This window comes from Campylobacter vulpis, assembly GCF_014217995.1.
Lineage (GTDB): Bacteria > Campylobacterota > Campylobacteria > Campylobacterales > Campylobacteraceae > Campylobacter_D > Campylobacter_D vulpis.
Genome location: NZ_CP041617.1, coordinates 978586 through 1209271, shown reverse-complemented (window position 1 = coordinate 1209271; position 230686 = coordinate 978586). Strand labels below are relative to the sequence as shown.

The window sequence follows — 230686 nt, the reverse complement described above, 5'->3', positions numbered from 1 at the left end:
TAGAAAGCAAAATAATTTCCCCCTCCATTTGGAGTTTTATGATAAGTCAAATTAATCAAGCTTAAAGTATTATAAAACGCTAGCAGCAAAGCCAGTCTTAAATTTTTCCTTTTTTTCCAAATTTGCTTATCCCTTGTTTTACTTGTGTGCTTAAAGATGAGTTTTCTAAGTAGGGCAAGCTCTGCTAATTGTAAAGGGCTAAAAAGCTTTAAAACGCTATTTACATCACTACCCTTAGCCAAAAGCTCATCTTTGGGTATCCATAGCACTTTTTCTTGTTTTTCTATACTTGCCATTTCTCCAAAATCCTCATTTATGGCGTTAGGATAGTATGAAGCGTCTTTTAAAAGCTTTTTAGCCTCTTTTTCATTTTTAGGGCGAAGTAGCTCAAATTCTTTTAAAATTTCCTCACTTAAATAAGATAAGTCGCTTAAACTAATCTTCGCACACAAGGCTTTTGTCATAAAGATAGAAAGAGGATTTAAATCCGTGTGAATTCCTTGCCTACCAGTCATCAAAGCTTCAATAGCACTTACTCCACTGCCTCCAAAAGGATCTAGCACTACATCACCTCTTGCTGTAAAATGATTAATATTATTTTTTACCACATCCCAGCTTTGCCTTGTGAAATATGCCACACAGCCAAAATACCGTGCCTTTGCTTGCTTTTGTGGAAAAGATACGGGGTCTGGTAGCTTTTTGCTCAAATACCACTCATCGTTTTGTTGGTTAATGATAAAGGTGGAGCTTAATGCCTTTAACTCCATGCTTAGATAGTATTTTAAAGTGTCAAAATGATAATCCTCATCAAAAAGAACTTCTAAATCACACTCCAAAATAGCCTTTTTATGTCCTACTTGGAAAAGCTTAAATTCCAAGCCATTACAAAGGGCGTAAAAAGGAGCGCGTAAGGCGTCATTGATAGCATAGTAAAAAACCTGTGCTTCGTTTTTGCTCCCTTTTTCTATGTTTTGATTAGGTGCTTTAGCGTCTAAAACGCAGTGCACCTCGCCGTTAAGATACAAAGTATAATCAGGCGTGATATAAGTTTTTGTTTTAGAATTTGAGCCTGTGATTGTGGGCTTTTGTAGAGTTTGACTTCTTAAAATTTCAAGTGTAGCGTTTTTATCCAGTCCTTTATCGATGAAGCCTAGTTTGTCTAAAAGGGGCTTAAGAAGCTCTTCACGCACAGAGTCTTCTTTAAAAGCACTTCTAAATTTCTCATCATTTTTCAGCTTTTCAAAAATTTCTTTCAAATCTTTCATTTTCTATCCTCGATAATTTCTACATCGATGATTTCTTCGCTATGCTTTTTTGGCTCTTTTTTATAAAAATTTGCTTGCACTTTCGCCTGAAAAACAAGCCCAAAAACAAGCACTAAAATTCCAAAAACAGAACTCAAAACGCCCGGGATTAAAAATAAAAATCCCGCTATCACAAAGGCAAATTGCTTTAAAGTGTCCTTAAAACCACCCATTTGAAAACTAAGCATATTTCTCCAAAAGAGTGCTAAAAGCACGACTCCAGCTATCATACTTAAAAGCATAAAAATCAAAAAATTTCCAAAACCAAAAGCGATGATAAAGACCGCACAAGCGATGAGTTCAACGACAAGAAAGGGCGCACCCAAAGAAAGCTTCATGATAACACCTCTTTAAGTGTATCTAAAGCCGTGTCCGCCTTAAGCTTCACCTTACTCAAATCCTTTCTTTTCACAAGCTCAAGCTCATTATTTTCTAAGCCTTTACCTATGATAAGAGCGTAAGAAAATCCCATTAATTCAAAATCATTCATTTTCACACCATATCTTTCATTTCTATCATCTAAAAGCACACTAATGCCAAGCTTTTTTAACTCTTCATATAAGCCTAAGCCTAAATTTAAGGCTTTTTCGTCCTTAATGTTTGAAAGAATAATGACAAGCTTAAAGGGACTTAAAGCCTCCTGCCAAATTATGCCCCTTTCATCAAAACTAGCCTCCACTGCCACAGCTACTAAGCGACTTACCCCCATACCATAACAGCCCATTACAAAAGGCTTTGCCTTGCCATTTTCATCAAGAAAAGTTGCCTGCATCGCGGCGGAGTATTTTGTGCCGAGTTTAAAAATGTGTCCTACTTCTATGCCCTTGCTTTTTACAAGTTTTTCGCCACATTTTATACAACAATCCCCCTCTTTAACTTCCACCAAATCCTTAAACCTTTCTTCATTTAAATTCACGACATCAATGCCTATAAAATGATAGTCTATCTCATTTGCTCCCATAATCATTTGCTTTTCATTTTTTAGCTCATTATCGATATAAAAATCCACATTTTTAAGCCCTATAAAGCCTATAAATCCGGGCGTTAAGCCCGCAGCTAGCAATTCCTCTTTTTCGGCGTCGATGAGTTCTAAAGCCTTGCAAGCATTTTGTGCCTTTGTTTCTTGCAGGTCATCACAGCCCCTTATAAAAAAGACGACAAGTTTCGCTCCGTCTTCATAAAAAGCCTTTTTCACCACAGCTTTAATAGTATAAAAGGCGTTGATTTTAAAAAATTCTGCCAAACTCTTAATGGTCTTAACATCTGGAGTGTGAAATTTACTTGCAAAATTTGCTTCAGGGCGTTCTTCATCGCAAGTTTTTTTCGCTCTTTTTGCTGCTTCTATATTTGCAGCGTAATTGCAATGAGAACAGAGCAAAATATCATCTTCGCCATTTTGTGCTAAAACCATAAATTCCTTACTTCCACTTCCCCCTATGGCTCCGCTATCAGCTTCAACAACTCTAAAGTCAAGTCCTAAGCGTGTTAAAACTTTGCAATAAGTTTCGTGCATATTTTCAAATTCACGCGTTAAGTCTTCTTCGTCTTTGTGAAAACTATACGCATCTTTCATTACAAATTCGCGACATCTCAAAAGTCCAAATCTAGGTCTAGCTTCATCACGAAATTTAAGCCCGATTTGATATAAATTAAGCGGAAGTTGCTTGTAGCTTGTGATTTTATTTTTAACAACATTAAGCATAGCTTCTTCGTGTGTAGGTCCTAAAACAAAGTCGTTTTCTTTTCTATCTTTAAAGCGTAAAAGTTCTTTTCCAAAGACATTATAACGCCCACTTTCTCGCCAAAGGTTAGCTGGCGTGCTAAAGCTAAGGCTCGTTTCTAAAGCTCCTGCCTTATCCATCTCTTCTTTGATAATGTTTTCTATTTTATCATAAACCATTTTACCAAGCGGTAAAAAATTATAAAGCCCACTGCCATTTTGCTCGATAAAACCTGCTCTTGTTAAAAAAATATGGCTAGGTAAAGTCGCATCTTTTGGGGCTTCTTTAAGGGTTGGGGCGTAAAATTTACTAAATTTCATTGTGTTCTCCTAGATTGAAAAGATAGCGTAAAGATTGAATGACTTCTTCGCTCTTTTTACCTTGCAAGTGCTTTAAATTAAGCGTTGGCTCGTGCAAAAAGGCTTTGAAAACTTGGTGGATTAATTTTCTTGCTTCCTCTTCGTTTGATTGTTTTAAATAGCCTTTTGAAAGAGCGATTTGAAGTTGTTGATTTGCACAAGCTTTAGCCTTTAATCTTAATGCTTTTATGGTAGGTGTTAGAGCTAAATCACTTAGAATTTTAAAAAATTCATGCGTCATCGTCCCTATAATGCTATAAGCTACACTAGCTTCACATTCTCTTAAGGCTAAGTTTTTCCGCACAACTTCTTCTAGGTCATCAACTGCAAAAACTTTGATTTTATCATTTTCGTTTAATTCAATATCCCTTGGCACGGCAATATCGAAAAAATAGCGTTTAAACTCCACATTTTTAAGCATATTATTTGTAATAAGAGCGTTTTTAGCATTAGTCGCCGAGAAAAAAAGTATGTAAGTGTTAAGATAATTTTCTAAATTTTCAAGGCTATCAAATTCGCAATTTAATTCTTCGCTTAATTTTTTAGCCTTGCTTAAATCGCGGTTTAAGATGATGATCTTTGCTCCTGCTTGTAAAAGGTGTTTGCAAGTTAGTTGTGCCATTTCCCCAGCACCGATGACAATGGCTTTTACTTGACTTAAATCAAGCAATTCTTTAGCCTTAGCTACGGCGACCGAGGCAACAGAAATGGGATTTTTAGAAATTTGAGTTTGATTTCTTACCTTAGCGGCACATTTAAAAGCGTGATGTAGGGCAAATTCTAAATGCTCTCCGCAAAAATTCAAATTTTTAGCAAAATGAAAGGCTTCTTTAATTTGTCCTGTAATTTGCGTTTCGCCTATGACAAGGCTATCAAGTGAGCTGACAACTGAAAAAAGATGATGAATTGCCCCGCTATCTTCAAAAAAGTCCGCCCTTTTTTCTAAATCATTTTTATCTACTTCGCAAAGTAAGGCAAGGCTTGTAATGATGTGTTTGCCTACTTCTTTTAAATCCTTCACAAAGGCTAGAATTTCAACGCGGTTGCAAGTGCTTATCACAAGGCTTTCCATAATATTTTCTTTAGAAAGAACAAGTTTTAAAAATTGCTCTTTTTTCTTTTCATCATTAAGTGAAAGTCTTTCCCTTAAGCTTAAGTCTGTGTTTTTGTGCGTAAAACTAATGCAAAAATAGTGCATTAAAAATCCCTATCTATCAAGGCTTTAATGATAGCTTCTAGCTTTTCATTTTTATCATTTTCAATGGCTTTAAGACTTAAATTTCCATATTCTTTAGCTTTTTTAATGCTTTGCTCTATGATATTTTTTTCTTTAAATTTTTGCTTTAGCCATAATCTTTCTTCCGTATTTAAATCTTTTTTAAATAAATTTTTTAGGATATCTTTGTCATTTTTGTGTAAATTTTCATATAAATCTATATAGGCTAAAGTTGTTTTACCCTCCTTAAAGTCGCTTAATGTGGGCTTTCCAAGTGTGGCTTCATCACTTGTAATGTCAAGGATATCATCAACGATTTGAAAGGCAAGTCCTAAATTTTTACCATACTTTGCAAAAGCTTCTTCATTAAGTCCTGCTAAAATCGCTCCGCACCTTGCACTTGCCTCAATCAAAACGGCGGTTTTGTGGTAAATCATCGTTAAATAAGCTTCTTTATTTGGATTAAATTCCTTACTTAAATTCACGTCCATAAGTTCGCCTATGGCAAGCTTGCAAACAGCGTTTGAAAGAATTTGGGCGATTTTTGGCTCTTGTTTAGAAAGCTCATAAAAGGCTTTAGAATACAAAATATCACCAAGCATTAGGGCATTTTTAGCACCAAATTCAGCATTGATAGACCTTGCCCCACGTCTTAATTCGCTCTCATCAATGATGTCATCGTGAAGAAGACTAGCAAGGTGGATAAGCTCTATAATCGCACACAAAACATAAGCTCCTTGACTTTCTCCTGCTATGCTTAAAAGGAGTTTGGAGCGAAGTTTCTTGCCTGTGTTTGTTTGAGAGAGCATTGTTAAAATGGGTTCGTAAGAAAGTTCTAAAAGATAGCTTTGTATGATTTTATCGATTTCTTGCACTTTAGTTCCTTGTTGGTGGCGTAGTTTGTGGTTGATTTAAATCAATCATCGGCACGATTTGATTATTTTGCGGTGGGTTTTTTAGGGACATTTTGCGTGGGTCTAAAAACTCAACCATAAGCCTAGAATCCTTATCTTCGATATAAATCGTAAAGGTGGCAATACCCTTTTTATAATCACTAAATTCTAAAATAAGTCTCGCTCTGTCAATGTGAGGATTACGATAATCAGGAATTAAAGTTTGCGAAGCCCAGTCTAAATTCCTGCGTAAAGAAAGCACAAATTGACGCGGAAATTTTCTAAATTTAGAATGCACAATGATATTGGTATTATCAAAAAGAGTCCAGTAAAAATCAAAATTTTGCACCCTGTCTTCATAGCCCAGTTCTTTAATTTGCACACTAGCTCTTTCATCTTTTTTAAGCTCAAATTTGTAAGTGTAATCAAACACAGGTGCCGAAGCAAAGGCACTTATCGTTAAAAAAACTAGCGTAAAAAAAACTTTCATTTAGCCCTCGTGTCCTAAAATTTTTGCTCCAAGTTCTATGTAAATATCATTTTGTCTTTGTGTGATAAATTCACCATTTTCCAAGATGAAATTTTTAAGGTCATTTTCATTTAAACCCTGTTTTTCTAAAAGCTCAACCATAGCAATGTATTCCGCAAAAAAGTTTTCAAAAGTTTTTTCTAAGGCGCCTAAATTTCCATTTTGGATAATTTCTAGGAATTTTTCTTTAGGGCTTTTATTTAGCATTGCATCAAGTAAATCCATTTTTTCCCCTTAATTTTAAATTTTTGATTATAGAATTTTAAGAGTTAAAAAGAGTTTAAGGTTATAAATAACTTGGTGCATCGTTTGAAAAGAGGATTAAATCTCCATTTTTAGTATGTTTAGCTAGGACTTTTACAAGCTCGGCTTTTTCTTTTAAAATGATTTTGTTGATTTTAAGCTCTTTTTCAAAAAGTGCGGCATTAATGTGGGCGGAGATGATGGCTAAATCAAAGCTTTCATTGATGATTTTGGCAAGTTTTATATTATCCTCCTTGCTCCCCTCGATAATGCCCGGAGTTACTAAAATTCTGCGTCCTTGATAGCTTTTTGCTAAAACATAACTCTCACTCATACCCTTAAAATTTCCATTAAAACCATCATCGATGATGAATTTTGGCTCTTTTGAGATGATTTGTAGGCGGTGCTCTACGGCTTTTAGATGAGAAATTTGCTTTTTAATTGTTTCAAGTTTTACGCCTAAAAAATTCGCACAGCACACACAAGCACATAAATTTTCTGCGTTAAATTCTCCCAAAATCTTACTTTGAAATTTTTTTTCTTTTTCGTTTAAACGCATTGAAAAGTTTAGTCCCTCAAGGCTTGAATGCGTTTGAAGAAGCAAAGAATCGTAAATTTGAATTTTTTCTTCATCGTTTTTTAGGGTGCTTGAGTGTAAAAAGGCTTGTTTGAGGCGTTTTGATTGTAGGGCTTCAAGTTTTGTTTCTCTTATGGTTTCTATGTTTTTAAAATATTCTAAATGTGCTCCGCCAATTTCCCCTACAATACAAATTTGAGGCTCTAAAAATAAGCTTAATTCTAAAATGTCTCCTTTAAGTCTAGCACCTGCTTCAGCAATGTAAATTTGAGTGTTTTCTTGTAGATTTTCATTAATATCTTTAACAATTCCCATTAGGGTATTCACACTTCTTGGACTTTTATGCGTGATAAAATCATCTTTTAAAAGCTCATAAAGAAAATTTTTAATGCTTGTTTTTCCAAAACTCGCGGTAATGAGTATGATGGTCAAATGATTATTTTTTAAGATTTTTTGTTTAGCTTTTTTGAGAAAATAACGCGCTTGTAAAAGGTCTAAAATTTTAAGAGAAAGTAAAGCACAAGGCAAACTTAAAAGATTAAAAAGAAAAGAAAAACGCAAAGAAAGTATAGAAAAAAGGACATTAAAGGCAAATACAAAACAAAAAAACCACTTCACTTTCGCGGTAAAAACGAGCTTTTTGTCAATGCCTTTATGCCAAAAATATAAAATGGGAGTGTGAATTAAGACAAAATATGCCAAAGAAAACCACGAAAAACCTAAAGATGTGATGAAAATAAGATAAGGTAAGCCTAAAAAATAAAGATGTAATAAGGGTTTATGATAGTGAAAAACAAGGCGTTTGAGCTTGTAAGAATACCACTGAAGAGCTAAAATGAGATAAAAAGCGACACAAAAATTAAATAAAAGAGTATTTAAAAAATAGATACTATGAAGCATTTTTAGCCTTTTTGATGGTATCAGCAATGAATTTGGCATTTTGCAAAAAGAAAAAATGATCCCCTCTTAAAGGATAAAATGCGTTTTTTTCTATCAAGGTGCTAATAAGCTCTCCGCTTTTAAGAGGTGTGGCTTTATCTTGCTCTCCCCAAAAAATAAGACTTTGATTTTTAAGGCTTTTAAAAATTTCACCAAAATCCTCATCAACGACTCTTTTAAAAGTTTCATACATTAAAGGGCTTAAATTTGCTCCGTCCTTACTTGCAAAAAAGCGGTAAAAAGAGCCAAAACCAAGTTTTTTAAGGAATTTAAAAAGAGTGATTTTGAAACGCACTTTGAAAGATTTTGATAAGATAATGCCAGCACTTGAAAGTAAAATTAAGAAAGCGTTTGGAGTTTTTCTAGCAAGAAGGGCGCAAATTTTCCCCCCAAAAGAATGCCCCATAAAATAGGCGATTTCCCAGCCTTTTATTTTTAAAAACTCCTCCAAAATCAAGCCATAATCCTCGCTGTGAAGCACTTCTTCCACGCTTGATTTACCAAAGCCGGGTAAATCCACATAAATTTGACAAAAGTCTTTTAAATGATGTGAAAAAGCACTCATCATAAGCTCTTTATTTGCTCCCCAGCCATGCAAGATGAGAATTTTTTCTTTTTTTTCAAGCCCTATGATTTCATAGCTAAGAGCATAATTTTTATTTTTATAACTCACCGTGCTTTGTGCCATTTTATGCCTTTTGATTTTTATAGATCTTTTCCAAAAGTTTGACCGCTTCTTCTAAACGCTCATATTCTTTAACACTTAACATCACGGCTTCAAATTTGTTATTTTTAAGAATGACAATTTTGCCAGAAGGATTTGTTTTTAGCCTTTCTAAAATGGGGCTAAAATTTCTAACCACTTCAGTCGCTGTGTAAATTTCATCTTGCTTACAAAGCATTATAATTTACCTTTTTGCCCATTGATACTATGCAAAAAACTATAATTTATCTTAATTTTAGTTTCGTTTTTTACACTATTTACAAGGTTTTTAAGTGTAGCATTGAAATCTTTAAAGAGATAATTTGCCAAAGAACCCGGATTTGGATTAATTTCATTTAAATACACTTCATCATCGATGATGAAAAAATCACACCGTATCAAAGCACCCTTAAAAAGAGGATTGTAAATTTTGCTAAAGGCTTTTTTTAATTTTTCTTTTAAATCTTCATTTAAATTTGCTTCGATAAGTTCGTTATGTCCACAAAAGCTAAGATATTTTTGCTCAAAGTCTAAAAATTCCTTTTTCTTAGGCTCTTCTATGATAGAAAAAATAAACTCATCTGCTATCATACAACCTGCTAAATTGTATTCTTTAATGTCTTTTTTAAATTCTTCTATAAGCAAAGTGTCATCAAATTCAAAGCCCACATCTTTGGCATAGTTAAATTCCTCTTCGTTTTTCGCCACGCTAATGCCTATACTACTTCCTAAACGCACAGGCTTTACAATGCAAGGAAAGCTTGGCTTAAAATTCGTTTCAAGCCCTTTTTTAAGCGTGAAGTAATCAAGAGTTTTCACACCCACACTTTTAGCGTAAAGTTTGGTGAGTTCCTTATTAAAAGACAGCACACTAGCCTCTAAACGCGGACCGATGAAGTTGATGTTAAAAAATTCAAACAAAGCAGCGATTTTGCCGTCTTCGCCGTCTCTTCCGTGGATAAGATTAATCACGCATTTAATGTCGAGCTTTTTTGCCCCCCAAAAACTTTCAAAATAAAAGCCTCCTTGCTTTAAAACAAGTTTTTTTTCTTTTTTGTAGGCTTTTGAGCTAAAGGTTTTAGCATTTAAATTTGAAGTCTTAATGAGATAAAATTCTCTTTCCTCATCACAAAAGATAAAAAAAGCCTCTTTATCAAGCACCTTTTTAAGCACCACAGCACTCACTATGCTAATCTCGTGCTCGTAAGAATTTCCCCCAAAAAGTATCGCTAAGTTCATCATCGTCCTTTTATGCAAGTTTTTTTAAAGCTTCTTTGATAAGCTCACTCGTGTCTTTAGCCTCACAAGTGGCTAAAACGCCTAAAATTTTATCCTGCTTAAAGCCAAGGGAAAGAAGGGCGGCTAAAGCTTGAGCTTTATCATCGCTGACATTATTAAACGCCGTTTTAGCGTCTGCAAGTTCGACAATAATGCGTTTAGCACTTTTTGCGCCTATTCCTGGAACTTTTTTAAAAACGCTTTCATCATTTAAACTTAAGGCTTTGTAAAAGGACTTGCTATCAAGGCTTGAGCATATTGCCATAGCCGTGGTTGCACCTATGCCATTAACTTTTAAAAGCATTTCGAAAATTTTTTGCTCATCTTTTTCTAAAAAGCCATAAAGTTTATGGGAGTCTTCTTTGATGATTTGTGTGATTAAAAGCTCGCATTTGGCGTGAAGTTCTAATTTTGCCGCACAAAAAAGCGAGATATAAATCCCATAGCTTACGCCATTTTGCGTTTTTAGCACGGCAAAAGTAGGTTCTTTTTTGGTAATTATTCCTTCGATGGCGACAACCATTGCGTATCCTTTTCATCATAATCGATTCTTTTTTCTAGCTCTATTAATTCTTGGTTATTTTGTATGATTTTTTTAAGTCCTATGTGCCTTGCAATTTCATTCACATTTGAGGCGAAAAAAAGCTCATTTTTAGGAGAGAGAAGAAAAAATCTCACCTCATTCATATCGCTCCATTTTCCACCCCTATTAATGAAAGTAGCCTTTAAAAGTGCGTCTTGAAGACTTAATAATTCTTCGTTTAAACTAGCCTTTTTTTCCAAAAGCTCTTTTTGGATTTTTGTAGATTTTTGCAATTCTTCGTTGAGTTTTGCATAATCTTGCAGCATTTTTGTGAATTTATTCGGGATTTTTTGCCCACCTTCTTTTAATTTTTGAATTTGTGCCTCTAGCGTATCTATGGCACCTTTTCCTGCCGATAAGCTTTGTTTTAAATTGTAAATTTTATTATGTAGAGCAAAAAGCTCATCGTCTATATTTTTAAATTCTTCATCGTAATTTTTATCCAAGGTTTTAACTTTGGCAAAAAATTTATTATTATCCCCCTCAAAACGCTCAATGGTAACATTTTCAAAAAAGGTGCAAGTATTATTTGTCGCAAGGGCTTCGATATAAATTTTATCTGCCTCGATAACTCCGCCTAAACTTTTTTTAACACGCACCTCCTTAGCTTTAATGCTTCCTCCCTCAAGCAAATCTACGCTGATATTCTCTCCACTTGCCACGCCTCTGTGTGTTTTGATGTAGCCATTTTGAGCATAAATATTTGCTTTGCTGTGCGTTGTGCCTTCTATCTTAAGTCTTGCGGCTTTAAGATGGGTGTTTCCCGCCACACTGCCGATGATGTTAAGCTCTTCGCACTCTATGCCCACACCAGAATTTACGGCATCTTGCATATCGGATGCAAAGTTGATGTTAATTTTGACATTTTTATCTAGGTTTGCATTGATATTACCAACGCTTTTAAAATCAACCGCTCCAAAATCAAGCTCATTTGCAATATCATAATTGTTAGCATTTTCTACAACAAAGCCTTTTTTAAGGGCAATATACTCGACTATATTTTCCTTTTCTTCGCTTTTAAAGGCATTTGAGCAAGAAAAATTAATTTTATTTTCTTTAGGCTCTAAAACTTCTAAATGATGTAAATTTAAGTCTTTACCTTCTGCACCGATTTTGGCTTTTATGTGCCTTAGCACAATTTCATTTTCATCAACGACGATGATATTAGCCCTTTGTTCGTCTAAGGTGTAATTTTTAGCCTTTTCTTTATAACATAAAATGAGTGCTTCATCTTGGCTTTTAGTCGGCTCTACGCCCTTTGCTATGGTAATGGAAACAATTTGTTTTATAGGCGAGGTTTTATGCTTGGCTAAAAGATTGAGTAAGTCTTTTTTAAAATTAAAAATGCGAATTCCTATGAGAAATTTGAGTTTTAACATCTTTTTATAGATATTTTGTAGAATTTTAATAGCGATTTTGTCTTCATAAGCTAGGGTTTTAAGGTCGATTTGAGCGATGATTTTGGTAAGATTTTTATTGGCGACTAATTTAATAGCATTTGCATAAATGTCATTTTCTACATTTTGATAAATTTCAATTTTATATTCTTGTTTGATTTGCAAATCTTTTTTTAAAAAAATTTGATCATCGTCAAATTTGACAAGATCTTTTTCGGCGATTTTTTCCCATTGTCCCTCTCCAAAGCGAAATTGAGTTGAAAAGGCTAAAAGTTTAAAATCAAGCTCTTGCACACTAAGACCCGTTCTTGAAGCAATGCTTAACATTTCTCTGTAAGGATTTTCTGTATAGGTAACGATATTTTCCAAATTCGCCAAAACAAACTCCTTAATTAAAAATGTAATTGTAACGCATAACTTTAAATCAAATTCTTATCTTTTAAAATATTATAAAGCCTTAGTGTGGAAATGAAAAAGGTTAAAATGGCAGGTCCTAAAATAATGCCCCAAAAACCAAAGCTTGAAATTCCAGCTATCATCGCAAGAAAGATGAGAAGTTCATTGATATTGGTCGGCGTTTTGACAAGTTTTTCATTAATCCACTTGATGATAAGTGGTTTAATGAGTGTGTCGGCGACAAAAGAAATCATCACAAAAGAATAAGCAAATATCACAATAGCACTGCTTAAATTCCCAGAAGCAAAGGTATAAAGACTTACAGGGACATAAACCAAAGCCCCGCCCACAGCAGGGATTAAAGAGCTAACTGCAAAAATCACACCCATTAAAAGTCCATCATAGCCGTAAATAAATGTTATGAGGCTAAAAAGTGCACCTTGAAAAATTGCCACGATAATCATTGAGTAAAGCACCACAGCCATAACATTACCCACTTCACCTAAAATTTCATCAAGCTCGGCTTTGTTGATGGGAACTATGGATTTTAAGTAGATGACAAGCTCTGTGCCATAAAGATTTGCAAAAAAATAAAACACGCAAATTAAAGCCATATCCATAAGGAATTTGGCTCCTGATTTTGTAAAGCTTGAAGCATAGCTAAGAGCTTGTTTGTAAAGCGAGTTTAGGTCTATCCCAGCGATAAATTCTTTAATTTTAGGCTCTAAAAACTCCAAAGAAGCAGGTAGAGAAAATTCATAATGCTTAATATAATCAAGCGTTTGAGTGATGAGATTAATGTCGAAATTTTTTAAAGCCTTTGCAAGTTCTATGCTTGTATAGATAAAGGGTGCGAAAAAAAGTAAAATCATAAAAGAGGTTGTAAGCGTGGAGGCTAAAAGCTTTTTTTGTTTCGTAAGGCTTAAGAATTTAGCGTGTAAATTTGAAGTCGCCACTGCCATTAAAGCAGCGATTGCTATCACAAGTAAAAAACTTTTAAAAAGATAAAGCAAAAGACCTAAAATAACTAAAATAAAACAAATTAAAAATATTTTCCCACTTTTCACAATCAATCCTCAAATAAAGTTTTTTCATAATTAAGCTTAAGCGTAGCATAGCTTTTTGTGCTAGCAATGCGACCTTTTGCAGTGCGTTCGATGTAGCCATTTGCGAGTAAATAAGGCTCAATCACATCTTCAACCGTATTTTCATCTTCACTTAAAGCCGCGGCTATACTTGCAAGTCCCATAGCCTTACCTTTAGCGGAGGTTAAAAGCTCTAAATATCTTAAATCCATATTATCAAAGCCCAGCTCATTAACTCCTAGAGAATTTAAAGCTTCATTGGCTCTTGTAAGGCTAATATTTTCTTCATCATTGACATCGGCAAAATCACGCACCCTCTTTAAAAGCCTTAGGGCAATTCTAGGAGTGGAGCGTGAACGCTTGGCGATTTCTAAAGCGGCTTTTTCCTCGCAGTTTTTATGAAGTTTAAGTGCGGCTTTTTGTAAGATGAGGGCAAGTTCTTCATTTTTGTAAAATTCAAGGCGAAATTGCATACCAAAGCGGTCTCTTAAAGGATTACTAAGCATTCCAGCCCTTGTAGTCGCACCGATGAGCGTGAATTTGGGGAGATCGATTTTAATCGTTTGAGCCGCAGGTCCGCTTCCTATGATAATATCCAGTCTAAAATCCTCCATAGCAGGGTAAAGCACCTCCTCAATGGCAGGGCTAAGACGGTGAATCTCATCGATAAAAAGCACATCGCCTTCGCTTAAATTTGTCAAAATGGCTGCTAAATCTCCGCTTTTTTCTATCATTGGAGCGGCTGTTGTTTTGATATTTGCTCCCATTTCTGCGGCGATGATATTTGCAAGAGTTGTTTTACCAAGTCCCGCTGGTCCGCTAAAAAGGATATGGTCTAGACACTCTTCGCGTTTTTTGGCTGCACTGATGAAAATATGAAGGTTTTTTTTAATGCTTTCTTGCCCTATGTAACCATCGAAATTTGAGGGTCTTAAGGAGTTTTCATAGGTTTCATCGGGGGAGAATTTTTCAATTTCTACTATCCTGTCCATAATCGCTTTCTTTGAAATGTGATAAAAATTGCGAATTCTAGCAAAAGGCTTTTTAAAAAAAGATGAAATGAGCTTAATTTGTTTAAAAGCTTGTTTTTGCTAAAGTATGGGCTTTAAATTTAAAGGGAAATGATGAATTTGGTGATCGTTGAAGATGATATTAATATGCGAAAATCTTTAGAAATCGCTCTGGGTGAATATGAGGAATTTAAAATCAAGTCTTATAAATCTGCCACAGAAGCCTTGAAAAAGCTTAGTGATGATACAGATTTGATTATCACGGATATTAATATGCCCGGACTTGATGGACTTGAATTTGTCAAGGCTTGTGAAAATAAGTATGATTTTATCATTATCACAGGTAATGCTACACTTAACCGTGCTATTGAGGCGGTGCGTTTAGGCGTTAAGGACTTTTTAACTAAGCCTTTTGATGTTAATACCCTAGTTCAGGCAATTAAAAGGGCAAAAATCATACGCGAAAAAACAAGTGATAAAAAAAGTGCCAAAAAAGATAATTTAATACAAAATGACTTTTTTGCAACTTCTGCAAAATTAGAAGCAACTTTAAAATTGAGCGAAAAGGCAGCAAAAACAGATGTTGCAGTGATGTTTTTTGGCGAAAGCGGAGTGGGAAAGGAGCTTTTTTCAAGACATATTCATAAAAATAGCAAAAGAGCCTTAAAACCTTTTGTAGCCATTAATATGGCTGCCATTCCTACCAATTTGATAGAAAGTGAGCTTTTTGGCTTTGAAAAGGGAGCTTTTACAGATGCAAATGCCACTAAAATAGGGCTTTTTGAAATGGCAAATGAGGGCACACTTTTCTTAGATGAAATCGGCGAAATGCCTTATGAAATTCAAGCTAAGCTTTTAAGAGCCTTGCAAGAAAAAGAAATCACGCGTCTTGGAAGCACAAAAGCCATTAAAATCGATGTAAGAATCATCAGTGCAACAAATGCAAATTTGGAGGAAAAGATTAAAAATGGAGACTTTAGAAGTGATCTTTATTACCGCTTAAATACCCTACCTATACAAATCCCCCCTTTAAGAGAGCGAAAAGAGGAGATTTTAAGCATAGCAAGTAAGGTTTTAATGGATACTTGTAAAGAATATGAGCTTGAGAATAAAACATTAAGCAAAGAAGCGCAAAATGCCTTGCTAGAGTATGAATTCCCAGGCAATATAAGAGAACTTATCTCCATAGTGCAAAGGGCTTGCATTTTAAGTGAGGGGGAGAAAATCACAAAAGAAGATTTATTTTTAGAAGCAAGAAGCACGAAAAAAGAGTTGAAAAATTTAGAAAAAGAGCTTTTAGAAGAGGGACTTAAAAATATGGACTATAATGTGGAGAAAACGGCGGAATTTTTGGGTATGGAACTTAAAATTTTAAAAGAAAAAATGAAAAAATATCACATAAAAGGATAAAGAAAATGAAAAAGCAAAAAATAGCCATAGTGGGTGCGACAGGAGCTGTGGGGGAGGAACTTTTAAATGTCTTAGATGAGCTTGATTTTCCTGTGGAGAGTATTTTGCCCTTAGCAAGTGCGAAGAGTGCGGGAAGCGAGGTGGAATTTGGGGGGAAATTTTATAAGGTTAAAGAGCTAACTGAAGAGGTTTTTAAGCAAAATCCTGTCGATATAGCTTTTTTTAGTGCGGGGGGAAGTATCTCGGCAAAATACGCTAAATTTGCTGTGGAGACTGGTGCTGTTGTGATTGATAATACAAGTCATTTTAGAATGAATCAAGATGTGCCTTTAGTCGTTCCTGAGTGTAATGCTGAGGATATAAAGCTTTGGAAGAAAACGGGAATCATTGCAAATCCAAATTGTTCAACCATACAAATGGTGCATATTTTAAAGCCTTTAGATGAGGTTTTTAATCTTAAGAGGGTTAATGTAGCGACCTATCAAGCGGCAAGTGGAGCGGGTAAAGAGGGTATGGCAGAGCTTGTGGAGGGACTTCAAAGCTTTTTTGCCTTTAAGCTTGATGAATTTAAGGCTAATACCTTTCCTTACACTTTAGCATTAAATTTAATCCCACAAATTGATGAATTTAGCGATAATGGTTACACAAAAGAGGAGCTTAAAATGGTTAATGAAACACAAAAAATCCTCCATAAGAACCTAGAAATCTCCGCTACTTGTGTGCGTGTGGGAGTGCTTAGAAGTCATAGTGAGGCTTTAAGTTTGCATTTTGAAAAAGAAGTTGATGTTAAAAAAGCAAGAGAAATTTTAAAAAATGCCCCAAGTGTCGTAGTTATCGATGATGTGGCTAATAAAAAATATCCTATGCCTCTTTTTGCTAGCGATACAAATGAAACTTATGTGGGTAGAATTCGCAAAGACATTAGCCGTGATAATGTTTTGCATTTGTGGTGCGTGGCAGACCAAATTCGCGTAGGAGCGGCGACAAATGCTGTAAGAATCGCACAAAAATGGCTTGAGTTAAGGGGAAAATGATGTTGGAGAAAATATTTGAGGGCTTATTGGTAAAAAGTCGCTTTGTTACGATTTTACCTGTTATTTTTGGGCTTGTGGGAGCTTTTGTTTTATTTTTTATCGCAAGTTATGATGTTGTAAAGGTGATTTTTTTCACTTATCAATATTTCTTTACTTCTGGTGTTGAGATTGATTTGCATGAAGATGTAGTGGGACTGATTATCGGGGCTGTGGATTTATATTTGATGGCTTTGGTTTTATTTATTTTTTCTTTTGGGGTATATGAGCTTTTTATCAGTGAGATAGAGGAATTTAAGCAAACTAAGCAAAGTAGAGTTTTGGAAGTGCATAGCTTAGACCAGCTTAAAGATAAGCTTGCAAAGGTGATTATTATGGTTTTGGTGGTGAATTTTTTTCAACGTGTTTTGCAAATGAAATTTACTACTCCTGTGGATATGGCTTATTTGGCTGGATCTATTTTGGCACTTTGTGTGGGGCTTTATTTTTTGCATAAGGGGGGACATTGAGTTTAACTTTTTTTGCTATAATCTTTCACTTTATGAAATTTTAAGGAGAAATGATGAGGAAATTTGCCCTTATTTGCGTGTTTTTAAGCTTAAATATTTTAGTTTCTAACGCAGCTCCTCTTGATGAAGTATTTAAAGATGTAGAAGTTTCAGGAACGGTGCGTTATAGGTATGAAAGCTCAAATACAAAGCTAAAGGATAGAAATTCAAAATCTAGCACCAAAACACGCACGGATATTACGATACAATAAGGTTTTTTATATGATAAGATTTGTATTTTTAGTTTCTATTTTTATCGTTGGTCTTTTTGGGATTAATTTAAAGTCTTTTTTTACTTATACTTTTGATTCGGGTAAAACTTATGATATGCAAAAAGCTAAAGATTTGTATTTTCAAAAAAAGTGTCAAACTTGTCACGGCGATACTGGTGAGAGAAAAATTTCAGGAAAGGCTTTAAAAGATATGAAGCCAGAGGATATTAAATCCTCTTTAATTAACTTTACCTTAGAGGGAGGAAATTCTGTTAATATGGCTGTGCATTCTAGAAATTTAAGCCACGCCGAAATTGATGAAATTATTGCTTATATCAAAGGTGAAGATTTTGCAATGGAGTTACAGGTAAAAGACTTGCTCGAGGAAGAGCCACCTCAAAAAACTAAGCACGGGATTTTTATTAAGTAAATTTATTTAAAGGAGAAAAGATGAAAAAATATATTGTAGCTTTAACAAGCTTAGCTCTTGCGAGTTCTTTGTATGCAAAAGATGTTAATGTTGGGGTTATTTTGCCCTTAACAGGCACGATTGCAGCTTATGGTCAAGATGTTTTTGCTGGAGTTAAATTGGCAAATAAATTAAATCCAACTCTTTCAAATGGTGATAAAGTTAATCTTATTGTGATTGACAATAAGGGCGATAAACTAGAAACTTCAAGTGGAGTTAATCGTCTCATTTCTCAAAATGGCGTTTTAGGGATTATAGGAGCAGCTGCAACGCCAAATACCATTCAAGCTATTTCCATAGCGGAAGATAAAAAAGTTCCACTTATAGCACCTGTAGCATCTGGAGATAGGCTTTTAGATAAGAAAAAATATGCTAGTAGGGTTTGCTTTAAAGATAGTTTTCAGGGTGATAAATTTGCTAATTATGTAGCGAAAGATTTAAAGCTTTCAAATGCTGTTCTTATCGTGGATCAAAGCAATGTTTATTCTTTAGGTCTTGCTAAGGCTTTTGAAGAAAGTTTTGTGGCAAACGGTGGTAAAGTGCTTAAAAAATTGATGATAAATTCAGGCGATAAAGATTTTAGAGCGGTTATTTCTCAATTTAAGGCTTTAAATGCGGATTTTGTTTATATGCCAATTTATCATCCAGAAGCTGCTCTTATTGCAAGACAAGCGAGGCAAATGGGTTTTGATAAGCTTTTGGCGGCGGGAGATGGGATAAATAATCAAACCTTCATCGAGCTTGGTGGCAATGCTGTGGAGGGCGTGATTTTTACAGATAGTTTTGATTCTGGTAATCCTAGCACAAAATTAGGCAAAGATTTCATTGCTAACTATGAAAAAACTAAAGGTGTAAAGGAGCTCCCAGCTTTTTCTGCTATGGGTGCGGACGCATATTATGTAATGCTTAATGCAATGAATGCTTGTATTGATAATCTAAATGCCGAATGTATTAATGAAAAAATTCATCAAACGACTAATTTTGAGGGTGTTGGAGGATTAATTAGTATAGATTCTAGTGGTAATGCTACGCGTTCTGTGGTAATTAAAGAAATTAAAAATCAAAAACAAGTTTATAAAACCATTATTAATCCATAAGGGCAAAGCGATGAGGAAAAGTTTAGTTTTAATTACTTGTTTGGTGGCTGCTTTAAGCGCTAAGGAAATTCGAGTAGGTGTTGTTTTGCCTTTAACGGGCGTAACGGCAGCTTATGGGCAAAGTGCTTTAGAGGGAATTAGATTAGCTAATTCTTTACAAGCAATTTTACAAAATGGCGATAAAGTCAATCTTGTTGTGGTTGATACTAAGGGCGATAAATTAGAATCTTCAAGTGCAGCCAATCGTCTTGTTTCGCAAGATAAAGTTTTTGGTTTAATAGGAGAAATGACAACGGCAAATACTTTGCAAGTGATGCGTGTAGCTGAGGATAATAAAATCCCCCTTATTGCTCCAGCAGCCACAGGAGATAGGCTTTTGGATAAAAAGGCTTATTCTTCTAGAGTGTGTTTTATGGATAGCTTTCAAGGTGCGTCCTTGGCAAAATATGCTTTTGAAAATTTAAATTATAAAAATGCTGTATTGGTTTTAGACCAAAGCACAGATTACTCTTTAGGTTTAGCGAGGGCTTTTGAAAAAGAATTTAATGCTAAGGGTGGTAAGGTTTTAAAAAGTTTGAGAATTAATTCGGGAGATAAGGATTTTAAAGCTATTATTGCACAAATAAAGGGCTTAAATCCCGATTTTATCTTTTTGCCACTTTATTATAGTGAAGCATCTTTATTTGTGCGTCAAGCAAGAAATGCTGGCTTATTAACGCCTATGGCTTCAGCTGATGGAGTAGCCGATCAAAGTTTTATAGAATTGGCAGGTAGTGCAAGCGAGGGTTATATCTTTACCGATAGTTTTGATTCTCATAATCCCTCAACAAAGCTTAGTAAGGACTTCATTGCCAATTATGAAAAGGCAAAAGGCACTAAAGAAGTGCCAAATTTTACAGCTATGGGTGCGGACGCTTATTTTGTAATGTTTAATGCTCTTAATGCTTGTGTGGATAATCTCACTCCAGTTTGTGTTAATGAAAAAATTCATCAAACGATTAATTTTGAAGGAGTTTCTGGGATAATTAGCATTGATAAAACGGGCAATGCTACGCGCTCAGTTGTGCTTAAAGAGATTAAAAATCAAAAACAAGTTTTTAAAGATATTATTAATCCTTAAGGGAAATTTGTAGATTATGGATTCGACTTTATTTTTACAGCAGCTTGTTAATGGCTTTAGCCTTGGCAGTATGTATGCACTTATTGCTGTGGGTTATACTATGGTTTATGGAGTTTTAAGACTGATTAATTTCGCCCACGGGGACATTATGATGGTAAGTGCGTATGCTGCACTTTTTTGCATTACTAGTCTTAATGTGCCTTTTTTAGGGGCACTTTCTTTAGCTATGATTTTTGCTATGGTTGTGGGGATAGCTACGGATAAGATAGCTTATAAGCCTTTACGAAAAGCCCCTAGAATTTCTTTGTTAATCACTGCGATTGGCATTAGTTTTTTCTTGCAAAATTTATTCAATATGCTTTTCACTTCCACTCCAAAGGCTTTTTTACCGCCAGCTTATTTTGAAGAGTTAATTAATGTGGGTGGGATAAGCGTTACCTTTGGTAGTTTGCTTGTGCCTTTAATTACTTTTATTATTGTTGTGATTGTGCTTTTGATTTTATATAAAAGCAAATATGGTATCGCAATTCGTGCTTTAGCCTTTGATGTGCAAACTGTGAATTTGATGGGAATTGATGCAAATCGTATTATTGCTATGGTTTTCGCGTTAGGTTCTGCTTTGGCAGCTGTGGGAGGAGTCTTTTGGGCAAGTATGTATTATTCTATTACCCCAACCATGGGAACACTCATAGGACTTAAAGCCTTTGCCGCTGCGGTTTTAGGAGGTATAGGTTCTGTGGTGGGAGCTGTGATAGGGGGATTAATTATAGGATTAACAGAAGTTATTGCCGTGGCGTTTTTTCCAGAACTTTCTGGTTTTAAAGATGCTTTTGCTTTTATATTTTTAGTTTTTATTTTATTATTTAAGCCTACTGGAATTTTAGGCATTAATTTTGAAAAAAGTAGGTTTTGATGATGAGTAGAGCAAAAATTTCACATTTGACATTTTTATTTTTAGCACTTGCTTTCATCTTTGTTTCGCCTAGAATTTTTAGTGATTATGGTATGAGCATAGTAAATCAAATTGCCATTTTTATAATCTTAGCTGTAAGCTATAATTTAATTAATGGTGTTACTGGGCAATTTTCCTTAGAGCCAAATGGCTTTGTGGCTGTGGGTGCTTATGTTGCGGCTTTAGTGCTTTTAAGCACGGAGGCAAAAGAGGAGCAGTTTTTTTATGATGGGATTAATCCTTTCATTTTAGCCTTACATTCTCCAAGTTTTATTGTAGCTTTGCTTGCGGCTGGTTTGTGTGCCTGTTTGCTTTCTTTTATTCTTTCTTTTGCGGTTTTTCGTGTAAGGGGAGATTATTTAGCGATTGTAACACTAGGATTTGGTATCATCATTAAACTTTTAGCTCTTAGTTTTCCTACTTTTACAAATGGCTCAAGAGGGATTAATGAAATTCCAGCTTATTCTAATATTTATTGGACAGGTGGCATAGCTATTATTGCTGTTATTTTAATTTTAAATATAGTCTATTCTAAATATGGACGCGCAATGAAAGCTATAAGAGATGATGAAGATGCAGCAAGTGCGATGGGGATTAATACCTTTTGGATTAAAACTCTTGCTTTTGGCACTTCAGCGTTTTTAGAGGGCGTTGGAGGAGGACTTTTAGCTTGTCTTTTAACGACGGTTTCGCCAGAGCAATTTGACTTTTTGCTAACCTTTCAACTTCTTATCATTATCGTTTTGGGAGGACTTGGTTCGACTACTGGAGCGATTTTAGGCTCTATTTTAGTCATAGGCGGAGCAGAATGGCTAAGATTTTTAGATGAATTTAAAATTCAAATGGAGTTTTTTGGAGCAGAAATTCAAACGGGGCATGGACTTAGAATGGTCGTTTTTTCTCTTATACTTATATTTGTTATGCTTTTTGCTAGAAGAGGCATTATGGGCGATAGAGAATTGTTAGATATTTTTAAAGCCTTCCAAAAGCGTTTTAAAGGGAGTGAAAAATGATTTTGGAGTTAAAGAAAATTTCTAAAAGTTTCGGTGGGGTTAAGGCGATTAATGAAACTTCTTTTGGTGTGAGTGAGGGTGAAATTTTTGCACTCATAGGTCCAAATGGTGCGGGTAAGACGACACTTTTTAATATTATTACGGGAAATTACAAACCAACAAGTGGAGAGGTTTTATTTAAGGGGCAAAGAATTGATACGCTTAAGCCTCATAAAATTGTGCATTGTGGTATAGCTAGAACCTTTCAAAACATTAGACTTTTTTCCAGTATGAATGTGCTTGAAAATGTCTTAATAGGATTTAATCATCAAATGAAATATAGTATTTTGGAGGCTTTTTTACATTTAGGGCGTTTTTCTAAGGTAGAGAGCGAATTTAAAGATAGAGCTTATGCGCTTTTAAAAGAGCTTGAACTTGAAGATGTGGCTTATCATAAGGCAACAAGTTTGAGTTATGGACAGCAAAGAAAGGTTGAAATCGCAAGGGCTATGGCGACAAATCCTAGTCTCCTCTTGCTTGATGAACCAGCTGCTGGAATGAATGGTGCAGAAAGTGGAGCTTTAGCGGAGCTTATTTTTAGATTGAGAAGAGATTATAAAATGGGCGTTTTATTGATAGAACACGATATGAAATTTGTCAATAAGCTTTGCGATAGAGTTTTGGTTTTAGATTATGGGCGAACGATTTTTGAGGGTAAATTAAGCGATGCAATTAATCATAAAGAGGTTATTGCGGCTTATTTGGGGGATTTTGATGCTGATTGTTAAAAATTTACATGTTTATTATGGTTTGATTGAGGCTTTAAAAGGAATTAGTTTTGAAGTGAAAACAGGGCAAATTGTCTCACTTATAGGTTCAAATGGAGCAGGTAAAACTTCAACTCTAAATGCCTTATTAAATTCTGTTAAAAGAACTGGAGAAATCAATTTTCTGGGTTATGAGACAAAAAGGCATTTGACACATACTTTGGTGCAAAAAGGTATAGCCTTGGTTCCTGAGGGGCGTAGGGTTTTTATCAATTTAACTGTTGAAGAAAATTTAAAAATAGGTGCTTATAATAATAGTGAAAATTATGAGCATTTAAGGGAACAAATGTATAAGCTCTTCCCGCGCCTCGTGAGTAAAAAACACACTTTGGCTGGGAATTTAAGCGGAGGTGAATCACAAATGTTAGCAATTTCAAGAGCTTTAATGAGTGAGCCTAAGCTTTTAATGCTTGATGAGCCATCTTTAGGGCTTGCACCTAAGATTGTAGGTGAGGTTTTTGACATTATTGTGCGTTTAAAAGAAGAGGGCATTACCATACTTTTGGTTGAACAAAATGCCTTTTCAGCTCTTAAAATAAGCGACTATGCCTATGTTTTAGAAAATGGACATATAGTGATGCAAGATGAGGCACAAAATTTGATTCATAATGATGAGATTAAAAAGAAATATTTGGGATTATAAATGAAAAATTTCTTAAAAAGTGTGGGAGATTTGCGAATTTCTATTGCTCTATTTTTGCTTTTCGCACTTTTTTGTGCTTTGGCAACCTTTATTGAAAGTGCTTATGGAACGCCTACCGCTTGGGCTATGATTTATGGCACAGCTTGGTTTGGTTATATTCAACTTTTACTTGGCATTAATTTACTTTGTGCGATGTTTGCTTATAAAATGTTTAGACTTAAAAAGCTACCATTAATGATTTTTCATTTTTCTTTTTTATTTATTCTTTTGGGTAGTGCGATGACGCGATATGGCGGCTTTGAAGGTATGCTTCATATAAGAGAAAAGGCTGAAAATTCCATTATGCAAAGTGCAAAAAGCACCATACGCTTTTCAGCGGTGGAAAATGGTGCGATTTATAGTAGCGTCAATACCGAACATATAGGCGTCTTACCTTTTGTCAATTCTTTTAATATGCAGCTTAATATGAGCGAAAAGGCAAATTTGATTTATAAGGACTTACTTTTAGACGCGAAGTATGTTTTTGAAGAAAATAATGCCTCTTCCCCTTTACTTGTCCTAATGCTTTCCTCGCAGGGTATGCAAGGGAGTGAAGTTGTCTTTAAAAAGGGAGAGATTAAGAATTTAAGCGGAGTTAATTTTGCTTTTTTAAATGATGCGGTTCAAGCCCCTTTTGTAAAAATTGACGAAAATTTACAACTTAGTTCTAGTGAAGATTTGAAATTTTTGAGTATGGGCGATGGCACAAGTGCAGTTTTAAAAGCAAAAGCTAAGGAGAGCGTGAAAGAAAGAAGACTTTATGAATTAAATGGTGTCAATTTTGTGGTTAAATTTGCTTCTTTAAGTGCAAAGGAAAGCATTCGTGGAGTTAATAGAGAGCAGGATTCTAGCTTTTTGGCGTGGTTTAAGAGTGCTTGGCTGGAAGTGGGACGCACTTTTTTAGTTTCTTCTTTTGGCGAGCCGCAAACTTGGAAGGCTTCTTGGCTTTTGGGTTTAAAAGATTTTGCGATGAGTAAGGATTATCAGGCACTTAAGCTGACAGGACGCAACGCCTTAAAGCTTGAGTTAAATTATAAGGGGCAAAATAAAGAAGTTGTAGTATTTGAGTATGATAATCCTCTATCTGTAGAACTTGCTGGGCGTAAATTTTTTATCTCTTGGACTTATAGCTATGAAGAGCTTCCCTTTACGCTTTACCTTAAAGACTTCGTAATGGATCGCTATCCAGGGTCAAATTCTCCAGCATCTTATGCAAGTGAAGTGATTGTAAAAGATAAGGATAAGGAATTTGATTATAGGATTTTTATGAATAATGTTTTAGATTATAGAGGTTATCGTTTTTATCAAAGCTCATATGATCAAGATGAGTTAGGCACTATACTTTCAGTCAATCAGGACCCTGGTAAAATTCCCACCTACATAGGTTATTTTTTGCTTTCTCTTGGTATGTTTTTAAATTTACTTAATCCCCATTCAAGATTTAGAACTTTAGCGAAGATGATTAATAAAGAAGCGATGAAAAATACCGCCACCTTTCTTTTTATCTTCTTTTTTTGCTTTGGAGCAAGTAAGGCTCTAGCACAAAATAATTTACCCATCATAGATAAAGAACATGCTAAAACGCTTAATTTTTTAGTGGTGCAGAAATTTGATGGGCGTATGAGTCCTTTTGATACCTTAGCAAAAGAGGTTTTGGAAAAAATTCGAAAAAGTGATACCTATCAAAATCAAGAAGCAAGTGCCATTATGCTTTCTATGATGATGAATCCTAATGAGTGGCAAAAAGAACCTTTTATCATCATGCCTAAAAATGAGACTGCAAGAGATGAAATTGCTAAAATTTTAGAAATAAAAAGTGCTAAATATATAGCCTATAAAGATTTTTTCACTAAAGACGGACTTTATAAACTCCAGCGTTATGTCGAAAATGCTAATCGCAAAAGTCCAAATGCTAGAGGGGTTTTTGATAAGGAAATCATCGCTTTAGATGAGAGAGCAAATATTGTTAATTATGTTTTTGGTGGAATTTTGTTTAAGATTATCCCTAAGCAAAATGACGAAAACAATCTTTGGCTCCCACCTTTTTCTGCCTTAAAAGACTTGCAAGGCAAAGAGCAAGAGGTTGTTTGGGCTTTGATTAAAAATTATTTTAGTTCTGTTGATGAAGCTTTGGTAAGTGGCGATTGGACAAAGGCAAATGGTGGCTTGAATTTGATTAAGCAGTATCAGCTTAAATTTGGCTCTAGTATTGTGCCAAGTGAAAGAAAAATTGCCACGGAAATTTTTATTAATGAGGTGCAAATTTTTGTCAAGCTTATCCCTGTGTATCTTTTAGCTGGCTTCTTACTTTTGCTTTTAGTTTTAGCTAAAATGATTAATTATAAGCTTAAAATTGGTTTTGTTTTTAAGCTTGTGTATTATTTAAATATTTTTGTTTTTATGATACATACGGCAGGACTTGGGATTAGAGCTTATTTAGCCGAGCGAGCTCCTTGGAGTAATGCTTATGAGAGTATGGTTTATATTGCTTGGGCTTTGGCACTTTCTGGCATATTTTTCTCAAAAAGAAGTCCCATTTCTCTTTCTTTGACATCTATTTTAGCGGGAATTGTATTGGCTGTGGCTCATTTAAATGAGATGAATCCTCAAATTACACCTTTAATGCCTGTTTTACACTCTTACTGGCTTAGTATCCATGTTTCTGTAATTACGGCAAGTTATGGTTTTTTTGGCTTGAGTGCTTTGCTTGGAATTTTTGCCTTAATTTTAATGTGCTTTCTTAAAAAAGACGGAAATTTACAAAGCAGACTCTTACGAAATATTACAGAAGCGACTAGAATTAATGAAATGGCGATGATTTTAGGACTTTGTTTGCTTACCGTGGGGAATTTTTTAGGTGCTATTTGGGCTAATGAAAGTTGGGGGAGATATTGGAGTTGGGACAGCAAAGAAACTTGGTCGCTCATAAGCATACTTGTTTATGCTACAATTTTACATCTTAGAATGATTCCCAAATATGCAAATCAATTTATTTTTGCACTTTGGAGTATGTTTGCTTATTGGGTGATTATTATGACCTATTTTGGAGTTAATTATTTCTTGGTCGGTATGCACTCTTACGCTGCTGGCGAAGCAACACAAATTCCAAATTATGTTTATTGGGGTTTTTGCTTAATGATTGTTTTGGGAATTTTGGCTTATAGAAAGCGAAAATTTGTCGGTAGGCTTTGATGTCCCATATTGCCCTTATTGTTCTTTGTGCGGCTGGAGTTTTACTTTTTATTTTCGCCTTGATGACTTTTTTGATACTTGGTGGCAAAGAAAAAACTCCCAAAAAGGCAGAAGAAGCAGTTGTTTCTAAGAAAAAATTTAGCACGGATTTGGAAAAAATGATTGCTAAGGCAGCGGATACAAGTTTAAATGATAGCGATTTAAAGGAACTTGCCACTCTTTTTATTGCCACACATAAATTAGGCTCTAAAACTTCTAAGGATTTAGATGAGGCGACTAAGAAAAAGCTTGAATTTGTTTCAAGTTTCGCTTCAAATGCGAGTGCAAGTGCCACAAATGTGAGTTTTTTGAATAGAGAATTAAAAAAACTTTCCAACTCCTATAAAAAGGAAATTGACGCTTATGAGCAAATGGGACTTGCTAAACGCAAAATTAAAGAGAGTTAAGCACTCTTTCTAACATTAAATTTGCCCCATTTTTTTGTGTAATACCTTGCAATTTTTGACTAAGATATTCTAAATTCATCGTGAAGATTGATTTTAAAAGGGCTTTTTCATTTTGACATTGCTCTTGGGTGAAAATTTGACATAAAGCTCTATCTTGTAAAAATTTAGCGTTAAAAAATTGATGATTTTTAGCGGCGTAAGGATAAGGTATGAAAATGGTAGGTAAAGTATTTGCACAAAGTTCAAATAAAGTGCTAGCTCCAGCCCTTGAAATGGCTAAATCCGCCTCCCTCATTTTTGAGGCTAAATCATTATGAAAGGCAAATAGATCCACATCTATATTAAGCTCTTTATAAGCTTTTTCACAAAGCTCATAATCTTCTTTCCCACACTGATGAATGATTTTGATATCCCTTTCTTTCAGTTTTGACGCTAATTGAAGGGCGAGTTGGTTGATAAATTTAGCACCTTGAGAGCCTCCTAAAAAAATAATTGTTTTTAATTCTTTTCTTTCTCTTGCAAGAGTGAAAAAATCTTCTCCCACAGGGTAGGGGATAATTTCTTTTTCAAAGGCACTAAAAAAGTTTTTAGAAAAGGGCTTAAGAAAGGAATTTAAAGCCCCACTTTTTGAATTCTGCTCGTGGATAAAAAGTGGAATTCTTGCAAAAATCGCTCCAAAAGAAGCAGGTGCAGCACTATATCCTCCTACGCTAATAACGGCTTTTACGCTATGTTCTTTAAAAATTTTTTGGCACTTAAAGGAAAGTTTTAAGATATGTTTTAGGGCTTTTAATTTTTTCAATTTGCTTTGATTGACAACTCCTGTGGAGCTTAGAAAATACTTAGCCTTAAAACGCTCTTCTTTTTCAAACCACGCCTTATCTTGTCCATTTTCACTTCCTATATAAATGCAGTCTAAATTTTTTTTTACCGCACTTTCAAGTAAGCATTTAACGATATTTAAATGCCCTCCCGTGCCTCCACCTGTTAAAACTATCATAATTTAACCTTTTTTGAAATCATTAAAACATAGCCAAGCCCTATACAAATCGCCCACATTGAACTTCCTCCATAACTTAAAAGTGGCACGGCGACACCTTTTAGTGGGGTAAGTGAGATGATACCAAAAGCATTCATAAAAAATGAAAAAAGTAAAAGTAAAGCTATGCCAGAGCAAAAGATAAAATGCTCTTTTTTATCACATCGTCCAGCGATTCTAAAAATTCTTAGTATCATCCAAAGATAAAGAAAACAAATAAAAGCTAATCCTAAAAGCCCTATTTCTTCCGTAATGCCTGAAAGAACGAAATCTGTATGCACTTCACTCAAAAAGCCCAGCTTAAAAATTCCAAGCCCCAAACCCTCTCCAAAAAAGCCTCCGTGTGCTATGGCATTAAGTGAGTGTGAAATTTGATAGGGTTCGCTATTTTCACTCACACGAATGGCTGAAGCAATCCACTCGGGAAGTAGGGGTAAAAAGGCATCTTGAATGTTTCCCCACCAATTTGCAATGCGTTGAATTCTTCTTTGATTGCTAAAGATAACAGCTATACCTATCATCATCACAATTAAAATTCCAAAAGCAAAAAGTCTCTTACTAGCCCCCGCAAAAAAGGCAAGAGCAAGGATAAGAAAAAAACTAATGACACTTTGCCCTAAGTCATTTTGCGTGATATAAATATAGCCTATAACTAGGGTTGCTACAATGCAATAAGGTAAAAGTATGAGAATTTCGTGCTTAATCGCCTTTTTTTCATCATTAATACGCCTTGTGTAAGACCAAGCTAAAAAATAAATTAAGCCGATTTTAAAAAACTCTACCGGAGAAATAGAAACAGGACCAAGTCTAATCCACCTTTTTGCACCCCCACTTTCAGTGGCTAAATTTGTTGGCAGAAAGGGCAAAATGATAATGGCAAAAAAGGAAAAGATAAGGATAGCGAGTATGATTTTATAGGAATTTGAATTATCGGGATTAAGTTTTGAGAGAAAAAACATTATTAAAATTCCACTAATGCCAAAAAAAAGTTGGCGGATAAAAAAATGAAATTCATGATAATCAAAATATAAAATGGTAAAAGTAGTTAAAGAATAGGAAAAAATGATACCTATGGTGATTAAAGCACAACTTAAATAAAATAATTTTTTGTCCGCGACCATTACTTCCCTTATAAAATAACAAATCGCCATTATAACACGAATTTTTAAACTTATTTTGCTAGAATTAATAAATTTATTTGAGGGGTTTTGATGATTAAGATAAGAAAAATTCTCATTGCAAATCGTGCAGAAATAGCGGTGCGTGTAATTCGTGCTTGTAGAGATTTATATATTAAAAGTGTGGCTGTTTTTACAGAGCCTGATAGAGAATGTTTGCATGTTAAAATTGCTGATGAGGCTTATAGAATAGGCACAGATGCGATACGGGGGTATTTAGATATTGCTAGGATTATTGAAATTGCTAAGGCTTGTGGAGCAGATGCGATCCACCCAGGCTATGGGTTTTTGAGCGAAAATTATGAATTTGCTAAGGCTTGCGAGGAGGCTAATATCATTTTCATAGGTCCAAAATCTGAAGTGATTTATAAAATGGGTAATAAAAATATTGCTAGAAATTTAATGATGAAAAATGGCATTCCTGTCGTGCCGGGGACAGAAAAATTAAATGATCTTTCTTTAGCCCAGCTTAAAGAACAAGCTGAGAGAATAGGCTACCCTGTGATTTTAAAGGCTTCAGGTGGAGGTGGCGGCAGAGGAATTCGTGTCGTGCATCAAGAAGAAGAACTTGAAAATGCTTTTGAATCTTGTAAAAGAGAGGCTTTGGCATATTTTAATAATGATGAAGTTTTTATGGAAAAATACATTGTCAATCCGCGTCATATCGAATTTCAAGTTTTGGGCGATAATTATGGCAACATTATCCACCTTTGTGAAAGAGATTGCTCAATCCAAAGGCGTCATCAAAAGGTCGTAGAGATAGCGCCTTGTCCGGGGATATCTGAAAATTTGCGTAAGACTATGGGGGTTACTGCTGTGGCTGCGGCTAAGGCTGTGGGTTATACCAATGCTGGAACGATTGAGTTTTTGCTAGATGATTATAATCAGTTCTATTTTATGGAGATGAATACGAGAATTCAGGTTGAACATCCTGTAACAGAAGAGGTTACGGGTGTGGATTTAATTGTGCGTCAAATTCGCATTGCTGATGGGGAAATTTTGGATTTAGAGCAAAGTGATATTAAACCAAGAGGTTTTGCCATAGAAGTGAGAATTACGGCTGAAAATGTATGGAAAAATTTTATTCCAAGTCCGGGTAAAATAGGCGAGTATTACCCAGCTTTAGGACCATCTGTGAGAGTGGATAGTCATATTTATAAGGATTATGTTGTGCCTCCTTTTTATGACTCTATGCTTGCAAAGCTTATTATTAAAGCGACGAGTTATGATTTAGCTGTTAATAAGCTTGAGCGTGCTTTGAAGGAATTTGTGATTGATGATATTAGAACGACTATACCTTTTTTAATCGCCATTACCAAAACGCGTGAATTTAGAAGAGGATATTTTGATACTTCTTTTATAGAAACACATTTAGATGAGCTTTTGGCAAATACTGAGGATAGACATCAAGATAATAAAGAAGAAGTCGTTGCAGCCATAGCGGCGACTTTGAAAAAGATTAGAGAAAGTAGGAAATGATGGATTTTTTAGAAAGCCTTAAGGATATTAAAAAACAAATGCAAGAGCAAAAAAGCGTGAAAAATAAAACGCAAAAAAGTGGAGCTAGCTTTAAAAATAACGAATTAGAAGGCGTAGCTAAAGAAAAAAATGAGGAGTTAAAAATTAAAAATGAAGAAGAGGAATTAAGAGCTATTTTTCTAAAGGAAGAAAAGCTTTGTAATGAATTTGATAAATGGTTTAAAAACGCAGATATTAAGAAAATTTAATGCGAGAAATCGGTTTTTGCACCTTAGAGGAAACCTGTCCTTATCTTAAAGATAGAAAAATAAGGACGGAGTATAAATTTATAGAACATTGTCCAAAATCCTTAAACGAAGAGCTTATTTATAGGGGGTGGCGGCGTTTTGGCTGTTATTTTTCTCGTCCTATTTGTGAGGGGTGTGAGGAGTGCTTGAGTATGAGAATTTTGGTGGATAGTTTTAAATTTAGTAAGAGTCAAAGAAGAGTAATCCGTAAAAATGAAAAGACTAAAATTATTTTAAAAGCTCCACAAATTAGCAATGAACACCTTTTTTTATATGATAAATACCACCGCTTTATGGAAAAAAAAAGAGCGTGGAAAAGATATGATTTAAATTTTCATAAATATTTTAATTTGTATGTTGATGGAGCTATGGACTTTGCTTATGAGCTTGATTTTTATATTGATGAAAAATTAGTTTGTGTGGATTTAATTGACATTTTTGATGGGGGAATTTCGAGCATTTATTGCTTTTATGACCCAGATTATAGGGATTTTTCTTTGGGAAAATTTTCTTTATTGAGCGAAATAAAACTTGCAAAAAAAAGAAATTTAAAATATATTTATTTAGGATATTTTGTAAAAAAGTGTCAATCTTTATCTTATAAAGCCGATTATACACCTAGAGAAATTTTAAGAGGCACGAGTATGCCTTGTGAAAAATTACCTTTATGGGAGTATGATGATGCAAGTTGTGCAAACTTTAGAGACGATTAATGTAAATACAGATGATATTTCCATTTTTTGTTATTTTAAAGATTTGATTACAAAAAATTTTACTAAAGTTATAGGAAGAAAGAATAAAATTTTTTCTTTTTTTGAGGAAAATGAAATTCCTCAAAGACGCTATTTTTTAAAGCTTCTTGATCAAAAATATCGCAAAAGTCATAATGAAAGCATAGATTTAAAAGATGCGCATTTTAAGACTTTTAAATTAAATTTTGAGCAAAATAATACTCTAAGACCTATGCTTTACATCAAAATAAGCTTTTGTGGAAAAAACATTTTAATGCAATTTAATTCTAATGAAAAACTTTTCATCGCCTATATGAAAAATTATTTTAAACAGCATTTTAAAGAATATGATGAAGCTTTACATATTGTAAATTTGCAGTATCAAGATGAAAGCACTTTGGAGCTTTTTGAGGCTTTTGCAGATGAGAGTGAGCATTTAAAATATTGTGTTGATTTCAATATTGATAAGGAAGAATATAAAAATTTTCGTCAAAATATTCACAAAGCTGAAAATATGAAGTGGAAATTTAACGCCTTAGCTAAACTTTTTAATAATTATTTTTCCATACTAGAATGCACCCCACAAAATGATTTAAGTGAAATTCGTCAAAAATATCTTGTGTTAGTTAAACTTTATCATCCAGATTTTCAACAAAATAAAAGTGCAATAGAAAGGGCATATTGTAGAGAGCAGTTTGAAAAAATTCAAATCGCTTATGATAATCTTAAGACTTTATATAAGAATAATACTTAATTAAAAAAGGAGGGATTGATGAATTAGCTCATCAATCCATTTGCCTACGGTACCAAGTGGGAGTTTCTAACTGATTCATTATTTCTTCATCATAACCGCCACTGACTTTTCTAAGGTTTAGGTAAGGATTTTTTTTAGGAGCGTTTTCATTGCGTGTTTTTTCATTTTCTTGCACTTTATCTTCAAAGCCTGTTGCGATAATAGTAACTTCCACTCTATCTTCCATACTATCATCAGTTGTCGTGCCAAAGATAATTTTAGCATTTTCATCAACAACTTCTTGTATGCTGTTTGCGGCAGATGAAATTTCAATTAAAGAGCAATTTGAGCTTGTTTTAAAGTGTAAAATTACACCTTTTGCACCCTTAATATCCATACCATCAAGCAGTGGAGATTCCATAGCATTAGTGAGAGCTTCTTCTATGGCGTTTTCACCACTTGCACTTCCTACACCCATTAACGCCAAGCCTCTGTGCCCCATAATTGTTCTTACATCGGCAAAATCCACATTAATATCGCCATTATCTAAAAGTATAGATGTCATACCCTTGACAGCACGTGCTAAAATATCATCAACAAGTTTAAAAGCGTCCTTAATGCCTGCTTTTTTATCGATAATACTAAGGAGTTTTTCATTTTGAATAACAAGAATAGAATCGCTTTCTTTTTTGAGTTCTAAAAGTCCTGCTTCGGCTAATTTTTTTCTTTGCTTACCCTCGAAAGTAAAAGGCATAGTTACAACAGAAACTGTTAAAGCACCTATCTCTTTAGCTGCCTGTGCGATGACTGGAGTTGCACCTGTACCCGTGCCTCCACCAAAGCCTGAAGCAATAAAAACGATATCGCTTTGACTTAAAGACGCTTTGACCTCTTCAAAGCTTTCTCTAGCACTTTCTGCACCCACTTCAGGGAGCATTCCAGCACCTAAACCCTTTGTTTTTTTCTCGCCTAGTTGAATTTTTGTTTTCGCTAAAGAATTAGAAATTGCTTGTGCGTCAGTGTTGGCTACGATAAGATCTAGATCGTTAAGTCCCATTTTGACCATATGATTAATCATATTACCACCACCACCACCGCAGCCTATTACCTTGATTTTTGCACCTTTATTGTGCTGTGCTTCTTCAACTGAGAATTCACTCATCATCCACTCCTACTTAGATTTTCAAAACCCTTTTTCATATCATAAAATGCAATTTTTACACTATTTACAAAATAAGGATTATACTCAATAAACTTTAAAAGCATTTTAACACATATTTGTTTTGCATTGTTAAACTGAAAGATAAAATGTCTTAAGTTTTATTAATTATCATTTTGCTTACCATAAATTTTAAGGGCTTTTTCATAATCTTCTTTTGTATCTATGCCTATACTTTGTGTTGAAATTTCGAGCATTTTGATTTTTTTACCATTTTCTAAAGCTCTTAGTTGTTCTAATTTTTCAGCCTTTTCAAGATTTGAGCTTTCAAATGTGCAAAATTCTCTTAAAGCTTTTACACTATAAGCGTAAATTCCCAAATGCCCCTTAAAATCCTCTTCATAACTTTCCCTCTCAAAAGGAATTTTTGCTCTTGAAAAATAAAGTGCAAAGCCAAATTTATCACATAAAACTTTCACTAAATTGGGGTCTTTTGCTTGCTCTTGGCTAATTTTCTTAAAACAGCTTGCCATAAATGCTTCTTTGTCTAAACAAGCCTCGCTAAATTCCTTAAAATATTTTAAATTTTCTATCTCAATGAAAGGCTCATCTGCTTGGACATTGATGATGATACTCTCATCTTTTAAGCATAAAATTTGACAAGCCTCGTTAATTCTATCTGTTCCGCTTTCGTGTTTTTGACTTGTTAAAACAACCTTAAAGCCGTGTTTTTTTGCGATTTCCCCCACCACTTCATCATCCACGGCAATACACACTTCATCGACCAAAGAAGCCCTTTTTGCCGTAGCGATAAACATAGGCACACCGCCTATATCACAAAGAATTTTTTCTTTAAAACGCGTTGATTTGAGTCTAGCTGGTATAATAATCATTGTTTTATCCACCTTAAAATTTCTTGTTCGATTTCTTGACTTTCTATGCCTTGCACTTTTTCTTCTTGCTGCCTAAAAAGTTCTAAAATTTCAGGCTTTATTCCTACTTTAAATTCTTTAGCGATGGTTTTCATATCTTTTTCTTCATCATTACATTCTTGCTGAAAGAGTGCTTTCATCATACTTGGGGTAAATTTAGTCCATTCAGCGGTAGAGCTTATAATTTGTGTTTTATTTTGGTCTAAAAGTTTGAAGCAAGTTGCCGTGTGAGGATCAATGAGAGTTTTTGAGTTTTTGATAAATTGCATACATTCTCCATCTGTGCAAAAATCCGCCTCAAAGTCTTCTTTTAAGCTTTCAAGTTCATTTTGATTTAATTTAAAATAATGTTGATTTTTAAGTAAGCTTATCAATTCTTTTGTTCTCTTATCTTTAAATTTGTCAAAGAGGAGGCGTTCTATGTTGGAAGAAATGAGTATATCCATAGCTGGAGAGGCTGTTTTTATGAGTTTTTTGCCTCTTAAATCATAAATGCCCTCATTAAAAAATTCACTCAAAATTTTATTTGCATTAGAAGCTATTTTGATTTTATCAATTTTTGCTCCCATTTTTTTAGCAAAATACGCTCCCAAAGCATTACCAAAATTCCCACTAGGCACGATGATGTCAAGTTCTTTATCAATTTGAACAGCGGCATAATAGTGGTAAATAATTTGAAATAAAATGCGTCCAAAATTGACAGAATTTGCCGCACAAAGCTGATAATCTTTTAAATTTGTTTTAAAATCTTGCTTTGCGAGGAGATTTTTAAGCGTTTTTTGTGCTTCGTCAAAATCACCATTGATGGCAAAAACTTTCAAATTTTTAGCCTTCATTGTTCTCATTTGCAAAGCTTGAACTAAGCTTGTCCCATCTTTTGGATATATACAAGCAACCTTAATGTTTGGGATATTTTCAAAGCTTTTTAAAGTCGCTGGACCTGTGTCGCCACTTGTTGCACACAAAATTAAAATTTTTTCATCTTTGCAAAATTTGCTAAGTAGCACTCCAAAAGGTTGTAAAGCCATATCTTTAAAAGCTCTTGTGGGTCCGTGGTAGAGTTCGTTGATATAGAGTTTTTCATTTATTTTTTGCAAAGTAATTGGGCAGCTTTTATCGTCAAATTTATCATAACTTTTTAAGGCTTTTTCAAAAATTTCTTCATAACCAAATTCAAAGCTTTTAATAAGCTCTAGTGCAAAATCTTTATAAGATAGCTTTTTATAAGCATAGCCATTAAATTTAGGCAGAAAAGCGGGAGTGTAAAGCCCCCCTTGTGGAGTGCTTGGGTGTATTAAAGCTTCTTTAAAATCTACACTAAAATTTGCATCTTGACTTTCAACCAATCGCATCAAAACTCCTCACATAAGCTTTCAATTGTTCTTTAAAATTTTCGCTTAATTCTACATTTAATTCTATAATTTCACACTTAAAGCCAAAATCTTTAATCTTAACATAGTCTTTAAAAGTCAGCATTAAAGTGTGGCAATGATGTTTTTTGAGTAAATTTTCAAGCTCTTCTTTTGTGAAATGATGATGGTCGCTGAAAAAATAGCAAGCTCTAGCCTTATCAAAATGCTCATTAAGTCTATACGGCTTAGCAATCGCTGTAACCAAAATGGCTTTAACATTTTCTTTTACAAAAGAATAGCGGTAAAATTCCTCTCCTTCCTTCGCTATAAAATTTGCCTTTTTTTTAAAATAAGGGGGCAGTCTATAAGCTCCACTTGGTAGAGTAAAATCAAAATAGGGCAGAGGCTTACCCTCGACTAAAATATCAAATTTTTTAATGTGAAATTTGGAAAAAGCATCATCAAGCAAAATGACTTTCGCACCAAGCCTTAAAGCTTTTTTTATGCCCTTAATCCTATCCTCGCTGACTATCACACCCTCTATGCTCTCACAAAAGGCATATTCCATAGCTTCATCGCCGCTTTGAGCGACTTCGCAAAGAATGTTGTTTTGATGTTTGACTAGGATTAAACCCTTGCTTTTTCTCTTATAACCTCTAAGCACGATGAAAACGCCCTCAAATTCTCTTGAAATAGCCTTACAAAGAGGAGTTTTTCCATTACCTCCAAAGCTTAAATTTCCCACGCTAATAATTGGTTTTTTAAAATCGACTTGAGAACGAAATTTGGTATTTAAAATCGCAATTAAAGCATAAAGAAAGCTTAGGGGTAAAAGTGCAAAAGCAAGGCATTTTTGAAAAAAGGAGGGGTTAAAAAAATAACGCTCAAGCCAACTCATAAAAACTCATCTAAGCATAAAATAGGAGGCATTTCTCTTTTAAAGGCATTTTGCTTAATGCGTTGTTGCAACATAGAAATTAGGCAAGGATTTAGTTTAGAAATTTGTAAGGTATCATTTTTTTCTAAGGCTCTTAGTCCTTCATCAATTAAAGCGTAAGAAAAGCCCAAATCCTCTTCGTCGCTTTGATTTTCCCATAAATCAGCCGAAGGGGCTTTTTGCAAAAAATTTGCGTCTAAATTTAGGTATTTTGCAAGGGTGTAGATTTCGCTTTTATAAAGCCCACCTATGGGATTAAAGGCACAAGCTAAATCCCCATAAATTGTGCTATATCCTAGCATCAATTCGCTCTTGTTTGAAGTGCCAACGACAAGATAATTTTTAAATGCAGAATAGTCATAAAGCAGACCCATTCTTATCCTTGCGGCGTAGTTTCCTGTGCGAATTTTATTTAACATTTCGCTCTCTTTTAGAAAAGCTTGTAAAATTGCTTCTATATTGATGATTTTGTATTTTAAATTTAAGCTTTCACAAAGCCTTAAAGAATCTTTTAAATTTGCTTTATTTGAATGTTTTGTTGGCATTAAAAGAGCGAAAACTTCATCTTTTAACGCTCTCTTACATAAGGTTGCTACCAAAGCAGAATCAATACCTCCACTAAGTCCTAAAATGACGCCTTTTGCTTTTGCTTTTGTGACTCTTTCTTGGATAAAAGACTGAATTTTAGTTAAAATTTTTTCGCAATCCATCTTAAATAAATAGAGAATTCACGCTTTCATTATGATAAACGCGGCGTATTACTTCTGCAAAAATGGGTGCTACGCTTAAGACTTTAATTTTTTCGTGTTCTTTTTTTAGCGGAATAGTATCTGTGATGACAAGCTCATCTAAGTCGCCTTTCGCAATTTTTTCATAAGCTTCACCACTTAAAACAGCGTGAGTGCAACAAGCCATAACCGAATTTGCTCCCTTTTCTTTTAAGGCTTTTGCAGCTTTGACTATGGTGCCAGCTGTATCAATAATATCATCAACTAAAACAACATCTTTGCCATTAACATCACCTATGATATTCATCACTTCGCTTTCATTGGCTCTTTCTCTTCTTTTATCTACGATGATGATGTCAAGCCCCAATTTTTTAGCCACACTTCTAGCTCTTGCTATGCCACCTATATCAGGGCTTCCCACTACGGCGTTTTTCAAATGCTTAGACTTAATGTAATCATTAAAAACTATACTCCCATAAAGATTATCTACTGGGATATTGAAAAAACCTTGAATTTGTCCAGCGTGCAAGTCGATAGTAGCAACCCTATCAATCCCAGCAGCTTCGATTAAATCCGCTACAAGTTTTGCACTTATAGGCACTCTAGGATTTGCCTTTCTATCTTGTCTTGCATAGCCAAAATAAGGGATAATCGCCGTAATAGAATTCGCACTTGAGCGACGCAGAGCATCTGTTAAGATAAGAAGTTCCATTAAATTATCATTTGCTGGAGCACAAGTGCTTTGTATGATGAAGACATCTTTTCCACGCACACTTTCATCGATTTGGACACTAATTTCTCCATCGCTAAAACGCTTAACTCCCGCATCACTTAAAGGTAGAGATAAATACTTAGAAATTTGTTTGGCAAATTCCAAATTTGCTGAACCTGAAAAAATTTTATAACCACGCATAATAAACCTTGTTTAAATATTTAAGGCTTAATTTTATTAAAATTTAGCTAAAAAGCCCATAAAAATTTAATGGGCGTAAGCAGTTTTTTTTGCATAATAACGCACAAGCATAGAGAGGGAAAAACAAATGACAAAATAAATTCCAGCCACAAACCCTATAATGGCTAAAATTTCCTCAAAACTTCTAAGATTGGCTAAAATGGTTTTAGATTTATAGGTAAGCTCTGCTATGCCAAGTCCTGCTAGATAAGCTGTATCTTTGATGGTTGTGATGATTTGAGAAAGCATTGAGGGGACGACACGTCTAAAGGCTTGAGGTAAAATGATGTAAAAAAGTGTAAAAAATTTACCAAATCCTTGAGAATACGCCGCCTCAAACTGCCCCTTTGGGATAGAATTTAAGCCTCCGCGTATAATCTCAGCCATAACCGAGCTAGTGTAGAGCGAAAAACCTATCGTCCCCCAAAAAGCTTGAGGAAACTGCCCAAAAAATACGGGCAAAACAAAACAAGCCGCCAACATCCAAAGCAGAAGAGGGGTATTTCTAAAAATGTCAATATAGACACTTGCCAAAAAACGACTTAGTTTATCGCCATAATTTTTTGTGATAGCTAAAAAAGTGCCAAAAAGTATAGAAATCACACAGGTTGCAAGAGCAATTTTGAGTGTAAGGGTTAAGCCCTGCATTAAAAAATTGATATTTTGAGCGTTAAAAACTTCGTTCATTTTTACCTCGCTAGATGAGCTTTTTTAAGTTTTTCTTCATAAAATTTTGCAAAATATGCCAAAGGATAACATACGATAAAATATAAAAATGCCGCAAAAATATACGCAGGTGCATAATTGCCATAATCAGCCGCATAGCTATCTGCTGTGCTCATAAGTTCTACACCTCCCACAATTAAAAGCACAGAAGTGTTTTTGATGAGATTTATCATTTGATTACTCATAGGAGGGAGAATAATTTTGATTGTTTGTGGCACGATGATATAACGCATTTGTTGCGTATAGGTAAAGCCTTGCGAAGCGGAGGCTTCAAATTGTCCTTTTGGAACAGCTAAAATTCCACTTCTTACAACTTCGCTTACATAAGCACCGTGATAAGCTCCTATGCCCAAAACACCTATGGTAAAAAGGTCTAAATTAATCCCTAAATGCGGCAAACCATAATATAAAAAGAAAATTTGTATGACTAAAGGAGTATTTTGAAAAATTTCTACATAAATTCGAGTGTAAGCCCTAAGCACGGCTATTTTGCTTGTTGCCATAACACCACCTATGGTGCCAAAAACAACTGCTATAAATAAAGCCAAAACACTCACTTGTAGCGTATAGATAAAACCATCTATAAAAGTTTGTGTTTGTTCTAGTGTGTCTAGGAATTTCCATAGGGCAAAAGGACTTATGCTTTCTTCATCATAAAGTCCAAGGGAGTTAAAAAACTCCCTTAGCCAAGCTACAAAGCCTACACTCTCACTCATTTTATAAGCCCCATTTTTTCGCTAATGCGTCAATGTCTGTTTTATTTTTACCTACAAAATTATTGATAAATGTGGCAAATTCTTTATCGTCTTTTTTGCTAACAATGCCATAATCTTGTGGATCAAAAGAATCCGGTAAAATTTCACTTTTTTCATCAACATAACCTAGCAAAATAGACTTATCCACAGAGAATACATCAACCCTTTTAGCATCAAGAGCTGCTTTTATGCTAGGATAATCTGGAAATTCGCTAAAGCTTACGCTTATTCCAGCTTTTTTTGCTGCTTCACCTATAACTTTTTTAGTTGTAGCAGCTTGTGCTACTCCTATTTTAGCACCTTTCATATCGGCTAGAGATTTATAACCTTTTTCTTTTAAGACTAGCAAACCGATAGCATCTTGGTAATAAGGCTCTGAGAAATTGTAAATTTTCTTTCTTTCAGGGGTAATGGTAAAGGTCGCAATTACCACATCTAAAGTGCCATTATCTAGTAAAGGTCCTCTTGTTTTAGCATTGACAGCGACAAGTTTAATTTTGTTTTCATCACCTAAAATTTCTTTAGCTAATTTTTTAGCAACATCGACTTCAAAGCCTTTAATTTCGCCTGTTTTTTGATCAAGCAAAGCATAATGTGGAACATCATTTTTAACGCCCACGACTAAAGTGCCTTTAGCCTTAATGTCTTCTAATTTTCCAGCATTTGCTGAAGTGAAAGCAAGAGCTGCTCCTAGGGCAAGGGTTGCCAACTTAAGTAAAGAATTTTTTAAAACCATTTTTTCTCCTTTCAAATTTGGTTTAATGCTGTAAAATTTTGCCTAAAAAGAGCTTGGCTCTTTCTGTTTTAGGATTTTTAAAAAATTCGGCAGGGATATTTTCCTCGACTATGGCACCATCTTCCATAAAGATAATGCGATCTGCTACTTCCCTCGCAAAACCCATTTCGTGAGTTACTACAACCATAGTTGTATTACTTTGATGAGAAATTTCTTTCATCACATCTAAAACTTCTTGTATAGTCTCAGGATCGAGTGCTGAAGTTGGCTCGTCAAATAAGATATAAGGCTTCTTCGTGCAAAGACTTCTTGCTATGGCAACTCTTTGTTGCTGTCCTCCAGAAAGCGTAGCGGGATAAACTTTAGCCTTATCGACAAGTCCTACAACTTTGAGATAATGATATGCCGTTTCTTCTGCTTCTTTTTTACTCTTTTTTTGCAATTTTATCGGTGCAAGGGTTAAATTTTCTAAAACGCTCATATGTGGATAAAGGTTAAAATGCTGAAAAACCATAGCACAATATTTTCTACAAATTTCAGTTTTATTTTTGTGCGTTAAAACAAGATTATTAACGATAACTTCGCCGGAACTTACTTCCTCAAGTCCATTCATACAGCGTATAGTGGTGCTTTTGCCACTCCCACTTGGTCCTATAATGACGAGTTTTTCACCTTCTTTTATGGTAAGGTTAATATCCTTTAAAACATGGTGCTTACCATAGTATTTATTAACATTTTTTAATTCAATCAAGTTTTTCCTTTTTGAAACATTAAGTTAAGAAATTCTAATATTTTTCTTTACAAAAAAAGCTGAAATTAGCAATTTGAAATTTTACAATGTAACTTTTTGAAACAAATTTAAAATTAAATTTTTTCATAATAAGTTCCTCTAGCGGAAAAGACTTTTTTGAAATAAACATTTTCTGGGATTAAATCTGCACTTCCCACATAAAGCCTACCTCCATCACTTAAAAGACTATAAAAGCGTTCTAAAAGCTTAAGCTTGGAGTCATAATCAAAATAAATAATCATATTTCTTGATATGATAATATCAAATTTTCCGAGTTGCATAAAAGCACTATCAAAAACATTGCAAAGAGTGAATTTGCAAGGACAAAGCTCATTTTTGTTAATGGTATAAATCCCATTGTCTTCTTTGAAAAATTTTCTTTTTTCGTGTTCGCTTAGATTTTGCAAGGTTCTGCCTTGATATTTTCCAAGCTTTGCTTTTTCTATTACTTTAGAATTAATATCCACACCCACGACATACATATCTTTAATGCAGTGTTGTGCTCCTAGCATCGCTATAGAATATACTTCCTCTCCACTACTGCAAGGCACACTTAAAACGCTTGTTCGTTTATCTAAACTTTTAATGTAAAAAGCGATATCCTTAAGTTGTGCTAATTCCCTATGAAAATATGTTTCTCCTATGGTTATAAAGTCTAAGGTTTCCTGCCTTAGAATTCTATTGACTTTAATTTTTGCTAAAAATTCAGCAAAATTTTTAATTTTCATAGTTTGAAGAAAGCTTGGAAGTTTTAACGATAGGGTTGTTTTTTTATCTTGTATATCCATACCGCTAAGTTCATTGATGATTTTGATAAATTCGTTAAGCTCTAGGTCGCTAAAGTGTATTTTTTCTTCTTTGTTTATTTGCATTAGTTTTCCTCTATGAAGCGAGTAATTTCGCTTTTGATTTCTTTTAAGCTCATCGGTCTTAGGTTAGGATTTAAATCCTTTGCTCTTTTTGGCATACCATAGACGACACTATCAGTCTCATTTTCGCATAGGCATTTCACTCCAGCCTTATAAAGCTCAAGTAGTCCTTTAGCGCCGTCATCGCCCATTCCAGTGAGGATAACGGCTAGAATTTTATTTGTTTTGGCTAGTTCCACAGCAGAATGAAAAAGCAAATCGACACTAGGTTTAAAACTACTTTGAACATCTTGCCATAAAGCCATCAAAGAGAGGTTTCCTGTGAGAATGGTGTTTTTCGCACAAATGTAAATTTTGTTAGCTAAAAGCTCTTTATCCTCAAGCAAACGCACTTCATTGACACTTTCCTCGTTAAATTTATTGACAAAAGAGGAGAGATAATTGCTACTCATATGCTGAGCAATGACAACGCAAGTGTTTTTAATATGTAGGTCTTTGAGTAAAAATTTCAGTTGATTTGGTCCCCCTGTGGAAGAGCCTATGAGAAGAAGTTTCATTGTTTTCCTTAAATTTTTTAAGGAGAGATTGTAACACAAAAAGTTTAAAATTGGGTAGAAAAGCCCTAATCATTTTAGGGCTTTAAGCTTACTCAACTTCAGCATCTATGACATCGTCATCTTTTTTCTTTTTATCGCCACTTTCATCTTTTTTATACATATTTTCGGCTAATTTGTGAGAAACTTCACTTAAAGTCTTCATCTTAGCTTCGATTTCCTCTTTGCTTGCGTTTTCATTTTTAAGTGTTTCGCGTAAGTCATCAAGGGCTTTTTGTATGTTAGCTTTATCATCTTCTGCGACTTTTTCGCCAAGTTCGCTTAAAGATTTTTCCACTTGATGGGCTAGAGAATCGGCTTGATTTCTCATTTCTACCGCTTCTTTACGCTTTTTATCTTCTTCTTTGTGAAGTTCGGCGTCTTTGACCATATTATTAATTTCTTCTTCACTTAAGCCACTTGAGCCAGTGATTTTAATCTCTTGTGCCTTGCCTGTGGCTTTATCTTTAGCTGAAACGGTTAAAATCCCATTAGCGTCAATATCGAAAGTAACTTCGATTTGTGGCATACCGCGTGGAGCTGGTGGGATTCCTTCTAAATTGAAATTTCCTAAGCTTTTATTATCGCGGCTAAATTCTCTCTCTCCTTGTAGGACATTGATAGTTACGGCGTTTTGATTATCCTCTGCTGTGGAGAAAACCTGTTCTTTTTTAGTTGGTATGGTTGTGCCTTTTTCTATGATTTTAGTCATCACACCACCAAGCGTTTCTATTCCTAAAGAAAGAGGTGTTACATCTAGTAACAATACATCTTTCACATCACCCTTAATAACCGCTCCTTGTATTGCTGCACCTATGGCTACAACTTCATCAGGATTGACTGATTTATTTAAATCTTTACCAAAAGCTTTTTTCACTTCTTCTTGCACCAAAGGCACACGCGTAGAGCCGCCGACCATAACGATTTCTTTAATTTCGTCTTTTTTAAGTCCCGCATCGCTAACGACTTCATTGATTTTAGTAATGGTTTCGCTTACAAGCTTCTCTATCATACTTTCAAATTTTGCTCTTGTGATTTTTTTCACCAAGTGCTTAGGACCTGAAGCATCTGCTGTGATGAAAGGAAGATTAATTTCTGTTTCATTAGCCGAGCTTAATTCTTTTTTAGCGTTTTCTGCGGCTTCTTTAAGGCGTTGTAAAGCCATTACATCGTTTTTTAAATCTATGCCATTTTCGCTTTTAAATTCCTCTGCCAAAAAGTCGATGAGTTTATTATCAAAGTCATCACCACCCAAAAAGGCATTACCTCCAGTGGCTAAAACTTCGACCACATTATCACCTGTTTCAAGCACGGTAACATCAAAGGTTCCCCCACCCAAATCATACACAACGATTTTTTCACTATCTTTTTTATCAAGCCCATATGCTAAAGCTGCAGAAGTAGGTTCATTAATAATTCTTAAAACATTAAGTCCTGCTATGGTTCCAGCCTCTTTTGTTGCCTTTCTTTGTGCGTCATTAAAATACGCAGGCACTGTAATAACAGCATCAACCACGCTTTCACCCAAAAAGGCTTCTGCATCTTCTTTAAGCTTCATTAAAACTTTAGCCGAAATTTCTTGTGGGGTGTAAATTTTACCCGCAATTTCAATCGCACACGCACCATTTCTTTCTGTGATGTGATAAGGCAGACGATTTTTAGCCTCTTTTGCAGCATCTTCATTAATCATCAAACCCATAATTCTTTTAATAGAATAAATGGTTTTTTCAGGATTAGTTACCGCTTGACGCTTGGCACTATCACCTACTAAAACTTCACCCTTATCTGTAAAAGCAACAACAGAAGGAGTGGTATTTTTGCCCTCTTTATTAGGGATAACCTTACTTTCTCCTCTCTCATACACAGCGACACAAGAATTTGTCGTTCCTAAATCTATACCTATAACTTTTGCCATTTTTTATCCTTTATTTAATTTATTTTGCAACACTAACTTTTGTAGGTCTAATTACTCTTTCGCCGAGTTTATAGCCCTTTTGAAGCACTTGCACCACAGCTCCGCTTTGATGCTCATCGCTTTGTAAATGAAACATAGCTTCGTGTAAATTTGGATCAAACTCACAAGCCGCCTCTATCTCCTTAACCCCGTGCTTTTCAAGCTTCTTTAAAAATAAATCTAAAGTATTTTGCACTCCTTCTTTGATTTTTAAACTCACTTCATCATTTGCTTCCACTTTAACTGCCGCTTCTAAGGCGTCTAAGACATCAAGCAAATCTTTGGCAAAGCCCTCATTTGCATAAGTCATAGCGTTTATTTTTTCTTTTTCAAGACGCTTTTTAATGTTTTCAAATTCGGCATTCGCTCTTAAATACTGATCTTTTAAAGCATTATATTCTGCTTCAAAATCTTTTTCTTCTGTTTCGTTTTCAAGCTGATTTTCTTCAACTTGTTCTTCTATTTTCTCTTCGTTTTGTTCGCTCACGCTACCTCCTTGATTTGTTTTAGGATTTTTTTATAATTTGTATAAACACTACCCGCAAATATGAGATTAACCTGCTTACCTAAAAAATCCGCATCGATTTTAAGCCCCATATAGCCCTCATTAAATAAGGGTTGAAATTGCAAATTCTCTTTAAAATACTTGTGAATTTCGCAGTCCAAAAGCTTAACAAATGCATCATTTTGATAGATTTGATAAGCTTTTTTTTCATTTGCCCTATAACAAGTTAAACTTTTTTTAAGAGTAGAAATTTTTTCTATTAACTCGTAAAAATGCACCTTTATAGCTATATTTTCTATATCAAAAATATTAAGCCCCACAAGACTTTTAAGAAATTTATAACTTTCGTTTTGATATTTTAAAGCCAACTCATTTGCCCCAAAATCTAAAATAATAAAGCGATTATTTAAACTCAAAATTTCTTTTAAAATTAACTCACGCCCCTCATAAGCAAGGCAATAAATTTCAAATTCCTCGCTTAAGGTGCGTAAAAAATCGACATTTTTTATTTGTAATTCTTCACGCATATTTAGTTCATTTTGCCAATAAGTCTGCATTGTCTTTACTGCAGGAATGCGACCACTACTAATATGAATTTGAGTAATTAAGCCCTCATCGCTTAGTCTTTTAAGATACACTCTTATTGTCGAAGCGGGAATGCAAAGATTTGAATTAAGTTCATTTGAGCCTATGGGTGTATTATCTAACAAATAGGCTTCAATGATAGACTCAAGTATCAATTCTCGCTTATCTCGACTTTTCATCACTCTACTTTCCTTAAAATTAGCACTCTCTTTTTTAATTGCTAGGATAATTATATAACATTTAGTGTTATTTTGTCAAGTATAGACTAAAAAAAATTATTTAATTTAATTTAGTCTATATAGCTAAAGTTTAGTTAGTTAATATATATAAAGTTTAAAAGCTATTTTAGAAATTTTAAAATTAAAAGGAGGTTTAAAGCAAGTCTTTGAAACTCTTAAAGCCACTCGAACTTTGGCATTTTTCATCAAGGATTTTTAAAAAATCTTTGCGACTGATATTTTTTGCCCCCATAAATTCTAAATGTTGATTATGCACTTGACAATCAATTAAGAAATCATAAGGCGCCAAAAGCTCACAAAGCTTTATTATAGCGATTTTAGAGGCGTTTTTTTTAAGGCTTACCATACTTTCTCCAAAAAACATTTTACCGATAATTAGCCCATAAATTCCGCCTACAAGCTCATTTTTCTCATAAAGTTCGAGGCTGTGTGCATAACCTTTTTTAAAAAGATTATGGTAAATTTCTATAAATTCTTCATCAATCCAACTTCTAATTCTTGCATTTTTGCAAAGTGTGATAAGGGCTAAAAAGTCAAAATCTAGTCTAATTTCATAAAGATTTAAGGATTTTCTCATATTTTTTTGAATATGAATTTGATGAGGTTCTAGCACGCATCTAGGATCAGGACACCACCAATTAACAGGCTTAGTTGTCCAGGGAAAAAGCCCCGCTGTATAAGCTTTTAGCACAAATTCCTCTTCAAGTTTAGGGCTTAAAAAAACAGGAGCATCTTTTGGGGCATTTAAAAGTTCGTTAAGCAAGAGTATCCTTTAAGAAAAGTCTATAGGGTCAATATCGGCACTTAGAGTAGGAAAATTAAGGGCGTATTCTTGGATTTTGATAAGATTTTTATGCGTATGACTTCTTAAAAGAATATAAAAACGAAATTTGAGATGAATCATTTCAACTCCACAAGCACCATAACCCACAAGCTCCACGCTTTTAAGCTCTTTAAATTTTAAAGCTAGATTTTCGCAAAGCTTTTTTGCCCTTGCTTGATTTTCATCTTCTATGATGAGTCTTAAAAGTCTTTTAAATGGAGGGTAAAGTCCTTTTCTAAAAATGAGTTCATCTTGCAAAAAGGTGTCATAATCGTTAATATATGTTTCAAAAAAAGCCTTATTTTTACTTTGGAGTAAAACCCTAGCTTCGCCCTTTCTACCAGCTCTACCAGCTACTTGCATCGCTAGAGCTAAACATTCTTCCCTCGCTCTAAAATTTGGACGCATTAAAAACTCATCTAAACCCATAATCACACTTAAATCCACGCTATGATAATCGTGTCCTTTGGCAAGCATAGAGGTGCCAACCAAAATGTCGATTTTGCAGTCGTTAAAGTCTTTTAAAATATTATTTAGCTTTTTAATGCTTGTGATTTCATCTCTATCAAATTTGGCTATTTTAGCTTCACTAAAGGTATTTTGTAAAAGCTCGCATAGCTCACTTGTTCCCATTTTTTGAGCCTCTAGCATAGTGCCATTGCAGCTTGGGCAAGAAGAGTGAATTGCTGCACTAAAATTACAATAATGGCATTTAAGCATTTTTTTCTTTTTATGCAAACTCATTGCTATGGAGCAAAAAGGACATTTTATGCTAGAGCCACAATCTTTACAAAGAATTTGCCTAAAATTCGCACGGTTGGGTAAAAAAATAATGGCTTGTTTTTGATTTTTTAAGCTTTTTTCAAGCTCATTTAAAAGCATAGGAGTAAGACTTAAATCGCTTTCATCGTATAAAAAATGCTTTTTGCTTTCAAAAAAAGTGCCCTTAAGCCTGAAATGCTTTTGTTTATAAAAGCTTGTAAGGCTTGGTGTGGCAGAGCCTAAGATGACTTTGATATTTAATTTTGCTCCTAAAAAAAGGGCTAAATCCTTAGCATTATAATAGGGTTTATTAGAAGCCTTGTAGGAATTATCGTGCTCTTCATCGACAATGATAAGTCCTAAATTTCTAAAGGGTAAAAAAAGAGCCGAGCGTGCTCCAGCGACTAAAAGGACTTTGCCTTCATTAAATTTTTCAAGATATTCTTTCTTTTTTTTCTTTGAAATTTTAGAATGCCACATACAAAATTCTTCTTCAAAATAAAGACTAAGTCTTTTTTGCATTTGCGGAGTGAGTGCAATTTCAGGCATTAAAAGTAGGACTTGTTGCCCTTTTTCTAAGTATTCTTTGATGAGAGTGATATAAATTTCAGTTTTGCCACTGCCTGTATCTGCGAAAAGAAGAGCGTTTTGCTCTTGTTTTAAAAAATTGAAAGCCTCTTTTTGTTTGGGACTCAAAGTGGGTGCATTTTGAGTTTTAAAAATTTCACATTTGTAAGGAGTGGAACTTTCAAAAAAAGAAAGGATAAAGCCTAGTTTCGTGGAGTAATAATAGCTTATAAACTCAGCTAAAATAAATTGCTCTTTGCTTAAACTAAGGGGCGTGATTTCTTTAATGTCTTTTGTGGTAAAGCTTGGTTTTTCGCATTGTTTTAGCACTATGGCTTTACAATTTTTACGCGTTTTTAAATCAACAATCACTTCACTTAAAGGAGAAATTTCACTTTCACTTTGAAAGATGAGATTATCTAAATATAAGCCTTTAATGGCTAATTTATAGTATTTCATAAAAGCTCTTTGCAGTTTTTAAGGCACTTTAAAAACCCATTTTCATAGTGAAATTCTACGCTTTTTTGAGGGTTTAAAAAAAAGCTATATTGATTGACTCCGTTTTTAATCCAACCCATTTTGCTAGAATAAATAGGAGTGCTTAAAAGGCTAAAGGAGCAGTTTTGGCAATAAAATAAGGCTTCATTTTCTTTTAAGATTACCGCTTTATCTAGTTCACTTATATAGCTTAAATTTTTTAAATCCGCTTCATTTCTCATCAAACTTAGGGCGGAATTTAGCATTTCGTAGTTCATTTTAAGTCTTAAAAGCTTGGCTTCTTCTTTATTTTGCTTAAGAAATGGCAAGGCTATGCCTGTCAAGATGGCTATGATAAGAATGACAAAAACAAGCTCAAGGAGACTAAAGGCTTTTTTGAGACTCATTGTTTGTGGAATTTGTGTTTATGTTTTCGTTCATTGTTTTGATGAGTTTTTGTAGCTTTTTTTGCAAGGTATAATTTTGATAGCTTTTTTTCACAAAGGCATCAACAAAGCTTTTAAGCTCCATTTTTTTTGTGCCATTTGAAAGTAGGGCAATGTCATCTTCTAAAAAATCTGCAAATTCATCACTGCATTTAATCACAAAATCCTTTGCGGAGATGTTGATGATGACTTGTTTAAGATTATTTGCCAAGAACAGCCTCTATTTTTTTGTAAATATCTTCGCTTTCTATATTGCGAGATTTAAGCTCTTCTTCTAAACGCAAAATTTGATTGCTTTTAGCCTCATTTTGTGCCTTGACACTGACAAGTTCATTTCTTAAATTTTCGTTGATTTCACAGACCTCGTTGTATTTTTCAATTAATTCATTAACTTTGTCTGTCATTGTATTAATAATTTTATCATCAAACATAATTTTGCCTTCTTATAAATTTTTTAAATGATTTTGCTATTTTAGCAAATTAAATTTAATGATTTATTTTTATTTTAGTTTTTTTTTCTACAATTTTGCTTTATTTTTAGGGTGTGAGATGTTTCAACTTCAAAGCGAATTTAAGCCAAGTTTTGACCAAGAAGAAGCTATTAAAGGTATAGTAAAAAGCATTAAAGCCGGACATAAGTATCAAACCTTACTGGGTGTTACGGGTAGTGGCAAGACCTTTACGATGGCAAATGTGATTAAAGAACTTGCTATGCCTACTTTAATTATGAGTCATAATAAAAGCCTTTGTGCCCAGCTTTATAGCGAATTTAAGGGCTTTTTTCCGCATAATCATATAGAATATTTTATCTCTTATTATGATTATTATCAGCCAGAAGCTTATATCCCACGCACCGATGTTTTTATAGAAAAAGATAGCTCTACAAATGAAGACTTAGAGCGTTTAAGACTAAGTGCCACCGCCTCACTTTTAAGCTATGAAGATGTGGTTTGTATCGCTTCTGTTTCGGCAAATTATGGCCTGGGAAATCCTAGCGAATATGAGGGTATGGTTTTAATTTTTGAAGAAAATATGCAAATTTCTCAAAAAGAACTGCTAAAAAAGCTTGTAGATATGGGCTATAAACGCAATGATAATTTTTTTGACCGCGCAGATTTTCGTGTCAATGGCGATTTGGTAGATATTTACCCCGCTTATTATGAAGATGAAGTGGTAAGACTTGAGTTTTTTGGTGATGATTTGGAGAGAATTTATCATTATAATATTTTAGAAAATAAAAAAACAAAGGATTTAAAACGCTTTATTTTATACCCTACAAGCCAGTTTAGTGTAGGGGAGACAAGGCTTAAGGAGGCGATAAAAGAGATAAAAGAAGAGCTAAATTCTCGCCTTGCCTATTTTGAAAGCGAAAACAAGCTTGTAGAGTATCAACGCCTTAAGCAAAGGGTAGAATTTGACCTTGAAATGTTGCAAAGCACGGGTATGTGTAAGGGTGTGGAAAATTATGCGAGGCATTTAACAGGACTTAAAGAGGGGCAAACGCCTTATACGCTTTTTGATTATTATGCGATTAAAAACCGCCCTTTTTTAGTCATCGTTGATGAAAGCCATGTATCCTTGCCCCAGTTTCGTGGAATGTTTGCTGGGGATAGAAGTAGAAAGCAAACTTTGGTTGATTATGGCTTTCGTTTGCCCTCTGCCCTTGATAATCGTCCCTTAATGTTTGATGAATTTATCCACAAAAATTGTCAATTTCTCTTCGTCTCTGCGACTCCAGCACCCTTAGAGTTTGAGCTAAGTGGAAAAAATATTTTTCATCAAATTATGCGTCCTACGGGTTTGCTTGACCCTATCATAGAACTAAAGGATAGTGCAAATCAGGTCGAAATTCTTTACGATGAGGCTAAAAAAGTCATAGCAAGAAATGAGCGAATTTTAGTTACCGTGCTAACTAAAAAATTGGCTGAAGAGCTAAGTAGATATTATTTAGAGCTTGGACTTAGGGTCAAATATATGCACTCAGACATTGATGCGATTGAGCGTAATGAGCTTATCCGTGGGCTTAGGAGCGGAGAATTTGATATGCTTATAGGCATTAATTTATTAAGAGAGGGACTTGATTTACCTGAAGTTTCACTCATAGCCATAATGGATGCGGATAAAGAGGGCTTTTTGCGTAGCACGACAAGCCTTATACAAACGATGGGAAGAGCCGCTAGAAATGTCAATGGTAAAGTTTTGCTTTTTTGTCAAAAAATCACAAAATCAATGCAAGAAGCCATAGATACAACCAATGAACGCCGCAAACTCCAACAAGCCTATAATAAAAAGCATAAAATCACCCCAACTTCAGTTAAAAGAAATTTAGAGCAAAGTCTTAAAAATGAGGATATGAGTGAAATTTACCGAAAAGGTGCGAAGCTAGAAAAAATGCCAGCAAGTGAGAGGGCAAAAATCGTAAAAGAACTGCGTAAAGAAATGCTTGAGGCGGCGAGGGAGCTTGAGTTTGAAAAGGCTGCCACTTTAAGAGATGAGATTAAAAAGCTTAGAGCTTTGTGATGAGACATAGACATTTTATAAGAGAAAATAATGCGAAAAATTTTACTTTAAATTCTTATTTTTAGTGCTATTTTTATCCTTATTTCTCATTTGATGCGTTTTTTAATGTGGCTTCATTTTATCCCGCAAAATGCTGATGCAACAAAACTTTTAAAAATGTATCTTTTTGGAAGTTATCACGATGTGCGTTTTTTAAGTGCGGCTTTTTTACCCTTACTTTTGTGCGGATTTTTGAGCTATTTTGCCCCATTATTAAAAATTAAGGGGGGGGGGGGTAAGATTTTACTCTCTTATCTCTGGGCTTTATATTAGCCTTGTTGCCATACTTTGCGTGGCTTTTTCTTTTATAAAGTATTACTATTATGAAATGTATAAAAGCAAGATTGATATGTTTATTTTTAATGTCCAAGATGAAGAATTTGGCACGATTTTTGAGATTATTTGGAGTAATTATCCTATTATTTTTGCTTTATTTGCGCTTGTTTTGGCGGTGGGCGTTTGTGTTTTAATTAATCATAAAATTTTTAAAGATGAGCTTAAAGCTTCTAAGGCTAAATGTTTTTATTGTGATTGGAATTTATGTTTTAGCATTAAGAGGACCTTATCATCAAATTTTGATGAATGAGCGAAATTATCGTTTTGCAAATCTCGAAATGATTAATGATATCGCACTTAATCCTATTATGGCTTTTTCTTGGGCAAGAAAAGCCTCAAAAGAGCTTCAAGAACTTCCTTATATTAGCGAGGAGGAGGGGCAAGTTTTACAAAAAGAACTTTTCTCTCTTTTTGCCACAACGCCTTATAATCCCCAAAATAAACCGCACATTTTTCTTAATCTTATGGAAAGTTTTGCGAATAATGCTTTAGAATTTCATAGCTTAGAGCTTAATCTTTTAGGAGAGCTTGAGAAGCATTTTAAGGAAGATTTTGTTTTTGAAAGATTTTTAAGCGCAGCAAATGGGACTGCACCTTCGCTTTTTTATCTCTATTTTAATAGTCCTATGATTTTAACAAAAAGTAAATATTTAAAAACAAATTTAACACAAAATCCAACTCAAATTTTTGCAAAATCAAAATATAAAAATTATCGATGTGCTTATTCTTCTTAAGGATTACTCAAAGGCTCAAAAAACAGCTTATGGAATTTTAGATGAGTATATGTATTATAAGGCTTATGAGCTTTTTAAAACAGCACAAAAACCCTTACTTATCATCGCCCTTAGCACGAGTAATCACCCTCCTTACCCTAAAGTTTATGAAAGCATTTCTAAGGCAAATTTAAGCGGAAAAATTAATGAAAAACTTCCTAAAAATACCTATGAAAATCTTAATAATTATGCTTACGCTAATAGTGAATTTGGCAAATTTGTAAGTAAAATAAAAGCAAGCGATTTAAAAGATAAAATCATCATCGCCGCTACTGGAGACCACAGAGTAAGAGATATGAAAATAGACCCGCTGCGTGAAAAAGCCTTTGCTTATAGTGTTCCATTTTATCTTTATGTGCCTCAAATTTATCAAAAAATCTTTATTATGATAAATACCGCCTTGCCTCTCACAAGGACATTTTTCCTACGCTTTATGAGTTAAGTTTAAGCGAGACGACTTATTATAGTTTAGGTGGTCGAAATTTATTAGTCGCTCCTAGCGATGAAAAACTTGAATTTGCTTTTAATGAAGTCGTTTGGGCGGATAATTTTGGCGTGTATCCTTTAGAAAATACTAAGGGTTATTTTTATGAAAATAATACCACCTTAAAAGATACAAATGAGGCTTTTGAGCTTGACGAATACCATAAAAATTTCCCAAAATCTTATCAAAAACTTATGTTTTATCAGCTTAATTTAAGATTAAAAGATATAAAAACGGGCAAAAATTTGCCTTAAAAATATCAATTTAAGTTTTTAGAGATTTTGTTAAATTTTCATTTTTTTATTCAAATTCGGTTTAAAATTGATTATAATAGCGTTGTTATTTTACTTTAAAGGAGATTAAGATGGAGTTTTTGACTTCTCTTAGTGAGAGCACTCAGTTTCTTATCCAAATCATCGTTGTATTGATTTGTCTATTTTACGGAGCAAAAAAAGGCGGTATCGCTCTTGGTTTGCTTGGTGGTATAGGCATTTTAATGTTAGTTTTTGCTTTTCACATAAAGCCGGGAAAACCTGCTATTGATGTGATGCTAACCATTTTAGCCGTTGTTGTGGCAAGTGCAACTTTGCAAGCTAGTGGTGGGCTTGATGTTATGCTTCAAATTGCCGAACGCATTTTAAGGCGTAATCCTAAATTTTTAACGATTTTAGCACCTTTTGTAACTTGCTTTTTAACGATACTTTGCGGAACAGGACATGTTGTTTATACCATAATGCCTATTATTTATGACATTGCTATTAAAAACGGCATACGCCCAGAACGCCCTATGGCAGCAGCTTCCATTTCCTCTCAAATGGGTATCATTGCTTCGCCTGTTTCTGTGGCTGTTGTGAGTTTAACCGCTTTACTCTTAAATGCGGATAATAAACTAGCTGGTTTTGATGGCTATATCAATCTTCTTCAAATCACTATCCCTAGCACCTTACTTGGGGTTTTATGTGTAGGAATTTTTTCTTGGTTTAGAGGTAAAGATTTGGATAAAGATGAGGAATTTCAAAACAAACTTAAGGACTCTGAATTTAAACAATATGTCTATGGAGATAGCAAAACCCTACTAGGCGTTAAGCTTGCTAAAAGTTCTTGGATAGCAATGTGGATTTTCTTAGGTGCTATCGCTTTAGTGGCACTGCTTGGCGTGTTTGATAATTTAAGACCAAATTGGGGTCAAGTGGTAAAAAATGGCGTTCCACAAACAGACGCTTTGGGTAATCCTAAGCTTGATACGCTTTCAATGGTTGCGGTTATCCAAATGTTTATGCTAATCGCCGGTTCTTTGATTATCATCTTTACCAAAACAGAGGCGAAGAAAATTGCGTCAAATGAAATTTTTAAATCAGGTATGATAGCACTTGTGGCGGTGTTTGGAATTTCTTGGATGGCGGATACGATGTTTGCGGTGCATACGCCGATGATGAAAGCTGCACTTGGTGATGTGGTAAAAGAGTATCCTTGGACTTATGCAATTATGCTTTTATTAATCTCCAAATTTGTTAATTCTCAAGCCGCTGCTATTGCTGCTTTTGTACCTTTAGCTTTAGGAATTGGCGTGGAGCCGGGTATTATCGTCGCTTTTGCTGCTGCTTGTTATGGTTATTATATTTTACCAACCTATCCAAGCGATTTAGCAACCATACAATTTGACCGCTCAGGAACAACTAAAATAGGTAAATTTGTTATCAATCATAGCTTTATTATACCTGGGCTTATTGGTGTTTCTAGCTCTTGTGTGTTTGGCTATCTTTTAGTTTTAGTCGCTGGCTATATTAATTAAGGAGTATGTATGCGAGAAAAGACGATTTTTGAGCTTATCGTTGAGGGTGCTGTGCCTTGCAATAAGGTCTTAGAAGATAATGATTTTCTCGCCTTTCACGATATTAACCCACGGGCACCTATCCATATTTTAGTAATCCCTAAAAAGCATTTTAGGGATTTTCAAGAATTTGAGCCTGAACTTATGGCTAAAATGACGCGTTTTATCCAAGAATTAGCCGTGCTTTTAGAACTAGATAAAAAGGGCTATCGTTTAGTGAGTAATTGTGGTAAGGGCAGTGGGCAAGAAGTTTTTCATTTACACTTCCATATTTTGGGTGGTTTTGAAAGTTTAAAGGATAAAACTCCTCCCAAAACACTTTTTTAAAGGCTTTTCGCCTTTAAAAAGTCTTCTAAATCTTGAATTTGCTTCTCAACACTTGAAGTGGAGCTTGAACCCTCGCTTTGTTTAGCGTTGAGTGAGTGTTTAAAGTCTAAAATTTGCATTGCTTCTTCATCAAAAATGCTATCAATTTGAGCCAAATTTGAAATTTCACTAAGATCAATGCCCTCATTTTCAGCATAAGCGACAACCTTACCCACAATAAAATGTGCCTCTCTAAATGGGATATTCTTTCTTCTTACTAAATAATCTGCCAAATCAGTTGCCAGCAAATGTCCATTTTTACAAGCTTTAAGCATATTTTCTTTTTTGACTTTAATTTCCTTAAGCATGGCATTTAGAATAATGAGCGAATTTTGAGCCGTTTTGACACTATCAAAAACACCCTCCTTATCCTCTTGCATATCTTTATTATAAGCTAGAGGTAAGGCTTTCATCGTGGTAAAAAGGGCGATTAAATTCCCATATACGCGTCCTGTTTTACCGCGTATGAGTTCGCAAACATCGGGATTTTTCTTTTGTGGCATAATGGAACTTCCCGTAGAAAAACTATCGCTAATAGCGATAAAGTCAAATTCTGTGCTTGAAAAAAGAATGAGTTCTTCGCAAAGTCTTGAAGTATGAGTAAAAATCACAGCGATATTATAAAGCAAATCTAGAGCAAAGTCTCTATCACTCACTCCGTCCATAGCATTTTGCATAGGATTTTTAAAGCCAAGCATTTTAGCACTTAAAGTTCTATTTGTAGGATAGCTAGTTCCCGCACAAGCACAACTTCCAAGCGGACATTCATCGGCTAATTCAAGGGCGTTTTCAAGCCTTAAAATATCTCTTTTAAACATAAAAGCATAGCTTAAAATCCAAAAGGAAAAGCTTATGGGCTGGGCGTGCTGAAGGTGCGTAAAAGAAGGCATAATGCTTTCTTTATGTTCTTTAGCGTGTGCGATGAGAGTTATGATGAGCTCTTTAAGTAAAAGCATAAGTTCCCCTGTTTTTTCTTTGACAAAGAGTTTAAAGTCTGTCGCAACCTGATCGTTTCTACTTCTTGCCGTGTGAAGCTTACCGCCTATTTCCTTGCCTATAATTTCGCTTAAGCGTTTTTCCACAGCCATATGAATATCTTCATCGTCAATGTTAAAAATAAAGCTTTCACTTTGAATTTCATTTTGAATTTGCTCTAAGCCTTTTAAAATTGCTTCAAGCTCATTTTGTTTTAAAATTCCACAATGCTCAAGCATAGTTGCGTGTGCCATAGAGCCTTTTATATCTTGCTTAAAAAGCTCTTTATCAACATTTAAACTCGCATTAAATTCTTTTAAAAGCGTATCGCTAGCAGTGCTAAAACGCCCTGACCACATTTGATTTTTCATTAAATTTTAGGTCCAAATTTGCTAAATTCAACGCCCTCTTTGACATCTTCGTAACGCTTGAAATTTTCTATAAACATCTTGGCTAGTTTATCGCGTGTGCTTAGATAGGCATCTTTATCTTCCCAAGTGTTGATAGGATTTAAAAGTCTTGTTTCTACGCCTTCTAAGGATTTTGGCACGGCGAGATTAAAAATCTCTAAATTTTCAAATTCACATTTTTCTATACTGCCATTTAAAATCGCATCAATACAAGCCCTAGTCGCCTTAATGCTCATTCTCTTTCCAACGCCGTAGCTTCCGCCACTCCAGCCTGTATTGACAAGATAGACATTAACTTGATGTTTTTGAATTTTTTCTCCTAATAAGCGTGCATAAACCGTAGGGTGTAAAGGCATAAAAGGTTCACCAAAACACGCCGAAAAAGTTGCTTGAGGCTCTGTAATGCCACGCTCCGTCCCCGCCACTTTAGCTGTGTAGCCACTTAAAAAATAATACATCGCTTGTTCTTTACTTAGCTTACTTACAGGAGGTAATACTCCAAAAGCATCAGCACTTAAAAAGATGATATTTTGCGGATGTCCAGCTTTTAGGCTCGGTTCGTGATTAATAATATGCTCAATTGGATAAGAAACTCTTGTATTTTCAGTTTTAGAAGCATCATTATAATCGACACTTTTATCCGCTTTTAAAACAACATTTTCTAAAAGGGCATTTTTCTTAATAGCTGCATAAATTTCAGGCTCACTATTTGGGTCTAAATTAATGGTTTTAGCATAGCAACCCCCCTCAAAATTAAATACGCCCTCATCGTCCCAACCATGCTCATCATCGCCTATAAGTTTGCGTTTGGGGTCTGTTGAAAGTGTGGTTTTGCCTGTTCCACTTAAGCCGAAAAATAAAGCCACATCGCCTTTCTCACCGACATTAGCACTGCAATGCATTGAAAGTTTATTTTCTAAAGGTAGCCAGTAATTCATCATAGAAAAAATTCCCTTTTTCATCTCACCACCATACCAAGTGCCTCCAATTACTGCGATATTTTCTTCTATATTAAAAATTACAAAAACTTCCGAATTTAAGCCGTCTTCTTTATAATTGTCATTGACGCATTTACAAGCATTATAAACGATAAAATCGGGCTTAAAATTCTCAAGTTCCTTTTCACTAGGACGGATAAACATATTTTTGACAAAATGTGCTTGCCACGCAACTTCCGTTACAAAACGCACAGCCTTGCGACTTTTAAGGCTTGCTCCACAATACGCATCTTGGATATAGATATTTTTTCCACTTAAGGTTTTTCTAGCTTTTTTTAGAAGTTTGTCAAAAAGCTCTTTGCTAATGGGCTGATTAACCTTGCCCCAAGCAAGATATTTTTGTGAGGGGTCTTGCTTGACAAAATATTTATCTTTAGGGCTTCTACCCGTAAAAATTCCAGTATCAACACTAAAAGTTCCATTTTGTGTGCATTCGCCTTCTTGATTTTGTATTTCGTGCTTAAAAAGCTCATCGTAGCTTAGATTATAAAACACTTCTTTAATGTTGCTTAATCCCAAATTTTCCATATTTTTCATTATTTTTCCTTTATTCTTTATAAATGGCAAGGGCTTCACCTTCGCTTACCGTATCGCCTGCTCCCACACAAATTTGCCCTATAATGCCACTTTTTGTAGCTTGCACTTCTATTTCCATTTTCATAGCTTCTAAAATCATCACAACCTGCCCCTCTTTAACTTCATCATTTTCTTTAATGAGAATTTTAAAGACATTACCAGAAATTCCAGCTTGAATGGCGTTTTCACTTATGCTTTCATTTTGCGGGATTTTTTGGATATTTTTAACATTGACATCTTTATCAAATCCTGCATGAAGTTCGACATGGTATTTATTACCATTAACGGAGACGGTAAATTTATTTTCTTCAGCACTTATGGGCTTTGGCATAGTGCTAAGTTTTCGCACATTGACCTTAGCTTCGCCTTTTAAAAAGGCTATACCCTTTTCCTTGCAAGCTCCAGCGATAAAAATGTTTTCTTCGCTTGTTTCTAAGCCTTCTTTTTCCAAAAGGGCTTTGATGTAGGCTAGGCTTTTACTTTCATCTTTATCCGCTAAATCTATGGCTAATTCCGTAGTAGGTTCTAAATTTAGTTGTTCTGCGCCTAGCTTAACGATAGCTTCATCGGGGGCGACAGGGGTTTTTCCAAAATAGCCTAGCACCATTTTCCCATAACCATCGGCGATTTTTTTCCATTTTCCAAACATTACATTATTAAAAGCTTGTTGGAAATAAAATTGTGAAACAGGCGTTACTGAAGTGCCGTAACCTCCCTTTTCCACAACCTCACGCATAGCCTTAATGACTTCTGGGAATTTATCTAAGATATTATTATCTCGCATCATTTGAGTATTAGCCGTTAGCGCTCCTCCGGGCATAGGAGAAAATGGTATGAGAGGACTTACCATAGTTGATTCTGGTGGTAAAAAATAATCCGCCATACACTCCTTAAACACCTCTTCATATTTTAAAATCTTTTCTAAATCCAAACCAAAATCGTAATTTTTGCCCTTAATGGCGTGCATCATTGTTAAAATATCAGGTTGCGAAGTGCCACCACTTACAGGAGAGGCAGCTAGGTCTATGCCATCAGCCCCAGCCTCTAAAGCCGCTAAATAGCACGCTATGCTAACTCCAGCACTCTCGTGAGTATGAAGTCTTATGTGAGTTTCACTTGGCAAAATGCTTCTTGCCATTTTGATAGTTTGGTAAATTTTTTCAGGATTTGAAGTGCCACTTGCATCTTTAAAGCAAAGGCTTGAGAAAGGAATTTCAGCGCTCAAAATTTCTCTTAAAATTTTTTCATAAAAAGGCACATCGTGTGCGCCAGAACAATTTGGCGGTAGGTCCATAAGTGTGATGACGATTTCGTGTTTTAAGCCGTGCTTTGTGATGCACTCTCCGCTAAATTTAAGATTATTGACATCATTGAGTGCGTCAAAATTTCTTATCGTTGTGGTGCCGTGTTTGGCAAAAAGTTTAGCGTGCAGGTCGATAAGATCACGACTTCCAGTATCTAGCGTTACGGTATTAACCCCTCTTGAAAGGGTTTGCAAATTTGCCTCTTCGCCAACAATTTCACGGAATTTATCCATCATCAAAAAGGCATCTTCATTAAGATAAAAATAAAGACTTTGAAAGCGCGCTCCACCACCAAATTCAAAATGTCTAATCCCAGCTTCTTTTGCCGCTTCAAGAGCAGGGATAAAATCGTCCATTAAAACCCTTGCTCCATAAACGGACTGAAAGCCGTCCCTAAAGCTTGTATCCATCACATCTATGAATTTTTTTGCCATAATCGTCCTTCAAAATTCAAATTTACAAGAATTTTACAATTTAATTTTTAATGCTAGGAATTTAAAAACATTTTTCATTTAAAAGCATTGATAACGATGATAATAACAGCCAAAGGTGCGATAAATCTTAAAAAGAAATACCACACTTTAAAAAATACTCCGCTCATATAAGGCTCAAATAATATCTCTAAAGCTTTCTTTTTCATCACAAAGCCTACAAAAATTGCCGCTAAAATTCCACCTAAAGGCATAATAATCTTACCAGAAATATAATCAAGCACATCAAAAAAGCTCATTCCTAAAATCTTAAATTCTGTTATGCTTAGAGTTGATAAAATACACAAATTTCCCAAAATATAAACGATAACACCGATTAAAATCAAGGCATTTTTGCGGCTCATTTTAAAGGTATTGATAAGATAAAAGGCAAAAGGCTCTATCATCGAAATTGCCGAAGTAATCCCTGCGAAAATCAAGGATAAGAAAAAAGTCGCTCCAAGTATGTATCCTACAATGCCAAGTTTAGCAAAAAGCGTGGTAAGTGAGATAAAGATAAGTCCCGGTCCTGCTTGATTTGGATTGGCTCCAAATTCAAAGATGAAGGTAAAGACGATAAGTCCCATCATAAGCCCTATGAGAATGTTAATTAAAATAATATTAAGTGTGCTTGTGATGAAATTTGTTTTATCAGGTAAAGAGGCGGAATAAGTGATAATCGTCCCCACGCCCAAAGAAAGGCTAAAAAAGGCAAGGGCTAAGGCTTCTAGGATAGAAGTGCCACTGATTTTTGAAAAATCAGGCACGAAAAGAAATTGTAAAGCCTCACTAAAGCCATTTGTATGACTTAAAGCATAAAAAAGCATTAAGATAAGCAAGATAAATAAGGTTGGCATCATCCATACATTAAGCCTTTCAATGCCATTTTTAACGCCTTTTGAAACCACATAAAAAACGATGAGAAAAATAAGACTAAAGCAGATAAATTGACTCAAAAAATCGTTAAGCAAAAGGTTAGTAAATTGCTTTTCGCTCTCTTCTAAAGTTTGACTTAAATTCCCTGTGGCACTAAAATACATATATTTAACAACCCAGCCTATTACAAGGCTATAAAAAGAGACGATTAAAATCGCTCCAAGCATAGTAAAACCAGCCATAGACCAAGTTTTTTTGTTTGTTGGTGCAAGGGTTTTGTAACCATTGACAGGGTCTTTTTCGCTTAATTTTCCTATGCTAAGTTCTGCTAAAAATATCACAAAAGCCACGCCCAAAGTAAGCACTAAATATAAAAGCACAAAAGCCGATCCGCCATTTTGCCCCACTAAAGTAGGAAATTTCCACGCATTTCCAAGCCCCACAGCAGAGCCAGCGACTGCTAATACAAAGCCTATTTTTGAGAATTTAGAACCCATTGATTAACCTTAAATTTAAAATAAAGCCTTATTAAAACAAAAAAAGTTTTAAGATTTACTAAAAAAGCATTTTTTAAACGAAATGAGTTAAAATTTGTCCGTATTTAACACTTTTTTTAAGGCTAAACTTGCCAAAGCCAAACCAAAAGACGCCGTTACGCCCATAAAAGAACCTAAGGCTTTACATTTTGCCTCTTCGTTAGAAAACACCACTTCAAAATCACCCTTAAAGCCTGATTTTCTTAACTCATAGCGGAATTTTTTAGCCAAAGCATCTCCGTAAGTTTTAAAAATACTTGCCGTTTTGATGAGTGTGGGGTCAAGCTTTCTAGCACCTCCTGTGCTTGAGATGAAAATTTGCTTTTTAAAGTCGATTTTATTTGCTAAAGCCACTTTTGCGGGTATATCATCAATGGCATCGATGATTAAATCAAATTCGCTTAAGTCAAATTCGCTTAAAAACTCCTCATCGACTTTAGCCACCACGCTCTTTACTTTGTAAATTTTTGCAAAAACTTCTGCCTTATTTTCGCCGATGTGTTCGCTGTGAAGTTGGCGGTTTTGATTTGTGATTTCAAAGCTATCTGCGTCTATGAGGGTTAGTTTTGTAAAGCCTGTGCGAAAGAGCGCATCAACGCAAATTCCACCCACTCCCCCTAGTCCAAAAACTAACACCTTTGTCTTAGAAATTTTCTCAAAACTTTCATCGCCGACAAGCCATTTTATGCGTGTGTATCTCATTTTAATCCTTTAGCCATTTTTTAAGATTTTTCATTTGTTTGTATGCGCTTAAGTCAAGCATTATGGGCGTTATAGTCGCATAGCCTTGCTTTAAAAGGGCGATATCGGAGTTTTTTTCGTCCTCGAAGTCCAAATTTGCACTTGCTAGCCAGTAGTATTCTACGCCTCTTGGATTGGTATTTGCGTGAGCTTTGAAGTTATAAACCCTCTTGCCTGCTTTACAGACTTTAATGCCCTTAAATTTACTTTTAGGGCTTGGAAAATTGACATTTAAAAACTCTTTTTTATCAAGTGGAAAGCCTTGATTGAAGATTTTTGCAACGAGTTCTTTTGTGATATTTAGGGCATTTTTAAAATTAAGTTCTTTTTCGTTTGTTTTATAAAACTGCGAAAGTGCAAGGGCGGGAATTCCCTGTAAAACCGCCTCCATAGCCCCCGCACAAGTGCCCGAATATGTAATGTCCTCTCCCACATTTGCCCCCATATTTATCCCGCTTATGACAAGATCAGGCAGTTTCTTTTTATAAAGTGCGGCTAGAGCTAGATATACGCAATCCGCTGGTGTGCCATCATCAAGCTTGTAAAAATTTTTACTCACCCTAACAAAACGCAGGGGTTTAGTGAGGGTAATAGAGTGCGAACAGGCAGATTTTTCAGTCGCTGGAGCGACTACCGTGATTTTCGCTTTAAATTCTTTTTTAAGCATTTTAACAAGCTTTTTAAGCCCCTCACTTTCGAAGCCGTCATCATTTGTGATTAAAATTTCTTTCATTAAAAGCCTTTCAAAATTGAGATTTTAGCAAATTTTTTTTAAATGAATTGATATTTGGTTTTGTTTGTGTAAAATAAGCATTTTAAAATTTTCACAAGGTTTAATGATGAAAAAAGACTTTTTTAAACTCACAGCTTTCACATCGAAATATTTTAAATTTATCATCACTTTTACATTAAGTTTTTGTGCTTTATGTTTGTTTATTTTCGTTATCACTTATATGAGAGTGAATGAATTTTTTTCTTTTGAGTTACTTTCTTTTGATAATTTATGGCTTTTTCTTTTCGCTTTTGTGTATCTTTTAGTTTTTGCGTTTTTAGCTTTGCCTTTTAATTTAGTGGCACATTACATTTTTTATAAAAAAAAGAAAAATGACTTTTTGTTTTTATCGAGTTTGTCTAGTGCTTTGATTGTATTTTTAAGTTTTCTTTGGGTTTTAAATGAAAAATTTGACGAAATCAACCTCCACTGGTTAGCGTTTTGCGGCTTTATAGCTTGTATTTATCTTCTTTTTATCGGTGCTTGTTTGTGTTTTTATGAAAGGCAGAATTTTAAGAATTTTTTTATTGCGGTATTTGCGGGATTAGTGCTTTTAGTTTATATGGCGATTTTGTTTCCGCATCATTTTGAAACAGGTTTTAAGCGTTTTTTAAAAACAAAAGGCTTAAGTGCTAAAAAGGTTGAAATTTATCTTAAAGATAAGCAAAAATTTGTCATCGGCGAGCTTGTTTTTAGAGATAGTAAATTTGCTTATGTGCGTTTTAAAGATACCTTGCAGGGTTTAAATGATGAAAAAAATATTAGCAAAATTGTTGCGATAGAAAATATCTCCATTATTAAAGATGAGTAACGCTTTGTTAAGGTTTAAACTTTACAATCCCGCTTTTATTTTAATTTAAAGGAAAACGATGAAAAAAATTCTCAATCTATTTGGTGCGTGCGCTTTAGCTTTAAGCGTGGCAAATGCAGAGCTTAATCTTTATGGACCGGGCGGTCCTCACACAGCTTTAAAAGACATAGCGAATCAATATAGCAAAAAATCGGGTGTTAAAGTTAATGTCCATTTTGGTCCTCAAGCGACTTGGTTTGAAAAGGCTAAGAAAAACGCCGACATCTTATTTGGAGCTTCTGATCAATCAGCCTTAGCCATAGCGAGTGATTTTGGCAAGGATTTTAACACAAGCAAAATTCAGCCTCTATATTTTAGAGAGGCGATTATCCTTACGCAAAAGGGCAATCCTCTTAAAATCAAAGGTTTAAAAGATTTAGCCGACAAAAAAGTAAGAATAGTCGTGCCAGAGGGAGCAGGTAAGAGTAATACTTCAGGCACGGGAGTTTGGGAGGATATGATAGGCAGAACAAAAGATATTAAAAGCATACAAAATTTTAGAAATAATATCGTAGCCTTCGTTCCAAACAGCGGAAGTGCAAGAAAGCTTTTTGCAGAAGATAAGGCAGATGCGTGGATCACTTGGATAGATTGGTCAAAGAGTAATCCAGACATTGGCACAGCCGTGAAAATAGAAAAAGATTTAGTCATTTATAGAACTTTTAATGTTGTAGCTAAAAATAATGCTAGCAAAGAAGCAAAAGACTTCATTGATTATTTAAGCTCTAAAGAAGCAAAAGAAATTTTTAAAAAATACGGCTGGAGAGACTAGCCATTTTGTAACTAAACACGCTTTTTTGGTGTGTTTAGCCTTTAATTAAGCCTATATTAGTAAAATACCCTTTTTTAAATAAGGGGTAAAAATGATAAGCTATCAACAAGCGTTTTTTTCAAAGCTAAAAGAGTGTTATTTAGGTGTTAGAATTGAGGGGGAGAGAGGCTTATTTAAGCAAAGTGGTTTTACAAATCTTCTTCACATCAAGCAAAAGTATTTTGAAAACATTAGGGATTATTTAGAAAAAGAGGAGCTAGGACATTTAGATTATAGTAAGCTTTACGATTTTTTCAGCACTTATTTAAACGAGACAGGCACACCCTTTTTTTACGAAACGCCTATTTATAAAAACATTTACGCAAGAGTATATAGCAACAGCAAAGATGTGAGCCTCTTTTACAAAACGCAAAATTTATATTATGTCAAATCAGACACGATTTATAAGCCCCTCACGCTAAAAGATGAGAAAGAAAGTTACAGCTTTCATTTCTTAACCGATGACTTCATACAAAATGCGGATAATAATAAAAATAAAATTATTTTCTATCTACAAAGCATAGAGGATAATGAGCTAAATATCAAGGTCATAAATGACAAAAATCTTAATTTAGTCAAGGTTTTTAAGCAAAACTCAAGCGAATTTAGTGAGGATTTTTTAAAAGCCTTAAAGAAAAATGAGATTATCATCAAAGAAGAGGAGCTTAAAAGCATTTTTAAAAGCTATAAAAAGCAAAATGAAATCGACTTTTTTATCCATAAAAATGCTAAAGCCTTTTTAAAAGAGCAGTTTGACTTATGGTTTTGTCGCTATGTGCTTGACGGCGTTACGCAGTGGAATGAAGTGAGGATAAAGAGTTTAAATAAGGTTAAAAAAATAGCCCATACCCTTATAGATAAAATAGCAGCCTTTGAAGACGAGCTAAAGGCACTTTGGCTAAAGCCTAAATTTGCTAAAAAAACGCATTTTGTTTTTAGCCTTAATGTGATAAAAACCCACGCAAAAGAGAGCGAGGAGCTTTTAAAAGAGCTTTTTAAGGATAGTAATTTTAAAAAGCAAATTAAAGAATGGCAGGATTTAAAGCTAGTCGAAGAGAGCTTTAAACTAGAGGACATTAAAAACTATGCTTTTTTACCCCTTGATACAAAGCATTTAAGTGAGAAAAATGTCTATAAGCTTTTAAGTGCTTTTGAGAATTTAGACGCGGTGCTAAATGGCGAACTAGTCAAAGCGGATAATTTTCAAGCCCTAAATTCCCTCCTTCCTAAGTATCAAAATAAAGTGGATTTGATTTATATCGACCCGCCTTATAATACAGGCAATGACGGCTTTATCTACACAGATAAATTTAATCAATCCTCTTGGCTTTCAATGATGAATAACCGCCTAGAGTTAGCAAAAGAATTTTTAAAGGATAAGGGAAGCATTTTTATAAGCATAGATGATAATGAGCAAGCAAGGCTTAAAATTTTATGTGATGAGGTATTTGGGGAGGAGAATTTTATCAGTAATCTTGTGTGGCAAAAGAAAAAAGGAGGTAGTCAAGATTCTCAACATTTCGCAAAAGAACACGAATATATTTTGTGTTATCAAAAGCAAAATTGGGAAATAAACGAGCAAACACAAGAGTATAATGAAAAAGATTTTAATAAAATTATCAATGGCAAAAAAGCAAAGATTTTAAAGCTTGAAAAATGGGGCAATCACTCTTTAAGAATAGATAGACCAACGCTTTATTATGCGATTAAAGATCCAAATGGAAACGATTTTTATCCCATAGCACCAAATGGAGCAGATGGCTGTTGGCGAAAAAAACCTGAAAATTTAGATAAAGAACATATCTTTTGGCAAGAAGATACTAAAGGAAGGCTAACGCCTTACGAAGTAGTTTATTTTGATGAAGTGCTAGATAAACAAAAAATAATAAAAACACGCACAATTTTTACCGAATTTGGCACAACAACGGACGCTACAAAAGAAATACAAGCGATTTTTGGAGATAAGCTTTTTGACACTCCAAAACCTGAAAAGCTTTTAAAAAGAATTTGTGAAATAGCGAGTAGTGAAGAAAGCATAGTTTTAGACTTTTTTGCAGGAAGTGGCACTACACTAGCTACCGCGCAAAAATTAGGGCGTAAATGGCTTGGCGTGGAAATGGGAGAGCATTTTTATAAGGTCATACTCCCACGCCTTAAAAAAGTCATAGGGGGCTTTGAAAGTGGCATTTCTAAAGAGTGTGGGTATAAGGGAGGCGGGGCGTTTAGCTATTATGAACTTGAAAGCTATGAGGAGGCTTTAAGAGAGTGTGAATATAAGCTTGATGAAAATCACATTATCGATTATAAAAAATCAAGAAAACTCATCAAAACCCTACAAAAAGGTAAAAACATCACGCTAGATATGAGTGGCTATGAAGCGGACTTTGACCCCTTTCTTACGCTTAGTAATCTATACGGGTGGAAAATCAAAAAACTCTACCTTGATGAAAAAGGCGTAAAAACTTGCGAATTTGAAAATGGCGAAATTGTTAGCCTTAACACGCTTGATTTAATCAAACTTGAAAAATTAAAAACTTTAATATGGTGGGAATAGAAAGGAAAAGTAATGAAAATTCACATTAAAAATATTGGAATGCTTGATGAAGCAGAGTTTGAAGTAGGCGATTTGACACTTATTTGCGGTGAAAACAATACAGGCAAAACCTATGCGACTTATAGTTTGTATGGGTATTTGGACTTTATGAGAAATATTCGTGATATGTTTTTAAGGGCAAGAAGAAATCTTTTTGATGATAATGAATTTTTAGAAAAAATAAGGGAATCTCAACAAGAAATTAAAATAACATACGAAGAGATATTGGCAAAACTAACAAAACACTTGCAAGAAAAAACTAAATTATATTCTACTCGCATTTTACCACAAATTATGGCAGGAAAAGAGGAGGATTTTTCAGATATAGATTTTAATGTAGAGTTTAATATTTCTTTGATAAATGTTAAAGAGGCTATTAAAAAGTATTTAGAAAACAATAGCTTAAACAGAAGATATAAAAGAGGAGTGCAACACACTATTTATGATAATGGGTTAAGTTTCGCTGGTTTGGACAAAAGGGCTTTTGTTGAGTATGTGGAGACATTTCTTGATGCAATACTTCACATAATTTTTATGAAAAATTTTATTTTAAGTGTTGAAAGAACAGGGGCATCTATATTTCAAGAAGAGTTAGATTTTATAAAAATAGCAAAGCTAGAAACAATGCAAAAAATGCTTAAGGAAGAGGATATTAGTTTGTTTGAAATCAATAGGACATTAGATAAGAAAAAACAGCTCTATCCAAAACCTGTGAGGGATAATATAGCATTCATTAGAGATATTAAACAAATATCAAAACAAGAGAGTATTTTTAAAAAACACAAAGATGAATATAAAATAATTTTTGAAATTTTAGGCAAGATTATTGGAGGAAAATATAAGGCAACGGACGCTGGAATTTTATTTCAACCTAAAGGTTCAAAAAAGGCTTATAATATTGAAATAGCTTCTAGCTCTGTGCGTTCTTTGTTGATGTTAAATTATTATATTTTTCATATTGCGAATAAAAATGATATTTTAATGATAGATGAGCCAGAGCTTAATCTTCACCCTAAAAATCAGATTCTTGTAGCAAGATTACTTGTTTTACTTGTAAATGCAGGAATTAAGGTATTTATCACAACGCATAGCGATTATATTGTGCGAGAATTGAGTAATTGTATAATGTTAAACAATCTTTCAGATGAGCAAATTCAAAAAATCAAAAAGCAAGAATATGGTAAAGAATATGGCTTAGAATCTAAAAAGGTAAGAGCATATTTAGCAGAAAATATCAAAGGTAAAAATACCTTAAGGGCGGTAGAGATTACACAAGAGCAAGGTATTTTTATGGAGACTTTTGATGAGCCTATTGATTTGCAAAATGAGAATCAGGGATTGATTTTTGAAGAAGTTATGAGGGGTAAAAGGAGTGATGATGACAAATAAAAGCTTATCTAACTTTAAAAATTCTATTCATCATAGCTTGAAAGCAAAAGAAAAAAATGGGTGTTTATGTGTTAGCGAACAAGAAGAATCAAGCGTGATTGGGGATATATATTTTAATAAGGGTAATAATGATGATATTTTAATCATACAGCAAGATATAACAAAATGTAGGGCTATTGAAAATCTCTTTGAGAAAAAATCTAGAGTGGATAGCTGTGATTTTATTATTTTAATATGCAAAAATAGAAATTTACACATATTTTTTTGTGAAATAAAGTCAAGCAATAGTCAAAAAAATCGCGAAAAAGCCTTAGATCAAATCAATAGTTCTAAAATATTTTTAGAATATTTGTATAAAAATTATAAACAACATTTTAAGGCAGATGATTTTGATATTTCACTAGAAAATGCGAAAAATATTTATATCTACCCTGCTTCAATTTCATCAAAGAGTAAAACTTCTTGTTCGGGTAATAGCCTAGAATCCAAACCGATAAAAATAGATTCAAGTGGGAATGCAAATATAGATAATGTTTATGGTTTTTTGGGAATTTAACAATGCAAAAATTAGATTATTTATACCTACAATTAAGATACTATAATTAGGAATATAAAATGGCAAAACAAGAGACTAATCAAACATTATTATTAAGCAAATTTATAGAGGGTAGGGGGCTTAGTGAGCGTTATGAATATGAGGAGCTTGAGAGCTTTTCAAAGGGCATAAGACTGCACTACTATCAAAAAAAGAGCATTAAAAATGCTTTAGCCTTTCTTCGCTTTTGGTATAAAAAAGACTCTTATGATAGTCGTAAAAGTCTTTTAGAGCGTTATCAAAACTATGATAAAAATTTAAAAAAGCAAGATATAGCTAGGGCGTCTTTTTGGATGGCAACGGGTAGTGGGAAAACCATCATAATGATAAAGCTTATGGACTTAATGCTAACTTTGATGAAAGAGGGGCAACTCCCTAAAAAACCTATAATGCTTTTAGTGCCTAATGATAAAATTTTAAGTCAATTTAAAGAAAATATCAAAAGATATCATAAAAAATTAGAATATAGAGAGCTAAAAGAGTATGAAAGTGTGAAAAATAGCCTCTTTAGTGAGCCTTGCATTTACTTAGCACGAAGTGATTTGCTCGATAGCAAGGAAAATGTAGGTAAGGATAAAAAGGCAAAAAGGCTAGACTATGAAAATTATAAAAATAATGAGGGCTGGTATATCCTGCTTGATGAGGCACATAGAGGCGAAAATGCAAATTCAAAACGAAAGGGCTATTTTCACGAACTAGCAAGGGGAAGTGTGAGTGAAGATGACTTTGCTAAGGGCTTTGTGCTAAATTTTTCTGCGACTTTTGAAGATGAGATAGATTTTTTAAGCTGTGCTTATAATTATAATTTAGCAGAATTTAATAAGGACGGCTATGGTAAAAATATAGCCGTGCTAAATGAAAGCTTAGACTATAAAAACGAGGATAATGAGGAGGATAGAAAGAGAACTATACTAGAGAGCTTTATTATCTTTAATGCGATGAAAAAGGCGAGAAAAAAACTGCTAAGTTTAAATGCGAATTTTACTTATCATAATCCTCTCATCATAGCCGTTTCAAATAAGGTCAATACGCAAGATGCGGGGATAAGGCTGTATTTTAAGACTATTTTAAGCATTTTACAAAATAAAATAGAAATTCAAAAGGTGGCTTTAAACTTATATGAGAAATTAAAAGGGCAAGAATTGTATTTTAAAGCTGATAAATTAAGCGAGGAGCTTTTGGAATTTGTGAAAAATGTGAATAATGAGGAGCTAAGGAAAAACATTTTTTACGCGCACGAAAATGCGAATTTAGAATGCTATATGGTAAAGGGAAATGATAAGGAAATAGTCTTTTGCAGTAAGAACTCAAACAAACCTTTTATGCTTTTAAATATAGCAAATGTCAAGGAGTGGCAAAAGGAATTTTTACAAACGCTTGGTGTTGAGACTATCAAAGATGTTTCAAAAGGCTTTTTTGATGAAATCAATAGCGAAAATTCAAGCATTAACATCATGCTAGGGAGTAAGGTTTTTAGCGAGGGGTGGGATAGTAATAGGGTCAATCTTATCTCTTTCATTAATATAGGTAGCATTAATGCGAAAAAATATGTCCTGCAAACCATAGGTAGAGGCGTGAGGATAGAGCCTTTTTTAAACAAAAGAAAGCGTTTAAGTGTCTTAAAAGAGGAAATGGACTTTAAGGAGGCTTGTTTAAAATACGCTCCTGCTTTGGAGACGCTTTTTATAATGGCGAGTGATAATAAGGCGATTAGTAGCATCATCGAGGGTTTAAATGTGGTAATGAGAACAAAGCCCCTTCAAGGCTTTAAAAAAACAAAAATTTTAAGCCCTCTACCTGTGCCAAAATATAAAAATAAAGCAAGCTTACATCAGCAGTATAAAATCTCTGCAAAAGAGGCGGAGGATTTAAGGGAATTTATGCAAGATTATGATGAAGATGTATTGATAGTAAAGCAGTGTTTATATGAGGGGTTTAAATACTCTACTTTTGAGGAAATTAAGAAATTTAATGAGGGCGAAAAATCTCAAATTCAAAAATCAGGCGGAAATGAAGATAAATTTGACGCAAAAAGAACACTTAAAATCATCAATGCTAGTTTAAATGCGAAATTAAAGGAATTTGATAAATTTGAAGATTTAAAAGATGAAATTAAGCATTATAAAGAAATGCAAGCTAATTTTAGCGAGGAGGAAGTAAGGAAAATCAATGAAATGATAAAAAGCGTTATGAGGGCAAAAAGTGAAGCGGAGCTAGAAAAAGAAGTAGAAGAAGGTAAAATTAGCTTTAAAGAGGCGTTAAAACAGGCGAAACTAGACGAAGTTCAATTTAAAGAAAACTATACTATTTCAGCCAAACTAAAAGAGCATTATTATAAGCCCTTAGTGATTTATCATAAAGATGACGGAAAAAGTGAGATTAATTTCGCTATCACTCATAAAAGCGAGAGGGAATTTTTACAAGATTTGGAAAAAAATTTGCAAAATGAGGCTTTTTTAAAAGGTTATAAATGGTGTTTTTCAAAACTTGTGGAAAAAAAAGATGAAATTTATATCCCTTATTTTGATGAAAGGGAGCAAAAAGAAAGGAAATTTTACCCCGATTTTATTTTTTGGTTAAAGAAAGGTAAGAGTTTTAAAATTCTTTTCATCGACCCAAAAGGTTTAAGTTATGAGGAAAATGCTAAATTTAAAATCAATGCTTTCGAGGAGCTTTTTTCTCAAATTTTAACTTATAATAATGAAAAAATCGAAGTTATCTTACGCTACTATAATAAAAACGCACAAAGCGATTTTAAGCTTAAAAAATATACAAAATCTAGCGTAAAAGAGCTTTTTGAGGAAATTGTATGAATAGCTTTTTAGTGTGTGCTTTAGAGCCATCAGCAAATTTGCATCTAAAAGAAGTGTTAAAGGCTTATCAAAAAGAGTATGGAAAATTTGAGCTTTGTGGGATATATGATGAGAATTTATGTAAGGAGTTTAAGCTTGATTCCAAGCCTCTTTATAGCTCACACGAATTTAGTGCTATGGGCTTTGTGGAGGTTTTACCTCTTATTTTTAAGGCAAAAAGAGCGATTAAAAAGCTAGTGAGTTTAGCTTTAGAAAGAGAAAGAGAGAATAAAGACTTTAAAGCCGTGCTTTGCATAGACTCACCTGCCTTTAATATCCCCTTAGCAAAAGCTTTAAAAAGGGCAGATTCAAAAACAAAACGTATTTATTACATATTGCCACAGGTTTGGGCGTGGAAAAAAGGGCGTATCCCAGTGATAGAGGAGCATTTTGATGTTTTAGCTTCTATCTTACCCTTTGACTCGCAGTTTTTCACAAAAAGCACTTATGTAGGACACCCTTTGCTTGATGAAATTTGCGAATTTAAAACGAGTTTTGATATGCAAACAATCCTTACAAAAAAAGAAGAGCAAAAAACCATAGCCTTTTTACCCGGCTCTAGAAAGAGTGAGATTATAAGATTAATGCCTATTTTTAGGGATTTATCTACGCATTTTAAGGGCGAAAAAGTGCTTTGTGTGCCGCCCTTTAATTTAGACAAAATGCACCTTTATGGCGATGTGGAGGGCTTTAAGATAGAAAGCAATACGCCAAATTTGCTTAAAAGAGCTGATTTTGCCTTTATTTGCAGTGGGACGGCGACTTTAGAGGCGGCTTTGGTGGGGACGCCTTTTATTTTAGCTTACAAGGCAAAGGCGGTTGATATTTTCATAGCGCGACTTTTTGTAAAACTCAAACATATAGGACTTGCAAATATTTTTTGCGATTTTGCAAATAAAGAGCCGCTAAATCCTGAATTTTTGCAAGATGAAGTGAGTGTGAAAAATCTTTTAAACGCTTATAATAAATTTGACTATAAGCCATTTTTTGCTAAAGTGGGCTTTTTAAAAGAGTATTTGAGCTTTGGAAGTGCGAAAAATATGGCAAAAATACTTAATGAAATTTAAAGGAAAATAGTATGGAAAAAGAAGCGATGAGTAGCTTTGGTTTTGAAAAATTAAGCACGGAATTAAAAGACTTAAAGGATAATCAACGCCCAGCCGTTGTCGTGGAAATCGATGTGGCAAGGAGTCACGGGGATTTAAAAGAAAACGCCGAATACCACGCCGCAAGAGAAAAACAAGCTTTGATAGAAAGCCGTATAGCAGAACTTAGCGACATACTTTCAAGAGCACAAATTATAGACCCAGCAAGCTATGAGCATAAAAGCGTGAAATTTGGCTCAAGTGTTGTGATTATGGACTTAGAAAGCGAAAAGGAGAGTAAATACACTCTTGTAGGCACTTGTGAGAGCGACTTAGAAAAGGGCTATATCTCCATAGCTTCACCTTTAGCAAGAGCTATGCTGGGCAAAAAAGAGGGCGATGAATTTAAGGTGCGTTTGCCTAAGGGGGAGAGCGAGTTTGAGATCATTAGTATAGCTTATGAGCCTTTGAAATTTTAATGCTTACACTTAAAGAGGGGGCATTTTTTGTAGCCGATGCACACGAAAATGAGGACAGAAGGGGCTTTTGGAATTTTTTACAAGCCTTAGAAAAGGGCGAAATTTGCACGCCTCAACTTTTTTTAATGGGTGATATTTTTGATTTGCTTGTTGGGGAGATAAGTGCGAGTCATACCTTTGCTAAGCCTTACATAGCCTTGCTTGAGAACTTATGCGAGAAAATGGAAGTTTATTATTTAGAGGGAAATCACGACTTTAATTTAAGTTGTTTTTTTCAAAAAGTGCGTGTGATACCCTTGCAAAATCAACCTTTAATTTTGCATACAAGTAAAGGTAAAAAAGAAAAATTTTTTTTAGCACACGGCGATATTTTTTTAAATCCTTTTTTGCAATTTTTGCTTAAAAGCTTGAGAAATAGATTTTTACTTTGCTTTTTAAATGTGCTAAATTTCTTAACTTTTTCTAGTATAAGTAAGCAAATTTTGGCAAGACAAAAGAGAAAAAATCTTTTTTATAAAATTGAAAATTTCAAAATTTTAGCATATAAAAGGTATGAGAAATACCAAGCTAAAGGTGCTTGGGTTATAGAGGGGCATTATCATCAAAATTTGTTTTTAAAGGAGGAGAGGGTGAAATATTTTAATTTGCCAAGTTTTGCATATGAGAGAAGTTTTTTTGTTGTAAAATTCGCACCAGAAGTCAAATTCGAAAAACAACAATTGAGAGGTCAAAATGTTTGATGAAAATATTGTGAAAACAGGCTCAAATGAAATGGAGCTTGTTGATTTCCGTATCTTCAAGCAAGGACACGAGAAAATTTATGAGGGAATTTATGGCGTCAATGTTTCTAAGGTTAAAGAGATTATCAAAATCCCTAATCTTACAGAATTGCCCGGCGTTCCTGATTATATTGAGGGGATTTTCGACCTTCGTGGTGTAGTGATTCCTGTGGTTAATCTTGCTAAATGGATGCAAATCGTCGAGCCAGAAAGTGCTTTATTAAAGCCTAGGGTTATTATCACGGAATTTTCTAATATTCTTATTGGATTTATAGTTCATGAGGCTAAGAGAATTCGCCGTATTAACTGGAAAGATATAGAGCCAGCAAGCTTTTCTGCGGGTTCTGGAGCTTTAGATAAGGGTAAGATTACGGGCGTTACGCGTATAGAAAATGATGAGGTTTTGCTTATACTTGATCTTGAAAGCGTGGTTGAGGACTTGGGAATTTATGCACCTAAGACTGAACTTGAGATAGGAGAAGCGGAGAAATTTAGCGGAATTGCACTTATTTTAGATGATAGTATGACGGCTAGAAGACGCGTAAGAGATATGATGCAACAAATGGGCTTTACTGTGATTGAGGCAAAAGATGGTGTTGAGGGACTTAATAAGCTTGAAGAACTTAGTCAAGTTTATGGAGAAAATTTAAAAGATCATCTTAAAATTATCATTAGTGATGTTGAGATGCCACAGATGGACGGCTTCCATTTTGCCGCCCGCATAAAAGAAGATGAGAGATTTGGAAAAATTCCACTCATCTTTAATTCTTCTTTATCGAATGAATTTATGAATGAAAAAGGCGTAAAAGAAGCCGGTGGAGAGGGTTATTTAGTGAAATTTAATGCAAGTGATTTCTTCTCTGAAGTAACACGCGTTTTGAAGAAAGCACAAGGAGAGGAGTAAGATATGGAAGATATGCAAGAAATACTTGAAGACTTTTTAGTTGAGGCTTTTGAGCTTGTCGAGCAAATCGACCATGATTTAGTAGAGCTTGAGTCAAATCCTGAGGATTTGGAATTGCTTAATAGAATTTTTCGCGTTGCCCATACGGTAAAGGGTTCGTCAAGCTTTTTAAATTTTGATGTTTTGACAAAATTAACGCATCATATGGAAGATGTGTTAAATAAGGCAAGACACGGTGAGCTTAAGATCACCCCTGATATTATGGATGTGGTTTTGGAGTCTATCGATAGAATGAAGACTTTATTAAATTCTATCCGTGATAATGGCAACGATTCTGCTATAGGTATGGATATAGGACCTATTTGTGCTAGACTTACAGCCATTTCGGAAGGTGATGTTTCAGCGGTTGCATCTGTGTCAAGTGAAGAGCCTAAAGCAGAACTTAAGGAGGAAGCTCCAGTTGCACCAGAACCAAGTGCTGAACCTGATGTTGATGTGAATCAACTTAGCGATTCTGAGGTTGAAGCAGAGATTGAAAGATTACTTAAAGTGCGTAAGGCTGAAGATCAAGCAAGGCGTGCGCAGAAAAAGAAAAATGCAACTCCAGCTACACCTAAGCCTACAACTGAAACGGGTGGAGAAAAGAAAGTTCCAGCTTCAGGTGGAGGCGGTGGAGGTATGGATCAAACCATACGCGTTGAGGTTAAGAGACTTGATCATTTGATGAATTTAATCGGTGAGCTTGTTTTGGGCAAAAACCGCTTGTTGAAAATTTATGATGATGTTGAAGAGCGTTATGAGGGTGAAAAATTCTTAGAGGAATTAAATCAAGTCGTTTCGCAACTTAGCATTATTACAACTGATGTGCAGCTTGCCGTGATGAAAACGAGAATGCAGCCTATCGCTAAGGTTTTCAATAAATTTCCACGCGTTGTGAGAGATTTAAGTCGTGAGCTTGGAAAGCAAATTGAGCTTGAGATTACAGGTGAAGAAACTGAACTTGATAAATCCATAGTTGAAGAAATAGGCGATCCTATTATGCATATGATTAGGAATTCTTGCGACCACGGCGTAGAAGATCCTGCTACGCGTAAGGCAAATGGTAAGCCAGAAAGAGGCACTGTTCAACTTAAAGCGTATAATGAGGGCAATCATATTGTCGTTGAAATTACTGATGATGGTAAGGGGCTTGACCCAGCTGGGCTTAAGATGAAAGCACTGGAGAAAAGTCTCATTACTGAAAAAGAAGCCGAGCAAATGACAGATAAAGAAGCTTTTGCTTTGATTTTCAAGCCAGGCTTTTCAACCGCCGCTAAGGTTACAAATGTATCGGGTCGTGGCGTGGGTATGGATGTTGTTAAGACAAATATAGAAAAACTCAACGGCGTAATTGAGATAGATAGTGAGCTTGGAAAAGGAAGTACTTTTAAGCTTAAAATTCCGCTTACTTTAGCGATTATTCAATCTTTACTTGTGGGAACACAAGAAGAATTCTACGCTATCCCACTTGCTTCAGTGCTTGAAACAGTGAGAGTGCCTATTGATAATATTTACACAATAGAAGGCAAAAATGTTTTACGTTTGCGTGAGGAGGTGCTTTCTTTAGTAAGGCTTTCAGATGTTTTTGGGGTAAAACAAGTGCTTGAAAGTGGGGATCAAACTTATGTTGTTATTATAGGTGTGGCCGAATCTAAGCTCGGCATCATCGTGGATACTCTTGTAGGACAAGAAGAAATAGTTATCAAATCTATGGGTGATTATTTGCAAAATATACAAGGTATAGCAGGTGCAACCATAAGAGGTGATGGTAGGGTAACGCTTATCATCGATGTAGGTGCTATGATGGATATGGCGAAAGAAATTAAGGTTGATATCAAAGCCCAACTTGAATCGAGCGTTAAAAAGCCTAAGGAGCAGCCAAGTGATTATAAGGTTTTGATAGTTGATGATTCTAAAATGGATAGAACTTTAATGCAAAAAGCTCTTGAGCCACTAGGCATAAGCTTACTTGAAGCAACTAATGGAGTAGAGGCGCTTAATATTGTTAAATCGGGCGATCATGAAATTGATGCTATGTTAATTGATATTGAGATGCCAAGAATGGACGGTTATACTTTAGCAGGAGAAATTCGTAAGTATTCTAAATACCGCAATTTACCACTCATAGCTGTAACTTCAAGGACGAGTAAAACAGACCGCTTAAGAGGTGTGGAAGTCGGTATGACTGAATATATTACTAAGCCTTATTCTCCTGAATATTTGGAAAATGTTGTGCGTAAAAATTTGAAACTAGGATAAGATAATGAGTAATGAAAAATTAAATCAAGTCTTACAAAGACAGCAATCGCAAATGGTGGATCGCGATGAAATTAGAAAAGAAGATGACATTATCCAGCTTGTTGGTTTCGTGGTTGGAGATGAGGAGTATGCTATTCCCATCTTAAATATCCAAGAAATTATTAAGCCTATTGAATTTACTAGAGTGCCTAGTGTGCCTGATTATGTTTTAGGTGTATTTAATATGAGGGGTAATGTAATGCCACTTATCGATCTTGCTCAGCGTTTTAATTTGGGGAGTTCTAAAATGACTCCACAAACGCGTTATATTGTGCTTCGTGGCGATATTAATGGTAGTGGTGTGAGTAGTAATGCGGGTTTTGTTATTGATAGACTTACAGAAGCAATTAAAATTCATAGAAATAAGATTGATCCGCCACCTGAAACTTTAGCTAAGGAAAAGGGCATGATATATGGTATAGGAAAGAGAGATGAAAATATCCTTACAATTTTAAAGGTCGAAGCCCTATTGAAGCGTGAATTTTAATGATAAAACTTTGCGTTTTTGATTTTGACTCCACCTTAATGGACGGAGAAACTATAGATATTTTGGCAAATGCTTATGGTGTGGGTGATGAGGTAAAAGTCATCACCCAAAAGGCTATGAATGGAGAGCTTGATTTTTTCGAAAGCTTACATCAAAGAGTGGCTTTGCTTAAGGGTATGTCTTGCGATGATGTTTTAAGAGTGAGTCAAAATTTACCCTTAATGAAGGGCAGTTTTGAGTTGATTGAATTTCTAAATTCTAAGAATATTATTTGTGTAGTTTTTAGCGGGGGCTTTCATGAGGGGGTAGATTATGCTATGGAAAAGCTTAATTTTAAACTCGGCTTTGCAAATTATCTTCATCATAAAAATGGAAAACTCACAGGACTTGTGGGTGGAGAGATGATGTTTTCAAATTCCAAAGGTTTAATGTTAGAAAGACTTAAGCAGTTTTTAAATTTAAATCAAGAAGAAGTAATGTGTGTTGGAGATGGAGCAAATGACTTAGCGATGTTTGAGCATAGTGGCTTTAAAATCGCTTTTTGTGCTAAGGAAATTTTAAAAGCAAATGCTAGTGTGTGTATTGATGTGAAAGATTTGAGAGAGATTATAAAGGTGATGCAATGAAACAATTTTCTTTGTGGTGTGATTTTGTCGAAGATAGCTTTTTGGATAATGAATTTGTTGAGTTGTTGTATTCTAAGATTAATGGTGCGACCTCAAATCCCCTTATTTTAAAAAATGTAATTTTAACTCCAGCTTATAAAAGTAAAATTGCAAACTTAAGAGGAAAAAAATCTAAGGAAATTTATGAAAATATAGCAATGAGCGATATTTGTAAGGCGGCAGATAGACTTGCTTATAACTTTGAAAAAGGTAACGATGGCTTTATTAGCCTTGAAATAGACCCTAGACTTTATGATAATACCAGTCTTAGTATAGGAGAGGCAAAAAGGTTGCATAGTGCTATGGGGCGACAAAATATTATGATGAAAATCCCAGCCACTGAGGCTTCTTATGAGGTGATGTATGAATTGATGAAAAGTGGTATTAGTGTTAATGCAACGCTTATTTTTTCTGGGGAGCAAAATAAAAAATGTTTTGAAGCTTTAAATGAGGGCTTAAGGGCTTTTCGTAAGGCACAAGCCTATTCTAAGGCGAAAGAACCGCAAGCTGTGATTAGCGTTTTTGTAAGTCGCTTGGATAGAATATTAAATGAAAGAGTGAGTGAACCAAATCAAATCGGCGTTTTAAACGCAAAATTAGCTTACAATTACATAATGGCACAAAATGAGCCAAATATCCGTGCCTTATTTGCTAGCACGGGTGTAAAAGGTGATGATTTGCCAAAAGATTTTTATATTAGGGAGCTTTATTTAGAGAGAGCCTTAAATACCGCTCCTTTAGATGCTATTAGAGCTTTTAATGGAGAGTGTGAGTTTAAAGCAACTTTAAGCGATGAAGAGCTTCAAAAAAAACTTAACAAGCTAGTCTCCAAAGAACTTTTAGATGAAACTTGCAATTATTTAATTGACGGAGCTTTGAAGAATTTTTGTTTTGAATTTGATGATTTGTTAGCAAAATTATCAAGTTAAGCGTTTTTAAATGATTTTAAGCTATAATTTCGCTTTATTTTTTTAGAAAGGAAAGAGATGTTAGAAGGTATCATTAGAGAGAGTATCGGCAGAAAAGCGGCTAAGGCTTTAAAAAGAGATGGTTATCTAATTGCAAACATCTATGGCAAAGGTTTGGAGAATATCCACGCAGCTTTTAAGGTGAATGATTTTATCAAAGAGGTACGTAAAAAGACCACTCTTATTTTTGATGTTAAAGTTGGCGCTAAGACTTTGAGTGTTGTGGTGGTAGATTATCAAAAAGACCCTGTTACGAGTGATTTAAAACATGTAGATTTAAAAGTTGCACAAAAGGGTGTGATTTCTAAATATATGGTGCCAGTAAAAGTCGTTGGCACGGCTATAGGTCTTAAAAATAAGGGCGTTTTAATTCAATCTAAAAGACGCTTAAAGGTTAAGTGTGCAGCTGAAAATTTACCAAATTTCTTTGAACTTGATGTAAGTAAGCTTGATGTGGGTGATGCTTTGCTTGTTAAAGATATTGTTGTGCCGAAGGGAGTGAGCATTATTGAAGCAGATAGGGTGGCGGTTGTCGGCGTAGAAAAGGCGCGATGACTTTAGTCGTAGGACTTGGAAATATAGGGCGAGAGTATGAAAATACCCGTCATAATGTAGGCTTTATGCTTATTGATATGATTTTGAGTGAAGAAAGTCAAGTTAGAATTTTATCTCACTCGAAATTTAGGGGAGAGCTTTATAAGATAGACTCTTCCTTACTTCTTAAACCTCATACTTATATGAATCATTCTGGCATTAGCGTTAAAGCTGTTAGCGACTTTTACAAGTGTGAGCGTTTAATTGTCATTCACGATGATATAGATTTAAATTTGGGAACTTTGCGCTTTAAAAAGGGAGGTTCTAGTGGCGGACATAATGGGCTTAAGAGTATAGATCATCTATATGGAAACAATTATGAAAGAGTGCGTATAGGTGTAGGAAGAGGTAAAGATACCATATCGCATGTTTTAGGTCAATTTACAAGTGAGGAAAAGGTAGTTTTAAGTGAGGTTTTGTTGAGGGCTAAGGAGGCCTTGTTTGAACTTATACGCGGTAATGATTTGGCAAAAATTTCTTCACTCTATAGCTTGAAGGCTTGATAATGGGTGTATTTTTTCATTTTATTTCTTCCATTTATCTTAAAAATTTTTTCATTTTATTTTTTGCTTTAGTTGGATTTTATTGCGGTATAGATTTGCTTTTAAATTTTAAAGATTTACCAGCATCTGCCAATTTGATTTTGCTTTATATTTTATTTGTTGGTTTTAGTGCTGTTACTTATATTTTACCCATTTCTTTGATATTTGCACTTGTTTTGTCCCTTTTAACTATGATAAGAAATAATGAACTTGTTAGTCTTTATGCCTTGGGACTTAGTAAAAATAAAGTTATTATTTATCCATTTTTGTGGGCTTTATTGTTTTGTTTTATTTATGTTGGACTTAATTTTACTTCCTTTGCGTATGCAAATGAGTATAAAAGAAGCATACTTAAAAATGGTGTTTTAAATAAAAAAAGCAGTGATATTTTTTTGAAATTTAATGAAGAGTTTGTTTATATTAAAAGTTTAGATGAGGGTTTAGCTAAAAAGCTTAAGATTTTTTCTTTAAAAGATGGAAATTTAAGTCATTTTATTCAAGCAAATCGTGCTTTATTTAATGAAAATTCTTGGCTTTTAGAGGAGGGAAATATTACCTACATACCAAAAGAATTTATTTTAGGGGAAAATGGCTATAAAAGTGAAAAATTTGCAAATTTGGAGACATTAGAAGGCTTTAAACCTAAACTTGCTAAAAGCGTGGCAAGCGGCAAGGAGTATTCCATATATGATGCGTATCACAGTTTGATTTTATTTGATTCTCAAGGGCTTAATACGAGAAATTTAAAAATCACTTTATACAAGCTCATTTTTGCGCCCTTTTTTGCACCCTTTTTGATGCTTATGATGTATTATTATTTTCCAGTGATTGCGCGTTTTTTTAATTTGGCCTTTGTGGCCTTTGTGGCCTTTGTGGTTACTTTGGTAGTTTGGGGGGGATTATTTGTATTTTTAAGACTGAGTGAAAATGGCGTTATAAGTGGAGAATTTGGCATTATTTTACCGAATTTACTTTTGGCTTTTTTTGCCTTATTTATATCATATAAAAAGTGTTAAGGAGAGATTTTGTGGATTATATAAAATTAAAAGAAGAATTTAAGACCCCTTTTTATCTTTATGATTTTGATTTAATAAAAAGTCGTTTTTTGGAGTTGAAAAGTGCCTTTAAAGCAAGAAAATCTCAAATTTTTTACGCAATGAAAGCAAATTCAAATTTAAGTTTATTGCAAATGTTAGCAAGACTTGATAGCGGTTTTGACTGTGTGAGTATAGGTGAAGTAAAAAGAGCGTTAAGGGTGGGAGCGAAACCTTATAAAATCATATTTAGTGGGGTTGGAAAAAGTGAAGAGGAGCTAGAGCAAGCTTTAAAATTTGATATTTTGTATATCAATTTAGAAAGTGAAGAAGAAATGCTACTCTTAGAAAGTGTAGCAAAAAGACTTGAGCTAAAGGCTAGAATTTCCATACGAGTTAATCCTAATGTCGATGCTAAAACGCATCCTTATATCTCCACAGGGCTTAATGAAAATAAATTCGGCGTAGAGCTTGATGTGGCAAGAAAGATGTATTTATACGCAGCAAAAAGTGAATTTTTAGAGCCTGTGGGAGTGCATTTTCATATAGGTTCACAATTACTTGACATATCGCCCATACACGAGGCAGCACTTATCGTGGCAAAATTATTAAGAGAATTAAAGGCTTTAAAAATTGAGCTTAAATTTTTTGATGTAGGTGGAGGATTAGGTGTAGGTTATGAGGGGGAAGAAGAACCTTGTTTGTATGATTATGCGCAAGGAATTTTGGAGAATTTGAGCGGACTTGATGTAACGATAGGCTTAGAACCCGGACGCTTTTTGGTAGCACAAAGCGGAGTGCTTGTGTGCAGTGTTTTGTATGAAAAGATAACGCCTAAAAAACGCTTTATGGTTGTTGATGCGGCGATGAATGATTTGATTCGCCCGAGTTTATATAATGCTTACCACGAGATTGTTTTGCCTTATACAAAAGGGGAGCTAAGTTCTTGTGATGTTGTTGGAGGAATTTGTGAAAGTGGCGATTTTTTTGCTAAAGATCGCAGGCTTGCAAAAAGTAAGAGCGGAGATATTGTTTTGATTAAAGAGGCTGGAGCATACGGCTTTACAATGAGTAGTAATTATAATACTCGCCCTAGAATTTGCGAACTTGCCTTAGAAAATGGAATTATCAAAATGGTGCGTAAGAGAGAAAAATTTGAAGATTTAATTGCTTTAGAGGAAGAATTTCTAAAAGATTCATAGCTTCTTAGGTAAGCTATGAATTGACATTAGAATTGATTCATAATTTTATGCCAAATATTGCTAAAAACACTCGGCTTTTTTTCTTTTCGTTCTTTAAAATTTAATTGCTCTTGTATGCTTATCGCATCATTTTCTTGTAAATCTTCGTTAAAAATTTCACTTTGAATTTCCTCTTCCTCTTTTTGAGGAGTAAAATCCTGCTTGATTTGACGATTGAAATTTTCAATTTCACCTTTATATCTTAATTTTTCATTAGAATCCAACTCATAAGGAGTAAAGTGTCCAGCTCCGTAAAGGCAAAGACCTATTGCACAAGTATTTTCTGGATCGTTAAAAATCTCATTAAAGCCATTAATCAAATCTTTTCTAGCGTTTGCAAGACGAACGGATTTGTTATCGAAGATGGTAGGTGCTAACTCATCAAGTCCCGCAAGTTTTGTCATACCGCCTGTTAGCACAACGCCTCCACCTACGCTATTAGTATAGCGATTGTCGCTTAAAATTTTGGCTAAAATCATTAAGGTTTCTTCTGCTCTTGCATAAATTATATTAGAAATAGCATCAAGCGAGACTTCATCAAATTTTTCATCGCCTATATTTGGAATTTGTATGAGGGTATTAGGCTGCATAGAAAAGGCAGCATAATTAAGTTTAATTTTTTCTGCTTCTTTTAGTGGGGTATGCAAAGCCATAGATAAATCTTGTGTAATATTAATTGAACCAATTTGCAAACAGTCATTGTAGCGAATGGAATTTCCCATATGCATTACAATATCGCAAATCGCTCCTCCCATATCAATTAAAACGGCTCCCAACTCTTTTTCACTATCATCCAAACAAGCTATGGAAGAAGCATAGCCAGAAAGAACAATATTATCCACGCGTAAATCGGCTAATTCTACGGCTTTTTTTAAATTTTTAATGTGCGATTCTTGCGAAATGACAATGTGAGTTGAAACTTCAAGACGATTTCCACTCATTCCTAAAGGATCATCAATATGCTCTAAGTCATTGACCTTAAAATTGTAAGGTAAAACATGAATAATCTCATATCCACTTGGCAAATTTGCCGTGTGTTTTGCCGTGCTGACGGCTCTGTGAATTTCTTTAATGCCTATTTCGTGATTGGGGATATTGACAACGCCTACACTATCAACACTTTTAGTGTAAGCACCAGAAATGGATACAACAACTTTATCATAATGCACTCCACTCATCATTTCAGCACTGCTAACAGCTTCCTCTATGGATTTGGAGGCAAGTTCTATGTTTGTAATGGCACCCTTTTTAACTCCGCTTGTTTTTGTCTTGGCAAAGCCTATAATTTTTAGTCCATCTTCATCTTTTTGGGCGATAATGGCACAAGTTTGCGTTGAGCCTAAGTCGATTCCTAATATATTCACAATTTTCCCTTTAGTGATAAATTTTAATCTTATATGTTTTTTTCAATTCTTCTAAAAGCTCTTGTTTAATTTCACTACTTTTAAGAGTTTTTAGGCTTGATTCTAGCATAGTTTGATATTGATTAAAATCTTGTTTGTTTGGATTTAATTTTTGCTTTTTAATACGATAAAGTATAGCTTTTGTATCATTGATTAGAACATAAGAACTATTTTGATCTGTATTAAAAACCTGCGAGAGAAAATAGCTAAATTCTGCACTATTCAAAATTTCATCACCAACTTTTTTAACATCTTTGATAGAATTTCTATTGACAAACTCTAATTCCACGCCTTTAAATGATGGTAGAGCTCTTTCTGCTTTTTCTTCAAGAGCCTTTCTTGCTTCTTCGCTGTAATACATTGGCAAAACTTCAGCTCTTGCCTCTTCGAAATTTTTAATACGCACAGGATTTATTTGATTTAAACGAAAAATCATAAAGCCATCTTTGCAAATTTTATTTTCGCATTCTTGCCAAATGACAGGCTTTAAAATATCCTTATTTTTAGCCTTTGCTAAGAGCTCAAAAGGGTAATTTCCATCTTCTTCGCTAATGTTAAAATCTTTTTGAAAATTATCTTTTTGATTTCTTAGAGCAACAAATTTTTCATTAGCTAAATTTTTTGTTTTCTCAAGACTAAGATCTTTTATAAGCATTTCTTTAGCTAGTTCAAAGTCTAAAATTTTGCCATCTTGAGCTTTGTATTTAAACTTATTATTTTCATTTTCATAAAAAGTTCTAAGTTCATCTTGGGAAAAATTTGACTTTTTTGCTTCGATAAAATAGCTAGAAAGCTCGTAACTTTTTTGCGTTTTGAAGTCGTTTTTGTGTGCTTCCCAAAGTTTTTTAAGAGCGTTTTCATCGATTGCTAAGTCTTTTTTATCAAAAGTGATTTTGGCAATTTCTAAAGCATCTTGCATAAAATAACTTGCTGCCAACATTTGCAATTCATTTTCCTTAGCAGGTAGTTCAAAAATTTTATTAAGCTTATTGAGAATAATTCTATCACTTAAAATCTGTTCATAATTTTTAGAAAGTATATTATTTTGCTTTAAAATGGCATAATAAATATTTTTATCAAAAATTCCATTGGCATTTTGAAATTCTTCTGCCATAGAAAGTTCTTGTATAACCTCATTTTCATTTGCCCAAAGCCCCAAGCTTTTTGCAAAATTAAGTAAAAGTTTATCTTCAATGAGTGAATTTAGAGCAAGATCTTTAAGTCCTAATTTTTCGGCATTTTCTTCACTTAAGCCCCCATTGCTAATTTGATTATAATAGCCATAAATTTGATTATATCTTAAATTAAATTCCACAAAAGAAACTTTTTCATCACCCACAGTGGCGACAGAACTGCTTCTATTTTGATTATAATCGTAAGCTCCCCATCCCACAACACCTGCCCCAACAAAGGCAATAACGCTAATCCATATCGTTACGACTAAATACTTTTTATGGTGCTGCATCCAAGTAAGCATATTTTTCCTCTCATTTTTTTTTAAAGCTTTTATTTTATCAAGTTAAGTTTTAAATAGGCTTTAATTGTAGAATATTTTGATATTTTTTACTAAATTTTGAAAATTAATTTAGAGTATAATTTAAGAAAATTATTTGTTTTTTTGTAAAAATATACAAGTGTAAAATGAAGTTTGCAGTCTGTTTTATGGGACATAAAACTTAATAAACAAATTTATTAAAGCTTGCTGATATAAAATATCTAAAGATTTTTTCTAGCCAAAGATAAATAAAAAGCTTTTAGCTTTTTGTTGAATTCTTGCCCGCAATTAATATTTTATTTTAGATAAAATATTAAAATTAGAGCAAAAAGCTTTAAGGATAAAATTTGCAAATTCCACATATTCCCGTTTTACCCAAAGAAGTTAATCATCTTTTTGAAAAGCTCAATGAGGGGGTTTTTTTAGATTGCACTTTGGGTTATGGTGGTCATAGTGAAAATTTGCTTAAAATGCATCCTAATTTACATTTAATCGCTTGTGATCAAGATGAGGAGGCATTAAAATTTTCTAAAGAGCGTTTGAGAGAATTTGACACGAGAATAAAGTTGTATCACTCAAATTTTTCGCAAATTTTAGAGCAGATTGATTTGAGAAATTTAAGAGGAATTTTAGCGGATATAGGCGTTTCTTCTTTGCATTTAGATAAAGATGAAAGAGGCTTTTCATTGCGTTCAAATTTTTTAGATATGAGAATGGATAAAAATCAGCCTTTAAGTGCTTTTGATGTGATTAATAACTACTCGAAAGAAAAACTTGCAAATATTTTTAAAATTTATGGAGAGTTAAAAAATGGAGATTTTTTAGCGGAGAAAATTATTAGAGCTAGGGCAAGAAAGCAAATTGCAAGTGCTAAAGAGCTTTGTGAAATTTTAGGCGATACAAGGCTGAAAAATCGCAAAATATCACAAGCTATTTTAGCCTTTCAAGCTTTAAGAATAGAGGTTAATAAAGAGCTTGAGGTTTTGGAGCTTTTTTTGCAAAAACTTGAAAAAGCACACCTAAAAGACTGCATTTTAGCTATAATTTGCTTTCATTCTTTAGAAGATAGGATAGTAAAAAATTATTTTAAAAAATGGGCTAAAGCTTGCATTTGTGATGAAAGGGCGCTTCGTTGCGAGTGCGGGGCAAATCATAATTTGGGTGCAATTTTAAATAAAAAACCCTTAACGCCGAGCCAAGAGGAGATAAAAGTTAATCCGCGTTCATCTTGTGCAAAAATGCGAGCTTTTTATTTTAAGTGAGTTGGAATGTTAGAAGAAGATTTTTTAAAAGAAAAGCAAAATATACGCCAAAAAATGCTTAAATATTCACGGGCTATGACTCGGGGAATTCCTATGGACGAAGAGCTTAAGAAAGAAATTTCTAGTGATGATATTTTAAGAAGGCGTGTGAAGAATAAGCGTCAAAATTTGCTTGATGATGAATTGTTTGAGCCAAATTCATCGAAAAAATCAAATATCTATCTTAAGGAAGACTTAATTAATGTAAAGTTGGAGGAAAAGCAGCCTTTAAGCTCTCGTTTTTTTGTTCGTTTTAAAAGAAAAAATAAGCAAAAAAATGAAGTTAAAAAGGAAAAGCTCGAAAAAAGGAAAAGTTTTATCTTTAATTTTAAAAAATTTAAAAAAGTAGAGAAAGGACTTAAAAAGGAGCCTTTAGGGCAAAATAGCACTATAAAAACTCCCGTTTTAAATTTAAGTCAAAATTCTTCTTTTAAAGATAAAAAAACTCAGCTGCCAAAAACACCACTTAAACAAGAAAAGCTTTCCAAAAAACCAGAAATTGAAGAAGAAAAAAAACCTTTAGATATTAAAACTCTTCAGCCACAAATAGAGCCTTTAAAAGAGTTACAAAGCGAAACTATAGAGGCTAAAGATACCTTGCTTGAGGGCTTTAGTAAGGTTACAAAAGAGGAGAGAAATTTAAATGCAAATCACCTGCTTTTTGCGAGTTTGCTTTTAAGCTTTGCTTTATTTTTATTTGTTCCGCAAATTTATATCCGTAATCAAATTTATTATTTAAGCAGAGAAATTGCTACACTAAAAGCAGAAGAAAGTGTGTTAAATGAGGAAAATAAAGAGCTGAAAAGACGCTTGGAAAATCGGCGTTTTCAAAATCAAATTTTAGATTATTTGGAATGATAATGGACGATTTTTTCAAGCACATATTGCTCAAGGGCGTTTCTAGGAACCTCTTCTTCTAGGGCTTGTTTATAAATTTCTTCTACGATTTTGGAATATTTTTCATAGGCAAAACAGGGGAAGTGATTTTGCCACGCTTTTAAAATAAGTTTTTTTGACATAATTTTTCTTATGTAAAGTTTAAAAAGGTCAAAGCCAATAAAGACAAAAGCCGTTACTAAAACCGCACTAATAATGCTAATGTGAAAGTCTAAAAGTGTGAAAAAATAGTGTGTTATTACAAGTAGGGGTAATAAAATTACAAGACATAAAACCCCATAATAAAGATAGGCATTAAATGATTTAATTTTAAAATTGAGTTTAGCAGGATCTATGAGCATACCTTCATTAAATAAAACATTTGCTTCTAGCAAATCTCTCAAAAGCACAGGGTGTTTGGAAATTTTAAAAAGAAAATTGAGAGTAAAATCTTTAAATTTTTTCATTTTCACTTCTTTTTGATTTAAATTTGGCGTATTTTAGCATAAATTTGGAGTATAATTTATCAAAAAAGGCTTTGAAATGATGCAAGAAAAAGAGATAGTTTTTTTAAATGGAGAATTTTTACAAAAAGATAAGGCGAAAGTTAGCATTTTTGATAGAGGCTTTATTTTTGGTGATGGGATTTATGAGGTTGTGCCCGTTGTCTTTTCTAAAATGGTCGATAAGGAGGAATTTTGGCATAGATTTGAGAGAAGTTTAGGGGCAATTAAGCTTAGTTTGCCTTATGCAAGAGAGGAATTTGAAGACATTTTAAAGGAACTTATTGCTAAAAATTCGCTTAAAGAGGGTGGAGTTTATATGCAGATAACTAGGGGTGTGGCGTCTAGGGAATTTGGCTTTGTAAAAAGTCTTAAGCCTACTGTTATGGCTTTTGTTTTTGAATGTAGTGTTTTGAAAAATGAATTTGAAGAGGGAGTGAGTGTGATTAGTGTGCCTGATTTGCGTTGGAGGAGGCGTGATATAAAGTCTATCTCTCTTTTAGCACAGTGCTATGCTAAGGAGCAAGCTATTGAGGCTGGGGCATTTGAGGCTTTTATGATAGAGGATGGCAAAGTCAATGAAGCTTCAAGTGCTTCTGCTTTTATTATTAAAAATCAAACTCTCATCACTAAGCCTTTTTCCAATGCGATTTTGCCGGGTATTAGAAGATTAAATATCCTTAAATTTGCACACGATCTTGGCTTAAAAATCGAACAAAGAGCCTTTAGTATGCAGGAGGTTTATGAGGCTGATGAGGTCTTTATCTCAGCAGCCACACTTTTGCTTCTTAGCGTAGTAAAGGCAGACGGAAAGCTTATAAATGGGGGGAAGGTGGGCGAATTTGTCCCAAAACTTAGAGCCAAGTATGTCGAAAAAATCACAAAGGAGGCTTTAGCTTAGAAAGATAGCTGCTAAGCTCCAAAACTTCATAGTCGTTAAGTTCTAAAAAGCTAAGATGAGAGAGTTTGCTAAGGAGTAAATTTTCTTTTGGAATTTGATTTTTGCCTATTTCTAGACTTGTGAAGACGCTTTGTCCTATTAAAAGCCTTTGCTTTTCATCTAAACGCAAACCCCAAATGCTATGCAACGCTACGCTTTTATCATCAAGCTCTCCTGCATAAAGCATAATATGCCCTTTCATATAAAGTAGCGTGGCGTAAGGTTTTGCGAAGCGTTTTAAAAGCTCCTTTTTTTCTTCATTATTTAAAAAGCTAATATCGAAATTTTTAAAGCTTTTGTTTTGTGCTAAAGAATTGCGTGGGAGATAAAGTCCAAAGGGTGCAAAAATATCTCTTAAAAATAAAGAACAATCCCTTTCAAAATCATATCCACCCCAACCATAAGGACGCGTTAAAAGCTGTGAAATTTGGTGTTTTAAATGCGTATCATCAAATTTTAATGGAAAAGAAGAAGCGATTTTTTTGGAAATTTTGTATTTTCTAGCACCTATTTTTCCATAATAATAATTTTTATCTTGCTTATAATAGGGATAAAGTGCGCCTATGCGTGTTTCAAAAAAGAATTGCCCCCTTTCATCTAAAATGGGCATTTTTTCTTTAAGTGGGGTGATGAAATTAAGGCTCTCATAAATTTTTGTTCTTTTATCATCAAAAAGTTCTAAATTTTTTCTCTCCACAAAGCCAAAGCCACTTTCACTCATCACAAAAGCATAGCGTTTATCTAAACTCAAATGCGAGATCAAAACGGCACTTCCAGCATTTAAAACAGAATCGCTTGCATAATCAAAGGGAATTCCCTCCCCTTGTAAAAAAGGATTTTTCAAAATCGCTTTTTGAGTGGGGAAATTTTTTAAAATGCTATTTTGCACGACTAGGGCTTTTTGATTGAGTGAATTAAGTGCTTTTGTGTTGGCATTTTTGATTTGAGTGTTGAACCACGAAAGGGGGATTTTTTGTTTATTGAAAAAATAATAATTTCCGCTTTTATATCCGCTAAAAGACCAAAATAAATTCACCTTTTTAAATTGTTTAAAATTGCTATGCCAAGGGGCGAAAAACGATGCTTTGTATTTGTGTGGATTAGTTTTTATGGTGCTATTTAGGGTGGGAAGCATACTTAAATTTTGCTCAAATTCTAAGTTGGCATAAAAAGAATTTGTTGTTTGTAAAATGGGTTTTTCTAAACTTTTTTGAGGGGCTTTGTGGGTGGAGCAAGCCATAAATAAAAAAGCTACAAAACACAAAATATAACGCATAATAAACCTTTTACAAAAAATGGCTATAATTATACTTTAAGGAAATATAATGCTTGATAAATTAGAAAAAATTTTGCAAGATCGTAATGTTTTTTTAAGTGGTGGAGCGGGTGTTGGCAAGAGTTTTTTAACGAATCAGCTCAAATTTTCTTATAGAAAACAAAATAAAAAGCTCGTGGCTTTAGGCTCTAGTGCTTTGAGTGCTTTTAATGTTGGTGGAGTTACTCTACATAGCTTTTTTTGTTTAGGGCGAATAGAAAATTTTGAGGATTTGAAAAATTATGATAGATTGCAAAAGAATAAATTAAACAAGCTGGAAAAAGTGCTTTCTAAGCTTGATTTAATCATCATTGATGAAATTTCTATGGTAAGTGCGACTATTTTTGATATGGTAGCGTTAAGGCTTAAAAATTCGGGCTTTTCTGGGAAAATTTTGCTTGTGGGAGATTTTTTTCAGTTACCCCCTGTGGTTAAGGAAAGGCAAAATTCCCTATTTGTCAATACTTACTACGCTTTTGCTTCACTTTTTTGGGAGGAATTAAGACTTAAAAATGTCAAACTTTCTGTGCCAAAAAGAACGAATAATGCTGCATTTTACGAGCATTTATCCCTTTTGCGTGAGGGTTATTTAAGGGAACAAACGCTAGATTATTTTAAAGAATTTCTCATTAAAACACAGGATTTAAAAGATTTAGATGATAGTTTTACCCTGCTTTGCGGGATTAATAAAAGGGCAAATGCTATTAATGAGGAGAAACTAGCCAAAATCAACGCTCCTTTGTTAAATTTCAAGGCTAAATTTGAAAAGAAAGATGAAAGTTTAAGTGAGCATCAGTTTAAGGCTTGGGCAAGTGGGCTTGGGATTTTGGAGGAGCTTAAGGTAAAGGTGGGGGCTAGAATTATTTTTTGTATGAATCATTTTGAGCAAAATTATTATAATGGTGAGCAAGGAGTGATTGAGGACATTATAGAAGATGAGAGAGGGGTGCTTTTGCAGATTATGAAAAATAACGGACAAATGATCCTTTTAGAGCCTTACACTTTCGAGCTTAGCGAGTTTAAGGAGGAGGGCGATGGGCTTGATTTAAATATTAGAGCAAGTGTGGTGCAGTATCCTATAAAATTAGCCTATGCGATTACTATTCACAAATCACAAGGAATGAGTATAGAAAAGCTTGTGTGTGATATTGATCATATTTTTGAAAATGGACAGCTTTATGTAGCACTTTCAAGAGCGACTAATCCGCAAAATCTTAAAATTTTGTATTCTAAAAATTGGGATTTTAGAACTTATTTTGAAAAAGCGTTAAAATTTGATGAAAATGTAAGTCGTTTTTATAAAGAAAACGATTTTATCGATTTGGAATTGTAAATAAGGATTTGTGATGAAAAAAATAATATTAAGTTTAATTTTACCTTTATTTTTAAGTGCCGAAGTAGTAGAACTTGAGAAATTAAGGACGGAACTTTACTCAAAAAGCGGAGTAAATGTGCTGAAAAAGATTGAAATTTCTTTAGAATTTGAGGGTAAAAATCTTAAGCACAATGAAAAAAAGCTTACTGATAGTGTAAATACTGTGATTTCAGGCTTTTTTTATGAGGATATTTTTACGGAGCTAGGTAAAAATAATTTTAAAAAAACCTTAAGTAAATTTGTAGATAAAAAATATAAAATTAAGCTCAATGACATTTATATTCTTTCTTTAAGTGGGGTGGAGAAATTTGACATTGAAGAATTTAAGCGTTTCTTAGAAAGCACAGATGCTAAAAATGTCAAAGAGGAAGTTAAAGAAAGCGTAAAGGATTTGGAAAACGCACCAAAGCTTGAAATTCCAAAGGTGCAAGTGCCACAAATAGAGACAAATTTGAGTCAGCAAAATGATAATTTATCCTTGCCAAAAATCTTTGAAAATTTAAGTGAAAATGAAGAAAAGCGAGAAGATGAGAGAATTGATCCTAAGCTTTTTGAGCTTTCTAAAAACATTGAGGCAGAGATAAAAAGGGGCTTAAGCCTTGAAAATAACACAACAGGTTTTGAGCTTGAATTTGACGCAAATGCGACACAAAATTAGCGTAAAATATCGTAATTTTGCGGGAATTTTGGCTTGAAAACTTGAGGATTGATTTTGGTATTTTTTTGAGGTTTATGAAGTGTGATAAGCACTTTATTTTCAAATTCATCGATGTATTGTATGCTTTTAACTTCGTCATTAAAAAGCGTGATGAAATAATCGACATTTTCATAACGAGCTTTAAATTTATTAGGGCTTATTTCTTTAGCCTGTTTGAAAATGACATTTAAATTAGGGATTTTCTCAAGCCTTGCAAAGCTTACTTGTTCTAAATCGTGCTCAACAATGACGATTTCATTTTTGTTGATATAAATTTCTTTTTTGCTCGGGCTTTCATAGGACCAAAAGGCTCTATCTTTTTCTAAAATAAAATGTCCTTTATACTCAAATTTGCTATTTTTAGAACTTACACTTTGAATAAATTCACTTGTATAATTTTCATAATCAAAAGCAAAAATTAAGCTACAAATTAAGCTTAAAAGGGCAAAAAATTTCATTTTAATTCTCCAAAAAGTTTTTAATTTTATCTTTATATTCTAATAAAATTAATTAAATAATCGTTATAATTACGCTTTTAAATCATTTCATCAAGGGTCTAAAATGCTTTTAAACGCTATAAAAAATATATTTGGAACAAAAAATGAACGCGAGCTTAAAAAATATCTCAAAAGAGTAGCACAAATCAATGCTTTAGAAAGTGTTTATGAAAATTTGAGCGATGAGGAATTAAAGGCTAAATTTGCAGGCTTTAAAGAAGAGCTTTTAAGTGAAAAAAAGAATTTGGAGGAGCTTTTAAATGATGTATTTGCCATAGTGAGGGAGGTGGGAAAACGAACGCTTAATATGCGTCATTTTGATGTGCAACTCATCGGTGGTATGGTGCTTCACGAGGGTAAAATTGCTGAAATGAAAACGGGCGAGGGTAAAACCCTAGTTGCAACCTTACCTGTGGTTTTAAATGCGATGAGTGGTAGGGGTGTGCATGTGGTTACGGTGAATGATTATTTGGCTAAAAGAGATGCGGAACAAATGAGTGCGATTTATAATTTTTTAGGCTTTAGCGTGGGGGCGGTGCTATCTTCACAAAATAGCGATTTAGAACATAAAAAAGCCTATGAATGCGATATTACTTACGGCACAAATAACGAATTTGGCTTTGATTATTTGCGTGATAATATGAAATTTTCTAAGATTGAAAAGGTGCAAAGAGAACATCATTTTGTTATTGTCGATGAGGTGGATAGCATTTTAATTGATGAGGCGAGAACGCCTTTGATTATTTCAGGTCCTACTAACCGCACTTTAGATGGCTATATTAAAGCAAATGAGGTCGCAAAAGCTCTTAAAAAAGGCGAAGCGGTAGAGGCTAAGGATTTGGCTAAAGGAATTAAGGCTAGTGGTGATTTTATAGTCGATGAGAAGAATCGCAATATTTTAATCACAGAAGAGGGTATAGCAAAGGCGGAAAAGCTTTTTGGCGTGGAAAATTTATACAGCCTTGATAATGCGATTTTGGCACATCAGCTCGATCAAGCCCTAAAGGCACATAATCTTTTTGAAAAAGATGTGCATTATGTTTTAAGGGGAAATGAAGTTGTTATTGTCGATGAATTTACGGGGCGTTTAAGTGAGGGGAGGCGTTTTAGCGAGGGACTTCATCAAGCTTTAGAAGCGAAAGAGGGTGTGAAAATTCAAGAAGAAAGTCAAACTTTAGCTGACATTACCTTTCAAAATTATTTTAGAATGTATGATAAATTAGCAGGTATGACAGGCACAGCACAAACGGAAGCGACTGAATTTTCGCAAATTTATAATTTAGATGTCGTTTCTATCCCCACAAATATCCCTATTAAAAGGCAAGATAGGGACGATTTGATTTATAAAACTCAAGAGGAAAAATTTAAAGCCGTGATTGATGAGATTAAAAAGGCAAATGCTAAGGGACAGCCTGTGCTTGTGGGGACAGCTAGCATTGAAAGAAGTGAAGTTTTTCACTCTATGTTGGCAAAAGAAAAAATCCCTCATTATGTGCTAAATGCTAAAAATCACGAGCAAGAGGCTTTAATTATCGCTGATGCGGGTAAAAAAGGTGCGGTTACCATAGCGACTAATATGGCAGGGCGTGGAGTGGATATAAAAATCAATGATGAGGTTAGAGAGCTTGGCGGACTTTACATCATCGGCACAGAAAGGCACGAGAGCCGTAGAATTGACAATCAGCTTCGTGGGCGTGCAGGGCGTCAGGGGGATCCGGGGACGAGCCGTTTTTACCTAAGCCTTGAGGATAATCTTTTGCGAATTTTTGGGGGCGATAAGATTAAGGGCATTATGGAAAGGCTTGGCATTAAAGAGGGAGAGAGCATTGAAAGTCGCATTGTTACAAGGGCGGTGGAAAATGCGCAAAAAAAGGTGGAAAGTTTGCATTTTGAAAGTCGTAAGCACTTGCTAGAATATGATGATGTGGCAAATGAGCAAAGAAAGACGATTTATCGTTACCGCAATGAGCTTTTAGATGAAAATTATGACATTAGAGCAAAAATCTCGCAAAATATTAAAGAATACGCACAAAATACCCTAAATTCTATGATGATGGGTGAGAGTTTGGACGATTTTGAGGGCTTAAAGCAAAAAATAGCTCACGATTTTGCGACTGAAATTGATGAGTCGGATTTTAAGGAGCTTGATTTGGTCGCTTTGGAGGAGAAATTAAGCGAAATTTTGGAACGCTCTTATGAAGAGAAAATGGCACAAGTTGCAACAGAGCAGTTAAGAAATATTGAGAGAATTTTGTATTTGCAAGTTTTAGATAATGCTTGGAGAGAGCATTTGTATCAAATGGATATTTTAAAAACGGGCATAGGACTTAGAGGGTATAATCAAAAGGACCCTTTGGTGGAATATAAAAAAGAGAGCTATAATCTTTTCTTAGAGCTAGTTGAGCGTATTAAATTTGATAGCATCAAGCTACTTTTTAGTGTGCAGTTTTCACAAAAAGAGGCGGAAAATTTAGAGCAAAAGGTAAGCAAGGAAAATGAGGAATTTTTGGAAAATACTGCACAAATGGGTGCGAGTGAGAATCATTTAGGCGAAGCGGAATTTAAAAAAGTGCCTAGAAATGCTCCTTGCCCTTGCGGAAGCGGAAAGAAATTTAAAGAATGCCACGGAAAAAGTGGTCCTAAGAGGGGAGCGGTAGCGGATAGAGTTTGATAAGAGGGAGGATTATGCAAAGTAAGTTGAAGGGAAAGTGATGAAAGCGTCAGAAAAGAATTTTGGCTTTATGCGAGAGGAAAATTGTATCGAAGTTCCATTTTTTCAAAGAGCTTATGCTTGGGATAAAGAGCAGTGGGAACAATTATTTAAGGACTTAAAGGAGAGTTATAAAGATAATAAAAAAGACCATTTTTTAGGCTCTGTCATTTTTAAGCAATTAGCCACGAATGCTGGAGAGGGTTCAAAAAGAAGTTTGATTGACGGACAGCAAAGATTAACAACCTTTTCCCTTTTAGTAAAGGTGCTATATGAGCGTTTAGACGATCAAGATAAGAGTGATTATACTGAGTATTTGTTTCAAAAACCAACTAAAAATAAAAAGCCAAGAATAGAGCATTCTAAAGTTGATAGAGAAGTTTTTGCGGTTGTTTTGCGTGGCGATGAGGGGATTAATCATTTATATCAAAATGAGGAAATTTTTCAATGTTATCAATATTTTAAAGAGCAAATTGAAAGTGAAAAATTGGATTTTATGGACTTTTTAAATTTTATTTTAGAGTCAAAATTATGGGTTGCTATTAATTTGGAAGCAAATGAAGATGAGCAAAAAATTTTCGACTCTATTAACACGGCTGGTTTAAGACTAACGGCGACAGATATTATTAAAAATGCTATTTTTGCAAAGGCTCTTAAAATAGGTGCAGATTATGAGAAGCTTTATAAGGAGTGTTGGGAAGCAATTTTTGAAGTGAAAGAAAATAGAGAATTTTGGGAGATAGAAGTTGAGATAGGTAGAATTAAAAGGGTGCAAAGTGAAATTTTTCTTCATGCTTTTGCTGTTGTGGGGCAATTTTTTAATCCAGAGAAAAATTCTTTGGAGGATTTAAGTTTTCTTTATAAAGAGCATATTAAAAATTTTGATAATGATGAACTAGAAAGCTTTTTAAAGAGTATTAGGGAATATGCAGAAATTTATAAAAATTTCCCATTTTTTAAAGGTGAGGCATTGCGTTTTGATGAGGATATGAAGCGTTTATTTCATATCATAAGCGTGATAAATGTCAATACCGCTATGCCGTTAATTTTATTTTTAAGTCATAGTGTTAAAGAGCAGACACTTTTAAATGAGTGTTTGCAAGTTATAGAAAATTACATTATAACGCGTTATGTTTGTGGGTATGATACAAATAGTTATAATAAAAAATTTGCCGCTATTGTAAGAAGTATTGATTTGAATAATCCTTTAGAAGATTTAAAAGAAAAGCTTAATGATATACCAAGTAGAAGTGAATTAGAAAAGGCTTTAGAGCATTTGTATTTGAATAATAGAGCTCCAAAACTTATTTTATTTTGGATAGAGCTATATAGGAGATATCTTAGCAAAGATAAGCAAGATTTAGTGGAGTTGAATTATGATTATACTTTGGAGCATTTAATACCACAAACTTGGCAAACGCATTGGAAGGATATTGTTGGCGATGATGAGAAAGCGAAGAATTATATTTATCAAATTGGTAATATGACCCTTTTAAAAGGCTCTTTGAATAGCACCATAAAAAATTGTGCTTGGAAAATAAAGCTAGAAGGCGATGGAAGTCGTAAAAATTGCATTAAAAAATGTGCCGATTTACTTATCACTCGCGAATTATTGGACAAAAACGAATGGAATTTGCAAAGCGTAGAAGAGCGTAGTGCTAGGCTTATTGAGGAATTTTTTAAGATTTGGAAAATTGAATAATGAATGATTTTTAAATTAATATGGAATTTAATGTGAAAAATTTAATTTTGAGAGAACTTTGATGAGTCTAGCGCGTTATTTACTTTTTAAATACCTTCGTTTTGATAAAGAGCAACCTTTTATCAATCTTTCTATGCTTTTGGCGTTTTTGGGTGTGTGCGTGGGACTTTGTGTTCTTTTGGTTGCTATGGCGATAATGAACGGCTTTGATAAGGAATTTCAAAAACGTTTTTTTGTGATGAATTATCCCATTACGATTTTGCCGAAATTTTATGCACCCGTTGATGATGAATTTGTAGCGGAGTTAAAGCGTGAATTTCCACATTTGCTTTTTAGTCCTTATCTTAGCACTCAAGTCATCGCTAGGAGTGATAACCGTTTTGAGGGTGGGGTGATTTTTGGCGTGAATTTTGAGGAAGAAAAAAAGATTAACGAGGTTGTTAAAAACGCCCTGAAAGACACGAATTTAAGCTCTTATGACATAGTTATAGGAGAGGTTTTGGCGGAGGAATTTCGCCTTAAAAAAAATGACAAACTTTCTTTAATCTTTTCAAATTTAAATCCTAGCGGCTTTTCTCTCACTCCCACTACAAAGCGTTTTGATGTGAAAGCCAAGTTTAATTCTGGGCTTATTTTTTACGATAAAGCTTATATGTATGTCGATGCTAAAGTACTTAGAAAGGTTTTAGGCGTGAAAGAGGGCTATGATGGTGTGCATATTTATAGCGAAAATGCTTTTAAGGATATAGAAAAACTTAAAGCTTATTTGGGGCAAGATTATGCCGCCATAGGTTGGTGGGAGCAAAATCAAAATTTCTTCTCCGCCCTAGAGCTTGAAAAAAGGGCTTTATTTATCGTTTTAATGCTCATTATCCTTGTTGCTGGGCTTAATATAATAAGTTCGCTTTTAATGATAGTGATGAACCGCCGTAGTGAAATCGCCCTTTTACTCGCACTTGGTGCAAGTAGAGCGGAGATTAAAAAAAGCTTTTTTGCTCTTGGTATGCTAATAGGGGGTAGTGGTATGGTGTGCGGGGTGATTTTAGCCTTTCTAACTTTGTGGTTTTTGGGGAATTACAACATCGTTTCTTTACCTGCTGATGTGTATGGCACTTCAAAATTGCCACTTGATTTATCTATTTTAGATTTTATTTTAACCTTAGTGGGAGCTTTATTTATCATCGCTCTTTCTTCATTTTACCCTGCAAAAAAGGCGACTGAAGTGAATATTTTAGATACTTTAAGAAATGAATAATTTAAAAAGGACAAAAAATGATTTTTATCGATGCGTGTTTTAAGAGACAAACGCCCTATACTCCTGTGTGGATGATGCGTCAAGCGGGGCGGTATTTGAGCGAATATATGGCAGTTAGAAAGAGTGCGGGGGATTTTCTCTCACTTTGTAAGGATTATAAAAAGGCTAGTGAAGTGAGCTTACAGCCTGTGGATATTTTGGGCGTGGATGCGGCGATTATTTTTTCTGATATTTTGGTCGTGCCTTTAGAAATGGGACTTGAGCTGCGTTTTGAAAAAGGCGAGGGACCTGTTTTTAGCACTCCACTCCAAAATAAAGAAGATTTAGATAAACTTGATGATTTAAGTGCGGTTAAAAAGCTTCATTATGTCTATGACGCTCTTTCTTTGACAAGGGAAAAACTCCCAAAAGATAAGGCTTTGATAGGATTTTGCGGGAGTGCTTGGACGATAGCTACTTATATGATAGAGGGTAGGGGGAGTAAAAATTATGCAAAATGCAAAAAAATGCTTTATCAAAATCCTGAGCTTTTACATCAAATTTTAAGAACATTAAATGAAGTGTTAAAGCTGTATTTAGAGGAGCAAATTAAAGCTGGAGCAAATGCGGTGCAGATTTTTGATAGCTGGGCTGGGGCTTTAGAGGAGGAGGCGTTTTTTGAATTTTCTTTTTCTTATATGCGTGAGCTTAGTGCGTATCTTAAGCGAAAATATCCGCATATCCCTGTAATAGTTTTTCCAAAAGGTGTGAGCGGGTATTTGGATAGAATTGATGGGGAATTTGATGTGTTTGGAGTGGATTGGAGCACCCCACTTGATTTAGCTAGAGATAAACTTTCTCATAAATTTACCCTGCAAGGTAATATGGAGCCTTGTAGGCTTTATGATAAAAATGCCATAAAAAAGGGCGTGGAGGAGATTTTACAAACAATGCAAGGCAAGGCACATATTTTTAATCTAGGTCATGGAATTCTCCCTGATATCCCTGTGGAAAATGCGAAATATTTTATCAAGCTTGTGCAAGAAAGCTCTAAAAAATGATCATTTTTGGACCTGTGAATTCTAGGCGTTTTGGACTTTCTTTGGGGGTGGATTTAAGCGGAGCAAAAAAGCAGTGTAACTTTGACTGCGTGTATTGTGAGCTTGAAGCGGCAAAGCCTATGAAAGAGCAAGAGAACGTTTTGAGTGTGGAGGAAATTTTAGCCAAGTTACGAGCTGTTTTAAAAAAAAGCGTGAAATTTGATGTTTTAACTCTAACTGCTAATGGTGAGCCTAGTCTTTATCCACACTTAAAAGAGTTAATTTTAGAGCTTAAAAAGCTTGCTAGTGATAAAAAAATTCTCATCTTAAGCAACGGCACAGCAGTTTTAGATGAGGAAAAAATACAAGCTTTAATGCTGTGTGATATTGTAAAATTTAGTCTTGATAGTGCCAATGAAAAAACCTTTTATAAGATAGATAGAGCCTTAAAAGAGATACATTTAAGCACGATGATAGAAAAAATGGCGGAATTTAGGGCTAAGTTTAGCGGTGCTTTGGTGATGGAAATTTTAGTGGTTAAGGGGCTTAATGATAAGGAGGAGGAATTTGTCTTACTTAATGAAGCTTTAGCAAAAATTAAGCCTTTAAGAGTGGATTTAAGTAGCATAGATAGACCTCCTGCTTATGCGGTGAGCGGGGTTGATGAGCTTAGGCTTTTTGAGTTAAGTCGGTTGATTAATGCCGCACCTGTTTTTATAGCGAAAAAGAAGTCAGATGTGAAACTTAGCTTTAGCAAAGAAGAGCTTTTAGCAACCTTGCGTTTGCGTCCTCAAAGTGAATTTGATGTGGAGTGTTTTGATGCAAAAAGTAAGGAAAATTTAAAAAATCTCCTTGAAAAAGGACAGGTAAAAACCCTTAATCTTGCTGGAGTGAAGTTTTATAAAGTCTAGCTAAATCAACACAAGCCTTAATTGTCGGCTCTTTTGCAAGATGACACTTAAAGTCCTTAAGTGCTTTTGCTGTGCTTAGTCCTATGGTGATGAAGACATCTTTGGGGTGTGCTTTGTAAGATTTTAAAAAATTTAAGGCACTAAGCGGAGAACTAAAAATAAAAATGGCAGGTTGTTTAAGTTCTATTTTGCAAGGCTTAAAGACATTTTCATAAACGATTAGCTCTTTTAGTTTTACTCCGTAGTTTCGTAAATCTTCATTGAGCCTTGAGGCGATATTTTTACCCCTAAGATAAAGGCATTTTCGCCCTTTTAATTCCTCTTTAAATTCATCAAAAAGCGTTTTTCCATAGGCAAGTGATGGAATTTTTATCTTTGTGAAGCCGAGTTTTTTTGCCTCTTTTGCTGTTTTTTCTCCCACAGCATAAATTTGCAAGGTAAAATCAAGCTCAATCTTAGCTTTTTCTAGAGCTTTGAGGGCGTTTTTAGATGTTAGGATAAGAGCATTAAAATCTTTTAAATTGACATTAAAATCGAAAAATTTTATTTCATTTAAAATAAGGTTTTCCACTCCCTCAAATTTCGCTTCATTTAAGAGATAGATTTTCACACACAGCCTTTTTTAGTTTTTTCGCAGCTAAAGTAGGATTTTGTGCCTCCATAATAGCCCTTACCACCGCTACTCCACTTAGTTTTATGCCTTTTAATTCTTTAACAACCTCCTCATCAATGCCACCGATTGCTACGACACTTAGAGGCGAGTTTTCACAAATTACACGCAAATTTTCAAGGCTTAAAACACTGCTTTTTTTAGTTGGCGTTTTTTTAATCGCTCCACAGCCTAAATAATCTGCTCCCTCAATGCTTTCAAGCTGTTTTAAGCTTTTAAGACTTAAGCCTATGATTTTATCTTTTCCTAGAATTTTTCTTGCGATTTGTGAGGGTAAATCCTCTTGCCCTAAATGCACCCCATCAGCATCTAAGGCTAGAGCAAGGTCGATTCTATCGTTGATGATGAGGGGGATTTGGTATTGTTGGCAGAGTGTTTTAACCTTTAAGCCAAGCGTGAAAAAATCTCTTGCATTTAAGTTCTTTTCTCTAAGTTGTATAATGCTCACTCCCCCATTTATCGCACTTTCAAGCACATTTAAAAAGCTTTCATCGCTTAAATTCCCACGACTTGCGACAAGATATAAGCTTAAATCAAGCATTAAAAGCCCAAAAATGATTTGTCGGTCCGCAACCTTTACCTAAATTTAAGCTATAATCAATCGCCCCTCTTACATATTCTTTCGCATCTTTTACACTTTCAAGCTCTGTTTTACCTAGTGCTAAATTTGAGGCAATGGCAGAGCTTAAGGTGCAGCCTGTGCCGTGCGTGTTTTTTGTCTCTATGCGTTCGCCTTTTAAGATGTGAATTTGTTTCCCGTCAAAAAAAACATCGTTAGCATTTTCACTTCTATGTCCGCCCTTGATTAAAACAGCTTTTGCACCTTTAGTGTGAAGGAATTTGGCTGCCCTTATCATCTCTTCTTCATTTTGAATTGTAAAACCGCTTAAAAACTCTGCTTCTGGGATATTTGGAGTAAGTATATCGGCAAATTGTAAGATATTTTCCTTAAAAAATTCACAACACTCACTAGGCATTAGGGCAAAGCCATTTTTAGCAAACATCACGGGGTCAATGACGACATTTTCAGGCTTAAAACGCTCTAAATTCTCCCTTACACAAAGCATTAGCTCCTTACTTCCTATCATACCGATTTTAACAGCCTTAGGAGGGATATCCTCAAACACTGCTTCAAACTGCTCTTCAACGCACCTAGTTGGCACATTATGCACACTAATTACCCTTGCGGTGTTTTCCGCAACCACACTTAAAATCACACTCATACCAAAAAGCTTATGTGCGCTAAAGGTTTTTAAATCCGCTTGCACACCAGCGCCCCCACTACAATCGCTTCCAGCTATGGTTAAAATAGGGATTAACTCACTTCCTTTTGCTTTCATTTTTTCCTTTATAGACTTATTTTTTTCACATCTTCGTAGGTTAAACTTTCTTTTTCTAGTAAAAGTTTAGCCAAATTTGCAACGAGTTCTTTTCGCGTTTTTAAAAATTCTTTAACTTCGCTTTTTTCTCTTTCCAAATTTTTTTCTTCTATCATATTAAAACCTAGCATAAAATCCACTAGTTCCTTGATTTTGATAAAGTCTTGCTGTGAATTTGTGTAGCTTTCATTATATAAAAGTTGCATAGCCATAAAACCTGCAAGGTGAGTTTTGATTTTATTTAAAAGCTCGGATTTTGATTTGATATTAGCCTCATATTCTTTAAAGCGGTCCTCAATGAGCGTGATTTTATCAAATTTCACATCAAAATAATACGCACACAAAGCCTTTGCCGCTTGATAATGTGCTTGAATTTGCTTTTCTTTTTCGCTTAAATTAAGGATTTTTCTTTTGCCTAAAAGCACTTTATTTAAAACCGCATAAAAGTCGCTATCTTCCACCACTTCACTCCCACGCCTTAATGCGTTAATCGCAGCTTCATTGACAAGGGTTTCAAGTCCAGCACCGCTAAAACCTACGCTTAATTTGGCTATTTTTTCTAAATCAACTTGATTTTTTTTATTTTTCATATAAATTTCTAGAATTTTAAAGCGGTCTTTGAAATCAGGCAAGGAAAGAAAAATGCGTCTATCAAAGCGTCCTGAACGCAGCAATGCTTCGTCCATGAGTTCGATTTTATTCGTTGCGGCGATGACGATGACTCCGCTATTATCCTCAAAGCCGTCCATTTGGGTTAAGAGTTGATTAAGTGTGCTATCTCTTTCTCCGTTTGAAAGCTCATTTCTAGCCTTACCCACCGCATCAATCTCATCGATAAAAATGATACTTGGCGCCATCATTTTAGCCTTGGAAAAAAGCTCCCTCACTCTTTTTGCGCCCATTCCTACATAAATTTCGACAAAGCTTGAGCCTGATTGATAAAAAAAAGGCACACAAGCCTCACCCGCCACAGCTTTTGCAATGAGGGTTTTACCCACTCCTGGCGGTCCTATCATTAAAACGCCTTTTGGCATTTTGACACCAAATTTTTTGTATTTTTGAGGATTTTTAAGAAAATCAACCAACTCGTTAAGCTCCATTTTCACTTCACTTACCCCTGCAACATCGTCAAAAGTAATGCTAGAAATCACAGGTTTTATGGAGCTAAGTGGCTCTTGTAGAGGGGAGGCTGGGGCGTGGTTTATGGGGAATTTTTGCCCTTCTTTTTTGCGGCGAAACAAATTAAAGCTAATCAGCAAGGCTAATAAAAAAACCAAAAAGACAAAAATAATCCAAGCACTATAATCTTTTTTGATTTCCACGGGCACATTTGCTAAAAGCTCTTTAATATCTACACCTTCTTTGATGATGACATAATGCTCTCCTGCGGCTTTGAGTAAAATTTCATCTTTATTAATAATGGCTTCTTGGATAAGCTTTTGTTCCAAAAGGCTTTTGTAGAGTGCTTCATCGATAAATTTGGGTTCGTTTTTAAAATACACTATGGCTAAAAGCACGCATAAAATCCCAAAAGAAAAAAGTATGATTTTGTTATTTTTCATTCTATCCTCGTTTCGTTAAATTCCTCTTTGATTTCGTAATTTTCGACATTTAGCCACATTTTACTTAGATCTTTTTGACTTACAATTTTCATTTTATTAAAAAATTGGTCATAGCCCTCATAAAAGCCGTTTTTCTCGCTTTCTACTAGCACTTCAAGCTTGATTTTATTTGCCTTTCTGAATTCAAAATTATTTTTTTGCACTATGGCTTTAAGGGTGTTAAGCCTTTCTTTTGCAAGGTCGCCTTTGATGGTGTTTTTAAGAGTGGCGGAGTGGGTATTATTTCTTGGCGAAAAGATGAAAGCGTGAATATGAGTGAGTTTAAAATCCATAAAATGCTTTAAAGCCTCTTGCCACAGCTCCTCGCTTTCTCCGGGGTGTCCTACGATAAAATCTGTTCCTAAAGCAAAGCCCTTTGAAGAAAGGGTTTGAAAAAGCTTTAAGTCATCTTTTGTATGGCTTCTGCGTCTCATAATGCGTAGCATTGTTTCGCTGGTGTGTTGTAAGGCGATATGAAGATGTCTTTCAAGTAATTTTTCATCTAAAATTTCCATAAAACTTTCGTCAATTTGTGCAGGTTCTAAACTGCCTAAACGAATGCGTTTTAGCCCTGAAATTTGCATCATTTTTTGCAAAAGTTTGCCTAAGGTCGTGCCGTCTTTTAAGCCGTAAGAGCCTATATTTGTGCCTGTAAGGACGATTTCTGTGTAGCCATTTTGTATTAAGATTTTAATCTGCTCTAATAAATCACTTTCTTTTATACTTCTTGATTTGCCTCTTACGCTAGGTATAATGCAATAAGAGCAGTTAAAATCGCAGCCTTCTTGAATTTTCACAAAGGCTTTTGTGTGATTTTCATAGTTTTTAACAATGTCCTTATCAATGAAATTTAAGTCCCCAAGTTCATAAAAACGCTTTTTTTCTTTTAACAATTCATTGATTTTAGCTTTATTTGACGCACCCAAAACGCCAAAAATCGCCCCATTATCTAAAAGTTCCTTGCCCTTACTCACTGCTGCACAGCCTGTTAAAATGACCTTAATATTATTTTTCTTAAGATTGTTAATGTAAGTCTTTAAGCCACTATCAGCACCATTTGTAACTGTGCAAGAATTAATAATGACAATGTCTGCCTCTTTTTCATCATTTGTCAGTTTAAAGTCTTTAATATAGCCCTTTATCAGCTCACTATCATAAATATTTGTCCTGCAACCAAAAGTTTTTAAAAAAATTTTACGCATTAAAATCCCTTAAAAGCTCTTTTGGTATAGCATTTTGCCTTTTATCTAAATAAAGATTTTGACTAGGATAGGCGATTTTAATGTCCTCGTGCTTCATTAGCTCCGTAATAAGCTCTTTGCTAATCGTGCTTCTTAGATTCAGTGCTGCATAAGCATTTGTCATATACCAAGCAGAAAGTCTTATGCCCCAGTGTTCAAAAAAGATGTAAATTTTAGGCTCAACCTTAGGATTTTTAATGCTATATTCATTTTGTAATTTACGCATTGCTTTTTTAGCCAGTTCAGTGTAGGGTTTGGCTTGTTTAATGATGATTTGCTCCATAATGTCCTTAGCCTTTTCTAAATTAGAATCAAAACTTAAGGTTATGTCAATGCCATCTAGCACGGTTTTCATTCCGTGATGGGTATAATTTGCGATTAAATGCGTGAAAACATAATTATTTGGGATAAAGATAATCCGCCCACTGCGGCGATTTTTCATATAAGTTTCTAGGGTCAGGGTCTCATAAATGGTAATACGTAAAAAAGAAATGTCAATAATGTCTCCTATATAAGTAATGTCATTTTGTATCACTTTAATGCGGTCTCCCACTCTCATACTCCCGCCAAAAATTATCACGCACCACCCAAGCATAGACATAAACATATCTTTCATAGCGATGGCAAGTCCAGCAGAGGCAAAGCCAAGTATGGTAACAAGATAAGTGATGTTTTCGATATAGGCAAAAAGGAGGATTAAAAGGATAAGGTTGAGATTGATAAAATTGATAATTTTAGTTGCGGTGTAGTAGCGTTCATTATCTTTAATATATTTTTTAGCAATCAATTTCAAACAAAAAGAGGCGATGATAACTAAGATAATGGCGATAAGGATATTAACCGCTCTTAGCGTTTGCACTTTAATCTCGGCATTTACACGCGTGATTTCATCTTCAATTTTTTTCTCATACACAGAAAAGGACACTTGTGCAAATTGCAGAGCATTTTCAAATTCGCTCAATTTTTTATTTGATTCTTTAAGAGCGTTTAAATTTTCTTTGCTATTATCTAGTTTTACAAGCTCTTTAAGTTCGGCATTTTTTTCCTTAATCTTTAAAACCAAATTTTCAAATTCTTTCATTTTTAAAATATGCTCATCTTTTTCGTCTTTTAATTTTTTGATATGAGAAAAAGCACCGATGATGGCAAGAGGATTGGTAAGCTTTGGGAGAACTTCGACATTTTCATTGATATTTAAATTTTGCGTAAAGTTAAGATTTTTATAATCTTTTAAAAGTTTGAGTTGCTCTTCTAAATTTGCGATTTTACTCTGCGTTGCGTCTTTTTGCTCGTAGCTTAAATGCTCTTTATTTAGCTCCTCTCTTAAGAGTATAAGCTCATCGCTAATTTGTTGATATTTGATGAAATTATCATAGCGTATATTATAAATACTAGCATCGATAATGGTATTTAGTGTATTGATTTTAGCCTTACTTTCTAAAATTAAGCTTGTATTAAGCTCTGCAAAAGAAAATATGGCAAAAAAAGCTAAGAAAAGGATTTTTTTCATATAAAATGCTCCAAGCTTTTTAAAAGGATTGATTTAGGGACATCTTCTTTGATGATGCCCTTTCCAAGCGGTGCGGGTAGGATAAAGCGGATTTTGTGATTTGCACTTTTTTTATCTAGGAAAAAAGCCTGATAAAACTCGTGGATATTTTCAATTTTATAATATGTAGGTAGGGCGAATTTTTGCAAAAGATTCTTAATTCTTTCACATTCTTCCTTGCTTAAAAGTCCTAGTTCGTAGCTTAAATGATTTGCCATATTCATACCTATGGCTACGGCTTCTCCGTGCAAATAGCTTTTATAATGCGTCTCATTTTCTATGATGTGGGCAAAAGTGTGTCCGTAATTAAGCAGCATTCTAACTCCGCTTTCTTTCTCATCTTTAGAGACAATCTTAGCTTTTAGTTCGACACTTTTTGCGATGATTTTTATAAAAATTTCATCTTCACATTGTGCTTTTAGGAAATTTTTTGCGTCAATTTTTTCTATAAAATCAAGCAAGTTTGCATCAAAAATAATTGCCATTTTAATAAATTCAGCTAAGCCCGCACTAAGCTCCCTTTGTCCCAAAGTCCTTAAAAATGCACTTTCACAATATACAGCCTTAGGTTGATAAAAAGTACCAATGAGATTTTTACCAAAATGATTATTAACCCCAGTTTTCCCTCCCACAGCCGCATCCACGCAGGCTAAAAGTGTGGTAGGGATATTTATAAATTTAATGCCTCTTTGATAAATGCTAGCCGCAAAGCCCCCCATATCGCTTATCACTCCTCCGCCAAAGCTAATTAAAAGGCTTTTTCTATCAAGCTTAGAATTACACATTTGGTTTAAAATTTCTTCTATTGTGCTTAAATTTTTATACTCCTCCCCGTCCTTAACGCTGATGATAAAAAGCTCCTCGCACTCGATTTTCTCCAGTAAGTTTTTAAGATGAAGTCCTGCGATTTTTGGGTTAGTTAAAATGGCAACTTTACCTTTAAAATTTAAATTCAAACCCTCATTAATAAAGACTTTGTAGGGATTTTTGACTTTTACTTCTACCTGCATTTTTTTCCTTGTTTAAAAAGCAAATTATAACAAGCTTTAGTCAATTTTTGGTTTTCTTTTCATTGCATTTAAAAAGACACTAATAATAATGAGACTAAAGGCGAAAAGTTCCAAAAAACTATACTGCGTTTTAAGGAAAAAATATGACATAAAAGCTGCTGCCACAGGCTCAATGCAAGCTATCATACTCGCTCTTAAAGCACCGATATACTCAACTCCTTTTAAATAAAGACAAAATGCTCCTATCGTGCCTATGAAAATAATCCCAGCCATTGCCAAATAAGCTTTTAACTCAAAAGGATAAAAAGGAATTTTGCCAAGGAGTAAAATAAATAAAATTCCACTAGCTATCAAACTTGCCCAGCCCATCAGTAAAAAAATGCCATATTTTTCTATGATATGTCTTGCACAAAGTGAGTAAAATGCCACTCCAAAAGCTCCACCTAAAGCCCAAAAAAGTCCCCAAAAATTGATTTGAAAATCACTTAAATTTCCTCCTGTGGCGATTAAAAAGAGCGCACTTAAGATGAAAGTTAGAGCTATAATTTCAAGCTTTTTAGGTAGAATTTTCTCTTTGAAGCAAAGAAAAAGCATAATGATTAAAGGAGCGCTATATTGTATCATCGTAGCCGTGCCAGCGTCTGTGTAAAAAATCGCCTTAAAATAGCCATATTGTGTTAGCAAAAGTCCAAAAGCAGCGTAGATTAAAAGAGACATTAAGGTGCTTTTTTGCGTGAAAATTTGTCGTTCAAAATGTCTTAAACTTATGATAATTAGCAAAATTCCCGTGAAAAAAAGGCGGTAAAAACTCACCCACTCAACGCTATAATGATTTTCAAAAAGATATTCCGCCAACACCCCACTTACAGCCCAAAAAATCCCTCCCAAAACGACAAGAAAAACGCCCATTTATATCCCATTGATAGTGTATTTTTGTAATTATACACTAATTTTGGTTTTCAAACTCCTCACACATTTTTTCAAATTCCTGATAATACTTCCACGAAGCTACGATGTCGGGACAATTTTGCTTTAAAATAATAAGTTCTTTATCTAAAATTTCTTTTAAGCTTTTTCTTGCCTCATCATTGTTTTTTAAATGTTCTAAAACCATTTCGCTTTTTAGCATTAAGCTATTTTCTAGCTCTATTCTTTTTGTAAGATTTATCGTAAAATCGTGAAGATATTTGCATACTTTTTTCCGTAAATTTTCATTTAATCTTAATTTATCGTAATCTGTGTTTTTCATATATAAAGCTATGGCACTATCTGTTTTTGTGAGATTTGGTATTTTATCATAAAGGTTAATAAGATTAGCATCATAAGGACTTGTTTTAATATAAGAAATATAAATTGCTAATGATTTTTCTTTATTAAGGATTTTTTTATTATTTTGCTTGTCAACATATAAGGTAAGCGGTAGTAAAAATATCAAATTTCCATTATAAAAACTTTTTGTAAAATTTTGCTGGGTATTAGGAGGGATTTTAAAATTCAACTTTTGAGCTAAAAACTGCATTGTTTCAATGGTCTTTTCTCCCCTTAGGCACGAAATATCTAGGTAGGTTACATCTTTAAAAAGCTTAAAACGAGAACTAAGAGTTGTCCATAAAAGACATTGATTTGTCAATCCTATAAAATTGTTAGGTAAAGTATATTGATATTCTTTGGCTTTTTGTATAACCTCCTCAAAATTATGCTCCAAAGTAAATTCCTTAAGTTTAGCCCACGAAGTTCCCCATTTTCTACCATAAGCATGTTTAATCAATTCTATGGGATCTCTAACTTGAAAAATTACAGGAGTTATTTTATCAAAAAAAGCAAAGAGCTTATTTCTTAACTCCAAATTGCCATACAAAGTAGCTCCCACATCATCAATGCTTATACAATTTCTTTGATTTTTTAGTTCTAAAAGTCTATGGTGAAATTTACGATAACGCTCAAAGCCACTTCCTTGACAGAAAAAATTAATGGTATTAATCCCACATAATTTTAAAAAATTTGACAAAGCGACCCCACCACTTCCATGCCCTCTTAAACACACAAACTCATACCTCCTAGGCAAAGGCAAGTTCATCTCCCAAGCTTTTTCAGCAGGGATTAGTCTATAATCAAGCTTAGCATTGATATAAGCTAAAGCTTCCTTGCTTAGCTTGAAGGCTTGTTCTTTTAAAACACTTTTTAAGTTTTGTTTATCATCACATTCTATGAGTAAAAGCTCATTTAAAATATCAGGATTTAATAAAGGTGGATAAGGGTGATTTTCTTTCTCATATTTTTCTTTAAATTCTTTAGAGTTTAGCCATAAAGAAATTTCATTAAAATGCTCTAACACAAAAGCCATATTTAATACAATAATTTCATTTAAAGCCTCATAATGTGTAAGTAAATTTTCTATCAAAGCATAGTTTTTAATGAGGAAGTCAAAATCTTCTTCATTTTTAAATTTTAGTTCATCTTTTAGTTGATAAACCTTACTTTCTTTTAAGACCTTAAATTCTTTTTTAGCTTGTTTGATTTTAGAGAAAAATTTAAAATAACCCCCTTTAAATTTATCCCTATCACATTCAAGCAAGACCCTGCCAAGTCTATAAGTAAGCCAAGTTTTTATCCATAAAGCTTCGTTAAAATCAGGACATTGTCTAAGTGGAGGATAGGCTAAATCTGCCCTTGCAAGTTCAAGTGTTTTTCTAAATTTGGTAAGTTTTTTATGATGAAATTTGATTTTAAGTAGGCAAAAGATTAAAGAAAGAGGATTACCCCCCCCCCCCCCCGTGTCATACTTAATGAGTTCTTGACCAAGTTTATAAGAAAGATGATTTTTAATTCTTTGTGTGGCTGAGTTTGGATTAGTAATCATTATGTTCCTTTTGTGTTCGTTGTGGTTAAATTTAATTCAAAATGAAGTTTAAAATTAAAAAGAGGGATTATATCAAAAAAAATGAAATCAATGCAGTTTAAGTTTAAAAAAATTCATATTTTATTCACAGGCTTTTCACGCTGTGAAAATTGCCTTAAGATACTATAAAATAGAACTTTAAGTTTTGAAAAATGTGAAAAAAATTTATTGTTTTTTAAGTTTTATTGTGAATTTGTGAAAAAATCATATTTCAACGAAGCTTTAAAACAAATTTAAATAATCTTAAAGTATCATTGCGAAATTATTTTTCATAAAGGAGAGTTAATGTTATCAAGTGAAGTGGTGAAGCTTTTAAATGAACAGATTAACAAAGAAATGTATGCGGCAAATTTGTATCTTGCTATGAGTTCTTGGTGTTATGAAAATAGCTTTGATGGTGCGGGAGCGTTTTTATTTGCCCACGCGAGTGAGGAGAGTGAGCACGCTAAACGCCTTATCACTTATCTCAACGAGACAGACTCTAAGGTTGAGCTTGAGGCTGTTAAAAAGCCTGAGCAAAATTTCTCTTCTTTGCTTGATGTTTTTGAAAAGACTTTCGCACACGAACAAGGCATTACTAAGTCTATTAATAATCTAGTCGAGCATATGTTAGCACACAAGGATTATGCGACTTTTAATTTCTTGCAGTGGTATGTGAGTGAGCAGCACGAGGAGGAGGCTCTTTTTCGTGGGATAGTCGATAAAATCAAGCTTATGAGTGATAATGGCAATGGACTTTACCTAGCCGATCAATACATCAAAACTTTACTTTCTAAATAAGTCCTAACTTTAGGACTTATCAGGTTTTTTTATGATTTATTTTTCTTTAGAATTTAGCATTTTAATGATAGTGTTTTTTGTATGCTATTGGTTTTTTAAAGATAGCTTTAGGTTGCAAAATGCTATGATTTTGGGTTTTTCTTACTGCGTTTATAGTTTGATTAACCCACTTTTTTCATTAATTTTACTTGTTTATACCTTTTTTATTCATTATTTTGCGCTTTTGATTTTTGTGAGGCGTAAAAAATATATTTTTTTAACTTGTCTATTTTTCGTAATTTTAAATCTTTGTGTGTTTAAATATTTCCCTAGTATTAAGGGAGATTTGGATACGCTTTTATTTTATCTTGGCTTGGATTTTATTAATTTTGATATTATTTTTCCTATCGGCATTAGTTTTTATGTGTTTAATTCTATCACTTATCTTGTAAGCGTATATAAAAATCATAAATTAGTAAGCTTTTTTGACTTAGCTTTTTATCTTTCCTTTTTCCCAACCTTACTTTTAGGTCCTATTATGAGGAGCGATTATTTCTTTTCTCAAGCACATCAAACGCGTGAATTTAAAAATGCGAATCTTATTATCGTTTTGTTGCTTTTTGGTATAGTTAAAAAAGTTTTAATTGCAAACTATTTGGGAATTTATGCGAAAAAAATTCTTAATGACCCAAGCTCTTATAATTTTGCCGAGCTTTTAAGTGCGATTTACGCTTATGCGGTGCAAATTTATTGTGATTTTAGTGGTTATGTGGATTTAGTTTGTGCTTTTGCTTTAATGCTAGGTTTTATTTTGCCGATAAATTTCAATATGCCTTATCTTGCGAGAAATCTTAAGGATTTTTGGGCGAGATGGCACATTAGCCTTTCAACTTTTATTAGAGATTATATTTATATCCCTTTAGGAGGTAATAAAAAGGGTTTAGTTAGGACAAATGTTAATATACTTATCGCCTTTATACTTTCTGGAATTTGGCACGGAAATACAATCAATTTTTTGATTTGGGGTATTTTGCACGGCTTTGGGGTTGTGTTTTTGCATCTCATAGCCCTTACTCCTTTTAGTCTTAAAAAATTTGCCTTTGTGGGGCGTTTTATCACTTTTCATTTTGTTTGCTTTGCGTGGATTTTTTTCTACTATAAGGGTTTAAATGAGGCTCTTGATTATCTTAAATCTTGTTATGAAAATTTTTTCCTACCTTTAAAATACGAAGACATTTATGTTTTAATCATTTTCATAGTGCTTTTCATCACTTATCCTTTGTTTATTAATTTTAGGGATTATTGTGTGAGAATTTTAAATCTTACGCCGTTTTTATTAAAGCCCTTTATTATCGCTTTCATCTTACTTTTAGTGTTTGCTTTTATGCCAAGCGGAATGCCTGAATTTATTTATTCGAGTTTTTAATGCAAGTTATTAAATTTTTATTTATCTTAGTTGTTGTTTTTGTTTTGGTTGTTTTGGTGATGAATAAGAGCATTAGTTCTTATTTAGAGCAAAAATATCACATCATTTTTTATCCACAAAATGATATTTTAAACGAGGCAGATGCCTTGAAAGTTAAGCTTGAGCAAGTGCGTATGATTTTGAGTAATGAAAGCATAATGACAGAATTTGAAGTGGAAAAAGAGGAAAATTTAAGCGTCAAGAAAGAGCAGAATTTAAGCTTAGTTTTGGAAAAACCTGAAGTCATTATAGAGCCTGAAGCAAATATTAGTTTTATTGATAATACCAAGCTAGAAGTTAGTCTTAATGAAGAATTTTTACTTATAGGCGATTCTTTAATGCAAGGTGTTGCAGTGGCATTAAATAAGGATTTGAAAGCTTTGGGCTTAAAGGTTGTGGATTTAAGTAAGCAAAATACAGGACTTTCTTATAAGTCTTATTTTGACTGGGCTAAAGAGACGACTAAGACCTTGCAAAATAATAAAAATATTAAATATTTAATTGTTTTACTAGGCGCAAATGATCCTTGGGACATTAAAAAGGGTGGAATTTACCATCGCTTTAATTCTAAATCGTGGCTTGAAATTTACACACAAAGAGTTGATGAAATTCTAAAAATCGCAGCAAAATACAATGCAAAGGTTTTATGGTATGAAATTCCTCCCGTGAAAAAAGAGGATTTAAATAAAAAAATCAGCGTTTTAAATCAAATTTATAGTCAAGAAATCTTAAAAAATAAGGGCATTTTCATTAATACCAAGCTTTTTTTTAGTAAAAATGACGCCTATTCAGCCTATATTAAAGATGAAAATAATAAAAGCATTAAGGTAAGAAGTGATGATGGAGTGCATTTTACGCCAAGTGGAGCGAAAGAAATGTCAAAACTTTTACTTGAATACATTAAAATAAAGGACATTAATGCGAGTTTTTAGGCTTTTGATTCTTATTTTAAGCCTTAGCTTAAGTCTTAAGGCGGATTTAAATGAAGAAATTGAAAGCATTTTAAAACAAAGTGCAAATTCTAAATCTTTTAAAAGCTATGTCGCAAAAAAAGATCTTAAAAAGCTTGAAAAAAAATATAAGGCAAAAAAAGACTTTAGCATACGCATTTATGGGGATTCTCATATGGCTGCGGATTTTTTCCCGCGTGTGATAAGGGATTATTTATTACGCTCAAATGCTGTTGGTTTTGCCTATGCTTTGCAGCCTAAATATCAGCAAAATCTTAATTTAACTTATGGGTTTAAGAATTTTACCATTTTAAATTCTAAAATTACTGATGAAAAGCAGCATAATTATCCCTTAGGAGGCATCATAGCAAAGGCTGATAAGAAAGGTGCTACAATCAATTTAAACACTAAGCTAGAAACAAAGGAATTTAAAGTCGGCTTTCTGTTTAAAGCTCCATTTTCTCAAAATGCTTTTAGTGTAAAAGACGCGAAAGATAAAAGCTTTATTCTACGCTCAAATGCTAAGGACAAATGGTCTTATAAAGAAATCACTTCTACTTTTCCTTTAAAAATCACCGCCTTACAAGAAAAAGCCGAGCTTGGCGGCTATTTTATAATGGATAAAAAAGGCAAAAGCATTTTTTTAGATACCATAGCGATTAATGGTGCTAGAAGTGATTTGTGGAAAAGCTGGAATTTAGATGTTATGAAAAAGGAATTAAGCATATTAAAAAATGATTTAATTATCCTTGCTTACGGCTCAAATGACGCTTTATTAAGGGATTTTAATGCAGTAGAATTTAAGAAAAATTACAAGGAATTATTTAAAATTTTAAGACAGGAAAACAAAAATGCTATTTTTATGCTTATCTCCCCTCCAACCGTAACGCAAAAAAAAGGTCAAGATTATATCTTAAGTCCTAATTTTCATGCTGTTAAAAAGGCTATTTATGAACTAGCAAAAGAGGAAAAAACACTTTTATTTGATATGCACGAATTTATGCAAGAAAGTGGTGGCAAAGCCCTTTGGATAGAGAAAAAATTTTCTTTAAGAGATGTGCATTTGAGTATTAAGGGCTATGAGCTTATGGCAAAAAAAATGCTAGATGAGCTTAGAAAGTTTTTTGATTAGTAAAATTAATTTTAAGGAAAATAGATGTTGTTGATCGCGATTTTATGTCTTTATACAGCTTTTTTTGCACTGATTTCTTATGTGCAAATTCGTTTTTTAGAGCAAGAAAGAGAGAAAAAGGCGGAAATTTTAAACGAAGAAGAGTATAAAAGGGCGGCGGATATTGCCATTGAAAATGAAAAATTCGAGCTTTTTTCTAATTTTTATCATCTTATTATTAACATAGCTTGGCTTGGTTTTGGCTTTGCTTATCTTAAAGCTTTACTGATAAGTGAAAATTCGAGGCTTGAAAATACCTTATTTTTGTTAGCTTTTTTGGTAATTGGAGCTTTACTTAATTTGCCTTTAAGCATTTATAGCGACTTTGTAAAAAATAAGGCACAAGGCTTTTCAAATATGAGCGTGTCGCTTTTTATAAAAGATAGTTTGAAATCTTTAGCCTTACTTCTTATTTTTGGCTTTGCAATTATCTACATTTTGCTTTTATGCTATGAATTTTTAGGGGCTTTATGGTGGCTTGGGGCTTTTGCCTTTTCTTTTTGTGTGATTTTAGTGATAAATCTCATTTACCCCACCCTCATTGCTCCACTTTTTAATAAAATGCAAAAGCTTGATGATGAGAATTTGTTAAATAAAATTGAAAATTTAATGAAGCAATGTGGCTTTAATGCAAATGGCGTTTATGTCATCGATGCAAGTAAGAGAGATAAAAGGCTTAATGCTTATTTTGGAGGGCTTTTTAAGAGTAAAAGAGTGGTGCTTTTTGATACGCTTTTGAAAGCTTTGAGTGAAAAAGAGCTTTTAGCTGTTTTGGGACACGAGCTTGGACATTTTGTGCATAAAGATATTTTAAAAGCCCTTGTGAGCGGGGCTTTGATGCTTTTTGCGTTATTTTTTCTTTTTGCAAATTTACCTGAATTTTTTTATACGCAAAGTGGCTTGGAGGGTGTGAATGCGGGAGTTTTTGCTCTTTTGCTTATATTTGGTTCTATTTTTACCTCCCTTATTTCCCCTTTGCTTAATTTTTTAAGCCGTAAAAATGAATTTGCCGCTGATCAACACGGAGCAAAATTAAGCTCAAAAGAGGATATGAAAAATGCCTTAATCGCCCTTGCGAGGGAAAATAAAGCCTTTATTAAGACAAGTCGAATTTACACCATTTTTCATCTTTCTCACCCTAGCATTAGTGATAGGCTTAAGGCACTTGTTTGAAAATCAAAGAGGCTTTAAGCCTTGCTAAAATACAGCTTAAAGAAAAGGCTAATGAAGCTTTATTTATCTTATGTGAGCTTTTACAAAAGGATAGGACTTGGCTTTTTTTAAATGAAGATTTGGACTTTGATGAGAGTGAGTATTTTGAGCTTATAAGGCGTTTTAAGGAGGGTGAGCCTTATGAATATCTTTTTAAAAAAGCGGATTTTTATGGACTAAATTTTCACATTGAAAAGGGTGTTTTAATCCCGCGTTATGATAGTGAAATTTTACTTAGCAAAATTTTGGATCTAGTTCAAAAAGAAAAATTAAAAAATGCTCTTGAAATAGGCTTTGGAAGCGGAATTTTAAGCATTATTTTAGCGAAGAATTTAAAACTTAATATTAAGGCTTGCGATATTAATGAAAAAGCTTTTAAAATTGCCCTTAAAAATGCCAAAAAACACGAAGTTCTAATAGATTTTATACTAAGTGATTTTGAAAAGCTTGATGTGAAAGAGGGTGAATTTGACTTGATTTTTTCAAATCCTCCCTATATTAAAAATTCTTATCCTCTTGATAAATGGGTGCAAAATGAGCCTAGAAATGCCCTTTTTGGTGGAGAAAAAGGCTATGAGTTTTTAGAAAAAATTATCCTTTTTGCTTATCAAAAAAGGGCAAAATTTTTAGCCTGTGAATTTGGTTATGACCAAAAAGAAATTTTAAGTCAAATTTTAGAAAAATACAATTTTAAAGCGAAATTTTTTAAAGATGAAAATGGCTTTGATAGGGCTTTTGTCGCAAAAAGACTTTATTTAGGCTAAAATATCAAAAACGAAAGGAAAATGATGCAAATTACAATATTAAAATCTAAAATTCACAGAGCCACAGTGAATGAAGCGAGGCTTGATTATGTGGGAAGTATCAGCATAGATGAGGAACTTCTTAAAGCAAGTGGAATGTTTGAGTATGAAAAGGTGCAAGTGGTTAATGTTAATAATGGTGCAAGGTTTGAAACCTATACCATAGCAACCAAAGAAAAGGGAATGATTTGCCTTAATGGTGCGGCGGCTAGACAGGTGCAAGTGGGAGATAAAATCATCATTATGGCGTATGCGAATTTGGAGGAAAAAGAATTAAGCAAACATAAACCAAAAGTTGTTTTTGTCGATGAAAATAACGCCATTACTAAAATCAGTCATTATGAGAAGCACGGAGAATTGTTTTAAATTCACAAAAAATTCACTTTGCGTTAGTAAAATGCGTGCATTGAGGTAGGATAATGAAGAAAAAGGTAATTGTTAGCCTAATGGTGGGCGTTTTAGTGCTTTTAGCACTTGCTATTTATATGTATTTTTCTAAGGAAGATGTAGAGTATCTTACGCAAAAAATTACACGCAAAAATATCTCTCAAACCATAGAGGCTGTGGGTAAGGTCTATGCTAAAGAGCAAGTTGATGTGGGCGCACAAGTAAGCGGACAAATCGTAAAGCTTTATGTTGATGTTGGGGATAGGGTTAAGCAAGGAGACTTAATCGCTCAAATTGATAAGGATAAGCAGCAAAATGACCTTGATATCACTAAGGCTAGGCTTGAGAGTGCAAGAGCAAATTTGGAAAGTAAAAAAGTCGCCCTAAATATCGCCTCTAAGCAGTATGTAAGAGAGCAAAAGCTTTATGCGAAAAGAGCGACTTCGCTTGAGAGCCTTGAAACGCTTAAGGATAATTATTTTACACTTAAAGCAAATGTGGCGGCTTTAAATGCGGAGGTGATTGAGCTTGAAATCACGCTTAAAAACGTGCAAAAAGATTTAGATTATACCATTATCACAGCTCCTATGGACGGCGTAATTATCAATGTGGCGGTTGATGAGGGGCAAACGGTTAATGCTAATCAAAACACCCCGACCATCGTTAGAATCGCAAATTTAGAACAAATGGAAGTGAGAATGGAAATCGCAGAAGCTGATGTGAGTAAAATTAAAATCGGCACTAAGCTTGAATTTTCTTTACTTAGTAATCCTGAAAAAACTTATAAAGCACAAATTGCTAGCATAGATCCAGCCGATACGCAAATTAGTGATTTAAGTTCCCAGCAAAATAGCTCAAATAGCTCAAATTCTACGAGTAATGCCATTTATTATTATGCGAAATTTTTTGTGGATAACCAAGATGACTTATTGCGTATAGGTATGAGCATACAAAATGAAATCGTGGTGGCGAGTGCAAATGATGTCCTTGCTGTGCCAACTTATGCAATTAAAAACGATGAGGGAGGCTATTTTGTCGAAATTTTAGAAAGGGATAGAGTGCGTAAAGCTTATGTTAAGCTTGGCATAAAAGATGCGTTAAATACCGAAATTTTGGAGGGTGTGAGTGAGGGAGAGGATTTAATCATCTCTTCAAGCCTTGAAGCGCTAGCTCCAGCGATGAAATTTGGATTTTAATGATACAGCTTGAAAATATCAGCAAAAAAATAGGGCAAAATACCATTTTAAAGAGCATTAATTTGCACATAGAAAAGGGCGAATTTGTCGCCATTATCGGGCAAAGTGGGAGTGGAAAAACCTCACTTTTAAACATTATAGGAACGCTAGATGAGCCAAGTGGGGGGCGTTTTTTCTTTGAAAATTATGAGCTAACAAATTTAAACAAAGATGAAAAAGCAAGACTTAGGCGTGAGAAAATAGGCTTTATCTTTCAGCGTTATAATTTACTTCCTCTTTTAAGCGCAAAGGAAAATGTCGCTTTGCCAAGCGTTTATGCGGGTAAAAAAAGCGAAGAGAGAAATCAAAGAGCAATTTACTTGCTAGAAAATTTGGAACTTTCTCACAAAATGAATTCTAAGCCTAATGAATTAAGCGGCGGACAGCAGCAAAGAGTCAGCATAGCAAGGGCTTTGATGAATGGAGGGGAATTAATCTTAGCCGATGAGCCAACGGGTGCACTCGATAGTAAAAGCGGGGTGATGGTGCTTGAAATTTTACAAAAGCTCAACACGCAAGGACACACCATCATACTTGTAACGCACGACCCAAAAATTGCCGCAAAAGCAGGGCGTGTGATAGAGATAAAGGACGGCGAAATTTTAAGCGATACTAAGCAAAATTCAAAGATGAGAGAATTTGAAATTAAAGCAATGCCAAAAGAAAAAAAGAGTTTCAATTTGCTTAAAAATCAAGTTTTTGAATGCTTTAAAATCGCCTATTCTTCCATTATCGCACATAAGCTAAGGTCGCTTTTGACTATGCTTGGCATTATTATAGGAATCGCTTCTGTGGTTTGCGTGGTTGCACTTGGACTTGGCTCACAAGCTAAGGTTTTACAAACAACCTCAAGTCTAGGCACAAATACCATAGAAATAAGACCGGGGCGAGGGTTTGGAGATTTGCGTTCGGGTAGAACAAGGCTTAATTTTAGTGATTTAGAAACGCTAAGGAGTTTAGAATACTTAGAGGCGGTGGAGGCGAGTGAGGCTAGTTCTGGGGTGCTAACCTATACAAATAAATCCTTAAACGCTAGGGCTGAGGGTGTAGGGGTGAATAGCTTTAATATGGACGGCTTAAAGCTTGAAGTGGGGCGAATTTTAGACGAGAAGGATTTAAGTGAGAGTGCTAATGTGGCTGTGCTTGATTTTAATGCGAAAAAAAACATTTTTCCTAATGTAAAAAGTGAGGATATTTTGGGTAAGGTTGTGATTTTTAATTCCACGCCTTTTAAAATTATCGGTGTTTTACAAAAGGACACGAGGCGTCCTATTAGTGATAATATAGTCCGCCTTTATATCCCTTATACGACTTTGATGAATAAATTAACAGGGGATAGGAAATTAAGAGAAATCATTGTAAAAGTAAAAGATGATGTAAGTTCAAGCTTAGCTGAAAATGCTATTATAAGGGTTTTAGAGCTTAAAAGAGGGCAAAGGGACTTTTTTACTTTTAATATTGATAGTTTTAAAGAAGCTATCACGGCAAATAAACGCACAACGACCATTTTAACCATTTGCGTAGCTTTAATCGCTTTAGTGGTAGGTGGCATAGGCGTGATGAATATTATGCTTGTATCCGTGAGTGAAAGAACGAGAGAAATCGGCATAAGAATGGCAGTAGGAGCTAGAAGAGAGGATATTTTAATGCAGTTTTTAATCGAAGCTGTGATGATATGCCTTATCGGTGCTTTTATGGGGGTGGTGCTTTCTTTTGGAGTGATCTTTGTTTTTAATCTTTTTGCGAGTGATTTTTTGATGATATTTTCGGGAAGTGCCGTTTTTACAGGACTTTTAAGTTCTGTTTTAATTGGGCTTATTTTTGGCTTTTTTCCTGCGAAAAATGCGGCAAATTTAAATCCTATTAGTGCTTTATCGAAGGAATGAGATGAAAAATTTTAGTCTTTTGTTTTTAATGCTTTTGCTTTTGAGTGGGTGTGGAGCTAGGATAGAGCCTATAAAAGAGGTGGTTTTGAGTGAAGATGAGTTAAGAGAATCAAACACGAAATTTGAGTGGTGGCAAGCGTATGAGAATGAAAATTTGCAAAATTTCCTCACTTTTGTGCTAGAAAATAATAAAGACATCAATGTCGCTAGAGCTTCGCTTTTGAGTGCTTTAGCTAGGGCGGATTTAATTGATTATGATTTATATCCTAGTTTAGATGGCACTTTAGGTTTTAACCGAATGAAAAATTTGCACTCAGGCGTAAATCATCAAAATTATTCTAATAGCTTAAATTTGAATTATGAGCTTGATATTTATGGCAAAATTTTAGATAGTGCAAAGGCAGAGGAATTAAGGGCTAAGGCTAGTGCTTATGACTTAGCGAGTTTGAAACTTAGCATTATTAATGCGAGCTTGAATAGCCTTTTTGAATTAGCTTATTTTAATGATGTGAAAATAATGCTAGAAAATTATGTGAGCAATTTAGAAAAAATGAGTGAGCTTTACGCTCTAAAATACGAGCTTGGAAAGATAGAGGAGCTTGACTTTTTAAATGTCTGGCAAAGCTTATTAAAAGCAAGACAAAATTTGCTTTCCAATGAGCAAAATCGTAATTTAATTCTTAAAAATTTACAGGATTTGCTGGGTAAAAAAGAGGGTTTTTTTTATTTGGAGTATTTTAAAAAGGCGAGTTTGAAAGATTTTAAGCTTTTAAAGCCTGATTTTAACATACCCTTGCAAAGTTTAGCTTATCGTCCTGATGTAAGGGCAAAATTAAATGCTTTAAAAGCGGCTTTTAAGGATTATAATAGTGTCCAAAAGTCTATTTTGCCGAGCATTTCTTTAGGTGGTGCTTTAAGGGGAGAGGCTGAGGAATTTAAAGAGAATTTTAAGCTAGAAATTCTAAGCGGTAATGTCCAAATTTCTTTGCCCTTTTTAGATTATGGTAGAGTGAGGCAAAACATCAAAATTTCGCAATTTGCTTATGAGGCTTTGCTTTTTGAATATGAGCAAATTTTACAAAGTGCTTTTAATGAATTTCATTTAGTGTTTAAAGACTATGAGAGCGATTTAAAACTTTTGTCAAATTTAAGCTTGATTAAGGATAAGCAGGAATTTATCACAAGAGCCTATTTGCAAAAATATGAACTTGGAAAGAGTGAATTAAAAGATTATTTAGACGCTTCAAATGCCCTTATTTCTTCGCAACAAGAGCTTTTAAGAGCTAGATATAATCTTTTTGAAACCGTTAATTTATATTATCAAATTACAAGTTTAAAAGGAGAAGAAAATGAATTTTAAAGAGTTGCTAGAAAAACGCCATGCGTGTAAGCTTTTTGATGGGAGGAAAATCCCCGAAGAAGATTTGAAATTTATCTTAGAAAGCGGAGTTTTAACCCCTAGTTCCCACGGCTTTGAGCCTTGGAAATTTTTTGTTTTAAAAGATAGGCAAGAAGAGCTTTCCAAACTTTGCTTTAATCAGCAAAATGTCGCTACTGCAAGTCATAATATTATTTTGGTTGCTAGAAAAGATTTGCAAGAAAAAGATGCCTTTGCAAGGTCGCAAATTCGCCGTTTTAGTGGAAGTAGTGAGGAGAATTTTCAAAGAATTTTACAAATTTACACACACAAAACAAACCAAATGAGCGATAAAGAGCTTTACCATTATGCTTCTTTGCAGTGCTATTTAGCTTTAATGCAAATGAGTTTAGCTGCCATTAGTATAGGTGTAGATAGCTGTATGATAGGAGGTTTTGAAAAAGAAAAAGTTGATGCGTTTTTAAAGCTTGAAGAGCCTTTTGAAAGTGCTGTGATTTTGTCTTTAGGTTATAAGAAAAATGAGCCAAAATATGCTAAAATTCGCTTAAAATTTGATGAGGTGGTGGAGTATTTATGAGTTTAGAGCTTTTTAAAACAAGATATTCTTGTAGGAATTTTAAAAAAGAAATCATTAAAGATGAAATTTTGAAAGAAATTTTAGAGGTAGCTAGGCTAAGTCCTAGTTCTTTAGGGCTTGAGCCTTGGAAATTTCTTGTGATAAAAGATGATAAGAAAAAAGAGGAATTAAGCCTCATCGCTAATCATCAAAGCCATATAAAAAACGCTGCCGCTGTGATTATCATACTTTCAAGGCTTGATTTTGCGGAGTATTTTGAAGAAAAATTAAGAAAAAGAAAGATGAGTGAGGAGGAAATTCAAAAGCGTCTTAGCCTTTACAAGCCCTTTTTGCAAGATATGGACGAAAGAGCTAGAATTTCTTATGCAAGAGAACAAGCACATATAGCCTTAGCGGGGATTTTATACGCTGCAAATGCCTTAAATGTCGCTACTTGCACCATAGGAGGCTTTGATAGTGCTAAATTAAATGCTTATTTAAAACTTGACACAAAAAGAGAGCTTTCAACCTTAATGATAGCACTTGGTTATAGTGATGGTGAGGAAATTCAAGCTAAAAGTCGTTTTGAATTTGATGAAGTTGTGCGTTTTTTGGATTGAGAATTTTACATTTTAACTCTTTATTTGCAATAAATTTGTTAAATTTAAAAATTAAATTATGAAGGAAAATTATGAAAAAACTCGATGTAATTATTATAGGTGCTGGTCCAGCTGGTATAGGCTGTGCTGTGGAAGCAAAGCTTAAAAATAAAGAGCTTTTGCTTTTAGAAAAGACAAATTCGATTTGCCAAACTTTAGTGCAGTATTATAAAGATGGCAAACGAGTCGATAAGGCTTATAAGGGCTGCGAGGGGACAAATTATGGACATATCCCTTTTGAGGACGGCACGAAAGAAAGCACCATAGCGTGTTTTGAAGAGGCTTTGAAAACGCACGGCATTAAAGTGGAGTTTAATAGCGAGGTTGAAAGCGTGAAAAAGCAAGAAAAAGGCTTCATCGTCCAAACGGCTAAAGAGGCTTATGAGTGTGAAAATATCATCATAGCCATAGGACGTATGGGTAAGCCTAATAAGCCTGATTATAAACTTCCTATGAGTTTAACTAAGAAGATTAATTTTAATGCAAATTCTGTTGTAGGAAATGAAAAAATTCTAGTTGTTGGCGGAGGAAATTCGGCTGCTGAATATGCTGTGGATTTGGCAAATAATAATGAAATCACACTTTGCTACCGCAAAAAAGAATTTACAAGACTTAATGATATTAACCTAAAAGATATTATGGAGGCTGGAAATTCGGGTAAGGTTGAATTGAAACTGGGCGTGGATATTAATGAGGTGCTTGATGAAGAGGGTAGGGCTAGGGTTCATTTTAATGATAATTCTAGCGAGCTTTACGATAGGATTATTTATGCCATAGGCGGTTCAACTCCTCTTGATTTTTTACAAAAATGTGGTATCAATGTCGATGAAAAGGGCGTTCCTTTAATGGACGAAAATAAACAAAGCAATGTTGGTGGAATTTTCGTAGCCGGGGATATAGCGACTAAAAATGGTGCTAGTATCGTTACGGGTTTAAATGACGCTTTTAGAATTATGGAGCATTTAAAAAGCTAAAATTAATAAAATTTTGATGGGACTAAGAGGGCATAAGAGTGGCTTTAGACCTTTATATCAATGCCAACCTCTTTTTGTTCCATTTACCCCAAAATGGAACACATTTTGCTTATGTTTCTTTGAATTTGGATTGAAGGCAAAAGAATCTAAATCAAGGAATTAATATGAGTATTTTTAGTATCAATGATAACTCAAATTATAGTTCTATACTTTCACAAGCAAAAGCTAGTAAAGAAAGTAAAGAGAATTCTAAAATAAGTTTTGCTAATGCTTTTTTAAAACAAAATGCTAGTAAATTAAATGAAATTCAAAGTGCTAATTCACAAACTCTAATAAAAAGTGAAGTTTTAAATAGTGGCTCAAATTCCACTCTTGACACAAACTATGGCTTATTTAGCGAATTTCAAAATACCGTTCATACTCTAAAATATAAACAAGCAGATTTAAACAATGCTTCATCTTTAGCCTATGGTTACAGCGTAGATAAAAATGGCTATATGGGAAGTGATTTTAATAAGGCTGCAGGATTACCCGAAGATTTTAAAATACATAAATCTACTTTAGATGAGATAGAAAGAAAAGCTGAAAATAATTCTTATATCTCAGATAAAAAACAATATTTAGGCATAGATAAATACTACACAAATATAGATATGGCTGAAACAATTAGACAATACTACAATCAGTTTAACCAAATCATTAATCATACTTTTGGTGATGTCAATAGAACAAGCTTTAGCGAAGCTGATTTAAATAATTTGCCTAAAGGAATAAGCTTTACAACTAGTGATAAGACTATAGGCATTATGCCAAAAAGTTATGATAAGCTAACGATTTCAAATTATTATAATACCCAAGAGCAGTATAAAGAAATAGAACAATTAGGTATGTTTGCACATATTAATACGGGATTGCAACAGTTAAATTTTACTCCACAAAGTATGCAAACTCAAAATTTAGATGAAGATACTTTAAAAGATACTTTTAATCCTGATATGTCAGTTTATCCACAAAATGAAGATGGAAGTTATTCTAAGGAAGCTTTATTTATGAGTTTTTTAAAATCTACAGGTGCATTACCAAGAGAAAATAGTGCAACGCTAAATCCTACGGCTAAGTTTTACGCTGAAGCTATGCTTAAAGAAAGCTTTGAAGGCTCTTTGGCTTCCTTAGACGACATTATGACAGGAAAAGTGGATTTTGCAAGTTTGTTAAAAGGCTATGCACAAGATGGCTGGCTTGATGCGAGTATATATGCGATGGAAACAGGAGCTAAATGGCAAAATATATATGTAGGCAATGGTGGAGCTTGGTTTGATAATCAGTTTAATCAAGCAAAAGCTAACGGCTGGAAAGCAAGTAGTGAAAGTATCAATTCTTTTGTTAATTCTATAATGGATAGACTTAATAATCTTATAGGACAAACTAGGGTTTAGAGAGGTTTTAAAAATTTTTTAAATATCTTCAAAATGGCATTACAAGTTAAATTTTGATACAGACTTGTAAGCATTAAGAGCTGATAAAAAGGGCTAATTCATCACTTAAAAGAAAATTTTTATTAAAATACCTCCCCCTTTCAAATTGAAGTTTTTTTGCTTTTAAAAGTAAATTTGCTCTTACTTTTTGAGCGGAGCTTAAATCTTTTTCTTTCACACCCACAACGCTCCTAAGCCCTAAAAATAGCCGTTCTAAATTTAAATCTTCTAAATTTAATTTTTCAATATTTCTAAAACAAGGCTCTTTGATGTAAGCTTGCAGACTTTTGTGGGTGTAAAATCTTTGATTTTCATAAAATCCCACTCCGCTAAGCCCAGCAGCAAGGTAGCTTTGACCCTGCCAGTAGGCAAGATTGTGAAGACAGGGTTTGTTTTTAGAAAAATTACTAATTTCATATTGTTTAAAGCCTAAATTTTCAATGCCCTTTATGAAAAAACGCATTAAATTAGACGCATTTTTTTTATAATGAAATCGTTTAGCAAATGCTGTATTTTCCTCTATGCTAAGATGATAAGCACTTAGGTGCTTAATAAGAGGCTTAATTTTTTCCAAATGCAAAAGCTCATATTCAAGCATTTTTTTAGTGTCTAGTTTAGTATCATAAATCAAATCTAAATTTACATTATTAAACCCTGCTTTTTGTGCATTTTCAAGGCTTTTGAAAATGGCTTGTTGCGAGTGAATGCGTCCTAGAAATTTAAGTTTTGTTTCATTAAAACTTTGAACACCAAAAGAAAGGCGGTTAATGCCCAGCTCTTTCATTGCTTTAAGCCAGTTAAAATTGCTTGAATTGGGGTTGGCTTCACAGCTAATTTCGGCTTTTTCTTTTAAAAAGGGCGTTAGGACTTGAAAAAGCTTTTCGTAATATTTTGCCTCCACAACACTTGGAGTGCCTCCCCCTATAAAAAGCGTTTTGATGGAACTTTTAGCAAGTTTAAAATGAAAAATTTGAAATTCTATATCCTTTATCAAAGCGTTAAAATATGCTTCTTCATAGTCTTTCTTTTTTAAAGAAGTGAAAGAGCAATAATGACATTTACTTTCGCAAAAAGGGATATGGATATAAAAATACATCAAAACTTTCAAATTTATTTTTTTTATTTTCTAATTGTAATTTATTTTTGTTAAAATTCGATTTTTAAGGAAAGTTTGTGCAAAAATCTAAAAAATATCGTCCTAATGTCGCTGCAATTGTCCTTTCTCCTGCTTATCCTTTTGAGTGTAGGCTTTTTGTGGGAAAAAGAAGTGATATGGAGGATATTTGGCAATTTCCACAAGGTGGCATTGATGAGGGGGAGAGCGCAAAAGAAGCTTTGTTTAGGGAGCTTAAAGAAGAAATAGGCACGAAAGATATTGAGCTTATAGCAGAGTATCCTAAGTGGCTAAGTTATGACTTTCCTAGTAAGGTCGCTTCTAAGATGTATCCTTATGATGGGCAAATTCAAAAATATTTTTTGGTGCGTTTAAAGCCAAATGCTAAGATTGATTTAAATACCAAGCACCCTGAATTTGATGATTATCGTTTTGTAAGTAAAAAGGAACTTTTTGAGCTAGTAAATCATTTTAAAAAAGGGATTTATGTGAGGGTGATTAAATATTTTGAGGAGAAAGGTTATATCTAATGCTAATAGTTCAAAAATATGGCGGAACGAGCGTTGGGGATTTAGAGCGCATTAGGGCTGTGGCTGGGCGTGTGATAGAAAGCGTAAAGGCTGGAAATGAGCTTGTAGTCGTTGTTTCTGCTATGAGTGGAGTTACAAATTCTCTTATCGAACAAGCTGAGTATTTTAGTAAAAATCCTAATGGTGCGGATATGGATATGCTTTTAAGCAGTGGAGAGAGGGTTACTTCAGCACTTTTATCCATAGCCTTAAATGAGCTAGGTTACAAGGCTGTTTCTTTTTCTGGAAGGAAGGCTGGCATTATCACAAATAGCGTTTTTACTAAGGCTAGAATTAAGCACATTGATACAAGTGCGATAAAAGCAGCCCTAAAAAAAGGTAAAATCGTCATCATTGCAGGTTTTCAAGGCGTAGATGAAGAAGGCAATGTAACGACTTTGGGGCGTGGGGGAAGTGATTTAAGTGCGGTGGCTGTGGCGGGAGCTTTAAATGCTGATTTGTGCGAAATTTATACTGATGTCGATGGGGTTTATACGACTGATCCTCGCATAGAACCTAGAGCTAAAAAGCTTGATAAAATTTCGTATGAAGAGATGTTAGAGCTTGCAAGTTTGGGTGCGAAAGTGTTGCAAAATCGCTCTGTGGAGCTTGCTAAAAAATTAAATGTCAATTTAGTTACAAGAAGTAGTTTTAATAATAATGAGGGAACAATGATAACAAAAGAAGATGGAATGGAACAAGCCTTAGTCAGTGGTATAGCACTTGATAGAAATCAAGCAAGAATCACTTTAAGAAATATCGAGGATAAGCCGGGTATTGCGGCTGAGATTTTTTCAAGTCTTGCTGGGGCGAATATTAATGTTGATATGATTATCCAAAATGTTGGCACAAATGGTGCGACAAATTTGGGCTTTACTGTGCCTGAAAATGAGCTTAATCAAGCTAAAAATACGATGAAAGATATTTTAGGCGATCAAGTATTGTTAGAAAGTGATAGTGCTGTGGTAAAAGTCTCTGTTGTGGGTGTGGGTATGAAGTCGCACTCCGGCGTGGCTTCTACGGCGTTTAAGGCTTTAGCAAATGAGAGGATTAATATAGAAATGATTTCCACAAGTGAGATTAAAATTTCAATGATAGTGCATGAAAAATATGGAGAATTAGCCGTTCGTGCCTTACACGAGGTTTATGGACTTGATAAATGAGCGATTTTTTAAGCTGGAGTTTAGAAAACATAAGAAACGGCGGCACTTCTATGGCGTGGATGGAGAGTCGCCGCTTAGAGTGGTCGCCTTTGGTTGCTTCAAGGCTTAAGTATTTGCTAGAGGGCAGGGCTTTTATTTTAATTTGTGATGAGGCAAGAGCTTGGTATGAGCATTATTTTTTTCAGCACATTAATGCAAATTCCACCCGTCCTTTACTGCCCTTTTTTTCACTTAAGTCTTTATTTGAGCGTAAAATTCAAAATAATGAAGATATTATTTTGCTCAATGATATGCTAGAAATCGCCTTTCCAAATGGTTTTGTTTATTTTTATATCGGCACAGCAAGAGACAAAAAGTCTTTGATTGCAAGGTCTAAAAATGATAGCCTTTTGTGGCTTTTTGATGAGCAATTGCAAAATAGTTTTTATTTAGATTCTAACGATAAGGATTTAGACTTTAAGCTTATCAGTCTTTATAAACTTTTTGATAAGAGTTTAGATGCTATTTTGTTTTCTAAAGTTAGTCTTTGATGTTTATAAGCAGAATTTTAATTAGTGATGATTTTGAGGGTATTAGAGAAGAATTGCTAATGCAATTTGGAGCAAACGCTTTAAGGTTTATCCCAAAAAGTGTGCCAAACGAATTTTTACTAGAAGATGCAAGAGCTGTGGAAAAGGAAAGTTATATTGCAGAAAGTAGTGAAAAAATCATCGTTTTAATGGCACATTCTTTTCGCCACGAAGCACAAAATTTTTTACTCAAACTTCTTGAAGAGCCTCCTAAAAACATCAAATTTCTCATAGTCGTCCCATCTAAAAATTTGCTTTTGCCTACGATAAAATCACGCCTAATTTGTGAAAAAAGAAAGAAAAAAAAAGAAGAGGTGCAATTAAATTTAGAGCTTGAAAAACTCGATTTAAAAGCCCTTTATGAATTTTTAAAAGAAAATGAAAATTTAGATAAAAACGCCTTAAGTGAGCTTATTATCAAGCTTGGCAAAGAAAGCCTTAAGATAAGGGATTTTGACGCAAAGGAGCTGGAGTTTTTTTATGAGGCTTATGAGCTTTCAAAACTCAATTCTAAGGCACAAATTTTACTTGCGACACTTTTGCTTAATTTATACGAAAAGAAGGCAAAATGAATTACATAAAACTTAATGTAAATAATGACTTTAACTTACTTTGCGACTTGATTAAACCGCATAAAATGGGGCGTAAGATTATGAAAGAAAAAGCAAATTTACACTTTATTTTTATAGAAAATATCTCCTCTCCTGCGGCAAATATTTTAAAACAAGACGCTCTAAGTATAGGAGCTGAATTAATAACAAATGAAGAAGTTATCTTTAAACAAAAAAGCTCAAATGCCCTTTTAATCGCTAATAAAAAGCAAATTTTAAGTTTAATTGCAAAAGAAAAGAAGCAAGATTTTAAGCTTAAAAGCTTGGCAGATTTTTTGCAAAAAGAATTCATCAAGCCTAAAAGCGTGAATTTGATGGCAATTTTAAATATTAATGAAGATAGTTTTAATCCAAGTAGTCGTGTGAGTGAAAAGGACTTTGAGACAAGGCTTAACGCACTTTTAAAGCTAAAGCCAGAATTTATCGATATAGGAGCGGTGAGTTCGAGACCGGGGAGTTTTTATTGTGGGAGGGAAGAGGAATTTTCTCGCCTTAAAAATTGCCTTGATTTAATTTATGCGAAAAATTATCACACAAAAACGATTTTTAGCCTTGATAGTTTTGATGAATACTGCCTTGAATATGCCTTAAATAAGGGTTTTAAACTGATTAATGACATTACAGGGCTTAGAAATGAAAATTTAGCTAAGTTGGCAAAAAATTATGATGCTTTTTATTGTCTTATGCATATGCAAAACGAGCCGCATAATATGCAAGAAAACCCAAATTATGATAATGTTATTTTAGAAATTGAGCGTTTTTTTAGTGCTAAACTTGAGGTTTTAGAGCGTTATGGGGTAAAAAAAAGTATTTTGGATATAGGCTTTGGTTTTGGTAAAAGTGCGAAGCATAATATGATTTTGCTAAAAAATTTGGAACATTTTTTGCAGTTTAACAAGCCCTTGCTTGTAGGAGCAAGTCGTAAAAGCACGATTAATTTTTATTTTGAAAGTGCAGTTGAGAAGCGTTTGGCAGGGAGTTTGTATTTGCATTTAAAAGCTTATGAAAATGGTGCAAGTATCATAAGAACGCACGATTTATACGAGCATAAACAGCTTTTTGCACTACATAGGGCTTATGAGGAAGTGGCGTTATGAATGAATATTTAGAAAAAGTTGCGTTGGCAAATTTATGGATGAGAGCCTATTATGAAAAAGATGAGCCTTTAGCAAGTGATGAAGAATATGATCTTTTAATAAGGGAAATAAGGGCATTTGAGGAGAAAAATCCAAGTCTAATTTCAAAAGACTCTCCCACGCAAAAAATCGCCCCCACCATACAAAGTCAATTTAAAAAAAACAAGCATTTAAGCAAAATGTGGTCAATGGAAGATGTATTTGATGAAGAGGAGCTTAGAGCGTGGGCGAAAAGGGCTAAGTGTGAGGAGGGCTTTTTTATCGAGCCTAAGTTTGATGGGGCAAGTTTGAATTTGCTTTATGAAAAGGGGAGTTTGGTGCGTGCGGCGACAAGGGGCGATGGCGAGATAGGCGAAGATGTGAGCCTTAATGTCAAGGAGATAGCAAATATCCCTCAAAAAATCGCTTATGAGGGTAGGATAGAAATTCGCGGTGAGGTCGTGATTTTAAAGCAGGATTTTGAAAAGCTTAATGAAAAAAGAGCAAAAGAGGGGCTTAATCTTTTTGCAAATCCTAGAAATGCGGCAAGTGGGAGTTTAAGACAGCTTGATACAAGTATTACTAAAGAAAGAAATTTGAAATTTTATCCTTGGGGCGTGGGAGAGCATACTCTAGCTTTTACAAAACATAGTGAGCTTATGCACTTTATAAGAGAGCTTGGCTTTTTAAAAGATGAATTTGTAAGGCTTTGTAAGGATTTAAATGAAGTTTTACTTTGTTATAAAGAACTTTTAGCCTTAAGAGAAAATAAGCCTATGATGATGGACGGTATGGTCGTAAGAATCGATGATATAGCACTTTGTAAGGAGCTTGGCTACACGGTGAAATATCCCAAATTTATGGCAGCTTTTAAATTCCCTGCTCTTGAAAAAAGCACAAAATTGCTAGGCGTGAGCTTACAAGTAGGGCGTAGCGGGGTGGTAACTCCTGTGGCGATTTTAGAGCCTGTGAATTTAGACGGGGTCGTGGTGAAATCAGCCTCCTTGCATAATTTTGACGAGATAGAAAGGCTTGATATACGCATTAATGATAGTGTAAGCGTGATACGAAGTGGCGATGTAATCCCTAAAATCACTAAGGTTTTTAAGGATAGAAGAGGTGAAAATGCCCTTAAAATAGAACGCCCTAAACTTTGTCCAGTGTGTGAAAGTGAGCTTTTAGATGAGGGTGCTTTGATTAAGTGTCAAAATTTAGATTGTAAAGCGAGGCTTGTGAATTCCATTATTTATTTTGTTTCTAAAAAATGTCTTAATATAGACGGACTTGGAGAAAGCATAGTTGAGCTTTTGTATGAAAAGCAAAAAATCACTTCCATTGAAAGTATCTTTCATCTTAAATTTCAAGACTTTGAAGGGCTTGAGGGTTTTAAAGAAAAGAAAATTTCCAAGCTTTTAAATGCCATTGAGGAGGCGAAAAGCTGTCCGCTTTATCGTTTTATTACCGCACTTGGCATTGAACACATAGGCGAAGTGGCGGCGAAAAAATTGGCTTTAAGTTTTGATAAGCAGTGGTATAAAAAAAGTTTTGAAGAGTATAAAAATTTAGAGGGTTTTGGCGAACAAATGGCTTTAAGTTTAGTGGAATTTACAAAGGTTAATGCAGAAAGAATAGAGGCTTTTTATCAGCTTTTAACTTTGCAAAAGCAAGAGTTTGACACGCAAGGCATATTTTATGAAAAAACCTTTGTCATCACAGGCACGCTTTCACGCCCTAGAGAGGAGTTTAAAGCACTTATAGAAAGGCTTGGAGGCAAGGTAAGCTCTTCTGTGTCAAAAAAAACGCATTTTGTGCTTTTTGGCGAGGAGGCAGGTTCTAAGTTGGAGAAGGCAAAAAAGCTTGGTGTAAGATGCATTGATGAGGCTGAATTTAATGCTTTGGCTAAGATATGATCTTTTTGTCGCAAAACGCCTTAAAATCAGTAGAAACAAGGCGCTTGAATTAATACAAAATCAAAAAGTAGCATTAAATGGTAATTTTTTAAAGCCCTCTTTTGTGCTTGATGAGACAGATGAGGAGCTAAATTTAGAGCTTTTGAGTGAAATTTATGTCAGTAGAGCGGCGATTAAGCTAAGGGATTTTTTAGAAAAACTTCCTTTGCAACTTGAAGGCTTAGAGTGCCTTGATATAGGCTCTAGCACAGGTGGCTTTGTGCAAATTTTATTAGAAAATGGTGTTAAAAGCGTTGTAGCACTTGATGTAGGCAAAAATCAGCTTCATCAAAATCTAAGACAAGATATAAGAGTTAAAAGCCTTGAAAATATGGATTTAAGGGAGTTTAAGAGTGATGTGAAATTTGATTTAATCACTTGTGATGTGAGTTTTATCTCGCTTTTAAATTTACTTTCTTATATCGATAATTTGGCTAAAAGGGATATTGTTTTGCTTTTTAAACCGCAATTTGAAGTAGGAAAGGAAGCAAAACGCGATAAAAAAGGCGTTTTAAAAGATGAAAAAAGTCTTAAAAAAGCAAGAATTAATTTTGAAAAAGCCTGTTTTTCTTATGCTTGGATTTTGGAAAAATGCGAACTTTCAAGCCTTAAGGGAAAGGAGGGCAATGATGAATTTTTCTACCATTTTAGAAAAAAATGAGGTCAAAACCCTTGCCATAGGTTGTTTTGATGGTTTGCATTTGGGACATTTAGAACTTGTTAAAAAGTTGGATAAAAACGGAGCTTTACTTGTTATCAATAAATTTAAGGGAGAAATTTTAAGCGATGATAAGCAAAGGCAAGAATTAAGTCAAAAAGCTATTTTTACGCTTGAATTTGAGGAAATACGCCATTTAAGAGCGGGGGAATTTTTGAACTTTTTAAAGCAAGAATTTGTCAATTTAAAACATATTGTTGTGGGTTATGATTTTGTTTTTGGGCACAATAAGGAGGCTTTAGCTTTTGATATTGAAAGATTAAGTGGCATTAAAACAAGCATTGTGCCTGAATTTAAGCTTGATGGGCTTTCTGTGCATACGAGTTTAATTAAAAATTTTTTAGCAAGAGGTGAGGTAAGAAAGGCGGAGCGTTTTTTGGGACGCAAATATAGCATTAAGGCTAAGCTTGTTAAGGGGCAAGGACTTGGCAAAAAGGAGCTTTTTGCGACTTTAAATTTGCGAAATATTAATTATTTTTTACCTAAAAATGGCGTTTATGCAAGTAGGATAAAGGTAAGGCAAAAGTGCTTTAAAAGTGTGAGTTTTTTGGGTGTTAGAAGCACAGATTTAGCCTTTAGCATAGAAACGCATATTGTAGAGGAATTTCAAAAAGAAGTGCGAGTGGGCGAGGAAGTGGAGCTTTTTTTCGTAGAATTTTTAAGAGAAAATGAGAAATTTAGCGATTTAAAAGCTTTAAAAGAAAAAATTAAGCAAGATATAGAGCAAGCGAAGGAAATATTGAGCGATGAAAGATGAACTTTTTAAGCAAAATCCCAAAAAGCAATTTGAATTTGATGAGAGTGTGGCAAGCGTTTTTGACGATATGATAGAGCGTTCTGTGCCTTTTTATAAGGAAAATTTAGAGCTTGGTGCGAAAATTTTAAGCAAATTTTTGAAAAAAGATACAAAACTTTGCGACTTGGGCTGTTCAAGTGCGAATTTTTTGCTGAAATTTTTTGAATTAAGAAAAGATGTGAAATTAAGCGGCGTGGATAATTCTAAGGCGATGATAGAGCTTGCAAAACATAAATCTAAGGCATTTGGTGCGGAGATTGAGTTTTATGAGCAAAGTTTGGATTTGTGGGAGTTTGAGAAAAATGATGCTTTCGTTGCAAATTACACTTTGCAATTTATTAGACCGCCTAAAAGGGAGGATTTGTTGCGTAAAATTTATGCAAATTTAAAGAAAAATGGTGTGTTTTTAATGAGTGAAAAAATCCTTTATGAAGAGCCATTTTTGGCTAAAAATATGATAGAAATTTATGCAGAATATAAGCAAACGCAGGGCTATTCTCTCTTTGAAATTGCGGCAAAAAGAGAGGCTTTAGAAAATGTGCTTGTGCCCTATACAGAAAAAGAAAATGTTGCCTTACTTGAAAAAGTGGGCTTTAAAGGCGTGCAAAGTATCTTTAAATGGGCAAATTTTGAGACTTTCTTAGCTTTCAAATAAGCTTTTCTTCCAGCCTTTAACCTCTTCAAGCCATCTTAAATCAAGCCGTTTTTTGGGTAAAATCACCGCATTTTCCTTACCATTTGTCGCGTGATAAACGCTAACTCCGTATTTGTTGGCGTAAAATTGCATTAAAAGTTTTTGAAGCTTATATTCGCTTGAGTGTTTAAACCACGCATTATTTGAAAGGGCGATGATGATTTTTGAGTTTTTGTAATTTTGCTCCTTAGTCGCTTCGTAGCAAATGGCATTTGTGATTAAGACACCATTAAGTTTATATTGACTTTGCACGGGACCCCTTGCAAATTCTTCTATATTTGGTAAGAAATATTTTTTAACAAACTCTTTGAAAAATGGTATCTCTTCTCCAAAAGGCACAAGAAAATGCTTGTTGAAAATATAGCTTTTGCCTTGTCTAAAGATATAAGTGCTATTGTAAGCTTCTTCATCTTTAGTGTAAAATGCTCCTGTGATGATAATGATTTTATGGGATAATTCTTTTAAAAACTCTTCGTATTTTGTGCCGTGAAGATTAAAAGCAAAGGCTGTTTCTGGTAGGACGATGAGCTCTTTTTTTTCTAAAATAGCACGAGAAATTTCACTTAAAAGAGCGTTGGAATTTAGAAGAAGTTTTTCTTGGAGGAATTTTTGTTCTTGAGAAATGTTGGTGTTGATGAGTTTGTAAGAAAAAGGCAGGGTAGTGGCTGCTTTTTCCTCATAGTGAAAGCCTGTGAAAAATAAAATCAGCACAATAGCCATTTTATAATACCTTGAAATATAACCTTCATAAATAAAATAAGCGATTAAAAATAAACAGATAATCCCCCGAAAAGAGCTATCAAAAAAGCCATAAGAGGTATAAATTCCCCACTCAAACCAATCAAAACCAAGCGGATGGATAAAACTAAGAGCAAAAATCGCACAAAGTCTTAAAAAATCAAATTTAAAAAGAAAACAAATTCTAAAAAGCACCCCATAAACAAGTCCCATTATAAGAGCAATTACGGGCACTAAATAACTTAAATCAAAATAAATCGCCGAAAGTCCTACCCACCAAAACCAAAAAAGCCCCGTTAAGAAACCTGTCCAAAAATAGCCTTTTGCATTTTTTGTTTGCAAAAGTAAAATAAGTCCCCAGATGGCTAAAAATGGACTTAAAGTTTCTAAAAAAATATTTTCAAAAAAGGAAAAATAGATAGGATTTGAGAGTAAAAAAGCGCAAAAAAAAGTTTTTATTATTTTAAAAATGGTAGAATTAGGGTCAAATTTTTTAGAAAAAGGAAAAAAATATGGCAGAAAATTCAATTTTAACTTCATTGTTACCTCTAATCGTTCTTTTTGCGATTTTTTATTTTTTAGTCATAAGACCTCAACAAAAACAGGCAAAAGCACATAAGCAAATGCTTGAATCCCTACAAAAAGGTGATAAAATCATCACTAATGGAGGACTGATTTGCGAGGTGATAAAACCTGAGGAGGATTTTATCAAAGTTAAGCTTAATGAAGAAAACATTACAGCAAGAATTTCGCGAGAATTTGTAGCAAAGAAAATTAATGAGTAATGTGAAAATCACTTATCGTTTGCTTGTTTTCATTGCAGTTTTTATTTTCGGTGTGGCGTTTTCTTTACCATCTTTTTTACAATCTGAGCGTGGTGCGAAGATCAATTTAGGGCTTGATTTACAAGGCGGACTTTATATGCTTTTGGGTGTCGATAATAAAGAGGCAATAAAGTCTAAAATCAAATCAGTCGCCTCTTCGCTCAATTATTCTATTAATAAAGAAAATATACTCATCGATCAGCTCATTGTCAAAGATGAAAGTTTGGAATTTAGCCTCTTAGACGAGGGCGATATGGTAAAAATGCAAGCCTTACTTGATGAAATCAAGGGCTTAAATGTCCAAAAAGAGCATTTGCATTTTGCTGTGTCTTTTACACAAGAAGAGCTTAAAAATATCGAGAATTTCGCTCTTTTACAAGCGGTTGAGACCATTAGAAACCGCCTTGATGAATTTGGTTTAGCCGAACCAACCGTAGCAAAGCAAGGGGAGGATAAAATCCTCGTTGAATTAGCAGGAATTAAGACAAAAGAAGATGAGCTTAGAGCTAAGGAGAGAATTACAAAAGCGGCACATTTACAATTAATGGAAGTTGATGAGTCTAAAATGTCTAAAGCACATACAATGAGTGAGGCAGAAGCCGCTAGTTATGGGCTTGTTTTGATGAGTGATTCTCGTAATGAAAATCTTAAATACACCCTCAAAAGTATCCCCATTTTAGATGGTTCTATGCTTACAGACGCTAGGGTTGGTTTTAGCGATACTAGCACTTATCCTGTGATTAATTTTACCTTAAATAGCGAGGGTGCTAAAAAATTTGCAGATTATACGGGAGCAAATGTAGGCAAACGCCTTGCAATCGTGCTTGATAATAAGGTCTATTCTGCTCCGTCTATCAATGAACGCATAGGCGGAGGTAGTGGACAAATAAGCGGAGCTTTTACACAAGAAGAGGCGCGCGATGTGGCTGTGGCTTTAAGAAGTGGAGCACTTTTAGCTCCTGTGAAGCTTTTGGAGCAAAGAAGTATAGGTCCGTCTTTAGGTGCGGATAGTATTAAAATGAGTATGATAGCTCTTATTGGTGCTTCTGTGTTTATCGTCGTTTTTATGATGCTTTATTATGGTGTGGCTGGGGTATTTGCAAACATTGCTATGCTTGTAAATGTCCTTGTTGTCGTGGCTGTAATGGCGATGTTTGGAGCGACTTTAACTCTGCCCGGTATGGCTGGACTTGTTTTAACTGTGGGTATGGCTGTGGATGCTAATGTAATTATTAATGAACGCATTAGAGAGCTTTTACGCGATGGAGTAAAAATTCGAACAAGCGTAGAGCAAGGCTATAAAAATGCTATGAGTGCGATTATTGATGCTAATATCACTTCTTTAGTAACTTCTATTGCACTTTATGCTTATGGCACAGGTGCGGTAAAGGGCTTTGCTGTAACGCTTGGTATAGGTATTGTTGTAAGTATGATAACGGCGATTTGGGGGACACACGGAATGTTTGATTATTTTATGAATAAAATGGAAAAAAGCAATAGTACAAAATTTTGGTTTGGTTACAAAAGGAAAAGTTAATGCAATTTTTTAGTGAAAAAAAGATTTATGATTTTATGAAAATGCGTTTTGCGGCAATTTCTCTTTCTTTTATCTTATTTTTTGGCTCGATTTTTTTACTTTTTGAAAGGGGTTTGCAATTTGGCATTGATTTTAGTGGAGGGACCTTAGTGCAGCTTCGTTATGAAAATGCCGCTCCTATCCCACAAATTAGAGAAATTTTAAGTCAAAGTGGGCAGTTTCAAAATTTAAGCGTTACGGAATTTGGAAGTGCAGAGGAAATCACTATAAGATTTTTAGGAAGTAATGAAAACTTAGGCGATGACTCGGGAGCTTATATTTCTTCTTTACTAAAAGATACGGGACAATTTGAATTAAGACGCGTTGATGTGGTAGGTCCTAAAGTGGGCGATGAGCTTAGAAATAAGGGCTTAATGGCACTTGCTGTATCTTTAGTAGCTATACTCATTTACATTGCGTTTCGTTTTGAGTGGCGTTTTGCTATTGCGGCGATTATTAGTGAAATACACGATGTGGTGATTACGCTTGGGGCAATTTGTTTGTTTAAAATTGATGTGAATTTAGACACGCTCGCAGCAATTTTAACCGTGCTTGGTTACTCACTCAATGATACGATTATCATTTTTGATAGGATTAGAGATGGTATTAAGACGAGTAAGAAAAATGAACTTGCCCCTATTATTAATGAAAGCGTTTCAGCTACTCTTTCTCGCACTATTTTAACTTCTGGACTTACCATTGCGACTGTTGTGATTTTATATTTCTTTGGCGGAGCTATGATAGAGGGCTTTTCTTTGGCACTACTTGTAGGCTTAGTGGCTGGAACTTTTAGCTCCGTTTTTGTGGCGAGTCCTACTTTGATGTGGTTTAAATTTAGCGTGGAGCATTTTAGGGCAAAAGAATTAGAAAAATTAAAAAGAAAACAAGAAAAAGAAAAGCACCGTGCTATGTATGAAAAAGGGACAATTTAAGGAGAAAAAATGGCTTATGAAGCAAGTGTGATAGAGCAAAAATGGCAAAAAATTTGGCAAGAAAGTGAGGCTTTTGAACCAAAAGAGGATTTTACTCTACCCAAAAAATATATACTTTCTATGTTTCCTTATCCTAGTGGGCGTATTCATATGGGACATGTGAGAAATTATGCCATAGGAGATGCTTTGGCTAGATATTATAGAAAAATGGGCTTTAATGTCTTACACCCAATTGGTTTTGATAGCTTTGGTATGCCTGCTGAAAATGCTGCGATTAAGCACAAAATTCATCCTAAAACTTGGACTTATGAAAATATAGCCTATATGAAAAAGGAACTTTTTTCTTTAGGTTTTTCTTTTTCTAAAAAGAGAATTTTGGCTACTTCTGACCCTATTTATACGAAGTTTGAGCAAGAATTTTTCATTAAGATGTATGAAAGGGGTTTGATTTATACTAAAGAAGCTAGAGTAAATTGGTGCGAAAATGATCAAACTGTTTTAGCAAATGAGCAGGTTGAGGACGGCAAATGTTGGCGTTGTGGGCATGAAGTCGTGCAAAAGGTAATGCCCGGATATTATGTTAAAATCACTGCTTATGCAGAAGAGCTTTTAAAAGAGCTTGAAAGCTTAAAAGGAAAATGGCCTACGCAAGTTTTAACAATGCAAGAAAATTGGATAGGGCGAAGTGAAGGCTTAGAATTTACTTTTTGGCTTGATGAGGAAAGCTTTAAAAGAGCTGATGAGGCTAGTTTTGAAGTCTTTACCACAAGGGCTGATACGATTTATGGAGTTTCTTATGTAGCTTTAGCACCCGAGCATAAAATCGTGCAAAATTTACTGCACAAAAAGTTTTTAGATAAAAAAACGATGAGTCAAATTCAAAAAATGCAAAATCAAAGTCCAAAAGAAAGGCAAAGTGCTGAAAAAGAGGGTTGCTTTTTAGGAATTTATGCTTTGCATCCTTTAACGAAAGAAAAAATTCCTGTATGGGTGGCAAATTTTGTTTTGGCTGATTATGGAAGTGGAGCTGTAATGGCTGTGCCAGCACACGATGAGAGAGATTTTGACTTTGCTAAAAAATATAATTTAAACATTAAACAAGTGATAGAGGCGACAATTTTACCTCACACTCAAAAAGAGGGAAAGCTTTTAGAAAGTGCAGAATTTAACGGCTTAGATTGCAATGAGGCTAGAAATAAAATTGTAGAATTTTTTGAAAAAGAAAAATTGGGAAAAAGAATTATTAATTATAAAATTCGCGATTGGGGCGTTTCAAGGCAGAGATATTGGGGAGCACCTGTGCCTATGGTAAGATGTGAAAAATGTGGCATAGTGCCACAAAAATTAGAAAATTTACCTGTTTTATTACCTGATGATGTGGAGATCACAGGAGAGGGTAATCCTTTAGATAAGCACCCCACTTGGAAAGAATGCGAGTGTCCAAAATGCGGAGGAAAGGCACAAAAAGAAAGTGATACTTTGGATACTTTTTTTGAAAGCTCTTGGTATTATGCGCGTTTTGCAAGTGATGAAAAAACTTGGGAGGATATTAGCATTGAGAAAAAAAGTGCGAAATATTGGCTTGGAGTTGATGAATATATAGGGGGGATTGAACACGCCATTTTGCATTTGCTTTATGCAAGATTTTTTCAAAAGGCTTTAAGGGATCTTGGCTATGTAGAGGGCGATGAGCCTTTTTCTAGACTTTTAACTCAGGGTATGGTTCTAAAAGATGGAGCGAAGATGAGTAAATCAAAAGGTAATGTTGTTAATCCTGATGATATTATTAAAAAATATGGTGCAGATACGGCGAGACTTTTCATACTTTTTGCTGCACCTCCTGCTAAAGAGCTTGAATGGAATGATGATGCATTAGAGGGTGCATATCGTTTTATAATGCGACTTTATGATAGGGCTTTGAAGCTTGAGAGTGGGACATTGGAAGAAATTTCACAAGAGACTTTAAATAAAGAAGAGAAATATGCGAGATTAAAAGTTTATGAGGCTTTGAAAAAATCACAAGAAGTTTATACAAAAAGCTTTGCTTTTAATACTTTAATCGCCGCTTGTATGGAAGCTTTAAATGCTTTTGGAGTTTGTAAAAATAAAGCTTTAGAAAGAGAGGCTTTTTATATTATCTTAAACATTTTAGAACCTATTATCCCGCATATTTGCTTTGAATTGAGTGAGAAATTATTTCATTTTGAGAATTTTAAAAAATTAGAATTAAAACCTGAAGTTTTTGTGAAAGATAGCTTAAATTTGGGCGTGAGTGTAAATGGCAAAAAACGTGCCGAAATCGAGGTCAATGCTTCTTTAAGCCAAGATGAAATCATTTGGTTGGCAAAAGAAAAGGTGGCAAAATGGCTTGAGGGAAAAAGTGTGATTAAAGAAATCTATGTGCCAAATTCTCTTGTTAATTTGGTGGTGAAATGAAGATTATTTTAAATCTTTTCATCGCCTTTTTTATTGTAGCTTGTGGATATGTGCCGACTTCAAAACTTGCGAATAATATATTTGATGAAAAAGTTTATGTTAATGTTGAGCTTAGTCCTTATGATCCTAAAAACAGTATTTTTGTCGCCGATACTTTGAAAGAAATGGTTATCTCTAAACTTGGCAGAAAATTAGCTCTTAAGCACGAGGCTGATGATGTTATTAATGTCTCAATGAATCATTTGGAATTTATTCCGCTTATTTATGATAAAAATGGCTATGTGATTAAATATAAAGCTAGACTTAATTTAAATTTTTATGTGGTTTTTAAAGATGGCGGTGAGGCAAATTTTAATACAAGCGGAAGTTATAATTTTGACATTTCGCCCAATAGCATTATAAGTGATACTGCAAGGCAAATGGCTATAAGAGAGGCTTCTAGAGAGGCTTTTGATGAATTTATTTCTGTGATTGCAATTAGGGGCGCTAAAAATAATGATAAATATCAATGAATTAGCCAAAGAGACGCTTATAGCTCTTAAAGAAAGGGGGCTTAAGCCAACTCCTGAAAATTATAGTGAAATTTTTGAAGAACTTTCACAAAAAAAAGGTTTTAAAAGCTCAAATAAAGCCAAAATAGAAAAATATCAAGCCTTGCTTTTACCACATTTTCAAAGTGAATTGATGAAAAAACCCGTTCGCACTTTAGAGGAGCTGATTAGCTTTTTAATTTCTACATTAAATCGTCAAAGTGGTAAGCAATTTAGTGAATTTTTTGAGCTTTTAAGCACGATTTCTAAGACTTTACAAATAAGTAAAGATAAGAAAATTAAAGATCTTGCGAAGATTACTTCGATAAGAATTTCTAAAACGATGGATAGTGAGAGCATTTATCTGCTTGATAAAAAGTGGAGAGAATTAGAGCGTGTGTATGAAGATGAGAGCGTGGATAAGGAGCTTCGCTCCTTAAATATTGGTCGTTATGATGATTATGAATTGACAATTAAAAAGCTTGTTGAAAAGCTAAATCAAAGGACTTTTGAGCGTTTTGCTGAATTTATTACAATGTGTCTAAATCCTAGTTTGGTGGAGGATTTGAAAATTCAAGGTTTTGCTGCGAATTTAAGTTCAAATCCTAGCGTTTTAAATGAAACAAATTTTAAAAACGAACTGGGTCAATTTGTAAATCGACGCATTGTGGTTGATAATATGTATGTGCAAAAGAATCTTAATTTTTTTGATGAAAATCTTAAGAAAATCAATGAGCTTTACCTTCTTTTAAGTAAGCAAAATAAACAAAATTTAGATTTTGTCGATGGACTTTGTCCCGATGAAAAGGGAGAGGTGAAACTTAGTTTTGAGGACTTAAAGTCTAAATTTAGTGAGTTAAATGAAAAAATTTCAAGCTTAAATACACAAATTCAATTTGCACAAAATTTGGAGGAGAGAGAAAGCTGGAGTGTGGTGAAAGAACTTGAAAAACTTGATGAAAATTTTATAAAATATAAAGTCAATTACTCTTTAGCACTTTTTAGAATTAGCAATTACCGCTTCATAATGGAAAAATATGGAATGGGAAATTTAAATGAAATTTTTGTCAGGTTTAAGAAAATTTTAAAAGAAAGTTGTGGGGAATTTGATGAGCTTTGGATGATTGATGAAAAAAGCTATCTTATCATAGCTCCTGGGAGGGATAAGGCGGACATTGCAAGTTTGGTGGAGCGAAATTTAACTTTAATTGAAAATTTTAGATTTATATATAAACAAGATGTGATACGCCCTAAAATTAGCGTTTCTTTTATGGATAAGGCAAGTAAGCCTGAAGTTAGTATTTTAGAAGAATTATTAAAGCAAATGAACGATGAGCTTGAGTGAATTTCTAGCAAAAAAGAGTGAATTTTACAGCAAAATTGACCCCTTTGTTGCCTTTAGAATTTTTGAAAAATATCAAAAATATTTTAAAATCCCGCCCATTATCCATATTGTTGGCACAAATGGTAAGGGTAGCACGGGGCGTTTTTTAGCCCAGCTTTTAGAAATTTTAGGCTATGAAGTGGGACATTATAGCAGTCCGCATTTATTTGAATTTAGGGAGAGATTTTATCTTAAAAAAGGTATAGTAGATGAAGATTTGCTTGAAAAAACACATCAAAAATTAAGTCTTATTTTACAAGAAGATTTAGAAAAATTAAGCTATTTCGAATACGCCACTTTTTTAGCCGCTTTGCTTTTTGAAAAATGTGATTTTGTCATTTTTGAAGCGGGGCTTGGGGGAGAGTATGATGCAACTTCTGTTTTTAAGAAGCGTTTAAGTATTTTTACGCAAATTGATTATGACCACGAGCAGTTTTTAGGAAATACTTTAGAAAAAATTGCAAGAACGAAATTGAAAACTATGGCAAAAAAAGCCTTAATTAGCACAAATCAAAATGAAAGTATTCTCAAAATGGCTCAAAAAATCGCCCTTTTAAAGGGAGCCAAATTGTGTATTTTGAAGGATTTAAGTTCTGATTTGTTGGAAAATTTAGAACCTTACAAAGCTAAGTTTAAATTACCTCTTTTTTTGGAAAATAATCTTAAACTTGCCTTAAAAGCTTGCGAAATTTTACTTTCAAAATCGCAGACAATCAAAGCTTTGCAAAATTTAACTAGCTTAAATTTAAGGGGACGCCTTGAAAAATTGAAAGAAAATCTTTATATTGATGTGGGCCATAATGTCTTAGCAGCTAGAGCTTTGTGCGAATATTTTAAAGATGAAAAAATAGAAATTGTTTATAATGGTTTTTTAGATAAAAAAATTTTTGAAATTTTAAAAATATTAAAGCCTATCAGTGCTAGAATTATGGTTTTTAAATGTGAAAATGAAGTTAGAGCTTTGGCAAATGAGCAAATTTTTGAGTTTTGCAAGGAGCTTAACATAGAGTGCGAAGAGTTTAAGAGGCTTGATGAGGGTAAAAAAACCTTGGTTTTTGGCTCTTTTGTTTTGGTGGAAAAATTTTTAAAGGATTATGGTGCTTAAGAATAAATTTACCATTACCATTTCGGATATTAATGGCTCTAGGCATTTTTATCTTAATCAAATTATTAAAAAAATTGTCTTATATATCATCGCTTTTGTATTTTTATTTTTAATTTCTAGTGGTTTTTATATTAAATATTTAGATAGTAAAGTTGATGCGTTAGATAGTAAAAGAGAAGAATTGCTTAAAAAAAGCAAAGAACTTGAAACGCTTAATGCAACAATGCAGCAAAGCCTTGATGAAAAAGCCGCACAATACGCTGTTATAGAGGATAAAATCGCTTCTTTTGAAGAGGCTTTAGGGCTTGAAAATGAAAATAATCTTACTATTAGTGCCAGACTTGAAAATCTTAATCTTACAAACGACCAACAGCAGGGTATTTTAAATCAAATTCCAAATGGCTGGCCTATTGCAAATAAGGGCATTACTGGTAAATTTGGTTGGAGAGAGCATCCTATTTTAAAGCGTAGAGAATTTCACCCCGGCATTGACCTAGCCGCAAGTGTTGGCACTCCTATTTATGCACCAGCTAGTGGAGTGGTCGAATTTTCAGGATATAGTAATAATGGTTATGGTTATAATGTCATTTTACTTCATAATTTCGGTTTTAAAAGCGTTTTTGCACATATGATGCGTAAAGATGTGGTTAAGGCTGGAGATTTTGTGAATAAGGGAGATTTGATAGGTTATACTGGTAATACTGGACTTTCAACGGGTCCGCATTTGCACTATGAGGTGCGTTTTATCAATAAAACCTTAGAACCTTTATATTTTCTTAATCTCAAAAGAAAAAATATGAACGAATTTTTTAATCAAGAAAGGAGAGTTTCATGGCAATCTTTAATAAAGGCAGTGTCAGCCCAGCAAATCCAAGCTCGGAAACAACAGTAATTTCATCGGGAGCTAAGATTGAGGGTAAGTTTTATTTTGCATCTATGCTTCATGTTGATGGGGAGTTAAATGGCATTATCCATTCAGAAAGTATAGTTGTTATCGGTAAAAATGGAAATTTAAAAGGTGAGTTAAAATCCGATAAAATAGTCGTTAATGGTGTTTTTGAAGGGGAGCTTGAGGCAAATAGTCTTGAAATTTTAGCAGGTGGATTTGTAAGTGGAAATATTGTCATTAAAGAAATTTCCATAGAAAGTGGAGGGCGTTTCAATGGCAGCTCTAAGATAAAAGAAGACGAGCCTGTGAGAATGATAGAAAATACCATTGATTAATGCAAGCGTCTTTTTTTGAGTATCTCAAAAAGGGTCATTTTTGCGAATTGTTGCTTTGTGAAAATGAAAAAGAAGCAGACTTGCTTGCTCAAGTGAGTGCCTTTTTTGAGATAAAAAGCTTTGTTTTACCTGATTTTAGAGCGGAATTTGGCGATGATTTACGCGCTTTTTCTAAAGAGCTTTTTGAGCTTTGTAAAGTTTTAAATGCTTACCATAAAGAAAATTCCAAAAAAATTCTCATTTCTCCTTTAGCAAGTGTTTTGAAAAAACTTCCATCAAAAAAGCATTTGCAAGGTTTTATACTGGATAAAACCAAGCCTTTTAATGTGGAGCTTTTAAAAGATGAATTTTTACGTTTGGGTTATGAATTTGTCGATATGGTGCAAGATAAGGGAGAGCTTTCTTTAAGAGGGGAGGTGCTTGATATTTTTTGCATTAATGAAGAAAAGCCTGTGCGAATTTTGTTTTTTGGGGAGGAGATTGAGAGCATTAGATATTTTGATTTAGACACGCAAAAATCTATCCCAAGTGAGCTTGATAAACTTGAAATTTGCCCCTTTTTAAGCCATTTTTCTCAAAGTGCTTATGAGGAATTTGAGGAGAGGTTGGAGAGCTTTGAAAGTAAGGCTTTGATTAAGGATATTAATTCTTTGGGTTTTTGGTGCGTTGATGATTTTGAGGATTATTTAAAGCTTGATTTTAAAAGCATTAAAAAATTTGATACAAGCTTTGAAAATGTTGATTTTATCAATACAAAAATTTTACCAGAAGCTAGTGTTTATAGAGATTTGCAAAGTGTTTATAATCAAGATTTTTTCGCTCTGCATCAAAATAAAAAAATTACTATTTTAGCACAAAATGAAGCCCTTTTTAAGCAACTTGAACTTGATATGTCAAGTGTGATTTTTAAGCAAAGTGCTTTAAGGCTTAATGTTATTAGTAGTGATGAGATTATACTTTCTTTAAATAAAAAAGATAAAAAAAGGCAAAAACGCAAGGCAAATTTAATCTTAGACGAGCTTAAAATCGGCGATTTTATCGTGCATGAGGATTATGGAGTGGGGAAATTTTTAGGGCTTGAAATGCTGAATATTTCTGGTGCTAAAAAGGAATTTGTCGCACTTTCATATCAAAATAATGACAAACTTCTCTTACCTGTGGAAAATCTTTATATGATTGATAAATATTTGGGTGTTGGGGGTGCTATACCCTTGCTAGATAGACTGGGAAAAAGCACTTTTATAAAGCTTAAAGAAAGGCTTAAAACTAAGCTTTTAGCCCTTGCTTCGCAAATTATTGCTATGGCAGCAAAAAGGGCGTTAATTAAGCCTAAGGAGCTTAAAATCGACCTTGAAGCACAGGCGGATTTTGTGCAAAGGGCAGGGTTTTCCTACACGGAAGACCAAGTCAAAGCTTGTGAAGAAATTTTAGAGGATTTTAAAAGCTCTAGGGTGATGGATAGATTATTAAGCGGTGATGTGGGCTTTGGTAAAACAGAAGTAGCGATGAATGCCATTTTTCCCGTGCTAAAAAGTGGCTTTAGCGTCTTTTTTTTCGTGCCAACGACCCTTTTATCACATCAGCATTATCAAAGTCTTAAAAGGCGTTTTGAGGAATTTCATCTTAAGGTTTTTAAGCTTGATCGCTTTACAAGTGCTAAGGAAAAAAAGCATTTACTAGAGGAGCTTAAAAAAAACACGCCTTGCGTTGTTGTCGGCACACACGCACTTTTAAGCGTTGAGTGTGAAAATGTCGCTTTGGTGATTATCGATGAGGAGCATAAATTTGGCGTGAAACAAAAAGAAAAACTCAAAGAATTTTCCCAAAATTCCCATCTTCTTTCGATGTCTGCTACGCCTATACCAAGAAGCTTAAATCAAGCTTTAAGCTCCATTAAATCTTATAGTATTTTACAAACCCCGCCTGAAGATAGACTTGATGTAAGAAGTTTTGTAAGAGAGAGCGAGGACGCACTTCTTAAAGAGGCTATTTTAAGAGAGCTTAGAAGAGGGGGGCAAATTTTTTATATCCATAATCATATTGCAAGTATTAAGCAGTGTGAAAAGCATTTAAAAAACCTTTTTAAAGACCTAAGAATTCTTATTTTACACTCTAAAATAGACGCTAAAACCACAGAGGAAGAGATGCTTAAATTTGAAAATAAAGAGTATGACTTGCTTTTATGCACTTCGATTGTGGAAAGTGGTATAGATTTGCCTAATGTTAATACCATCATCATTGAAAAAAGTGAGCGTTTTGGTATGGCTGATTTACATCAGCTTAGAGGAAGAGTTGGCAGGAGTCATAAGCAGGGTTATTGTTATTTTTTAGTTGAGGATAAGGCAAATTTGAGTGAGGCGGCTTTAAAAAGGCTTGTTTCTTTGGAGAGTAATTCTTTTCTTGGGGCGGGTTCTTTACTAGCTTATCACGATCTTGAGATAAGAGGAGGAGGGAATTTACTAGGGCTTGATCAAAGCGGACATATAGAACAAATTGGTTATAGCCTTTATCTTAAAATGCTTGAAGATGAGTTAAATAAGCTTAGTAAAAATGAAAGCGTGCGTGAAAATAAGCTTGATTTAAAACTTGGTATCAATGCCTTTTTAAACCCTGATTTAATAGCTGAGGATAGTTTAAGGCTAGAGCTTTATCGCCGTCTTAGCAAGTGTGAGGATAATGCTTTGCTTTATGAGATTGAGGCGGAGATTGAGGATAGATTTGGCAAACTTGATCTTTATACGAAGCAATTTTTAGCACTCATTCGCATTAAAATTTTAGCCAGTGGAAAATTTAAGGCAATTAGCAATTATATGCAGAATATCCAGCTAGTCAAGCTTAACGATGAAAAAGAAGTGATTAAGGCTAAAAGCAAAGATGAAGATGATATTTTAGAGGCTATTTTGGTGCATTTAAGAAAGGCTTAATGATGAATTCGGCAGAAATTTTTAAAAAACTTTTAAGTTTTGATTTGAAATGGCAAGATTTTGACTGGCTAGAGGGGAGGGACTTGAGTGAATTTGAGCTTTTAATTTCTGTCATTTTGACACAAAATACAAATTGGAATAATGTTTTAAAAGCTTTAGAAAACTGCAAAAAAGCCCAAATTTCAACCTTAAATCAAGTGGCAAATTTGGATAACAAAGCCTTAGCAGAGCTTATAAAGCCAAGTGGTTTTTACAATACTAAGGCTAAGAGATTAAAGGGCTTAGTGGAGGCTATTTTACAGGAATTTGATGATATAAAAAGCTTTAAAGAAAATGTAAATAGAGAGTGGCTTTTAAATATCAAGGGGCTTGGGTATGAAAGTGCAGATGGGATATTAAATTATCTTTGTAAGAGAGAAATTTTAGTGGTGGATAATTATACTTACCGCTTGGCTTTACATTTGGGCTATGAGTTGGAAAATTATGAGGATTTAAGAGAATTTTTTCAAAAGGACATCGAGCAGGAGAGGCAAAATTTATGTCGGCTTTTAGGAAGAAAATGCGAACTTTACGAGCTGTATCAAATCTATCACGCTTTAATCATAGCCTTTGGTAAAGTAGCTTTTAGAGGCAAAAAGTTAAGTGAGAAAGGTGAGGACTGGATAAAGTCTTTAAAAATGTTTTAATCATCATATTCCCGTCTTAAAATCGTGCCGTTAAAGTCTATGATGATTTCAAAATTATTGTAAAATTTGATTTTATAATAAGTAATTTTGCGTTCAATTTCTTTAATTGCACTTTCTTTAAATTCATTTTTTAAAATGCTAGCAATGTGGGGTGGTAACACTTCGTAACTTATCGCTGTGCCTCTTGCTTCAATTTCTTTCCACTCGCCACTTACATCAAATTCAAGCTCCGTGCCGTCATTTAATGCTATCTCATAAGCATTATCATCTCTTTGTGCTAAGCTAATTTGGGCTTGGAAATTTTTTTGTAAAAATTCTTTTATGGCGTTTGGTAAATTTTGGGGAGAAAGTATAATGTCAGCTTTTAAATTCAAAAAAAGTGTTAAAATAAGAATTATAATTTTCATTTATTTTCCTTAAAATTTGAGAAAATTATAGTGCCTTTGAGTGAATTTTATGTGAAATTTGAGAAAATAATAATGTTAAGGAGTAAATGGGGTGGTAACTTGGACTTTGATTATTATAAATATCCTCGTTTTTGTTTTGCAAACTTGGCTTTTTGATACGAATTTTTTTGATTTATATTTCTCTCTTAATCTTTTATTTTTTGAGGAAAATTTTTTCTGGCAGCTTTTAAGCTCTATGTTTTTGCATGGGAATTTCACTCATCTAGCACTTAATATGATAGTGCTTTTTGGCTTTGGTAGGATTTTAGAAAGCCATATGGGAAGCGTGAGCTTTGCCTTGCTTTATTTTGTTGGGGGGCTTATAACCTCGCTTTTGAGTGCTTTTTATTTGCTTTTTGCTTTTGAGTTTTTGGGGCAAAAAATTTTTTTAGTGGGTGCGAGTGGGGCAATTTGTGTTTTAATGGGCTTTTATGCCTTTTTGGATAAAAATAGCACAAAAGGGCTTGTTGTGGCTATTTTATTGATGAGTTTTTTGCCTTTGTTTATGGGGATTAATGTGGCTTGGTATGGGCATATTTTCGGTTTTATGAGTGGTTATATTTTGGCATTTTTAAGGAGAAAAAGATGAAAAAAATTTATATTTTAAGACACGCAAAAGCGCAAAAAGAAATTAAAACAGATGATTTTAGCAGAAAGCTTTCAAAAAGAGGTAAAAATGAATTAAAAGCCCTTTTTGAAAGCTTACAAAAATACGAGATTAAATGGGATAAAATTTACGCTTCCTCTGCGATTAGGACGAAAAAAACAGCACAAATAATGGCTAAGTATTATGGCTACGACAAAAAAGACATTTGCTTAATTGATGCGTTTTATGAGGCAGATGAAATGGGACTTTTTGCTTTTTTAAAGCATTTAGATGAGGATATAGAAAGTGTTCTTTTAATAGGACATAACCCCGCTCTTTTAAAGCTTTGTGAGCTTTTAAGCTCTCTTTGCTTACATTCTTTCCCTACCTCCTCTATGCTTTGCCTTGAATGTGAGAATTTTAAGAATTTAAAAGAGCATAGTGCAAAGCTTGTATTTTTCGAGCATATCAAGCCACTTAAAGAGAATTAGGCTTAAGGAATAATTAACTCTTAATTAAAATTTTTTAAGTAAGATTAAGAAATTTTATTAAAAGGAGAAAAGATGAAAAAAATATTTTTCTTAATGTTTGCTTTAGCGAGTTTTTTGTTTGCGGCTGTGAATTTAAATACTGCTACGCTTGAAGAATTAAAAGGCTTAAAAGGCATAGGAGAGACCAAGGCGAGGGCGATTTTAGATTATAGAAAAGAGCAAAATTTCACAAGCATAGAAGAGCTTAAAAAGGTTAAGGGTATAGGGGATAAAACTTTCGAGGACTTAAAAGATTCTGTTGTTGTGGAGTAAGTTTTAGATGATTTTGGCTTTTGAGCTAAAATCACCCCTTATAATTTCTTTCTTTCATAAATTTTTCTTAATTTCACATCAAGTTTATAGCAAAACTCAAACAAGGCTGGCACAACAAGCAGGGTTAAAAGCGTGGAGCTAACAAGCCCGAAAATAATGGTTATTGCCATAGGTGCGTTTGCTTCGTAACCACTGCCCCTTGAAAGTGCGAGTGGTAACATCGCAAAAATCATTGCAAAACTTGTCATTAAAATGGCACGAAGTCTCATTTTGCCAGCATTTATCAAGGCTTCATCGACACTTAAACCTTGATGAGTTTGTTTATTTGCCACATCGACAAGTAAAATGGCATTTTTCCCCACCATACCAAAAAGCAAAATAATAGCAATGAGCACAAATAAAGAAAAATTATGCCCTGTGATAAACAGCCCCACACAAGCCCCACCAAAGGCTAGAGGCATAGTTATCATAATGATAAGCGGTAAAATAAGACTTTCATAAAGTGCGGCTAAAACAAGATAAATTAGTATCATTCCCAAAAAAATCGCAAAAGCAAAGCCCTCAATGGTCTCACCTAGTAGATTAATAAAACCCGAAAAAGCGTAATTTAAACTCCTATCCTGCCCTAAAATTTCGTCCATATGCTCCAAAAGTAGGTTCTTAACCGCACCTAAAGAAATATCATTAGTTCCGGCAGTGATTTTAACACTGCGATTTTTATTATAATGATAAATGTTTTTTAAATCTTCATTATAAACGAAATCTACCACGCTCAAAAGCTCCAAATTTACGCCTTGATTATTTTTAATGCTGATTTTTTCTAGAGCTTTAATATCTTTTTTAAAAGCCTCATTAAAGCTTAAAACAATATCATCTTTGAAATTTCCCCTATCCATACTTCCTACTACAAGTTCCCCAAAAGAATAGCCCAAAACCCCCGCTATATATTTAGGATCGACATCTAAAAGCTTGGCTTTTTCTTTGTTGATTCTAAGGCTCACTTCGGCTTTTTTAAGGTTGGCATTGTCGTTAATATCCACAATTCTTTTTTCTTTTTGTAGCACTTCTTTTGCTCTTAAGGTCGCCATTTCAAGGCTTTTTAAATCTTCTCCTAAAATTAAAAACTGCACAGGATCATCAATCCCAGCACCGTCGATTTTCGGCAATTCTAAAATTTTGATATTCAAACTTTCATCTTTAAATTTATTGCGGTAAAGACTGACAATTTCGTTTTGTCTAAGCTCTCTTTCTCCAAGCGGCTTTAATTTGACATAAATTTTAGCCTTAGTGGCGTCCTTTGCGTCCTCATAGCCCACAAGCAAAAAGGCGTAAGCGACATTTTCATCATTTTGAATTTCGCTTAGAAGTTGAAGGCTTTTTTCTTTCATCGCTTCTAGGCTCAAATCCTCTTTACTTTGAGCTAAAATTTGAATTTCGCTATCATCTTCCATAGGTAAAAAGTCAAGTCCTATTTTCAAGGCTAAAGCAAAGCTAAACACAATAAATGCAAGGCTTATGAGTATGAATTTGCCTTTATTTTTTAAAATTTTGTAAAGTAAATTTTCATAAAAAAGTTCCATTTTTGTGAAAAACGCTTCACTTTTTTGGTAAAAAGCACTTTGCTTAGGATTTAAAAATCTAGCACTTAAAGACGGAATAAGCAAAATAGAAACAAAAAAACTCACCACAATCCCAGAAGCTACGCTAATGCCAAGTGTATTAAAAAACAAGCCCGGAATCGTATCCATATAAGAAATAGGCACAAAAACGCACAGCAAAACAACGCTAATGCTAAGCACTGAAAAGCCTATTTCACTAATGCCAAGATAAGCCGCCTCTAAGGCGGGATATTCTTTTAATTTTTTAGCGATATTTTCTATCACAACTATGGCATCATCGATGAAAATTCCTATACTTAAAGTAAGAGCGATAAAGGTAAGGCGGTTTAAATCATAGCCTAACAAATCAATGATAAAAAAGGTTGAAATAATCGAACTTGGGATAGCTATACAAGCGATTAAAGTCGCACTTAAATTGCGTAAAAATAAAAAAACGATGATTATGGTCAAAAATACGCCCAAAATCATATCAAAAACTACACTGGAAAGATGTTTGTGGATATTTAAGCTCTTATCATAAACAATGCTAAATTTGATATTTTCAAAATTATTTTGCAAGATAGGCAGGGCTTTTTTAACATTAGCAATCATTTCTAAGGTATTAAAATTTGCTATCTTTCCTAGCTCTAAAAGCACTCCATTACCCTCATAAAAAGCCACTTGTTTAGCATCTTCGTAAAGATAAGAAAGCGTCGCTATGTCCTTTAAGAAAACGCCTGGCATTATTCTTAGCTCCTTAAGCTCTTCTAAAGAATTTGCTTCAAAATAGCCTTTTAAAATGTAATTTTGCTTGTCGTTTTCAAGCTGTCCTAGTGCTTGTTTAAAATTTTGATTTTGTATGAGAGTGGCTACTTCTAAGGCATTTAAGCGATATTTTCTTAGCTCGTTTGGGTTTAGCTCTATGCGAATTTGAGGCTCTTTGTAGCCTACTTGGTTGATTTTGCCGACCCCATCTATTCTTTGTAAAAAGGGTTTGATTTTATCCTTAATGCTCTGCATTAAATAAAGCTCATCTTTACTTTTTAAAAAAAGCGAAATAGAAGTGCCAGAGTCAGAAGATACCTTTTCTATCTCAGGCTTTACGCTAAGGGCGAGTGTGCCGATTTTATCCCTTACATCATTTGCGGCGACTTCTAAATCCTTGCTTAGTTTAAACTCGACCATAGTAACGCTAAAATTATCATAAGCTACCGAGTTAATCGTCTTTACCCCATCTATCTCACTGATGGCGTTTTCGATTTCTTTTGTGATTTTAGACTCTACGAAATTTAAATCTCCGCTTATTTTTGTGGTGATTTTCACAAGGGGGATATTAACATTTGGGAATAAATTGACATTCATATTAAAAGCAGAAAGTAAGCCAAAAATCACTAAGGCTAAAAAGAGCATTAAAACGCTTATGGGTCGGTTAATGGCTAATTTATACATTTAATCCTCTATGATGATTTGACCCTCTCCAAAGAGTCCGGGCTTTAAATCCTTGGCATAAACTTCGGCATAAATTTTTCTTGTTTTAGGTTCTATGCTGGGGTAGATAAGGGCTATTTTACCTTCTCTTTGCTTTTGTTCCCCGTCAATTTTATAGAGGAATTTTTGTCCAAGCTTGACCTTATCCTTAAATTTTTCATCAAAGCTTAAAATAAGCTTTACATCAGGATAAGAAAAAATTTCAACCAAAACACGCCCCACGCCTCCCACGCCCTCGCCAACTTGTATAAATTTATTTGCAATCACCCCATCATAAGGGGCGACCAACCTTTTTTTCTCGAGGACATTTTCATAATAAGCAATGTTTAACTTCGCCTTTTCAAGCCTTAATTTTGAAGCATTAAAAGCACTTTGTATATCCTCAAAGCTCTGTTTGTCAATCACCTCACGCACGGCTTTAAATTTTTGCATTTTGCTTTGTGCATTTTGAAATTCCACTAGGGCTAGAGCGCGGTCGTTTTTAGCATTTTGGAGGGCTATTTTTTCACTTTTGCTATCAAGATTTAGGATTAAATCGCCCTTTTTAACATTTTGCGAAACCTCAACAAAAATTTGCTCCACCACACCTATACTTTCAAGGACTAATTGACTTTGCATTTTAGCCTCGACATTAAAACTTGCATAAAGCTCCTCCGCCCTCACAAAAGAAAGGCTAAGTAAAAAAAGAAGCCAAATTTGTTTCATTGTATTTCCTTACTTAAATCAAGTCCGGCGGTAAAATAATAGTTTGCCTTAGTGATTTCAAACTCATTTTTAGCAAGTTCTAAATCACTCATCGCCTTAAATTTAAGCTCTAAGGCTTGTAAATATTCTACATAAGAGCAAAGCCCGGCACTATATTTTTGACTTACGCTCTCATATGCTAAATTTGCAGCGTTTAGGCTGTATTTTAGAGCCTTAATTTTCTCTTTGATGAAAGTTAAATTTTTTTCTAAATAGCTTAACTCTTCTTCATTTTGTCTTTTAAGTAACTCATAATTTGCTCTTTGAATTTGCAAAGCTAAACGCTTATTTTCAAGTTCTTTATTTCTCGCACCAAAGTCAAAAATTTTCCATTCTAAGCCAAGTATGACTTGATTGACACTTCCACTTTCGCTAAACATCGCTGAAGCTAAGTTTTGATAAGGGGCGGGGATTTTGGGATTGTGATGATTATCATAAAAACTCAAATGATTTTGCACGAAAAATTTAGGAAAAAACTCCGCCCTAGCAGCCTTTACTCCCTCATTAGCCAAATAAATTTGTTCTTTTGCCTTTAAAACTTTAACATTTTGACTTTGCGTTTTTTGTGGGTCTTTTAGTTTTGCTTTGCCTTGCGGAGTGAAAGTTTTTGTGGTAAGGATAAGAAGTTCTTTTTTGACATTTTCTAGTTTTAAATTTTTTTGAGAAAGTTCTAAAGAAGCCAAGTGAAACTTCGCCCTAATGCTTTCTAATTCATCTTTAGCACTAAGTCCAGCACTATAAAAGTTCTCAAGTCTTTTTAAATTCTGCTCTAAAAAAGCTTTTTTTTGCTCACTAGCTTTGATTAATTCCTCAAGGCTAAGATAGTTAAAATAAAGCGTAGCCGCATTTAAAGCGAGGAGATTTTTTTGCTCTTTTGCGTCAAGAGCGGCTAGAATTTCTTGTAATTTTAAGCTTTTAATATGTGCCTCTCTTTTGCCTCCGTCATAAAGTAAGAAATTTAAGCTAAGTCTTGAAAAAAGGCTTTCATTTGGTTCTGTAAGTGCGCGGTCTTTGTTATTTGCTATGTAGCCAGAACTAAGGCTTAAATTTGGCAAATACGCCCTAAAAGCCGCATCTTTTTGTGCCGCATTTTGCATAGTTTGCAATTCTTTAATGAGGTAGCTTTCATTACGCAGACTAAGTTCTATAAGCTCATTTAAATTTGAGGCTTTTAAAAAAAGCGGTGTTAGGATTAAGATGAGGCATTTATTAATTTTTTTCATAATTTATTATAATACGCTTTAAATAAATTTTTCTTTTAATGGAATTTTTGCGATGAAAAATGTAATGATTTTAAGCGGTGCAGGACTTAGCGCACCAAGTGGCTTAAAGACTTTTAGGGATAATGACGGACTTTGGGAAGAGTATGATGTGATGGAGGTTTGCTCTGCTTCAGGTTTTAGAAAAAATCCTAAAAAAGTTTTAGATTTTTATGATTTAAGACGCGCACAGCTTGCTAAAGTAAAGCCCAATCACGCACATTTTACCCTAGCAAAACTCAAGGCTAAATTCCCTCAAAATGTTTTTATGCTAACGCAAAATGTCGATGACTTGTTTGAGCGCGCAAATTGCGAGGGTGTCATACACTTGCACGGCTTTTTGCCAGAGCTTCGTTGTTTAAAGTGTGGAAAAATTTTTAACATAGGTTATGAAAGCATACAAAATAAAACTTGCCCCTCTTGTCAAAGTGCAAATTTAAGGCATAATATCGTGATGTTTGAAGAACAAGCTCCCGAGTATCAAAGGCTTTACGAGCTTTTAGAGCAAACGCACTTATTTATAGCCATAGGCACGAGTGGAGCGGTTTTACCTGTGGGGCATTACGCAAAGATGTGCGAAAAAAGTATTTTAAATTTACTTGAGAGTGATGAAAATTTAGATGCTTGTTTTACTAAGCTTTATAAAGAGGATATTTTAAGTGCTGTGGATAAGATAATTTTAGATGTGGAGGAGTTTTTAAGTGTTTAGGAGTTTAATGGACGGCGTTTTGCTAGGCATTGGCGTAACTGTGCCTTTTGGACCTGTGAATTTACTCATACTTTCTTATGCCTTAAGCTCCTTTAAAAAAGCCTTTTTTCTAGGGCTTGGGGCTTTAGTGGCAGATGTTTTTTATCTTTTAATGCTTAGTTTTGGAATTTTGCATTTTTTAAATCAAACTTGGTTTTTAAAGATTTTAGCGATTTTTGGCTTTTGTTTTTTTACCTACATTGCTTTTTTGACACTTAGAAAAAAGCCAGAAAATTTAGAAATTCAAAAAGCTAAAATGGATAAATCCTATACAAAAAGCTTTTTAAAAGGCTTGTTTTTAAATCTTTTAAATCCCTATGTCATAGGATTTTGGCTTTCTTTTGCTTCTCTTAGTGTGAGTAATCAACACCCCATAGCCTTAACGCTAGGGCTTGTGAGTTTCATTTTTATTTGGATTTTGGCTTTGCCATTTTTTGTAGGGAAATTTAGCCATTTATTTAAGGCGAAAGTGATATACTATATCAATGTATTTTCAGCTTTAATTATAGAATATTTTGCTCTAAATTTACTTTATAAAACTTTTTGGGGATAGAAAATGAATGCTAAGGAATTTTTAATCGAACTTTTGAAATTTAAATCCATCACTCCAAATGATGACGGAGCGCTTAATTTCATAGCCTTAGAGCTTGAGGATTTCGAAACTTTTTTCATCGAAAAGGAGGGGGTTAAAAACCTACTTTTAACGAAGAAATTTAACGATAATGGCGAGCATTTAGCCTTTGGAGGGCATATTGATGTTGTGCCTGCGGGGGAGGGCTGGGAAAGTGAGCCTTTTGTGCCTGTGGAAAAAGAGGGTTTTATTTACGCAAGAGGGACGCAAGATATGAAAAGCGGAGTTGCTGCCTTTGTAAGTGCGGTTAAAAATGCTGATTTTAAAGGCTCACGCCTTTCTTTGCTTCTTACAAGCGATGAAGAGGGCGAGGCAAAATACGGCACTTTGGAGCTTTTAAAATTTATGGAGGAGAAAAATATGCTCCCCAATTACGCCGTAGTTGCAGAGCCTACTTGTGCGAGGACTTTTGGCGATAGCATTAAAATAGGCAGACGCGGTTCTATTAATGGTAAGCTGATTATAAGAGGCAAGCAAGGGCACGCCGCTTATCCTGAAAAAGCGATTAATCCTATCCACGACTTTGCACCTGTGCTGAAATTTTTAGCAGGATTTGACCTAGACCCCGGAAGTGCGGAATTTGCACCCTCTAAAATCGTCCTAACCGACATAAGGGCAGGGCTTGGCGTGAGTAATGTAACCCCCTCTCATCTAAACTTAATGTTTAATGTTAGAAATTCAAGCGATACAAGCGTTGAAGATGTGCGAAATTATATAGAAAAGCTTTGCCACGGACTTAACTACGAGCTTTTTCTTACACAAAGCTCTAAGCCTTTTTTAACGGACGCAAATAGCAAAATTGTCCAAAAGCTTAATCAAAGCGTGCAAAAAATAAGCGGCGTTGTGCCTGAACTAAACACTAAAGGCGGCACGAGCGATGCGAGATTTTTTGCGGAATTTGGCGTAAAAGTAGCAGAATTTGGCGTGAGAAATGACACGATTCACGCGGTTAATGAAAGGGTGAGTGTGGAGGATTTTGAAAAGCTTTGTTTAGTCTTTAAAGATTTGGTGGAGAATTTTTAAGGGATTGATATGGAAGAGTTTAAAAAATATATCAATAAAATTCAAAAAATTTTTCAAGCTAAAAATTATAATGAGCATTCCTTTCGCACTCCGTTTGAAAATTTGCTAAATGCTCTAAAACCCAAAGAAATTAAAATCATTCACGAGCCAAAAAGTGAAAAGGGACAAGGCTCTATAAGACCTGATTTTAAGGTTTATAAACTTGTAGATAAAGAAAAGGAGCTAAGCTACAACCACCTCATAGGCTTTATAGAATGCAAAAATTTAGATGTGGATTTAGACAAAGAATTTAAAAGCGAACAGCTTTTGCGTTATTCTCAAATTTCGCCCAATATTATCTTTACAAACTATAAGCGTTTTATGCTTTTATCTTTTGAAAAAATCATCATTGATATAAATTTGTTAGATGATGATTTAAATTTAATAGAAAAAAATATCAATATATTTAAAAATCTCATTCAAGTTTTTTTTGATGATAATAGCACCACTATAAAAACTAAACAAGAATTAGTAAAAGTTCTAAGCTCTCAAAGTTTTTATCTAAGCAATGCTTTAAAAAGTTCTTCCAGTCAAGAAAGCGACTCAAATTCCTCTTTTAATAGCTTTTTTCAAAGGACAAAAGATACTTTCAAGAGTATAGAAAAGATAGAATTAAAAGATGAAGAATTTTGCGACATCTTAGCTCAAGCCGTAGTGTATGGAATTTTTGTTTCTTATATAGAAAATGATGATTATGATTTGGAAAAAATTCCTATAGAAAATTTTATTTCATTTTTACCAAGCACCTTTAGGACCTTGAGCGAATTTGTATATTTTTCCGTGCCGTCCTTTTCACTCCCACAAGACATTAAATACACCTTAGAAAACATCAAAAAAACCCTAGCTTTGATAGATAAAGTAGAGCTTTGTAACATTTTAAATCAAGATTTAGAAAGCATAAGTATATATTTGTATGAAGATTTTTTAAAAGCTTTTGACGAGTTAAGAGCCACGCAAAAGCGTAAAGAAGGGGGCGTTTTCTACACGCCAAAAAGTGTTGTGAAAATGATAGTTTCAAGCCTAGACGAGCTTTTAAAAAGCAAATTTAACAAAACGGGCTTTAATGATAAAAGTGTTAAAGTGCTTGACTTTGCCACTGGCACAGGGAGCTTTTTGGCTGCTGTTTTTGAAAAGATTATTTCTAAAGAAAGCGAGGTTTTTAAAAACGAAACGATTAAAAATAAATTTTTAAAGGACATTTACGGCTTTGAGCTTTCTTTCGTGCCTTATATCGTAGCGAGGCTAAAATTAGGGCAGATTTTACGCAAGAGTGGTTTTAAGGATTTTAGTGAGGCGGATTTTCAAATTTATCTTAATAATACCCTCGATTTAGAAAAAAATGCCAACTTTGATATGTTTATGCCCCTTGTCAATCTAGACCAAGAGTGGCAAAAAGCTAGAGATGTCAAGCACGATAAAAATCTCCTTGTGATTTTAGGAAACCCCCCTTACAGTGCTAAAAGTAAAAACAAAGGCAAGGAAATTTTAGAGCTTTTAAAGACTTATAAGGAGAACTTAAATGAGACAAATATCCAGCCTTTAGATGATGATTATATTAAATTTATGCGTTTTGCGCAGTGGAAATTACTAGAGCAGGGGCAAAAGAACATTTTTGAAGCAAATTTAGGCTTAATGGGTTTTATTACAAATAATTCCTTCTTAGACGGACGCATACACCGCAAGATGAGAGAGAGCTTATATAAAAGCTTTGATGAAATTTATATCTTAAATTTACACGGCAGCGATAAGGACGCTAAAAATGATGAAAATGTCTTTGACATCAAAATAGGCGTTTGCATAAGCTTGTTCATCAAGTATAAAAATGAGCCAAGCAAGGGTGCTACCATTTTCTACGCCTCCACAGCACAAAAAGGCATTTTCAAAAGAGCGGAAAAATATGCCCTTTTAGATGATATTTCACAAAGGGGCTTAAATTCCATTAAGTGGGAAGAATTAAGCCTTAATGAGCCTTATTTTTGGTTTGTGCCAAAAAGCTTTGATAATGCAGAATATGAGGACTTTTGGGCTTTAGTGGGGGATAAAGCACTCACGGGGGGGGGGGGGGGTAAGGCCGTGTTTATGAATTTTAGTAGTGGGATAGCAACTGAAAGAGATAATATAGCCATACAGCTTAATGAAAGGGCTATGAGGCAGGTTTTAGAAGATTTAAAAATACTAAAAAAAGATGAAATTTTACAAAAATATAGGCTTAAAAATTTAGATGAAACTATCATTTCTAAAACTTTAGCAGAATATGAAGCTAAAGATAACCCCGCCCATATCACCAAGATAGCCTACCGACCCTTTGATACACAATACACGCTTTATTCTAGTAGGCAAGGATTTTTAGGACGCCCACGATTTGAGACTATGCAGCATCTTTTAAGCGGAGAGAATTTGGGATTAATGTTTCAAAATGGCATACATCAAGATATTTTCATTGTTGGTTATATTGGTGAAGGAAATTTTTTAAGTGCTAGAACTTACATAACCCCCCTTTATCTCTACGACATTGAGGGAAAAACTCCTAATTTCACGCCAGAATTTAAAGCTTGCAAAGCAAAACATAAAATTTTAAAAGATAAAAACGAGGAGCAAATTCTAGCCTTTATCTATGCGAATTTATATAATCCAAAATATAGAAGCAAGTATTTAGAATACCTTAAAATCGGCTTTCCAAAAGTGAATTTTGAAGTCAGTCAAAAAGAATTTGAGCGTTTTGAAAAGCTAGGAGGTGAGCTTATAAAATTACACTTAATGCAAGAAATCCCCCAAGATGAAATCAACTTTATCTTTTTAAAAGAAAGCAAAAAGCCTAATTTTAAAATAGCAAAATACCAAGAAAAAGAACGTTTTGTAGAAAATAAAATCATACTGAACGAAGACTTAGCTATAAGTTCTATTGGTGCTGAAATTTGGAATTACACCATAGGAGGCTATCAGGTTTTAAAGCAGTGGCTAAAATATAGAAAAGATTATGCTTGCTCTAAGAAAGAATTAGAACACTTTCTTAAAATTTGCAAAATTCTTAAAAAAACCATAGAAATTCAAGGAAAGCTTAGTGAAATTTAAAAGCTGTTATTTAAGTGATGATGTAGGGGGGGGGGCTTTTGAATGCTTGTTGGAGGTGAAAAATGATAATTAATGGTGAAAAGCTTGATTTAAAAGAGTTGAAATTGATGGATTATATGAGGCAGAAAGGCTTAAGAGTGGATTTAATCGCCCTAGAGCTTAATGGTAAAATCGTGCCTAAAAGTGAATTTGAAACACTGATTTTAAGGCAAGATGATAGAGCTGAAATTGTAAGTTTTGTAGGAGGTGGATGATGAAGATTAAATTTAATGGTGCGTGGGTGGAGTGTGCTTTTAAAACAAGCGTTGATTTTTTCAAAAGTGTAAGTCAAAATGAAAGTGATGTGTGGATTGTCAATGGTTTTGCGACTAAAGAGGAGCTTGAGTTAAACGAAAATGATGAGCTTTTTTGCATAGCAAAAAATACCCTGCCTCCTCGTGATGCGCTAGATGCGATGATGAGGGCGCGTCATACTCCAAAACTCCACGATAAACTCAAACAAGCTAAAGTCGCTGTGTGTGGGCTTGGAGGGCTTGGCTCACATATAGCCATAATGTTAGCAAGAAGTGGCATAGGAGGGCTAAAACTCATCGATTTTGATGTCGTAGAGCCTAGCAATCTTAATCGTCAGGCTTATAATGTGAGTGATTTAGGGAAATTTAAAACAGAGGCTTTAAAAGAGCAAATTTCGCATATCAACCCTTACACAGCGGTTGAAATTCACACGCTTAAAATCGATGAAAACAATATAAAAGAGCTTTTTAAAGACACAAATATCGTTTGCGAGGCATTTGATAGGGCGGAGGCTAAGGCGATGTTGGCACAAAATTTTCATAAGTATTTTGAAAATCAAATTTTAATCTGTGCTTCGGGGCTTGCAGGCTACGGGCAGAGTAATGCCATACAAACAAGAAAGATTGCTAAGAATTTTTATGTTTGCGGGGATTTGGTAAATGGTGCAAAGGTGGGTAATGGACTTATGGCACCGCGTGTAAATATTTGTGCGGCACATCAGGCAAATTTAGTTTTAGAGCTTTTGGCGGAAAGTTAAGGATTTAGCGTTTTAGTCGATTTAGGCTTAAAAGGAGGCAGGATATGCAAGTTGATTTGAAAAATTATACGCCTTATTTGAATTTAAAAGAGGAGTTAAGTCGTAAAACGCCACAAAACAAGACGCAAAAAGCAAATGAAGAAAATTTGCAAGAGCTAAAAAGTGCTAAAGATAATGATAAAAAATCTCTTTCAAAAGGGGAAAAAGCACAATCTTCAAGTCAAAGAGGTGGTAGTGAAGAGCTTGTTGATTTGTATGAAAAATTACAAGAATTATTAAGCGAGATAGCAAAACTTAGTGCAAAAATGCAAAATGCAAAAGACGAGCAGACTAAAGACTTGCTTTTAAAGCAGATTATGACTCTAAATGCACAGGCTATGGAAGTGAGTAATCTTATACGAGAACTTGAGGCAGAAAATCAAACAAGCATTTAAATTTAGTGTTTAGTTTTTTTATTTTTAGTCGATATGGTAAATGTCTAGACTAAGCTAAAGGAGGCGACTATGATTTCAGATATGAGTAATGCTTCTTTAAGGACAGCGATTAACACTTCTTTGTTGAAAAAAACTATGGATACAAATGAAGCTTTGATGGCTAGACTTATCGATGGGTTGAGTAGCGGTTCTATGCAGACTTCACAGGCGGTAGCTACGGATTCTGCACCGATTAAAACAAGCACTCTAGACATTTACGCTTAATTTAAGGCACGACTTCGTGCCTTTTCCTTCAAACAATCTTTTCTTAATCAAATTTTAGCTATAATTTCGCATTTATTTGAGGAGTTGGCATTGCAAAGGATTAAAAAAGTAGTTTTAAGTGAGACTTTTCCCGGAATTTTATTAATTTTCTTTACCTTTTTTGCACTTTTGTGTAAAAATTCGACTTTGAGCGTGATTTATACGGATTTTTTCCACGCGAATTTTACTGTGGGCTTTGATAATTTTCAAATTTCAAAATCCTTAGACCTTTGGATCAATGACGGCTTAATTGCCATTTTCTTTCTCTGCATAGGACTTGAGCTTAAATATGAGGTTTTAAGAGGGCAGCTTAAAAATGTTAGAGCGGTTTCTTTACCTATTTTTGGGGCACTTGGAGGTATGATAGTTCCTGCACTTATCTTTGCTTCTATTAATTTTCACGATGCTTTTGCGATGAAGGGTTGGGCTATCCCAACTGCGACAGATATTGCTTTTGCGGTAGGGATTTTAATGCTTTTAGGAAACAAAATTCCTGCTAGTCTTAAGCTTTTCTTGCTTTCTTTGGCGATTTTTGATGATTTGGGTGCGATTATTATCATTGCTTTATTTTATACCGACCAGCTTTCAACTTTAGCGATGTTAATTTGCTTGATGTGTATTTTTGCTTTATTTGTTCTTAATTATTTTCACATTACACATTTACCGCTTTATGTTTTAGTCGGCGTGATACTTTGGATAGCTATGCTTAAAAGTGGCGTGCATGCGACTTTGGCTGGAGTAATCATCGCTTTATTTATCCCTTTAGATACTAAGGGCAAACGACCATATTTACATAATGTATTAGAGAGTTTAAATCCTTGGGTGGTCTATTTTATCTTGCCTTTATTTGCTTTTGCAAATGCGGGCATTGATTTAAGAGATATGCACCTTACAGCCTTATTTTCTCCTGTGAGTCTTGGTATTATTTTAGGACTTTTTGTGGGTAAGCAAGTGGGCGTATTTTTATTTGCTTACTTAGCGGTTAAATTAAAACTTGCGAAACTTCCTGAAAATGTCCGCTACTCTCAATTTTATGGCATTTGCATACTTACAGGCATTGGTTTTACGATGAGTTTATTTATCGATTCTTTGGCGTATAAAAATAGTGATATTTTCGAGCATACTGATAAGCTTGCGATTTTAGTGGCTAGTTTTTTAAGTGCTATTGTGGGTTATATTTATTTAAAGATTGTTAAATGACTTTGTTTGAGCGACTTAAGAAATTTGTTTATAATGAGGCTTTTGGTGGCGTTTTACTCATTATTTGCACGATTTTTGCTTTGCTTGTGCAAAATAGCTTCTTAAGTGATCATTATAGAGAATTGCTTAATTTAAATATGGGCTTTGTCGCTGGAGAATTTAGACTTGAAAAGCCTTTTTTACTTTGGGTTAATGATGGCTTGATTTCCATTTTTTTCTTTGCCATAGGTTTAGAGCTTAAAAAAGAATTTATGCAAGGAGCTTTTAAAGAGGCAAGAAGCATTATTTTGCCATTTGCAGCGGCAGTGGGTGGGATTATTGTGCCTGCTAGTATTTTCGCCTTAGTCAATGTCGGTGATGCTTATACGCTTAAGGGCTGGGCTATCCCAACAGCTACGGATACGGCTTTTGCTTTAGCTGTTTTGATGATGTGTGGGAAACATATCCCAAGTTCGCTTAAAATTTTCTTACTTTCTTTGGCGATTTTTGACGATGTGGGAGCGATTTTAATTATTGCTATTTTTTACACCTCTAAGCTTTCTATTGTTGCTTTTATTGTGGCAAGTTGTGTGATTTTGGTTTTATTGACCTTAAATTTGTTGGGTATTACACGCAAATCTTTTTATTTTATTTGTGCTTTGATTTTGTGGGTGAGTGTTTTAAAAAGCGGTGTACATGCAACTTTAGCTGGGTTGATTGTTGCATTTTTTATCCCACTTTTCACAAAAGAGGGTAAGCCTTTTTTAAAAGAAATTGATGAAAGTTTGAAATTTTGGCTTGTTTTCGTGATTTTGCCTTTATTTGCCTTTGCAAATGCGGGAGTGAATTTGGCTAATATCGACTTAAAATCCATACTTTCCGGTGCAAGTGTGGGAATTTTTCTAGGACTTTTTGTGGGTAAGCAAGTGGGCGTTTTTGCTTTTTCTTACCTTGCGATTAAAAGTGGTTTGGCGCGTTTGCCAGAGGGAGCAAATTTTAAGCAACTTTACGGCGTTTGCATACTCACAGGCATTGGCTTTACGATGAGTTTATTTATAGACGGCTTGGCTTATGAGGTGAGTGATATTTTCAATTACGCGGATAATCTTTCTATTTTAGTCGCTTCTTTTTGCTCGGGAATTTTGGGCTTTGTTTATTTGAAATTTTTTGCGAGGGCTTGATGAAAAAGTATGTTTTAGGAATTGTGCTGATTTTTTTATTGAGTGGTTGTAGTTTTTTACCGCAAAGTTTAAATTTTTACAAGCCAAGCTATTCACAAAATGCCACAGAAGAGAAACTTAGAATTACTAGTCAAAAATGGCAAAAAACGCCTTATGTTTTAGGTGGGACGAGTAGGAGGGGAGCGGACTGCTCGGGCTTTACTCAAACGATGATGAGGGAATTTGGCGTTTTGCTACCTCGCACGACTAAGACTCAAATGGCTTCAGGGATAAAGGTTTCAAAAGCCAAGCTTAAGGCGGGCGATTTAGTTTTTTTCAAAACTGGCAGGGGACCTAATGGCTTACATGTGGGAATTTATCTTAGCAGAAATGAATTTGTTCATCTTTCAACCAAAGGTGGAAGTAAGATTGTAAGTTTAAATAATACTTACTGGAAGTCGCGTTATATAGGTGCTAGGCGTTATATAAAATGATTAAAGAAAATAAATGAGAGTTGGAGTTTTTGATAGTGGGGTGGGAGGACTTAGCGTTTTAAAGTCCTTGTATGAGGCAAATTTGTTTGAGGAAATCATTTATTATGGCGATACGGCTAGAGTGCCTTATGGGGTTAAGGATAAAGAGACGATTGTTAAATTTTGCCTCGAGGCTTTAGAATTTTTTAAAACATTTAAAATCGATATGCTTATCATCGCTTGTAATACCGCTAGTGCTTATGCTTTGGAGGCTTTAAGGACTAGGGCTGATTTTCCCATTTATGGGGTTATAGAGGCTGGAGTGAGGGCAACTTGCAAGAATTTAAAAGATAAAGATAAAGAAATTTTAGTCATAGCTACAAAGGCAACCATTAATTCAAAGCAGTATCAAATAGGCTTAAAAAAAGAAGGCTTTACGCGTGTAAAAGCCCTTGCGACAGGACTTTTTGTGCCTATGGTTGAAGAAGGGATTTTTGAGGGAGAATTTTTAAAAAGTGCTTTTTTGCATTATTTTAAAGATGTAAAAAGTCCTGACGCACTCATTTTAGCCTGCACTCATTTTCCTCTACTTAGCAAGGCTTTGAGTGAATTTTTTGGCTCTAAAACAAGACTCATACATTCAGGCGAAGCCATAGTGGAATTTTTAAAAGAAAATTCTCGTTTGAAACTTTTGGATAAAAGGGCAAATTTGCGTTTTTACGCTTCAAGTGATGTTAAGACTTTAGAAAAAACTGCAAAACTTTGGCTTAATTTAAGTTAATTTAAGGAATACGCAATGATAGAATTAAGAAAAGCAACAGAAATTCAAAAATTAAGAGAGGCGAATAGGATTGTCGCTAAAACTTTGGATTTTTTAGAAAAAGAAATTAAAGCTGGAATGACTTTAAGACAGATTAGCGAAATGGCTGAAGAATATATTTTAAGCTCGGGTGCAAAGCCTTCTTTTAAGAACCTTTATGATTTTCCAAGTGCCATTTGCACTTCTTTAAATGCGGTTTGCATCCACGGCATAGCCGATGATAAGGTGCTAAAGGAGGGTGATATTTTAGGCGTTGATGTGGGGACATTGCTAGATGGTTATTATGGTGATGCGGCAAGGACTTTAGCCATAGGGAAAATTAGCAAAAAAGACGAAGAACTAATTGCTTGTGCGAAAGATGCTTTATATTTTGCAATTGATTCTATATATGAGGGTATGCGCTTTAAGGAGCTTTCGGCACTTTTGGGGGAATTTATTGCAAGTCGTGGTTTTGTCCCTCTACAAGGTTACTGCGGACACGGCATAGGGACAAAACCGCACTGTGAGCCTGAAATTCTAAATTATTTAGAAAAGGGTGCAAATGCTAAAAGCGGACCTAAAATCAAAAATGGTATGGTTTTTTGCATTGAGCCTATGATATGTCAAAAAGACGGCACACCAAAGCACTATAATGGCAGGTGGGACGCGGGAAGTGTAGATGGGCTAAATTCTGCACATTATGAACATTGCGTAGCGATTATTAAAGGCAAGGCTGAAATTCTTTCGCAAATCTAAAATAAGGAGAAACAATGAGTAAAAACAAAATTCTTAGCCTTTTGTTTTGTTTAGCTGTGCTGGGTGTTTTTTACCTTACGCCAGTTCCTGTGGGCTTGGAGGCAAATTCGTGGCATTTTTTAGGACTTTTTGCGGCTGTGATTTTGGCTGTGATTTTGCAAGTGATGCCTTTGGGAGCGGTTTGTTTAATAGCTATTGCTATCGTTGCTTTGAGCGGAATTACCACGCCACAAAGTCAAATTAGAGCTGCTCACATTAAAAGTTTGCAAGGCATAGTGATGAGTGATAATTCAAATTCGCAGAAAATAGCTATGGATAAAGCGACCCAGGAAGCTATTTTAAACGCTTTGCTTAATGCTAGTAAAATGCCTAAAGAAAAGCTTGATGAGCTTTTAAGCATTAAAGATAAGAATATACAAATTGATCTTTTAGCTAAATTTTATGCGAAGCAAACTTCACAAGTGCAAAAAGATAAGCTTATTGATGAGAGTAAAATTTTTGCCTTAAATACTCTTGCGTTGCAAAATATGTCTCAAAAGGACATTGATAAAAAAGTTGATAGGGCGATTTCTAGCTTAAAGTCTAAAACAGGCATTAAGGACGCATTAAGCGGCTTTTCAAATTCATTAATTTGGCTCATTGTTGTTTCGATTATCATTGCTAGGGGTGTGATAAAAACGGGACTTGGGGAAAGGCTTGCTTATTATTTTATCAGTATTTTTGGGAAAAGGACACTTGGGATTGCTTATTCTATCGTAGCAAGTGAAACGATTTTAGCACCCGTTACACCCTCAAATACTGCAAGAGCGGGAGCGATTATCAACCCTATCGTTCAAGCGATTAGCCGCTCGTTTAAATCAAGCCCTGAGGATAATACACAAGGTAAAATAGGCACTTATCTTTCTTTGGTAAATTATCAGGCAAACCCTATAAGCTCGGCGATGTTTATCACTGCCACAGCACCAAATCCTTTAGTAGTTGATTTGGTTGCACAAGCGACAAATATGGAGATTAGTCTTACTTGGACTCAGTGGGCTTTGGGTATGTTTTTACCCGGAATTTGTGCGATGTTTATAATGCCTTTGGTTGTTTATTTTTTATCTCCTCCAAAGATTAAGCAAACGCCAAATGCTTCTAAATTTGCTAAAGAAAGACTAGCAGAACTTGGAGCGATGAAAAGAGCTGAAAAGATTATGCTCGGGGTTTTCTTACTTTTACTTGCTCTTTGGGCTGGAGCTTTGGGGCTTTTCTTTGGAATTTCTCTTAATGCCACAACAGTGGCTTTGCTAGGACTTTCTTTGGTTTTGGTAAGCGGAGTGTTAAGTTTTGATGATGTTTTAAGGGAAAAAACTGCTTGGAATACTTTGGTATGGTTTTCTGCCCTTGTGATGATGGCGACTATGCTGGGAAAACTTGGCGTTACACAATTTTTAGCTGAAGCACTTGGAGGCTTGGCTTCTTCTATGGGGCTTGGAGAAATTTCTGTGATGATTTTCTTGTCTCTTGCATTTTTATATGCGCATTATTTTTTCGCCTCGACAACGGCACATATTTCTGCAATGTTTTTTGTGTTTTATAGTGCTGGTTTAGCTTTGGGTGCACCTCCTTTACTTTACGCTTTTATTATGATAACCGCAAGTAATGTTATGATGGCTCTTACGCACTATGCTACTGGAACTGCTCCTGTTATTTTTGGAACAAATTATGTTACTCTTAAGAGATGGTGGGGGGTAGGCTTTGTCATTTCTGTGGTTGATATGTTAGTAATGATAAGTGTTGGTTTAGTGTGGTGGAAATTTTTGGGCTTTTATTAAAATTTACCCGAAAGGGTAAATTTAACTTATAAAGCCACTTGCTATCACTCTATCTTCTTCATAAAAAACAGCCATTTGACCGCTTGCTAGTCCATAAACAGGCTCTTTAAGGGTAATTTGGGCATTTAAATTTTCATCAACTAAAACTTCGCAAGGCACACTTTTTGAACGGTAACGAATTTTTACTTCGCAATCAAATATCTTTTTATTAATGAAAAGATTGATATTTTCAAGCTTAAATTTCTTAGTTTTTAATTCTTCCTTTGTGCCAACTACAATTTGATTTTCTTTAGGATTGATTTTTAAAACAAAATGCGGTTCGTGTGCGCCCCTTACCTCAAAACCTCTTCTTTTGCCTATGGTATAGTGCATATAACCATTATGCTCTCCTACGACCTTACCACTACTATCTAGCACATCTCCTTTAATTTTCGTATCCATAAATTGCTCTAAAACATCAACATAAGTATTTTCAACAAAACAAATTTCACTACTTTCTTTTTGCGTGGCGAAGGATTTTAAAACCTCTATGGTGGAAGCGAATTTTTTAACATCTTCTTTTTTCATCTCTCCTAGTGGAAAGATGAGGTATTGTAAGGCTTCTTTATCAGCATTTGCTAAAAAATAGCTCTGGTCCTTACTCTCATCAACAGCGACTCTTATACAGCCATTTTCAAGCCTAGCATAATGTCCTGTGGCGAGCTTTTCACAGCCTAAACTTTTGGCAAATTCTAAAAGTTTGCCAAGCTTAATGAAACGATTACATAGGGCGCAAGGATTTGGTGTTTTGCCCTCTTTGTAAGTGTTGATAAAAGGCATATATACCTTAGCTTTAAAATCCTCTTGCAAGTCTAAAATGTGATAGGGAATCTGCAGAAATTTAGCAACTTTTTCAACCTTAGCTATATTTTCTTCGTGGTATCCGGGCTTGCCGTGAAGTTTCATATAGCAACCTATAACCTCGTGTCCTGCCTGCTTAAGCTTGTATGCTGTAACCGTGCTATCAACCCCTCCGCTCATTGCGACTAAAATTTTCATTGTTTTCCTTTAAAATTTGAATTATTTCTTCGATTTCGTCGCTAATTATATACTTGTTTAAATCATTTTTATCAATGACTTTAAGTCTAAGTAGAGAATTTTTGACAAAATCATCTAAGCTTTGCCAAAAATCTTTTCCGTAGAGTATGATGGGTATATGCTTTTTAAAGTTAAGTTGCTTAAGTGTTAAAACATCTAGCAACTCATCTAAAGTCCCAAAGCCGCCCGGAAAAATCACAAAAGCAAAACTCTTTTCAATAAGAGCCATTTTGCGAATGGCTAAGCTCTCAAAAGTGATGCTATATTCTACAAAGTCGTTTAGTTTTTGCTCATGCGGTAACAAGATATTAAAACCAACAGAACTTATAAAATTTGCATCTTGTTCGAAAGCGCCCTCATTAGCCGCTTTCATAATGCCACCACCCCCACCGCTGATGACACAAAAACCCTCTTCAACACATCTTTTGGCTAAAGCTTTTGCTTTTATACAATAAGGATTATGATCCTTTAAGCGTGCTGAGCCAAAAAAAGTTACAGGGTTTTTGAAATTTGGTATAGTAGCAAATTTTTCTAAATCTTTTCTTATCTCTATACTCATTTTGTGCCTTTAAGGAGAAATTTAAATGTTAATTCTAGCAAAAAAGTGTGAAATTTTTTAAGAGTTTGAGGAAATTTTGTGTTACAAAATTACACAAAAATCATTGTAATACTTTTTGCAAAAAAAGAAAATATTGTTTTTTTGCGTATAAATTCTATACAATTTTTACTAAAACTACATATAAGGAGCTTTGATGTATCAACAATTAATTGACCCGTTGGGAAGTATTTGGCTTAGTGCCTTGTTGGCATTTTTGCCTATTTTATGTTTTTTGCTTTGTTTGCTTGTTTTTAAGCTTAAGGGCTATCAGGCAGGTTTTATTACTGTGATTGTAGCGAGTGTAGTGGCGTTTTATGCTTATGGTATGCCTTTTTCTCTTATAGGGGCTTCTTTTGTGCAAGGTTTTGCACAGGGAATGTGGCCTATCGCTTGGATTATTATAGCGGCGATTTTCCTTTATAAGCTTTCTGTGAAATCAGGCTCGTTTGAGGTGATTAAAGAAAGCGTGATGAGTATTACGCCCGATCATAGAATTCAAGTGATTTTAATCGGCTTTTGTTTCGGTTCATTTTTGGAGGGTGCGATAGGTTTTGGAGGACCTGTGGCGATTACGGCGGCTCTTTTGGTAGGATTAGGACTTAAGCCCTTGCATGCTGCTGGACTTTGTTTGATAGCAAATACCGCTCCTGTTGCTTTTGGTGCGGTGGGAATTCCTATTATCGCTATGGCGAATTTGGTTGGTGTTGAGCAGTATGAAATTTCTGCTATGGTGGGGCGTATGCTTGTGCCTTTAAGTCTTAGTGTGCCTTTTTTCATCGTGTTTTTAATGGACGGCGTTAAGGGTGCGAAAGAGACTTTTCCAGCGGTTTTGGTGGCGGCTGTAAGCTTTACTATTACGCAATTTATTAGCTCAAATTATTTGGGTGCGGAGCTTCCGGACATTGTTTCCGCTGTGGTTTCTTTGGCTTGCACTACCGTATTTTTGAAATTTTGGTCTCCTAAAAATATCTTTAGACTTGATGATTTGAAAGATTTTTCTCATCATACTCAACTTGAATTTGGTAAGGTTTTTAAGGCTTGGTTGCCTTTTATTTTACTCATTATTTGTATTATTATTTGGACTCAGCCTTGGTTTAAGGCGTTTTTTGATAAGGGTGCGATGTTTGATTATACTAAGGTTGCCTTGTCTTTTAACAATATCGAAGGCTCCATCGTAGATAGTGCAGGCAAGGCTTTAAGCTTAAATATGGACATTAACCTAATCGCCCTTCAGGCTGGAACGGCTATCTTAGTTGCGGCACTTTTGACAATACTTTTCTTACGTATTAAGTCAAATGTCGTTGAAGAAGCATTGGGTGATACTTTAAAAGAAATGGCTATGCCGTGCATTACCATAGGTTTGGTTGTAGCTTTTGCCTTTATAGCTAAAAATTCAGGTATGAGCACGACTTTAGGAACGGCTTTTGCGACCACAGGCGATGCCTTTTCGTTTTTTAGCCCTGTCATAGGCTGGATAGGGGTTTTCCTCACAGGTTCTGATACGAGTGCAAATTTACTTTTTGGACCACTTCAACAAGCCGCTGCTACAAGTTTGGCTGTGCCTGAAGCTCTATTCTTAGCGGCAAATTCTGTTGGTGGCGTGGTTGGTAAGATGATAAGCCCACAAAGTATAGCCATAGCTTGTGCGGCTGTGGGACTTGTAGGTAAAGAGTCTGATTTATTTAAATTTACGCTTAAATATTCTGTCGGCTTTATTATTTTGATAGGAATTTGGACTTGCATTATTGCCTTTTTGATGCCGGGCATTATCCCTGAAGTTGTCGCTAAATAAGGCTTGATGATGAAAAAGGTATATTTTTATGCAACTTGTCTTGGCACTGCTGCTATGCAAGAGACGATTTTAAATGCTATAAAACTTCTACGCCGTGAGGGCGTGGAGGTGATTTTTAAAAAAAATCAAACCTGTTGTTCACAGCCAAGTTTTAATTCAGGCTATTTTAAGGAAAGCAAACGCGTAGCGCTTTATAATGTGGATTTGTTTGAAAAAGATTATCCCATTGTCGTGCCAAGTGGCTCTTGTGCGGGTATGATGAGCCACGATTATTTAGAGCTTTTTAAAGAAGATAGCGAATTTGAAAGGGTGAAGGAATTTTCATCAAGAGTAACCGAGCTTTCTCAATATTTAGATGAAGTTTTAAAGGTGGAGTATGAGGATAAGGGTGAACCACTTAAGGTAACTTGGCACTCAAACTGCCACGCTTTACGCATACAAAAAAGCATAGAAGCGAGTAAAAATCTCATCAAAAAGCTTAAAAATGTTGAGCTTGTGAATTTAGAGTATGAGGAGGAGTGTTGTGGCTTTGGCGGGACCTTTGCTGTGAAAGAGCCTGAAATTTCAAATGCTATGGCAAGAGCAAAAATACAAGATATTCAAAATACAGGTGTGAAATATCTTATAAGCGGTGATGGAGGTTGTCTTTTAAATATAGACGGCACTATGCGTAAAATGGGACTTGATGTAAGGGGACTTCATTTGTATGACTTTTTATTAAAAAGGCTTGAGGGGGTGAGATTATGAAAGCACACGAAGAGATAGTGAATATCAAGTTAAATGACACGCAAATGCGTGAAAATTTAAGCAATGCTATGCACACTTTGCAAAAAAATCGCTTTAAGGTGATTGAGGATAAATTTCAGGACTGGCAAGGCTTAAGAAATAAGGCTAAACAAGCGAAAAATAATGCTTTAATGAGCCTTGAAGAAAGGCTTGTGGAATTTGAAAAAAATGCCACGAAAAACGGCATTAAGGTGCATTGGGCAAGTAGTGATGAGGATGCTTGTGAGCTTATTTATGAAATTATGAAAGAAAATAATATTAGTAAAATCTTAAAGGGTAAATCAATGGCTAGTGAGGAGATAGGGCTTAATCACTATCTAGAAAAAAAAGGCTTAAAGGCTATTGAGACGGATTTAGGTGAAGTGATTATACAGCTTGATGGCGAAGTGCCTGTGCATATAGTCGTGCCAGCAATTCATAAAAATCGTTACGAGATAGGAAAAACCTTTCAAGAAAAGCTAGGCGCAGAGCTTGAAAGTGAGCCTGAAAAGTTAAATGCCATTGCTAGGAAATATCTAAGAGATGAATTTGAGGGCTTAAAATTAGGACTTAGTGGGGTCAATTTTGCTATGTCTAGGGAGGGGGCATTTTGGCTGATAGAAAATGAGGGTAATGGTAGAATGTGCACCACAGCCCCTGATATTCACATTGCACTTTGTGGGATAGAAAAGGTAATGGAAAGTTTTGAAGATGCGGCGACTATGGTGCATTTACTAACCCCTTCAGCCACGGGGCAGTTTATCCCAACTTATAATAATATCATCACAGGACCTCGTAAAAATGGAGATTTGGACGGACCTAAGGAGGTGCATATCGTGCTATTTGACCATCATAGGAGCGATATGTTAGCACATAAGGATTATTATGAGGCTTTGCGTTGCATTAGGTGTGGTGCTTGTATGAATTTTTGCCCCGTGTATGATAAGATAGGAGGACATAGCTATCAAACCATTTATCCAGGACCAATAGGAGAGGTGATTAGTCCAAATTTATTTGGTATGGATAAAACGGGCGATATTCTTAATTTTTGCTCTCTTTGTGGGCGTTGCTCTGAAGTGTGTCCTGTGAAAATTCCCCTAGCGGATTTGATAAGAAAATTGCGTTGTGATAAGGTAGGGCAGGGAGAAAACCCTCCATTTGGGGCAAACGAGCATAATAAAATGGAGGCTTTTGCTTTTTCTAGCTTTGCAAATTTAGCGACAAATGGTAACAAATGGCGTTTTTCTTTATCTAAGGGGCATTATTTTAATTGGTTTGTGCAAAATTTTAAAGGTTCTTTGCCTGTGATTAAAAAATGGAGTGCTTTTAAGGAATTACCACAAATTAAGAAAGATTTGTATAAAGAAGTGCAAAATATCGAGGGGGTAATTTATGAGTAGGATAGAAGAAATTTCTACAAGAAGTAAAGAGGCTATTTTATCAAAACTTCAAAAAGCCTATATTGATAAGGAATTTACGAGAAGTCCTAGCCTAGATCCTGTGGAGCATATCGTAACAAGTGGGCAAATGCTTGAAGAGATGAGGCAAAAAATGAGTGATAATAAATACATAGTCGAGGAAAGCACTAAGGATAAACTCGAAGATAAAATCAATGAAATCACTCAAAATTATGGCTATGAAAGTTTGCTTTATGGGGAGAGTTTGGGGCTTGATTTGGATAAAATTAAAGCAAGTAAGAAAATTTGTTTTGACAAGGAGATAGAAAAATTACGCAGTGAGGTTTTTCATAGTGATTTTTCTATTATACACGCACATTGCGGAGTGAGCTCTCACGGCGTAGCTTTAGTGCTTTCAAGTAAAACGCAACCTAGAATGCTTTCTTTAGCACCTAAGCTTTGCATAGTTTTATTACAAAAAGAAAAAATTGTCCCTAGCCTTAGTGAAGCTTTAAACCTTGTAAAACAAGAAAATGCAATCTTACCTAGCAATATTTTATTTATAGCAGGACCTTCACGCACGGCGGATATTGAATTAATTACTGTTTTTGGAGTGCATGGACCGCAAAAAGCTCATATTATTTTATACTGATTAGAATTTGGCAGAAATTGCCAAATTCTTTCGAAGCGTTTATTTTTTATTTATGTTTTTTATATTCTTTTTAATTTTAATAGGGTTATAATTTCTTTAGAAATTTTTAAATTATTATTTAGGAATTTAAGTTGGATAAGTTTATTCCCACTTGGGACGATAAATATAGTATTAATGATGAGAGAATAGATACGCAACATAAAAAGCTTTTTGAACTTGCTGCTAAAGTGGAGAGTGCGGTTTATGGTTTTGCAAAACGCGATGAGCTAAAAGAAATTTTAATGGAGCTTTTTAATTATATGAAAGAGCATTTTGCTAATGAAGAGACTTATATGTATGAAATTTCTTATCCTTATCTTAGCGACCATAAAATGATGCATAAGGTTATCATCGATGATATGTCCTATCTTATCCAACACATTAAAACAACAAATGATCTTAAGGAAAAGCTTTATACCATAATGTCTGATTGGCTTTTAACGCACATTTTGCGTTATGATATGATGATAGGGCATTGGCTTAATGAGCAAAAAAGTAATGAGCAAGAAGAATTTGAGCAAACAGAAGAAAATGGTGAAATAGTCGAAAAGCCTAAAGTGATAAAGGAAACAAGATTTATTTATTCTTGTCCTTGTCATTTAACTCATATTTTAAACTATCAAGATCATCTTAGAATTTCTATGCATAATAAAGTGTTAAAATGCAAAAATTGCAAAAAAGATTTAACTTATGTTACAACTGAAATCGTGGAAAAAAGGATAAATAATGTTTCCAAAATGGGATGATAGTTATAGCGTTCATAATGCAAAGATAGACGAGCAGCATAAAAAGCTTTTTGAGCTTGCAGCTAAGGTTGAATATATGTTTGATAAGCCTGTTTATAAAAACGATATTAAAAATCTACTTGCGGAATTTTTTAATTATATGAAGGATCATTTTCACGATGAAGAAAAATATATGGAGCTTATCGGCTATCCTGAGCTTGAGGCACACCGTAAAATTCACAAAGAAATTATACAAATGATGATAAATCTCATTCAAGGCATTAAAACAACAAATGATCTTAAGGAAAAGCTTTATATGGTCGCTAAAAAATGGCTTTTAGAGCATATTTTATATGAAGATATGAAGGTGGAGCATTTTAGGCGTTCTTCTTTGAGTCATGATGATGGTGGCGATGTAAGTTTTGAGGAGGATAAGGACGAGAAAGATGACGAGGGGGCAATTTATCTTTATGTGTGTGATTGTGTAGGACAAATCCACGATGTGCCTTTTGGAATTCATCAAAAGATGCAATTAAAAGGTACAAAATTTAGATGTAAAAAGTGTCAAAAACCGATACAATTTCACAAAAAACACTCTGCTGGTTTTTGATTTATTAAAGGTGTGCTAAAATTACAGATTTGAGGAGGCAAATTTGAGAAGACTTTTTAATCAATTAAAAACATTTGGCTTCAAAGAGTTTTATAGGCGAAGAAAAAAGAGAATAACAAATTCTATAACTAAGCGTTTTGGGGATTATTTACTCAAATTCTACCCCAAACTTCCGCAAAATTATGAATTTGTGCTTTTAAATTATTCTGTAAGTGGGCATTTTGCTTTTTCAAGTTTTTTAGAATTATGCGGTTTAAAACATATTAATTTATCGCAAGATAATTATATGTATTATGGCGAAGCAAGAAAAATGCTTAAAAATTCAAAGAGGCAAAATTTTCTTAGCATAAGCTTATATCGTAATCTTAAAAAAAGACTTAAATTTACAAAAATTTTATCTTGTAATTTTCCTCTTGTAATCTTACTTCGCGACCCCATTTCAAGGCTTAAAACAAGTATTAATCACGGCTACCCTAAAGCTAAGGTTAGCAAGTTTGAATTTAGCCTTAAAGATGATATTGATAAATCCTTACCTGAGATTGTATATAGCGGTGCTTTAACACCTCAAATCACAGATTTAGAAAAGATTTTTGATAAAAAATTTATAGACTTTAAATATCAAAGTAATCTTACTCCCTTTTTAACAAGGGGGGGGGGGGTAACCCGACAAATCATCTACATCGATACGCAGGATTTACAAGCAGATAAAGCCTTTGATACAATGAAAAGGCTTTCTAAAATTCTTCACTTCAACCCACCCAAAGAAGAAGATAGGGCTAAATTTGAACGCAAAGCTTGGAACAATTACACCTCGTTTTTACCTTTCACTTTATTTATAAACCATAAAGACTTTTCTTATCTTAAAAATAAAATTAAATTTATCATCACAGAGGAGCCTCTAAGCAATCTAAAAGACACCAAAAATCTTTTCTTAGACAAAAACGACCCTTGCTATGAAAATCTTAGCATTAATGTAGAACAAGAGCATTATGAGCTTATCAAAGAAGATAAAGAAATAAAAGAAAGATTAAAAAGCTATTTTAAAGAATTTGTGAAAATCTTAGAAGAAAAAGTTAAATTTAGAGCAAATAATGCCTTAAGCGAACAAGATATTTTAAATTATTTCAAAGCAAATTCTAGCCTAGCTTTAAAATTTAAAACTCTTTTAGATAAAGAACTTACTCACATTAAACAAACACGCCCTGACATCATCGCTTCGTGGAAATATTATGCAGAGTTTGAGGAAATTTGTGAGGGGTTAAAAAATTAAGGAGGCTTCACACCTCCTTTTAATTAAGCTTTTTTCTCACTAACGATATCGACAATGTTATCGCCGACCATTAGAGCGATTTTCTCCATAAATTCAGCAGGGCTTGTAAAGCCAACGCAAGAGCAGTTAATCTCACCTAAAATATAGCGATCCGCACCTTTTTCATCTGTATCGAGGATAAAATCCGCTGTCCAAATGAGAGGCAGGTCGTAATTGCCAAGCTTATTTTTAATGGACGGAAGTTGCCCTAAAAACCAATCGATTAAATTTTTCCAGTCTTTTGGCTCATCGTAGCGATATTTTGCCCCGCTAAAAAGTGTCGCAGAAAAGGCATCTCCACCCTCAGCTGGCTTTTTATGCACGACATAAACAGGAGTTTTGTAAAGCATTAAAATTCTTATCTCGCCCTCTTTAATGCGTGGCAAGAAAGTCATATCCACAAGCATACCATTATCGCCTATGATATACTGCTCACAAAAGTCCATAAATTCACCAAGTTTGCGTGTTTCGCTGTGGTTATCTTTTGCTTCTGTACAAATGATAGTTGTATCAAGCGGTAAAGAATCACAAGCATTGTAAGCCACGCCGTCTTCAAGTCTCACACGCCAAATTCCCTCGCCTGTCGAGCCACGATTTTGTTTTAGCACTCTTTCGCCTTTAGCCAAACTTTTTGGGAAGGTTTCTTTAAAGGTCTTAATATCATAATAAGCGTAAGTATCATCAGGAACTAAAGGTGTATCTGCTAGTTTAGTTAGCGCATCTTTAGCTCCATAGCCTATCATAGCATCAGGGTGAGGCATACCTACAAGTCCGTCCGCACAAAGCTTACGAAGCACTTCAAAATAAAGTTTTTCCTCTTTCAAATTCCCCGGATTTACACGAGAGACATAGCCATCTGCTGTGTTTTTGACCTGTTCATAAATTTTATTACGCTCATTTTCATCGCGTAAAATATCATCTGTAAAAAAGATAACTTCAGCATTCCAGCCTTTAGCTTTTAGGGCATTTACCATAGGCATAGTGTCTTTTCTATATCCATCTGGTCCCTTGTCGCTTCCGCCCTTAGCTTCGAAAAAAACGATATTTTTTTTCATTTTCTCTCCTTTAAAAAATATTTACCATTATGGCATAAAAAATTTGCTTAATATTAAATCCCTTAAAAAATTTGCATTTTACTATTTTGTAAAAGATTTTTAGAAAGAGTGCTGAAAAATTGCACACTTTGTTGATTAAATCTTTCTAAAAATTGATCGATTTTGTCCGTTTCTTTCCACACGGGATTTGTAACCTTACTTAAAATTTCAAGTTCTTTTTTAGCCTGTTCGTAATGGCTAAGAGAGTCGATCAAACCTAAATTTTTGGCTTCATTTGCTAAAAACACCCTAGCATCTGCCCATTTTTCTTTTTCATCGACTTTCAGTCCTCTTTCTTTTGCTACAAATTTTACAAAAAGCATATAACTTTCATCAATAAGTTTTTGAAGATATATTCTCTCTTCTTCGCTCCATTCCCTTGTAAAAGTCCCAGCCTCTTTGAAAGCCCCTGCTTTTATAGTTTGTTCTTTAATGCCTATTTTTTGAGCTAATTCACTTATATTCATACCTTGTGCGATGACACCTATGGAGCCTATAAAGGCGGCAGGGTTTGCATAAATTTTATCCGCTCCCACTCCAGCTAAATAACTCCCACTTGCCATAGTTCCAGCCGCATAAGAGATGACAGGTTTTTGAGCCTTTAAGTCCTTAATGGCAAGTGCTAGTTCCATACTTGGAGCAAAAGCCCCGCCGGGACTATCGATGAAAAAAAGCACACCTTTGATATTGGGGTCATTTTTAGCGTTAATAATTTTTTCTAAAACTGCTCCCGTGTCTAAAATTTCGCCCTTTAAATCAATGCGTTCTAAATTTGCCACAGAAACGCTAGAACCTGGACTCAAAAGCCAAATGATCAAAAGCAAAAACAAAAAAGTTTTAAAATAGGTATTGATGTAAGAAATAATCTTGCCTATGCCACGAAAAAATAATGTTAAAATTTGCATTGTTGTCCTTTGATAAATAATTTTTGCACCTCTTTAGCATTGAGAATAAATTGCAAGGGGAGCTGAGAATTATCACATTTTTCGATTTCAAAGACGCTAAAATCGGCTATTTTCCCTACGCTTAAAGTGCCTAGATTAAGATTTAAAGCTTTAGCGGGGTAAAGTGTCGCCATAAGCAGGAGTTTTTTAGAAAGAACATTGAGGTCAAAATCCTTATGTATAAGTAAATTTGCACGCATTTCATCAAGCATAGAAAGGCTAATATTTGAACTCAAGCCGTCCGTGCCTAAATGGACATTTAAGCCACTTTTAAAGACCTTTTCAAGCCTTAAGCTTTTTTGACTTAAAAGGCGATTTGAAAAAGCACAATGCGTGATGGAGTGTAAATTTGGATTTAAAAGCTCAAATTCTTTTAAATAAACACAATGTGTAAAAAGCGTTCTTAAATCCTTAAAAAGAGTGATAAATTCATCGATTGTATAAAGTGGTTTGGGATTTGGTGTGAAATTTCCTAGCCATTGTTTAAATTCTCCAGAAGTTTTTCTAAGCCATAAATTTTCAGCCTTGCTTTCTAAAAAATGGGTGCTTAAAAGCATATTGTGTTTTTTAGCTAAAGAAATTCCAAACTCTGCAAGTTCTAAATTGGTAGAATAGGGTGAATGGATAGAAACAGCTGGGATAAAACGCTCATTTTTAAATTCTAAAGATTTTTCAAAACGCTTTAAAAATTCCTGTTTTTTTTCTGCATTTTGCAACGCATTTGCACCTAAAATTTCATTGAAAAAAATCACACGCATAGAGTGCTTAACGCAAGGTTTTAAATCGCTCCCAAAGCTTGAAATTTCACCTATGGTTGCTGTGCCTGTTTTTTGCATTTGAGTTAAAGTTTTATCAATAAGCTCTTCCTTTGCTTCTTTACTTAAACTTTGTCTTGACTGAATTACGCTTTTAAGCCAAGTGAAAAAGTCTCCAAAGTGTAGAGTGTAGGCATTTGCACTAAATTCTAAATGCGTGTGCGGATTGATAAAAGCGGGGAGTATGAGGGAATTTGGTTTGGTTTCAATCAATTTGGCGTTGGGATATTTTTGTTTCAAAATTTCTATTTTGTTAATTTCTAAAATTACTTCATCAAAAGCAAAAGCAAAATTTTCTAAAATAGTGAAATTTTCATCACATAAAAAAAGTTTTGAAGCTGAAATAATATGCACTTTTTTCCTTTCAAAAGACACATTGTAGCAAAAATTTATTTTAAAATGTTATAATGTAGAATTATATAAAAGAATTTTTAAGGGTTAAACAATGAAAATAATGGTTATACAAGGTCCTAATATTAATATGCTAGGCTTTAGAGAGGTTGGCATTTATGGGGCGATGAAGATGGAAGAAATCCACGAACAAATGCAAAATGCAGCAAGTCAAAATGGCGTGGAGCTTGACTTTTTTCAAAGCAATTTTGAAGGCGAAATTGTCGATAAAATTCAAGAAAGTCTAGGCACGGTTGATGGTATTATTATTAACGCAGCGGCTTATACTCATACTTCTGTTGCGATTCGTGATGCCATTTCTGCCGTAGCTTTACCGACAATTGAGGTGCATATTTCTAATATTTATCGCAGAGAAGAATTTAGACAAAAAAGCCTAATAGCACCAGTTTGTGCGGGGTCTATTGTGGGCTTTGGTCCTTTTGGCTATCATCTTGCTTTAATGGGTATTATACAAATTTGTGAGCAAGTAAAAAATTTAAGGGCTATGCAACAAAATAATGCTTAAAATTCGAGGTGCAAGAGCGGTTAAAAAATTTCGTTTTTTCCCTTTTGCAAGTCGAAATTTAAGGAATTTTAAATATTTTGCTTTGGTAGGTTTGGGGTCAAATATAGAAGATGAAAAAAAGCGTTTTAGAGCTTTGTTTAGACTTTTAATGGACGATAGAAGACTCAAAGTTCTTCAAACTTCCCCTTTACTTATCAATAAGGCTTTTGGCTATGAGAGACAAAAGGATTTCACAAATGCCGTGCTTTTAGCACAGACAAATTTACACGCGAGAGCCTTTTTAAAAGTTTTGCTTTATTATGAGGTGAAATTTAAGAGAAAGAGAACTTTTAAAAACGCTCCGAGGACGCTTGATTTGGATCTTTTGTATTTTTCACAAAAGACAAAAAAAGATGCTTGGTGTGAAGTGCCTCATAGTGGGGCTAAAGAAAGAATTAGCGTAATTTTGCCTTTGGGCTTAATGGAAGGATAGCAAGTGGGACAGCTTATTTACACCTTTACCGTTGAAGATACGGAAGAAATTATTCCAAAAGTTAAAGAAGATTATGGCGATAAGGCTTTAATCATCACAAACAAACAAATTCGTCCCAAGACTATTAATCGCAAAGGACTTTATGAGGTTATGGTTGCTATTGAGGAGGCAGATTATAAGGAACATTTAAAGGCTATGGGTAAGCCTATGCCGCCTAAAAAAACCCAGCCACAAAACCCCAAACCAGCAGTAAAAGAGGAAGAAGATGAGGCTGTGAAACTTGAATTTTCTAAAGCTTCTTTAAATGTGCAAAAAGAATATGAAAATTATACCAAACCTAAACCTAGTTTAGATGATTTTAAAGAAAAACTTTCAGCGGTTAGTTCTGAAATTTCTAAGGTAACGGGGGCAAGTTTGCCAGAATATCAAGCTCCAAATACGCAGTATAATAAGAAAATCGAGGCTTTTGAAAAGCAGATTAACACCCTAAGTGATAAGATGAATTTGCTTGTAGATATGATGTGGGACGATAAGGCAGAAGCAAGGAAAAATCTCATTATACCGCCTGAATTTGCGAGTATTTATAAACAGGCTAAGGAAAGTGGTATGCTAGAAACGCATTTAGAGGCGATTATGAAAGCGACCATTGAAAATATGCCAGCAACGATGAAAATGAATAAAGAAGCCGTGCAAAGGTATTTTCACTCTCTTTTGCGTAATATTCTGCCTTGTCGCGTAGAAACGGACATTAAAAAGCAAAAAATTATGATGCTAGTGGGTCCAACAGGCGTGGGTAAAACGACCACTTTAGCTAAACTTGCTTTTCGTTATGCTTATGGAGATAAGCGTTATAAAACGGGCATTATCACGCTAGATACTTATAGAATAGGTGCAGTTGAGCAGCTTTTTCAATATGCTAAAATGATGAAGTTGCCTATCATTGATAGCATTGAGCCTAAGGACTTAGATGAGGCGATTAAGAGTCTTAGTAGTTGTGAGGTGATTTTGGTTGATACCATAGGAAATTCGCAATATGACCAAACAAAACTTGCCAAAACAAAAGAATTTTTAATGCATTCTAATGCGGAAATTGATGTCAATTTAGTCATCTCGGCTAATACGAAATACGAAGATTTGATGGAAATTTATAAAAATTTTTCTTTCTTAAATATCGACACTTTGATTATTACAAAATTTGATGAAACTAAGGTTTTTGGGAATATTTTTTCTTTAATTTACGAGATTAATATACCGCTTAGTTTTTTCTCTGTGGGGCAGGAGGTGCCTGATGACATTGAGGTGGCAAGTAGCGACTTTTTGGTGCATTGCATTTTAGAGGGTTTTAAAGGTAAAAATAATGAATAATCAAGCAGATAAATTGCAAAATTTGATGAAGCAAAATAAAGATAAAAAAGAGCAAAATACCCATTTTATAGCCATTACAAGTGGCAAGGGCGGAGTAGGTAAAAGCACAATAAGTGCAAATTTGGCAAATGTCTTGGCGAATAATAATTATAAGGTAGGGCTTTTTGATGCAGATATTGGCTTGGCAAATTTAGATGTGATTTTAAATGTACGTATTCAAAAAAATCTTTTGCACGTTTTAAGGGGGGAGTGTTCTTTAGAGGACATTTTGATTGAAGTAAAGCCAAATTTGTGGCTTATACCGGGTGAAAGTGGTGATGAAATTTTAAAATATAGTGATAAGAATATTTATGAAAGATTTTTAAATCAGGCTAGTATTTTAGATGAGCTTGATTTTCTCATCATCGATACAGGTGCTGGCATAGGGGGGAATATTTTAAATTTCTTAGAAATGGCTGATGAGGTTATTGTCGTTACTGTGCCTGATCCAGCGGCGATTACTGATGCTTATGCAACCATTAAAACCACTTCTAAAACTAAGGAAAATTTACTGATGGTTTTTAATGTGGTTAAAAATGAAAATGAAGCTTTAAAGGTCTTTGAAAATATTAAAAAAGTTGCAAATGCTAACATTAAAAATCCTTTAAATTTAGAATTTTTAGGGCATTTAAGTGCCTCAAAAGAAGTGAGTAATAGCATTAAAAAACGCACCCTTTTTAGTGATGAAAATACTGCTTCAAGTGATGAGTTAAAGTCTCTAGCTTCTAAGCTTTTGTATAGATTGGAACGAAAAGTGCTTGATGATGTTTCAAGTCGTAGTTTTTCAAGCTTTTTTAGAAAAATTATAGAAAGATTTTAGTGAGAGATTATGAGACCTGAGAATTATGTAGCTTTTTTTACGGTTTGTGGCTTTTTTATAGGACTTTCATTTAGTGTGATTAGCGTTGATGAGGCTTTTGACATTTTGTTTTCTACCTGTTTTATTACCTTTATGTTTTATGTTTTTGTGCATATTGCTATTATGAATTTTATCGATCTTAAAAAGATTAGCGGACGAATTTTTAATAAGCAAGATTATGAAAAAACTAGCAACAATATTATTAACGATTTGGTTCTTCGCGAGAAAAAAATGGATGTAATTTTAGAAAAATTAAATGAAGAACGCGAAGAATTGAAGAAAAACGAAGCGAAGGAAAGACGCAAAAATGCTAAAAGAGCAGTCGCCTAGATCTTATGCTGATGTCATAAAAAAAGAGCAAGACGAACTTGTCATCTCCTATATGCCAGCACTTAGAGCTATGGCATTTCGTTTAAAGGAGCGTTTGCCATCAAGCATTGATGTTAATGATTTAATCGGCGTTGGGATTGAAGAAATGATAAAGCTTTCACGCCGTTATGATAAGGATCAAAATGACAATTTTTGGGGCTTTGCAAGAAAAAGGGTCAATGGATCTATGCTTGATTACCTAAGACGCCTTGATGTGATGAGTCGTAACAATCGCAAAATTTTAAAAGACATTGATGTGATTTTAGATGAATATTTTTTAGAAAATGAATGTGAGCCTGATGATGAATATTTAGCTAAAAAGCTTGAAATTGATGTGGAGAGAGTTAGAGAGGTAAGAGCAGCTCATGCTATAAGTTATACCTTGCCTATTGATGAGCAAATTGAAATGTATAGTGAAGATGAAACTTTGGAGAAAATAGAAAGAGGCGAACTTTTAGAACATATTAATGAAATTTTAGATACTTTAAAGGAGCGTGACCAGCTTATTATCCAGCTTTATTATTATGAGGAATTAAGCTTAAAAGAAATTAGTGAAATTTTAAATGTAAGTGAGAGTCGCATTTCTCAAATTCATAAAAAATTACTTAAAAAATTGAGAGAAAGGTTAAGCTAATGGCAGAGATACTTTCCCAAGAAGAAATTGACGCTTTACTTGAAGTCGTTGATGATAACACGGATACGCCAGCACCTTCGAATTCTAAAGATGAAAAAGATGAAAGAAATATTGTCGTTTATGACTTTAAGCGACCTAATAGAGTTTCAAAAGAACAGCTTAGAACGATTAAGGGAATTCACGATAAATTAGCTAGAAATTTGGCATCTCAAATTTCGTCAATGATGAGAAGTATCGTTGAAACTAAACTTCATTCCGTTGATCAAATGACTTATGGGGAATTTTTGATGTCTTTGCCAAGCCCTACAAGCTTCAATGTTTTCTCCATAAAGCCTCTTGATGGAAACTGCGTTTTGGAGATTAATCCAAGCATAGCCTTTCCTATGATAGACAGGCTCTTAGGAGGGCAGGGGGATAGTTATGAGGCAAGTAGAGAGCTTACGGACATAGAATTAAATTTGCTTGATAGTATTTTGCGTATTATTATGCAAAGGCTTAAGGAGAGTTGGTCAACCGTAACTGAAATTTATCCAAGCATAGAGGCGAAAGAAAGTAGTCCCAATGTCGTGCAAATCGTCTCTCAAAATGAAATTATTATAATGGTTGTTATGGAGATTATCATAGGAAATTCAAGCGGTATGGTTAATATCTGCTATCCTGTTGTGCATTTGGAAAGTATTTTAAGCCGTTTGGCAAATCGCGACATTATGATGGGTGAAACTTCTGCGAAAAAGTCGCGTAATAAGGAGCTTAAAACTCTCATTGGTCGTGCAGAGGTTGTTTATGAGGCGATTTTGGGTAAGACCTTAATCAATGTCAATGAATTTTTAGAGCTTAAGCAAGGAGATATTTTACGCCTTGATAGAGAAGCTGATGATAAAGCTATTGTAAGTATCGATAAAAAAGATGTCTTTTTAGCACAAATTGGCTTACATCGCTTTAGAAAGTCCATTAAAATTATCGAGCTTATCCGCACTGACAAAGATGAAATTAAAGAAATTTTGGAAAAATACGAAGAAGAGCGAAAGGCTAAAGCTAGCGTTTATGATGAAACTGAGGATTTGGAGGAAGAGGAAATATGATTAATGAATTTTTAAAGCTTTTTACTAATGAATGCGTTAGCACCATTGAGGGTTTGACGGGAAAGAGTGCCGAATTTAGCGAATATAAAGAATTTGATGTCAGTGCTAGTGATACACTAAAACCTCCTTTAGTTTATGTGAATTTTGGTGTAAGTTCAGGCGGTCGTATGGGTATTCTGGCTGGGGCTGTTTTGATGAGTGCCATAGGCGAGTGGATGATGGGCGAGGAGGAAATTAGCAAAAATGACAAACTAGGTCCTGATGAAATGGACGCGGCTAAAGAAGCGATTCAAAATATCATCTCCGCTTTTACTACAAGTCTTGGCGCACAAAAAGAACTTCCTAAAATGGAATTTAATCTAAGTTCTTGTGAATTTATCGAAGAAAGCATTGATTTAAAGGATTTTGTAAAGCTTTATAATTATGATGTGAAAATTGAAGGTTTGGAAGAGCAAATTTCTTTAGTGATGGACGATAAGCTTTACAATACCTTGACAAAAGGTGGCGATGATGAGGCTATAACCCAGCAAAAAGAAGGAATGGCTAGTGGTGGTGAAACTATGGTGGCACTTGGAGAGGGACTTAAGAATATTAACCTCATTATGGATGTGCGTTTGCCTGTGCGCGTAAGAATAGGTAATAAAAAAATGCTTCTTAAAGATGTGCTAACTATGGATATAGGCTCTGTGGTGGAGCTAAATCAACTTGCCAACGACCCTTTAGAAATTCTCATCGGTGATAAAAGAATTGCTTATGGCGAAGTTGTGATAGTCGATGGTAATTTTGGCGTTCAAATCACAGAAATTGGCACGAAAAAAGAAAGATTAGAGCAGCTAAGATAATGATAAAGATTTTCAATAAAATCGAAGAATACGGCTTTAAAGAAATTTTACTCCGCAGAAAAAGAAGACTTATACACTCTATCACAAAAAGATTTGGTAAAAAACTTCTTAAATTTTACCCCAAACTTCCGCAAAATTATAAATTTGTGCTTTTAAATTATTCTGTAAGTGGGCATTATGCACTTATGAGCTTTTTTAAAATGTGCGGTTTAAATTATGTAAGATTAGCTGAAGATAATTATATGGATTATGGTGAAACAAAGAGCTTTTTGCTAAATTCAAAGGGGGATAATATAGTCGGTGTGTGTTTATATAATAATATAAGAGAGCTTGACTATGCGAAATTTTTTTCTTACGATGCACCTGTTGTGATAACCGTTAGAGACCCCATTTCAAGGCTTAAAACAAGTATTAATCACGGCTACCCTAAAGCTAAGGTTAGCAAGTTTGAATTTAGCCTTAAAGATGATATTGATAAATCCTTACCTGAGATTGTATATAGCGGTGCTTTAACACCTCAAATCACAGATTTAGAAAAGATTTTTGATAAAAAATTTATAGACTTTAAATATCAAAGTAATCTTACTCCCTTTTTAACAAGGGGGGGGGGGGGGGTAACCCGACAAATCATCTACATCGATACGCAGGATTTACAAGCAGATAAAGCCTTTGATACAATGAAAAGGCTTTCTAAAATTCTTCACTTCAACCCACCCAAAGAAGAAGATAGGGCTAAATTTGAACGCAAAGCTTGGAACAATTACACCTCGTTTTTACCTTTCACTTTATTTATAAACCATAAAGACTTTTCTTATCTTAAAAATAAAATTAAATTTATCATCACAGAGGAGCCTCTAAGCAATCTAAAAGACACCAAAAATCTTTTCTTAGACAAAAACGACCCTTGCTATGAAAATCTTAGCATTAATGTAGAACAAGAGCATTATGAGCTTATCAAAGAAGATAAAGAAATAAAAGAAAGATTAAAAAGCTATTTTAAAGAATTTGTGAAAATCTTAGAAGAAAAAGTTAAATTTAGAGCAAATAATGCCTTAAGCGAACAAGATATTTTAAATTATTTCAAAGCAAATTCTAGCCTAGCTTTAAAATTTAAAACTCTTTTAGATAAAGAACTTACTCACATTAAACAAACACGCCCTGACATCATCGCTTCGTGGAAATATTATGCAGAGTTTGAGGAAATTTGTGGAGGAGCTTAGTTAAAGTAGCCATTAAGATAGAAATTTAAGCTATAATAACGCAAATTTTTTGAAGGATTAGCGATGATGTTAAGTAAAAAATCTCAAGTTTTGGAAGAGTCTATCACTTTGGCTATCACTGCTCTTGCTAATGAACTTAAGGCTAAGGGCGAAGATGTGCTTTCTTTTTCTGCGGGTGAGCCTGACTTTGATACTCCGCAGACTATCAAAAATGCTGCAATTAAAGCCATAGAAAAAGGTTGTTCAAAATACACGGCGGTTGCTGGGATTAAAGAAGTTTTAAACGCCATAGCTATAAAGCTTAAAAGAGACAATAATTTATCTTATGAAACGAGTGAAATTATCACAAATGTTGGGGCAAAACACTCGCTTTTTCAATGCTTAGAATGCCTTGTAGATGAGGGTGATGAGGTAATTATCCCTAGTCCTTACTGGGTGAGTTATCCTGAAATGGTAAAATTTGCGGGAGGAAAGTGCGTTTTTGTGCAAACAAAAGAAGAAAATGGTTTTAAAATCACAGCTAAAGAGCTTAAAAGTGTTTTAAATGAAAAAACGAAAGTTTTTATTCTAAATTCGCCTTCAAATCCTGTGGGTTGTGTTTATACGAAAGAAGAGCTTAGTGCTTTGGCTAAGGTTTTGGAGGGGACGAAGGTTGTAGTTTTAAGTGATGAAATGTATGAAAAGCTTCTTTATGATGGGGTAGAATTTCACGCTTTTGCAAGCGTAAGCGAAGATGCGATGAAACGCACTGTTACAATTAACGGCTTAAGTAAGTGCGGAGCTATGCCCGGCTGGCGTTTTGGCTATATGGCAAGTAAAAATAAAGCTCTTATTTCTGCTGTAAAAAGGCTGCAAGGTCAAAGCACTTCAAATATTTGCTCTATTACGCAATATGCCGCTATCCCAGCCTTGCTTGGCGAGTGTGATGAAGATATAGAAAAGATGAGAAAAGCCTTTGAAAAACGCAGAAATATTGCTCTTGAAATGTTAAGCAAAATGGAAAATATCAGCGTTTATAAACCAAGCGGGGCGTTTTATCTTTTTATTAATATTTCTAAGCTTGAAAAAGATTCTATGAAATTCTGTCAAAAATTATTAGAAGAAAAAAAAGTTGCAGTGGTGCCGGGTATAGGCTTTGGAATGGAGGGCTATTTAAGACTTTCTTATGCAACAAGTGAGGAGAATATCATTAAGGGACTTGAGAGATTTGGCGAATTTGTAAAAAATTATAAAGCTTAATTTTGCAAGTCATTAGCAAAATGATAATTTTTACAAGCTATAATTTCGGCGTTATTTTATTTTTGGATTTGTAAATGTTAAAAGAACGCCTTTATATAGCAAGTGATCATGCGGGATATGAGCTTAAAACTAAACTTTGCACTTTTTTTAAAGAGGCACGAATTCCTTTTATCGACCTTGGAACAAACGATGAAAAAAGTTGTGATTATCCAGATTTTGCCCATTTGCTTGCTAGTAAAATCGATGAAAAAAGTTTTGGAATTTTAATTTGTGGTTCTGGCATAGGAATTTCCATAGCAGCAAATAGACACAAAAATATACGCTGTGCCTTATGCGGTGAGAGTTTAAGTGCAAAATTAGCTAGAAAGCATAATGATGCAAATGTTTTAGCTTTTGGAGGGCGTCTTGTGGGATTTGATTTGGCTGTGGATATGGTTGAAAATTTTATCAAAACGCCTTTTGATGAAGGAAGACATACGAAAAGAATTCAAAAAATTGAGGTAGATTAATGTTTTCACAATGGTTTATTTTTACGATTTTAATTTGCGCGACAATCTATCTTATTGTGATGTTATTTTATTATAAAACCTTACTAAGCAAGGAAAAAAATTCTAAAGATTTTATTAAAAATAACTTAGATGATACGGAGATTGTTATTAGGAAGTTGCAAGTTCAACTTCAAAGAAGTTTAGGAAATATCGACATTTTAACGGAGGAACTTAATAAAATTAAGGCTGATTTAACCTCTCTTCGAACGAGAAATTCGCAGTATCGTTTGGAGAATGATAAATTAAGACAAAGAATTAAAGAATTAGAAGCAAAAATTGAGGCATTACTATGAAAGAACTTAATCAAAAAGAAAGAGATTTTCTTATTCAAAGCATTAGAGTTATCCCAAATTTTCCAAAAGAAGGAATTATATTTAGAGATATTACGACACTTCTTAACGATACAAAGGCACTTGACTTTTTACTTAAGCATTTAGAAGATAGATATAAGGATATGAATTTAGACTTTATTGTTGGGACGGAGAGTAGAGGCTTTATCTTTGCATCTATGATTTGTGCGAGGCTCAATTTGCCTTTTGTGCCAATCAGAAAGCCTGGCAAACTTCCTTTCAAAACTTTTAGCTGCTCTTACGATTTAGAATATGGCAGTGATACCATTGAAATTCATCAAGATGCCTTTAGAGGTGTGGAAAAAGCTAAAGTTTTGCTAGTAGATGATTTAATCGCCACAGGAGGCACGGCTTTAGCTTCTTATGAGCTTATTAAAAAAGCTGGAGGTGTATGTGTGGAATCTTGCTTTTTGATTAATTTAAAAGATTTGAAGGGCTGGGAGAAACTTAATGCTTTTTGTCCCGTTTATAGCGTTTTAGAATTTTAGGAGAAGAAATGAAAAAATCGTTAAAATTTTTTATTTTTTTTGCTTTGCTTTGTTTAATTGCTTATGTGATTTATGGTTTGATGAAAAACGATTTTTCTTTAGAAGAATTTATCATTGGCATTTGGAATGAGCATGTGGAAACTTGGGGTTATGTAATCCTTTTTTGTTGGAGCATTTTGGAGGGTGAGTTAGGGCTCATTTTTGCGGGACTTGCTGCACACGATGGCAAAATGAGTGTGGCTTTAGCTATTTTTGTGGCAGGACTTGGTGGCTTTGTGGGGGATCAAATTTATTTTTATATAGGGCGTTATAATAAAAGCTATATTCAAAAAAAGCTTCATTCCCAAAGACGCAAATTTGCTGTGGCCCATTTGCTTTTGCAAAAATTTGGTTGGCCTATTATTTTTATCCAGCGTTATATGTATGGTTTTCGCACTATTATACCGATGAGTATAGGGATTACGCGTTATAGTGCGAAAAAATTTGCCCTTATTAATCTCATTAGTGCTTGGGTATGGGCGGCGATAACCATACTTTTAGCGTGGTATTTTGGCGATTTGATTCAAAGCTTTTTAAAATGGGCTAAGGAGCATTGGTATTTAGCTGCTTTACTTATTGTAAGTTTCTTATCTCTCTTACTTTTTGGTTTTAAACAAATGGAAAAAGCGATTTTAAAGAAAAAGGAAAGAAAAAAATGAAAATAGAATTTGTAGAAAAAGATTTAAATGCAGTTAAAGCGGATTTTGAGCTGATTTTTATCGAAGCGAAAAGTCGAAAGCAATTAAATAATTATAAAGATTTTTTTAAATTAATGAATTATAAGGGTGAAGGGGTTTGTTTAGATAGTGCAAATAAAAGACTTTTTGTTGAGCTTAAAGGCTTAAATTATGAGGACATTAGACTGGCTTTTTTTACTGCGATTAAAAGTCTTGAAAGGCTTAATATCAAAAGCATTAAAAGCCAAAGTGTGGTTGGTTCTTGCGTAGTAAGAAGTTTTGCTTGTATGGCGGAGGGCATTGGGTTTGCAAATTATGAATTTAATCGTTATAAAAGCGAAAAAAAGCCTAGCACTTTAGAGCGTGTTTTAATTTCTAAAGAGGAAATAAACGCTAAGAAATTTAGCAAGGAGGAAGCTTTAATAGGACTTAATAGAGGGGAAATTTTAGCAAAAGCTTGTCATTTTACAAAAGATATTGTTAATGAAATTCCTCAAATCTATACTCCGCTTAAAATGGCTGAAGATGCACAAGATTTAGCAAAAATTTATAAAAGCATCATTTGTAAAATTTATGATGAAAAATTTTTGGAAAAAGAAAAAATGAACGCTTTTTTGGCGGTTAATCGCGCTTCTGCTTACCCTCCACGCCTTATCCACTTAAGCTATAAGGGTAAAAATGCAAAGCAAAAAGTTGTTTTTGTCGGTAAAGGGCTGACTTATGATAGTGGTGGGCTTAGTTTAAAACCTGCTGATTATATGCTAACAATGAAAGCGGATAAAAGTGGTGCAGCTGCTGCTATGGGGATTATAAAGGCTGTGGCGGAGTTAAATTTGGAGCTTGAAGTGCATTGTATTTTGGGGGCGACTGAAAATATGATAGGTGGTAATGCCTATAAGCCCGATGATGTGCTGATTTCTAGAGAAGGCGTAAGCATTGAAGTGCGAAACACGGACGCTGAAGGGCGTTTGGTTTTAGCCGATTGTCTTTCTTTTGCACAGGATTTAAAACCTGATTTACTTATCGATTTGGCAACTTTAACGGGTGCTTGCGTGGTGGGACTTGGCGAATTTACAAGTGGCATTATGGGAAATAATGAAAATTTGAAAAATGAATTTTATGAAGTGAGTCAAAAAAGTGGCGAATATGCTTGCGTTTTACACTTTAATCCACATTTAGGAGAACTCATTAAATCTAAAATTGCCGATATAAGTAACACAAGTTCAAGCCGTTATGGTGGAGCGATTACTGCGGGATTATTTTTAGATAAATTTATCCGCGAAGAGTATAAGGACAAATGGCTACATCTTGACATTGCTGGACCTGCTTATTTGGAAAAAGCTTGGTGTTATCACAGCTATGGAGCGAGTGCAGCAGGGGTAAGAATGTGTGTGAATTTCTTAATCCATCTTTTAAGGAAGAATAAATGAGTTTAGCAGTGGGTATAGTAGGCTTACCAAATGTTGGTAAATCTACGACCTTTAACGCTCTTACGAAAGCGCAAAATGCTCAAAGTGCAAATTATCCTTTTTGCACAATAGAGCCTAACCGTGCTATGGTTGAAGTGCCTGATGAGCGTTTGAGAGAGTTAGCAAAGATAGTAAAACCTGAGAAAATTCTTCATTCCCTCATAGAATTTGTTGATATAGCAGGACTTGTAAAAGGTGCTAGTAAGGGCGAGGGCTTGGGAAATAAATTTCTTTCAAATATACGCGAAACAGAAGTGATTTTACACATTGTGCGTTGTTTTGATGATGAAAATATCACGCATGTCGAGGGCGGGGTCGATCCTATTAGAGACATTGAGATTATCAATACTGAGCTGATTTTAGCTGATATAGAACAGCTTGGTAAAAAAATAGAGAAATTAAATAAGGAAGCAAGAGCAAATCAAAAGGGTGCAAAAGAAAGCTTGGAGCTTGCCACTTCTTTACTGGAACATTTAAATAAGGGCTTTAGTGCTAGGAGTTATAAGGAAAGAGAAAGTGAGCTTTATCAAAATTTAATTAAAGAATTAAGACTTTTGAGTGCCAAAGAAGTGATTTATGGTGCTAATGTCGATGAGGAGGGCATTAATGAGGATAATCAATTTGTCCTAGCTTTAAAAGAATATGCGAAGAAAAACAATCAAGAAGTCATAAAACTTTGTGCGAAGATAGAAGAAGAGCTTGTGAGCTTAAGTGATGAAGAGGCGACTGAATTTTTAAGCTCTTTGGGGGTAAAGGAGGGCGGTTTGGCGCAGATTATACGCACGGCTTTTTCTAAGTTGGGACTCATTAGCTATTTTACGGCTGGAGAGATTGAGGTGCGTTCTTGGACGATAAAAAGAGGCTATAAAGCACCTAAGGCGGCTAGTATGATTCATAATGATTTTGAAAAAGGTTTTATTAAAGCTGAAGTGATAAGTTATGAAGATTTTATTCAATTTAGAGGCGAAAATGGCGCCAAAGAGGCTGGAAAACTACGCCTTGAGGGTAAAGACTACATCGTTTGCGATGGTGATGTGATGCATTTTAGATTTAATGTGTGAAAATTAAATTTTTTGAAGCGTGTTGGGCGATAATAAAATATATGAGGAAAAATTGATGAAGAATGTCGTTTTGTTGGGTGGGAGCAATAGCGTTATGCAAAATGGACTTCAAAAAGGACTTAAAGACGCCCTAATGTCCTGCGGGGGGGGGGTAGAATTCCATAATTTTGCCCTAGGTGGTTCTCGCAGTTCTCAAAAAATTTACGCTTTAATTGCAAATGAAAAAGTAATTAAAGAGGCTGATTTGGTTATCATAGAGACCAATTTAAATGAATATGATAACTTTGTTTATGATCTTCGTTTTGATATTTTGCAAAGAGATTTTGAAATTCTTTGCAAAATGTTGGCTAATTTGAACAAGCCTATACTTTTTATTTTACTCCCTCTCTATGTTAATAATGACAAATTTAAAATCACTAATAATTTCAATCTACTTCAAATTAAAAAATACAACTTTCATTTCATTGATATGCAAAGATATTATGATCAAAATAACTTAAATGAATTCTTTGCGATAAATGACTTATTTCATCAAATCAGTCCTATTATGAGATTGTTGGGGCAAAATATTGCTTTAAATTTGGAAAAGATTGATAGGTGTAATTTAAAATGCAATTATTCAGTCCCTAAATTTCTTGCCGTTACGCTACAAGATCTTTTTGAAAATATCAATCAATTAGAAAAAAGCGTCAAATCTAATTCTTTATTCACAGAAGAACTTTATAGACTTGAAGGAAAAATTAAACTTAAATTTAAAAAAGAATTTAAAAATTATACATTAGTAGCATTTAGCGTGTGGAATGATGATAATAGTTTAGGGACTTTTTCAAGTGCCATTTGGACAAATAAAAAGACTAAAATTATCAAATACTGCTTATCAAGTTTTTTGATGATGTATAATTTGATTGAAAATTTTGTTATTGATGAAGAGAGCTTTTTGTATTTTAATGCTAACAATCAAAAACAAAGTGAAAATAATTTGTGGATTTTTTTAAAAGATGATTGTCGAAATACTCTTGATTGTATGCAATTGGCAAATCAAATTCTCCTCGTAAAACCAGATGAAAATTTTACTATGGATACCCATTATGATTTTCAAACATTAGCAAATTTAGAAGTGCAAATCGATGAAAAATACAATTTCTCTCACCTTATCCCTGATGTGGTGCTTTTTAAAGAAATTATCGAGGAGTATAATGCTAGAATGGACCCAGTTAAAATCGCTCCTTTTCAAGCTGAAATCAAAAATTTAAAGCTTGAACTCCATCAAAAAAAGCAAAATCCTATACAAACGCACCTAGCTCACAAATTAGGTCGTGCTATCATAGAAAATTATCGAAGTTTTTGGGGATTTTTAGGACTTCCTTTTGTGTTAAATTATATTGCCAAAAAGCATAAAAAGAAGCCAGCACCTTTACCTTGCACAGAAAATGAAAAGCAAATTTTAAGCTATCAGTTAGGACTTGCCCTTATAAATGCACATAAAGCTTGGTATAAAGGGGGTTATATTTGGTTTATCTTTAAAGTTTTAAGTTTGAAAAAGAAATTTCGGCGTTAGATAAATTTAAAATTTTCTTCTATCATTTGAAAAGTCTTAAATTAAATTTGATAAAATGCCATTTTTTCAAGGAAAAACTATGGATAATTATGAATTTAGCGAACTTTTAAAAAGCCTTGAGCAAAAAGTTAAAAATATAGCCTCTATCATAAAGCCTGATGAGCTTAGGATAAAACTTAGTGAAATTGAGACGAAAGAAAATGACCCAAATTTTTGGAATGATGCTAAAAATGCTGCCGCTTTGGGTAAGGAAAAGACCAAAATCACAACTTTGCTTAAAGCTTATGAAAACGCCCTTAATGCCCTAAATGACGCGAGTGAGCTTTTTGATATGGCAAATAATGAAAGCGATGATGAAACGCTAAAGGCACTATTTGAAGACGCACCAAAGCTAGAAGACAGCATTACAGGTCTTGAAATTTCTATGCTTTTAAGTGGAGAAAATGATAATAAAAACGCCATTGTATCCATACATCCGGGTGCTGGTGGGACAGAGAGTAATGACTGGGCGAGTATGCTTTATAGAATGTATTTGCGTTTTTGTGAAAGAGAGGGCTTTAAGGTTGAAACCTTAGATTTTCAAGAAGGCGATGAAGCGGGGCTTAAAGATGTGAGTTTTTTAGTCAAGGGTGAAAATGCTTATGGGTATTTAAAGGCAGAAAATGGCATTCACCGCCTTGTGCGAACTTCACCTTTTGATAGTGCGGGGCGTAGGCATACGAGTTTTTCTAGTGTTATGGTGAGTCCTGAGCTTGATGATGATATTGAGATTGAGATTGAGGAGAAGGACTTGCGTATTGATTTTTACCGCGCAAGTGGAGCTGGGGGTCAGCATGTTAATAAAACTGAATCAGCCGTGCGTATCACACATATCCCTACCAACATAGTTGTGCAGTGCCAAAATGATAGAAGCCAACACAAAAACAAAGCCACAGCCTTTAAGATGCTCCGCTCAAGACTTTATGAGCTTGAGTTAATGAAACAAGAAGCGGCGGCAAATTCAGGGGAAAAAAGTGAAATGGGCTGGGGACATCAAATCCGCTCTTATGTGCTTTTCCCCTATCAGCAAGTAAAGGATACAAGAAGCAATGAGGCTTTTTCAAATGCAGAGGGAATTTTGGACGGAGATATTAAAAAAATGATAGAGGGCGTTTTAATCGCGATGAAAGCACAAGACAAGGAAGCACAATGAGAGCGATTCATCTTTTTTTGTTAGCGGCTATGATAGGAGTGGAGCTTATTTTGGGTGTAGTAGTCGCACCTGTCGTTTTTTACCCACAAAGTTTAATTGGGGAAAATGTTTTAAGCCATTTTCAAAGTGGGCTTATGATGAGTGATATTTTTGTTAAAATGGGCTATGTGTTACTTGTTGTAGCATTTTTTAATGCCTTGTATGAGTTAGTTAGCTTTCTTAAAAAAGAGGAGAAATTTCAGCTAAGATTTTCCAAATTAGCTCTTTCTATCATTGTATTAACCCTTGCTTTGTTTTTTGTGTTTTATTTTACCGCTTACATTTTGGAGGCACAAAAAATGGGTGAAAGCGTTATTAAAACGGCGGAATTTCAAAGTATGCACGAGGCAAGTGAAGTGGTGATAAAAATCATCGTTTGTATGCAAATATTTTTGTATTTTTTAAGCTTTAAAATAGCTAAAAAAGACTAAAATTTGAAAAATTAAAGGAGGTCATTATGAAAATTAACAATTCTAACGCAATGCAACAAAATCATTATTTAAATAATGCACAAAAAGCTCAGGATAAAGCTTTGGAAAATATAGCCGCGGTAAGAGCAATTAGTGGGGTTGATAGTGCAAATTTGGCGATTGCAGACTCCTTAAGGTCTCAATCAAGCACCATAGACCAAGGCGTGGCAAATGCTTATGATGCAATTGGGGTGTTGCAAATTGCCGATGCGAGTTTGACAAATATCTCTCAAAGTGCAGATAGGCTAAGTGAGCTTTCTGTAAGAATGAATAGTGGCATAATGACAGACGCACAAAAAAATATGCTAAGAGGCGAAGCGACACGCGTTACGGAGTCCATTAACGATTCTTTTAACAATGCAACTTTTAATGGCAAAAATGTCTTTCAAACTATGGAATTTGTGGTAGGAAGTGGAACAGAGATGACGAATTTAAATTCTCTAAGCACGGAAGGCTTAAGCATAGATAATCAAGAAAGCATTACAAGCTTTACAGACCAACTTGCAAATTTAAGAAGTGAGATAGGCTCGGGCATTAATGCCCTAACTTCTAACATTAATGCAAGTGTGCAAAATAGCATTAATACTAAAGCTGCGGAAAATAATTTGCTTAATAATGATATGGCGAAAAATGTTAATGATTTTAATGCGGCGTATCTGAAAGAAAATGCTGCCGCTTTTGCTGCTGCACAAAGTAATATTATGCTTCAATCTAAAATCGCTAGTCTTTTATACTAAAAGCCCTTTTTAAGGGCTTTTAAAGAGTATGCTTCCAAGCCTTAGCATATTTGATCCACATTTTAAAGCAAGCTCAAAATCACTACTCATACCCATAGAACAGATTTTTGCGTCGTGTTTTTGTAATTTTTCATAAATTTGATAAGTCGTTTCAAAGCTCTTTTGTATCGCCTTTTCATCATCGCTATGCGTTCCTATACACATCACACCTTGAAGATTTAAATTTTTACATTCTTCTTTGATTTGTAAATATTCCTCTAAAGCTCTACTAGGCTCAATTCCACTTTTACTTCCCTCAAAGGCACTATTAATCTCAAGCAAAGTATCAAGCGTGTAATCAAGCCTTTTATCAACAGCCTTAGCGAGATTTAAAGAATTGCAACTTTGCCATAAAATGGGGCGTTGCTTGATGAGAAGATTGATTTTATTGCTTTGTAAAGTGCCGATGAAATGCCATTTTATCATTAAATTTTCATCTTTTAAAAGCTCTTTTTTTTCGCTTAAAGCCTTGACTTGATTTTCACCAAATTCACTAATGCCCTTATAATAAAATTCTTTAATAATATCAACATTGACATACTTACTCGCTGCTACAAGGCGGACATTTTTTGTTTTTTCTAAGAGTTGTTCTAAATTCATTTTAACCTAAGTTTGAAAGTGGAGCGGGAAACGAGATTCGAACTCGCGACCCCAACCTTGGCAAGGTTGTGCTCTACCCCTGAGCTATTCCCGCAAGAGAAAGAAACGAATTATAATACAAAAAGGCAATTTTTGTCAAGCAAAAGGCCTTTTAATTTGCATTAGTAATCAAATTTGCTTAAATGTTTGTGATTAGTGAGGTGATTTGTTGATTGTGCTTAAACTCTTTTTAAGAAAATAAAAGCTTAAGAAAAATACGCAACAATCAGCCAAAAATGGACTAATCCACACCCCATTTAAGCCCATAAAATAAGGTAGAATAAGGATAAGAGAAAGAGGTGCGAAAAGATTACTCATAAGGCTTAAAATAAGAGAATAATGTGCTTGATTAAAAGCAGTAAGCAAACAGCCCACAAGGATATTAAACCAAGCAATGAGAAAAACAAAAGAGAAAATATGTAAGGCTTTAGTGCTAAATTCCAAAAAATCTGCGTCATTTTTTTGCGTAAAAAATCCCACTAGAAATTCCCCATAGAACATACTTAAAGCAAAAACACAAACACTAAAAGCAAGAGTAAAAAGAAGCATAGTTTTAAGTATGGCTTTGAGGTATTTAAGATTTTTTTGAGCAAAATGATAGCTTAAGGCTGGTTGCATAGCCTCGCACATCGCAAGGGTTAATAGGGTAATAAAATTATCAATATAAAGTATGATAGAATAAGTAGCCACCGCTTTCGCACCTGCTAGATGAAGGAGGATAAGATTGGCAAAGATACCAAAAATCGAAGCGGAGATATTGCTAAAAAATTCGCTACTTCCATTATAAATAATATTTTTTAAAGTTTTAAAAGAAAGATAAAGGGTAGAAAATTTCAATTGAAGTTTTTGACTAAAAAAAGGATAAATATCCAAAAAAGTTCCAAGAGTAAAACCTATGCAACTAGCCAGTGCCGCAGAAAATAAACCCCAACCAAAAACCACGATAAAAAGATAATCCAAAATGATATTACTTAGCGCTACGATGATATTTACTATCATAGAATGTGTTGTTTTTCCACAAATTCTTAAATAATTATCAAGGGCAAAATAAGGGGCAATAATGGGCATAAATAGGGCAAAAACTAGGACAACTTCTTCGCAAAGTGCCTGAATATGTGGCGTTGTATCCAAAAAAGAAATTAAAAGTGGCGATATAAAATAAGCTAAAAAAGCCATAAGGGTATTAAGGGCGAAAATAAGAGCTAGGGCCGCGGTTAAAATGCGGTTAGCTTCTTTAAATTTAGCTAGGGCTAATTTCATCGAAATTTGCACCGATGAGCCTATGGCTATCATATCGCTTAATGCAAAACTTATCATCACAAAAGGCATTACTAAACCAAGTGCAGCAAGAGAATCACTACCTAGATACTGCCCCACAAAAATACCATCAATAATAATATAAACAGAAAAGAAAGCCACGCTAATGACATTAGGCACGGCATATTTACAAAAAAGCCTTAAAGGGCTAAGATTGAAATTTGACATAAATATCCTTAATATTTTTAAAATGTTAATTTTTAATAAATATTAAGGGGGCTAATAGAGACTTTGTAAAGCTAGAATATAACGCTTGATGAAAGAAAATAAGATATTTTTGTAAGTTGATTTTCTAAAATTCATAGGCGTTATTTAATCCAAATTTGGCAAATTAAAGGTAAATAAGCTGGACACTTTCGCCCTTTAAAATGCTTTCTTGCTCCTCCTTGCTTATAAGTAAAAATGTGCTTTTTACCAGCGGTAAAATCATAGCCGAGCCGAATTGATTATGATTAAAGGGCGTAAAAATGCCATTTTCCAAATTTCCTAAGATAAGATTATTTCTCCTTGCCTTAAGTTTTAAATCCTCTCCCATCAGGGCATTGATTTTTCTTTCTTTTTCCGTATTTCCCTCAAGTAAATTGAGAATTTTTTTAGCAAAAATAAAGCAAGAAAGAAAAGCCGCCATAGGATTTCCGGGCAGGATTAAGATGAGTTTATTGTCTTTTTGATAGAGCTTAGTCGGCTTTGCAGGACGCGCTTTAATTTCATTAAAAATTTCTTTAAATTCAAGCTCTTTCAAAGCCCTATCCATAAAATCAGCCTCACCCACGCTAGCGCCTCCACTTGTGATAATAAGGTCAAATTGATTATTTTGCAAGGCTTTTAAAGACGCATTAAATTCATCTTTTATAATGCCAAGATAGCAAGGATTATAGTCATTTAATAAGGCTTGCACAGCTAGGGCATTTGCATTATAAATGCTTAAAGAGTCGCATTCCTCCCAAGGCTCTTTTAGCTCATTTCCGCTTGAAAAAACAGCCACACTGGGCTTTTTTATGACTTTTATTTTATAAATTCCTTGTGCGGCAAGTAGGGTTATCATCGCAGCGTTTAATTTTTGCCCCCTTTTTAGTAAAAGCTCCCCTTCCTTTTGCTCCTCGCCCTTAAAACGAAAGGCGTTAAAGCGTTTAGGCTTTGTTTTAATCACCAAAAAGCCCTTTTCTAAATTTTCCTCTTCAAGCATTAAAATAGTATCGGCATTTTCAGGCATTAACGCTCCTGTCATTATCTTAAAACACTCATTTTTCTTAAGTTTATAAGGCGTTTTATCTCCTGCTAAAATCGTCCCCATAATCTTTAATGGTGCGTTTATATCATCATAATTAAAGGCATAGCCATCCAGTGCAGCATTATTAAAACTAGGCAAATTTTTTTTCGCATACAAATCACAGGCCAAAACCCTGCCAAGTGCGTTTTCTAGGCTTATAATCTCACTTTCTTTTAAGGGCGTAATATGCTCTTCTAAAAGCTTTAAGGTTTCAAAAATATTTTTCATTCTTCAAGCCTTGTGATATTTGCACCCAGTGCTTTAAATTTCTCTTCCAAATTCTCATAACCCCTATCTAAATGATAAATTCTATGCACCCTACTTGTGCCTTTTGCAGCAAGAGCAGCTAAGATGAGTGCCGAAGACGCCCTTAAATCAGTCGCCATCACATCAGCAGCATTTAGCTCTTTGCCCCCAGTTATGGTAGCAATATGTCCGTTAAGTTTGATATCTGCTCCCATTCTTAAAAGCTCACTCACATGCATAAAGCGATTTTCAAACAACCTTTCATCAATGATACTTGTGCCATTTGCTCTAAGAGCTAGTGCCATAAATTGCGCTTGCATATCGGTAGGAAAGCCCGGATACTCGCTTGTAAGAATTTCCACAGGTTTGATTTCTTTAGCGGGAAGCAAGGTGATGGTATCGTTTTCTACAATTATTCCAAAGCCCATTTGCTCTAATTTTGCTAAAACGGCACTTAGATGACTTGGATTGACCTTGCAAACACTGATTTTAGAATTGACAATAGCCCCCGCACAAAGATAAGTCCCAGCTTCTATCCTATCGGGTATGACGGCAAATTCTTTAAATTCTAAACATTCTCCATTTGTGCCATAAATTTCTAGCTCATCACTACCTATACCCTTAATATCAAGTCCAGCCTCCCTTAAAACCTCACAAAGCTGCACTACCTCAGGTTCTTTAGCCACATTTAAAAGCCTTGTTTTACCACTTGCTAATGCCGCTGCCATAATGATATTTTCACTTCCTGTAACGGTGATTTTATCAAATAGCACTTCAGCACCCTTTAAAGCTCCACTTGCGACTACATAGCCTTGTTTGATTTGGATATTTGCTCCCATTTTTTCTAAGGCTAAAAGATGTAAATCTATGGGTCTTTGTCCTATGGCACAGCCTCCGGGAAGGCTCACTTCACAATGTCTAAAACGCGATAAAAGCGGTCCGAGTGTGAGTATAGAGGCACGCATTTTACGAACGATGTCGTATTTGGCTGTGGTTTGATTAAGCGTTGTGGTATTTAAAAGGGCTTCGTGATGATTTAAATCTGCTTTAGCGCCTAAATTTTTTAAGAGTGAGATGAGAGTTTTAATATCTTCAACCTCAGGGACATTTGAAATTTTTACTTCGTTTTTAGCTAAAATGCTTGAGACGATGAGTGGTAGGGCGGCATTTTTTGCGCCGTTAATCGTTACGCTTCCGCTTAAATGATTTGTGCCTTCGATTTGCAAATAGGTCATATTGATTCCTTATTGATGATACTCAATTACAATTTATTATCTCTTTTCATCATACCAAAAAATAATAAATTGTTAGGATATTGAAAAATCAAAATGCCTTCGTCTGGTGTAAAAATATTATGGACGATTGATTAGCTTATCGGTATAAAAAGTTGGTAATTTTTACTAAGTTTATAATAATTTCTGTTTAAATCCATACTCCAAATTCTGCCAAGATCATTATCTAAAAGTTCAGGAGTGAAACTGACAAATTGCAATAAATTCTCTCTATATTCGAGAGTTAAGATAGGATTTTGCGTATGATTTTGAAAAAGTTCTATATTTTTATCGTAGAGTTTAGAAAGGCTTTTGACATAGTCTTTTAATTCATTATTTTCTTTATAATTTGGCTGGTAATAATAAAGATTTACTTCCAGTTTTAATTGCTTACTTAAATCTACGATTACATTAGCTTGATTTTCTATTTCATTTTCGTAAGAGCTTAAAATAACTGATTTTTCAAGGTTTTCAAAGTCTTGTGTACCGATTTTTAAAATGGGAATTTTAAGCTCAAAAAACTCTCTTTTTTCTTTCTCAAAATGCTTATGATCCGTAATGAAGACGCCTATATCATTTTGCTCTAAGAAGCTTTGAATTTTTTTGAAATTTGTATTTTCAAAATCAAAAAAGATATTTTCATATTCTAAGGCAAGAGTTTTAAGCTCGTAGTAAATCGCGTTTAAGGTAGGATTGATAATCCTTATAAAAAATTTTCTTGCATTTGTTTTTTTGATGAGGCTTAAGGTAGTGTTTAGGAGTAATTTTTGTGTGTTTTGACTCATATTTTTCATATCGATAATGGTATAAATATTAGTTCCAAAAGGCACAGGAAATTGCCCTGTGCTAGCTTTTACATTATGAAAAACACTTTGTAAAATGGCAGGGTCACCTACGATTAAAATGCTATCTCCTGGTTTTAGGATTAAAGAAGGCTTGATGAAGTGAATTTTTTCATTACGATACACTAGCACAATACGCCATCTTTTTTGCTGGATTGATCCTATATGCCTGTAAGCAAAAATGGAACCTGCTGGAATTTTAATCTCCATAATTTCTCCCACTCCAAGCCCGATATATTGTGCTGTGAGTGCAACATCTGGTAAAAAATCAATAAGTCTTTTGCTCAAATTCATTCTTGCATCGATGAGGTGGCAGAGTTTATCATTGATACCAAGTCCCCAAAAATCCATAATATTAATCTCTAAATTTAAATCAAGCCCCCTTAAAGTTTCGTAAGTTTTTTTTGTCTCAAATTCATCTTGCATATAGATAAAAGCCTGTTTATAGGGCTTCATAATACGCTCAAGTCTTGCACTGCTGGTAGGGTCAAATTGATGAAATTCTAAAAATTCATTTTTTTCTTTTAAATTAACACTGTCATTTTTTTGATAAATGATAGTGAAAAAATAACTTAAGCTTTTTTGAAAACAAAGCCTTTCTAAGAAATGCTTTGCTAAAATACCATCAATGATAATTAAAATATGATTCATACTACGCTCCAAAAAAAGGAAATTATAGCAAATGGAATTTAAATTAAAGTATAAAGATAATAATGCAAGAGTTTGTGAAATAAAAACGGCTCATAGTTCGTTTTTAACGCCCGTTTTTATGCCCGTTGGCACAGCAGCAGCGGTAAAAAGTCTCGATGCTTGTGATATGCGTGAAATTTTAAAAGCGAAGATTATTTTGGCAAATACCTATCATCTTTATTTGCGTCCGGGCTCAAAAGTGATAAAAAATTTGGGTGGCTTACACCATTTTACACAATTTCCATATAGTTTTTTGACAGATAGCGGTGGCTTTCAAGCTTTTTCTTTAAGTGAAAATTCAAAGCATTTTGAAGAAGGCATTAAATTTAAAAGCCATATTGATGGAAGTTTGCATCTTTTTACACCTCAATCTGTCCTTGAGACTCAATATGATTTTAACAGCGATATTTGTATGGTTTTAGATGATTTGGTCGCTTTGCCTTCAAGTAGGGCTAGAGTGGAGCTTTCTGTTAAAAGAACGATAAAATGGGCTAAAGAGGCGATTGATTTTCACAAATTGAAGCAAAATAGAGATGAGAGCTTAACTCAAAATATTTTTGGCATTATTCAAGGAGGAACGGAATTTGACTTAAGAAAAAAATGTGCTTTAGAGCTTTGCGAAATGGACTTTGACGGACTTGCCATAGGAGGACTTAGTGTAGGCGAGGAAAATGCACTGATGTATGAAGTGGTTGAAAACTTAACTCCCTTTATGGACGAAAATCGTCCAAGGTATTTAATGGGTGTAGGGACTCCTGAAGATTTGGTGGAAAATGTCGAACGCGGAGTGGATATGTTTGATTGCGTGATGCCAACAAGAAATGCTAGAAACGGCACTTTTTTTACAAGTTTTGGGAAATTTAATATCAAAAAAGCCGAATTTATAAACGATAATGAAAGCATTGACAAAACTTGCTCGTGTTATACTTGTCAAAATTATTCAAGGGCGTATTTAAATCATCTTTTCAAGGCTAAGGAATTGACTTTTTTTAGACTTGCTAGTTTGCATAATTTGCATTATTATTTAAATTTGGCTAAACAAATGCGAGAGGCTATAATAAAAAATCAATTTAACGAATTTAAGAGAGAATTTTACGCCAAAAGAAGCTAATTTTAAGCAATTTTTTGTATAATCTCGTTTTTATTTGCGCTCTTAGCTCAGCTGGATAGAGCATTTGATTGCGGTTCAAAAGGTCAGAGGTTCGAATCCTCTAGAGCGCGCCACTCAAACATTTCCTATTGCATAAAGTTGGATAATGCCTACAACCTTTCCATTTTTACCTACGACAATTTCCTTAATTTTATGTTTTAACATTAATTGTTCGGCTTCTGTTGCCATAGCTTCTTGATCGATGATTTTGGGATTATGACTCATAATTTCTTTAGCTTTAAAATCAAATCTAGGCTTGGCATTTGCCTTAAGTGCGCGACGCAAGTCCCCATCTGTAATGATTCCAACAAGCCTATCATTTTCTAAAACAATGCAAAGTCCTAGTTTTCCACTCGTCATCACATCGACAAGTTCGTTAAATTCCGTTTCTGGATTTACGATAGGAAGTTTTTTGCTAACCATCAAATCCTTAACCTTAGTTAAAAGCTTTCGTCCCAAACTCCCACCGGGATGAAAGAGTGCAAAATCATCAGGCTGAAATTTTCTAGCTTTCATTAAGGCTGCAGCGATAGCATCTCCCATTACTAAAGTGGCTGTTGTGGAGGACATAGGGGCGAGTTGTAGAGGACAGGCTTCTTTTTTGATTGCTATATTGAGAAAAATTTCGGCTTGCTTGGCAAGGGTGGATTTGGCATTGCCACTCATTGCAATGAGGGGAATTTGCCTTCTTTTAACTGCTGGAATGATTTTTAAAAGTTCTTCTGTTTCACCAGAATTTGAAATGGCAATCAAAATATCATCGCTTGTTATCATTCCCAAATCCCCGTGTAAAGCCTCACCAGGATGCATAAAAAAGCTAGGCGTTCCCGTGCTAGCTAATGTAGCGGCGATTTTAGCACCTATATGTCCTGATTTACCCATACCGCTTATAATGCAACGCCCTTTTATATTTAAAATAAGCTTAACGGCTTTTGAAAAATTATGATCTAAATTTTCACTTAAATTTCTAATTGCCTCCGCCTCTATTTCAAAGACCTCTTTGGCTATTTTAAGCGTTTCTTTCATCTTACTTCCTTAGAGATTAACCACGACATTTGTAGCTATGGCTATTTGATAGAGAATTTGTGTTAGCATAGAAAAAATTTGTAAATTTTGACTATCAACTTTTGGAAGCACCAAAATGGAATCGCCTGCCTTTACATCTATGCCTGAGCGATATTTTTCCGCTTTACCATTTGTGCGTATTACGAGAACTTTTGAAGTATCTGCTCTATCGCTATATCCTCCTGCTAAGTTAATATAATATCTTAAATCTTCCTTTTTTCCATATACAAAGGCTCCGGGTAAAGAGACTTCGCCTTGAACGATGACGAGATTATTTTTACTTGGAATGTTAATGGTGTCCCCATCTTCTAAAACTAAGGATTTATAGGACTTTGTATCTTCAATGACGATTTGTCCTTTAGGTTCAGCTTTTTTAGCTCTTTCGATAAATTCAAGTATGGTTTTAGCTTGTGTGGCACGGATAGCCGCTTGTTCAGAATTTACAGAAGAGCTAGTCAGTGCTAGAGTCTCAAGCTCTTTAAGTTGGGCTGCGATGAGTTCTTTTTGTGTTCTAGCAACACTTTTTCTAAAGACTTGTAAGGCTTTCATATTTGACATTGAATTTGCCATAATTAATCTTGAAATATCCTCTAAAGTTGTTCCTTTTTTTACAACTAAAGTGCCTAAACCATCGTGTTCTCCACGAATTTTAATGCTAATGTTTGTGGTGATGTATTCAGGACGAAATTCGACTTCATCACCTGTTTTAACACTAACCTTGGCAAAATGTGTTTTATTAAAGGCTTTCACTTCAAGCTTATGCTCATCTGCGTAGCTTCTTACCACAGCGTTGGTTACTATAGGTTTTGCTCCTGCAATCTTAGCTAAATCACTTAGTGTTTTAATATCGCTTCCTAGTTCAAATCTAAAAGGCTTTTGCACATCACCACTTACAAAAGCATAACTGGCAACATTTCCAACCAAAATGACATCTCCACTTCTAAAAGGAAAAAGCTCTAATTGTCCTTTAAGTAAGAAATTATATAAGTCTATATCCCTGATAACTTTATTATTTCTTAAAATTTGAATTTCTCTAAAGCTGCCATATTCTAAATTAATCCCACCTGCCTTATCTAAATATTGTATGATAGAGTCAGAACTTAAACCTTGATAAAGACCTGGAGCATTCACGCTTCCTGTTACAAAAACGCTGACATTTTGATAAGCGTTCATATCTGCATAAACGAAAACATTGCTTTTGTAAATTTTATTAACAGCGGATTTTATTATGGGCACTAAGGAGCTATTTTTCACACCTAGCAAATTTACAGCTCCAACCTTAGGGATAAAAATATTTCCTTGAGAATCGACCACTAAAATTTGTGCAAACTCCACAGCACCCCAAATTTTAAGGCTTATTTGATCTCCAACAGCGATTTTATAGTCCGGATTATAAACTCTTTGTGTGAAATTTTTAAAATTACCATTAAAAAGATGTGCACCAAAGACGGGAATTTGAGCTGGGTTTGCGTTTAGGACACTTGTATTATTTTCGTTTCGATAGCTTTGATTGGCGTAGGCTGAACTTGTGTTGTTATCATAAGTTGCACCCTCATTAACCCCTACAATTTGCGAAACATCTACCGCACCAAAAGCTAAAATAAAACTTGTTAATAATAAAGCTATTTTTTTCATTTTAATATCTATGCTCCTCTATAATCATTTTTACAAATTTAGTAATGCCAAAAATTAAAGATAAAATTAAAAAAGCTGTTAATATGCCATAAAGTCTTTCCGGATATCTTGCACTTTCTGGCAAATTTGGACTTTGCACGATGACGAGTTGTTTAATCTTTCTTGCGGCTTCTATCCTTGCACTTTCATAAGCCTTAAGTGCGGTTTCATAGGCTTGTTGAGCAAATTTTGCTTCTATGGTAAGGTTTTGAAATTTCGCAGCCATATCATTGAGTTTTTGGGTATTTGAATTGTTTGCTGAAATTTTTGCCATTTCGCGTTCTAATTGTTTTTTAATAGCTCCAATTTCAGCTTTTAACGCTACAACTTCAGGCGCACTATCATTCATATAGCTTTGCAAATTTAAAAGTGCAGCCTCTCTTTGAGCCAAATTTACTTCAATTTGAGCAATTAGCTTTGATTTACTTTCGGCTTGTTTGAGTGGGTCAAAAACACCATATTTATTTTGAAAAGCTATGAGAGCATTTTGTGCTTTTAGGTATCTTTCTTTGTAAGTATTAACTTCCTCTTCGGCAAAACGCATTTGCTCTCTTGCTGCCTTATGAGAAATTTCATTGATAAATTTTTCACTTTCTTCGACTATACTTTGAGCAATGATTTGAGCGGATTTTGGGGTAAAAGCTTCAACTTCGACATTTAAAAGACCTGTCTTATCATCGATTTTAAGTTTAACGCGACTTTTAAAGAATTTAAGATAGCTTTCGCTTGAGCTAGAGTCAAAAATGCGGTAAGGTAGGTCGATGAATTGTTCCTGATAAAGCTCTTTAAGTTTAATGTTTTCTTCCAATTTTTTAAGCAAATCAAGAGAGTGAATATAGCCTCTTAAATATTTCATATCTTCATTATTATTTGAAGTGGTGCTAAGTAAAGATAAGATCCCACCAGCTTGCACACCCTCCCCGCTAGTAGAACGCACACTAAGACTAGTAGAGCTTACATAGCGATCTGCTGCGATAAAAACATAATAAATCACTACAAAAATCATCAAAAACCACACAATTTTAAACGAATCTAAAATACTTAAATCCTTAATTTTGTCTATTAAAGTTTTATTTTTTTCCATAATTACGCTTTTCCTTGATACACGGCTATGCCCTCATCGACATCATCATAAACCGTAATTTTTCCATTTTTCATAAAAATGATTTTATCACACCATTCTTTAATTTCGGCTACATTGTGTGAAACCATAATGACCTTAGAGCGTGAAAGCCTCTCTTTATAAAGCTTAATGCTTTTTTCTCTAAATTGAGGGTCGCCCACAGCCCCAGCCTCGTCTATTAAATAATAATCAAAGTCAAAAGCCATACTAAGTCCAAAGGTTATCCTAGCACCCATACCAGCAGAATAGTTTTTCATCGGCTCATCAAAAAATTTACCAAGTTCAGCAAATTCTTCGACAAATTTGACCTTTTCTAGCAATTCTTTACCCTTATATCCATAAACTCTAGCGACAAATTTGGCATTATCTCTTGCACTAAGTGAGCCTTGTATGCCACCGCTTAAGCCAAGGGGCCAGGAGAGCTTTTTGTTTGTGATGATTTTGCCTCTATCTGGAAGTTCCGCTCCGCTTAAAAGTTTCATTAGGGTTGATTTACCTGCACCATTTCCACCCATTAAGCCTATACTACAATTTTCAGGGAATTCAAAACTAAAATTTTTAAAAACATAGTGTCTTCCGCCTGCAAAAAGTGGGTAAGATTTGGTTAAATTGACAAGCTTGATCATTGCTTTCTCGCTGCGGTTAGAGCCTGTCTATTATGATGATAGAAAAAAAGTCCCACAAGAAGTAAAAGCATAATGCAAAAAATAGGATAAGTGTAGCTATAATCATCTTGCAAAGGGTAGGAATCAAAAAAATTATATTTTAAAAGCTCCATAATATGAAGCAAAGGATTATAATAAAAAATGTCTAGCAAGGGCTTAGGCATAAGCCAAGTGGGGAAAATCACCCCAGAAGACCAATAAAAAACGATACTAAAATACATCAAAAGCGTTTTTAAAATTTCAAAAAAATGACTTAAAATTGCAAAGCAAAGTCCCAAAACGAAACCTGAAAGCATTAGTAAGAAGACGCAAAACATTACATCTAAAAAATGTTGTGGTAAAACATCAAAGCGTAAAAACCACCCTGCGATAAATAAAACGCAAAAGAAAATCACAAAATAAATGCAAAATTCAAGCATAGTTCTAGCGATAAAAACATGGATAGGTTTAACAGGCTTATAGGCAAAAAGTCCCAAATTTGCACTAATGCCGTTCATAAGCTGCGTTACTATACTTCTAAACATAAAATAAGGCACTATGCCAGAGATTAAAAACATAAAAATAGAAATTCCATCAGGCATTACTTGATGATGATATTCTCTAATAATCGTAACGATGGTTGTAATCACCAAAACTATACTTAAAGGCTCTCCTATAACCCAAATATAGCCCAAATATCGATTCGCACCAAAGCGAGTTTTAAGCTCTCTAAAAAATAAAGCATAAATGACATTTAGCATTAAAACGCAAATCCTTATTTCATATAAAGTTTCAATTGTAAGAAAAAAAAATTAACAAAAAGCTAAAGGCTTTTTTTATAAGACAAAAGTCTAAATAAAATAAAATTGATTAAGCCTAAATCGCCACTTTTTTTATGAATTTCTATGATTTTAGCTCCAAGTTTGTAAGTGGGGGAGTTTTTGATTTTGATAAATTCTGGGTAGTCTTTGCAAAAAGATGGGCAAAGGTGATTTGCATTTTTTTCTTGATTGTCAAATTTCTTTTTTAGAATTTTTAAGACAAAGAGTAGATAAAAGCAATCTTTGAAATTTTCACAAAGCATAGCCACCTCGCCGATTTGATAGCTTAGATGTGATTTAATCACACTTACAGCAGATACAATGCTATCTTCATCAACCCAACCTAGTCTAAAATTTTGTCTTTGCAAGAAAAAATCTTTATGAAGTCTATAATTAATAGGGATAAGAAGGATATTTTGCGGATTAAAAGCGTTAAAGATGAGGGGTAGGGGCTTAACATTACCAAACCATAATAAATCTCCCTCACAAAGTAATCTTCTATCATCGACAAGCATTCTGCCAAAGGTATTATGTGCGGCGAAAATATGCCGTTTGGGTAGGGGAGGTAAAATCTCATCTCTTTCATATTCTTTAATAAAAGAACTTAAAATTAAAGGCGTGTGAAAGTATAAATCAGGTCTTGTAACCATAATATAATCATAGGAGATGTTTTGCTCTTTTTCATATTCTAGAGCGAGTTTTTGCGACCTTTCTATGGAAAGATGCATACCTCTATCTTGCATTAGGGTTTCAACAAGGATTTTTTTCGGCTTGTAAATTTGCTTTACTTCTTCTATAACTTTAACATCGACTTTTTTGTCATTAAAATTTTCATTATGATTATGCCAAGCAAAGCCAGATTTTTCAAAGCTGTCCCAAGTGTGAATAAAGATATCAATGCCATCTTGCCACATTTTATCTTCTAAATTTGGTTTTAAAATGTTTGTTAAAAAGCTTTCATAAGTTTGTTTATAAGTTCTTAAATGTCCCATAAAACAGATTGCAAGTTTCATTTTACCTCTTAAATTCAAGTTTTTTTTCTAGCATTAGGGTATTATCCGTGAGTTTAACCCAGCTAAGATTTAAAGCATAAATTTTAGCACTACTAAGTTTCGCAAAGGGAAATTTGGTATAATAAATGTCCTCTTGCTTCTTTGTCGCTTCTTTAAAGAAAGCCTTAGCTTGCACTCCTTTTAAAAGGGCTATTTTACTTTCTTTAGCGATATTTATGGCGATATTTGGATTTTTAAGGGCGAGTTTGATGTGCTTAGTTTCTTGATGTGAAGCGATAATGAGAGCTAAATTTTCTTCATCAAAAGCATAAAAAGCACTAGCAGTATAAACGCCCTCATCATCACGCATTGAGAGGGATAAAAGCTTATTTTTTTGTAAAAAATGCAAAATTTTTTCATTCATTTTAAAATTATACTTCATTTTTTTAAAAAAATGCCGATATGGAATTTAAATTAATGCAAGGAGTTAAAATGCAAATCGATGTGAGTAAAAATCAAAATTTCTCCCTTGACTACACGACAAAAAGTGGTAAAAAACTAAGTCTTGATATGTATGATAATCAAAGTATTAATTATAATAAAGACGAAAATTCTAAAAACTTAAGCTTAAAAAGGGAGTATGGATTTAGCTTTACTTTTGAGGGTTCTAAACTCACGCAAAATGAACTTGATGAGATTAAAGATGCGATGAAGGAAGTTGAACCTATGATACAAAATTTCCTAGCAAATTCTAAGGTTGGTGAGCTTAAGCCAAAAGATTTAATTCAAAGTGCGATGCAAATGGCAAATGTCCTCCCAACTCCAAAAGATGAAAACCATCAAAATGCCATTATGAACGGCTTTACCAATAAGCTAGAAAATTTACTTAATCAAAACAAAACTCCAAATAATGAGCAAAATGCAGCCTTATTAGAAGATAGTAAAAAATTACTCGATGAGGTTTTAGAGCAGATGAAAAAACAGCTTGAAAAAATGCAAGAAAAAGCACAAGAGCAAAACGCTACACAAAAAGAACAAAATTTCGATTTTTATGCTTAAAATCTTAAGGGGGAGTGTATCCCCTTTTAATCACTTAGTCCATCTAAATAAATTAAATGTTGTTAAGAATGGTTTGTAGCATCGTTTAGTTCTATCTCACAAATTCTTAAGTAAAATTTTTCAATCTTTCAAATTTTCAAAATAAGCATTTAGGTCTTTGAGGGCGTTAGTATTTAGCTTAGGTTTCATAAAGCCCTATATGCTTATCAGGTGGCTTAATGTTTAGTTTATTTAGTATTTATTTTTCGATAAATTCACTCATATTGTAAATTTTTAGTTTTCCATTTAGTTTTGCAAGGAGTTCTGCACTACACGCACTAATGATCGCATTTAAAATTAAAGTTCGCTTTTAAAAGAATTTAAAGGATTAAGTTTGGGTGTTTTTAGAGTGTAATTTTTAAAGGCTTTTTCGCAGCAAAATCGTTTGATATTTTCTAAGTAAAGCACGGAAATTTCAGCCTTTTTTACAAAGGCTTTCAAAAATTTCTTGCAAGGCTCTTTTATCTTTAACTAAAAGGAGAATGCAAAGGCTTGTTTCGCTACCTCTAAAGGTTATGGGGATATTAAATTGCTCGCTTAAAATGATGATTTACGCATTTCCTCTTTTGTAAAAATTCTTGGCATAATTTTTTGAAAGGCTTTAGCATAAATTTCCCTTCAAGCATTAACGAATTATACTTTTTAGTTATAATATAGGAATTAACTAAAGATTTGTTTCATAAGGAAAAAAATGCCAACTTTGTATCTTCACTCACTAGGGTGTAATAAAAATTTAGTCGATAGTGAGATTATGCTAGGACGCCTTGAAAATTATACTTTATGCGATGAGCCTAGTAAGGCTGATGTTTTGATAGTCAATACCTGCGGTTTTATTGAAAGTGCGAAAAAAGAGAGCATAGAGACGATTTTGAGTTTGCATAAAGAGCGTAAAAAAAACTCTTTACTTGTGGTTACGGGCTGTTTGATGCAACGCTACAAAGAGGAGCTAATGAAAGCCTTGCCTGAGGTGGATTTATTTACTGGGGTGGGTGATTTTGAAAAGATTGATACGCTTATTTTAAAAAAGCAAAACCTATTTTCAACTTCGACTTATTTGCAAGAAGAGGGCGTTAAAAGGGTCATCACAGGTTCAAATTCGCACGCTTTTATAAAGATTAGCGAGGGTTGTAATCAAAGCTGTGCTTTTTGTGCCATACCACATTTTAAAGGACGCCTTAAATCGCGTGAAATTTCAAGCATTATAAAAGAGCTTGAAAGCTTGATAGCTAGGGGTTATAAGGACTTTTCTTTCATTGCGCAAGATAGCTCGTCTTATCTTTTTGATAAGGGGCAAAGAAACGGGCTTTTGCGTTTGATTGAGGAGGTGGAAAAGCTTAGTGGTATAAGGGCTGCGCGTATTTTATACCTTTATCCTAGCACTTTAAGTGAGGAAGTGGTGCGTAAAATCATTGCTTCAAAAGTTTTTGTGAATTATTTTGATATGCCCTTGCAGCATATTAGCGATAAAATGCTAAAAATTATGAAAAGAGGGAGTAAAAAAGAGCAAATTTTAAAGCTTTTAAAGATGATGAGAGAGGCTAATGATAGCTTTTTACGCACTGGTTTTATTGTAGGACATCCGGGGGAGAGTGAAGAGGACTTTAAGGAACTTTGTGAATTTGTGGAGGGCTTTGGTTTTGATAGGATTAGCGTGTTTGGTTATTCTAAGGAAGAGGATACTTTAGCCTTTACAATGGAACAAGTGCCTAAGAAAGTCATCAATGCCCGCCTTAAAATTTTAGAACAAATTGTCGCAAAAAGTCTTGAAAAAAGCTTTAAAAAAGAAGTCGGTCAAAAACGCTTGGTTGTTTGTGAGGGAGAGAGTAGTGAGGGGGAATTTTTCATCGCGGGGAAAGATTTGCGTTGGGATAGGGAGATTGATGGGGAAATTCTCATTAATGAAAGTGAGTGTGGAGTCTTAGAGCGGGGGCAAATTTATGAATGCGAGATTACACAAGCGCTTGATGTAAAACTCATTGCTAAGGCTTTAAAGCTTGCCTAAATTAAGCCTTTTGGAGCATTTAAGAGGGCGTAAAAATTTACTTGCTTTTAGCTATGGAAGCGATAGCACGGCTTTATTTTATCTGCTTGAGCGTGAAAATATCGCTTTTGATATGGCTTTGATTAATTATAAAATGCGTATTAGTAGTGATGTGGAAGAAAAAGAAGCAAGGAATTTGGCTAAAGAGTTTCATAAGCAAATTTTCACCCAAACAGCACCACAATTTAAGGGGAATTTTGAAAAAAATGCTAGAGATTTTCGCTATGCTTTTTTTGAAAAAATTTGTCTTGAAAAGGGCTATGAAAATGTGATTGTAGCACACCAACTTAATGACCAATTTGAGTGGTTTTTAATGCAACTTAGCAAGGGATCTGGAGTAATGGAGCTTTTGGGAATGAATGCTTTTGAAAAAAGGGCAAATTACACGCTTATAAGACCCTTGCTAAATGTATCTAAGGAGCAAATTTTAACCTTTTTGAAAGAAAATAAAATTCGCTATTTTGATGATGAAAGTAACGAAGATGAAAGCTTTAAGAGAAATTTCATAAGAAAGCATTTTAGTGATGAGTTTTTAAGGCATTTTAGCAAGGGAGTGCAAAAAAGCTTTAGTTTTTTAAGAAAAGATTTAAAGAATTGGGGGGAAATTGAGGAGTTTAAGGGGATTTTAATTTGCGTTAAAAATGCGAGTTTGATAGCAAAGGCGTGTAAAAAACTTGGCGTTTTGATGAGCGAAAAGCAAAGAAAAGAATGTCTTAAAAGCGATTGTGTAATTAGCGGTAAAATAGGCGTGGTGTATAGGGGAAATTTGGCTTTTATCTTTCCTTATGAAAGCTGTGAAAAGCTGCCTAAAAGCTTTAAGGAAAAATGTAGGAAGCTAAGAATTCCTAAACTTTTACGCCCTTTTTGTTTCAATCATCAAGTAGAGCTTGAAACATTGTCAAATTTTGGGCTTAAAAAATAAATTTTTTGATAGCTAAGATGAATGAGAAAAATCACAAAAAAGAGTTGCAAAACAAGTCCCACAAAAGGAAAAGAAGCTAAAAAGTAAAAAATGAGCGTGTAGAATTTAAACTCAAAAGGCGTGGAGTTTTGCTCTTTAAATTTCTTTTTGTCTAAAACAGCACTTAAAACCTCTAAAACAAGGGCATTGTGAAAGAGATAATAAAAGGCTAGAAAAAAGGCGATTAAATTCACAAAAGGGATAAAAAATAAAATTAAAGCCAAGAAAAAAAGCGAGATAAATTTGAGTAAAATTTTAAACATTTCAAGCAATATGCTTAAATCACTCACCCGTTCTTTTAGCTCGTATTTATAATATTTTGCGTTGATTTTAGCAGCAATTTTGGGAGTAAAAAAAGAAAGAATAAAAAGTGAAATGGCACTAGAGTTAAAAATCACAAAAAAACCCACAATTAAAAAATTGAAACTATTAATGATAATACTCACAAAGGCAAAAGAATAAAGCCAAGCAAAAAAGCCCTCACTTTCTGGCGTAAAAAGTGCGTCAAGGTAAGCCTTTATACTCGTAAAAGAATAATAACCTACAATCATCATAAAAGAAAAACTTATTAAAGTGGAGAGTAGGGCATATTTAAAAAATTCAAAACGCGTAAAGTCTTTAAAACTTAGCCAAAAAATATTCATTGAAGTGCCTTATAACGCTTTTCAAGCTCATTATAAATCATCTCATAGCTTAAGATTTGACTTAAAATTTCGTTTAAAATTGCATTATCTTCTTTGCCGTTCCATATTTTTTTATAAAATCCCTCTTTATAGCCGTGTGCTTGTCTAAAGGCGTTTAGGACATTTTTTCCAATGTAGATTTTATAAAGGCTTTCTAAATTTAGCCCACATTTAACACAAAGCGTAAAAAACGCCGATAAAAGCTCACCCATATCAAAGCCAAAGCCGCTGCATTTGTGGATAATTAGCTCAATATCACTAATAATTGCATACATATCCTCATCACTTGGCGTTCCCTTTTCTTTTATAAAATCTCTAAAAGCACCCACAGAGCTAAGCTCCATAGCGATGAAGGAAAGCTCTTTTTTACCCTTTTCCTCAAGCAAAATACTAAGGATAAAATGCCAAATATCCACAAGCTCTATGCGGACATTGTCCCAGTTTGTAGGACTTTTAATGCTCTTCCAGTGCTTCCACGCAAAGGATTCAATTAGCTCCGCACACTCCATATAAATGCACCGCCTCCAACTTATGAGCTTACCCTCCTTAGTGTAGCCATTTTCCCAACCCTTTCCGTTTGTCTCATCGTTTAATTTTTGTTGAAGTTTTAGCATATCTTCTAACATTTGCGTGTTTTTCATAGTGTATCCTTAGGTAATGATTTGCACTTCTTGATTGAGTTTTAAAATTCCTTTTTTAATCTCTTCATTATATATTCCTGCATTTAATATAAGCAAAACATTATTTTTATCTTTTAAAATTTCAGGTGAGAAAACTTTAAATTGTGTGTCATAAAGTCTTTTGCCCCACTTGGCAGGGTCATTATCTAAAATCCCATTTATTTTAGCACTACAAAGCCCATTATAAAGCAAAAATTGCGAAAACAAATGTGCTCCAAAAAGATAAATTTCTTTTGCACTTTCATCAATGAGTTTATTTAAAATATCAATTTTTTTCTCATAAAAGCTCATCATATCTTCAAATAATGCCTTATTTTTAGCGTATTCATTTTTTAAAATCACTTTGTCTTTTTCTATATCTTTGTCAATTTTAAGTGCGTAAAAAATGCTATGCTCCCCAAAATAATGTTTTTTAAGGATTTTAAAGCCGTTTTTAGCACATAAAAATTCCAAAATTTTTTCACTTAAAAAAAGCGTATGTTCAAAGCAAAGACAATTCACAAATTTATTTTCTAGCCATTTTTGCATATTGGGGAGACTAAAGACCATTACCCCCCCCCCCCCCCAGCATTTGAGCGCATTCGTTTAGAAATTTGTTTGGCTCATAAATATGCTCAAAAGTGTGAGAATGTGCTATAAGGTCAAATTTTCCCCCCTCCAAAGCCTCCTTTTCAAAAAAACCATCGATATAATTTATCCTTTCATCTTTAACGCTTGAATTTGGCTCTATGATAGTATATTCTAAACCCTCATCAAGTTTTAAACATTCTTTTGCGAGTTTGCCGTGTCCTCCGCCTATTTCAAGCACAAACCTAGGCTTAAAACTCATAAGAAAATTTGCAAATTCCTCGTGATGTTTTTGCCAAAGTGCTCCAACCGCACCAGCATTATGTCCATTTTTATAAAGTATATCAAGAGGGATAAGCTTTAAAAGCTCTATGCTTCCACTTTGAAAAATGCCAAATTCACAGCGTGCGATAATGTCCTCTTCCACTTTTTCGTCTGTGCAACCGCAAAAAAGTGGAAAATCATAGCTTGCAAGCACTTCATAAGTTTTTTCGCCCGTAATGGCACTTTCTTTTCTTAAAATATAATCCATACCGCTTTCCTTAAGTTATTATAATGGCGTAAATTTAAGCTTTTGTTTTTAACGATTGATTAATATTAGTTTTTTATAATTACGAAGTTAAGAGTTTATTTTTTTTTTTTTTTTTTGTATAATCTCATCTTTGATTTTATTTAAAGGATAAGTGATGAAACAAGGCGATTTTACCGAAGTTGCGAAGCATTATATTAACAGACCTGCTTATAGTGCATTTTTGCTTGAAAAATTGATTAAGTGCATTAATGATACTAATAAGCCTTTAGAGGATTTAAATGTCGTAGAAGTAGGTGCTGGCACAGGTAAGCTTACTAAAATGTTAGCTGAAATTTTTAAGCTTAACATCACTGCTGTGGAGCCTAATGATAATATGCGTGAAGAGGGCATTAAATTTACACAAAACTGCTCAAATATCTCTTGGCAAAAGGGTAGCGGAGAAGAAACAGGTGTAAAAAGTGGTGTGGCTGACTGGGTGATTATGGCGAGTTCTTTTCACTGGACTGACCCGACAAAGTCTTTACCTGAATTTGCACGTGTTTTACACGGGGGGGGGGGGGGGTGTCCCCGGCGCAGGTTATTTTACCGCCATTTGGAATCCACGTCATATAGCAGAGGGATCGCTTTTTGATGAGATTGAAAAGGAGATTAAGCATATTGTTCCAGAGCTTACTCGTGTGAGTTCTGGCACTCAAAATGTGAAAAAATGGGAAGAAATCCTCGTTTCAACAGGGGATTTTAAGGACTGCTTTTTTATGGAGTGCGATTATAGTGAAACTTGGAGCAAAGAACGCTACCTTGGAGCGTGGCATTCTGTAAATGATATACAAGCCCAAGCAGGTGTGTCAAGATGGCAAGAAATTTTAGAGATGATAAATCATAAAATTTCAAAGCTTGAAAGCATAGAGATACCTTATAAAATAAGAGCTTGGACTGCTAAGAAAGTTTAAGATTAAAGGAGAAAATTATGGAAAAATTAGTTGAGCAAGTGTGGGATTATACTAAACATGCGAAGTTTTATTCTTATCGCCCAAATTATGCACCAAAAAGCATTGATATGTTAGTATGTCTAGCACACGGGGGGGGGGGGGGGGTGTCCCCGGCAATTCTAGCTTAAAGGTCGCTGATATTGGTGCTGGGACAGGAAATTTAAGCATTATGCTACTTGAAAGAGCTTGCGAGGTCGTTTCAGTCGAGCCAAATGATGCGATGAGAGAGATAGGCATAGAAAGAACTAAGGGACAAAAAATCACTTGGGTGCGTGCCACAGGTATAGACTCTACGCTAAAAGCAGGGGAATTTGACTGGGTTACCTTTGGCTCTAGTTTTAATGTAATGGATAGAAATGAAGCCTTAGTGGAGGCACATAGGTTGCTAAAAAAAGGAAGTTATTTTTCTTGTATGTGGAATCATAGGGATTTAAATGATCCAGTGCAAAAGATAGCGGAGGATACCATAGTGGAATTTGTGCCAAATTACACAAGAGGCACGAGAAGAGAGGACCAACGCCCTATCATTGAGAGTCGTAAAGATTTGTTTGATAATATCATTTATTTAGAAGAGGATTTTTATTTTCATCAAAGTATAGAAAACTACATCAATGCGTGGAAAAGTGTGAAAAATCCTTACTGGGATTTAGAGCAAGCGGAGGGTGTAGAGCTTTTTGAAAAAATCTCTTCTAAAATTCGTGAGCGTTTGCCGCAAGAATTTGACATCAAATACACGACTCGTTGCTGGAGTGCTAAGAAAATTTAAAGGATAAAAATGGCTTTGAGATTTCAAACAAAGGCTAGAAATTTAGCCGCTTTACAAGGCAAGTTAAAGTCGGCTAAAATCTTACCTTTAGTGCTGACAAACTTAGAGGACTTGGAAAAAAACCCTACAAAAATTTTACAAGAAATCAAAAAACTTAAAGCCACGAAACTCATCATTCGCTCCTCTTCTAAGGCAGAGGATAGCACAAAAAATTCAAATGCCGGGGCTTTTTTAAGCCTCGCAAATATCCACGCACATAACGAAAAAGAGCTTTTAAACGCTCTTTTTAATGTGGGACATTCAATGCCCTCCAAAAAAGATGAAATTTTAATCCAGCCCTGCCTTGAAAATATAGAGCTTTGCGGTGTGGGTTTTAGCGTAGATAAAGATAATTTTGCACCTTATTTTTGTTTGCAATATGATAAAAGTGGCTCAAACTCCTCTATAACGGACGGTAGCGCAGAAAATGCCTTGACTTATTTTCACTACCGCAAATCTTTAAAATTTAAAGATGAGGATACTAAAAGGGTTATTGGCTTAATTAAGGAGCTTGAAGCACTTTTTGCGTGCCATTTTTTAGATGTGGAGTTTGCTTTTGCAAATTATAAGGGTGAAAAAGAGCTTTTTTGCCTACAAGTAAGACCTTTGGTCATGGAGGGAAAGCTTAATTTATTTGACTCTTTACCAAAAGAAGCCTTGGATAGATTTTATAAACGCTTTTTATCCTTGCAGGAGCCACGCCCACGCGTTTTGGGAGAAAAGGCTATTTTTGGCGTGATGCCTGATTGGAATCCTGCTGAAATTATAGGACTGCGTCCAAAACGCCTTGCTTTTAGTCTTTATAAATACATCATCACGGATAATATTTGGGCATATCAAAGGGATAATTACGGCTACAAGGACTTGCGTTCTCACCCACTAATTCACTCTTTTTTGGGAATCCCTTATGTTGATGTGAGGCTTTCTTTCAATTCTTTTGTGCCAAAAAGCTTAGATGAAAATATAGCCAAAAAGCTTGTAAATTATTATCTTAACGCTCTTGATTTAAATCACGATTTGCACGATAAGATAGAATTTGACATTGTGTTTTCCTGCTATGATTTTAACACCCCACATAAACTTAAAAAACTCTTAAAACACGGATTTAACGAAAATGAGCTTAAACGCCTTGAATTTTCTCTTTTAGAATTAACAAACCGCATTATTAATCCTAACGGACTTTATTTAAAAGACATCAAAAAGGCTAAAAAACTTAATGCTATTTATGAAAAACTCACACGCTCAAAACTTTCTTTGCTTGATAAAATTTACTGGCTTTTAGAAGAATGTAAGCGTTATGGCACTTTACCCTTTGCAGGGGTAGCTAGGGCTGGGTTTGTGGCGATGCAAATGCTTAATTCTCTAGTTGAAATAGGCTTTTTCACACAAAAAGAAAGGACAGAGTTTTTAAATTCCTTGCAAACCATAAGCAAAACATTAAGCTTAGAAAGTGAGGGTCTAAATTCTAAAACAAAACCAGTATTTTTAAAGAAATTTGGGCATTTAAGGGCTGGCACTTATAATATACTTTCCCCGCGTTATGATGAGAATTTTAATGCTTATTTTGAGCTTAAAAAAAGCGAAGTTAAGATGAAAGTAAAAGAGAAAAAATTTAGCCTTAGTGTAAGTAAAAAAGCAAAATTTCAAAAGCTTTTAAGCGAACACGGACTTAGTGTTGAGGCTGATGCGTTTTTTGACTTTTTAAAAGAAGCGATTGAAGGGCGTGAGATGGTAAAATTTGACTTTAGCAAACTCCTTTCACAAGCCATTGTTTTCATAGGGGAGCTTGGAAAGTATTATGGTATAGCTAAGGAGGATATGGCACATCTTGATATTAATGTGGTGTTAAATCTTTACTCAAGCCTTTATTCCCAAAGTCCAAAAGAGCAGTTTTTAAGAGAAATCGAGCATAATAAAAAAGAATACGAACTTACCAAAAGTATTAAACTGCCGTCTCTTTTAAGCAATGCGGAGCAAATTTTTTCTTTTTTTAGTGCGAAGCTCTGTCCTAATTTCATCACGCAAAAAAGCATAGTGGCAAATACAGCTAGAGAAAATGAGGAGGATTTGGAGGGTAAAATCGTGCTAATTTATGCGGCGGATCCGGGCTATGACTATCTTTTTACTAAAAAAATCGCAGGCTTTATCACTTGCTATGGTGGGGCAAATTCGCATATGGCAATTCGTGCTTCAGAGCTTGGACTTCCTGCTGTTATCGGTGTGGGTGAGCTTGAATTTCAAAAATACTTAAAAGCAAGTCGCCTTAAAATAGAATGCGAAAGTGAGCAAATCTTTTGTTTATAGGAATTTCACAAAGATTGCTTTTAAATGAAAACTATTATGAGCTAAGAGAGGCTTTAGCGCTTGAGTGGGGGGAATTTTTTAGAGCAAATTTGCAAGGCTTTTTGCCTCTACCACTTTCTTATGAGCTTGATTTTAAGGCTTATGTACCGCATTTAAAAGGCGTGATTTTAAGCGGAGGGAATGATTTAAACTCGCTTAATCCAAACGAGCTTTCTTTAAAAAGAGATGTGTATGAGGCGAAAATTATTTCTTATTGTTTTAAAAAAGAACTCCCACTTTTAGGTATTTGCAGAGGAGCACAAATGATAGCACAGCACTTTAATTCTACCTTAAAACCCTGTCAAAATCACATCGGCACACATCAAATCACAACAAAAAGGGGCGAATTTGAAGTTAATTCTTTTCACAATTTTTGCATTGAAAGCTTAGGACAGGACTTAAAGAGCCTTGCCATGTCAAAAGATGGAAGTATAGAAGCTTTTAAACATAAGAAAAAGCCTATTTATGGCATAATGTGGCACATTGAGCGTGAAAGGGGCTTAAGTGAAAATGCTATTTTTAAAAAATGGCTTAAAGGAGTGAAATGAAAGCGTTAATTTTAGCAGCAGGCTTTGGCTCAAGGCTTATGCCATTGACCGAATTTGTGCCTAAAACTATGGTGAAGTATCAGGGCAAAGCTTTGATAGAGTATGAAATCACGGCACTTAGGGAGGCTGGAGTTGGTGAGATTGCTGTGGTGGGTGGATATTTAGCACCTGTTTTAAGAGATTTTGTAGCTAATCTTGGCATTCATAGTTTTTATGAAAATAAAAATTACGATAAAACAAATATGCTTATGACGCTTTTTTGTGCGAGGGATTTTATGCAAAAGTGTATTGATGAGAAGCAGGATTTGATTATCTCTTATGCGGATATAGTGTATTTTAAAGAAAGTGTGGAGAAATTATCTAAGGTTAGGGCGGACTTGGCTATCGTGGTGGATAAAGCTTGGCGAAAGCTTTGGGAGAAGCGTTTTGAAAATCCTTTAGAAGACGCTGAAACGCTTAAGATAAGAGAGGGTAAGATTAAAGAGCTAGGCAAAAAGCCTTCAAGTTATGATGAAATTGAAGCGCAGTATTTGGGACTTTTTAAATTTTCCTATAATTTTCTACCACAGCTTTTAGCCTTTTATGATGGTTTAGATAGGACGGCTTTTTATGATGGCAAGGATTTTGATAATATGTATATGACGAGCTTTTTACAAGCTTTAATCGATAAATTTGATAATGCTTTGGCAGTGGAGATTAATGGTGGCTGGTGTGAGATAGATTTTAAGAAAGATTTGGAGATAGAATTTGTAACTCTATAATTAAACTACTAAATTTAATTCTATAAACCTTACTTAAAATATTGCAAAAACACCAAAGAAAAATAAAAAGAATAGATTACCCTCAACATCTTATCCAAATCTTTATGGTGGGCCTAACAAGACTTGAACTTGTGACCTCACCCTTATCAGGGGTGCACTCTAACCAGCTGAGCTATAGGCCCTTTATAATGGTGGAGAATAGCGGGATCGAACCGCTGACCTCCTGCGTGCAAAGCAGGCGCTCTCCCAGCTGAGCTAATTCCCCAAAATTAGCTTATCAATCTTTAAAATCTAAACAAGGACAATTGAATAAGTTAGCTTTGTGAGAAAGCTACTTTTATACTCTATCCTAACGAAAGGATAAAGTTGTACTCTAGAAAGGAGGTGATCCAACCGCAGGTTCTCCTACGGTTACCTTGTTACGACTTCACCCCAGTCGCTGATTCCACTGTGGGGGATAACTAGTTTAGTATTTCCACTTCGAGTGAAATCAACTCCCATGGTGTGACGGGCGGTGAGTACAAGACCCGGGAACGTATTCACCGCAACATGGCTGATTTGCGATTACTAGCGATTCCGGCTTCATGCTCTCGAGTTGCAGAGAACAATCCGAACTGGGACATATTTTATAGATTTGCTCCACCTCGCGGTATTGCGTCTCATTGTATATGCCATTGTAGCACGTGTGTCGCCCTAGGCGTAAGGGCCATGATGACTTGACGTCGTCCCCACCTTCCTCCTCCTTACGAAGGCAGTCTCCTTAGAGTGCTCGACCGAATCGTTAGCAACTAAGGACGAGGGTTGCGCTCGTTGCGGGACTTAACCCAACATCTCACGACACGAGCTGACGACAGCCGTGCAGCACCTGTCTCAACATTCTAGCAAGCTAGCACTTCCGTATCTCTACAGAATTTGTTGGATATCAAGCCTAGGTAAGGTTCTTCGCGTATCTTCGAATTAAACCACATGCTCCACCGCTTGTGCGGGTCCCCGTCTATTCCTTTGAGTTTTAATCTTGCGACCGTACTCCCCAGGCGGTATGCTTAATGCGTTAGCTGCATTACTGAGATGACTAGCACCCCAACAACTAGCATACATCGTTTAGGGCGTGGACTACCAGGGTATCTAATCCTGTTTGCTCCCCACGCTTTCGCGCCTTAGCGTCAGTTGAGTTCCAGCAGATCGCCTTCGCAATGGGTATTCTTGGTGATATCTACGGATTTTACCCCTACACCACCAATTCCATCTGCCTCTCCCTCACTCTAGACTATCAGTTTCCCAAGCAGTTTAATGGTTAAGCCATTAGATTTCACAAGAGACTTGATAATCCGCCTACGCGCCCTTTACGCCCAGTGATTCCGAGTAACGCTTGCACCCTCCGTATTACCGCGGCTGCTGGCACGGAGTTAGCCGGTGCTTATTCCTTTGGTACCGTCAAAATTCTTCCCAAAGAAAAGGAGTTTACGCTCCGAAAAGTGTCATCCTCCACGCGGCGTTGCTGCGTCAGGGTTTCCCCCATTGCGCAATATTCCCTACTGCTGCCTCCCGTAGGAGTCTGGACCGTGTCTCAGTTCCAGTGTGACTGATCATCCTCTCAGACCAGTTAAGCGTCATAGCCTTGGTAAGCCTTTACCTTACCAACTAGCTGATACTATATAGTCTCATCCTACACCGAAAAACTTTCCCTATCTAACTTATGTTAAATAGGAGTATGGGGTATTAGCACTCATTTCTAAGTGTTGTCCCCCAGTGTAGGGCAGATTAACTATACCTTACTCACCCGTGCGCCACTAATCCACTTCTAGCAAGCTAAAAGCTTCATCGTTCGACTTGCATGTATTAGGCACGCCGCCAGCGTTCACTCTGAGCCAGGATCAAACTCTCCATATTAATTTCTTTAATATAGGCAAAGCCTCATTAAGAGAAGTAAGACTAAAGATAAGATTGTCCTAAAACAATCATCTATGCTTAAGGTTTGCCCTTAGTATCTTTAGTTTAATCATATGAAGTTTTAATCTAAAACTTTTAATGTTTATTTCACTTTATTTATAAAGTGTGGCTCAATCGTCACTTATTTAGATTTCAAAGATTGACTATAAGATTTGAATAACAATATTGATGTTAAAGAACAGAACTTTTTAGGTTTTTAATAAGGCTTAAAGCTGAGATTAAAAACAAAAAGAAATGAAATTATAGTAAAGAAAGCTTAAGGGGAGGTTAAAGTTGGGGAGGAATTGAGAAATGTTATAAAATTTCTCTTTGTCCTTTGGAGTCTGGCTCACTTAAAATTCCCATTTGGCTTAATTGCTCAATAATATTTGCAGCTCTATTGTAACCTATTTTAAGGCGGCGTTGTAGATAAGAAATACTTGTTTTTTTATCTTCTAAGATGACTTTTTTTGCTTCCTCAAAAAGTTCATCAAGCCCTCCCTCAATCTCGCCATTTGCCGTTACTCCACTACTTTGCTCATCTTTTAAAAAGCTATCATCATATTCTGCAAGCTGCTGTTCTTTTAGAAAATCCACAATTTTTTCAATTTCAAATTCACTAGCAAAAGGAGCGTGTAGGCGAACAATGTTACTTGTTCCAGGAGGGGTAAAAAGGCAGTCTCCACGACCCAATAAACTTTCAGCACCCATAGCATCAAGTATGACTTTTGAGTCTATTTTTTGTCCTACTTTGTAAGAAATTCGGCTTGGCAAATTTGCTTTAATTAGTCCTGTAACCACATCAACAGATGGGCGTTGAGTCGCTACGATGAGATGAATTCCGCTCGCTCTTGCCATTTGGGCTAAACGCCCAATATAAAATTCCACATCTTTACCTGCCGTCATCATCAAATCCGCTAATTCATCGATGATTACAACGATGAAAGGCAATTCCTCCGCTTCGCCACTTAATCTTACTTTTTCATTATAATTTTCTATATTTTTAGTTTTTGCTTCAGCCATAAGGCGGTATCTACGCTCCATTTCTGCGACCATATTAGAAAGAGCATTAACAGCTTTTTTTGGGTCGGTGATGACGGGAGTTAAAAGGTGCGGTATGTCATTATAAATGCTAAATTCTAGCATTTTTGGATCTATCATCATCAAACGCAGGGTTTTAGGGCTATTGCGGTATAGTAAGCTTAAAAGCATAGCGTTTATCCCAACGCTTTTTCCACTTCCTGTTGTTCCCGCTATGAGGAGATGGGGGAGTTTTTTAAGGTCTGTTACAAAAGCATTTCCTACTATATCCTTACCTAAGGCTATGGTAAGAGGGCTTTTTGAGTTGCGAAAAACTTCACTTTCTAAAATTTCTCTTAAATAAATGGTTTGCGTTTCTTCATTTGGCACTTCAATGCCGACTACATCTTTACCTGGAATAGGTGCTTGTATGCGGATAGAGCGCGCTTTTAAAGCCATCGCTAAATCATCTTGCAAATTTAAAATTCGGCTTACTTTTACATCAGCACTAGGGCGAAATTCAAAGGTTGTTACCACAGGTCCTGTATAGGTGCTAATCACATCGCCTCCTATTTTAAAGCGGCGTAATTTCTCAAGCAAATCATAAATTTTTTTATCAATCTCACTTTCGTCAATTTCTTGTTTTTTTTCATTGGGATTTGCGAGAAAGTCAAGCGGTGGCAGACAAAAATCCTTTGGATTTTCAAAGTCTCCTTGCTCTATCTCTGCTAAAAGGGCTTGGTTGATGGCTATTTCTTTGGCTAGAATACTTCTTTTTTGTGGCAAATTTTCCTCTAATACCATCTCAAAATCTTCTTTTGGTGGCATTTTTTTCTCATCATTAAAATGAGGTATTTCGTCTTTTTTTTCGACATCTTCAAGCTTGATAATGGAAGGCTTTGGTGGCATTATCGGGCTATCAAGCTCTTCGACGACAAATTCCACATCTTGCTCTATATTTTCTTTTAATTCTATGATTTCAAAATCGTCATTGCCTATTTGCGGTTGTAAATTTGTTGGAGGAGTGCTTTGAATTTCTGGCGTTTTGATTAGGGAGGCTGTTTCTTCTTTAAAGCTGTATTTGCTATTTGTAGGAAGTGGGCTAAGATTTTTCAATTCTTCTTTTTCAAGTCTTTGAATTTGTTCTTGCACCTTTTTTTCTAAAATTTCATTTTGATTTTCTTTATATTCTTTCTCAAGTCTCGCTTTTTGCATTAAATTTTCTCTAGTTTCTAGCTCTTTAGTGAAAATTTTAGGCTTGATTTCATTTTTAGGTGGAGTAATTGCTATATTTTTTCTTTTGTAGCTTGGCTCGTCTAAATTATCTTTAATGTTAATTTGCTGAATATCCTCTGGCTTCTTAGGTTTTAAAAAATGCTCTGGTAT

General features: G+C 34.5%; 224 protein-coding genes, 4 tRNA genes, 1 rRNA gene and 2 pseudogenes (2 of these 231 running past the window's edge). 141 read left to right on the top strand and 90 right to left on the bottom strand.

What is annotated here, in order from left to right; genetic code table 11:
- From CVULP_RS06215 to ruvB, 15 genes are all read right to left on the bottom strand, one after another.
- A protein-coding gene (locus tag CVULP_RS06215; RefSeq protein ID WP_099506956.1) for a DNA methyltransferase crosses the window boundary here: on the bottom strand, positions 1-1265 show its 5' portion. 1207 nt of this gene lie to the left of the window's left edge; the window shows 1265 of its 2472 coding nt (coding positions 1-1265); the start codon lies at positions 1263-1265; its stop codon lies beyond the left edge, outside the window.
- Entirely contained in the window at positions 1262-1642 is a 381-nt protein-coding gene (locus CVULP_RS06210) for an FxsA family protein (RefSeq protein ID WP_099460796.1), read from the bottom strand. The genes CVULP_RS06215 and CVULP_RS06210 overlap by 4 nt, the downstream gene beginning before the upstream one ends.
- Positions 1639-3345 carry a proline--tRNA ligase gene (locus CVULP_RS06205; RefSeq protein ID WP_099460795.1) on the bottom strand — a complete coding sequence of 569 codons (1707 nt, stop codon included), beginning with the start codon at positions 3343-3345 and terminating at the stop codon, positions 1639-1641. Before CVULP_RS06205 ends, CVULP_RS06210 begins: the two co-directional genes overlap by 4 nt.
- Entirely contained in the window at positions 3335-4582 is a 1248-nt protein-coding gene (gene hemA / locus CVULP_RS06200) for a glutamyl-tRNA reductase (protein ID WP_099460794.1), read from the bottom strand. Before hemA ends, CVULP_RS06205 begins: the two co-directional genes overlap by 11 nt.
- Positions 4582-5475, bottom strand: a complete 894-nt coding sequence (locus CVULP_RS06195; RefSeq protein ID WP_099460793.1) for a polyprenyl synthetase family protein — start codon at positions 5473-5475, stop codon at positions 4582-4584. The genes hemA and CVULP_RS06195 overlap by 1 nt, the downstream gene beginning before the upstream one ends.
- A gap of 1 nt (position 5476) precedes the next feature.
- Positions 5477-5983: an exporting protein gene (locus tag CVULP_RS06190; RefSeq protein WP_099460792.1), complete on the bottom strand. Its 507-nt coding sequence runs from the start codon at positions 5981-5983 to the stop codon at positions 5477-5479.
- Entirely contained in the window at positions 5984-6247 is a 264-nt protein-coding gene (locus CVULP_RS06185; protein ID WP_099460791.1) for a DUF2018 family protein, read from the bottom strand. It abuts the gene before it with no gap.
- 61 nt (positions 6248-6308) lie between these two features.
- Complete coding sequence (locus tag CVULP_RS06180; protein ID WP_099460790.1) at positions 6309-7742, bottom strand: Mur ligase family protein; 1434 nt, start codon at positions 7740-7742, stop codon at positions 6309-6311.
- Complete coding sequence (locus CVULP_RS06175) at positions 7732-8469, bottom strand: alpha/beta fold hydrolase (protein WP_099460789.1); 738 nt, start codon at positions 8467-8469, stop codon at positions 7732-7734. Before CVULP_RS06175 ends, CVULP_RS06180 begins: the two co-directional genes overlap by 11 nt.
- Position 8470: 1 nt before the next feature.
- On the bottom strand, positions 8471-8686 hold the full coding sequence (locus CVULP_RS06170; RefSeq protein ID WP_099460788.1) for a type II toxin-antitoxin system Phd/YefM family antitoxin: 216 nt from the start codon (positions 8684-8686) through the stop codon (positions 8471-8473).
- A complete protein-coding gene (locus CVULP_RS06165; RefSeq protein ID WP_099460787.1) occupies positions 8683-9723 on the bottom strand; it encodes a D-alanine--D-alanine ligase in 1041 nt (346 codons plus the stop codon). The genes CVULP_RS06170 and CVULP_RS06165 overlap by 4 nt, the downstream gene beginning before the upstream one ends.
- A 10-nt stretch (positions 9724-9733) precedes the next feature.
- Positions 9734-10285, bottom strand: coding sequence for a Holliday junction branch migration protein RuvA (gene ruvA / locus CVULP_RS06160; RefSeq protein WP_099460786.1), 552 nt, complete (start codon positions 10283-10285; stop codon positions 9734-9736).
- Complete coding sequence (locus tag CVULP_RS06155; protein WP_099460785.1) at positions 10261-12120, bottom strand: flagellar assembly protein A; 1860 nt, start codon at positions 12118-12120, stop codon at positions 10261-10263. The genes ruvA and CVULP_RS06155 overlap by 25 nt, the downstream gene beginning before the upstream one ends.
- A gap of 41 nt (positions 12121-12161) precedes the next feature.
- Positions 12162-13205, bottom strand: a complete 1044-nt coding sequence (locus CVULP_RS06150; RefSeq protein WP_099460784.1) for an AI-2E family transporter — start codon at positions 13203-13205, stop codon at positions 12162-12164.
- Between the two features lie 2 nt (positions 13206-13207).
- Positions 13208-14215: a Holliday junction branch migration DNA helicase RuvB gene (ruvB, locus tag CVULP_RS06145; RefSeq protein WP_099460783.1), complete on the bottom strand. Its 1008-nt coding sequence runs from the start codon at positions 14213-14215 to the stop codon at positions 13208-13210.
- A gap of 132 nt (positions 14216-14347) precedes the next feature.
- Between ruvB and CVULP_RS06140 the strand changes: the two genes are divergently transcribed.
- The 13 genes from CVULP_RS06140 to CVULP_RS06080 are packed head-to-tail and all read left to right on the top strand — an operon-like array spanning position 14348 to position 27211.
- On the top strand, positions 14348-15643 hold the full coding sequence (locus CVULP_RS06140) for a sigma-54-dependent transcriptional regulator (protein ID WP_099506955.1): 1296 nt from the start codon (positions 14348-14350) through the stop codon (positions 15641-15643).
- A gap of 5 nt (positions 15644-15648) precedes the next feature.
- Positions 15649-16677, top strand: a complete 1029-nt coding sequence (locus CVULP_RS06135) for an aspartate-semialdehyde dehydrogenase (protein WP_099506954.1) — start codon at positions 15649-15651, stop codon at positions 16675-16677.
- Positions 16677-17183 (top strand): YqhA family protein, encoded by a 507-nt coding sequence (locus CVULP_RS06130; RefSeq protein ID WP_099460780.1) that lies wholly within the window; start codon positions 16677-16679, stop codon positions 17181-17183. Before CVULP_RS06135 ends, CVULP_RS06130 begins: the two co-directional genes overlap by 1 nt.
- A gap of 53 nt (positions 17184-17236) precedes the next feature.
- Positions 17237-17434 (top strand): mini-MOMP protein, encoded by a 198-nt coding sequence (locus CVULP_RS06125; RefSeq protein ID WP_099506953.1) that lies wholly within the window; start codon positions 17237-17239, stop codon positions 17432-17434.
- A gap of 10 nt (positions 17435-17444) precedes the next feature.
- Complete coding sequence (locus CVULP_RS06120) at positions 17445-17864, top strand: c-type cytochrome (RefSeq protein ID WP_099506952.1); 420 nt, start codon at positions 17445-17447, stop codon at positions 17862-17864.
- A gap of 20 nt (positions 17865-17884) precedes the next feature.
- The gene (locus tag CVULP_RS06115) at positions 17885-19000 is read left to right on the top strand and encodes an ABC transporter substrate-binding protein (RefSeq protein ID WP_099506951.1); all 1116 of its coding nucleotides are present in this window, start codon (positions 17885-17887) and stop codon (positions 18998-19000) included.
- Between the two features lie 10 nt (positions 19001-19010).
- Positions 19011-20120 (top strand): ABC transporter substrate-binding protein, encoded by a 1110-nt coding sequence (locus tag CVULP_RS06110; protein ID WP_099506950.1) that lies wholly within the window; start codon positions 19011-19013, stop codon positions 20118-20120.
- 16 nt (positions 20121-20136) lie between these two features.
- Positions 20137-21033 (top strand): branched-chain amino acid ABC transporter permease, encoded by an 897-nt coding sequence (locus tag CVULP_RS06105; RefSeq protein WP_099460775.1) that lies wholly within the window; start codon positions 20137-20139, stop codon positions 21031-21033.
- Complete coding sequence (locus CVULP_RS06100; RefSeq protein WP_099506949.1) at positions 21033-22085, top strand: branched-chain amino acid ABC transporter permease; 1053 nt, start codon at positions 21033-21035, stop codon at positions 22083-22085. The genes CVULP_RS06105 and CVULP_RS06100 overlap by 1 nt, the downstream gene beginning before the upstream one ends.
- Positions 22082-22852 carry an ABC transporter ATP-binding protein gene (locus CVULP_RS06095; protein ID WP_099506948.1) on the top strand — a complete coding sequence of 257 codons (771 nt, stop codon included), beginning with the start codon at positions 22082-22084 and terminating at the stop codon, positions 22850-22852. Before CVULP_RS06100 ends, CVULP_RS06095 begins: the two co-directional genes overlap by 4 nt.
- Positions 22839-23534, top strand: a complete 696-nt coding sequence (locus CVULP_RS06090; RefSeq protein WP_099506947.1) for an ABC transporter ATP-binding protein — start codon at positions 22839-22841, stop codon at positions 23532-23534. The genes CVULP_RS06095 and CVULP_RS06090 overlap by 14 nt, the downstream gene beginning before the upstream one ends.
- A complete protein-coding gene (gene ccsA, locus CVULP_RS06085; RefSeq protein ID WP_099506946.1) occupies positions 23535-26765 on the top strand; it encodes a cytochrome c biogenesis protein in 3231 nt (1076 codons plus the stop codon).
- A complete protein-coding gene (locus CVULP_RS06080; protein ID WP_099506945.1) occupies positions 26765-27211 on the top strand; it encodes a hypothetical protein in 447 nt (148 codons plus the stop codon). Before ccsA ends, CVULP_RS06080 begins: the two co-directional genes overlap by 1 nt.
- Here the strand turns inward: CVULP_RS06080 and murG are convergent.
- Both murG and ftsW read right to left on the bottom strand, forming a co-directional pair.
- Positions 27198-28214 (bottom strand): undecaprenyldiphospho-muramoylpentapeptide beta-N-acetylglucosaminyltransferase, encoded by a 1017-nt coding sequence (gene murG, locus CVULP_RS06075; RefSeq protein ID WP_257874321.1) that lies wholly within the window; start codon positions 28212-28214, stop codon positions 27198-27200. The genes CVULP_RS06080 and murG overlap by 14 nt on opposite strands.
- The gene (gene ftsW, locus CVULP_RS06070) at positions 28208-29371 is read right to left on the bottom strand and encodes a putative lipid II flippase FtsW (protein WP_099460768.1); all 1164 of its coding nucleotides are present in this window, start codon (positions 29369-29371) and stop codon (positions 28208-28210) included. The genes murG and ftsW overlap by 7 nt, the downstream gene beginning before the upstream one ends.
- Before the next feature lie 90 nt (positions 29372-29461).
- Between ftsW and CVULP_RS06065 the strand changes: the two genes are divergently transcribed.
- From CVULP_RS06065 to CVULP_RS06050, 4 genes are read left to right on the top strand one after another with little or no spacing between them, the layout of a single operon-like run.
- Positions 29462-30907 carry an acetyl-CoA carboxylase subunit A gene (locus CVULP_RS06065; protein ID WP_099460767.1) on the top strand — a complete coding sequence of 482 codons (1446 nt, stop codon included), beginning with the start codon at positions 29462-29464 and terminating at the stop codon, positions 30905-30907.
- Positions 30907-31155 (top strand): hypothetical protein, encoded by a 249-nt coding sequence (locus CVULP_RS06060; protein ID WP_180753013.1) that lies wholly within the window; start codon positions 30907-30909, stop codon positions 31153-31155. The genes CVULP_RS06065 and CVULP_RS06060 overlap by 1 nt, the downstream gene beginning before the upstream one ends.
- Positions 31155-31907: an arginyltransferase gene (locus CVULP_RS06055; protein WP_099506943.1), complete on the top strand. Its 753-nt coding sequence runs from the start codon at positions 31155-31157 to the stop codon at positions 31905-31907. The genes CVULP_RS06060 and CVULP_RS06055 overlap by 1 nt, the downstream gene beginning before the upstream one ends.
- Complete coding sequence (locus tag CVULP_RS06050) at positions 31876-32679, top strand: adenylosuccinate lyase (protein ID WP_099460813.1); 804 nt, start codon at positions 31876-31878, stop codon at positions 32677-32679. Before CVULP_RS06055 ends, CVULP_RS06050 begins: the two co-directional genes overlap by 32 nt.
- A 31-nt stretch (positions 32680-32710) precedes the next feature.
- On the opposite strand, the gene ftsZ is transcribed toward CVULP_RS06050, so the two are convergent.
- The 20 genes from ftsZ to CVULP_RS05950 form a co-directional block, all read right to left on the bottom strand.
- A complete protein-coding gene (gene ftsZ, locus CVULP_RS06045) occupies positions 32711-33820 on the bottom strand; it encodes a cell division protein FtsZ (protein WP_099460764.1) in 1110 nt (369 codons plus the stop codon).
- A 161-nt stretch (positions 33821-33981) separates the two neighbouring features.
- Complete coding sequence (kdsB, locus tag CVULP_RS06040; protein ID WP_099506942.1) at positions 33982-34710, bottom strand: 3-deoxy-manno-octulosonate cytidylyltransferase; 729 nt, start codon at positions 34708-34710, stop codon at positions 33982-33984.
- The gene (gene thrC / locus CVULP_RS06035; RefSeq protein WP_099506941.1) at positions 34707-36101 is read right to left on the bottom strand and encodes a threonine synthase; all 1395 of its coding nucleotides are present in this window, start codon (positions 36099-36101) and stop codon (positions 34707-34709) included. Before thrC ends, kdsB begins: the two co-directional genes overlap by 4 nt.
- Positions 36088-36999, bottom strand: a complete 912-nt coding sequence (locus CVULP_RS06030) for a tetraacyldisaccharide 4'-kinase (protein ID WP_099506940.1) — start codon at positions 36997-36999, stop codon at positions 36088-36090. The genes thrC and CVULP_RS06030 overlap by 14 nt, the downstream gene beginning before the upstream one ends.
- A complete protein-coding gene (locus tag CVULP_RS06025; protein ID WP_099506939.1) occupies positions 36996-37748 on the bottom strand; it encodes an NAD+ synthase in 753 nt (250 codons plus the stop codon). Before CVULP_RS06025 ends, CVULP_RS06030 begins: the two co-directional genes overlap by 4 nt.
- 1 nt (position 37749) lies before the next feature.
- Complete coding sequence (locus CVULP_RS06020) at positions 37750-38679, bottom strand: ribose-phosphate pyrophosphokinase (protein WP_099460759.1); 930 nt, start codon at positions 38677-38679, stop codon at positions 37750-37752.
- 66 nt (positions 38680-38745) lie between these two features.
- Positions 38746-39405: an amino acid ABC transporter permease gene (locus CVULP_RS06015; RefSeq protein WP_099460758.1), complete on the bottom strand. Its 660-nt coding sequence runs from the start codon at positions 39403-39405 to the stop codon at positions 38746-38748.
- A gap of 2 nt (positions 39406-39407) precedes the next feature.
- Entirely contained in the window at positions 39408-40160 is a 753-nt protein-coding gene (locus tag CVULP_RS06010; protein ID WP_099460757.1) for an amino acid ABC transporter permease, read from the bottom strand.
- A gap of 1 nt (position 40161) precedes the next feature.
- On the bottom strand, positions 40162-40935 hold the full coding sequence (locus CVULP_RS06005; RefSeq protein ID WP_099460756.1) for a transporter substrate-binding domain-containing protein: 774 nt from the start codon (positions 40933-40935) through the stop codon (positions 40162-40164).
- 22 nt (positions 40936-40957) lie between these two features.
- Positions 40958-41686: an amino acid ABC transporter ATP-binding protein gene (locus tag CVULP_RS06000; protein ID WP_099460755.1), complete on the bottom strand. Its 729-nt coding sequence runs from the start codon at positions 41684-41686 to the stop codon at positions 40958-40960.
- A gap of 113 nt (positions 41687-41799) precedes the next feature.
- Entirely contained in the window at positions 41800-42597 is a 798-nt protein-coding gene (locus tag CVULP_RS05995; RefSeq protein ID WP_099506938.1) for a CheR family methyltransferase, read from the bottom strand.
- Complete coding sequence (locus tag CVULP_RS05990; RefSeq protein ID WP_099460753.1) at positions 42597-43151, bottom strand: CheB methylesterase domain-containing protein; 555 nt, start codon at positions 43149-43151, stop codon at positions 42597-42599. The genes CVULP_RS05995 and CVULP_RS05990 overlap by 1 nt, the downstream gene beginning before the upstream one ends.
- An 88-nt stretch (positions 43152-43239) precedes the next feature.
- Positions 43240-45102, bottom strand: a complete 1863-nt coding sequence (gene dnaK, locus CVULP_RS05985; protein WP_099460752.1) for a molecular chaperone DnaK — start codon at positions 45100-45102, stop codon at positions 43240-43242.
- 19 nt (positions 45103-45121) lie between these two features.
- Positions 45122-45628, bottom strand: a complete 507-nt coding sequence (gene grpE / locus CVULP_RS05980; protein ID WP_099460751.1) for a nucleotide exchange factor GrpE — start codon at positions 45626-45628, stop codon at positions 45122-45124.
- Positions 45625-46410, bottom strand: a complete 786-nt coding sequence (locus CVULP_RS05975) for an HrcA family transcriptional regulator (protein ID WP_099460812.1) — start codon at positions 46408-46410, stop codon at positions 45625-45627. The genes grpE and CVULP_RS05975 overlap by 4 nt, the downstream gene beginning before the upstream one ends.
- A 193-nt stretch (positions 46411-46603) precedes the next feature.
- A complete protein-coding gene (aat, locus tag CVULP_RS05970; protein ID WP_099460750.1) occupies positions 46604-47233 on the bottom strand; it encodes a leucyl/phenylalanyl-tRNA--protein transferase in 630 nt (209 codons plus the stop codon).
- 9 nt (positions 47234-47242) lie between these two features.
- The gene (locus CVULP_RS05965; protein WP_099506937.1) at positions 47243-49081 is read right to left on the bottom strand and encodes a primosomal protein N'; all 1839 of its coding nucleotides are present in this window, start codon (positions 49079-49081) and stop codon (positions 47243-47245) included.
- On the bottom strand, positions 49078-49506 hold the full coding sequence (locus tag CVULP_RS05960) for a type II secretion system protein (protein WP_099506936.1): 429 nt from the start codon (positions 49504-49506) through the stop codon (positions 49078-49080). Before CVULP_RS05960 ends, CVULP_RS05965 begins: the two co-directional genes overlap by 4 nt.
- Positions 49484-49756, bottom strand: coding sequence for a hypothetical protein (locus CVULP_RS05955; protein WP_099460747.1), 273 nt, complete (start codon positions 49754-49756; stop codon positions 49484-49486). Before CVULP_RS05955 ends, CVULP_RS05960 begins: the two co-directional genes overlap by 23 nt.
- Positions 49746-49976: a hypothetical protein gene (locus CVULP_RS05950; protein ID WP_027304113.1), complete on the bottom strand. Its 231-nt coding sequence runs from the start codon at positions 49974-49976 to the stop codon at positions 49746-49748. Before CVULP_RS05950 ends, CVULP_RS05955 begins: the two co-directional genes overlap by 11 nt.
- Positions 49977-50094: 118 nt before the next feature.
- Here CVULP_RS05950 and uvrB point away from each other — a divergent pair, with 118 nt between their 5' ends.
- The 8 genes from uvrB (at position 50095) to CVULP_RS05910 (ending at position 55855) form a co-directional block, all read left to right on the top strand.
- Complete coding sequence (gene uvrB, locus CVULP_RS05945; protein WP_099506935.1) at positions 50095-52065, top strand: excinuclease ABC subunit UvrB; 1971 nt, start codon at positions 50095-50097, stop codon at positions 52063-52065.
- Between the two features lie 105 nt (positions 52066-52170).
- Complete coding sequence (locus CVULP_RS05940; protein ID WP_265575618.1) at positions 52171-52377, top strand: hypothetical protein; 207 nt, start codon at positions 52171-52173, stop codon at positions 52375-52377.
- A gap of 55 nt (positions 52378-52432) precedes the next feature.
- The gene (locus CVULP_RS05935) at positions 52433-52690 is read left to right on the top strand and encodes a hypothetical protein (RefSeq protein ID WP_252195902.1); all 258 of its coding nucleotides are present in this window, start codon (positions 52433-52435) and stop codon (positions 52688-52690) included.
- Entirely contained in the window at positions 52680-53174 is a 495-nt protein-coding gene (locus CVULP_RS05930; protein ID WP_252195504.1) for an LTA synthase family protein, read from the top strand. Before CVULP_RS05935 ends, CVULP_RS05930 begins: the two co-directional genes overlap by 11 nt.
- On the top strand, positions 53158-53655 hold the full coding sequence (locus CVULP_RS05925) for a sulfatase-like hydrolase/transferase (RefSeq protein WP_180753019.1): 498 nt from the start codon (positions 53158-53160) through the stop codon (positions 53653-53655). The genes CVULP_RS05930 and CVULP_RS05925 overlap by 17 nt, the downstream gene beginning before the upstream one ends.
- Positions 53656-53768: 113 nt before the next feature.
- The gene (locus tag CVULP_RS05920) at positions 53769-53951 is read left to right on the top strand and encodes a hypothetical protein (RefSeq protein WP_099507004.1); all 183 of its coding nucleotides are present in this window, start codon (positions 53769-53771) and stop codon (positions 53949-53951) included.
- 110 nt (positions 53952-54061) lie between these two features.
- Positions 54062-55489 carry an anaerobic C4-dicarboxylate transporter gene (locus tag CVULP_RS05915; protein WP_099507005.1) on the top strand — a complete coding sequence of 476 codons (1428 nt, stop codon included), beginning with the start codon at positions 54062-54064 and terminating at the stop codon, positions 55487-55489.
- Positions 55490-55498: 9 nt separating this feature from the next.
- Positions 55499-55855 carry a histidine triad nucleotide-binding protein gene (locus tag CVULP_RS05910; RefSeq protein ID WP_099462167.1) on the top strand — a complete coding sequence of 119 codons (357 nt, stop codon included), beginning with the start codon at positions 55499-55501 and terminating at the stop codon, positions 55853-55855.
- Here CVULP_RS05910 and argH read toward each other — a convergent pair.
- The 6 genes from argH to surE form a co-directional block, all read right to left on the bottom strand.
- A complete protein-coding gene (gene argH / locus CVULP_RS05905) occupies positions 55852-57240 on the bottom strand; it encodes an argininosuccinate lyase (protein ID WP_099507006.1) in 1389 nt (462 codons plus the stop codon). The two genes, CVULP_RS05910 and argH, sit on opposite strands and share 4 nt — an antisense overlap.
- Positions 57240-58814: a phosphoenolpyruvate carboxykinase (ATP) gene (pckA, locus tag CVULP_RS05900; protein ID WP_099462163.1), complete on the bottom strand. Its 1575-nt coding sequence runs from the start codon at positions 58812-58814 to the stop codon at positions 57240-57242. Before pckA ends, argH begins: the two co-directional genes overlap by 1 nt.
- A gap of 10 nt (positions 58815-58824) precedes the next feature.
- The gene (locus tag CVULP_RS05895; protein WP_099507007.1) at positions 58825-60591 is read right to left on the bottom strand and encodes a biotin/lipoyl-containing protein; all 1767 of its coding nucleotides are present in this window, start codon (positions 60589-60591) and stop codon (positions 58825-58827) included.
- Positions 60592-60665: 74 nt separating this feature from the next.
- Complete coding sequence (locus CVULP_RS05890; RefSeq protein ID WP_099507008.1) at positions 60666-62000, bottom strand: sodium-dependent transporter; 1335 nt, start codon at positions 61998-62000, stop codon at positions 60666-60668.
- 87 nt (positions 62001-62087) lie between these two features.
- Positions 62088-62741, bottom strand: a complete 654-nt coding sequence (locus CVULP_RS05885) for a ThiF family adenylyltransferase (RefSeq protein WP_099507009.1) — start codon at positions 62739-62741, stop codon at positions 62088-62090.
- Between the two features lies 1 nt (position 62742).
- Positions 62743-63513 carry a 5'/3'-nucleotidase SurE gene (surE, locus tag CVULP_RS05880; RefSeq protein WP_099462156.1) on the bottom strand — a complete coding sequence of 257 codons (771 nt, stop codon included), beginning with the start codon at positions 63511-63513 and terminating at the stop codon, positions 62743-62745.
- 106 nt (positions 63514-63619) lie between these two features.
- Between surE and CVULP_RS05875 the strand changes: the two genes are divergently transcribed.
- The 18 genes from CVULP_RS05875 (at position 63620) to lysA (ending at position 83718) form a co-directional block, all read left to right on the top strand.
- Positions 63620-64363: an Asp23/Gls24 family envelope stress response protein gene (locus tag CVULP_RS05875; RefSeq protein ID WP_180753020.1), complete on the top strand. Its 744-nt coding sequence runs from the start codon at positions 63620-63622 to the stop codon at positions 64361-64363.
- Positions 64364-64421: 58 nt separating this feature from the next.
- Positions 64422-65174 (top strand): AcfC family glycoprotein adhesin PEB3, encoded by a 753-nt coding sequence (gene peb3, locus CVULP_RS05870; protein ID WP_099462152.1) that lies wholly within the window; start codon positions 64422-64424, stop codon positions 65172-65174.
- 94 nt (positions 65175-65268) lie between these two features.
- The gene (locus CVULP_RS05865; protein ID WP_099507022.1) at positions 65269-67767 is read left to right on the top strand and encodes a site-specific DNA-methyltransferase; all 2499 of its coding nucleotides are present in this window, start codon (positions 65269-65271) and stop codon (positions 67765-67767) included.
- Between the two features lie 12 nt (positions 67768-67779).
- Complete coding sequence (locus tag CVULP_RS05860; protein WP_099507010.1) at positions 67780-69195, top strand: AAA family ATPase; 1416 nt, start codon at positions 67780-67782, stop codon at positions 69193-69195.
- Entirely contained in the window at positions 69185-69751 is a 567-nt protein-coding gene (locus CVULP_RS05855) for a hypothetical protein (protein WP_099507011.1), read from the top strand. The genes CVULP_RS05860 and CVULP_RS05855 overlap by 11 nt, the downstream gene beginning before the upstream one ends.
- A 59-nt stretch (positions 69752-69810) precedes the next feature.
- Complete coding sequence (locus CVULP_RS05850) at positions 69811-72603, top strand: DEAD/DEAH box helicase family protein (protein ID WP_099507012.1); 2793 nt, start codon at positions 69811-69813, stop codon at positions 72601-72603.
- A complete protein-coding gene (gene lpxB, locus CVULP_RS05845) occupies positions 72600-73709 on the top strand; it encodes a lipid-A-disaccharide synthase (RefSeq protein ID WP_099507013.1) in 1110 nt (369 codons plus the stop codon). Before CVULP_RS05850 ends, lpxB begins: the two co-directional genes overlap by 4 nt.
- An 11-nt stretch (positions 73710-73720) precedes the next feature.
- On the top strand, positions 73721-74206 hold the full coding sequence (greA, locus tag CVULP_RS05840) for a transcription elongation factor GreA (protein ID WP_099507014.1): 486 nt from the start codon (positions 73721-73723) through the stop codon (positions 74204-74206).
- Positions 74206-74946 carry a UDP-2,3-diacylglucosamine diphosphatase gene (locus CVULP_RS05835; RefSeq protein WP_099507015.1) on the top strand — a complete coding sequence of 247 codons (741 nt, stop codon included), beginning with the start codon at positions 74206-74208 and terminating at the stop codon, positions 74944-74946. Before greA ends, CVULP_RS05835 begins: the two co-directional genes overlap by 1 nt.
- Positions 74939-75889: a chemotaxis protein gene (locus CVULP_RS05830; RefSeq protein WP_099462143.1), complete on the top strand. Its 951-nt coding sequence runs from the start codon at positions 74939-74941 to the stop codon at positions 75887-75889. Before CVULP_RS05835 ends, CVULP_RS05830 begins: the two co-directional genes overlap by 8 nt.
- A 3-nt stretch (positions 75890-75892) precedes the next feature.
- On the top strand, positions 75893-78187 hold the full coding sequence (locus CVULP_RS05825; protein ID WP_099507016.1) for a hybrid sensor histidine kinase/response regulator: 2295 nt from the start codon (positions 75893-75895) through the stop codon (positions 78185-78187).
- Between the two features lie 4 nt (positions 78188-78191).
- Positions 78192-78713, top strand: a complete 522-nt coding sequence (locus tag CVULP_RS05820; protein ID WP_004277002.1) for a chemotaxis protein CheW — start codon at positions 78192-78194, stop codon at positions 78711-78713.
- Entirely contained in the window at positions 78713-79339 is a 627-nt protein-coding gene (serB, locus tag CVULP_RS05815) for a phosphoserine phosphatase SerB (protein ID WP_099462138.1), read from the top strand. The genes CVULP_RS05820 and serB overlap by 1 nt, the downstream gene beginning before the upstream one ends.
- On the top strand, positions 79336-80307 hold the full coding sequence (locus tag CVULP_RS05810) for a transaldolase (RefSeq protein WP_099462136.1): 972 nt from the start codon (positions 79336-79338) through the stop codon (positions 80305-80307). The genes serB and CVULP_RS05810 overlap by 4 nt, the downstream gene beginning before the upstream one ends.
- A 57-nt stretch (positions 80308-80364) precedes the next feature.
- On the top strand, positions 80365-80901 hold the full coding sequence (locus CVULP_RS05805) for a 50S ribosomal protein L25/general stress protein Ctc (protein WP_099462134.1): 537 nt from the start codon (positions 80365-80367) through the stop codon (positions 80899-80901).
- Complete coding sequence (gene pth / locus CVULP_RS05800) at positions 80898-81443, top strand: aminoacyl-tRNA hydrolase (protein WP_099507017.1); 546 nt, start codon at positions 80898-80900, stop codon at positions 81441-81443. The genes CVULP_RS05805 and pth overlap by 4 nt, the downstream gene beginning before the upstream one ends.
- Before the next feature lie 2 nt (positions 81444-81445).
- Positions 81446-82498 (top strand): LptF/LptG family permease, encoded by a 1053-nt coding sequence (locus CVULP_RS05795; RefSeq protein ID WP_099507018.1) that lies wholly within the window; start codon positions 81446-81448, stop codon positions 82496-82498.
- Between the two features lie 11 nt (positions 82499-82509).
- Positions 82510-83718, top strand: a complete 1209-nt coding sequence (lysA, locus tag CVULP_RS05790; protein WP_099507019.1) for a diaminopimelate decarboxylase — start codon at positions 82510-82512, stop codon at positions 83716-83718.
- A 26-nt stretch (positions 83719-83744) separates the two neighbouring features.
- On the opposite strand, the gene ftsA is transcribed toward lysA, so the two are convergent.
- Together ftsA and CVULP_RS05780 are read right to left on the bottom strand one after the other, a co-directional pair.
- The gene (ftsA, locus tag CVULP_RS05785; protein ID WP_099507020.1) at positions 83745-85121 is read right to left on the bottom strand and encodes a cell division protein FtsA; all 1377 of its coding nucleotides are present in this window, start codon (positions 85119-85121) and stop codon (positions 83745-83747) included.
- Between the two features lie 10 nt (positions 85122-85131).
- Positions 85132-86637 carry a peptidylprolyl isomerase gene (locus CVULP_RS05780; protein ID WP_099507021.1) on the bottom strand — a complete coding sequence of 502 codons (1506 nt, stop codon included), beginning with the start codon at positions 86635-86637 and terminating at the stop codon, positions 85132-85134.
- A gap of 365 nt (positions 86638-87002) precedes the next feature.
- On the opposite strand from CVULP_RS05780, the gene rsmH reads away from it, so the two are divergent.
- Together rsmH and CVULP_RS05770 are read left to right on the top strand one after the other, a co-directional pair.
- Positions 87003-87917 (top strand): 16S rRNA (cytosine(1402)-N(4))-methyltransferase RsmH, encoded by a 915-nt coding sequence (gene rsmH, locus CVULP_RS05775; RefSeq protein ID WP_099507568.1) that lies wholly within the window; start codon positions 87003-87005, stop codon positions 87915-87917.
- Positions 87918-87923: 6 nt separating this feature from the next.
- Complete coding sequence (locus CVULP_RS05770; protein ID WP_099461655.1) at positions 87924-88814, top strand: hypothetical protein; 891 nt, start codon at positions 87924-87926, stop codon at positions 88812-88814.
- Here the strand turns inward: CVULP_RS05770 and CVULP_RS05765 are convergent.
- Positions 88802-89299 carry a hypothetical protein gene (locus CVULP_RS05765; RefSeq protein WP_099507569.1) on the bottom strand — a complete coding sequence of 166 codons (498 nt, stop codon included), beginning with the start codon at positions 89297-89299 and terminating at the stop codon, positions 88802-88804. The genes CVULP_RS05770 and CVULP_RS05765 overlap by 13 nt on opposite strands.
- Positions 89300-89375: 76 nt before the next feature.
- Here CVULP_RS05765 and CVULP_RS05760 point away from each other — a divergent pair, with 76 nt between their 5' ends.
- Positions 89376-90236, top strand: a complete 861-nt coding sequence (locus tag CVULP_RS05760; protein ID WP_099507570.1) for an aminotransferase class IV — start codon at positions 89376-89378, stop codon at positions 90234-90236.
- Here CVULP_RS05760 and CVULP_RS05755 read toward each other — a convergent pair.
- Positions 90214-91551, bottom strand: a complete 1338-nt coding sequence (locus tag CVULP_RS05755) for an SH3 domain-containing C40 family peptidase (protein ID WP_099507571.1) — start codon at positions 91549-91551, stop codon at positions 90214-90216. The genes CVULP_RS05760 and CVULP_RS05755 overlap by 23 nt on opposite strands.
- 49 nt (positions 91552-91600) lie before the next feature.
- Between CVULP_RS05755 and CVULP_RS05750 the strand changes: the two genes are divergently transcribed.
- Both CVULP_RS05750 and CVULP_RS05745 read left to right on the top strand, forming a co-directional pair.
- Positions 91601-92923, top strand: coding sequence for an ATP-dependent DNA helicase (locus tag CVULP_RS05750; RefSeq protein ID WP_099507572.1), 1323 nt, complete (start codon positions 91601-91603; stop codon positions 92921-92923).
- A 13-nt stretch (positions 92924-92936) separates the two neighbouring features.
- A complete protein-coding gene (locus CVULP_RS05745) occupies positions 92937-93623 on the top strand; it encodes a hypothetical protein (protein WP_099461660.1) in 687 nt (228 codons plus the stop codon).
- Here CVULP_RS05745 and lolA read toward each other — a convergent pair.
- Positions 93620-94120 carry a LolA-like outer membrane lipoprotein chaperone gene (gene lolA, locus CVULP_RS05740; RefSeq protein WP_099461661.1) on the bottom strand — a complete coding sequence of 167 codons (501 nt, stop codon included), beginning with the start codon at positions 94118-94120 and terminating at the stop codon, positions 93620-93622. The two genes, CVULP_RS05745 and lolA, sit on opposite strands and share 4 nt — an antisense overlap.
- A 103-nt stretch (positions 94121-94223) precedes the next feature.
- On the opposite strand from lolA, the gene secA reads away from it, so the two are divergent.
- The 5 genes from secA to CVULP_RS05715 all read left to right on the top strand — a co-directional run bounded on the left by secA (position 94224) and on the right by CVULP_RS05715 (position 101756).
- Positions 94224-96830 carry a preprotein translocase subunit SecA gene (gene secA / locus CVULP_RS05735; RefSeq protein WP_099507573.1) on the top strand — a complete coding sequence of 869 codons (2607 nt, stop codon included), beginning with the start codon at positions 94224-94226 and terminating at the stop codon, positions 96828-96830.
- A 40-nt stretch (positions 96831-96870) separates the two neighbouring features.
- The gene (locus tag CVULP_RS05730) at positions 96871-98571 is read left to right on the top strand and encodes a DUF262 domain-containing protein (protein WP_099507574.1); all 1701 of its coding nucleotides are present in this window, start codon (positions 96871-96873) and stop codon (positions 98569-98571) included.
- Between the two features lie 61 nt (positions 98572-98632).
- Positions 98633-99826, top strand: a complete 1194-nt coding sequence (locus CVULP_RS05725; protein ID WP_099507575.1) for an ABC transporter permease — start codon at positions 98633-98635, stop codon at positions 99824-99826.
- Positions 99827-99843: 17 nt separating this feature from the next.
- Positions 99844-100866: a uroporphyrinogen decarboxylase gene (gene hemE, locus CVULP_RS05720; protein ID WP_099507576.1), complete on the top strand. Its 1023-nt coding sequence runs from the start codon at positions 99844-99846 to the stop codon at positions 100864-100866.
- A complete protein-coding gene (locus tag CVULP_RS05715) occupies positions 100863-101756 on the top strand; it encodes a radical SAM protein (protein ID WP_099507577.1) in 894 nt (297 codons plus the stop codon). The genes hemE and CVULP_RS05715 overlap by 4 nt, the downstream gene beginning before the upstream one ends.
- On the opposite strand, the gene CVULP_RS05710 is transcribed toward CVULP_RS05715, so the two are convergent.
- From CVULP_RS05710 to CVULP_RS05670, 9 genes are read right to left on the bottom strand one after another with little or no spacing between them, the layout of a single operon-like run.
- Positions 101722-102366 (bottom strand): uroporphyrinogen-III synthase, encoded by a 645-nt coding sequence (locus tag CVULP_RS05710; protein ID WP_099507578.1) that lies wholly within the window; start codon positions 102364-102366, stop codon positions 101722-101724. The two genes, CVULP_RS05715 and CVULP_RS05710, sit on opposite strands and share 35 nt — an antisense overlap.
- Positions 102344-102967, bottom strand: coding sequence for a thiamine phosphate synthase (gene thiE, locus CVULP_RS05705; protein WP_099507579.1), 624 nt, complete (start codon positions 102965-102967; stop codon positions 102344-102346). Before thiE ends, CVULP_RS05710 begins: the two co-directional genes overlap by 23 nt.
- Positions 102960-103766, bottom strand: coding sequence for a bifunctional hydroxymethylpyrimidine kinase/phosphomethylpyrimidine kinase (thiD, locus tag CVULP_RS05700; protein ID WP_099461669.1), 807 nt, complete (start codon positions 103764-103766; stop codon positions 102960-102962). The genes thiE and thiD overlap by 8 nt, the downstream gene beginning before the upstream one ends.
- A gap of 8 nt (positions 103767-103774) precedes the next feature.
- On the bottom strand, positions 103775-105367 hold the full coding sequence (locus tag CVULP_RS05695; protein ID WP_099507580.1) for an ATP-dependent metallopeptidase FtsH/Yme1/Tma family protein: 1593 nt from the start codon (positions 105365-105367) through the stop codon (positions 103775-103777).
- Positions 105364-106608, bottom strand: coding sequence for a tRNA (N(6)-L-threonylcarbamoyladenosine(37)-C(2))-methylthiotransferase MtaB (mtaB, locus tag CVULP_RS05690; RefSeq protein ID WP_099507581.1), 1245 nt, complete (start codon positions 106606-106608; stop codon positions 105364-105366). The genes CVULP_RS05695 and mtaB overlap by 4 nt, the downstream gene beginning before the upstream one ends.
- On the bottom strand, positions 106601-108157 hold the full coding sequence (locus CVULP_RS05685; protein ID WP_099461672.1) for a mechanosensitive ion channel domain-containing protein: 1557 nt from the start codon (positions 108155-108157) through the stop codon (positions 106601-106603). Before CVULP_RS05685 ends, mtaB begins: the two co-directional genes overlap by 8 nt.
- Positions 108154-109206 (bottom strand): 3-dehydroquinate synthase, encoded by a 1053-nt coding sequence (aroB, locus tag CVULP_RS05680; RefSeq protein ID WP_099507582.1) that lies wholly within the window; start codon positions 109204-109206, stop codon positions 108154-108156. Before aroB ends, CVULP_RS05685 begins: the two co-directional genes overlap by 4 nt.
- Before the next feature lie 36 nt (positions 109207-109242).
- Positions 109243-110115, bottom strand: a complete 873-nt coding sequence (locus CVULP_RS05675; protein ID WP_099507583.1) for a DMT family transporter — start codon at positions 110113-110115, stop codon at positions 109243-109245.
- Between the two features lie 37 nt (positions 110116-110152).
- Positions 110153-112066, bottom strand: a complete 1914-nt coding sequence (locus CVULP_RS05670; protein ID WP_265415652.1) for a DUF2972 domain-containing protein — start codon at positions 112064-112066, stop codon at positions 110153-110155.
- Positions 112067-112390: 324 nt separating this feature from the next.
- Between CVULP_RS05670 and CVULP_RS05665 the strand changes: the two genes are divergently transcribed.
- The 14 genes from CVULP_RS05665 to CVULP_RS05600 all read left to right on the top strand — a co-directional run bounded on the left by CVULP_RS05665 (position 112391) and on the right by CVULP_RS05600 (position 126976).
- Positions 112391-112885 (top strand): ferritin, encoded by a 495-nt coding sequence (locus CVULP_RS05665; protein WP_099507768.1) that lies wholly within the window; start codon positions 112391-112393, stop codon positions 112883-112885.
- A 31-nt stretch (positions 112886-112916) separates the two neighbouring features.
- Positions 112917-114290, top strand: a complete 1374-nt coding sequence (locus CVULP_RS05660; protein WP_099461677.1) for an MBOAT family O-acyltransferase — start codon at positions 112917-112919, stop codon at positions 114288-114290.
- Positions 114290-115261 (top strand): SGNH/GDSL hydrolase family protein, encoded by a 972-nt coding sequence (locus CVULP_RS05655; protein ID WP_099507770.1) that lies wholly within the window; start codon positions 114290-114292, stop codon positions 115259-115261. The genes CVULP_RS05660 and CVULP_RS05655 overlap by 1 nt, the downstream gene beginning before the upstream one ends.
- The gene (locus CVULP_RS05650) at positions 115248-116411 is read left to right on the top strand and encodes a GDSL-type esterase/lipase family protein (protein ID WP_099507772.1); all 1164 of its coding nucleotides are present in this window, start codon (positions 115248-115250) and stop codon (positions 116409-116411) included. The genes CVULP_RS05655 and CVULP_RS05650 overlap by 14 nt, the downstream gene beginning before the upstream one ends.
- Before the next feature lie 24 nt (positions 116412-116435).
- On the top strand, positions 116436-117623 hold the full coding sequence (locus tag CVULP_RS05645) for a M48 family metallopeptidase (RefSeq protein ID WP_099507774.1): 1188 nt from the start codon (positions 116436-116438) through the stop codon (positions 117621-117623).
- Positions 117620-118426, top strand: a complete 807-nt coding sequence (locus CVULP_RS05640) for a HemK/PrmC family methyltransferase (protein ID WP_099507776.1) — start codon at positions 117620-117622, stop codon at positions 118424-118426. Before CVULP_RS05645 ends, CVULP_RS05640 begins: the two co-directional genes overlap by 4 nt.
- Positions 118427-118450: 24 nt before the next feature.
- Positions 118451-118831, top strand: coding sequence for an aspartate 1-decarboxylase (gene panD / locus CVULP_RS05635; protein WP_099461682.1), 381 nt, complete (start codon positions 118451-118453; stop codon positions 118829-118831).
- A gap of 80 nt (positions 118832-118911) precedes the next feature.
- A complete protein-coding gene (locus CVULP_RS05630) occupies positions 118912-120048 on the top strand; it encodes an efflux RND transporter periplasmic adaptor subunit (protein ID WP_372712967.1) in 1137 nt (378 codons plus the stop codon).
- Positions 120048-121973, top strand: coding sequence for an ABC transporter permease (locus CVULP_RS05625; RefSeq protein ID WP_099461684.1), 1926 nt, complete (start codon positions 120048-120050; stop codon positions 121971-121973). The genes CVULP_RS05630 and CVULP_RS05625 overlap by 1 nt, the downstream gene beginning before the upstream one ends.
- Position 121974: 1 nt before the next feature.
- Positions 121975-123333, top strand: a complete 1359-nt coding sequence (locus CVULP_RS05620; RefSeq protein WP_099507780.1) for a TolC family protein — start codon at positions 121975-121977, stop codon at positions 123331-123333.
- Positions 123323-123928 carry an NAD(P)H-dependent oxidoreductase gene (locus tag CVULP_RS05615; RefSeq protein ID WP_099507784.1) on the top strand — a complete coding sequence of 202 codons (606 nt, stop codon included), beginning with the start codon at positions 123323-123325 and terminating at the stop codon, positions 123926-123928. Before CVULP_RS05620 ends, CVULP_RS05615 begins: the two co-directional genes overlap by 11 nt.
- A complete protein-coding gene (locus CVULP_RS05610; RefSeq protein WP_099507786.1) occupies positions 123925-124527 on the top strand; it encodes a nitroreductase family protein in 603 nt (200 codons plus the stop codon). The genes CVULP_RS05615 and CVULP_RS05610 overlap by 4 nt, the downstream gene beginning before the upstream one ends.
- A 71-nt stretch (positions 124528-124598) precedes the next feature.
- Complete coding sequence (locus CVULP_RS05605) at positions 124599-125540, top strand: NAD(P)-binding domain-containing protein (RefSeq protein WP_099507789.1); 942 nt, start codon at positions 124599-124601, stop codon at positions 125538-125540.
- A gap of 164 nt (positions 125541-125704) precedes the next feature.
- Entirely contained in the window at positions 125705-126976 is a 1272-nt protein-coding gene (locus CVULP_RS05600) for a Cj0814 family flagellar-dependent secreted protein (RefSeq protein WP_099507791.1), read from the top strand.
- A 73-nt stretch (positions 126977-127049) separates the two neighbouring features.
- Here the strand turns inward: CVULP_RS05600 and hemW are convergent, their stop codons facing one another.
- Positions 127050-128111, bottom strand: coding sequence for a radical SAM family heme chaperone HemW (hemW, locus tag CVULP_RS05595; protein ID WP_099507794.1), 1062 nt, complete (start codon positions 128109-128111; stop codon positions 127050-127052).
- Between the two features lie 77 nt (positions 128112-128188).
- Between hemW and CVULP_RS05590 the strand changes: the two genes are divergently transcribed.
- The 9 genes from CVULP_RS05590 to cmoA are packed head-to-tail and all read left to right on the top strand — an operon-like array spanning position 128189 to position 136274.
- A complete protein-coding gene (locus CVULP_RS05590; protein ID WP_099461691.1) occupies positions 128189-128659 on the top strand; it encodes an RNA pyrophosphohydrolase in 471 nt (156 codons plus the stop codon).
- On the top strand, positions 128659-129861 hold the full coding sequence (locus tag CVULP_RS05585) for an aspartate kinase (protein WP_099507796.1): 1203 nt from the start codon (positions 128659-128661) through the stop codon (positions 129859-129861). Before CVULP_RS05590 ends, CVULP_RS05585 begins: the two co-directional genes overlap by 1 nt.
- A complete protein-coding gene (locus CVULP_RS05580) occupies positions 129858-130391 on the top strand; it encodes a HobA family DNA replication regulator (protein WP_099461693.1) in 534 nt (177 codons plus the stop codon). Before CVULP_RS05585 ends, CVULP_RS05580 begins: the two co-directional genes overlap by 4 nt.
- Positions 130391-131002: a DNA polymerase III subunit delta' gene (locus CVULP_RS05575; protein ID WP_099507799.1), complete on the top strand. Its 612-nt coding sequence runs from the start codon at positions 130391-130393 to the stop codon at positions 131000-131002. The genes CVULP_RS05580 and CVULP_RS05575 overlap by 1 nt, the downstream gene beginning before the upstream one ends.
- The gene (gene folP / locus CVULP_RS05570; RefSeq protein ID WP_099507801.1) at positions 130999-132138 is read left to right on the top strand and encodes a dihydropteroate synthase; all 1140 of its coding nucleotides are present in this window, start codon (positions 130999-131001) and stop codon (positions 132136-132138) included. Before CVULP_RS05575 ends, folP begins: the two co-directional genes overlap by 4 nt.
- A complete protein-coding gene (gene ligA, locus CVULP_RS05565) occupies positions 132135-134066 on the top strand; it encodes an NAD-dependent DNA ligase LigA (protein ID WP_099507803.1) in 1932 nt (643 codons plus the stop codon). Before folP ends, ligA begins: the two co-directional genes overlap by 4 nt.
- Positions 134047-134766, top strand: coding sequence for a 23S rRNA (cytidine-2'-O)-methyltransferase TlyA (gene tlyA / locus CVULP_RS05560; protein WP_099461702.1), 720 nt, complete (start codon positions 134047-134049; stop codon positions 134764-134766). The genes ligA and tlyA overlap by 20 nt, the downstream gene beginning before the upstream one ends.
- Entirely contained in the window at positions 134735-135580 is an 846-nt protein-coding gene (locus tag CVULP_RS05555; protein WP_372712969.1) for a bifunctional riboflavin kinase/FAD synthetase, read from the top strand. The genes tlyA and CVULP_RS05555 overlap by 32 nt, the downstream gene beginning before the upstream one ends.
- Positions 135570-136274 carry a carboxy-S-adenosyl-L-methionine synthase CmoA gene (gene cmoA, locus CVULP_RS05550; protein ID WP_099461707.1) on the top strand — a complete coding sequence of 235 codons (705 nt, stop codon included), beginning with the start codon at positions 135570-135572 and terminating at the stop codon, positions 136272-136274. Before CVULP_RS05555 ends, cmoA begins: the two co-directional genes overlap by 11 nt.
- Here the strand turns inward: cmoA and CVULP_RS05545 are convergent.
- A complete protein-coding gene (locus CVULP_RS05545) occupies positions 136260-137591 on the bottom strand; it encodes an apolipoprotein N-acyltransferase (RefSeq protein WP_099507807.1) in 1332 nt (443 codons plus the stop codon). The two genes, cmoA and CVULP_RS05545, sit on opposite strands and share 15 nt — an antisense overlap.
- Here CVULP_RS05545 and yajC point away from each other — a divergent pair.
- From yajC to CVULP_RS05490, 11 genes are read left to right on the top strand one after another with little or no spacing between them, the layout of a single operon-like run.
- Positions 137564-137836 carry a preprotein translocase subunit YajC gene (gene yajC, locus CVULP_RS05540; RefSeq protein ID WP_004274788.1) on the top strand — a complete coding sequence of 91 codons (273 nt, stop codon included), beginning with the start codon at positions 137564-137566 and terminating at the stop codon, positions 137834-137836. The genes CVULP_RS05545 and yajC overlap by 28 nt on opposite strands.
- On the top strand, positions 137829-139412 hold the full coding sequence (gene secD, locus CVULP_RS05535) for a protein translocase subunit SecD (protein ID WP_099507810.1): 1584 nt from the start codon (positions 137829-137831) through the stop codon (positions 139410-139412). The genes yajC and secD overlap by 8 nt, the downstream gene beginning before the upstream one ends.
- Positions 139412-140383: a protein translocase subunit SecF gene (secF, locus tag CVULP_RS05530; protein WP_099507812.1), complete on the top strand. Its 972-nt coding sequence runs from the start codon at positions 139412-139414 to the stop codon at positions 140381-140383. Before secD ends, secF begins: the two co-directional genes overlap by 1 nt.
- Positions 140384-140392: 9 nt before the next feature.
- Positions 140393-142819 carry a leucine--tRNA ligase gene (gene leuS / locus CVULP_RS05525; RefSeq protein WP_099461717.1) on the top strand — a complete coding sequence of 809 codons (2427 nt, stop codon included), beginning with the start codon at positions 140393-140395 and terminating at the stop codon, positions 142817-142819.
- Positions 142816-143331 carry an LPS assembly lipoprotein LptE gene (lptE, locus tag CVULP_RS05520; RefSeq protein ID WP_099461720.1) on the top strand — a complete coding sequence of 172 codons (516 nt, stop codon included), beginning with the start codon at positions 142816-142818 and terminating at the stop codon, positions 143329-143331. Before leuS ends, lptE begins: the two co-directional genes overlap by 4 nt.
- Positions 143312-144694 carry a hypothetical protein gene (locus tag CVULP_RS05515; protein ID WP_180753086.1) on the top strand — a complete coding sequence of 461 codons (1383 nt, stop codon included), beginning with the start codon at positions 143312-143314 and terminating at the stop codon, positions 144692-144694. Before lptE ends, CVULP_RS05515 begins: the two co-directional genes overlap by 20 nt.
- Positions 144681-145838 (top strand): Mur ligase family protein, encoded by a 1158-nt coding sequence (locus CVULP_RS05510; RefSeq protein WP_099507814.1) that lies wholly within the window; start codon positions 144681-144683, stop codon positions 145836-145838. The genes CVULP_RS05515 and CVULP_RS05510 overlap by 14 nt, the downstream gene beginning before the upstream one ends.
- Positions 145831-146730, top strand: coding sequence for a peptidoglycan metallopeptidase Pgp4 (pgp4, locus tag CVULP_RS05505; protein WP_099507816.1), 900 nt, complete (start codon positions 145831-145833; stop codon positions 146728-146730). The genes CVULP_RS05510 and pgp4 overlap by 8 nt, the downstream gene beginning before the upstream one ends.
- Positions 146670-147062 (top strand): bactofilin family protein, encoded by a 393-nt coding sequence (locus CVULP_RS05500; protein ID WP_004277066.1) that lies wholly within the window; start codon positions 146670-146672, stop codon positions 147060-147062. Before pgp4 ends, CVULP_RS05500 begins: the two co-directional genes overlap by 61 nt.
- The gene (locus tag CVULP_RS05495; protein WP_099507820.1) at positions 147062-149986 is read left to right on the top strand and encodes a DEAD/DEAH box helicase; all 2925 of its coding nucleotides are present in this window, start codon (positions 147062-147064) and stop codon (positions 149984-149986) included. Before CVULP_RS05500 ends, CVULP_RS05495 begins: the two co-directional genes overlap by 1 nt.
- Before the next feature lie 2 nt (positions 149987-149988).
- The gene (locus CVULP_RS05490) at positions 149989-150672 is read left to right on the top strand and encodes a 3-methyladenine DNA glycosylase (RefSeq protein WP_099507822.1); all 684 of its coding nucleotides are present in this window, start codon (positions 149989-149991) and stop codon (positions 150670-150672) included.
- Here the strand turns inward: CVULP_RS05490 and CVULP_RS05485 are convergent.
- Positions 150669-151079 (bottom strand): PepSY-like domain-containing protein, encoded by a 411-nt coding sequence (locus tag CVULP_RS05485; RefSeq protein WP_099461735.1) that lies wholly within the window; start codon positions 151077-151079, stop codon positions 150669-150671. The genes CVULP_RS05490 and CVULP_RS05485 overlap by 4 nt on opposite strands.
- Before the next feature lie 91 nt (positions 151080-151170).
- Between CVULP_RS05485 and CVULP_RS05480 the strand changes: the two genes are divergently transcribed.
- The 3 genes from CVULP_RS05480 to CVULP_RS05470 all read left to right on the top strand — a co-directional run bounded on the left by CVULP_RS05480 (position 151171) and on the right by CVULP_RS05470 (position 152507).
- Positions 151171-151707, top strand: a complete 537-nt coding sequence (locus CVULP_RS05480; protein WP_099461737.1) for a rhomboid family intramembrane serine protease — start codon at positions 151171-151173, stop codon at positions 151705-151707.
- Positions 151704-152195 (top strand): SixA phosphatase family protein, encoded by a 492-nt coding sequence (locus CVULP_RS05475; RefSeq protein ID WP_099507823.1) that lies wholly within the window; start codon positions 151704-151706, stop codon positions 152193-152195. The genes CVULP_RS05480 and CVULP_RS05475 overlap by 4 nt, the downstream gene beginning before the upstream one ends.
- Before the next feature lie 72 nt (positions 152196-152267).
- Entirely contained in the window at positions 152268-152507 is a 240-nt protein-coding gene (locus CVULP_RS05470; protein WP_099507826.1) for a ComEA family DNA-binding protein, read from the top strand.
- A 38-nt stretch (positions 152508-152545) separates the two neighbouring features.
- On the opposite strand, the gene CVULP_RS05465 is transcribed toward CVULP_RS05470, so the two are convergent.
- The 3 genes from CVULP_RS05465 to CVULP_RS05455 are packed head-to-tail and all read right to left on the bottom strand — an operon-like array spanning position 152546 to position 157560.
- Positions 152546-155554 (bottom strand): efflux RND transporter permease subunit, encoded by a 3009-nt coding sequence (locus CVULP_RS05465; protein ID WP_099507829.1) that lies wholly within the window; start codon positions 155552-155554, stop codon positions 152546-152548.
- Positions 155555-156298, bottom strand: coding sequence for an efflux RND transporter periplasmic adaptor subunit (locus CVULP_RS05460; RefSeq protein ID WP_099507831.1), 744 nt, complete (start codon positions 156296-156298; stop codon positions 155555-155557). It abuts the gene before it with no gap.
- Entirely contained in the window at positions 156295-157560 is a 1266-nt protein-coding gene (locus tag CVULP_RS05455; RefSeq protein WP_099461748.1) for a TolC family protein, read from the bottom strand. The genes CVULP_RS05460 and CVULP_RS05455 overlap by 4 nt, the downstream gene beginning before the upstream one ends.
- Before the next feature lie 52 nt (positions 157561-157612).
- Here CVULP_RS05455 and CVULP_RS05450 point away from each other — a divergent pair, with 52 nt between their 5' ends.
- The 14 genes from CVULP_RS05450 (at position 157613) to CVULP_RS05385 (ending at position 171078) form a co-directional block, all read left to right on the top strand.
- Positions 157613-158305 (top strand): SIR2 family NAD-dependent protein deacylase, encoded by a 693-nt coding sequence (locus tag CVULP_RS05450; protein WP_099507833.1) that lies wholly within the window; start codon positions 157613-157615, stop codon positions 158303-158305.
- Positions 158298-158897, top strand: a complete 600-nt coding sequence (locus CVULP_RS05445; RefSeq protein WP_180753085.1) for a LysE family transporter — start codon at positions 158298-158300, stop codon at positions 158895-158897. Before CVULP_RS05450 ends, CVULP_RS05445 begins: the two co-directional genes overlap by 8 nt.
- Before the next feature lie 3 nt (positions 158898-158900).
- Positions 158901-159998 (top strand): succinyl-diaminopimelate desuccinylase, encoded by a 1098-nt coding sequence (dapE, locus tag CVULP_RS05440; protein ID WP_099507837.1) that lies wholly within the window; start codon positions 158901-158903, stop codon positions 159996-159998.
- 9 nt (positions 159999-160007) lie between these two features.
- The gene (locus CVULP_RS05435) at positions 160008-163109 is read left to right on the top strand and encodes a type ISP restriction/modification enzyme (protein ID WP_213276732.1); all 3102 of its coding nucleotides are present in this window, start codon (positions 160008-160010) and stop codon (positions 163107-163109) included.
- A 62-nt stretch (positions 163110-163171) separates the two neighbouring features.
- Positions 163172-163363 (top strand): sulfur carrier protein ThiS, encoded by a 192-nt coding sequence (thiS, locus tag CVULP_RS05430; protein ID WP_099461334.1) that lies wholly within the window; start codon positions 163172-163174, stop codon positions 163361-163363.
- Positions 163360-164160 (top strand): thiamine biosynthesis protein ThiF, encoded by an 801-nt coding sequence (gene thiF / locus CVULP_RS05425; RefSeq protein ID WP_099507495.1) that lies wholly within the window; start codon positions 163360-163362, stop codon positions 164158-164160. The genes thiS and thiF overlap by 4 nt, the downstream gene beginning before the upstream one ends.
- 44 nt (positions 164161-164204) lie before the next feature.
- The gene (locus tag CVULP_RS05420) at positions 164205-164594 is read left to right on the top strand and encodes a hypothetical protein (protein WP_099461332.1); all 390 of its coding nucleotides are present in this window, start codon (positions 164205-164207) and stop codon (positions 164592-164594) included.
- Between the two features lie 69 nt (positions 164595-164663).
- Positions 164664-164858, top strand: coding sequence for a putative motility protein (locus CVULP_RS05415; RefSeq protein ID WP_099461331.1), 195 nt, complete (start codon positions 164664-164666; stop codon positions 164856-164858).
- A gap of 90 nt (positions 164859-164948) precedes the next feature.
- Positions 164949-166097 (top strand): Na+/H+ antiporter NhaA, encoded by a 1149-nt coding sequence (nhaA, locus tag CVULP_RS05410; protein WP_099461330.1) that lies wholly within the window; start codon positions 164949-164951, stop codon positions 166095-166097.
- On the top strand, positions 166094-167257 hold the full coding sequence (nhaA, locus tag CVULP_RS05405; protein ID WP_099461329.1) for a Na+/H+ antiporter NhaA: 1164 nt from the start codon (positions 166094-166096) through the stop codon (positions 167255-167257). The genes nhaA (CVULP_RS05410) and nhaA (CVULP_RS05405) overlap by 4 nt, the downstream gene beginning before the upstream one ends.
- On the top strand, positions 167257-167730 hold the full coding sequence (locus CVULP_RS05400) for an NlpC/P60 family protein (RefSeq protein WP_099461328.1): 474 nt from the start codon (positions 167257-167259) through the stop codon (positions 167728-167730). Before nhaA (CVULP_RS05405) ends, CVULP_RS05400 begins: the two co-directional genes overlap by 1 nt.
- Before the next feature lie 13 nt (positions 167731-167743).
- Positions 167744-168490: a glutamate racemase gene (murI, locus tag CVULP_RS05395; RefSeq protein ID WP_099461327.1), complete on the top strand. Its 747-nt coding sequence runs from the start codon at positions 167744-167746 to the stop codon at positions 168488-168490.
- Positions 168491-168505: 15 nt separating this feature from the next.
- A complete protein-coding gene (gene map / locus CVULP_RS05390; protein WP_099507496.1) occupies positions 168506-169264 on the top strand; it encodes a type I methionyl aminopeptidase in 759 nt (252 codons plus the stop codon).
- A 14-nt stretch (positions 169265-169278) separates the two neighbouring features.
- The gene (locus CVULP_RS05385; protein WP_099507497.1) at positions 169279-171078 is read left to right on the top strand and encodes a DASS family sodium-coupled anion symporter; all 1800 of its coding nucleotides are present in this window, start codon (positions 169279-169281) and stop codon (positions 171076-171078) included.
- Positions 171079-171099: 21 nt separating this feature from the next.
- Here the strand turns inward: CVULP_RS05385 and mnmA are convergent, their stop codons facing one another.
- Entirely contained in the window at positions 171100-172116 is a 1017-nt protein-coding gene (mnmA, locus tag CVULP_RS05380) for a tRNA 2-thiouridine(34) synthase MnmA (protein WP_099461324.1), read from the bottom strand.
- Positions 172082-172714 (bottom strand): LOG family protein, encoded by a 633-nt coding sequence (locus CVULP_RS05375; protein WP_099507498.1) that lies wholly within the window; start codon positions 172712-172714, stop codon positions 172082-172084. Before CVULP_RS05375 ends, mnmA begins: the two co-directional genes overlap by 35 nt.
- A gap of 193 nt (positions 172715-172907) precedes the next feature.
- Here CVULP_RS05375 and CVULP_RS05370 point away from each other — a divergent pair, with 193 nt between their 5' ends.
- The 7 genes from CVULP_RS05370 to CVULP_RS05340 all read left to right on the top strand — a co-directional run bounded on the left by CVULP_RS05370 (position 172908) and on the right by CVULP_RS05340 (position 180003).
- Positions 172908-174545 carry a lactate permease LctP family transporter gene (locus tag CVULP_RS05370; protein ID WP_099507499.1) on the top strand — a complete coding sequence of 546 codons (1638 nt, stop codon included), beginning with the start codon at positions 172908-172910 and terminating at the stop codon, positions 174543-174545.
- A 6-nt stretch (positions 174546-174551) separates the two neighbouring features.
- Entirely contained in the window at positions 174552-175292 is a 741-nt protein-coding gene (locus tag CVULP_RS05365) for a (Fe-S)-binding protein (RefSeq protein WP_099461321.1), read from the top strand.
- Complete coding sequence (locus tag CVULP_RS05360; protein ID WP_099507500.1) at positions 175289-176710, top strand: LutB/LldF family L-lactate oxidation iron-sulfur protein; 1422 nt, start codon at positions 175289-175291, stop codon at positions 176708-176710. The genes CVULP_RS05365 and CVULP_RS05360 overlap by 4 nt, the downstream gene beginning before the upstream one ends.
- A complete protein-coding gene (locus tag CVULP_RS05355; protein ID WP_099507501.1) occupies positions 176703-177359 on the top strand; it encodes a LutC/YkgG family protein in 657 nt (218 codons plus the stop codon). Before CVULP_RS05360 ends, CVULP_RS05355 begins: the two co-directional genes overlap by 8 nt.
- Before the next feature lie 131 nt (positions 177360-177490).
- Positions 177491-178144, top strand: coding sequence for a hemerythrin family protein (locus CVULP_RS05350; RefSeq protein ID WP_099507502.1), 654 nt, complete (start codon positions 177491-177493; stop codon positions 178142-178144).
- The gene (locus CVULP_RS05345) at positions 178125-178733 is read left to right on the top strand and encodes a bacteriohemerythrin (RefSeq protein ID WP_099461317.1); all 609 of its coding nucleotides are present in this window, start codon (positions 178125-178127) and stop codon (positions 178731-178733) included. The genes CVULP_RS05350 and CVULP_RS05345 overlap by 20 nt, the downstream gene beginning before the upstream one ends.
- A gap of 43 nt (positions 178734-178776) precedes the next feature.
- Complete coding sequence (locus CVULP_RS05340; protein ID WP_265415651.1) at positions 178777-180003, top strand: DUF2972 domain-containing protein; 1227 nt, start codon at positions 178777-178779, stop codon at positions 180001-180003.
- 23 nt (positions 180004-180026) lie between these two features.
- On the opposite strand, the gene CVULP_RS05335 is transcribed toward CVULP_RS05340, so the two are convergent.
- The 3 genes from CVULP_RS05335 to mqnF form a co-directional block, all read right to left on the bottom strand.
- Complete coding sequence (locus tag CVULP_RS05335) at positions 180027-181097, bottom strand: Cj0069 family protein (protein ID WP_099461884.1); 1071 nt, start codon at positions 181095-181097, stop codon at positions 180027-180029.
- Between the two features lie 62 nt (positions 181098-181159).
- Entirely contained in the window at positions 181160-182041 is an 882-nt protein-coding gene (sppA, locus tag CVULP_RS05330; RefSeq protein WP_099507505.1) for a signal peptide peptidase SppA, read from the bottom strand.
- The gene (gene mqnF, locus CVULP_RS05325) at positions 182029-183249 is read right to left on the bottom strand and encodes an aminofutalosine deaminase family hydrolase (RefSeq protein WP_099461888.1); all 1221 of its coding nucleotides are present in this window, start codon (positions 183247-183249) and stop codon (positions 182029-182031) included. Before mqnF ends, sppA begins: the two co-directional genes overlap by 13 nt.
- 91 nt (positions 183250-183340) lie before the next feature.
- Here mqnF and aroQ point away from each other — a divergent pair, with 91 nt between their 5' ends.
- The 20 genes from aroQ (at position 183341) to flaC (ending at position 200560) form a co-directional block, all read left to right on the top strand.
- On the top strand, positions 183341-183811 hold the full coding sequence (gene aroQ, locus CVULP_RS05320; protein ID WP_099461890.1) for a type II 3-dehydroquinate dehydratase: 471 nt from the start codon (positions 183341-183343) through the stop codon (positions 183809-183811).
- Positions 183804-184283, top strand: coding sequence for a 2-amino-4-hydroxy-6-hydroxymethyldihydropteridine diphosphokinase (folK, locus tag CVULP_RS05315; protein ID WP_099461892.1), 480 nt, complete (start codon positions 183804-183806; stop codon positions 184281-184283). Before aroQ ends, folK begins: the two co-directional genes overlap by 8 nt.
- A gap of 3 nt (positions 184284-184286) precedes the next feature.
- Entirely contained in the window at positions 184287-185648 is a 1362-nt protein-coding gene (gene flhF / locus CVULP_RS05310) for a flagellar biosynthesis protein FlhF (RefSeq protein WP_099461894.1), read from the top strand.
- Entirely contained in the window at positions 185641-186507 is an 867-nt protein-coding gene (gene flhG, locus CVULP_RS05305; protein WP_004277105.1) for a flagella biosynthesis ATPase FlhG, read from the top strand. The genes flhF and flhG overlap by 8 nt, the downstream gene beginning before the upstream one ends.
- A 9-nt stretch (positions 186508-186516) precedes the next feature.
- On the top strand, positions 186517-186876 hold the full coding sequence (locus CVULP_RS05300; RefSeq protein ID WP_004277106.1) for a hypothetical protein: 360 nt from the start codon (positions 186517-186519) through the stop codon (positions 186874-186876).
- Positions 186854-187549 carry an RNA polymerase sigma factor FliA gene (locus tag CVULP_RS05295; RefSeq protein WP_099461897.1) on the top strand — a complete coding sequence of 232 codons (696 nt, stop codon included), beginning with the start codon at positions 186854-186856 and terminating at the stop codon, positions 187547-187549. The genes CVULP_RS05300 and CVULP_RS05295 overlap by 23 nt, the downstream gene beginning before the upstream one ends.
- A complete protein-coding gene (gene fliM / locus CVULP_RS05290) occupies positions 187549-188631 on the top strand; it encodes a flagellar motor switch protein FliM (RefSeq protein WP_099461899.1) in 1083 nt (360 codons plus the stop codon). The genes CVULP_RS05295 and fliM overlap by 1 nt, the downstream gene beginning before the upstream one ends.
- The gene (gene fliY / locus CVULP_RS05285) at positions 188628-189473 is read left to right on the top strand and encodes a flagellar motor switch protein FliY (RefSeq protein ID WP_099461901.1); all 846 of its coding nucleotides are present in this window, start codon (positions 188628-188630) and stop codon (positions 189471-189473) included. The genes fliM and fliY overlap by 4 nt, the downstream gene beginning before the upstream one ends.
- Positions 189473-190693 (top strand): DUF2972 domain-containing protein, encoded by a 1221-nt coding sequence (locus CVULP_RS05280; protein ID WP_265415650.1) that lies wholly within the window; start codon positions 189473-189475, stop codon positions 190691-190693. The genes fliY and CVULP_RS05280 overlap by 1 nt, the downstream gene beginning before the upstream one ends.
- Before the next feature lie 66 nt (positions 190694-190759).
- Positions 190760-191932, top strand: coding sequence for a pyridoxal phosphate-dependent aminotransferase (locus tag CVULP_RS05275; RefSeq protein WP_099507512.1), 1173 nt, complete (start codon positions 190760-190762; stop codon positions 191930-191932).
- Positions 191933-192006: 74 nt separating this feature from the next.
- Entirely contained in the window at positions 192007-192441 is a 435-nt protein-coding gene (rpiB, locus tag CVULP_RS05270; RefSeq protein WP_099507508.1) for a ribose 5-phosphate isomerase B, read from the top strand.
- Positions 192441-192773 (top strand): hypothetical protein, encoded by a 333-nt coding sequence (locus CVULP_RS05265; protein WP_004277112.1) that lies wholly within the window; start codon positions 192441-192443, stop codon positions 192771-192773. Before rpiB ends, CVULP_RS05265 begins: the two co-directional genes overlap by 1 nt.
- Complete coding sequence (gene apt, locus CVULP_RS05260; protein WP_099507509.1) at positions 192770-193318, top strand: adenine phosphoribosyltransferase; 549 nt, start codon at positions 192770-192772, stop codon at positions 193316-193318. Before CVULP_RS05265 ends, apt begins: the two co-directional genes overlap by 4 nt.
- A gap of 80 nt (positions 193319-193398) precedes the next feature.
- Positions 193399-194016 carry a DedA family protein gene (locus CVULP_RS05255; RefSeq protein WP_180753060.1) on the top strand — a complete coding sequence of 206 codons (618 nt, stop codon included), beginning with the start codon at positions 193399-193401 and terminating at the stop codon, positions 194014-194016.
- The gene (locus tag CVULP_RS05250; protein WP_099507510.1) at positions 194013-195464 is read left to right on the top strand and encodes a leucyl aminopeptidase; all 1452 of its coding nucleotides are present in this window, start codon (positions 194013-194015) and stop codon (positions 195462-195464) included. The genes CVULP_RS05255 and CVULP_RS05250 overlap by 4 nt, the downstream gene beginning before the upstream one ends.
- The gene (gene ychF, locus CVULP_RS05245; RefSeq protein ID WP_099507511.1) at positions 195461-196564 is read left to right on the top strand and encodes a redox-regulated ATPase YchF; all 1104 of its coding nucleotides are present in this window, start codon (positions 195461-195463) and stop codon (positions 196562-196564) included. The genes CVULP_RS05250 and ychF overlap by 4 nt, the downstream gene beginning before the upstream one ends.
- A gap of 55 nt (positions 196565-196619) precedes the next feature.
- A complete protein-coding gene (locus CVULP_RS05240) occupies positions 196620-198122 on the top strand; it encodes an SGNH/GDSL hydrolase family protein (protein ID WP_265415695.1) in 1503 nt (500 codons plus the stop codon).
- 79 nt (positions 198123-198201) lie between these two features.
- Positions 198202-199314 carry a peptide chain release factor 2 gene (gene prfB / locus CVULP_RS05235; protein ID WP_099460848.1) on the top strand — a complete coding sequence of 371 codons (1113 nt, stop codon included), beginning with the start codon at positions 198202-198204 and terminating at the stop codon, positions 199312-199314.
- On the top strand, positions 199311-199784 hold the full coding sequence (locus CVULP_RS05230; protein ID WP_099460849.1) for a DUF4149 domain-containing protein: 474 nt from the start codon (positions 199311-199313) through the stop codon (positions 199782-199784). Before prfB ends, CVULP_RS05230 begins: the two co-directional genes overlap by 4 nt.
- Positions 199785-199810: 26 nt before the next feature.
- Positions 199811-200560, top strand: coding sequence for a flagellin C (flaC, locus tag CVULP_RS05225; protein WP_099460850.1), 750 nt, complete (start codon positions 199811-199813; stop codon positions 200558-200560).
- A 9-nt stretch (positions 200561-200569) separates the two neighbouring features.
- Here the strand turns inward: flaC and CVULP_RS05220 are convergent, their stop codons facing one another.
- The 6 genes from CVULP_RS05220 to CVULP_RS05195 form a co-directional block, all read right to left on the bottom strand.
- Positions 200570-201199, bottom strand: a complete 630-nt coding sequence (locus CVULP_RS05220; protein ID WP_099507742.1) for a YggS family pyridoxal phosphate-dependent enzyme — start codon at positions 201197-201199, stop codon at positions 200570-200572.
- A 19-nt stretch (positions 201200-201218) separates the two neighbouring features.
- Positions 201219-201293: transfer RNA gene (locus CVULP_RS05215), tRNA-Gly, on the bottom strand.
- A gap of 98 nt (positions 201294-201391) precedes the next feature.
- Complete coding sequence (locus CVULP_RS05210; protein ID WP_099507741.1) at positions 201392-202723, bottom strand: MATE family efflux transporter; 1332 nt, start codon at positions 202721-202723, stop codon at positions 201392-201394.
- Between the two features lie 163 nt (positions 202724-202886).
- Positions 202887-204053 (bottom strand): molybdopterin molybdotransferase MoeA, encoded by a 1167-nt coding sequence (locus CVULP_RS05205; protein ID WP_099507738.1) that lies wholly within the window; start codon positions 204051-204053, stop codon positions 202887-202889.
- A complete protein-coding gene (murA, locus tag CVULP_RS05200) occupies positions 204050-205306 on the bottom strand; it encodes a UDP-N-acetylglucosamine 1-carboxyvinyltransferase (RefSeq protein WP_099507736.1) in 1257 nt (418 codons plus the stop codon). Before murA ends, CVULP_RS05205 begins: the two co-directional genes overlap by 4 nt.
- 131 nt (positions 205307-205437) lie before the next feature.
- Positions 205438-206835: a COG3400 family protein gene (locus tag CVULP_RS05195; protein WP_099507733.1), complete on the bottom strand. Its 1398-nt coding sequence runs from the start codon at positions 206833-206835 to the stop codon at positions 205438-205440.
- A 31-nt stretch (positions 206836-206866) separates the two neighbouring features.
- On the opposite strand from CVULP_RS05195, the gene tgt reads away from it, so the two are divergent.
- Both tgt and CVULP_RS05185 read left to right on the top strand, forming a co-directional pair.
- The gene (tgt, locus tag CVULP_RS05190) at positions 206867-207985 is read left to right on the top strand and encodes a tRNA guanosine(34) transglycosylase Tgt (RefSeq protein ID WP_099507730.1); all 1119 of its coding nucleotides are present in this window, start codon (positions 206867-206869) and stop codon (positions 207983-207985) included.
- A 36-nt stretch (positions 207986-208021) separates the two neighbouring features.
- Positions 208022-208098: transfer RNA gene (locus tag CVULP_RS05185), tRNA-Arg, on the top strand.
- A gap of 1 nt (position 208099) precedes the next feature.
- Here the strand turns inward: CVULP_RS05185 and CVULP_RS05180 are convergent.
- The 7 genes from CVULP_RS05180 to CVULP_RS05150 form a co-directional block, all read right to left on the bottom strand.
- Positions 208100-209050: a KpsF/GutQ family sugar-phosphate isomerase gene (locus tag CVULP_RS05180; RefSeq protein WP_099460857.1), complete on the bottom strand. Its 951-nt coding sequence runs from the start codon at positions 209048-209050 to the stop codon at positions 208100-208102.
- 9 nt (positions 209051-209059) lie between these two features.
- Positions 209060-210724, bottom strand: a complete 1665-nt coding sequence (locus CVULP_RS05175; RefSeq protein WP_099507728.1) for a polysaccharide biosynthesis/export family protein — start codon at positions 210722-210724, stop codon at positions 209060-209062.
- 1 nt (position 210725) lies between these two features.
- Positions 210726-211847: a capsule biosynthesis protein gene (locus tag CVULP_RS05170; RefSeq protein WP_099460859.1), complete on the bottom strand. Its 1122-nt coding sequence runs from the start codon at positions 211845-211847 to the stop codon at positions 210726-210728.
- Positions 211848-211849: 2 nt separating this feature from the next.
- On the bottom strand, positions 211850-212512 hold the full coding sequence (locus tag CVULP_RS05165; RefSeq protein WP_099460860.1) for an ABC transporter ATP-binding protein: 663 nt from the start codon (positions 212510-212512) through the stop codon (positions 211850-211852).
- The gene (kpsM, locus tag CVULP_RS05160) at positions 212509-213291 is read right to left on the bottom strand and encodes a capsule polysaccharide transporter KpsM (protein ID WP_099460861.1); all 783 of its coding nucleotides are present in this window, start codon (positions 213289-213291) and stop codon (positions 212509-212511) included. Before kpsM ends, CVULP_RS05165 begins: the two co-directional genes overlap by 4 nt.
- 62 nt (positions 213292-213353) lie before the next feature.
- Positions 213354-214364 (bottom strand): hypothetical protein, encoded by a 1011-nt coding sequence (locus tag CVULP_RS05155; protein ID WP_099507726.1) that lies wholly within the window; start codon positions 214362-214364, stop codon positions 213354-213356.
- Position 214365: 1 nt separating this feature from the next.
- Complete coding sequence (locus CVULP_RS05150) at positions 214366-214767, bottom strand: hypothetical protein (protein ID WP_099507724.1); 402 nt, start codon at positions 214765-214767, stop codon at positions 214366-214368.
- A gap of 68 nt (positions 214768-214835) precedes the next feature.
- On the opposite strand from CVULP_RS05150, the gene ciaI reads away from it, so the two are divergent.
- A complete protein-coding gene (ciaI, locus tag CVULP_RS05145; RefSeq protein WP_099460864.1) occupies positions 214836-215402 on the top strand; it encodes an intracellular survival protein CiaI in 567 nt (188 codons plus the stop codon).
- Between the two features lie 336 nt (positions 215403-215738).
- On the opposite strand, the gene CVULP_RS05140 is transcribed toward ciaI, so the two are convergent.
- The gene (locus tag CVULP_RS05140; protein ID WP_245821561.1) at positions 215739-215882 is read right to left on the bottom strand and encodes a hypothetical protein; all 144 of its coding nucleotides are present in this window, start codon (positions 215880-215882) and stop codon (positions 215739-215741) included.
- 250 nt (positions 215883-216132) lie between these two features.
- On the opposite strand from CVULP_RS05140, the gene rimO reads away from it, so the two are divergent.
- Positions 216133-217443 (top strand): 30S ribosomal protein S12 methylthiotransferase RimO, encoded by a 1311-nt coding sequence (gene rimO / locus CVULP_RS05135; protein ID WP_099507722.1) that lies wholly within the window; start codon positions 216133-216135, stop codon positions 217441-217443.
- Positions 217436-218404, top strand: coding sequence for a tRNA lysidine(34) synthetase TilS (gene tilS / locus CVULP_RS05130; protein WP_099460866.1), 969 nt, complete (start codon positions 217436-217438; stop codon positions 218402-218404). Before rimO ends, tilS begins: the two co-directional genes overlap by 8 nt.
- On the opposite strand, the gene CVULP_RS05125 is transcribed toward tilS, so the two are convergent.
- The 4 genes from CVULP_RS05125 to CVULP_RS05110 are packed head-to-tail and all read right to left on the bottom strand — an operon-like array spanning position 218359 to position 220905.
- Positions 218359-219087 (bottom strand): EI24 domain-containing protein, encoded by a 729-nt coding sequence (locus CVULP_RS05125; protein WP_099507720.1) that lies wholly within the window; start codon positions 219085-219087, stop codon positions 218359-218361. The genes tilS and CVULP_RS05125 overlap by 46 nt on opposite strands.
- Positions 219084-219767 carry a dUTPase gene (gene dut, locus CVULP_RS05120; RefSeq protein ID WP_099507719.1) on the bottom strand — a complete coding sequence of 228 codons (684 nt, stop codon included), beginning with the start codon at positions 219765-219767 and terminating at the stop codon, positions 219084-219086. Before dut ends, CVULP_RS05125 begins: the two co-directional genes overlap by 4 nt.
- A gap of 9 nt (positions 219768-219776) precedes the next feature.
- Entirely contained in the window at positions 219777-220355 is a 579-nt protein-coding gene (locus CVULP_RS05115; protein WP_252195527.1) for a hypothetical protein, read from the bottom strand.
- Positions 220345-220905, bottom strand: coding sequence for a class I SAM-dependent methyltransferase (locus tag CVULP_RS05110; protein ID WP_252196052.1), 561 nt, complete (start codon positions 220903-220905; stop codon positions 220345-220347). The genes CVULP_RS05115 and CVULP_RS05110 overlap by 11 nt, the downstream gene beginning before the upstream one ends.
- A gap of 154 nt (positions 220906-221059) precedes the next feature.
- Between CVULP_RS05110 and CVULP_RS05105 the strand changes: the two are divergent.
- The 5 genes and pseudogenes from CVULP_RS05105 (at position 221060) to CVULP_RS05085 (ending at position 226351) form a co-directional block, all read left to right on the top strand.
- Positions 221060-221855, top strand: a pseudogene (locus CVULP_RS05105) (class I SAM-dependent methyltransferase).
- 17 nt (positions 221856-221872) lie between these two features.
- A pseudogene (locus CVULP_RS05100) lies at positions 221873-222660 on the top strand (class I SAM-dependent methyltransferase).
- Positions 222661-222669: 9 nt separating this feature from the next.
- Positions 222670-225003 (top strand): PEP-utilizing enzyme, encoded by a 2334-nt coding sequence (locus tag CVULP_RS05095; RefSeq protein ID WP_099506966.1) that lies wholly within the window; start codon positions 222670-222672, stop codon positions 225001-225003.
- Positions 224994-225590, top strand: a complete 597-nt coding sequence (locus CVULP_RS05090) for a gamma-glutamyl-CDP-amidate hydrolase (protein WP_099506965.1) — start codon at positions 224994-224996, stop codon at positions 225588-225590. The genes CVULP_RS05095 and CVULP_RS05090 overlap by 10 nt, the downstream gene beginning before the upstream one ends.
- Positions 225587-226351, top strand: a complete 765-nt coding sequence (locus CVULP_RS05085) for a phosphocholine cytidylyltransferase family protein (RefSeq protein WP_265415649.1) — start codon at positions 225587-225589, stop codon at positions 226349-226351. The genes CVULP_RS05090 and CVULP_RS05085 overlap by 4 nt, the downstream gene beginning before the upstream one ends.
- 105 nt (positions 226352-226456) lie before the next feature.
- On the opposite strand, the gene CVULP_RS05080 is transcribed toward CVULP_RS05085, so the two are convergent.
- From CVULP_RS05080 to CVULP_RS05065, 4 genes are all read right to left on the bottom strand, one after another.
- A tRNA-Ile gene (locus CVULP_RS05080) sits at positions 226457-226533 on the bottom strand.
- 7 nt (positions 226534-226540) lie between these two features.
- Positions 226541-226616: transfer RNA gene (locus CVULP_RS05075), tRNA-Ala, on the bottom strand.
- Between the two features lie 112 nt (positions 226617-226728).
- Positions 226729-228241, bottom strand: a 16S ribosomal RNA gene (locus CVULP_RS05070).
- 354 nt (positions 228242-228595) lie between these two features.
- On the bottom strand, positions 228596-230686 hold the 3' portion of the coding sequence (locus CVULP_RS05065) for a DNA translocase FtsK (RefSeq protein ID WP_099506981.1). The gene runs 756 nt beyond the window's last position; 2091 of the gene's 2847 nt are visible here — the last part of the coding sequence; the start codon falls outside the window, past its right edge; it ends in the stop codon at positions 228596-228598.

Bases quoted from the DNA above. Each gene is read 5' to 3' on its own strand.
- CVULP_RS06210 (WP_099460796.1), bottom strand. From the start codon at position 1,642: ATGAAGCTTTCTTTGGGTGCGCCCTTTCTTGTCGTTGAACTCATCGCT.
- CVULP_RS06205 (WP_099460795.1), bottom strand. From the start codon at position 3,345: ATGAAATTTAGTAAATTTTACGCCCCAACCCTTAAAGAAGCCCCAAAA.
- hemA (WP_099460794.1), bottom strand. From the start codon at position 4,582: ATGCACTATTTTTGCATTAGTTTTACGCACAAAAACACAGACTTAAGC.
- CVULP_RS06190 (WP_099460792.1), bottom strand. From the start codon at position 5,983: ATGAAAGTTTTTTTTACGCTAGTTTTTTTAACGATAAGTGCCTTTGCT.
- CVULP_RS06185 (WP_099460791.1), bottom strand. From the start codon at position 6,247: ATGGATTTACTTGATGCAATGCTAAATAAAAGCCCTAAAGAAAAATTC.
- CVULP_RS06180 (WP_099460790.1), bottom strand. From the start codon at position 7,742: ATGCTTCATAGTATCTATTTTTTAAATACTCTTTTATTTAATTTTTGT.
- CVULP_RS06175 (WP_099460789.1), bottom strand. From the start codon at position 8,469: ATGGCACAAAGCACGGTGAGTTATAAAAATAAAAATTATGCTCTTAGC.
- CVULP_RS06165 (WP_099460787.1), bottom strand. From the start codon at position 9,723: ATGAACTTAGCGATACTTTTTGGGGGAAATTCTTACGAGCACGAGATT.
- ruvA (WP_099460786.1), bottom strand. From the start codon at position 10,285: ATGGTTGTCGCCATCGAAGGAATAATTACCAAAAAAGAACCTACTTTT.
- ruvB (WP_099460783.1), bottom strand. From the start codon at position 14,215: ATGGACAGGATAGTAGAAATTGAAAAATTCTCCCCCGATGAAACCTAT.
- CVULP_RS06140 (WP_099506955.1), top strand. From the start codon at position 14,348: ATGAATTTGGTGATCGTTGAAGATGATATTAATATGCGAAAATCTTTA.
- CVULP_RS06135 (WP_099506954.1), top strand. From the start codon at position 15,649: ATGAAAAAGCAAAAAATAGCCATAGTGGGTGCGACAGGAGCTGTGGGG.
- CVULP_RS06130 (WP_099460780.1), top strand. From the start codon at position 16,677: ATGTTGGAGAAAATATTTGAGGGCTTATTGGTAAAAAGTCGCTTTGTT.
- CVULP_RS06125 (WP_099506953.1), top strand. From the start codon at position 17,237: ATGAGGAAATTTGCCCTTATTTGCGTGTTTTTAAGCTTAAATATTTTA.
- CVULP_RS06120 (WP_099506952.1), top strand. From the start codon at position 17,445: ATGATAAGATTTGTATTTTTAGTTTCTATTTTTATCGTTGGTCTTTTT.
- CVULP_RS06115 (WP_099506951.1), top strand. From the start codon at position 17,885: ATGAAAAAATATATTGTAGCTTTAACAAGCTTAGCTCTTGCGAGTTCT.
- CVULP_RS06110 (WP_099506950.1), top strand. From the start codon at position 19,011: ATGAGGAAAAGTTTAGTTTTAATTACTTGTTTGGTGGCTGCTTTAAGC.
- CVULP_RS06105 (WP_099460775.1), top strand. From the start codon at position 20,137: ATGGATTCGACTTTATTTTTACAGCAGCTTGTTAATGGCTTTAGCCTT.
- CVULP_RS06100 (WP_099506949.1), top strand. From the start codon at position 21,033: ATGATGAGTAGAGCAAAAATTTCACATTTGACATTTTTATTTTTAGCA.
- CVULP_RS06095 (WP_099506948.1), top strand. From the start codon at position 22,082: ATGATTTTGGAGTTAAAGAAAATTTCTAAAAGTTTCGGTGGGGTTAAG.
- CVULP_RS06090 (WP_099506947.1), top strand. From the start codon at position 22,839: ATGCTGATTGTTAAAAATTTACATGTTTATTATGGTTTGATTGAGGCT.
- ccsA (WP_099506946.1), top strand. From the start codon at position 23,535: ATGAAAAATTTCTTAAAAAGTGTGGGAGATTTGCGAATTTCTATTGCT.
- CVULP_RS06080 (WP_099506945.1), top strand. From the start codon at position 26,765: ATGTCCCATATTGCCCTTATTGTTCTTTGTGCGGCTGGAGTTTTACTT.
- ftsW (WP_099460768.1), bottom strand. From the start codon at position 29,371: ATGGTCGCGGACAAAAAATTATTTTATTTAAGTTGTGCTTTAATCACC.
- CVULP_RS06065 (WP_099460767.1), top strand. From the start codon at position 29,462: ATGATTAAGATAAGAAAAATTCTCATTGCAAATCGTGCAGAAATAGCG.
- CVULP_RS06060 (WP_180753013.1), top strand. From the start codon at position 30,907: ATGGATTTTTTAGAAAGCCTTAAGGATATTAAAAAACAAATGCAAGAG.
- CVULP_RS06055 (WP_099506943.1), top strand. From the start codon at position 31,155: ATGCGAGAAATCGGTTTTTGCACCTTAGAGGAAACCTGTCCTTATCTT.
- CVULP_RS06050 (WP_099460813.1), top strand. From the start codon at position 31,876: ATGCAAGTTGTGCAAACTTTAGAGACGATTAATGTAAATACAGATGAT.
- ftsZ (WP_099460764.1), bottom strand. From the start codon at position 33,820: ATGAGTGAATTCTCAGTTGAAGAAGCACAGCACAATAAAGGTGCAAAA.
- kdsB (WP_099506942.1), bottom strand. From the start codon at position 34,710: ATGATTATTATACCAGCTAGACTCAAATCAACGCGTTTTAAAGAAAAA.
- thrC (WP_099506941.1), bottom strand. From the start codon at position 36,101: ATGCGATTGGTTGAAAGTCAAGATGCAAATTTTAGTGTAGATTTTAAA.
- CVULP_RS06030 (WP_099506940.1), bottom strand. From the start codon at position 36,999: ATGAGTTGGCTTGAGCGTTATTTTTTTAACCCCTCCTTTTTTCAAAAA.
- CVULP_RS06025 (WP_099506939.1), bottom strand. From the start codon at position 37,748: ATGGATTGCGAAAAAATTTTAACTAAAATTCAGTCTTTTATCCAAGAA.
- CVULP_RS06020 (WP_099460759.1), bottom strand. From the start codon at position 38,679: ATGCGTGGTTATAAAATTTTTTCAGGTTCAGCAAATTTGGAATTTGCC.
- CVULP_RS06015 (WP_099460758.1), bottom strand. From the start codon at position 39,405: ATGAACGAAGTTTTTAACGCTCAAAATATCAATTTTTTAATGCAGGGC.
- CVULP_RS06010 (WP_099460757.1), bottom strand. From the start codon at position 40,160: ATGAGTGAGAGTGTAGGCTTTGTAGCTTGGCTAAGGGAGTTTTTTAAC.
- CVULP_RS06005 (WP_099460756.1), bottom strand. From the start codon at position 40,935: ATGGTTTTAAAAAATTCTTTACTTAAGTTGGCAACCCTTGCCCTAGGA.
- CVULP_RS05995 (WP_099506938.1), bottom strand. From the start codon at position 42,597: ATGCAAATAAACAAAGAAGAAAAAATACACTTTAGCGACCTAGAGCTT.
- CVULP_RS05990 (WP_099460753.1), bottom strand. From the start codon at position 43,151: ATGAAACTTCTTCTCATAGGCTCTTCCACAGGGGGACCAAATCAACTG.
- dnaK (WP_099460752.1), bottom strand. From the start codon at position 45,102: ATGGCAAAAGTTATAGGTATAGATTTAGGAACGACAAATTCTTGTGTC.
- CVULP_RS05975 (WP_099460812.1), bottom strand. From the start codon at position 46,410: ATGAAAAGTCGAGATAAGCGAGAATTGATACTTGAGTCTATCATTGAA.
- CVULP_RS05965 (WP_099506937.1), bottom strand. From the start codon at position 49,081: ATGAAATACTATAAATTAGCCATTAAAGGCTTATATTTAGATAATCTC.
- CVULP_RS05960 (WP_099506936.1), bottom strand. From the start codon at position 49,506: ATGAGTCTCAAAAAAGCCTTTAGTCTCCTTGAGCTTGTTTTTGTCATT.
- CVULP_RS05950 (WP_027304113.1), bottom strand. From the start codon at position 49,976: ATGTTTGATGATAAAATTATTAATACAATGACAGACAAAGTTAATGAA.
- uvrB (WP_099506935.1), top strand. From the start codon at position 50,095: ATGTTTCAACTTCAAAGCGAATTTAAGCCAAGTTTTGACCAAGAAGAA.
- CVULP_RS05940 (WP_265575618.1), top strand. From the start codon at position 52,171: ATGTGGCTTCATTTTATCCCGCAAAATGCTGATGCAACAAAACTTTTA.
- CVULP_RS05935 (WP_252195902.1), top strand. From the start codon at position 52,433: ATGTATAAAAGCAAGATTGATATGTTTATTTTTAATGTCCAAGATGAA.
- CVULP_RS05915 (WP_099507005.1), top strand. From the start codon at position 54,062: ATGGAGTTTTTGACTTCTCTTAGTGAGAGCACTCAGTTTCTTATCCAA.
- CVULP_RS05910 (WP_099462167.1), top strand. From the start codon at position 55,499: ATGCGAGAAAAGACGATTTTTGAGCTTATCGTTGAGGGTGCTGTGCCT.
- argH (WP_099507006.1), bottom strand. From the start codon at position 57,240: ATGAAAAATCAAATGTGGTCAGGGCGTTTTAGCACTGCTAGCGATACG.
- pckA (WP_099462163.1), bottom strand. From the start codon at position 58,814: ATGAAAAATATGGAAAATTTGGGATTAAGCAACATTAAAGAAGTGTTT.
- CVULP_RS05895 (WP_099507007.1), bottom strand. From the start codon at position 60,591: ATGGCAAAAAAATTCATAGATGTGATGGATACAAGCTTTAGGGACGGC.
- CVULP_RS05890 (WP_099507008.1), bottom strand. From the start codon at position 62,000: ATGGGTTCTAAATTCTCAAAAATAGGCTTTGTATTAGCAGTCGCTGGC.
- CVULP_RS05885 (WP_099507009.1), bottom strand. From the start codon at position 62,741: ATGAGATACACACGCATAAAATGGCTTGTCGGCGATGAAAGTTTTGAG.
- surE (WP_099462156.1), bottom strand. From the start codon at position 63,513: ATGAAAGAAATTTTAATCACAAATGATGACGGCTTCGAAAGTGAGGGG.
- CVULP_RS05875 (WP_180753020.1), top strand. From the start codon at position 63,620: ATGAAAAAAGACTTTTTTAAACTCACAGCTTTCACATCGAAATATTTT.
- peb3 (WP_099462152.1), top strand. From the start codon at position 64,422: ATGAAAAAAATTCTCAATCTATTTGGTGCGTGCGCTTTAGCTTTAAGC.
- CVULP_RS05860 (WP_099507010.1), top strand. From the start codon at position 67,780: ATGAAAATTCACATTAAAAATATTGGAATGCTTGATGAAGCAGAGTTT.
- CVULP_RS05855 (WP_099507011.1), top strand. From the start codon at position 69,185: ATGACAAATAAAAGCTTATCTAACTTTAAAAATTCTATTCATCATAGC.
- CVULP_RS05850 (WP_099507012.1), top strand. From the start codon at position 69,811: ATGGCAAAACAAGAGACTAATCAAACATTATTATTAAGCAAATTTATA.
- lpxB (WP_099507013.1), top strand. From the start codon at position 72,600: ATGAATAGCTTTTTAGTGTGTGCTTTAGAGCCATCAGCAAATTTGCAT.
- greA (WP_099507014.1), top strand. From the start codon at position 73,721: ATGGAAAAAGAAGCGATGAGTAGCTTTGGTTTTGAAAAATTAAGCACG.
- CVULP_RS05835 (WP_099507015.1), top strand. From the start codon at position 74,206: ATGCTTACACTTAAAGAGGGGGCATTTTTTGTAGCCGATGCACACGAA.
- CVULP_RS05830 (WP_099462143.1), top strand. From the start codon at position 74,939: ATGTTTGATGAAAATATTGTGAAAACAGGCTCAAATGAAATGGAGCTT.
- CVULP_RS05825 (WP_099507016.1), top strand. From the start codon at position 75,893: ATGGAAGATATGCAAGAAATACTTGAAGACTTTTTAGTTGAGGCTTTT.
- CVULP_RS05820 (WP_004277002.1), top strand. From the start codon at position 78,192: ATGAGTAATGAAAAATTAAATCAAGTCTTACAAAGACAGCAATCGCAA.
- serB (WP_099462138.1), top strand. From the start codon at position 78,713: ATGATAAAACTTTGCGTTTTTGATTTTGACTCCACCTTAATGGACGGA.
- CVULP_RS05810 (WP_099462136.1), top strand. From the start codon at position 79,336: ATGAAACAATTTTCTTTGTGGTGTGATTTTGTCGAAGATAGCTTTTTG.
- CVULP_RS05805 (WP_099462134.1), top strand. From the start codon at position 80,365: ATGTTAGAAGGTATCATTAGAGAGAGTATCGGCAGAAAAGCGGCTAAG.
- pth (WP_099507017.1), top strand. From the start codon at position 80,898: ATGACTTTAGTCGTAGGACTTGGAAATATAGGGCGAGAGTATGAAAAT.
- CVULP_RS05795 (WP_099507018.1), top strand. From the start codon at position 81,446: ATGGGTGTATTTTTTCATTTTATTTCTTCCATTTATCTTAAAAATTTT.
- CVULP_RS05780 (WP_099507021.1), bottom strand. From the start codon at position 86,637: ATGCTTACTTGGATGCAGCACCATAAAAAGTATTTAGTCGTAACGATA.
- CVULP_RS05770 (WP_099461655.1), top strand. From the start codon at position 87,924: ATGTTAGAAGAAGATTTTTTAAAAGAAAAGCAAAATATACGCCAAAAA.
- CVULP_RS05765 (WP_099507569.1), bottom strand. From the start codon at position 89,299: ATGAAAAAATTTAAAGATTTTACTCTCAATTTTCTTTTTAAAATTTCC.
- CVULP_RS05760 (WP_099507570.1), top strand. From the start codon at position 89,376: ATGATGCAAGAAAAAGAGATAGTTTTTTTAAATGGAGAATTTTTACAA.
- CVULP_RS05755 (WP_099507571.1), bottom strand. From the start codon at position 91,551: ATGCGTTATATTTTGTGTTTTGTAGCTTTTTTATTTATGGCTTGCTCC.
- CVULP_RS05750 (WP_099507572.1), top strand. From the start codon at position 91,601: ATGCTTGATAAATTAGAAAAAATTTTGCAAGATCGTAATGTTTTTTTA.
- CVULP_RS05745 (WP_099461660.1), top strand. From the start codon at position 92,937: ATGAAAAAAATAATATTAAGTTTAATTTTACCTTTATTTTTAAGTGCC.
- lolA (WP_099461661.1), bottom strand. From the start codon at position 94,120: ATGAAATTTTTTGCCCTTTTAAGCTTAATTTGTAGCTTAATTTTTGCT.
- secA (WP_099507573.1), top strand. From the start codon at position 94,224: ATGCTTTTAAACGCTATAAAAAATATATTTGGAACAAAAAATGAACGC.
- CVULP_RS05730 (WP_099507574.1), top strand. From the start codon at position 96,871: ATGAAAGCGTCAGAAAAGAATTTTGGCTTTATGCGAGAGGAAAATTGT.
- CVULP_RS05725 (WP_099507575.1), top strand. From the start codon at position 98,633: ATGAGTCTAGCGCGTTATTTACTTTTTAAATACCTTCGTTTTGATAAA.
- hemE (WP_099507576.1), top strand. From the start codon at position 99,844: ATGATTTTTATCGATGCGTGTTTTAAGAGACAAACGCCCTATACTCCT.
- CVULP_RS05715 (WP_099507577.1), top strand. From the start codon at position 100,863: ATGATCATTTTTGGACCTGTGAATTCTAGGCGTTTTGGACTTTCTTTG.
- thiE (WP_099507579.1), bottom strand. From the start codon at position 102,967: ATGCTTGATTTAAGCTTATATCTTGTCGCAAGTCGTGGGAATTTAAGC.
- thiD (WP_099461669.1), bottom strand. From the start codon at position 103,766: ATGAAAGCAAAAGGAAGTGAGTTAATCCCTATTTTAACCATAGCTGGA.
- CVULP_RS05695 (WP_099507580.1), bottom strand. From the start codon at position 105,367: ATGAAAAATAACAAAATCATACTTTTTTCTTTTGGGATTTTATGCGTG.
- mtaB (WP_099507581.1), bottom strand. From the start codon at position 106,608: ATGCGTAAAATTTTTTTAAAAACTTTTGGTTGCAGGACAAATATTTAT.
- CVULP_RS05685 (WP_099461672.1), bottom strand. From the start codon at position 108,157: ATGAAAAAAATCCTTTTCTTAGCTTTTTTTGCCATATTTTCTTTTGCA.
- aroB (WP_099507582.1), bottom strand. From the start codon at position 109,206: ATGCAGGTAGAAGTAAAAGTCAAAAATCCCTACAAAGTCTTTATTAAT.
- CVULP_RS05675 (WP_099507583.1), bottom strand. From the start codon at position 110,115: ATGGGCGTTTTTCTTGTCGTTTTGGGAGGGATTTTTTGGGCTGTAAGT.
- CVULP_RS05670 (WP_265415652.1), bottom strand. From the start codon at position 112,066: ATGATTACTAATCCAAACTCAGCCACACAAAGAATTAAAAATCATCTT.
- CVULP_RS05665 (WP_099507768.1), top strand. From the start codon at position 112,391: ATGTTATCAAGTGAAGTGGTGAAGCTTTTAAATGAACAGATTAACAAA.
- CVULP_RS05660 (WP_099461677.1), top strand. From the start codon at position 112,917: ATGATTTATTTTTCTTTAGAATTTAGCATTTTAATGATAGTGTTTTTT.
- CVULP_RS05655 (WP_099507770.1), top strand. From the start codon at position 114,290: ATGCAAGTTATTAAATTTTTATTTATCTTAGTTGTTGTTTTTGTTTTG.
- CVULP_RS05650 (WP_099507772.1), top strand. From the start codon at position 115,248: ATGCGAGTTTTTAGGCTTTTGATTCTTATTTTAAGCCTTAGCTTAAGT.
- CVULP_RS05645 (WP_099507774.1), top strand. From the start codon at position 116,436: ATGTTGTTGATCGCGATTTTATGTCTTTATACAGCTTTTTTTGCACTG.
- panD (WP_099461682.1), top strand. From the start codon at position 118,451: ATGCAAATTACAATATTAAAATCTAAAATTCACAGAGCCACAGTGAAT.
- CVULP_RS05630 (WP_372712967.1), top strand. From the start codon at position 118,912: ATGGTGGGCGTTTTAGTGCTTTTAGCACTTGCTATTTATATGTATTTT.
- CVULP_RS05625 (WP_099461684.1), top strand. From the start codon at position 120,048: ATGATACAGCTTGAAAATATCAGCAAAAAAATAGGGCAAAATACCATT.
- CVULP_RS05620 (WP_099507780.1), top strand. From the start codon at position 121,975: ATGAAAAATTTTAGTCTTTTGTTTTTAATGCTTTTGCTTTTGAGTGGG.
- CVULP_RS05615 (WP_099507784.1), top strand. From the start codon at position 123,323: ATGAATTTTAAAGAGTTGCTAGAAAAACGCCATGCGTGTAAGCTTTTT.
- CVULP_RS05610 (WP_099507786.1), top strand. From the start codon at position 123,925: ATGAGTTTAGAGCTTTTTAAAACAAGATATTCTTGTAGGAATTTTAAA.
- CVULP_RS05605 (WP_099507789.1), top strand. From the start codon at position 124,599: ATGAAAAAACTCGATGTAATTATTATAGGTGCTGGTCCAGCTGGTATA.
- CVULP_RS05600 (WP_099507791.1), top strand. From the start codon at position 125,705: ATGAGTATTTTTAGTATCAATGATAACTCAAATTATAGTTCTATACTT.
- hemW (WP_099507794.1), bottom strand. From the start codon at position 128,111: ATGTATTTTTATATCCATATCCCTTTTTGCGAAAGTAAATGTCATTAT.
- CVULP_RS05585 (WP_099507796.1), top strand. From the start codon at position 128,659: ATGCTAATAGTTCAAAAATATGGCGGAACGAGCGTTGGGGATTTAGAG.
- CVULP_RS05580 (WP_099461693.1), top strand. From the start codon at position 129,858: ATGAGCGATTTTTTAAGCTGGAGTTTAGAAAACATAAGAAACGGCGGC.
- CVULP_RS05575 (WP_099507799.1), top strand. From the start codon at position 130,391: ATGTTTATAAGCAGAATTTTAATTAGTGATGATTTTGAGGGTATTAGA.
- folP (WP_099507801.1), top strand. From the start codon at position 130,999: ATGAATTACATAAAACTTAATGTAAATAATGACTTTAACTTACTTTGC.
- ligA (WP_099507803.1), top strand. From the start codon at position 132,135: ATGAATGAATATTTAGAAAAAGTTGCGTTGGCAAATTTATGGATGAGA.
- tlyA (WP_099461702.1), top strand. From the start codon at position 134,047: ATGCTTTGGCTAAGATATGATCTTTTTGTCGCAAAACGCCTTAAAATC.
- CVULP_RS05555 (WP_372712969.1), top strand. From the start codon at position 134,735: ATGAATTTTTCTACCATTTTAGAAAAAAATGAGGTCAAAACCCTTGCC.
- cmoA (WP_099461707.1), top strand. From the start codon at position 135,570: ATGAAAGATGAACTTTTTAAGCAAAATCCCAAAAAGCAATTTGAATTT.
- yajC (WP_004274788.1), top strand. From the start codon at position 137,564: ATGGCAGAAAATTCAATTTTAACTTCATTGTTACCTCTAATCGTTCTT.
- CVULP_RS05545 (WP_099507807.1), bottom strand. From the start codon at position 137,591: ATGAAGTTAAAATTGAATTTTCTGCCATATTTTTTTCCTTTTTCTAAA.
- secD (WP_099507810.1), top strand. From the start codon at position 137,829: ATGAGTAATGTGAAAATCACTTATCGTTTGCTTGTTTTCATTGCAGTT.
- secF (WP_099507812.1), top strand. From the start codon at position 139,412: ATGCAATTTTTTAGTGAAAAAAAGATTTATGATTTTATGAAAATGCGT.
- leuS (WP_099461717.1), top strand. From the start codon at position 140,393: ATGGCTTATGAAGCAAGTGTGATAGAGCAAAAATGGCAAAAAATTTGG.
- lptE (WP_099461720.1), top strand. From the start codon at position 142,816: ATGAAGATTATTTTAAATCTTTTCATCGCCTTTTTTATTGTAGCTTGT.
- CVULP_RS05510 (WP_099507814.1), top strand. From the start codon at position 144,681: ATGAGCTTGAGTGAATTTCTAGCAAAAAAGAGTGAATTTTACAGCAAA.
- CVULP_RS05500 (WP_004277066.1), top strand. From the start codon at position 146,670: ATGGCAATCTTTAATAAAGGCAGTGTCAGCCCAGCAAATCCAAGCTCG.
- CVULP_RS05495 (WP_099507820.1), top strand. From the start codon at position 147,062: ATGCAAGCGTCTTTTTTTGAGTATCTCAAAAAGGGTCATTTTTGCGAA.
- CVULP_RS05490 (WP_099507822.1), top strand. From the start codon at position 149,989: ATGAATTCGGCAGAAATTTTTAAAAAACTTTTAAGTTTTGATTTGAAA.
- CVULP_RS05485 (WP_099461735.1), bottom strand. From the start codon at position 151,079: ATGAAAATTATAATTCTTATTTTAACACTTTTTTTGAATTTAAAAGCT.
- CVULP_RS05475 (WP_099507823.1), top strand. From the start codon at position 151,704: ATGAAAAAAATTTATATTTTAAGACACGCAAAAGCGCAAAAAGAAATT.
- CVULP_RS05470 (WP_099507826.1), top strand. From the start codon at position 152,268: ATGAAAAAAATATTTTTCTTAATGTTTGCTTTAGCGAGTTTTTTGTTT.
- CVULP_RS05465 (WP_099507829.1), bottom strand. From the start codon at position 155,554: ATGTATAAATTAGCCATTAACCGACCCATAAGCGTTTTAATGCTCTTT.
- CVULP_RS05460 (WP_099507831.1), bottom strand. From the start codon at position 156,298: ATGAAACAAATTTGGCTTCTTTTTTTACTTAGCCTTTCTTTTGTGAGG.
- CVULP_RS05455 (WP_099461748.1), bottom strand. From the start codon at position 157,560: ATGAAAAAAATTAATAAATGCCTCATCTTAATCCTAACACCGCTTTTT.
- CVULP_RS05450 (WP_099507833.1), top strand. From the start codon at position 157,613: ATGAAAAATGTAATGATTTTAAGCGGTGCAGGACTTAGCGCACCAAGT.
- dapE (WP_099507837.1), top strand. From the start codon at position 158,901: ATGAATGCTAAGGAATTTTTAATCGAACTTTTGAAATTTAAATCCATC.
- CVULP_RS05435 (WP_213276732.1), top strand. From the start codon at position 160,008: ATGGAAGAGTTTAAAAAATATATCAATAAAATTCAAAAAATTTTTCAA.
- thiS (WP_099461334.1), top strand. From the start codon at position 163,172: ATGATAATTAATGGTGAAAAGCTTGATTTAAAAGAGTTGAAATTGATG.
- thiF (WP_099507495.1), top strand. From the start codon at position 163,360: ATGATGAAGATTAAATTTAATGGTGCGTGGGTGGAGTGTGCTTTTAAA.
- CVULP_RS05420 (WP_099461332.1), top strand. From the start codon at position 164,205: ATGCAAGTTGATTTGAAAAATTATACGCCTTATTTGAATTTAAAAGAG.
- CVULP_RS05415 (WP_099461331.1), top strand. From the start codon at position 164,664: ATGATTTCAGATATGAGTAATGCTTCTTTAAGGACAGCGATTAACACT.
- nhaA (WP_099461329.1), top strand. From the start codon at position 166,094: ATGACTTTGTTTGAGCGACTTAAGAAATTTGTTTATAATGAGGCTTTT.
- CVULP_RS05400 (WP_099461328.1), top strand. From the start codon at position 167,257: ATGAAAAAGTATGTTTTAGGAATTGTGCTGATTTTTTTATTGAGTGGT.
- murI (WP_099461327.1), top strand. From the start codon at position 167,744: ATGAGAGTTGGAGTTTTTGATAGTGGGGTGGGAGGACTTAGCGTTTTA.
- map (WP_099507496.1), top strand. From the start codon at position 168,506: ATGATAGAATTAAGAAAAGCAACAGAAATTCAAAAATTAAGAGAGGCG.
- CVULP_RS05385 (WP_099507497.1), top strand. From the start codon at position 169,279: ATGAGTAAAAACAAAATTCTTAGCCTTTTGTTTTGTTTAGCTGTGCTG.
- mnmA (WP_099461324.1), bottom strand. From the start codon at position 172,116: ATGAAAATTTTAGTCGCAATGAGCGGAGGGGTTGATAGCACGGTTACA.
- CVULP_RS05375 (WP_099507498.1), bottom strand. From the start codon at position 172,714: ATGAGTATAGAGATAAGAAAAGATTTAGAAAAATTTGCTACTATACCA.
- CVULP_RS05370 (WP_099507499.1), top strand. From the start codon at position 172,908: ATGTATCAACAATTAATTGACCCGTTGGGAAGTATTTGGCTTAGTGCC.
- CVULP_RS05365 (WP_099461321.1), top strand. From the start codon at position 174,552: ATGATGAAAAAGGTATATTTTTATGCAACTTGTCTTGGCACTGCTGCT.
- CVULP_RS05360 (WP_099507500.1), top strand. From the start codon at position 175,289: ATGAAAGCACACGAAGAGATAGTGAATATCAAGTTAAATGACACGCAA.
- CVULP_RS05355 (WP_099507501.1), top strand. From the start codon at position 176,703: ATGAGTAGGATAGAAGAAATTTCTACAAGAAGTAAAGAGGCTATTTTA.
- CVULP_RS05345 (WP_099461317.1), top strand. From the start codon at position 178,125: ATGTTTCCAAAATGGGATGATAGTTATAGCGTTCATAATGCAAAGATA.
- CVULP_RS05335 (WP_099461884.1), bottom strand. From the start codon at position 181,097: ATGAAAAAAAATATCGTTTTTTTCGAAGCTAAGGGCGGAAGCGACAAG.
- sppA (WP_099507505.1), bottom strand. From the start codon at position 182,041: ATGCAAATTTTAACATTATTTTTTCGTGGCATAGGCAAGATTATTTCT.
- aroQ (WP_099461890.1), top strand. From the start codon at position 183,341: ATGAAAATAATGGTTATACAAGGTCCTAATATTAATATGCTAGGCTTT.
- folK (WP_099461892.1), top strand. From the start codon at position 183,804: ATGCTTAAAATTCGAGGTGCAAGAGCGGTTAAAAAATTTCGTTTTTTC.
- flhG (WP_004277105.1), top strand. From the start codon at position 185,641: ATGAATAATCAAGCAGATAAATTGCAAAATTTGATGAAGCAAAATAAA.
- CVULP_RS05300 (WP_004277106.1), top strand. From the start codon at position 186,517: ATGAGACCTGAGAATTATGTAGCTTTTTTTACGGTTTGTGGCTTTTTT.
- CVULP_RS05295 (WP_099461897.1), top strand. From the start codon at position 186,854: ATGCTAAAAGAGCAGTCGCCTAGATCTTATGCTGATGTCATAAAAAAA.
- fliM (WP_099461899.1), top strand. From the start codon at position 187,549: ATGGCAGAGATACTTTCCCAAGAAGAAATTGACGCTTTACTTGAAGTC.
- fliY (WP_099461901.1), top strand. From the start codon at position 188,628: ATGATTAATGAATTTTTAAAGCTTTTTACTAATGAATGCGTTAGCACC.
- CVULP_RS05280 (WP_265415650.1), top strand. From the start codon at position 189,473: ATGATAAAGATTTTCAATAAAATCGAAGAATACGGCTTTAAAGAAATT.
- CVULP_RS05275 (WP_099507512.1), top strand. From the start codon at position 190,760: ATGTTAAGTAAAAAATCTCAAGTTTTGGAAGAGTCTATCACTTTGGCT.
- rpiB (WP_099507508.1), top strand. From the start codon at position 192,007: ATGTTAAAAGAACGCCTTTATATAGCAAGTGATCATGCGGGATATGAG.
- CVULP_RS05265 (WP_004277112.1), top strand. From the start codon at position 192,441: ATGTTTTCACAATGGTTTATTTTTACGATTTTAATTTGCGCGACAATC.
- apt (WP_099507509.1), top strand. From the start codon at position 192,770: ATGAAAGAACTTAATCAAAAAGAAAGAGATTTTCTTATTCAAAGCATT.
- CVULP_RS05255 (WP_180753060.1), top strand. From the start codon at position 193,399: ATGAAAAACGATTTTTCTTTAGAAGAATTTATCATTGGCATTTGGAAT.
- CVULP_RS05250 (WP_099507510.1), top strand. From the start codon at position 194,013: ATGAAAATAGAATTTGTAGAAAAAGATTTAAATGCAGTTAAAGCGGAT.
- ychF (WP_099507511.1), top strand. From the start codon at position 195,461: ATGAGTTTAGCAGTGGGTATAGTAGGCTTACCAAATGTTGGTAAATCT.
- CVULP_RS05240 (WP_265415695.1), top strand. From the start codon at position 196,620: ATGAAGAATGTCGTTTTGTTGGGTGGGAGCAATAGCGTTATGCAAAAT.
- prfB (WP_099460848.1), top strand. From the start codon at position 198,202: ATGGATAATTATGAATTTAGCGAACTTTTAAAAAGCCTTGAGCAAAAA.
- CVULP_RS05230 (WP_099460849.1), top strand. From the start codon at position 199,311: ATGAGAGCGATTCATCTTTTTTTGTTAGCGGCTATGATAGGAGTGGAG.
- flaC (WP_099460850.1), top strand. From the start codon at position 199,811: ATGAAAATTAACAATTCTAACGCAATGCAACAAAATCATTATTTAAAT.
- CVULP_RS05220 (WP_099507742.1), bottom strand. From the start codon at position 201,199: ATGAATTTAGAACAACTCTTAGAAAAAACAAAAAATGTCCGCCTTGTA.
- CVULP_RS05210 (WP_099507741.1), bottom strand. From the start codon at position 202,723: ATGTCAAATTTCAATCTTAGCCCTTTAAGGCTTTTTTGTAAATATGCC.
- CVULP_RS05205 (WP_099507738.1), bottom strand. From the start codon at position 204,053: ATGAAAAATATTTTTGAAACCTTAAAGCTTTTAGAAGAGCATATTACG.
- murA (WP_099507736.1), bottom strand. From the start codon at position 205,306: ATGACCTATTTGCAAATCGAAGGCACAAATCATTTAAGCGGAAGCGTA.
- CVULP_RS05195 (WP_099507733.1), bottom strand. From the start codon at position 206,835: ATGAATCATATTTTAATTATCATTGATGGTATTTTAGCAAAGCATTTC.
- tgt (WP_099507730.1), top strand. From the start codon at position 206,867: ATGGAATTTAAATTAAAGTATAAAGATAATAATGCAAGAGTTTGTGAA.
- CVULP_RS05180 (WP_099460857.1), bottom strand. From the start codon at position 209,050: ATGAAAGAAACGCTTAAAATAGCCAAAGAGGTCTTTGAAATAGAGGCG.
- CVULP_RS05175 (WP_099507728.1), bottom strand. From the start codon at position 210,724: ATGAAAAAAATAGCTTTATTATTAACAAGTTTTATTTTAGCTTTTGGT.
- CVULP_RS05170 (WP_099460859.1), bottom strand. From the start codon at position 211,847: ATGGAAAAAAATAAAACTTTAATAGACAAAATTAAGGATTTAAGTATT.
- CVULP_RS05165 (WP_099460860.1), bottom strand. From the start codon at position 212,512: ATGATCAAGCTTGTCAATTTAACCAAATCTTACCCACTTTTTGCAGGC.
- kpsM (WP_099460861.1), bottom strand. From the start codon at position 213,291: ATGCTAAATGTCATTTATGCTTTATTTTTTAGAGAGCTTAAAACTCGC.
- CVULP_RS05155 (WP_099507726.1), bottom strand. From the start codon at position 214,364: ATGAAACTTGCAATCTGTTTTATGGGACATTTAAGAACTTATAAACAA.
- CVULP_RS05150 (WP_099507724.1), bottom strand. From the start codon at position 214,767: ATGAATGAAAAAATTTTGCATTTTTTACAAAAAAATAAGCTTTTATCC.
- ciaI (WP_099460864.1), top strand. From the start codon at position 214,836: ATGCAAATCGATGTGAGTAAAAATCAAAATTTCTCCCTTGACTACACG.
- rimO (WP_099507722.1), top strand. From the start codon at position 216,133: ATGCCAACTTTGTATCTTCACTCACTAGGGTGTAATAAAAATTTAGTC.
- CVULP_RS05125 (WP_099507720.1), bottom strand. From the start codon at position 219,087: ATGAATATTTTTTGGCTAAGTTTTAAAGACTTTACGCGTTTTGAATTT.
- dut (WP_099507719.1), bottom strand. From the start codon at position 219,767: ATGAAAAACACGCAAATGTTAGAAGATATGCTAAAACTTCAACAAAAA.
- CVULP_RS05115 (WP_252195527.1), bottom strand. From the start codon at position 220,355: ATGGTCTTTAGTCTCCCCAATATGCAAAAATGGCTAGAAAATAAATTT.
- CVULP_RS05110 (WP_252196052.1), bottom strand. From the start codon at position 220,905: ATGGATTATATTTTAAGAAAAGAAAGTGCCATTACGGGCGAAAAAACT.
- CVULP_RS05095 (WP_099506966.1), top strand. From the start codon at position 222,670: ATGGCTTTGAGATTTCAAACAAAGGCTAGAAATTTAGCCGCTTTACAA.
- CVULP_RS05085 (WP_265415649.1), top strand. From the start codon at position 225,587: ATGAAAGCGTTAATTTTAGCAGCAGGCTTTGGCTCAAGGCTTATGCCA.